The 199,068-nt window shown below is 65.1% G+C and carries 185 protein-coding genes and 1 tRNA gene (1 of these 186 cut by a window edge); 101 read left to right on the forward strand and 85 right to left on the reverse strand.

What is annotated here, in order from left to right; all coding sequences use genetic code 11:
- Window positions 1–589 carry the 5' portion of a class D beta-lactamase gene (blaOXA, locus tag ACODSD_RS01080; protein WP_488876603.1) on the reverse strand. 245 nt of this gene lie to the left of the window's left edge, so the window shows 589 of its 834 coding nt (coding positions 1–589); the start codon lies at window positions 587–589; its stop codon lies beyond the left edge, outside the window.
- A gap of 96 nt (window positions 590–685) precedes the next feature.
- The gene (locus ACODSD_RS01085) at window positions 686–1,513 is read right to left on the reverse strand and encodes a helix-turn-helix domain-containing protein (protein WP_235085996.1); all 828 of its coding nucleotides are present in this window, start codon (window positions 1,511–1,513) and stop codon (window positions 686–688) included.
- Between the two features lie 107 nt (window positions 1,514–1,620).
- Here ACODSD_RS01085 and ACODSD_RS01090 point away from each other — a divergent pair, with 107 nt between their 5' ends.
- Window positions 1,621–2,154: a carboxymuconolactone decarboxylase family protein gene (locus ACODSD_RS01090; RefSeq protein ID WP_486636043.1), complete on the forward strand. Its 534-nt coding sequence runs from the start codon at window positions 1,621–1,623 to the stop codon at window positions 2,152–2,154.
- Window positions 2,155–2,249: 95 nt separating this feature from the next.
- On the opposite strand, the gene ACODSD_RS01095 is transcribed toward ACODSD_RS01090, so the two are convergent.
- The 3 genes from ACODSD_RS01095 to soxR form a co-directional block, all read right to left on the reverse strand.
- The gene (locus ACODSD_RS01095) at window positions 2,250–2,684 is read right to left on the reverse strand and encodes a CesT family type III secretion system chaperone (protein WP_227105424.1); all 435 of its coding nucleotides are present in this window, start codon (window positions 2,682–2,684) and stop codon (window positions 2,250–2,252) included.
- Between the two features lie 63 nt (window positions 2,685–2,747).
- Window positions 2,748–3,641 carry a hypothetical protein gene (locus tag ACODSD_RS01100; protein WP_488876604.1) on the reverse strand — a complete coding sequence of 298 codons (894 nt, stop codon included), beginning with the start codon at window positions 3,639–3,641 and terminating at the stop codon, window positions 2,748–2,750.
- Between the two features lie 215 nt (window positions 3,642–3,856).
- Window positions 3,857–4,351, reverse strand: coding sequence for a redox-sensitive transcriptional activator SoxR (gene soxR / locus ACODSD_RS01105; RefSeq protein ID WP_488876605.1), 495 nt, complete (start codon window positions 4,349–4,351; stop codon window positions 3,857–3,859).
- Between the two features lie 72 nt (window positions 4,352–4,423).
- Between soxR and ACODSD_RS01110 the strand changes: the two genes are divergently transcribed.
- Window positions 4,424–5,434 carry a questin oxidase family protein gene (locus ACODSD_RS01110; protein WP_488876606.1) on the forward strand — a complete coding sequence of 337 codons (1,011 nt, stop codon included), beginning with the start codon at window positions 4,424–4,426 and terminating at the stop codon, window positions 5,432–5,434.
- A 1-nt stretch (window position 5,435) separates the two neighbouring features.
- Here the strand turns inward: ACODSD_RS01110 and ACODSD_RS01115 are convergent, their stop codons facing one another.
- The 10 genes from ACODSD_RS01115 to ACODSD_RS01160 form a co-directional block, all read right to left on the reverse strand.
- Window positions 5,436–5,960: a hypothetical protein gene (locus ACODSD_RS01115; protein WP_235086007.1), complete on the reverse strand. Its 525-nt coding sequence runs from the start codon at window positions 5,958–5,960 to the stop codon at window positions 5,436–5,438.
- Window positions 5,957–6,652 (reverse strand): hypothetical protein, encoded by a 696-nt coding sequence (locus ACODSD_RS01120; protein WP_227105414.1) that lies wholly within the window; start codon window positions 6,650–6,652, stop codon window positions 5,957–5,959. The genes ACODSD_RS01115 and ACODSD_RS01120 overlap by 4 nt, the downstream gene beginning before the upstream one ends.
- On the reverse strand, window positions 6,609–7,196 hold the full coding sequence (locus tag ACODSD_RS01125; RefSeq protein ID WP_488876607.1) for a type III secretion apparatus protein OrgA/MxiK: 588 nt from the start codon (window positions 7,194–7,196) through the stop codon (window positions 6,609–6,611). Before ACODSD_RS01125 ends, ACODSD_RS01120 begins: the two co-directional genes overlap by 44 nt.
- Window positions 7,189–7,944, reverse strand: coding sequence for an EscJ/YscJ/HrcJ family type III secretion inner membrane ring protein (locus ACODSD_RS01130; RefSeq protein WP_107800845.1), 756 nt, complete (start codon window positions 7,942–7,944; stop codon window positions 7,189–7,191). The genes ACODSD_RS01125 and ACODSD_RS01130 overlap by 8 nt, the downstream gene beginning before the upstream one ends.
- Complete coding sequence (gene sctI / locus ACODSD_RS01135) at window positions 7,941–8,246, reverse strand: type III secretion system inner rod subunit SctI (protein WP_166454395.1); 306 nt, start codon at window positions 8,244–8,246, stop codon at window positions 7,941–7,943. Before sctI ends, ACODSD_RS01130 begins: the two co-directional genes overlap by 4 nt.
- Window positions 8,247–8,288: 42 nt before the next feature.
- On the reverse strand, window positions 8,289–8,540 hold the full coding sequence (locus tag ACODSD_RS01140; protein WP_166454394.1) for a type III secretion system needle complex protein: 252 nt from the start codon (window positions 8,538–8,540) through the stop codon (window positions 8,289–8,291).
- A gap of 18 nt (window positions 8,541–8,558) precedes the next feature.
- On the reverse strand, window positions 8,559–9,740 hold the full coding sequence (locus ACODSD_RS01145; protein ID WP_488876608.1) for a PrgH/EprH family type III secretion inner membrane ring protein: 1,182 nt from the start codon (window positions 9,738–9,740) through the stop codon (window positions 8,559–8,561).
- A 192-nt stretch (window positions 9,741–9,932) separates the two neighbouring features.
- Window positions 9,933–10,712: a hypothetical protein gene (locus ACODSD_RS01150; RefSeq protein ID WP_488876609.1), complete on the reverse strand. Its 780-nt coding sequence runs from the start codon at window positions 10,710–10,712 to the stop codon at window positions 9,933–9,935.
- Window positions 10,709–11,173, reverse strand: coding sequence for a type III secretion system invasion protein IagB (gene iagB, locus ACODSD_RS01155; RefSeq protein ID WP_304502823.1), 465 nt, complete (start codon window positions 11,171–11,173; stop codon window positions 10,709–10,711). The genes ACODSD_RS01150 and iagB overlap by 4 nt, the downstream gene beginning before the upstream one ends.
- Window positions 11,170–12,864 carry a HilA/EilA family virulence transcriptional regulator gene (locus ACODSD_RS01160; RefSeq protein WP_227105410.1) on the reverse strand — a complete coding sequence of 565 codons (1,695 nt, stop codon included), beginning with the start codon at window positions 12,862–12,864 and terminating at the stop codon, window positions 11,170–11,172. Before ACODSD_RS01160 ends, iagB begins: the two co-directional genes overlap by 4 nt.
- Window positions 12,865–13,478: 614 nt before the next feature.
- On the opposite strand from ACODSD_RS01160, the gene ACODSD_RS01165 reads away from it, so the two are divergent.
- The 8 genes from ACODSD_RS01165 to ACODSD_RS01200 all read left to right on the forward strand — a co-directional run bounded on the left by ACODSD_RS01165 (window position 13,479) and on the right by ACODSD_RS01200 (window position 21,845).
- Window positions 13,479–13,880 (forward strand): hypothetical protein, encoded by a 402-nt coding sequence (locus tag ACODSD_RS01165; protein ID WP_227105408.1) that lies wholly within the window; start codon window positions 13,479–13,481, stop codon window positions 13,878–13,880.
- 58 nt (window positions 13,881–13,938) lie between these two features.
- Complete coding sequence (locus ACODSD_RS01170) at window positions 13,939–16,542, forward strand: hypothetical protein (protein ID WP_488876610.1); 2,604 nt, start codon at window positions 13,939–13,941, stop codon at window positions 16,540–16,542.
- Window positions 16,543–16,593: 51 nt separating this feature from the next.
- Entirely contained in the window at window positions 16,594–17,436 is an 843-nt protein-coding gene (locus ACODSD_RS01175; protein ID WP_488876611.1) for a hypothetical protein, read from the forward strand.
- A gap of 167 nt (window positions 17,437–17,603) precedes the next feature.
- Window positions 17,604–18,026, forward strand: a complete 423-nt coding sequence (locus tag ACODSD_RS01180) for a TcdA/TcdB catalytic glycosyltransferase domain-containing protein (RefSeq protein WP_488876612.1) — start codon at window positions 17,604–17,606, stop codon at window positions 18,024–18,026.
- Window positions 18,023–18,502: an InvB/SpaK family type III secretion system chaperone gene (locus ACODSD_RS01185; RefSeq protein WP_488876613.1), complete on the forward strand. Its 480-nt coding sequence runs from the start codon at window positions 18,023–18,025 to the stop codon at window positions 18,500–18,502. The genes ACODSD_RS01180 and ACODSD_RS01185 overlap by 4 nt, the downstream gene beginning before the upstream one ends.
- Window positions 18,503–18,515: 13 nt before the next feature.
- Entirely contained in the window at window positions 18,516–19,340 is an 825-nt protein-coding gene (locus ACODSD_RS01190) for a hypothetical protein (RefSeq protein ID WP_488876614.1), read from the forward strand.
- A 60-nt stretch (window positions 19,341–19,400) separates the two neighbouring features.
- Window positions 19,401–20,534, forward strand: a complete 1,134-nt coding sequence (locus ACODSD_RS01195; RefSeq protein WP_488876615.1) for a hypothetical protein — start codon at window positions 19,401–19,403, stop codon at window positions 20,532–20,534.
- 108 nt (window positions 20,535–20,642) lie between these two features.
- A complete protein-coding gene (locus tag ACODSD_RS01200; protein ID WP_488876616.1) occupies window positions 20,643–21,845 on the forward strand; it encodes a hypothetical protein in 1,203 nt (400 codons plus the stop codon).
- Window positions 21,846–22,054: 209 nt separating this feature from the next.
- Here the strand turns inward: ACODSD_RS01200 and ACODSD_RS01205 are convergent, their stop codons facing one another.
- The 3 genes from ACODSD_RS01205 to ACODSD_RS01215 form a co-directional block, all read right to left on the reverse strand.
- Window positions 22,055–24,691, reverse strand: coding sequence for a hypothetical protein (locus ACODSD_RS01205; protein ID WP_488876617.1), 2,637 nt, complete (start codon window positions 24,689–24,691; stop codon window positions 22,055–22,057).
- A 139-nt stretch (window positions 24,692–24,830) separates the two neighbouring features.
- Window positions 24,831–26,708 (reverse strand): GMC family oxidoreductase, encoded by a 1,878-nt coding sequence (locus tag ACODSD_RS01210; RefSeq protein ID WP_486636026.1) that lies wholly within the window; start codon window positions 26,706–26,708, stop codon window positions 24,831–24,833.
- A gap of 9 nt (window positions 26,709–26,717) precedes the next feature.
- Complete coding sequence (locus ACODSD_RS01215; RefSeq protein ID WP_107800832.1) at window positions 26,718–29,168, reverse strand: c-type cytochrome; 2,451 nt, start codon at window positions 29,166–29,168, stop codon at window positions 26,718–26,720.
- Window positions 29,169–29,575: 407 nt separating this feature from the next.
- Here ACODSD_RS01215 and invF point away from each other — a divergent pair, with 407 nt between their 5' ends.
- From invF to ACODSD_RS01310, 19 genes are all read left to right on the forward strand, one after another.
- The gene (invF, locus tag ACODSD_RS01220) at window positions 29,576–30,355 is read left to right on the forward strand and encodes an AraC family transcriptional regulator InvF (protein WP_107800831.1); all 780 of its coding nucleotides are present in this window, start codon (window positions 29,576–29,578) and stop codon (window positions 30,353–30,355) included.
- Window positions 30,352–32,088: a type III secretion system outer membrane ring subunit SctC gene (gene sctC / locus ACODSD_RS01225; RefSeq protein ID WP_305883571.1), complete on the forward strand. Its 1,737-nt coding sequence runs from the start codon at window positions 30,352–30,354 to the stop codon at window positions 32,086–32,088. Before invF ends, sctC begins: the two co-directional genes overlap by 4 nt.
- Complete coding sequence (locus ACODSD_RS01230) at window positions 32,078–33,211, forward strand: YopN/LcrE/InvE/MxiC type III secretion system gatekeeper (protein WP_488876618.1); 1,134 nt, start codon at window positions 32,078–32,080, stop codon at window positions 33,209–33,211. Before sctC ends, ACODSD_RS01230 begins: the two co-directional genes overlap by 11 nt.
- Before the next feature lie 106 nt (window positions 33,212–33,317).
- Window positions 33,318–35,378, forward strand: a complete 2,061-nt coding sequence (locus tag ACODSD_RS01235) for an EscV/YscV/HrcV family type III secretion system export apparatus protein (RefSeq protein ID WP_107800829.1) — start codon at window positions 33,318–33,320, stop codon at window positions 35,376–35,378.
- Between the two features lie 15 nt (window positions 35,379–35,393).
- The gene (spaK, locus tag ACODSD_RS01240) at window positions 35,394–35,801 is read left to right on the forward strand and encodes an SPI-1 type III secretion system chaperone SpaK (RefSeq protein ID WP_107800828.1); all 408 of its coding nucleotides are present in this window, start codon (window positions 35,394–35,396) and stop codon (window positions 35,799–35,801) included.
- Window positions 35,798–37,087 carry a type III secretion system ATPase SctN gene (gene sctN, locus ACODSD_RS01245; protein ID WP_227105388.1) on the forward strand — a complete coding sequence of 430 codons (1,290 nt, stop codon included), beginning with the start codon at window positions 35,798–35,800 and terminating at the stop codon, window positions 37,085–37,087. Before spaK ends, sctN begins: the two co-directional genes overlap by 4 nt.
- A complete protein-coding gene (locus ACODSD_RS01250) occupies window positions 37,071–37,523 on the forward strand; it encodes a hypothetical protein (RefSeq protein ID WP_019103510.1) in 453 nt (150 codons plus the stop codon). Before sctN ends, ACODSD_RS01250 begins: the two co-directional genes overlap by 17 nt.
- Window positions 37,511–38,554, forward strand: coding sequence for a SpaN/EivJ family type III secretion system needle length determinant (locus tag ACODSD_RS01255; RefSeq protein ID WP_488876619.1), 1,044 nt, complete (start codon window positions 37,511–37,513; stop codon window positions 38,552–38,554). Before ACODSD_RS01250 ends, ACODSD_RS01255 begins: the two co-directional genes overlap by 13 nt.
- A complete protein-coding gene (locus ACODSD_RS01260; protein WP_253314154.1) occupies window positions 38,554–39,447 on the forward strand; it encodes a YscQ/HrcQ family type III secretion apparatus protein in 894 nt (297 codons plus the stop codon). Before ACODSD_RS01255 ends, ACODSD_RS01260 begins: the two co-directional genes overlap by 1 nt.
- Entirely contained in the window at window positions 39,437–40,096 is a 660-nt protein-coding gene (locus tag ACODSD_RS01265) for an EscR/YscR/HrcR family type III secretion system export apparatus protein (protein ID WP_107798946.1), read from the forward strand. Before ACODSD_RS01260 ends, ACODSD_RS01265 begins: the two co-directional genes overlap by 11 nt.
- An 87-nt stretch (window positions 40,097–40,183) precedes the next feature.
- Window positions 40,184–40,444 carry an EscS/YscS/HrcS family type III secretion system export apparatus protein gene (locus ACODSD_RS01270; protein ID WP_019104573.1) on the forward strand — a complete coding sequence of 87 codons (261 nt, stop codon included), beginning with the start codon at window positions 40,184–40,186 and terminating at the stop codon, window positions 40,442–40,444.
- Window positions 40,445–40,449: 5 nt separating this feature from the next.
- Entirely contained in the window at window positions 40,450–41,226 is a 777-nt protein-coding gene (gene sctT / locus ACODSD_RS01275) for a type III secretion system export apparatus subunit SctT (RefSeq protein ID WP_227105383.1), read from the forward strand.
- Between the two features lies 1 nt (window position 41,227).
- Window positions 41,228–42,364, forward strand: coding sequence for an EscU/YscU/HrcU family type III secretion system export apparatus switch protein (locus tag ACODSD_RS01280; protein WP_488876620.1), 1,137 nt, complete (start codon window positions 41,228–41,230; stop codon window positions 42,362–42,364).
- 624 nt (window positions 42,365–42,988) lie between these two features.
- Window positions 42,989–43,492, forward strand: a complete 504-nt coding sequence (sicA, locus tag ACODSD_RS01285) for a type III secretion system translocator chaperone SicA (protein ID WP_019103389.1) — start codon at window positions 42,989–42,991, stop codon at window positions 43,490–43,492.
- Window positions 43,489–45,234 carry a type III secretion system needle tip complex protein gene (locus tag ACODSD_RS01290; protein ID WP_235086044.1) on the forward strand — a complete coding sequence of 582 codons (1,746 nt, stop codon included), beginning with the start codon at window positions 43,489–43,491 and terminating at the stop codon, window positions 45,232–45,234. Before sicA ends, ACODSD_RS01290 begins: the two co-directional genes overlap by 4 nt.
- A 16-nt stretch (window positions 45,235–45,250) precedes the next feature.
- Window positions 45,251–46,507 (forward strand): IpaC/SipC family type III secretion system effector, encoded by a 1,257-nt coding sequence (locus tag ACODSD_RS01295; protein WP_227105381.1) that lies wholly within the window; start codon window positions 45,251–45,253, stop codon window positions 46,505–46,507.
- Window positions 46,508–46,647: 140 nt separating this feature from the next.
- Window positions 46,648–47,835, forward strand: a complete 1,188-nt coding sequence (gene sctA, locus ACODSD_RS01300; protein ID WP_488876621.1) for a type III secretion system needle tip protein SctA — start codon at window positions 46,648–46,650, stop codon at window positions 47,833–47,835.
- Window positions 47,836–48,064: 229 nt separating this feature from the next.
- On the forward strand, window positions 48,065–51,226 hold the full coding sequence (locus tag ACODSD_RS01305) for a hypothetical protein (protein ID WP_488876622.1): 3,162 nt from the start codon (window positions 48,065–48,067) through the stop codon (window positions 51,224–51,226).
- Window positions 51,210–51,506 (forward strand): acyl carrier protein, encoded by a 297-nt coding sequence (locus tag ACODSD_RS01310; protein ID WP_227105378.1) that lies wholly within the window; start codon window positions 51,210–51,212, stop codon window positions 51,504–51,506. Before ACODSD_RS01305 ends, ACODSD_RS01310 begins: the two co-directional genes overlap by 17 nt.
- Here the strand turns inward: ACODSD_RS01310 and ACODSD_RS01315 are convergent.
- From ACODSD_RS01315 to ACODSD_RS01325, 3 genes are all read right to left on the reverse strand, one after another.
- A complete protein-coding gene (locus ACODSD_RS01315; protein WP_253314157.1) occupies window positions 51,458–53,818 on the reverse strand; it encodes an ATP-binding protein in 2,361 nt (786 codons plus the stop codon). The two genes, ACODSD_RS01310 and ACODSD_RS01315, sit on opposite strands and share 49 nt — an antisense overlap.
- Window positions 53,819–53,822: 4 nt before the next feature.
- The gene (locus tag ACODSD_RS01320) at window positions 53,823–54,515 is read right to left on the reverse strand and encodes a response regulator (protein ID WP_227105374.1); all 693 of its coding nucleotides are present in this window, start codon (window positions 54,513–54,515) and stop codon (window positions 53,823–53,825) included.
- A 577-nt stretch (window positions 54,516–55,092) separates the two neighbouring features.
- Complete coding sequence (locus tag ACODSD_RS01325) at window positions 55,093–56,106, reverse strand: zinc-binding alcohol dehydrogenase family protein (protein WP_488876623.1); 1,014 nt, start codon at window positions 56,104–56,106, stop codon at window positions 55,093–55,095.
- A gap of 267 nt (window positions 56,107–56,373) precedes the next feature.
- On the opposite strand from ACODSD_RS01325, the gene ACODSD_RS01330 reads away from it, so the two are divergent.
- Window positions 56,374–57,279 carry a LysR family transcriptional regulator gene (locus tag ACODSD_RS01330; RefSeq protein WP_488876624.1) on the forward strand — a complete coding sequence of 302 codons (906 nt, stop codon included), beginning with the start codon at window positions 56,374–56,376 and terminating at the stop codon, window positions 57,277–57,279.
- A gap of 39 nt (window positions 57,280–57,318) precedes the next feature.
- On the opposite strand, the gene ACODSD_RS01335 is transcribed toward ACODSD_RS01330, so the two are convergent.
- A complete protein-coding gene (locus ACODSD_RS01335) occupies window positions 57,319–57,768 on the reverse strand; it encodes a hypothetical protein (RefSeq protein WP_488876625.1) in 450 nt (149 codons plus the stop codon).
- Window positions 57,769–58,689: 921 nt separating this feature from the next.
- A complete protein-coding gene (locus tag ACODSD_RS01340) occupies window positions 58,690–59,604 on the reverse strand; it encodes a LysR family transcriptional regulator (RefSeq protein WP_107800809.1) in 915 nt (304 codons plus the stop codon).
- Between the two features lie 128 nt (window positions 59,605–59,732).
- Here ACODSD_RS01340 and ACODSD_RS01345 point away from each other — a divergent pair, with 128 nt between their 5' ends.
- The 3 genes from ACODSD_RS01345 to ACODSD_RS01355 all read left to right on the forward strand — a co-directional run bounded on the left by ACODSD_RS01345 (window position 59,733) and on the right by ACODSD_RS01355 (window position 61,963).
- A complete protein-coding gene (locus ACODSD_RS01345; RefSeq protein ID WP_107802004.1) occupies window positions 59,733–60,614 on the forward strand; it encodes an MBL fold metallo-hydrolase in 882 nt (293 codons plus the stop codon).
- 182 nt (window positions 60,615–60,796) lie between these two features.
- The gene (locus tag ACODSD_RS01350; RefSeq protein ID WP_488876626.1) at window positions 60,797–61,501 is read left to right on the forward strand and encodes a DsbA family protein; all 705 of its coding nucleotides are present in this window, start codon (window positions 60,797–60,799) and stop codon (window positions 61,499–61,501) included.
- A gap of 39 nt (window positions 61,502–61,540) precedes the next feature.
- Window positions 61,541–61,963: a nuclear transport factor 2 family protein gene (locus ACODSD_RS01355; RefSeq protein ID WP_227105369.1), complete on the forward strand. Its 423-nt coding sequence runs from the start codon at window positions 61,541–61,543 to the stop codon at window positions 61,961–61,963.
- A gap of 209 nt (window positions 61,964–62,172) precedes the next feature.
- On the opposite strand, the gene ACODSD_RS01360 is transcribed toward ACODSD_RS01355, so the two are convergent.
- Together ACODSD_RS01360 and ACODSD_RS01365 are read right to left on the reverse strand one after the other, a co-directional pair.
- Window positions 62,173–63,252: a calcium:cation antiporter gene (locus tag ACODSD_RS01360; RefSeq protein ID WP_107800807.1), complete on the reverse strand. Its 1,080-nt coding sequence runs from the start codon at window positions 63,250–63,252 to the stop codon at window positions 62,173–62,175.
- Between the two features lie 445 nt (window positions 63,253–63,697).
- On the reverse strand, window positions 63,698–65,074 hold the full coding sequence (locus tag ACODSD_RS01365) for an MATE family efflux transporter (protein ID WP_488876627.1): 1,377 nt from the start codon (window positions 65,072–65,074) through the stop codon (window positions 63,698–63,700).
- 153 nt (window positions 65,075–65,227) lie between these two features.
- Here ACODSD_RS01365 and ACODSD_RS01370 point away from each other — a divergent pair, with 153 nt between their 5' ends.
- Window positions 65,228–65,845, forward strand: coding sequence for a TetR family transcriptional regulator (locus tag ACODSD_RS01370; RefSeq protein WP_488876628.1), 618 nt, complete (start codon window positions 65,228–65,230; stop codon window positions 65,843–65,845).
- A gap of 183 nt (window positions 65,846–66,028) precedes the next feature.
- Here the strand turns inward: ACODSD_RS01370 and ACODSD_RS01375 are convergent, their stop codons facing one another.
- Both ACODSD_RS01375 and ACODSD_RS01380 read right to left on the reverse strand, forming a co-directional pair.
- Window positions 66,029–66,814 (reverse strand): AraC family transcriptional regulator, encoded by a 786-nt coding sequence (locus tag ACODSD_RS01375; protein WP_253314160.1) that lies wholly within the window; start codon window positions 66,812–66,814, stop codon window positions 66,029–66,031.
- Window positions 66,815–67,164: 350 nt separating this feature from the next.
- Window positions 67,165–69,414 carry a M9 family metallopeptidase gene (locus ACODSD_RS01380; protein ID WP_488876629.1) on the reverse strand — a complete coding sequence of 750 codons (2,250 nt, stop codon included), beginning with the start codon at window positions 69,412–69,414 and terminating at the stop codon, window positions 67,165–67,167.
- A 195-nt stretch (window positions 69,415–69,609) separates the two neighbouring features.
- On the opposite strand from ACODSD_RS01380, the gene ACODSD_RS01385 reads away from it, so the two are divergent.
- Window positions 69,610–69,694: transfer RNA gene (locus tag ACODSD_RS01385), tRNA-Tyr, on the forward strand.
- Window positions 69,695–69,744: 50 nt separating this feature from the next.
- Here ACODSD_RS01385 and fghA read toward each other — a convergent pair.
- Window positions 69,745–70,578, reverse strand: a complete 834-nt coding sequence (gene fghA, locus ACODSD_RS01390) for an S-formylglutathione hydrolase (protein WP_199226038.1) — start codon at window positions 70,576–70,578, stop codon at window positions 69,745–69,747.
- A gap of 19 nt (window positions 70,579–70,597) precedes the next feature.
- Complete coding sequence (locus tag ACODSD_RS01395) at window positions 70,598–71,722, reverse strand: S-(hydroxymethyl)glutathione dehydrogenase/class III alcohol dehydrogenase (RefSeq protein WP_488876630.1); 1,125 nt, start codon at window positions 71,720–71,722, stop codon at window positions 70,598–70,600.
- 128 nt (window positions 71,723–71,850) lie between these two features.
- On the opposite strand from ACODSD_RS01395, the gene ACODSD_RS01400 reads away from it, so the two are divergent.
- The 5 genes from ACODSD_RS01400 (at window position 71,851) to ACODSD_RS01420 (ending at window position 79,084) form a co-directional block, all read left to right on the forward strand.
- Window positions 71,851–72,744, forward strand: coding sequence for a LysR substrate-binding domain-containing protein (locus tag ACODSD_RS01400; protein WP_235086081.1), 894 nt, complete (start codon window positions 71,851–71,853; stop codon window positions 72,742–72,744).
- Between the two features lie 77 nt (window positions 72,745–72,821).
- The gene (locus ACODSD_RS01405; RefSeq protein WP_227105359.1) at window positions 72,822–73,832 is read left to right on the forward strand and encodes a nucleoid-associated protein; all 1,011 of its coding nucleotides are present in this window, start codon (window positions 72,822–72,824) and stop codon (window positions 73,830–73,832) included.
- A gap of 883 nt (window positions 73,833–74,715) precedes the next feature.
- Complete coding sequence (locus ACODSD_RS01410) at window positions 74,716–75,969, forward strand: EAL domain-containing response regulator (RefSeq protein WP_227105357.1); 1,254 nt, start codon at window positions 74,716–74,718, stop codon at window positions 75,967–75,969.
- Window positions 75,970–76,043: 74 nt separating this feature from the next.
- Entirely contained in the window at window positions 76,044–76,700 is a 657-nt protein-coding gene (locus ACODSD_RS01415; protein ID WP_146176722.1) for a response regulator transcription factor, read from the forward strand.
- A gap of 2 nt (window positions 76,701–76,702) precedes the next feature.
- Window positions 76,703–79,084 carry an ATP-binding protein gene (locus tag ACODSD_RS01420; RefSeq protein WP_158274356.1) on the forward strand — a complete coding sequence of 794 codons (2,382 nt, stop codon included), beginning with the start codon at window positions 76,703–76,705 and terminating at the stop codon, window positions 79,082–79,084.
- A gap of 202 nt (window positions 79,085–79,286) precedes the next feature.
- Here ACODSD_RS01420 and ACODSD_RS01425 read toward each other — a convergent pair whose 3' ends face one another.
- The 8 genes from ACODSD_RS01425 to hemF all read right to left on the reverse strand — a co-directional run bounded on the left by ACODSD_RS01425 (window position 79,287) and on the right by hemF (window position 87,599).
- A complete protein-coding gene (locus ACODSD_RS01425; RefSeq protein ID WP_107800797.1) occupies window positions 79,287–80,186 on the reverse strand; it encodes a 4-deoxy-4-formamido-L-arabinose-phosphoundecaprenol deformylase in 900 nt (299 codons plus the stop codon).
- Window positions 80,187–80,242: 56 nt separating this feature from the next.
- Window positions 80,243–81,286 carry a bifunctional UDP-4-keto-pentose/UDP-xylose synthase gene (locus ACODSD_RS01430; protein WP_107800796.1) on the reverse strand — a complete coding sequence of 348 codons (1,044 nt, stop codon included), beginning with the start codon at window positions 81,284–81,286 and terminating at the stop codon, window positions 80,243–80,245.
- Window positions 81,287–81,354: 68 nt separating this feature from the next.
- Window positions 81,355–82,257 carry a formyltransferase gene (locus tag ACODSD_RS01435; RefSeq protein ID WP_488876631.1) on the reverse strand — a complete coding sequence of 301 codons (903 nt, stop codon included), beginning with the start codon at window positions 82,255–82,257 and terminating at the stop codon, window positions 81,355–81,357.
- Window positions 82,254–83,201, reverse strand: coding sequence for a glycosyltransferase (locus ACODSD_RS01440; RefSeq protein WP_107800794.1), 948 nt, complete (start codon window positions 83,199–83,201; stop codon window positions 82,254–82,256). The genes ACODSD_RS01435 and ACODSD_RS01440 overlap by 4 nt, the downstream gene beginning before the upstream one ends.
- A gap of 6 nt (window positions 83,202–83,207) precedes the next feature.
- Window positions 83,208–84,335 (reverse strand): DegT/DnrJ/EryC1/StrS family aminotransferase, encoded by a 1,128-nt coding sequence (locus ACODSD_RS01445; RefSeq protein ID WP_107800793.1) that lies wholly within the window; start codon window positions 84,333–84,335, stop codon window positions 83,208–83,210.
- Between the two features lie 154 nt (window positions 84,336–84,489).
- On the reverse strand, window positions 84,490–84,861 hold the full coding sequence (locus tag ACODSD_RS01450) for an SMR family transporter (RefSeq protein ID WP_107800792.1): 372 nt from the start codon (window positions 84,859–84,861) through the stop codon (window positions 84,490–84,492).
- A 28-nt stretch (window positions 84,862–84,889) separates the two neighbouring features.
- Complete coding sequence (locus ACODSD_RS01455) at window positions 84,890–86,560, reverse strand: glycosyltransferase family 39 protein (protein ID WP_253314164.1); 1,671 nt, start codon at window positions 86,558–86,560, stop codon at window positions 84,890–84,892.
- 127 nt (window positions 86,561–86,687) lie between these two features.
- Entirely contained in the window at window positions 86,688–87,599 is a 912-nt protein-coding gene (hemF, locus tag ACODSD_RS01460) for an oxygen-dependent coproporphyrinogen oxidase (protein WP_253314165.1), read from the reverse strand.
- Window positions 87,600–87,696: 97 nt separating this feature from the next.
- Between hemF and ACODSD_RS01465 the strand changes: the two genes are divergently transcribed.
- Window positions 87,697–88,317: a glutathione S-transferase family protein gene (locus ACODSD_RS01465; RefSeq protein WP_253314166.1), complete on the forward strand. Its 621-nt coding sequence runs from the start codon at window positions 87,697–87,699 to the stop codon at window positions 88,315–88,317.
- Window positions 88,318–88,382: 65 nt separating this feature from the next.
- Here the strand turns inward: ACODSD_RS01465 and ACODSD_RS01470 are convergent, their stop codons facing one another.
- From ACODSD_RS01470 to ACODSD_RS01485, 4 genes are all read right to left on the reverse strand, one after another.
- Entirely contained in the window at window positions 88,383–88,973 is a 591-nt protein-coding gene (locus ACODSD_RS01470; protein ID WP_227105341.1) for a porin family protein, read from the reverse strand.
- 459 nt (window positions 88,974–89,432) lie between these two features.
- A complete protein-coding gene (locus tag ACODSD_RS01475) occupies window positions 89,433–90,254 on the reverse strand; it encodes an alpha/beta hydrolase (protein WP_107800787.1) in 822 nt (273 codons plus the stop codon).
- 338 nt (window positions 90,255–90,592) lie between these two features.
- A complete protein-coding gene (locus tag ACODSD_RS01480; protein WP_253314167.1) occupies window positions 90,593–91,939 on the reverse strand; it encodes an ATP-binding protein in 1,347 nt (448 codons plus the stop codon).
- A 3-nt stretch (window positions 91,940–91,942) separates the two neighbouring features.
- Window positions 91,943–92,662, reverse strand: coding sequence for a response regulator (locus tag ACODSD_RS01485; protein WP_081549203.1), 720 nt, complete (start codon window positions 92,660–92,662; stop codon window positions 91,943–91,945).
- A gap of 245 nt (window positions 92,663–92,907) precedes the next feature.
- On the opposite strand from ACODSD_RS01485, the gene ACODSD_RS01490 reads away from it, so the two are divergent.
- The 4 genes from ACODSD_RS01490 (at window position 92,908) to ACODSD_RS01505 (ending at window position 97,088) form a co-directional block, all read left to right on the forward strand.
- Window positions 92,908–94,968, forward strand: coding sequence for a carbon starvation CstA family protein (locus tag ACODSD_RS01490; protein ID WP_107800785.1), 2,061 nt, complete (start codon window positions 92,908–92,910; stop codon window positions 94,966–94,968).
- On the forward strand, window positions 94,968–95,156 hold the full coding sequence (locus ACODSD_RS01495; protein ID WP_107800784.1) for a YbdD/YjiX family protein: 189 nt from the start codon (window positions 94,968–94,970) through the stop codon (window positions 95,154–95,156). The genes ACODSD_RS01490 and ACODSD_RS01495 overlap by 1 nt, the downstream gene beginning before the upstream one ends.
- Window positions 95,157–95,309: 153 nt before the next feature.
- Complete coding sequence (locus ACODSD_RS01500; protein ID WP_253314169.1) at window positions 95,310–96,521, forward strand: hypothetical protein; 1,212 nt, start codon at window positions 95,310–95,312, stop codon at window positions 96,519–96,521.
- 171 nt (window positions 96,522–96,692) lie between these two features.
- Window positions 96,693–97,088, forward strand: coding sequence for a DUF2628 domain-containing protein (locus tag ACODSD_RS01505; protein WP_227105333.1), 396 nt, complete (start codon window positions 96,693–96,695; stop codon window positions 97,086–97,088).
- A 72-nt stretch (window positions 97,089–97,160) separates the two neighbouring features.
- On the opposite strand, the gene ACODSD_RS01510 is transcribed toward ACODSD_RS01505, so the two are convergent.
- Complete coding sequence (locus ACODSD_RS01510) at window positions 97,161–98,186, reverse strand: YeiH family putative sulfate export transporter (RefSeq protein WP_107800781.1); 1,026 nt, start codon at window positions 98,184–98,186, stop codon at window positions 97,161–97,163.
- 116 nt (window positions 98,187–98,302) lie between these two features.
- Here ACODSD_RS01510 and ACODSD_RS01515 point away from each other — a divergent pair, with 116 nt between their 5' ends.
- A complete protein-coding gene (locus ACODSD_RS01515) occupies window positions 98,303–99,187 on the forward strand; it encodes a LysR family transcriptional regulator (RefSeq protein ID WP_107800780.1) in 885 nt (294 codons plus the stop codon).
- Window positions 99,188–99,193: 6 nt separating this feature from the next.
- Here the strand turns inward: ACODSD_RS01515 and ACODSD_RS01520 are convergent, their stop codons facing one another.
- The 3 genes from ACODSD_RS01520 to paaN all read right to left on the reverse strand — a co-directional run bounded on the left by ACODSD_RS01520 (window position 99,194) and on the right by paaN (window position 102,993).
- Complete coding sequence (locus tag ACODSD_RS01520) at window positions 99,194–100,819, reverse strand: cation/acetate symporter (protein ID WP_488876632.1); 1,626 nt, start codon at window positions 100,817–100,819, stop codon at window positions 99,194–99,196.
- The gene (locus ACODSD_RS01525) at window positions 100,816–101,124 is read right to left on the reverse strand and encodes a DUF485 domain-containing protein (protein ID WP_227105329.1); all 309 of its coding nucleotides are present in this window, start codon (window positions 101,122–101,124) and stop codon (window positions 100,816–100,818) included. The genes ACODSD_RS01520 and ACODSD_RS01525 overlap by 4 nt, the downstream gene beginning before the upstream one ends.
- Before the next feature lie 201 nt (window positions 101,125–101,325).
- Window positions 101,326–102,993, reverse strand: coding sequence for a phenylacetic acid degradation protein PaaN (gene paaN, locus ACODSD_RS01530; protein WP_488876633.1), 1,668 nt, complete (start codon window positions 102,991–102,993; stop codon window positions 101,326–101,328).
- Window positions 102,994–103,193: 200 nt separating this feature from the next.
- Here paaN and paaG point away from each other — a divergent pair, with 200 nt between their 5' ends.
- The 14 genes from paaG (at window position 103,194) to ACODSD_RS01600 (ending at window position 115,272) form a co-directional block, all read left to right on the forward strand.
- Window positions 103,194–103,991: a 2-(1,2-epoxy-1,2-dihydrophenyl)acetyl-CoA isomerase PaaG gene (paaG, locus tag ACODSD_RS01535; protein WP_107800776.1), complete on the forward strand. Its 798-nt coding sequence runs from the start codon at window positions 103,194–103,196 to the stop codon at window positions 103,989–103,991.
- 2 nt (window positions 103,992–103,993) lie between these two features.
- Window positions 103,994–105,508, forward strand: coding sequence for a 3-hydroxyacyl-CoA dehydrogenase (locus ACODSD_RS01540; RefSeq protein ID WP_488876634.1), 1,515 nt, complete (start codon window positions 103,994–103,996; stop codon window positions 105,506–105,508).
- On the forward strand, window positions 105,501–105,932 hold the full coding sequence (gene paaI, locus ACODSD_RS01545) for a hydroxyphenylacetyl-CoA thioesterase PaaI (RefSeq protein WP_107800774.1): 432 nt from the start codon (window positions 105,501–105,503) through the stop codon (window positions 105,930–105,932). Before ACODSD_RS01540 ends, paaI begins: the two co-directional genes overlap by 8 nt.
- A gap of 119 nt (window positions 105,933–106,051) precedes the next feature.
- Window positions 106,052–107,365 carry a phenylacetate--CoA ligase PaaK gene (gene paaK / locus ACODSD_RS01550; RefSeq protein ID WP_488876635.1) on the forward strand — a complete coding sequence of 438 codons (1,314 nt, stop codon included), beginning with the start codon at window positions 106,052–106,054 and terminating at the stop codon, window positions 107,363–107,365.
- Window positions 107,366–107,487: 122 nt separating this feature from the next.
- The gene (gene paaA, locus ACODSD_RS01555; RefSeq protein WP_486635991.1) at window positions 107,488–108,471 is read left to right on the forward strand and encodes a 1,2-phenylacetyl-CoA epoxidase subunit PaaA; all 984 of its coding nucleotides are present in this window, start codon (window positions 107,488–107,490) and stop codon (window positions 108,469–108,471) included.
- Window positions 108,472–108,483: 12 nt separating this feature from the next.
- Window positions 108,484–108,978, forward strand: coding sequence for a hypothetical protein (locus ACODSD_RS01560; RefSeq protein WP_488876636.1), 495 nt, complete (start codon window positions 108,484–108,486; stop codon window positions 108,976–108,978).
- 10 nt (window positions 108,979–108,988) lie between these two features.
- Window positions 108,989–109,771 (forward strand): 1,2-phenylacetyl-CoA epoxidase subunit PaaC, encoded by a 783-nt coding sequence (gene paaC, locus ACODSD_RS01565; RefSeq protein WP_488876637.1) that lies wholly within the window; start codon window positions 108,989–108,991, stop codon window positions 109,769–109,771.
- Complete coding sequence (paaD, locus tag ACODSD_RS01570) at window positions 109,771–110,277, forward strand: 1,2-phenylacetyl-CoA epoxidase subunit PaaD (RefSeq protein ID WP_107800771.1); 507 nt, start codon at window positions 109,771–109,773, stop codon at window positions 110,275–110,277. Before paaC ends, paaD begins: the two co-directional genes overlap by 1 nt.
- A 32-nt stretch (window positions 110,278–110,309) precedes the next feature.
- Complete coding sequence (gene paaE / locus ACODSD_RS01575) at window positions 110,310–111,377, forward strand: 1,2-phenylacetyl-CoA epoxidase subunit PaaE (protein WP_235086129.1); 1,068 nt, start codon at window positions 110,310–110,312, stop codon at window positions 111,375–111,377.
- A gap of 122 nt (window positions 111,378–111,499) precedes the next feature.
- Complete coding sequence (locus ACODSD_RS01580) at window positions 111,500–112,132, forward strand: TetR/AcrR family transcriptional regulator (RefSeq protein ID WP_107800769.1); 633 nt, start codon at window positions 111,500–111,502, stop codon at window positions 112,130–112,132.
- Entirely contained in the window at window positions 112,101–112,874 is a 774-nt protein-coding gene (locus ACODSD_RS01585) for an enoyl-CoA hydratase-related protein (protein ID WP_107800768.1), read from the forward strand. Before ACODSD_RS01580 ends, ACODSD_RS01585 begins: the two co-directional genes overlap by 32 nt.
- 15 nt (window positions 112,875–112,889) lie before the next feature.
- Window positions 112,890–114,098 (forward strand): 3-oxoadipyl-CoA thiolase, encoded by a 1,209-nt coding sequence (pcaF, locus tag ACODSD_RS01590; RefSeq protein ID WP_253314179.1) that lies wholly within the window; start codon window positions 112,890–112,892, stop codon window positions 114,096–114,098.
- On the forward strand, window positions 114,098–114,871 hold the full coding sequence (locus tag ACODSD_RS01595) for an enoyl-CoA hydratase-related protein (RefSeq protein ID WP_488876638.1): 774 nt from the start codon (window positions 114,098–114,100) through the stop codon (window positions 114,869–114,871). The genes pcaF and ACODSD_RS01595 overlap by 1 nt, the downstream gene beginning before the upstream one ends.
- Window positions 114,872–114,993: 122 nt before the next feature.
- Entirely contained in the window at window positions 114,994–115,272 is a 279-nt protein-coding gene (locus ACODSD_RS01600; RefSeq protein WP_231461480.1) for a hypothetical protein, read from the forward strand.
- A 51-nt stretch (window positions 115,273–115,323) separates the two neighbouring features.
- On the opposite strand, the gene ACODSD_RS01605 is transcribed toward ACODSD_RS01600, so the two are convergent.
- From ACODSD_RS01605 to arsC, 5 genes are all read right to left on the reverse strand, one after another.
- Complete coding sequence (locus ACODSD_RS01605) at window positions 115,324–116,856, reverse strand: DHA2 family efflux MFS transporter permease subunit (RefSeq protein WP_107800765.1); 1,533 nt, start codon at window positions 116,854–116,856, stop codon at window positions 115,324–115,326.
- 12 nt (window positions 116,857–116,868) lie between these two features.
- Window positions 116,869–118,029, reverse strand: coding sequence for an EmrA/EmrK family multidrug efflux transporter periplasmic adaptor subunit (locus ACODSD_RS01610; protein ID WP_107800764.1), 1,161 nt, complete (start codon window positions 118,027–118,029; stop codon window positions 116,869–116,871).
- A gap of 10 nt (window positions 118,030–118,039) precedes the next feature.
- Window positions 118,040–119,446, reverse strand: coding sequence for an efflux transporter outer membrane subunit (locus ACODSD_RS01615; protein WP_488876639.1), 1,407 nt, complete (start codon window positions 119,444–119,446; stop codon window positions 118,040–118,042).
- A gap of 110 nt (window positions 119,447–119,556) precedes the next feature.
- Window positions 119,557–120,057 (reverse strand): MarR family transcriptional regulator, encoded by a 501-nt coding sequence (locus ACODSD_RS01620; protein WP_043635397.1) that lies wholly within the window; start codon window positions 120,055–120,057, stop codon window positions 119,557–119,559.
- A gap of 134 nt (window positions 120,058–120,191) precedes the next feature.
- Window positions 120,192–120,539 (reverse strand): arsenate reductase (glutaredoxin), encoded by a 348-nt coding sequence (arsC, locus tag ACODSD_RS01625; protein WP_235086136.1) that lies wholly within the window; start codon window positions 120,537–120,539, stop codon window positions 120,192–120,194.
- A gap of 186 nt (window positions 120,540–120,725) precedes the next feature.
- Between arsC and ACODSD_RS01630 the strand changes: the two genes are divergently transcribed.
- A complete protein-coding gene (locus ACODSD_RS01630) occupies window positions 120,726–121,922 on the forward strand; it encodes a multidrug effflux MFS transporter (protein WP_253314184.1) in 1,197 nt (398 codons plus the stop codon).
- Here the strand turns inward: ACODSD_RS01630 and ACODSD_RS01635 are convergent.
- From ACODSD_RS01635 to ACODSD_RS01665, 7 genes are all read right to left on the reverse strand, one after another.
- Window positions 121,919–123,106, reverse strand: coding sequence for a GumC family protein (locus ACODSD_RS01635; protein ID WP_488876640.1), 1,188 nt, complete (start codon window positions 123,104–123,106; stop codon window positions 121,919–121,921). The genes ACODSD_RS01630 and ACODSD_RS01635 overlap by 4 nt on opposite strands.
- A gap of 34 nt (window positions 123,107–123,140) precedes the next feature.
- The gene (locus ACODSD_RS01640) at window positions 123,141–125,069 is read right to left on the reverse strand and encodes an SLBB domain-containing protein (protein WP_488876641.1); all 1,929 of its coding nucleotides are present in this window, start codon (window positions 125,067–125,069) and stop codon (window positions 123,141–123,143) included.
- A 62-nt stretch (window positions 125,070–125,131) separates the two neighbouring features.
- Window positions 125,132–127,966, reverse strand: coding sequence for a YjbH domain-containing protein (locus ACODSD_RS01645; RefSeq protein WP_488876642.1), 2,835 nt, complete (start codon window positions 127,964–127,966; stop codon window positions 125,132–125,134).
- 193 nt (window positions 127,967–128,159) lie between these two features.
- On the reverse strand, window positions 128,160–128,429 hold the full coding sequence (locus ACODSD_RS01650) for a hypothetical protein (protein WP_019101144.1): 270 nt from the start codon (window positions 128,427–128,429) through the stop codon (window positions 128,160–128,162).
- A 173-nt stretch (window positions 128,430–128,602) separates the two neighbouring features.
- Window positions 128,603–129,547 carry a homoserine kinase gene (thrB, locus tag ACODSD_RS01655; RefSeq protein WP_488876643.1) on the reverse strand — a complete coding sequence of 315 codons (945 nt, stop codon included), beginning with the start codon at window positions 129,545–129,547 and terminating at the stop codon, window positions 128,603–128,605.
- A gap of 10 nt (window positions 129,548–129,557) precedes the next feature.
- Window positions 129,558–129,884: a DUF2782 domain-containing protein gene (locus tag ACODSD_RS01660; RefSeq protein WP_235086150.1), complete on the reverse strand. Its 327-nt coding sequence runs from the start codon at window positions 129,882–129,884 to the stop codon at window positions 129,558–129,560.
- Window positions 129,885–129,910: 26 nt separating this feature from the next.
- A complete protein-coding gene (locus ACODSD_RS01665) occupies window positions 129,911–130,639 on the reverse strand; it encodes an LOG family protein (protein ID WP_488876644.1) in 729 nt (242 codons plus the stop codon).
- 15 nt (window positions 130,640–130,654) lie between these two features.
- Between ACODSD_RS01665 and polA the strand changes: the two genes are divergently transcribed.
- From polA to ACODSD_RS01695, 6 genes are all read left to right on the forward strand, one after another.
- Window positions 130,655–133,423: a DNA polymerase I gene (polA, locus tag ACODSD_RS01670; protein WP_488876645.1), complete on the forward strand. Its 2,769-nt coding sequence runs from the start codon at window positions 130,655–130,657 to the stop codon at window positions 133,421–133,423.
- 183 nt (window positions 133,424–133,606) lie between these two features.
- Window positions 133,607–134,143, forward strand: coding sequence for a GspH/FimT family pseudopilin (locus tag ACODSD_RS01675; protein ID WP_488876646.1), 537 nt, complete (start codon window positions 133,607–133,609; stop codon window positions 134,141–134,143).
- Window positions 134,127–134,570 (forward strand): hypothetical protein, encoded by a 444-nt coding sequence (locus tag ACODSD_RS01680; protein ID WP_488876647.1) that lies wholly within the window; start codon window positions 134,127–134,129, stop codon window positions 134,568–134,570. The genes ACODSD_RS01675 and ACODSD_RS01680 overlap by 17 nt, the downstream gene beginning before the upstream one ends.
- 2 nt (window positions 134,571–134,572) lie before the next feature.
- On the forward strand, window positions 134,573–135,427 hold the full coding sequence (locus tag ACODSD_RS01685; protein ID WP_488876648.1) for a PilW family protein: 855 nt from the start codon (window positions 134,573–134,575) through the stop codon (window positions 135,425–135,427).
- The gene (locus ACODSD_RS01690) at window positions 135,424–136,107 is read left to right on the forward strand and encodes a hypothetical protein (RefSeq protein ID WP_488876649.1); all 684 of its coding nucleotides are present in this window, start codon (window positions 135,424–135,426) and stop codon (window positions 136,105–136,107) included. The genes ACODSD_RS01685 and ACODSD_RS01690 overlap by 4 nt, the downstream gene beginning before the upstream one ends.
- On the forward strand, window positions 136,104–136,529 hold the full coding sequence (locus ACODSD_RS01695; RefSeq protein WP_488876650.1) for a type IV pilin protein: 426 nt from the start codon (window positions 136,104–136,106) through the stop codon (window positions 136,527–136,529). The genes ACODSD_RS01690 and ACODSD_RS01695 overlap by 4 nt, the downstream gene beginning before the upstream one ends.
- Here the strand turns inward: ACODSD_RS01695 and ACODSD_RS01700 are convergent.
- The 4 genes from ACODSD_RS01700 to metX are packed head-to-tail and all read right to left on the reverse strand — an operon-like array spanning window position 136,526 to window position 139,938.
- On the reverse strand, window positions 136,526–136,876 hold the full coding sequence (locus ACODSD_RS01700) for an MliC family protein (RefSeq protein WP_253314195.1): 351 nt from the start codon (window positions 136,874–136,876) through the stop codon (window positions 136,526–136,528). The genes ACODSD_RS01695 and ACODSD_RS01700 overlap by 4 nt on opposite strands.
- The gene (locus ACODSD_RS01705; protein ID WP_486635972.1) at window positions 136,873–138,141 is read right to left on the reverse strand and encodes an AmpG family muropeptide MFS transporter; all 1,269 of its coding nucleotides are present in this window, start codon (window positions 138,139–138,141) and stop codon (window positions 136,873–136,875) included. The genes ACODSD_RS01700 and ACODSD_RS01705 overlap by 4 nt, the downstream gene beginning before the upstream one ends.
- Window positions 138,142–138,193: 52 nt before the next feature.
- Window positions 138,194–138,799 carry a methionine biosynthesis protein MetW gene (metW, locus tag ACODSD_RS01710; protein ID WP_227105300.1) on the reverse strand — a complete coding sequence of 202 codons (606 nt, stop codon included), beginning with the start codon at window positions 138,797–138,799 and terminating at the stop codon, window positions 138,194–138,196.
- On the reverse strand, window positions 138,796–139,938 hold the full coding sequence (gene metX / locus ACODSD_RS01715; protein ID WP_107801990.1) for a homoserine O-succinyltransferase MetX: 1,143 nt from the start codon (window positions 139,936–139,938) through the stop codon (window positions 138,796–138,798). Before metX ends, metW begins: the two co-directional genes overlap by 4 nt.
- Window positions 139,939–140,168: 230 nt before the next feature.
- Between metX and ACODSD_RS01720 the strand changes: the two genes are divergently transcribed.
- The 4 genes from ACODSD_RS01720 (at window position 140,169) to msrQ (ending at window position 143,017) form a co-directional block, all read left to right on the forward strand.
- On the forward strand, window positions 140,169–140,351 hold the full coding sequence (locus tag ACODSD_RS01720) for a protein MIGRI (protein WP_048413183.1): 183 nt from the start codon (window positions 140,169–140,171) through the stop codon (window positions 140,349–140,351).
- Window positions 140,352–140,441: 90 nt separating this feature from the next.
- Window positions 140,442–141,377, forward strand: a complete 936-nt coding sequence (mnmL, locus tag ACODSD_RS01725; RefSeq protein ID WP_253314198.1) for a tRNA modification radical SAM protein MnmL/YtqA — start codon at window positions 140,442–140,444, stop codon at window positions 141,375–141,377.
- Window positions 141,378–141,450: 73 nt separating this feature from the next.
- A complete protein-coding gene (gene msrP / locus ACODSD_RS01730) occupies window positions 141,451–142,368 on the forward strand; it encodes a protein-methionine-sulfoxide reductase catalytic subunit MsrP (protein ID WP_107800747.1) in 918 nt (305 codons plus the stop codon).
- 10 nt (window positions 142,369–142,378) lie between these two features.
- On the forward strand, window positions 142,379–143,017 hold the full coding sequence (msrQ, locus tag ACODSD_RS01735; RefSeq protein ID WP_488876651.1) for a protein-methionine-sulfoxide reductase heme-binding subunit MsrQ: 639 nt from the start codon (window positions 142,379–142,381) through the stop codon (window positions 143,015–143,017).
- Here msrQ and ACODSD_RS01740 read toward each other — a convergent pair.
- Window positions 142,986–143,291 (reverse strand): antibiotic biosynthesis monooxygenase family protein, encoded by a 306-nt coding sequence (locus ACODSD_RS01740; RefSeq protein WP_488876652.1) that lies wholly within the window; start codon window positions 143,289–143,291, stop codon window positions 142,986–142,988. The two genes, msrQ and ACODSD_RS01740, sit on opposite strands and share 32 nt — an antisense overlap.
- Window positions 143,292–143,391: 100 nt before the next feature.
- On the opposite strand from ACODSD_RS01740, the gene ybaK reads away from it, so the two are divergent.
- Window positions 143,392–143,874 carry a Cys-tRNA(Pro) deacylase gene (gene ybaK / locus ACODSD_RS01745; protein ID WP_107801986.1) on the forward strand — a complete coding sequence of 161 codons (483 nt, stop codon included), beginning with the start codon at window positions 143,392–143,394 and terminating at the stop codon, window positions 143,872–143,874.
- On the opposite strand, the gene ACODSD_RS01750 is transcribed toward ybaK, so the two are convergent.
- The 7 genes from ACODSD_RS01750 to ACODSD_RS01780 form a co-directional block, all read right to left on the reverse strand.
- A complete protein-coding gene (locus ACODSD_RS01750) occupies window positions 143,858–144,619 on the reverse strand; it encodes a substrate-binding periplasmic protein (RefSeq protein ID WP_488876653.1) in 762 nt (253 codons plus the stop codon). The two genes, ybaK and ACODSD_RS01750, sit on opposite strands and share 17 nt — an antisense overlap.
- A 73-nt stretch (window positions 144,620–144,692) precedes the next feature.
- The gene (locus tag ACODSD_RS01755; RefSeq protein WP_486635965.1) at window positions 144,693–146,135 is read right to left on the reverse strand and encodes a 4Fe-4S binding protein; all 1,443 of its coding nucleotides are present in this window, start codon (window positions 146,133–146,135) and stop codon (window positions 144,693–144,695) included.
- Entirely contained in the window at window positions 146,132–146,956 is an 825-nt protein-coding gene (locus tag ACODSD_RS01760) for an FTR1 family iron permease (RefSeq protein ID WP_486635964.1), read from the reverse strand. The genes ACODSD_RS01755 and ACODSD_RS01760 overlap by 4 nt, the downstream gene beginning before the upstream one ends.
- Window positions 146,957–147,001: 45 nt before the next feature.
- Window positions 147,002–147,379, reverse strand: coding sequence for a cupredoxin domain-containing protein (locus ACODSD_RS01765; protein ID WP_488876654.1), 378 nt, complete (start codon window positions 147,377–147,379; stop codon window positions 147,002–147,004).
- Between the two features lie 83 nt (window positions 147,380–147,462).
- Entirely contained in the window at window positions 147,463–148,005 is a 543-nt protein-coding gene (locus ACODSD_RS01770) for an iron transporter (RefSeq protein WP_019100457.1), read from the reverse strand.
- Between the two features lie 336 nt (window positions 148,006–148,341).
- A complete protein-coding gene (asnB, locus tag ACODSD_RS01775) occupies window positions 148,342–150,198 on the reverse strand; it encodes an asparagine synthase (glutamine-hydrolyzing) (RefSeq protein ID WP_488876655.1) in 1,857 nt (618 codons plus the stop codon).
- A gap of 114 nt (window positions 150,199–150,312) precedes the next feature.
- A complete protein-coding gene (locus tag ACODSD_RS01780; RefSeq protein ID WP_304502828.1) occupies window positions 150,313–151,509 on the reverse strand; it encodes an MFS transporter in 1,197 nt (398 codons plus the stop codon).
- Window positions 151,510–151,609: 100 nt separating this feature from the next.
- Between ACODSD_RS01780 and ACODSD_RS01785 the strand changes: the two genes are divergently transcribed.
- Window positions 151,610–152,389, forward strand: a complete 780-nt coding sequence (locus tag ACODSD_RS01785) for an AraC family transcriptional regulator (RefSeq protein ID WP_107800739.1) — start codon at window positions 151,610–151,612, stop codon at window positions 152,387–152,389.
- Here the strand turns inward: ACODSD_RS01785 and wrbA are convergent.
- On the reverse strand, window positions 152,386–152,985 hold the full coding sequence (gene wrbA, locus ACODSD_RS01790) for an NAD(P)H:quinone oxidoreductase (RefSeq protein ID WP_488876656.1): 600 nt from the start codon (window positions 152,983–152,985) through the stop codon (window positions 152,386–152,388). The genes ACODSD_RS01785 and wrbA overlap by 4 nt on opposite strands.
- A 130-nt stretch (window positions 152,986–153,115) precedes the next feature.
- Between wrbA and ACODSD_RS01795 the strand changes: the two genes are divergently transcribed.
- Entirely contained in the window at window positions 153,116–154,318 is a 1,203-nt protein-coding gene (locus ACODSD_RS01795) for a YihY family inner membrane protein (RefSeq protein WP_082158910.1), read from the forward strand.
- Here ACODSD_RS01795 and ACODSD_RS01800 read toward each other — a convergent pair.
- Window positions 154,270–155,091: a DUF3025 domain-containing protein gene (locus tag ACODSD_RS01800; protein ID WP_488876657.1), complete on the reverse strand. Its 822-nt coding sequence runs from the start codon at window positions 155,089–155,091 to the stop codon at window positions 154,270–154,272. The two genes, ACODSD_RS01795 and ACODSD_RS01800, sit on opposite strands and share 49 nt — an antisense overlap.
- 27 nt (window positions 155,092–155,118) lie before the next feature.
- On the reverse strand, window positions 155,119–157,383 hold the full coding sequence (locus ACODSD_RS01805; protein ID WP_488876658.1) for a sensor domain-containing diguanylate cyclase: 2,265 nt from the start codon (window positions 157,381–157,383) through the stop codon (window positions 155,119–155,121).
- Between the two features lie 151 nt (window positions 157,384–157,534).
- Between ACODSD_RS01805 and cysG the strand changes: the two genes are divergently transcribed.
- The 10 genes from cysG (at window position 157,535) to msbA (ending at window position 169,134) form a co-directional block, all read left to right on the forward strand.
- Complete coding sequence (gene cysG, locus ACODSD_RS01810) at window positions 157,535–158,926, forward strand: siroheme synthase CysG (RefSeq protein WP_474454712.1); 1,392 nt, start codon at window positions 157,535–157,537, stop codon at window positions 158,924–158,926.
- Window positions 158,927–159,126: 200 nt separating this feature from the next.
- Window positions 159,127–159,522 (forward strand): PTS sugar transporter subunit IIA, encoded by a 396-nt coding sequence (locus ACODSD_RS01815; protein WP_253314210.1) that lies wholly within the window; start codon window positions 159,127–159,129, stop codon window positions 159,520–159,522.
- Entirely contained in the window at window positions 159,509–159,778 is a 270-nt protein-coding gene (locus tag ACODSD_RS01820; protein WP_019100446.1) for an HPr family phosphocarrier protein, read from the forward strand. Before ACODSD_RS01815 ends, ACODSD_RS01820 begins: the two co-directional genes overlap by 14 nt.
- 22 nt (window positions 159,779–159,800) lie before the next feature.
- A complete protein-coding gene (gene ptsP, locus ACODSD_RS01825; protein WP_107800734.1) occupies window positions 159,801–161,540 on the forward strand; it encodes a phosphoenolpyruvate--protein phosphotransferase in 1,740 nt (579 codons plus the stop codon).
- 19 nt (window positions 161,541–161,559) lie between these two features.
- On the forward strand, window positions 161,560–162,642 hold the full coding sequence (gene rfaQ / locus ACODSD_RS01830) for a putative lipopolysaccharide heptosyltransferase III (protein ID WP_107801982.1): 1,083 nt from the start codon (window positions 161,560–161,562) through the stop codon (window positions 162,640–162,642).
- A complete protein-coding gene (locus ACODSD_RS01835; RefSeq protein ID WP_488876659.1) occupies window positions 162,639–163,793 on the forward strand; it encodes a glycosyltransferase family 4 protein in 1,155 nt (384 codons plus the stop codon). The genes rfaQ and ACODSD_RS01835 overlap by 4 nt, the downstream gene beginning before the upstream one ends.
- The gene (locus ACODSD_RS01840; protein WP_488876660.1) at window positions 163,790–164,911 is read left to right on the forward strand and encodes a glycosyltransferase family 9 protein; all 1,122 of its coding nucleotides are present in this window, start codon (window positions 163,790–163,792) and stop codon (window positions 164,909–164,911) included. Before ACODSD_RS01835 ends, ACODSD_RS01840 begins: the two co-directional genes overlap by 4 nt.
- Complete coding sequence (locus tag ACODSD_RS01845) at window positions 164,904–166,226, forward strand: O-antigen ligase family protein (RefSeq protein WP_488876661.1); 1,323 nt, start codon at window positions 164,904–164,906, stop codon at window positions 166,224–166,226. Before ACODSD_RS01840 ends, ACODSD_RS01845 begins: the two co-directional genes overlap by 8 nt.
- Window positions 166,219–167,322, forward strand: a complete 1,104-nt coding sequence (locus tag ACODSD_RS01850; protein WP_253314215.1) for a glycosyltransferase family 4 protein — start codon at window positions 166,219–166,221, stop codon at window positions 167,320–167,322. Before ACODSD_RS01845 ends, ACODSD_RS01850 begins: the two co-directional genes overlap by 8 nt.
- 51 nt (window positions 167,323–167,373) lie before the next feature.
- The gene (gene msbA, locus ACODSD_RS01855) at window positions 167,374–169,134 is read left to right on the forward strand and encodes a lipid A export permease/ATP-binding protein MsbA (protein ID WP_488876662.1); all 1,761 of its coding nucleotides are present in this window, start codon (window positions 167,374–167,376) and stop codon (window positions 169,132–169,134) included.
- 100 nt (window positions 169,135–169,234) lie between these two features.
- Here msbA and ACODSD_RS01860 read toward each other — a convergent pair whose 3' ends face one another.
- The 8 genes from ACODSD_RS01860 to ACODSD_RS01895 form a co-directional block, all read right to left on the reverse strand.
- The gene (locus ACODSD_RS01860) at window positions 169,235–169,618 is read right to left on the reverse strand and encodes a type IV pilus assembly protein FimV (RefSeq protein ID WP_227105271.1); all 384 of its coding nucleotides are present in this window, start codon (window positions 169,616–169,618) and stop codon (window positions 169,235–169,237) included.
- Window positions 169,619–169,815: 197 nt separating this feature from the next.
- The gene (gene aroB / locus ACODSD_RS01865) at window positions 169,816–170,895 is read right to left on the reverse strand and encodes a 3-dehydroquinate synthase (RefSeq protein ID WP_488876663.1); all 1,080 of its coding nucleotides are present in this window, start codon (window positions 170,893–170,895) and stop codon (window positions 169,816–169,818) included.
- A 2-nt stretch (window positions 170,896–170,897) separates the two neighbouring features.
- Window positions 170,898–171,458 (reverse strand): shikimate kinase AroK, encoded by a 561-nt coding sequence (gene aroK, locus ACODSD_RS01870; RefSeq protein WP_227105266.1) that lies wholly within the window; start codon window positions 171,456–171,458, stop codon window positions 170,898–170,900.
- A 70-nt stretch (window positions 171,459–171,528) separates the two neighbouring features.
- Window positions 171,529–173,652 carry a type IV pilus secretin PilQ gene (locus ACODSD_RS01875; RefSeq protein WP_488876664.1) on the reverse strand — a complete coding sequence of 708 codons (2,124 nt, stop codon included), beginning with the start codon at window positions 173,650–173,652 and terminating at the stop codon, window positions 171,529–171,531.
- Window positions 173,649–174,167 carry a pilus assembly protein PilP gene (locus ACODSD_RS01880; RefSeq protein ID WP_107800725.1) on the reverse strand — a complete coding sequence of 173 codons (519 nt, stop codon included), beginning with the start codon at window positions 174,165–174,167 and terminating at the stop codon, window positions 173,649–173,651. Before ACODSD_RS01880 ends, ACODSD_RS01875 begins: the two co-directional genes overlap by 4 nt.
- Before the next feature lie 12 nt (window positions 174,168–174,179).
- Complete coding sequence (locus tag ACODSD_RS01885) at window positions 174,180–174,794, reverse strand: type IV pilus inner membrane component PilO (protein WP_235086254.1); 615 nt, start codon at window positions 174,792–174,794, stop codon at window positions 174,180–174,182.
- Complete coding sequence (locus ACODSD_RS01890) at window positions 174,791–175,381, reverse strand: PilN domain-containing protein (protein WP_488876665.1); 591 nt, start codon at window positions 175,379–175,381, stop codon at window positions 174,791–174,793. The genes ACODSD_RS01885 and ACODSD_RS01890 overlap by 4 nt, the downstream gene beginning before the upstream one ends.
- Window positions 175,381–176,418, reverse strand: a complete 1,038-nt coding sequence (locus tag ACODSD_RS01895) for a pilus assembly protein PilM (protein ID WP_227105261.1) — start codon at window positions 176,416–176,418, stop codon at window positions 175,381–175,383. The genes ACODSD_RS01890 and ACODSD_RS01895 overlap by 1 nt, the downstream gene beginning before the upstream one ends.
- Before the next feature lie 190 nt (window positions 176,419–176,608).
- On the opposite strand from ACODSD_RS01895, the gene ACODSD_RS01900 reads away from it, so the two are divergent.
- A complete protein-coding gene (locus ACODSD_RS01900; protein WP_107800721.1) occupies window positions 176,609–178,972 on the forward strand; it encodes a penicillin-binding protein 1A in 2,364 nt (787 codons plus the stop codon).
- 206 nt (window positions 178,973–179,178) lie between these two features.
- Here ACODSD_RS01900 and gdhA read toward each other — a convergent pair whose 3' ends face one another.
- Entirely contained in the window at window positions 179,179–180,519 is a 1,341-nt protein-coding gene (gene gdhA / locus ACODSD_RS01905; RefSeq protein WP_488876666.1) for an NADP-specific glutamate dehydrogenase, read from the reverse strand.
- Between the two features lie 396 nt (window positions 180,520–180,915).
- On the opposite strand from gdhA, the gene ACODSD_RS01910 reads away from it, so the two are divergent.
- The gene (locus tag ACODSD_RS01910; RefSeq protein ID WP_019103334.1) at window positions 180,916–181,272 is read left to right on the forward strand and encodes an NADH-quinone oxidoreductase subunit A; all 357 of its coding nucleotides are present in this window, start codon (window positions 180,916–180,918) and stop codon (window positions 181,270–181,272) included.
- Between the two features lie 266 nt (window positions 181,273–181,538).
- On the opposite strand, the gene ACODSD_RS01915 is transcribed toward ACODSD_RS01910, so the two are convergent.
- Genes ACODSD_RS01915 through cobA form a run of 4 tightly spaced genes read right to left on the reverse strand, consistent with a single transcriptional unit; the run spans window position 181,539 to window position 184,328 of the window.
- Entirely contained in the window at window positions 181,539–182,801 is a 1,263-nt protein-coding gene (locus ACODSD_RS01915; RefSeq protein ID WP_488876667.1) for a hypothetical protein, read from the reverse strand.
- Window positions 182,801–183,010, reverse strand: coding sequence for a DUF2249 domain-containing protein (locus tag ACODSD_RS01920; protein ID WP_488876668.1), 210 nt, complete (start codon window positions 183,008–183,010; stop codon window positions 182,801–182,803). Before ACODSD_RS01920 ends, ACODSD_RS01915 begins: the two co-directional genes overlap by 1 nt.
- Window positions 183,007–183,435, reverse strand: a complete 429-nt coding sequence (locus ACODSD_RS01925) for a hemerythrin domain-containing protein (protein ID WP_048409437.1) — start codon at window positions 183,433–183,435, stop codon at window positions 183,007–183,009. Before ACODSD_RS01925 ends, ACODSD_RS01920 begins: the two co-directional genes overlap by 4 nt.
- Window positions 183,432–184,328 (reverse strand): uroporphyrinogen-III C-methyltransferase, encoded by an 897-nt coding sequence (gene cobA / locus ACODSD_RS01930; protein WP_227105256.1) that lies wholly within the window; start codon window positions 184,326–184,328, stop codon window positions 183,432–183,434. The genes ACODSD_RS01925 and cobA overlap by 4 nt, the downstream gene beginning before the upstream one ends.
- A gap of 90 nt (window positions 184,329–184,418) precedes the next feature.
- Between cobA and ACODSD_RS01935 the strand changes: the two genes are divergently transcribed.
- The 15 genes from ACODSD_RS01935 to ACODSD_RS02005 all read left to right on the forward strand — a co-directional run bounded on the left by ACODSD_RS01935 (window position 184,419) and on the right by ACODSD_RS02005 (window position 198,897).
- Window positions 184,419–184,910, forward strand: a complete 492-nt coding sequence (locus ACODSD_RS01935) for a c-type cytochrome (RefSeq protein ID WP_269473792.1) — start codon at window positions 184,419–184,421, stop codon at window positions 184,908–184,910.
- 33 nt (window positions 184,911–184,943) lie between these two features.
- Window positions 184,944–186,371, forward strand: a complete 1,428-nt coding sequence (locus tag ACODSD_RS01940; RefSeq protein WP_227105255.1) for a cbb3-type cytochrome c oxidase subunit I — start codon at window positions 184,944–184,946, stop codon at window positions 186,369–186,371.
- Between the two features lie 40 nt (window positions 186,372–186,411).
- On the forward strand, window positions 186,412–186,987 hold the full coding sequence (locus ACODSD_RS01945) for a cytochrome c oxidase subunit 3 (RefSeq protein ID WP_488876669.1): 576 nt from the start codon (window positions 186,412–186,414) through the stop codon (window positions 186,985–186,987).
- Window positions 186,988–187,051: 64 nt separating this feature from the next.
- Window positions 187,052–187,306 carry a cytochrome C oxidase subunit IV family protein gene (locus ACODSD_RS01950; protein ID WP_048414063.1) on the forward strand — a complete coding sequence of 85 codons (255 nt, stop codon included), beginning with the start codon at window positions 187,052–187,054 and terminating at the stop codon, window positions 187,304–187,306.
- Between the two features lie 10 nt (window positions 187,307–187,316).
- Entirely contained in the window at window positions 187,317–188,120 is an 804-nt protein-coding gene (locus tag ACODSD_RS01955) for a CbbQ/NirQ/NorQ/GpvN family protein (protein WP_107800714.1), read from the forward strand.
- 5 nt (window positions 188,121–188,125) lie between these two features.
- Window positions 188,126–189,955: a nitric oxide reductase activation protein NorD gene (locus ACODSD_RS01960; protein WP_488876670.1), complete on the forward strand. Its 1,830-nt coding sequence runs from the start codon at window positions 188,126–188,128 to the stop codon at window positions 189,953–189,955.
- Between the two features lie 512 nt (window positions 189,956–190,467).
- A complete protein-coding gene (locus ACODSD_RS01965) occupies window positions 190,468–190,680 on the forward strand; it encodes a DUF3079 domain-containing protein (RefSeq protein ID WP_048410854.1) in 213 nt (70 codons plus the stop codon).
- Between the two features lie 221 nt (window positions 190,681–190,901).
- Window positions 190,902–192,584, forward strand: a complete 1,683-nt coding sequence (locus tag ACODSD_RS01970) for a nitrite reductase (RefSeq protein WP_107800711.1) — start codon at window positions 190,902–190,904, stop codon at window positions 192,582–192,584.
- Between the two features lie 50 nt (window positions 192,585–192,634).
- Window positions 192,635–192,943: a c-type cytochrome gene (locus ACODSD_RS01975; RefSeq protein ID WP_107800710.1), complete on the forward strand. Its 309-nt coding sequence runs from the start codon at window positions 192,635–192,637 to the stop codon at window positions 192,941–192,943.
- Window positions 192,925–193,260, forward strand: a complete 336-nt coding sequence (locus ACODSD_RS01980) for a c-type cytochrome (protein WP_227105248.1) — start codon at window positions 192,925–192,927, stop codon at window positions 193,258–193,260. Before ACODSD_RS01975 ends, ACODSD_RS01980 begins: the two co-directional genes overlap by 19 nt.
- A complete protein-coding gene (locus ACODSD_RS01985) occupies window positions 193,221–194,408 on the forward strand; it encodes a cytochrome D1 domain-containing protein (protein WP_488876671.1) in 1,188 nt (395 codons plus the stop codon). The genes ACODSD_RS01980 and ACODSD_RS01985 overlap by 40 nt, the downstream gene beginning before the upstream one ends.
- 2 nt (window positions 194,409–194,410) lie before the next feature.
- The gene (ahbB, locus tag ACODSD_RS01990; protein ID WP_488876672.1) at window positions 194,411–195,406 is read left to right on the forward strand and encodes a siroheme decarboxylase subunit beta; all 996 of its coding nucleotides are present in this window, start codon (window positions 194,411–194,413) and stop codon (window positions 195,404–195,406) included.
- A complete protein-coding gene (gene ahbB, locus ACODSD_RS01995; protein WP_488876673.1) occupies window positions 195,393–196,394 on the forward strand; it encodes a siroheme decarboxylase subunit beta in 1,002 nt (333 codons plus the stop codon). The genes ahbB (ACODSD_RS01990) and ahbB (ACODSD_RS01995) overlap by 14 nt, the downstream gene beginning before the upstream one ends.
- Before the next feature lie 230 nt (window positions 196,395–196,624).
- Window positions 196,625–197,836 carry a heme d1 biosynthesis radical SAM protein NirJ gene (gene nirJ, locus ACODSD_RS02000; protein WP_488876674.1) on the forward strand — a complete coding sequence of 404 codons (1,212 nt, stop codon included), beginning with the start codon at window positions 196,625–196,627 and terminating at the stop codon, window positions 197,834–197,836.
- Between the two features lie 371 nt (window positions 197,837–198,207).
- On the forward strand, window positions 198,208–198,897 hold the full coding sequence (locus ACODSD_RS02005; protein ID WP_488876675.1) for a Crp/Fnr family transcriptional regulator: 690 nt from the start codon (window positions 198,208–198,210) through the stop codon (window positions 198,895–198,897).
- Window positions 198,898–199,068: the final 171 nt, after the last annotated feature.

Raw genomic sequence — 199,068 nt, forward strand, 5'->3', positions numbered from 1 at the left:
GCCAGCCGTCCGCCGCCGCGCTGGTTTCCACGATCTTCATCGTCAGTTCCTGCGCGCGCTTGGACACCGGCAGTTCAAGATTGACCAGCTTGCGCAGGAAGGCCAGTTGCTCCAGCGGCGACACCTGCAGCGAGGAGGCGATCCAGGCGCGTTCCAGTCCATTGTGCTTGCCCGGGTCGCCGCTGAAATCGGCGTTGCCGTAGCCGAAGGCGTCGGCGTAGCGTCCTAGCTTCTCCTCGCCCAGCGACTGGGCGATCTGCTGCGAATACCACACCACCGAATACTTCAGCCAGCGTACCGGATCGGTGGGCTGTTTCCAGTTGTCGCCGCCCCAGTCCACATAGCCGTCCCGGTAGGGCAAGGCCGGCTGGTGTTCGCTCTTGAGGAAGCCGGAATCGAAGCCCATCACGCTGAGTGGAATCTTGAACGTGGAGGCCGGGGTGTAGCGTTGTTCGCAGCTGCCTTGTCGCAGCAGGATGTCGCCGCTTTTGGCGTCGGCCAGCAGCGTGCACAGCGTGGCGGCGTGGACGGGCAGACTGAATAGGCCGGCGCAGAGCAGCGCGGCGCCGGCGAGGCGTGGTGTGTTCATGATGTTTCCCTTGATGGATTCAGCGCGGCATCCCTTGGACCGCGCGGTCTGAAGTCAGATGGGGGGGCGGATTCCAAAGTTCCACGCGCGGGCCGCTCAGGAGGCCGCTTGCCGCTTCAGCCAATCGCTGGGCGGCAGCCCCAGCCTCTGGGCAAACACCCGGCTGAGCGCGGCGGGGCTGGCGTAGCCCACTTGCGCGGCGATGCGTTTGATCGGCTGGCCCTGGCGCAGCTGATGACGGACGACGGCCAGCCGCCAGTCGGTCAGATAATCCAGCGGGGCGAGGCCGACTTGTTGCCGGAAGCGGGCGGCGAAACGCGCGCGCGACATGCCGGCCTGCTCCGCCAGCAGTTCCACGGTCCAGCCGCGCTCCGGCCGCGCGTGGATGGCGTTGACGGCGCGCGCCAATTTGGGGTCGGACATGGCGGCGAAGATGCCGCTGTGGATCTGGCCGCCGTCAATCACCACGCGTATCGCCTGGATCAGGAAATACTCCATCAAACGGTCCAGCGCCGCCTGGCGGGCGAAGCGTTCGGAGAAGGCCTCGTCGAACAGCAGCCGCAGCGTGGGCAGCAGGCTGGGCGTATCGTCCAGATACAGCACCAGGCATTCCGGCAGCGCCAGCGCCAGCGGCCCGCCGGTCTGGAAGCCCAGGTCCAGCTTGGCGCAGACCAAGTCGGCGCCGCGCTCGCCCTCCGGCAGCAGAATGTGGGCGCTGGGGCGGGGAAACAGCAAGGCGCAGGGGCGGTCGGTGTCCAGCACCAGGACGTCGCGCAAGGTGCAGCGCAGGCGGCCGCCCTTGAGCAGATGCAGATGACCGGCCATTGCGCCAGGGTCGAAGTCCGCCAGATGACATAGATTGCCATGATGGAATACGCGCGCGGAGAAGGCGCTTTGCTGCAGCAAGGGCGTCAATAGGTCCATTTCGATACGATCTGCAAAGTTTTCGAGACGATAGGCTTCTGATTGTATTGCAAGATGACTTCTGTGCAGTCCCCATCGTCGTTCAACTCGAGAGTCAGGAGCCCATCATGCCCCGCATCCCCACCGTAGATCGCCATCAAGCCAGCCCGGAACTGAGCGCCGCCCTGGACGCCGTCAAGGCCAAGCTGGGCAAGGTGCCCAATCTGTTCGCCACCTTCGCCCAGTCTCCGGCGGTGTTGAACGCTTATCTGGGCTTCTCCGAAGCCCTGGCCAAGGGCAAGCTCAGCGCGCGCCAGCGCGAAGTGATCGCCTTGGCGGCCGCTCAGGCCAACGCCTGCCAGTACTGCCTGTCCGCCCATACCCTGATGAGCAAGGGCGCGGGCCTGAGCGAGGCCGACATCCAGGCGGCGCGGGCCGGCCAGGCCGCCGACGCGCAGACCGCCGCGATCGCCAGGCTGACCGGGCAAATCGTCAGCCAGCGCGGCGTGTTGTCCGATCAGGACCTGGCCGCGGCGCGCGCCGCCGGCGTCGACGACGGCCTGCTGGTGGAGGTGATCGCCGCGGTGGCGCTGAACACGCTGACCAATTACGCCAATCTGATCGCCGGCACCGAGATCGATTTCCCGGTGGTGGACTTGTAGGCGGCGCTTGCCGTTGATTGAGCGCGGCCGAGGCTTGACCGGCGTACTGGGGTATGCCGGCGGCCTCAGCCGTTTTCGTGCGGGTTTTGTCCTGCTCAGCAATGCAGCCGGGCGTGGCGCTGACGCAGCGCCTGCGGCGCGAAGGTCGACGCCGCCGGTTCCGGCGCGCGGCAGCACTGTTCGGCGCAATCGCTGATGCGCTCCAACTGCCGCTGCAGCGCGGCGGCGTCGCAATCGGCCAGCGGCTGGCGGTTCCACAGCACCCAGTCCTGGCTGTGCTCGGATTGGCCGATCACCGGCTTGAGCGGATCGTCGCTGAACAGATTCTGCCGCAGCGGCGGCGCGTCCGTTTGCGCCTGTTGCGGCGACAGGCAGCAGAACATCAGCAACTGGCGCGCCGGCTGTTCGCTCAGGTGCACCGCGTGTTCGCCCACTTGCAAGGTGAACAGACTGTCGTCCATCCGTTCCGGCGGCTGCAGGGACAGAGACTGGCAAAGCTGGGCGACGGCGTGTTGGAAAGGCGTGGACATGGTTTTTCTTTTTTGGATGAGGGAAGGGAAGCCGGCCGCGCGCGGCGGCCGGCGGCATGGTGCTTACTGTCCGGCGTTCAGCTTGGCGCGCAGCTCCTGCATCAGCGCGGCTTGCGGGCCCGCCGGGGCGGATGGCTCATCCAGCCAGCCTTGCAGCAGCGCTCCGCCAATCGCGGGCATGGTCTTGGCCAGTTGGAGCTCGGTCATCTGCCACAGCGGCGCGGAAACCTCGATGGAGGTTTTGCTGAACGCGCTGCCGGTGCCGGCGTCGGCATGGCGATGGCTCAAGGCCAGGGTGCGCATCGCCGCGCTTCCGCACTGCTTGAGCGGCCCTTCCGGCAATTGCGACAACATCTCGCGGTGCAGGCGGGTGACGTCTGCGCCGCTGGCGTGCAGCGCGTGCAGGTCTTGATCGCTGGGCAGCGGCAATTGTTTCAGGGTGTCCTTGATTAGCGCGGCAATCTCAATGTGGCTGAGCGAGTCCGGCGCCATCTCTCCATTCGCCATCTGTTGTTTCACGTTCTGCAATTTCTCGTGCGATGCCGGCACGCGGAAGGCGCCGTCCATATTGCGCTTATCCGCCAGGCTGGCCTGGAACGTGTCGCACAGGCGGCAGAAATTGGCGGCGAACGACACGGTGAGAGGAGACACGGGCGCTTGCGGCGCGCTGGCCGCGGCCGGCTTGGCCTGGCCCGTCAGCTTGCGCACCCAGTCCGGGATCGCGCCGAAGAAGCGGGCGACCCGGCCGCTCAGCGGCTGGAAGAAGCGGCGCACGTCGGACAGGCATTCGCTCAAGACCGCATGGGCTTTGCCGCGGCTTTCGGCGCTGTCGTCTATGCGCACCGGCTTGCCCTTGAGGCTGCCGGTCTGGGCGACGGGGGTCTCCGGGGCCTGGGCAGGGGCGTGAGAGGGGCTGGCGTTGGGCCGGACGGAGGGAAAGCCGAGAGGCAATAGCATGGTGGCGCTCCAGTGGCGTTGAAATGGGCGCTATTACACCGCGCCGTTGCGACAGCGGCTTTCAGGAAGCGCTCAGAACCTGTTTACGATCTGCCGGGCGTCGGCGGGATGGATAGAAATGGGCGTTGAAACCAAGCTCAAAATGCTCATGCACCACGTGTTCTCAGCCGCAACGCCTTGTCTCGCTCTAGCTCGCGAGACTTTAGAACAGACTCTCAGCCTGGTGGTTGGCCCGGCGCTTCCGCCGGCGGTTCGCCTATCAGGTAACGCGGTCCGTCGCCCAGGCTGGCCGCGCAGTCGCTGGGGTTGTACAGCGCGCACTGGCTCAGCGACAGGCAGCCGCAGCCTATGCAGTTGCCCAGCCGGTCGCGCAGCCGGGTCAGTTCGTCTATGCGCTGCTGCAAACGCGGCAGCCAGTCCGCGGACAAGGCCTCCCAGTCGCGCGGGGTCGGCGTGCGCTGGCTGGGCAGCGCGGCCAGCGAACCGCGGATGTCGTCCAGGCTGATGCCGACGATCTGGGCCGCGCGGATGAAGGCGACGCGGCGCAGCGCGTCGCGCGGGTAGCGGCGTTGGCCGCCGGCGGAGCGGGCGCTGTGCAGCAGGCCCTGGGTTTCGTAGTAGCGCAGGGCGCTGGCGGCGACGCCGGAACGGCTCGCCAGCTCGCCTATGCTGAGCCAGGGAGAGGGTTTGGCCATGGGGGCGACGGGCATGCGCGGACTCGCTTGACTTAAAGTTGACTTTAACTTTTATCGTAAGCGCATGGATTTTTCAAGGAGGACGCCATGAACGCGCCAAGCCGTCACACTGAACTGCATGCCTTGTTGGACGCCAACCATGAGTTTTCGCTGATGCACAGCGACACCACCAACCATTGTCCGATGGCGCTGACCGCGCTGGCGGAAATGGGGGCGGAGCCGCATCAGCTGCGGGCATTCTTCGACTTCTGGGAGAGCGAGCGCGCCGAGCCGGCGGAGCCGGTGGAATACGATATCGGCTGGGGCCGCTGGGACGCGGCCTTGGGGCGGCTGGACGCCTTCCCGGCGCTGCTCCGGGTGATGGAGGAGCGGGTGGCGGCGCGCGGGGTGGAGGACACCGCGCGGCAAGTGTTGGCCAGCCTGCCGTTCTCGCCGGGCGGGGGCGCCTTCCACCCGCTGATCCGGCTGGCCTTCGCCCTGCGCGCCGGCCACGCCGGCGAAGCGGCGGCGGGGCTGGCCTATTATCTGAGCGGCTATCTGCGCCTGCCCGCCGGCCTGGACGCGCAAGCGCCGGCGACTTCGGCGGAGGACGGGCTGGCGCGGCTGTCGCGGGCGCTGGCCGGCTGGAACAGCCCGGATTACTGGATACACGATCGCTTCGACGCGGTGTTGGCTGATCCGCGCTTCGCCGCCGCCTTGCCCGGCGCGCCGCAAACGCCGGACTGGCTGGACGCGCTGGCGCGGGCGGCGCTGCGGGTGTACTGGCAGACCGACAATTTCACCGCGCTGCACATGGTGACGGCGACGCTGGCGCTGCGCGACGTGCTGGAGCATCTGCCCGGCTTGCCGGCGGAGGATTGGTACCCGGCTTTGTGGCAGACCTTTTGCGTCGCCTATGTGTCCATCGGCGCGCCGGCGCTGGAGGCGGAGGAACTGCCGGACGCGCAGCCGGCCTGGCCCTTATTGCTGCAGCGCGTGCTGAACGTGCGCAACGAGCATGTGATCAAGCTGGTGTACGCCTGCCATCGCGAGTTCCAGCGCAGCGGCGACGCCTTCTACCACGCGGCGGCGGCGCGGGCCTTGTGGGACGCGGTGTGAATCACCAGTCCTCCATCTCCTTGGGCACGCCGCCGGACATGATGGCGTCCTGCATCCATTGCTGCATCATGCCGGCAACGCCGATATTGCCCACCAGCGAGGTCATCAGCGCGGTGTGCAGCGGCGAGGCGGCGTCGATCTGTTCCAGCGTGCGCTGGATCATGTCGTTTTTCTGCTTCAAGGTGGTGAAGGCCAGTTCGCCGGTGGCCGGGTCTTTGAATTCGCCCAGCAACTTGCCGACGGCGTCGGCGTAGCGCTGTTTGTCTTCTTGCGAGTCGGACGCCGGCGGCGACAGCTGGCGCAGCGCCGCGAGGAAGGCCACCGCCAACGGGTCGGACTGGAAGTCCGGCCATTTGTGCGGCGGCGGCTCCACTGGCTTGGCGTCGTCGGTCGCCGGGGTTTCCGTCGGCGGCGCGGCGCCGTCGGCGTTTTGCGCCGCGGCCAGCAGCCGTTGCTGCAGCGGGACGATGTCGTCGCCGGCCGCGGCGGCGCGGCCGATGGCGGAAGGGGTCAGCGAGGGGATCATTCCGGGCTCCTGTCTGCGGCGGTCAAGGCCGCCAAGTCTTGTTCCAGTTGCGCGATCAAGCCGCGCAGCGCCTGCTCCGACAAACGGCGGCAGTCCTGAGGCAAGGGCTCCAGGCATTGCAGCAACTGGCGGCTGGCCGGCTCCACGTATTGTTCCGGCGAGAATTCCGCCGCCTGGTCCGCGCAGCGCATCATGAAGCGCGTGTCGGCGTGATAGTCGATCTGGATGGCGCCGGGCCAGTTTTCCGTCAGCAGCGTCATCAACTGCGGCTGCAGCGCGCGGGCGCGCTTGGGCAGCTGCAGATAGAGGGTGGCGTCCGGCTGATCCAGGCCGCGCAGCCATTCGTCCAGCAGCAGCAGCAGGGTGTCCGGATGGTCCACGGCGGCGCTCAGCATGGCGCGGGCCTCTTGCTCCAGCCGCTCCCGCCAGTTCCAGGCCATGGCCTGGCCGGCGGCCAGATGGGCGGCCGCGTGTTCCAGCGCGGCGAGCATGCCTTGCTGATAGCCGTCCTGGCAGGCTTGCCGGCGCAGGGCTTCGGCCTGGCGCTCGGCGTCGCGCAGCACGCGCTGCGCCTGTTGTCGCGCCTCGCGTTCCAGCTGATCGGCGCGTTCGGCTCGGCGCAGCTGGCCGCGGCGCACCAGCACGCCTTCAGCGGCGGTCGGAGGGCGGGAGGTGGGGATGTCTCTGGGCATGTTGTAGGGCCAAGGTCAGAATCAGGGCGTCGGCGGGCGGCTGCGGCGGCGCGGCGTCGGCCTCCGGCGGGAACTGCAGCGGCAAGCGTTGCGCCAAGGGGCGCGGCAGACGCTCGCGCCAGGCCTGCAGGCGGCCGTAGCCGGTCAGCAGCAGCGCGCCGTGGCTGAGCGCCGGCCGCTGCGCGGCGGCGGCGTCCGGCGGCAGCGCCACGGCGGCGAAGTCCTGCGCCCAGTCCGGCAGCCGCAGCAGGCCCGCCTGCCAGCCCAGGCCGGCGCGCAGCGCGTGGCAACCCAGCAAATAGGCGGTTTGCGGCAAGCGCCGCCAGTGGCGCAGCCATTGCCGCGCCAGCGGGTCCAACTGGGCGTCGGCGCAGTCGCTGTCCAGCCGATAGGCGGAGATCAGCAGCTCATTGGCCGCCGCGCGCGCGGCGGCGGAGGCGGTCAGCGCCGGCGGCAGAGCCAAGCGCCGCGGGTGCAGATAGGCCAGCGGGTCGTACAGCAGCGCTTGCAGCGCCGGCGAGCGGGCCGCGGGCCGGCTACTCATGTCCGGCCTGCGGCTCGGCGGCCGGCGGCTCGGCGACGGGTTTGGGCGCGCGGCGCTGCCACAGCCAGGCCGCCGCCGCGCCCAGGAGGGCGATCAGCGCCACGCCGGCCATCAGCCAGCTCAGGCCGGAGCCGCGCTCTTCCGCCGGCGCGGTGGGCGCCTGCTGCTGCGCCTCGCTGCGCCGCGACAGCACCACCGAGATATTGTCGTAATCGATGTCGGCGAAACTGTTCTTCAGGAAACGCTTGATATCGTTGACCATTTGCTCTGGGTCCACGTCGCGGTCGTACACCGCCAGCGCGGACAGGTGGATGGGTTTGGCGGCGCGGCCGCCTTCGCCGGAGTCCAGGTCGTAGCTGACGTGCACGCGCGCGGACAGCACGCCGTCCATGGTTTGCAGCGACTGCTCCAGCCGCTGCTCGATGGCGGAGTACAGCCGCGCCTTTTCAGCGCGCGGCGAGGACACCAGCGAATCCGCCGGGAACATCTGCGCCACTTCCACCCGCGGCCGCGACGGCAGGTTGTAGGCCTTCAGCCAGTCCACGGCGGCGGCGAAGTCCGGCTGCGCTACGGCGATGCTGAAGCCGGTCTTGCCGCGGTCGGTCTTGTCGGCCTCGATATTGTGGCGCTGCAAGACGGCGATCACTTCATTGGCCTGCTGCTGATCCAGGCCTTTGAGCAAGTCCTTCTGCTGGCAGCCGGTCAGCAGCAAGGCCAGCAATACGGCTTTGAAACCATGGCGGATCATGAGCGCAGCAGGCTTTCTACCGCGCCCACGGTCTTGCGGGTGAGGGTGCTGATCATGGACACCTCCAGGTTGTAATTGGAGGTGCGCTGCTGCAGCTCCATCAGCACGGCCGGATTGCTCAACAGGCCCGGCTGTTCCAGCCGTTGCAGAATGGCGTCCTTCTCCATGCCTACGCCGACGGCGTTTTGCGAGAAGGCCTGGATCAGGCGATCGTCCAGCGACACGAGATTGTGCTCGGAGCGGGTGATGTCGCTGACCTGGGCGGTCAGCGAATCCAGAGAGAGGGCGGCGATGGGGGTCATGGGCGGACTCCTGAAGCGCCGGCGCGTGGCCGGCGTCGGGGTTTAGCGGAAGTTCTGGATGATGGCCGCGTCGATGTCCTTGAACACTTTGACGGTGTTGGACTGCGCATTGCGGTACAGGTTGTACTCGGACAGCTTGCTTTGGTAGTCGGCCAGCAACTGGGGGTTGGACGGGTTGCCGTTCAGCTTATCCAGCGCCGTGGTCAGCTCGCCCTGGAGCTTGCTGGTGCCGGTGTCGAACTCCTTGGACATGTCGCTGAGGGTCCAGTCCGGATTGGTGATATCGATTGCCATGGTGGTTTGCCTTTGGGTTTACAGAGGTTTGGGGAAATACCAGTGGCCGGTCGCCATCTTGACGTAACCCTGGTTGCCGTACTTGAAGGACTTGCCCTTGAGCCAGTCGTCCTTCAATTCAATGGCGAATTGCACGTAGCGGCCGCCCCACTGGCGGTAGTAGTCGTCGACGAAGCGGCGCGCGCGCAATAGTTCGCCGTCGTCCAGCGCGCCCTGGATCACGAAGGTGATGCCGTTGGGCTGCTCGCTGCGGGTGAAGGGCAGCGCCTGGCGCGACAGGCCGGTTTCGGCCTGGCTCGCGGCAGCGGCGTCGTCCACCGGCACGATGTCCACCGCGTCGGCGTAGGGCATCTGCTCGGCCAGCCGCTGCGACAGCGCCTGGCTGGCCGGCCCGCCCAGCGCGGCGCGCTGTTGGCTGACCCACAGCTGCGGCCGGCGAGGGTTGTCCAGCTGCAAGCGGTAATAGGGCAGGTGGGGGTAGTTATCCGCCAGCCAGCGGCCCATGCGTTCGTTTTCCTGCTGAGGGCTGAGCACCTGCGCCGGGCGGTTGTAGTCGCCGCGCGCCAGCACTTGCCGCGCCCAGGCGCTGTCGCGCTCATTGGCAGCGGAGACGTAGAACACGCCGTCGCGGCCGGGCAGCACCTGGAAGCGCTGGCTGTCTCGTCCCAGCAGCGCGTTCAATTCCGAGGCCTGGCGTTGCGGGGTGTTCCACAGCCAGTAGCCGCCGCCGGCCAGCAATAGCGCGGCGATCACCGCCAGCGCCACCGCGGCGGCGGCGTGGCGGCGCGCCGGTTTTTGTTCCGGCGGCGGCGCGTCCTGGCCGTGGCCCAGCACTTCCGGCGACCAGGACAGGTGCTCCGGCCGCAAGGCCAGTTCCAGCGCGCCGATGCGCAGCGGGCGGTTGAATTCGGCCGGACGCTCGTCCACGCCGGCGTCGCGCAGTTCGCGCAGCGTCACCCGGTCGGGTTCGGCGCGGTCGATCAGCACTTCGAAATTGACCCCGCCTTGCTCCAGAGGAATGAACAGGGCGTCTGCCGGCAATTCCGGCAACTGGCCGGCCTCGGTCAGGGCGGCGGCGGGGCCGACCAGGAACAGGGTCTTGCCTGGCTGCAGCAGGAATTCGCAGCCGCGCAGCGGGCTGTTGAGCAGGCGGACCACGATGGGCGCCGGCGCGGAGAGAGTGATGTCTTCAGCTGCCATGGTGTCTGTCGGTGAGTGCGCAAGGTTCTGCGATGTTGGCATCCACTTTACGGACATGCGGGGACGGATTCCTGATGGAAAACCGATGAAATCTCGGGAGGGGAATCAGATTCGGGGAGGAGGGAAAAAGCATGGCGGCGTGCCGCGGAAGCGGCGGCCGCCATGTAAAGGGGGATCGGGAGAGTTGCGGAATTACCGCAGCTGAGCGCTGGCGGCCCGCGCCGCCATTTTTTGCTGTCGCTCTTTCAATTCGTTAATGAGCTCCGCTCCCGCCGGCGAGGCGGCAGTGGGCTTGGAACCCGGCTCCTTGCGCAGTTTCTGGCTTTGTTCGTCACGCAGTTGCTGGATATCGGCCGCGCTGGCCGCCGCGATCTTGTTCCAGGCGCGCGCCGGGCCGGCCGCCGGGGCCGCGGCGTTGACGGGCGGCGGCGGCGGGGGAGGCGGCGGAGGCGGTGGAATCTGACCGGGCTGCGTCGGCTGCGGCGCGGCGGCCAGGACCGGGGCTGCTGGCGGGGCTGCCGCGGCCGGCGCGGCTTGTACGACGGCGGCCGGCGCTTGAGGCGCCTTGGCCGGGGCGCGCTTGCCGGCGGTGTCCGCCAGTTTCTGCTCGAAATCCTTGAGCGCCTCGGGCGTCATGCGTTGGCGCAGCAATGCCATCGGGTCGCGTTTGGGCATCGGCGCGGCGTCGGCGCGGGCCGGGCCGACGTCCGCCAGGGGCGCGGGCTGCCGCAGTTTGGCCATGGGCCGAGCCGACGTTTCCGCGCGGGCCTGGGGCGCGGCTTGCTGGAAAGCTTGCCGCAGCAGGCCTATCGAGCGGCCGGGCTGCGCCGTGCGCGGCGCGGGCTGGGGCGCGGCGCCCTGGCTGACGCCGCGCAACTGGGCGGTCCAGGCCGAGGAGGGACTGGGCTTGGGGGCGGTGGGCGGCGGCGTCGCGGACAGCGCGCGCGGGGCGGGAGAAAGCGAGCGAATCATGAGAGCTCCTTGCTTGGGGGTGGGGCGGCTTGGCGCAGCTTCTGGTAGCGCCGCCACACTTGCTCGGCGTAACGCATGCGCAAGGCGCGGCGGCTGGGCGCGGTGCCGGCGTTGTAAGCGCCCACCGCCTCCCAGGAATAACCGTAACGTTTCATCATCTCGGCCAGGATGGAGGCGCCGACGACCACGGACAGACAGGCGTCGCCCATCAGCTGCGGTTCGGTGACGCCCAGCTGGCGCAGCCGCGGCAGATGGGTGCTGTTGATCTGCATCAGGCCCAGGTCCCGGCTGCCGTCGCGGTTGCGGCCCACCGCGTCCGGCTTGAGCCCGGACTCCTGCTGGGCGATGGCGTAGAGCAAGTCCGGCGCGATATTGAACATGCGGCCGGCGCGATCCCAGCAGTCCGCCCGCGCCGCGCCGGCACACAAGAAGAGGGCGGACAACAGACAGACGCGGATCACGCGGCCTCCGGCTGGCAGGGCTGAGCGTGTTCCGCCAGCTCGCTCAGTCGCGGATCGTGGCGCCAGGCCTTGATCCACAGATAGCCTTCGGCCTGCAATTGGCGCCAATGCTGGACCGCGGCCTCCGGGCCCTGCGCGGCCAGGATCAGCGGCAGCAGGCTGGAGCGCACCTGGCGGCTGTCCACCTTGGCGAGGAAGGCGCGCAACGCCGGCAGCGCCGCGTCGCCGCGACGGCAGTAGTCCACGTAGCTGTGATTGAGGGCGAGCAGGCCGGCTTCCTCGCCGGAGTCGCGCACCGCCTGCACCAGCTCGTCGGCTTGCGCGTGCTGGCCTTGCAGCCCCAGCAGCAGCGCCAGCACGCTTTGCAGCACCGGGTGGTTCTGGCCGTATTGGCAGAGCTGGCGCTTGCCCAGCGATACCGCGTCGTCGATGCGGTGTTCGTAATAGGTCAGCCACAGCTTCAGAATGCTGGCGGAGATGCGCGAGGGGTCGCGTTCCAGGCAGGCGTCCAGCGCCTGCTGCGCCTGGGCCAGCTTGCCGGACAGGAATAAATGCCAGGCGTGGTAGTAATGGATGTCGACGGCATCCGGCGCCAGCAGCCGCGCCTGTTCGAACAGCGCCTCGGCCACCGCCTGCTCCGAGCGCATGCTGCTGAGCAAGGCCAGCAGTCCCAGCGCCTGCGGATTGGCCGCGTCCAGTTCCACCGCCTTGTTCACCGCCTGTTGCGCCTGGATCAGCGCCTGGGCCTGGTCGAACAGGCCCAGCTGGGCCAGGGTCAGATAGCACTCGGCCAGGCTGCAGTAAGGCAGCGCGTGGCTGGGGCCGGCGTTGACGCACTGGCGCAGCAGCATCAGCGCGCGACGCAGGCTGGACGGGGTGTGCTGCTGCAGTTCGTGGCGGCCGTTCAGATAGGTGATGGCCATGTCCAGCGAGCCCAGCTCGTTGTTCTGGCCCTGGTTCCAGCGCAGGCCGGGAATGCGTTGCGGCAACAGGCTGGCCAGCCGGGTTTGCAGCGCGGTGATCGGCTGTTCCGGGCTCAGCTCTATGCTTTCATGGTGGATCAGCTGATGGCCGGCGGCGCGCACCAATTCCACCCGCAGCTTCCAGACGCCGCCTTGCTGCAGGGTCTGGCCGGCCAGGTAGTAGTCCGGGCGCAGCTGATCGATCATCGCCACGATGTCGGTGACGTCGCGGCAGTTCTGGGTGATGGTGGCCGGCAGCACGATCAGGCCGAACGGCGAGTAGCGCGACAGGCATTGCACCAGAGCGTTGTGCAGGCTGACCGCGTCCAGCTGCGGATGGGTGCGGAAGGGCAGCACGGCCACCGAGCATTGCGCCGCCAGCGGCGTGGGTTTGGACACCATGGCCACCGGGCGGCTGAAGCGATAGCCCTTGCCGTACACCGTGTCGATATAACGGCAATCCTTGGTTTCCAGCAGGATGCGCCGCAGCGCGTAGATACAGCGGGTCAGCGACTCTTCGTTGACTTCGCCGTCCGGCCAAACGCGGTCCAGCAGCGCGTCCTTGCTGACCAGCTCTCCCGCCGCTTCCAGCAGGGTGGTCAGCACAGCCAGTTCCTTGGGCGGAATGCTGATCTGCTGCTCGCGGTGCAGCAGCATGCCGTCGAAGTGAAGGACGAAGTCGCCAAAAACAAATTGCCTGTTCATGAAGCCATCTTTATGTAACGCCATCTTCTAGTTCCTCTTGCGCGCACGGCGCAATAGCGCATGGCGGACCATGCGGATCGAGTCGACCAATGCTGCGACTTGTGTGCTATTCCCCGTAGCATCGCGGCATGTCGGCGTGTTTTTTGTTCGGTGGATCTGTTGGGTGATTTGCGCTGGTTCTTGGGGCCGGCTGCGGATTCGCATCGCGCGGCGTGTGTCCGCCGCTTCCCGCCCGCTGTCGCCTGGAATTGCCAGTGTCGTCAACTGGCGCTCAAAGCCTTTATCCGGTCATAAAAACAGAGAGAGTGGATGGTACTTTTGCCGCCGAGGGCCAGCTTGCAAAAAATGTTCAGCGAATGACATGGTCTTGTTTGTCCTGTTGTTATGTCATCGGGTTGTTAGGGAGGTTTTTGATTTCCTTCGCATAAATTGATGTATGTAGGAATACTACGTGAGGGAGTGCTTGCTACAAATGGGAAAACTCTCAAAAACGAGGGGGGCGGCTCGGACGAGGCCGCGGCCGATTTATGCAAGTTCGGTTACCGGCGTTGGGGTAGTTTGACGCTGTCGCCGAGCATGCGCCGGCGGCCCCTCATCACCGTTGTTCTGGCCTCGCCGCCAAATCAGGAGCGTTTGAAATGTCTTTTAATGTTTCGTCGAAGCCGACCGCCAATTCCCCCCGTTTGGCGACGCTGTCCGAGCCGCAGCCAGGCGCGCCGTCCGCGCCGGCGCAGAGCCCGTTCGCGGCCGCGCTGCGCGGCGGCGGCATGACGGCGCAGGCGCCGGCTGTCGAACAGAAGCCGGCGTCCAAGCAGGCCGACGCCTGGCAGGCCGTGATAGCCGAGCTGGCTCGGGACTGCGCTAAATATTGCGACTTGGCGGCCCAGGGCGTGAAAGACGGGACAGTCAGTCCCGAGGCGCGCGGGCAATTGCAGGGGCTGCTGCTGGGCTGGACGGAGATGGGGCGGGAATTGCAAGCGGAAAGGCCGTCGCCCTTGGCGTTGGCCGCGAACTTGAAAGCCGGCAACGGCGAAAACTAGGCAGGCGCTCCGGGCCCGGCCCGGCGTTTGAGCCGCGATGCGGCGCGAGGAGGCATCCATGTTGGACACAGTTGCAAGCGGGGCGGGTACGGTGCGGTTGCAGGGCTTCCGCCGCTTATCGGAATCTTCGGCGCCGCGGCCGGCGCAGGGCCTGGCCGCCGCCTTGAGCGGCGCGCGCGGCGCGGCGGAACGCCGCGTGGAAGACGCGCCGCCGGCGCGCGGCAGTCAGGTGGTCCTCAGCGACGACAAGCTGCGCTTGCGGCGCGAAGACCTGGGCCAGACCCTGCTGGCGATGAAACGCGAAGCGTATCGCCAGGCGGAGCCGGAACGCTCGCGCTGGCCGCGCTGGGTGCAGGCGCTGAACATCCTGCCGCGTAGCCACGCGGTGGCGCCCAAGACGGTGGCCATCGTGGAAAGCTTGCGGCAGAAACTGGCGGCCGGCGACGCGCAGACGCCGCTGGACATTAAAGAATGCGCGCGGCTGTCGCTGGATATGGAAGCGCTGGCGCGCGCGGCGACGCCGGGCAGCCCGCTGGCGGAACTGGGCCAGCGGCTGGCCCTGTTGGGCCAGGCGGCCTGGGCGCAGTTGGCGCGGACGGAGGCGGAAGCGCAGCTGCTGCCGCAATTCCAGCGCTTTGATCAGCCGGGCGCCAGCCAGGAGCGCAATGTCGGCGCTTCGGTTGGGGTCGGCCTGGGACTGGGCGAGGCCGGCGCCGGCGCCAAGGCCACCTTCAGCGTGGGCCTGGCCTGGAGCCGCGGCATGGACAACGACGACGAAGGCTTCGTGTTCCAGAACCAGGGCAAGGCGGTGTCCGCACGCGCCGGGATTCAGGGCGGCGTCGGCGTCGCCTCCTTGTCCGGCGCGGTGGAGGGCCGCCGCCAACGCACCGTGGCGACCGAATACGCCAGCGCCACCGCCTTCGTCAAACTGAAGGCGGACCAACTGGCTCACGGCTCGCGCCGCGACACCCTGGGCGTCAGCGCCCGCACCGCGGTGGGCGCCTTGATCCGCTTGTTCCGTCCCGGCCACGGCAATGAATTGCGTCAGTACCAGCAATTGCAACAGCAGGCGGCGGATCAGCAGCAGCGGCTGGGCGTATTGCTGGGCTGGCTGGGTCAACGCGACAGCGCCGCGTCCCTGCCCGGCGCGCAGACACCCTATCTGCCGCCCAGCACGGTGGATAGCGTCAAGGGCAGCGCCTCGGCGCGCGCCGAAGCCGCGGGCATCGGCGTCGGCGTTGGCGCGGCGGTGGAGCGCATCGACATCCAGGCCGACGCGCTGACCCCGATCTGGCAAGGCCTGCGCCAGGAGCAGGGCGCGGCGCGCAACGCGACGATCGCGCAACAGCGGCTGGCCGGCATCGAACAAAAAGCCGCCGCGCTGATGGGCGCGGACGCGCGCAATCATCCGCTGAGCTGGCTCAGCGGCGCGCAGAGCATGGCGGCGCTGCGCGAACAGACGCCGGAGCGGCTGCGCGACGCCGCGGACGGCCTGCGCGCCGAATTCGAACATTTCTGCGCCGTCGCCCAGCAATTGGACGCCGGCATCGGCAAGCGTCAGGGCGGCGCGGCGGTGGAACGCTCCATCCAGGCCGCCTGGCGCGCGGGAAGCCGCGAGGAAACGCTGGCCAATATGGCGCTGGCCCACGCCGCGCTGACCCTGAGCGCGGCGGGCAAGGGCGACGAGGCCTTGTTGCAGAGCCTGGACGAGCTGGCGCCTCGGCTGTACGCGCCGCCCGTCCGTCACGACGCGGCGGCGCTGGCCAAGCGCACCAGCTTCCACGATGTGCTGCGCCTGCAGATCCGCGACCGCAGCGTCGCGCTGGATCTGGGCGGCGCGCTGGGGCCGCTGGGCCTGAAAGCGGAAGCCTCGCTGACCGAACGCACCCGGGTGCATCACAATCCGGTGCGAGCCGGGGATTACAAGGACGTGAGGATCAGCCTGTCCGGCAATCTGAGCGGCTCTTGGCCGTTGGACGCCTTGCGCGACGCGCTGAGCGCGCAGCTGGCGCCGCACGGCCTGGCCGCCGAAGTGCCGGCGGCGCTGGCCGGCCTGCAAAGTTCCGCGGGGCTGCAAGGCGGCGGCGCGCTGACCCTGCTGCTGCGCTTTTATCGGCCGCAATACCAGACCCAGGCCGATTTCCCGGCCGAAGCCGCCGGCTTTCGGCTGCAACTGAGCCGGGTCAGCGCCAGCGGCAACCTTGGCCTGTCCGCCTCCGGCGGCGTGCCGCTGCAGCCGGGCGTGTCCCTGGAGCTGGGCCTTAACGCCGGCGCCTCCGCCACAGCGGTGCTGGGCGAGCGCTGGGGCGACAACAGCCTGAGCGCGCCGCTGATGCATTATCTGCACCTGAAGGCGGTGGACGAGAGCGAGCGTTGGCCCGCGATGAGAGAGGCGCAGCGCCCGGCGCTGGAAGCCTTGTGCCGCAAGCTGGCCGAGCCGGGCTCGGCGGTGCGGCGGGAGGCCGATTACTACCTGCGGCGCCAGGGCGCGGACGGCGCGGATTTCTTCGCCGCGATGGAAGCTTACGCTGTCGGCGGCTCCAGGCCCGCCGGGGACGCAGCGCTGAAGGAACTGGACGCGATGATGGAGCGCCAGCTTCCCTTATGGCAGGCGGACAAGCAGAGTTTCGCCGGTTGGGAAGAACTGCCGCTGGCGCGCTAGCGGCGGTGGATTCTAGCGGCGGTGGATTAAAGATGAAGAGGATCAAAGCGCATGAGAATCTCGGCTAGCGGCGCGGCCATGCCGCCGCCGCGACCGGAAGCGACGCCGACGGCGGCACCCAGCCGGCTGGCGCAGGCCTTCAAGGGCGTCGACAGCGTGGGCGAGCCCGCGCCGCGGCCCTTGGAGCGCTTCCGCGACATCGCCCGTTTCGTCGCCGCGCTGATGCCCAAAGAAGGCGAAACCGGACTGGTGGACGAAGAGTTGCGCGAGGCGCGCGACCCTCGCCATCGCTACCGGGAGTACGCACAGCCGGCGCACCGGCAATGGGTGGCCAGCGGGGACAGCGCCAGGGAAAACTTCTTCGCCTGGATGGATGCCCGCCCGCAGCTGGAAATCAACCTGGCCAAGCCGGGCCAGCCACCGCGGATGGCGCGCTTGGGCGACGCGCCGCAAGTCAGCTATCTGAGCGACGCCGCCGCGCTCCAGCCCTATCTGGCGGAGGTGGCCGACGGCGTATGGCGGCGGCCGGACGGCACGGCTATCGACACCGCCGGCTCCAAGGGCAAGCTGGGCATGCCCGGCTACGCCATCCTGGTGCTGGACCGGGACGACAGGCTGTTTGTCCACGACGCGGTGCTGGGGCGGCTGCACCATACCAGCGCCAGCGCCGGCAAGCCGGTGCGGGCGGCGGCGATGATAGAGCTGCGCGAGGGCAAGGCCAGGTCGCTGATGCTGTCTTCCGGCCACTATATGAGCGATCTGGACGATCTGGAGCGGCTGCTGGATTTTCTGAACGGCAAGATGGATCTGTCGAAACTGGCGGTGCTGGCTCCGCATGAGGACCGGGCGGAACTGGCCGAGGTGCTGGCGCCCTATCGCCAGGCCCGGCGCTGAAGCCGGGACGGTTTCAGACGCAAGCGGCGCGCCAATTTGGCGCGCCGTTTTTTTATGTCAGCTCGGCGCCCGCGGCTTAGGTGAGCGCTTTTTGGAAGTGCTTGATCTTGGCTTGGATTTAAATACTTCCGACTGTTTTATTTTCTTAATTTTCAGGAGTCGCAGACATGATGCTGAATTCAGTCGGAGTTCGTCTGCTTCAAACCTCGTCCTCCAATGCCGGCGTGGAATCGGTGCAGGCCAGCAAGCGTTTGGCTCAGGTTTACGATAAGAGCGATTTCAAGGCGGTGTCGTCGGAAATTCATATGGTTTGGCTTGGCTCCAAGCCTGGCGACAGCCAGCAGAAATATCTGCGCGGAGGGTTGGAGAAAAACCAGAACAGCAGGGTCAATTTGTGGGTGGATTCGAAACCATTCGGCGCTTACGCGGTGAATAAGGAAGTCCGCGAACAAGTGAATACGCTATTCCCGGATGCCAAGCAATATCAGCAGGAAAAACAACTACGCGGCTTGTTCAGTCGATTGATGGCCGGCTTGCAGTCCGAGGACAAACCACTGGGCCGTGCGGCGCAGAAAAAGGAAATGCCATGAGCGCAAAAATGGATGATCAAACCCACTCCTTGGGCAGGTCGTTGAATTCTGTGACCTACAGTTCATTGTCATTCTCTCAAAATATTCATCATGAACTTAGTTTGTTGGTTCGCGATGCACTGACCGAGCTGGGCGTTTCAGGGCAATTGTTGCATGGCTTTGACTCACACTCAACCATAGCCATTGATCTAAATGAAGGGCTGTCTATTAATATTTCGCTAGTTGACGATCGCCTCTTCATTTGGTCATTTATCCCGATTGGTGAGGAGCTGTTGATAGACAATGCCAGGCACATCATGCCTGTTCTCACAACTGTAATGGAATATGTTGAAACGGGCCACTTAACATTGGGTAAGTGCAATGATGGTTTCGAATTAAAAGCATTGATTAACCCGAGCGCATTGCTTGAAAATAAATTCAGTGAAGTTATTTATGGTTTTTATGGCGCGCTAAAGATTGTGTCTAGCCACCGATGAGGAAGGATGTTTAATGCTGGAAATTAAAGTCAATCACATCGCCCAGGTCGGCAGATGCCAAGCAGAACAGCAGGGTGAGCCTCCGTTGCTGCCGGTTAAAACAATAAAAAACTCCCCAGGCATGATGCGTTTCAAAGAAGCCGCGCAATTCATTATGGAAATGATGCCAAGAAAAAGCCGTGGGGAAGCAGGTGCTAATCCAAAATACTGGCTGGAAATTAAAGATCCGAAGCATCGCGACAGGGTTTCGTTGAATGGTCTTGATGCCCAGTCCGGTGCATTAAGCGCATGGCAGGAAGACGCTAATAGCAAGGTTGGGCTATTCCAGTGGATTGATCAGCATCCCGATGTTGAAATCAATACGCTCAAGAATAAACCTAAGCATCCTCTGTCGCAGGATGTCGGCTATATCAATTATCTATCCTCAGATCAAGCCGCTAATTATCGGGTAACGCTTTCACAGGGTGAATGGAAAGTAGGGGGTAAATTATTAGATACGACACATCTGCCAGGCAAGGCCGGGATGGAGGGCCACGCTGCCATTGTTGTCCATCGCGATGGAAATATCTTTGTTCACCCATATGAAAAAGGCAAATGGCAACATACTTCGACGACAGAAGGTAAGCCGGTTTTATCTGCGGGCATGATACTCATTGCACAGGGAAAAGCGAAATCATTTCATCTGGATTCCGGCCACTATATGCCGCAGCGGCCTCAACTAGAACATCTTTTAGCTCGATTGGCGGCGCAAGGCGTCAATATTGACGAGCTCGATATCCACGCCAAGTCTATCGCGCAGGCTGATATAAAGGCGCTGATGAGGAAGTATTCTGGTTGACGGTGTTGTTTGCCAGGTGGGAGTCTACTAATACAAACACATTCTATTAGGATATAGATCATGATCCAAGTTCAAACATTACATCGTTCTGCCTCTATTACACCGACTGAGCAAAGTCATCAGCGCAACCAGTCCCTAAATGTGCGGGCAGTGCACAATACTCAAAACTCGCCGATGCACAGAACGCTGGACATCTACGGTATAGATGATAATCGGAAAGCGTTAAGTCAGCTAAATCAGGATAAATACCATGTGTTGATTAAAAAAGACCACTCAGGTAATTCTGATTTAACCCACGGTGCCTATGTGTCCAAACAGGGTGAGGATGGCTATGGCAACTTTAACTGGTTAAATCCAAAGGGGCTGATGAAATATCAAACCCCAGATGTCGCTGTTATCAGCTTTACGAATAAAGATCAGTTAACACAGCTTAGCGAGACCTACTCGAAGACTCCCTTGCCGGATTTTCTCACCAAGGTACTTAATGCAGAGGCCTGCCTAGATACTGATCTTTATCGCCGGAATGAGCGTCTGGCGCAGTTTGTTTCGCCAATTGACAGCACGCAACATGGATATCTCATTAGTCCCAATACACCGTACTGCGATGCAAAAGTGTTGGATGCCTATGTCAACGCTCCCGAAACACTCAAAAATAGCAAACATGGCATCATCTTGTGCACCTACGCGATTCATCCGGGTATACAGTCCTCATTTCTGGAATCGAGAAATCATCAATCAGGCCCTGAGAGGCTTGAGGCAAGCCAGAAGACGCCACAAAAGATGATTGATGAAAAAACACAGATTGACTCCTTGACCAGCATTCTGAGTTTAAAACAAGAGCATCTTCCGCAGCTCGAAAAATTGCGACAAGAGACAGTGCAACATCTTCGAAATGTATATGCTGTAAATGAACATGACAATACCAGAATGTTTTTCCATTTTCCCGTTGCAGAGAAAACCGCCACGCTTCACTTGCACACCTGGGTAAACAAAGGCGATCACCCGCTGAATGAACCAAGGTCTTTCGATCTCGACGCGATTATTGCGCATCTTAAGTCCGGGAAAGAGATTGGCGATCTTGTTCTTGACCGAAACGGGGGGAATTATTTTTTGCCGACCTCAGATTCCATTAAGGATATTAGCGGTATTCCATTTAAAGGCGTGCACGACAATGTTCTAAATCTGCCTTTGTAATATTTATACTTGGCCTTTTTTTCGTTGGAGTGCGATCAGTAAGCCTGAGTGACTAAGTGCAGCCAACGCACCTGCAACGTGCAATATGACAATTACAGGAGATAACTCATGATTTCAATTCAAGCGTTGCGGCCTTCTGCTGCGACTTTGCCCGCTGACTCGAGTCGCTTATGCCATGAGACCCTAGATGTACAGGCAGTACGTAACTCTCAGGCCAGCCTGACACAACACGAAAGCTCTGCGATCCGCAGAACATTGGATGCTTACGGCATTGATGACAACCGGAAAATCCTGAGCCAGCTAAATCAAGACAGGTATCAGGTGTTGATTAAGCAAGACAAATCCGGCGCCGCCGATTTAACCCATGGTGTCTATATATCCAAACAATCTGAAGACGACTATGGTAGTTTCAGATGGCTAAACCCAAGAGGTTTGCAAAAGTATCAAACTAAGGACCTGGCTCAGGTAAGGCTGACAACAACAAACCTGGCGCAGCTCCAGGAAACGTACAAAAACGAAAATACTACCCAGTTCCTGGTTGAGCTGCTACGCGGTAACAGCCGGGAACCTGGCGATAAGGTATACAATGAGGTGTATAAAAAAAATCCAGATATCTTCCATTACTCTGCCCCGTTGGGGACGGGCAATGGGTTTCTGATTTATCCGAATATTCCCTACATGTCGCAAACCTACACCGCTGGACAAGTCACGGATTTGGCCACTAGGCCAGAAGGCATCCAGCTGACGGCCTGGGCCGTTCATCCTGCTTTACCCCATGACTTGATTCAGGAAATGAAGGGTGACCCTTCAATAGAAAAAGTAGCGGTGAATCAGAGTGAGGAATTAAATCAATATAACGCCGAGTTAAAATCCGGCGTGAAATCATTGACTTCTATATTGGATTTGGAGCAAAGCGATGTTGGAATGCTGGAAAAACTAAAGCGGGATAGCCTTCAGTGTTTAGTTGATACCTATGGGGTGTCTGCTGAAAAAGACAAGGTTAAGTTGTTTTTCCATTTTCCGGTGGCGCCTTCAACCGCTACCTTGCATATGCATATTTGGGTGAACAAAGGGGATCATCCCTTAAATGAGTCGCGCGCATTTGGTATTGATGAGGTCATTCAGCATTTAAAGAGTGGTGGAAATATCAATGAGTTGATATTGTCCCGAAACGATGGGCAATTTATATTGCCGAGCAAAGATATGTTACATAAGATTAAAGGCATGCCTGAAAGTAAAGCCCCAATGCCTGCCGACTATAGCGAACTTAGGCTTCCTATCGATGTGGCGCATCAAAAGGACATGGCCTAAGACCCGCTAACAAAACCCCTGATCCTGCGTTGCGCCTCCTTGCCGTACGACTTGTACTGTAGCTTCGCAGAAACTTCGTTTTCTGCGTCGGCGCGCCTTGGCTCAGCTTCTCTGCGAGCTTTTGTTAGCGGCTCTAAGCGCCTGCTCATGATCCAATACGCATAGCGAGACGCCGGACGGCGGACCGGAAACGTTCAGCCTGTTCCCGCTCAGGCGCCGCCGCCGTCCGCCGCCAGCCAACCCGCGCCGTTGCGGTCCAGTTCCCTCACCGCCTGTTCGCCTATGCACAGCCCCAGTTTGCGGTAGCTCTCGAACTGGGATTCGTCGAACCACTGATTGAGCGTGGACTGGTGCGGGAAGGCCGGATGTTCGGCCCGGTATTGCAGCACGTCCACCGGCTCCATGCCCTGGCCTTGCAGGCAGGGCTTCAGGTAGAGCAGGCGGCCGTTGGCGCCGGAGGCGTAGCGGATGTAGCCGACGGCGAAGGCGGACCGGCTGAGGCCGGTGGCCGGATCGCGGCGGATGGCGTCCACGTCGATGTGGATTTCCGCGCCCAGGTCTATCCGGCATTTGCGGATGGCGTTGCCCAGGTCCTCGAAAGTCATTTGTTCGTCCTGACCGGCGTCGCTGATCACGATCAGCCGGCATTCCCGGCGCAGCAGTTCATACAGGCCCAGGTTTTCGAAGTGGCCGCCGTCGCTGAGATAGACGAAGTCCGAACGGGCGTTGGTCCGGCCCAGCAATTCATTCAATAGATAGACCCAGCCTTGCGGCGGGGACATCGCCTGCAGCGCGGCGCCGGGCTTGCCCGGATTGGGGCACCAGCGGCCCAGCCGCACATTGAACACCGTCAGCAGAAAAGTCACCGCCGGAGAGCTGTGATAACCCTGGTTGGGGCTGACCGCGGCGCCGGAGACCGCCATCAGCGAGCCTAGCATCGGTCCCTGTTCGGCCCCGGTGGCGTCGTCGTGCATATAGGCGCGGGTGGGCACAAAGGCGTCGATGACTTCCGGCGCGCTGTCGGGAAATTTGTAGCCGCAGTACAGCGGGGTGAAGGTGAAGGAGGCGGCCTTGCGCTGCTGCCAGGCCAGGTCGTCGCCGGCCACCAGATTGAGGGCGGTGTTGATCAGGTGGTAGGGCCGCTGCGGCGGGCCGGAAGGCGAGCCGGCCAGCTCGGCCAGCGGCAGGTCGTCGCCGGCGTTGAAGCCGGTGAAGCGGTTGACCGTGTCCGCCCGTTGCGGCGCGCTGGCGCCCAGATAGCCGCGCGTCAGCCGGTTGCGGTAGAAGTTGTGCAGCGAGAACAGATTGATGTCGAAGCGGGAGGAGGCGAACACGGCCAGTCCGACGAAGGCCAGGATCAGCGCCGCGTACAGCCCGCCGCCCATGCCCTGTTGTTCCGAGGCGGCGAAATGCAGCGCGGTCCAATCGCTGAGGCCGCAGCGCTGAAAGCCGCACAACTGCTGGCGCAGCTGCCAGCCGTCGGCGTGGATCTCCAGCGCCGCCAGCAGCCAGCTGAGGCCGGCGCTGAGCAGGATCAGCAAGCCGGCGACGAAGACGTAAGGCCCGATGCGGGCGACCAGGTCGCGCCAGCCGGCGGACTGGCCGCAGCCGGTTTTGGCGGACTGGCCTTGCCAGACCGCGGCCAAGGTGGTCAGCAGCCAGGCCGGCAGGGTCAGCGCGCGCAGCCAGTCGGCGGTCACCGCCAGCAGCGGCAGCGACAGCGCCACCACGAGGAACAGCAGCACCAGCGCCAGATCCAGCGCCAGCAGCAGGCCGCCCAGGCGCGACCACCATTCGCGCTGCAGATCGGAGAAGCTGCGTTTGACCAGGCCGATGTGCAGCGCGGCGCTGAGGGCGAACACCGGCGGCAGCACGGCGAAGGCGCCGGCCACCACATACCAGGCCTGGGCCAGCGGCGCGCGGATGCCCAGGCCGTAATCCAGCGCCTGCAGCAAGAGCCACAGCTTGCCGCCGCCGGCCAGGCCGGCCAGCAGCGCCCACAGCACGCTGCGCAGATAGCCGTTGCCGCGCAGCTGGCTGAAGCCGCGCGCGAGCAAGGCCCAGTAGCCGGCGTAGGCCAGGCTGGAGACCAGGGCCACCCGCCACAGCGGCAGCTGGTGCCAGAAATCGGCGCGGTTTTCCAGTTGCTGGAGGGTGAACACCGCCATCGCGTAACAGAAGAGCAGCAATAGCCCTATGCTGCAGGCCGGGGCATTAGGCGAGGCGGCGGTTTTGCCGTCGCGGGTGGTGGCGCGCGCCAGCAGGGCGGACAGCACGGCGGAGGCGGCGGCCACGGCCAGCGCGGCGGTGCCCGCGTAGGGCCAGGCGGCGAGGCTGCGCGCCAGGCCCACCAGGAAATGGGGGCCCAGCAGCAGCGCCAGCAGCAGGCTTTGCAGCACGATCTGGTTGAGGATGAAGTTGCGCCAGTAGGTGATGACGGCGGACAGGGTGTCCAGGCTGAACAGGCCGGTCTTGGGCGTCAGGTAGTTGCTGTAGTCGCGCAGGAACTGGATGGCCGGCTGGCGGCCCTGATGGTCGCGCAGCGTCTGTTCCATGCCGGCGTTGCCGGCGCGGCGCTTGAGCGCGGACAGCCAGCCGCCCAGGTAGCCGCCGCCGGAGACGGTGGACAGGTAGTCGAACTCGCGCAGCCAGCGGCTGCTGGCCAGCGCTTGCAGCACGCCCAGGTTGAAGGTGGCGCTGCGGATGCCGCCGCCGGAGAAGGCGAGGCCGGCTTGCGGCGCTTCGCCGCCGCCTGGGCGTTCCACGCCTTCTTCCGCCCGCGCGGCGGCGAGGCCGGCGCGTTCGTCGGCGTGGACTTGGGAGAAGGGCTGGGTCGGGGTGCTCATCGGGTCCTTTCCGACGGAATGGGTCGAGGCGGCGGCGCGAGTGGGGCGGGGAGATGATATGGGTTTGCTTCCCTATCCTCTCCACGCCTAAAGGCCACTCGGCAAGGCCGGTTCGCGCCTGGACGCCATCCCGCAGCGCTTATGAGCGCTTGGCGTCTTCCAAAATCGCCTCCGCCGCCTTCTCCGCGATCATGTAGACCGCGGAGACGATGAAGAAGCCGGGAATGCGCGGAAACACCGAGGCGTCCACCACGCGCAGGCCGCTGACGCCGTGGACGCGGAAGCGGCTGTCCAGCACGCCGCCGGCTTCGCGCGCGCCGATCGCGCAGCTGCAGGAGGCATGGTGGCCCCAGGCGTTGTCGCGGACGAACTGACGCAGTTCGTCATCGCTTTGCAGCGCCTCGCCGGGCAGTTCCTCCTCCGCGATCAGGTTCTGCTTTTTCAGATCGGCGGTCAGGCTGCGCACGAACTTGATGCCTTCCACCACCGAGTCCAGATCCTGATCGCCGCCGGCGCTGCCTTCCTCGAAGTAGTGGAAGTTGATGTCCGGCGGGTCGCGCGGGTCGGCGGAGCGCAGCTTCACCGTGCCGGCGCGGTTATTGGTGTGCGCCTTGAGAATGGCCCAGGTCAGGTAGTTCAGGTGTTCGGGGAACAGGCGCGAGTAGCCGGGGAAATAGCCTTTGAACAGGCCCAGCAGCGCGAAGCAGAACAGGTCCGGCAGCGGCCGTTCCTGCGCCGAGCGGCGGATCACCGCCAGCACCGCGCCATTGGTGGTGTAAACGCCCTTGCGGCCTTCCGCCCATTGCTTGTATTGCGGGTCGCCGGGCGCGAATTCCGCGTCTTTCAGCACTTCCCAGTGCTTGAAGTTCATCCGGTTGACCACGCCCACTTCGTAGCGGTCCTGCAGGTTCTGGCCGACGCCGGGCAGGTCCACCCGCGGCGCGATGCCGTGCTCTTGCAAATGGGCGGCCGGACCGATGCCGGACAGCATCAGCAGCTGAGGGCTGTTGAAGGCGCCGCCGGCCAGGATGACTTCGCGGCTGCAGCGGACTTCGCGGCGCTCGCCGGCGGCGTCGCTGACCCGGCCGCTGGCGCGGTAAAGGCCGGCGCCCTTCAGGTATTCCACGCCGACCGCGCGCTGCCCTTCGTCGAACAGCACCCGGGTGGCCAGCGCGTCCAGCTCGACGCGCAGCCGGTCCGGGTGGCGGGCCGCCGCGTCCAGCACCCGTTCGCGGCTGCCGTTGCGTTGATGATTGCGGGTGGCCAGCGGCGGGTAGCAGACGCCGACGGCGTTGTCGCGCACCAGCCGCCAGTCGTTGGGATCGGCCTGGCCTTGCAGCAGCCAGCGCCAGCTGCGGTGCGGCACGTCCACCTCCTGGAAGACCTTGTCCACCGACACCAGCAGGGTGTCCACCAGGCCGGCGTCGCCCAGCGCGGATTCCGGGATCGCCTTCTCGGTTTGCAGCCAGCCGCGCCAGCCGTGGCGGGTGGGGTTGACGCCGAGCAGGCCCAGCCAGCGGTAGAGCGGGCGGTGGTGGCAGTTCTCCAGCCGTTCGAAATAGCCGCGCATGTGGTCCGCGCGCCAGCTGGGGTCGCCGGTGAGCTGGGCGATGCCGTCCCAGTCCGCGTTGTGCGGGTAGACGGTGATCATGGCGTTGTGGGCGGTGCAGCCGCCCAGCGCGCCGGCGCGCGGATAGAGCACGCCGTCCACGTTCTGGCCGTTCCATTGCGCGCGGTATTTGGGGTCGCGCTTTTGCTGGGCGTCGTCGGCGTAGTGGCGGACGAAGTAGTCCAGTTTCATCGCCTCGTTTTCCGAGGCCAGCGCGTGGAACACCGGCACATCGTAATCGTCGGGCAGCCGTTCCGCCTGGGGCTGCCAGGCGTCGCCGCCCTTGAGCGCGCGCGGGTCGCCGCCGGCCTCCAGCAGCATGACCCGGTGCCCGGCCTCGGCCAGCCGCGCCGCCAGCGTGCCGCCGCCGGCGCCGGAACCCACCACGATGTATTCGTATTCGTCCATGGAGCGCCTTTAGAAGGTTTTCAGGAATTCGATCAGCGCGTACTTGTCGCTGTCGCTGAGGCCGGGTTCCTTGCTTTGGTAGCCGGTGCCGAAGTAATGGCCGCGGTTGACCTCGAAGTCCGGGCAGGTGCTCAGCTCAAGCATCGGCTGCGCCAGGTTGGCGAACACCTTGCGCGCCTCTTCGTCGCTGGCGCCCGGCGGCAGCGCCTTGAGGTCGTGCTTGATCTTGAGCAGCAGGTCCAGCAGCTTCTTGTCGTGCTTGAGCCGTTCGCCCAGCGAGGGGTTGTCCAGCGTCACCTGCAGGTTGGAGATCAGATTGACCGGGGTGCCGGCCGGAATCGGGCCCAGTTCCACGCCGTCCTTGCCGAACAGCCAGGGCAGATAGCGTTGCAGCGGGCCTTGCAGTTCTTGCAGCGCGTCCGGCAGGTAGCCGGTGGGCACGCGCAGATAGCTGCGGGCGGTGGTGCGGTCTATCAGGCCGGGGATTTTGGCGCCCAGCATCGTGTCCTTCTCGCGTTTTTCCGGCCACAGCAGTTTCTGGATGGAGTCGTTGAAGGACTCCATGCGCGCGGCCACCGACGGGCTGGGGTTGAATTTGCCCAGGCTGTTGTTGAGCAGGAAGGGCGCGGTGGACCAGACGCTGATCAAGGAGGCGGGACGGGTGTAGCCGCGGCCGCCGGCCGGCATCTTGTATTGCGAGGGCGCGCCGGTGAAGGGGTTGTGCACGGTGATCTCGCCGACCGAGGGCAGGTCTTTATAGGTTTTGGACGAGAAGTTGTCCCAGATATTGCCCTTGAGCGCATTGGTGGCCAGCGGGCTGCAGGCATTGGTCTGCAGCAAGGTTACCGGCACCCGCAGCTCGGTGGACAGGTAGTTGTCCTTCAGGAAGTCGTCGGCCTGGACGATCTGGCGCATTTGCGATTTGAAGTCCTCGGTCTTGGTCCAGTCCCAGTATTTGTTGAAGCAGCCCAGGTAGTCCGGGCCGGCGCAGCCGGCGGTGGGGTCCAGCGGCGGCACTTTGGGCGGCAGCTTGCTGGAGTGGCAGCGCGCGCAGTTTTCCGCGAACACCACCTTGCCGCGGCTGAGTTGGGCGGCGTCGCGGCTCAGGTATTGCTCGCCGCCGGGGGCGTCCTTCAGCTTGTGCGGGTCCGTGCTTTTCAGGAAGAACAGCGCCATGTTCACGGTCTGCTGCTCGGTGGATTGCCAGTACACCGAGTTCTTGCGCGCGTCCGCGATCTGGATCGGGGTGATGGTCTTGCCGCCCACCAGCGGGTTGAAATGCAGCAGCCATTCCTCGCTGAACAGGCCGATGTTCAGATACACGCGGTTTAGCGCGCCCAGCGCGCCCACCGAGTCCGAGCCGTCTTTCAGCACCCGCGGCGTCCATACGGTCTTGGGCGGCTGGAAGAACTGGGTCAGCGGGCCGTCTTTGACGAAGTCGTTGAACTGCTTGTTGTTGAGCCCGCCGCCGGCCAAGGTTTCCTTGCCCCAGCGCTTGGCGATGTCCAGCCGCGGCCCCAGGCCGTACACCGCGTTCATGGTGCGCGGGTTGTTGATGGAGTCGGTGGAGATCAGCGAGGTGTCCAGCGCGCCGGGGCGCGAGGTGTGGAACAGCTGGAAGGGGAAGCTGCTGGGGTCCGCCTGCCAGGAGAAGATGCGGTCCACCCAGAAATACTGGGCGCCGACGTTGGAGCTCAGGTTTTCCCACTTCGGATGTTCCGGGTCCGCCGGCGGTTTCACCGGATTGGGGCCGACGTGGCAGAACGCACAGGACATGCCCACGCGGTAGGGGCGGATCAGGTCCTTGTCGTTGTAATACGTCGGGTCTTCGTAATAGCGCTTGGCGTCCCATTTCTTGGCCGCGGCCTCGTCGAAGGCCGGGTTGGGGAACAGGCGCAGGCCCACCACGCCGGTGGCGTAGCCGTAGAAGGAGCCGGCGGGCAGGTTCTTGCCGCGCGCGCCTATGGCCACGCCCGGATATTTCTGCTCGTTCTCGAAGGGGTCTTTCGGGCAATCGGCGCGGCGTTGGTCCAGCCACAGGCCGAAGCGCTTGTCGTCCGGGCCGCCCGCCTTGTCGAAACAGGGCTCGTTGACCAGGCCCAGATAGTTCCAGCGGTTGTCGCGGCTGAACTTGAGGCCGGGATGGGAGGACAGGGTCTTGAGCAGGTCCAGATTGCCCACGCTGACGGTGGCGAGCTTATCCCACAGCCTGTCGTTGCCGCCGGTCCACACCAGCCAGGTGTTGCGGCCTTTGACTTCGGCGGCGTCCAGCGCCACCGCGCTGTCCATGTCCTTGAAGTAGTCCTCGTCGGCGGCGGGGAAGGATTCCACCGTGCGTTGGGCCTGCTTGGCTTCGTCCAGCACGGTGCCGGGCTTGGGCTCGCCGTCCCGGCAGCCGGCCAGGCTCAACAGCAAGAGCAACGCCGCTCCCCGGCGCAGGGTAGGGGTCAACTGGGCCATCGCATTCTCTCCATCGGCAGCACGGCGGTTTTTGATTTTGGTTCGATCATTTATTTGGCATGTCGGGCCTATCTCTGCCTATAGCACGGCGGCGGCGCGGCCGCGCCCGCGTAGTTTTGCTGAGCGTTCTTACGGATGGCGAAAAGCCGGCGCCATGGTCGATAGTTGAAAGTTGCCCGCGGCGGGGAAAGGGATAATCGCGGCGCTGATCCCGGCTCAAGCGGGGCGCGCCTGCGCGCTCGCTGCGGCCTGCGCCGCGCGAGGGCCGTCGCGGCGGGCCTGTTCTTTCTATCTGGCGGGCGCTGGAGCGAAAACTCGGGATCCCATCAGATTTGCATCAGGATTCGCCCGCGGCGCTGGGGGACACTTTCCCGGTCCAAGCACGAGCCCGGCAGGGCGTTTGACCGATGACCGATAACGATGTGTTGCTCCCGCTGGAGACTTTGGAGGCCGCCGCCAAGCGCTGCGCGCCGGCCCAGGACGTCTGGCTGCTGCCGCCGCGCCGGGAAGAGGCGCGGCTGGAATTGAGCTGGGAAGAGGGCGCGGAAACGCTGACCCTGGCGGCGGATTGGCAGGGCCTGCTGCTGCTGGACCGCGTGGATGTGAGCGTGGCCGCCGGCGCGCTGGCCTTCCAGCCGGTCCGGCTGGAGCCCTTGAGCAAGCTGCTGGCTTTTGTCGACGAAGCCAAGACCGACGAGGCCCGCGACGCGGACGCGCCGGCTGGCGAGGCGCGTTGCGCGCAATTGCCGCTGGCCGATCTGAGCGCCTGGCAGGACCGCAAGCGCTGCGAATACTGGTTCTTGCTGCAGGTGTTGACGCCGTCGCCGGCCTTCGCCGCGCTGCTGTCGCTATTGCGCCGCAGCGAGAGCTATTGGCTGGTGCGCTTCCTGCTGGCCCAGTCCACCTGCGGCGACAAGCTGCAGGCGCTGGGCGAACGCTACGGCGTGTCCTACTCCCACTTCCGCCGCTTGTGCCGCCACGCCTTGGGCAACGCGGCCAAGACTGAGCTGCGCGACTGGCGCATGGCCCGCTCGCTGCTGGACGTGGCGGAGGGACGGGAAAACCTGACCCAGGTGGCGCTCAAGCACGGCTACGCCTCGTCGTCGCATTTTTCCAACGAAATCAAGGGACTGATCGGCGTGTCGCCGCGCGGTCTGTCCAATATCATTCAACTGGCCACCAAATGAATCGAAGCTTTTTATCCGCCGCGCTGCTGGCCGCGACGCTGCTCGCGGCCCTGCCGGCCGCCGCCGCGCCGGAACCGGCGCGCGCCGCCGACTCCGCCGGCTACGTCGCCAAGAAGGAGGGCCTGCGTTCTTTCTTCGACGCGATTTCCTCGCGGCTGAAAAAGCCGGTGATCGTCAGCAAGCAGGCGGCGCGCAAGCAGATCAGCGGCGATTTCGACCTGGCCAATCCGCAGGCGCTGCTGGACAAGATGACCCAGCAGCTGGGCCTGATCTGGTATCACGACGGCCAGGCCATCTACGTCTACGACGCCAGCGAAACCCGCAACGCGGTGGTGTCGCTGCGCAATGTCTCGCTCTCCGCCTTCAACGACTTCCTGCGCAAGTCCGGCCTCTACGACAAGCGCTATCCGCTGCGCGGAGACAACCGCAGCGGCACTTTCTACGTGTCCGGGCCGCCGGTCTTCGTGGATCTGGTGGTCAACGCCGCCGGCTTCATGGACAAGCAGAGCGACGGCATCGAGCTGGGTCGGCAGAAGATCGGCGTGGTGCGGCTCAACAACACCTTCGTCAGCGACCGCAGCTATGAGTTGCGCGACCAGAAAATCGTCATCCCCGGCATGGCCACGGTGATAGAGAAGCTGTTGCAGGGCGAGGACAAGCCCTTGCAGACCGCCGCCAATCCGGCGCGGCCGCCGGCGCGGGGCAGCGACATTCCGGCGATGCCGGACTTCCCCGCCGGCGGGGAGCTCAAGGCGCCGGCCTACCAGGCCGGCCTCAGCCTGCCTGACGCGCTGAAGCAGGACACGGCGGCCGGCGACATCAAGGTGATCGCCTATCCGGACACCAACAGCCTGCTGATCAAGGGCACCACCGAGCAGGTGCGCTTCATCGAAAACCTGGCGCTGGCGCTGGACGTGGCCAAGCGCCATGTGGAGCTGTCGCTGTGGATCATCGATCTGGACAAGGGCGATCTGGATCAATTGGGCGTCAACTGGAGCGGCAGCGTCACCGTGGGCAACAAGCTGGGCGTGGCGCTGAACCCCAGCAATTCGATCAGCACGCTGGACGGCACCCGCTTCATCGCCTCGGTGATGGCGCTGTCGCAGAAGAACAAGGCCAATGTGGTGTCGCGCCCGGTGGTGCTGACCCAGGAAAACGTGCCGGCCATCTTCGACAATAACCGCACCTTCTACGCCAAGCTGGTGGGCGAGCGCAATGCCAGCCTGCAGCACGTGACCTACGGCACCCTGGTCAGCGTGCTGCCGCGCTTCTCCGCCGACGGCCAGATCGAGATGTCGCTGAATATCGAGGACGGCCGCGAGGCCAAGAGCCCGGATTACGACAAGGACCCGCAGGACGCCTTGCCCGAGGTGGGCCGCACCCGCATCAGCACCGTGGCCCGGGTGCCGCAGGGCAAGAGCCTGTTGATAGGCGGTTACACCCGCGACGCCAATATCGAGCAGAACAACAAGGTGCCGTTCTTGGGCAGCTTGCCGCTGGTGGGCGGCCTGTTCCGCTACCGCAGCCAGAACCAGAGCAATACCGTGCGCGTGTTCCTGATTCAACCGCGCGAGATCGACGACCCGCTGACGCCGGACGCCAGCGATCTGTCGGCGGCGGTGGCCAAAGAGGGCGGCATCTCCAGCGATCCGCTGCAGCAATGGGTGCGGGATTATCTGGACCGCGAACAGCGCGCCGAGGGCGCGGCCAAGGGCGCGACGCGTGGACATTAGCGGCCGTCCGCCGCCGGTCTTCGGCGTCCGCTCGCCCAAGCACCAGGGCAAGCTGGACGCCCAGCGCGACGCCCAGCGCCAGGGCGAGGCCCGGCAGGCGGACGCGCAGCAGGTGGAGGACGCCAGCCCGGCGGCCGAGGTGCAGCGCTTCGTCCAGTCCACCGATGAAATGTCGGCGGCGCTGACCCAGTTCCGCAACCGCCGCGATTACGACAAGAAGCTGGGCCATCTGGCCGACAGTTTCGAACGGGTGCTGGACGAGGAAGCCCAGCCCAAGGCGCAGCAGATCGTGCACGTGGCCAAGTCCCACGGGATCAGCGCCGAGGACTTGCTGCGCCAGGCGCGTTCCTTGTTCCCGGACGACAGCGATCTGGTGCTGGTGCTGCGCGAACTGCTGCGTCGCCGTCAGCTGGACGAGGTGGTGCGCAAGCGCCTGCAGGCCCTGCTCAAGCAGGTGGAGGAGCAAGCCGAGGCCAAGCCTTTGAAGGCCGGCATCAATTGCGCGCTGAAGGCGAGGCTGTTCGGCAAGGCTTTGTCCCTGAGCCCCGGCCTGCTGCGCGCCAGCTACCGCCAGTTTCTGGAGAGCGAGGCGGCGGAAGTGGAGATTTACGCCGACTGGGTGGGCAGCTACGGCTACCAGCGCCGGGCGGTGGTGCTGGATTTCATCGAAGGCGCGCTGCTGGCCGACATCGATTCGCTGGACGCCAGCTGTTCGCGGCTGGAGTTCGGCAACCTGCTGGGCCGGCTGAGCCAGCTCAAGCTGCTGCGTTCGGCCGACGCGCTCTTCGTCGGCCGCATGCTGGCCAACCCGCAGGTATGCGCCTTCAACCCCAGCGAGGCGGACTGGCTGTTGTTCCTGCTGTCGCTGTTGCAACAGCCGCAGCAGCTGGACGGCCTGCTGGCGGAGACGGTGGGCGACACCGCCTTGCTCAGCCGCCACAGCGAGCATTCCACCTTGCTGCAGGCGCTGTACCAGGCCTGCAAGGCGCTGCCGCCGCAGTTGTTCGTCGACGAACGCTGGCTGGACGCCTTGCAGGAGGAATTCCGCCGCCTGGCCGCCATCGCTTATCGCCACGAGCTGGCCGAGCGCCGGCGCGAGGCCGAGGGCGGCGGCGCGGAGTAAACGAGAGCCGCCAGGCAAGGCGGGGGACACGTCCCGTCTTGCCTGGCTGTTTTTCCCGGCGGGCCGCGGCCCGTCGCCAATATCGAATCGCTTTGGATGACTAACGGTGTTTAATTCCCTGCTCAACGGCGCGCGCTCGCGGCCGGAATTGCTGATCCTGCTGTTGATGGTGATGATCATCGCGATGCTGATCATCCCGCTGCCCACCTATCTGGTGGACTTCCTGATCGGCCTCAACATCGTGATCGCCGTGCTGGTGTTCATGGGCTCCTTCTACATCGACCGCATCCTCAGCTTTTCCACCTTTCCCTCGGTGCTGCTGATCACCACCCTGTTCCGGCTGGCGCTGTCCATCAGCACCAGCCGCCTGATCCTGATCGAGGCGGACGCGGGCGAGATCATCAACACCTTCGGCCAGTTCGTCATCGGCGACAGCCTGGCGGTGGGCTTCGTGGTGTTCTCCATCGTCACCGTGGTGCAGTTCATCGTCATCACCAAGGGCTCGGAGCGGGTGGCCGAGGTGGCGGCGCGCTTCTCGCTGGACGGCATGCCCGGCAAGCAGATGAGCATCGACGCCGACCTCAAGGCCGGCATCGTGGACGCCGACGGCGCGCGCGAACGCCGCAGCGTGCTGGAGCGCGAAAGCCAGCTTTACGGCTCCTTCGACGGCGCGATGAAGTTCATCAAGGGCGACGCCATCGCCGGCATCATCATCATCTTCGTCAACTTCATCGGCGGCATCGCCGTGGGCATGACCCAGCACGGCATGGACCTGTCCACCGCGCTGTCCACCTACACCATGCTCACCATCGGCGACGGCCTGGTGGCGCAGATCCCCGCGCTGCTGATCGCCATCAGCGCCGGCTTCATCGTCACCCGCGTCAACGGCGACAGCGACAATATGGGCCGCAACATCATGAGCCAGTTGCTGGGCAACCCGTTCGTGCTGGTGGTGACCGCGGTGCTGGCTTTGGCGGTGGGCATGCTGCCCGGCTTCCCGCTGATCGTGTTCCTGATCCTGGCCGCGGCGCTGGGCGGCCTGTTCTATTACAAGCGCCGCATGGCCGGCAAAGGCGCGCCGGGCGCGGCCCAGTCTCCGGCGGCGGCTGCGGCCGGCGGGGCGCCGGCGAGCGGCAAGGACAGCTCCCTGGGCCTGATCGGCAATCTGGACAAGGTGGCGGCGGAAACCGTGCCTTTGATCCTGCTGGTGCCCAAGGCGCGCCGCGCCGCGCTGGAGCAGGCGCAGCTGGCCGAGCGCCTGCGCAGCCAGTTCTTCATTGATTACGGGGTGAGGCTGCCGGACATGCTGCTGCGCGACGGCGAAGGCCTGCCGGACAACCGGGTGGCGGTGCTGATCAACGAAATCCGCGCCGACGAGTTTGAACTGCATTTCGATCTGCTGCGGGTGATCAATTATTCGGACGAGGCCGCCGCGCTGGTGCAGCCGGTGTTCAGCGCCCAGGGCGCCAGCCAGTGCGCCTGGGTGCGCCCGGCCGACGGCGACAAGCTGGCCAAGCTGGGCTACCAGCTGCGCCCGGCGCTGGACGAGCTCTATCACTGCCTGGCCGCGCTGCTGGCGCGCCACGTCAACGAATACTTCGGCGTCCAGGAAACCAAGCACATGCTGGATCAGCTGGAGGCCAAATACCCGGACCTGCTCAAGGAAGTGCTGCGCCACGCCACGGTGCAGCGCATCGCCGAAGTGCTGCAACGGCTGCTGGCCGAGCGCATCTCGGTGCGCAATATGAAGCTGATCATGGAGGCGCTGGCGCTGTGGGCGCCGCGCGAGAAAGACGTGATCAATCTGGTCGAGCATGTGCGCGGCGCGCTGGCGCGCTACATCTGCCACAAGTTCGCCAGCGGCGGCGAACTGCGCGCGGTGATGATGTCCGCCGAGGTGGAGGACATGGTGCGCAAGGGCATACGCCAGACCTCGGCCGGCGCCTTCCTCAACCTGGAGCCGGCGGCTTCGGACGAGCTGATGGACCTGTTCGCGCTCGGCCTGGACGGCATGGGCATCGCGCACAAGGACCTGGTGCTGCTGGCCTCGGTGGACGTGCGGCGCTTCATCAAGAAACTGGTCGAAACCCGCTTCCGCGACCTGGAAGTGGTGTCCTTCGGCGAAATCGCCGACAGCGTGTCGGTGAACGTGATCAAAACCATTTAAAAAAGGATTCCGCCTATGTTCGCCATGGATATCGCCCAACTGGTCCGCTCCGCCTTGGAAGAGAGCGGCTGCGATCCCGCCCTGCTGGGCGAGCTGGACAGCCATTCCACCATTGCGCTGGATCTGCACGATCTGCCCAGCATCCACGTCAGTGCCCAGGACGGCGAGGTGTGGCTGTGGTCGCGGCTGGGCGAGCACAACGAGGCGGTGCTGGCCCAGCGCGCCGGCCAATTGCTGCAGGACCTGATGCAGGGCTGCCACTTCGCCCGCGGCGGCCAGCTGCAACTGGCCGCCAACGACGGCTATCTGGAGCTGAAGGCGATGGCCCACCCGGATTATCTGGCCGACGGCAAGCGCTTCTCCGAGGCGCTGAACGGCTTCTTCGACGCGCTGGAACGCTTCAGCGAGTCGCTGCTGCGATGAAAGCGCCGCGCCTGCTGCGCCGGCTGGCGTATCCGCAACGCCTGTCCGGCCCCATTCTGGAAGCCGCGCTGCCCGAGGTGGCGATAGGCGAGCTGTGCGACATCCGCCGCAGCTGGCAGGACCGCGAGGTGGTGGCCCGCGCCCAGGTGGTGGGCTTTCAAGGCCCGCGCGCCGTGCTCAGCCTGATCGGCAACGCGCGCGGCCTGTCGCGCGAGGCGGTGCTGCAGCCCACCGGCCGCGCCTTGGCGGCCTGGATAGGCGAGTCGGCGCTGGGCGCGGTGCTGGACCCCACCGGGCGCATCGTCGAGCGCTTCGCGCCCGAGGCCGGCGTCGGCGGCGAGGAGCGCGGCATCGACGCCGATCCGCCGCCGTACTCGCGGCGCGTGGGCATACGCGAGCCGCTGGCCACCGGCGTGCGCGCCATCGACGGCTTGCTGACCTGCGGCGTCGGTCAGCGCGTCGGCATCTTCGCCTCCGCCGGCTGCGGCAAGACCGTGCTGATGCACATGCTGATCGAGCAGAGCGACGCCGACGTCTTCGTCATCGGCCTGATCGGCGAGCGCGGCCGCGAAGTGACCGAATTCGCCGAATCGCTGCGCGCCTCGCCCAAGCGCGAGCGCTGCGCGCTGGTGTTCGCCACCTCGGACTTCTCCTCGGTGGACCGCTGCAACGCGGCGCTGCTGGCCACCACGGTGGCCGAGTACTTCCGCGACCAGGGCAAGAAAGTGGTGCTCTTCGTCGACTCCATGACCCGCTACGCCCGCGCGCTGCGCGACGTGGCGCTGGCCGCCGGCGAACCGCCGGCGCGGCGCGGCTATCCGGCCTCGGTGTTCGACAGCCTGCCGCGGCTGCTGGAGCGCCCCGGCGCCACCCGCGGCGGCAGCATTACCGCCTTCTACACCGTGCTGCTGGAGAGCGACGACGAGCCGGACCCGATGGCGGACGAGATCCGCTCCATCCTGGACGGCCACATTTATCTGAGCCGCAAGCTGGCCGGTCAGGGCCATTACCCGGCCATCGACGTGCTCAAGAGCGCCAGCCGCGTGGCGGGGCAGGTCTGCGACGGCGGCCACCTGCAGGCGGCCTCGGCGCTGCGCGCCTTGATGGCGCGGCTGGAAGAGTTGCAAGTCTTCATCGACCTGGGCGAATACCGCCCCGGCGAGAACCCCGACAACGACCGGGCGATGAACGCGCGCGAGGCGCTGCGGCGCTGGCTGCGCCAGCCGGTGGACGAAGGCGCGGGTTTCGCCGACACCCTGCGCAGCCTGCATGAGCTTGTTGCCTAAGCTGGGCGCGCTGCTGCGCCGTTGTCAGGCGGCGCAATCGCGTTGCGAGGCCGAGCTGGCTCAGCTGGCGCGCCAGGACGGCGCGCTGGCGGCGGAGCAAGAAGCGCTGGCCTCGCAGGGCCAGGGCCTGCGCCAATTGCTGCTGGCGCAACGGCCGGCCGGGGCGATGAGCCGCGGCCAGCTGTTCGCCTTGCAGCGCAAGCAGGCGGTGCTGCGACGTCAGTTGCAGAACCTGGACCTGCAAAGCGGACAGCTAGAAGAACAGCGCCAGGGCCTGGCCGGCCGGCGCGAGGAACAACAGGTCTTGCGTCGGCAATGGCTGCGCAAGGAAGACAAGTATCAACGCTGGGCCAAGCTGCAGCGCCGCCAGGAACGCATGCGGCGTTTGCGGCTGGACGAGGCCGAGCAGGAAGAGAGGACGATATGGAAGCGATGACGCCTATTCCCGCGCCGAGCATGGACGCCCGGCCGGCGGCCGAAGCCGACGGCGCCGCCGAAGCCTTTGCTCGCGAAGCCCAAAGGCAGCGGCAAGACGCCGCCGATCCGGAGCGCGACGGCGAGGACGAGGCCGGCGAACGCGAGCGGGACCGCTCCCGCCTGCCGGCCGGGGCGCTGTGGCAGCCGCCGCTGCCGCCGCACTGGAACGCGGCGCGGCTGAGCGCCGGCGGCCGCCATGCGGCGGAAGCCGCCGTGTCCGCGCCGGGCAAGCGCGGCCGGACGCCGCTGGGCGAGGGCGAAGGACCGGACGCCGGCGCGCGCGGCAAGACCGCGGCCCGGCCGCAAGGCGCGCAGGCCGCCGCCGCGGCGCTGGCGGCCCAGCATGCGGCCAGCCTGGCGCCGACGGCCGACGCGCCGGTCAAAGTCGTGGCGCAGACGCTGGGGGCGCAGTCCAAGGCTGAGCCGGCGCTGCGCAAAGCCGAGCACGCCTCGGCCAAGGGCGAAGCCTCGCTTCCCGCCGCCGCGCCGCAGACGGCAGCCGCCGCGCCGACGCCGCTCGGACGGACCGTGTCGAAAGCCGAAGCCGCCGCGCCGGTCCCGACGCCGGCCGCCGCGCGCGAAGGCGGAGAGACGCGCAAGACCGAATCCGCACCGGCGGCCGCGGCGCTGACGCCTCCGCCGGCCCAACCGTCCGCGCCGGCGACGCCGCCGCCGCGCGAAGCCGCTCCGCAGGCGCGGCCGCGGCAGGACCCTGCCTTGAGCCAGACGACGCCGTCCGCGCCCAGCGCGCCGGAGCCGGCCCAGCCGGGCCTGACCTACCGCTTTCAGCGCTGGGGCGGCGAACACGCGGTGAACGTGCAGAGCCAGCCCGGCGGCGTGCTCAGCCTGCAGCCCTCGGACAGCCTGGTGCAACAGCGGCTGGGCGAGCAATGGCAGTCCGGCAACCCGCAGCAATGGCAGATGGCCCGCGACGACGGCCGCGAGCAGGGCCGGCAGCAGCCGCAGCGGGATGAGGAGGAGGACGCCTGATGCTGGCGCTCAGACAAATCGACGCGCGTGAACGCGCCTTGAGCCTTGCCGCCGCCGCCTGGCGGCGCCAGGGCTGGGACGCGACGCTGGAAACGCCGCCGCGCGGCGGCTTGTGGCTGTCTGTGGCCGACGCGGACCAGCGTTGGCAGGGCTGGCTGCAAGCGCGCGCCTGGCTGGAGAACGCCGCGCCGGAACTGGCGCGGTTGGCCTTGTCCGCCGGGGTGGAGGCGCAGGCGGCGCAATGGCTGGCGGCGGCGGAACGGCCGCTGACGCCGCCGATGCCGGAGCTGGCCTACCAGCGCTTGAGCCTGGGCGAGGCGGGGCCGGGCGACGCCTTGCCGCGCCAGCCGCTGCTGCGGGTGATGTGCGCCGAGGGGCCGCTGTGGCTGGAGCGCGCGCCGGCGTTCGAGGCCGGAGACGCGCCGGACCCGGCGCCCTTGTTGAGCTGGCCGCTGCGCTTCGTCATCGGCGACAGCCGCATCAGCCTGGGCTTGCTGCGCGGCGTGACGCGCGGCGACGTGCTGCTGATCCGCGAGCCGGCGGCGGCGGTGCGCTGCCACGACCGCGCGCTGGGCACTTATCAAACGTATGAGGAAGGAATCGTCATGGAATGGGATGAATCGCAACAGGCGGCGGAGCAGGAAGCGCCGGCGCGCGATATGGGACAGCTGCCGGTGGAGCTGGAATTCGTGCTGCACCGCGGGCGGGTGACGCTGACGGAGCTGCAGGACTTGTGCCGGGGCCAGTTGTTGAACCTGCCGGCGGACGTGGAGCGGCGGGTGGAAGTGCGCGCCAACGGCGCGCTGCTGGGACGCGGCGAACTGGTGCAGCTGGCCGGCCATCTGGGGGTGGAAGTGACGGAGTGGCTGGGCGGAGCCGCCGATGTCGAATGATATTTCGCTGATCGCGCTGCTGGCCTTCGCCACGCTGCTGCCTTTCCTGATCGCTTCCGGGACTTGCTTCATCAAGTTCTCCATCGTGTTCGTGATGGTGCGCAACGCGCTGGGCCTGCAGCAGGTGCCGTCCAATATGACGCTCAACGGCATCGCGCTGATGCTGTCGATGTTCGTGATGCTGCCGATCGCGCAGCAGGCCTACAGCCACTACCAGGAAGAACAGGTCAGCTTCAACAGCGTGGAATCGGTGAGCAACTTCGTCGAAAACGGCCTGGACGGTTATCGCGGCTATTTGCAGAAGTATTCCGATCCGGAACTGGTGAGTTTCTTTGAAAAAGCCCAGGCGCAGCGCACCGAGCGCGAAACAGGCAACGCGGCCGAGGACGAACAGCCGTCCCTCTTCGCCTTGCTGCCGGCCTACGCGCTCAGCGAGATCAAGAGCGCGTTCAAGATCGGCTTTTATCTCTACCTGCCCTTCGTGGTGGTGGATTTGGTGATCTCCAGCATCTTGCTGGCGCTGGGGATGATGATGATGAGCCCGGTGACGATTTCGGTGCCGATCAAGCTGGTGCTGTTCGTGGCGTTGGACGGCTGGACTTTGTTGTCCAAGGGCTTGGTGTTGCAGTACCTGGATTTGGCGACCTAGCCGGGCGGAGCAAACCGTCCCGCCACGGCATGGCGCTGCGCTCGGTTTTGCTGCCCATGCCGCCCGCCTCAATTTTGGAGTTTTGCTATGAATGATCTGGTGTTCGCCGGCAACAAGGCGCTGTACCTGGTGCTGCTGATGTCGGCCTGGCCCATCATCGTGGCCACCGCCATCGGCCTGCTGGTGGGCCTGTTCCAGACCGTGACCCAGTTGCAGGAACAGACGCTGCCCTTCGGCATCAAGCTGTTCGGCGTCAGCCTGTGCCTGTTCCTGCTGTCCGGCTGGTACGGCGAAACCCTGCTCGGCTTTGGCCGGGAGGTGATGCGCATGGCGCTGGCCCGAGGCTGAGACGGATGCAGTTCGGCCTGTTCTTCGAGATCCACGGCTGGGTGGCCTCGGCCGCGCTCGGCTTCGCCCGCGTGGCGCCGGTGTTCTTCATCCTGCCCTTCCTGAACAGCAATGTGCTCAGCGGCGTGGTGCGCACCTCGGCCACCATGCTGGTGGCGCTGGGGCTGTGGCCGCATCCGGTGGAGGCGCTGCCGGCTTTTCAGGCGCTGCCCTTTATCGCGCTGATCGCGCGCGAGGCCGCGGTGGGCCTGCTACTGGGCTGCCTGCTGGCCTGGCCGTTCTGGGTGTTTCACGCGCTGGGCAGCATCATAGACAACCAGCGCGGCGCGACGCTGAGCAGCAGCATAGACCCGGCCAACGGCGTGGACACTTCGGAGTTGGCCAATATGTTCAATCTGTTCGCCGCCGCAGTCTATCTGCAAGGCGGCGGCATGAGCCTGATGCTGGACCTGTTCCGTCAGAGCTATCAGCTGTGCGACCCGCTGGGCGCGTGCGCGCCGGCCTTGCAGCCGACGCTGAGCCTGCTCAATCAGGTGATCAGCAAGGCGGTGGTGCTGGCCAGCCCGGTGGTGGCGGCCTTGCTGCTGTCCGAGGTGGTGCTGGGCCTGCTGTCGCGTTTCGCGCCGCAGATGAACGCCTTCGCGGTGTCGCTGACGGTGAAGAGCGCGGCGGCCTTGCTGATCATGTTGATGTATTTCGGCCCGGTGTTGCCCGACACGGTGATGCGGCTGGCCTTCCCGCCGACGGCGCTGCCCGGCTGGCTGAGCGCGCCGGTGCGCTGAGATGTCGAACAAGACCGAACAACCCACGCGCAAGCGCTTGCAGGACGCGGCCAAGAAAGGCCAGTCCTTCAAGAGCCGCGACCTAGTGGTGGCCTGCCTGACCCTGTGCGGCGTCGCCTATCTGGTGTCCTTCGGCTCGCTGGTGGAACTGATGGGCGCTTTCCGCCAGGTGATCGCCGGCGGCTTCCAGCAGGATATGCAAGGCTACGCCCAGGCGGTGGCCTGGCTGGGCATCAAGCTCTTGCTGCCCATCTTTCTGCTGTGCATCGTCGCCTCCGCCTTGCCCTCCCTGCTGCAAAGCGGCTTCGTGCTGGCCAGCGAGGCCTTGAAGCTCAATCTGGAGGCCTTGAACCCGGTCAACGGCTTCAAGAAGCTGTTCAGCCTGCGCACGGTGAAGGAGGCGGTGAAGGCCTTGCTTTACCTGGCCAGTTTCGTGGTGGCGGTGCTGGTGCTGTGGCACAAGCACAAGGCCCTGTTGTTCGCCCAGCTCAACGGCGACCCCATGGGCATGGCGGCGATCTGGCGCGAACTGCTGCTGGCGCTGGTGCTGACCTGCCTGGGCTGCATCGTGGCGGTGCTGGTGCTGGATGCCATCGCCGAGTACTTCCTGTTCATGAAAGATATGAAGATGGACAAGCAGGAGGTCAAACGCGAGATGAAGGAGCAGGAGGGCAATCCGGAGATCAAGTCTCGCCGCCGCGAGGCGCATATGGAGATCCTGTCCGAGCAGGTGAAGTCCGACATCGAAAACTCGCGCCTGATCGTGGCCAACCCTACCCATATCGCCGTCGGCATCTATTTCAAGCCCGAGCTGCTGCCCATCCCCTTCATCTCGGTGATGGAGACCAATCAGCGCGCGCTGGCGGTGCGGGCCTATGCGGAAAAAGTGGGCGTGCCGGTGGTGCGCGACATCCCGCTGGCGCGGCGCATTTTCGCCAGCCACCGCCGTTATTCCCTGGTCAGCCTGGACGAGGTGGAGGAAGTGCTGCGCTTGCTGATGTGGCTGGAGCAGGTGGAAAACGCCGGAGCGCAGGCGTCGGAGCCGGAGCCATCGAGGCTAGCGGCGGAGCAACAGGGGAAGGACGCGAACGCCACCAAGCCCGCCTCTGTGGATAAACAAAACGACCAGGAAGGCTGAGCGCATAGACGCGCCGCTAAGAGCCTGTTCACGATCTTTTCGAGAGGGATCATGACCCAAGGCATTGAATCCGCTGCGCGGATGATGATTTTGATTGCCGGGGCTGCCCGGCGGGCAGGAAGGGGAATTTGCTCGGCCAAATTCCCCTTCACCCCAAAGGCCGCCCTGCAAGCCTGGCCTACGGCTTCCCGCCGGGTCCCGTCAGGCCCGAGGCGCGGCTGAACTCGCGATTTGCTAACGTCAAATCGCTCAAACAGGTCAGCCGCTTAAGACCTCGGGCCTGCCACCCGACGGCAGGCTTGAAGGGACCAGGGGCGCGTCGGATACGCGGCTTCCTGTGTATCAAACCGTGTTTCAAAGCGCGGACGAAAGATCGTACACAGGTTCTCAGGCCCATCCAGCCCGGCAACGCCAATCTTCCCCCGCGCGGCGGCGGCCTCAAAACCCGCAAGGCCATATTGAACACGCCCGGATAGCCGATGCGCCGTCGCCATGAGCGATTCCTGAATGTTTCCCCCCGCCGACCGCTGTTAAATGACAGCGACGACGGTCATTTCACACCCAAGACAACCGTCGTCTCTAGCCAGCTCTGCCGGGTTGGTGACAGCGACTAGGAGAAGTTTGATGAACCCTGAAGACAGTGTCAGCGACGACCGCCTGGCAGAGATGGTCTGGGAAGCGGTAAGCGCGGGCGCCACCCTGAAAGACGTGCACGGCATTCCGCCGGACATGATGGAAGGCCTGTACGCCCACGCTTACGATTTTTACAACAAGGGAAGGCTCGACGAGGCGGAAACCTTCTTCCGCTTTCTGTGCATCTACGACTTCTACAACCCCGACTACATCATGGGGCTGGCCGCCGTGTGCCAGCTCAAGAAACAGTTCCAGAAGGCCGCCGATCTGTACGCGGTGGCCTTCGCCCTGAGCAAGAACGACTACCGGCCGGTGTTCTTCACCGGGCAGTGCCAGCTGTTCATGCGCAAGGCGGCCAAGGCCAGGCAGTGTTTCGAGCTGGTGTGCGAACAAAGCGACGACGAGTCGCTGCGCGCCAAGGCCCAAGTGTATCTGGACAGTTTGCAGGAGACGGAGGCCGAGCAATCCCGTCAGCAGGAAAAGGAGCAAGCATGAGCGGTAACACTATCGGTCAAAGCTTCAATCTTGACAGTGCCAAGCTGGCGAAAGCGCTATCGGGTAACACCCAGGCGAGCGAGAAATTCGTCGACGCCGCGCAGAAGTCGGCGCAAGCGCTGTTCACGATGCGCGTCAGCGACGACGCCGGCGCCGCCAAGCCGCGCAGCGACTTGAACACGCCGCCGCTGACCCAGCCCACGGCCAAGGCCAAGGAAGAGCTGGACGGCGCGGGCAAGCTGACGCTGCTGCTGGGGCAGTTGATGTCCTTGCTGGGCAATGTCTCGCTGTCGCAGCTGGAAAGCCGCATCGCCACCTGGCGCGCGATGATGGAAGCGCAAGTGGCGATGGGCGAGAAACTGTCCAAAGAGTTCCAGGACGCGTTCAAGGCGGCGAGCGAAGCCACCGAGGCGTTGAAAGACGCGGTGGGCAACTACGACAGCGCCAAACAGGCCGCGGACGCCGCCCAGAAGAAAGCCGATGCGGCCCTGGCCAAGCTGAACGGCATGTCGCCGGACGATCCGGGTTACGCCGACGCCCAGGCCGCCAGCCAGCAAGCCTCCGGCGAAGCCGCGCAAGCCAAGCAGAAAGCCGACAAGGCGTTCGAGGTGGCGGAAAAGGCCCGCGTGGTGGCGGTGGAAAAGGGCAAGATCGCCGATGATCTGGCCGGCAAGGTGCAAGGCGCCAATGTGGGCGGCGATGTCGCGCGCAAAACCGGCGAGGACAACCTGTCCAATGTGGCCAAGCTGACCATGTTGATGGCGATGTTCGTCGAGCTGGTAGGCAAGAACAGCGAAGAAAGTCTGAAAAACGATCTGGCATTGTTCCAGGCCTTGCAGGAAGGCCGCCAGAAGGAAATGGACAAAAAATCCGCCGAGTACCAGGAAGAAGTGCGCAAGGCGGAAGAACTCAATCGCACCATGGGGTGCATTGGCAAGATTCTAGGCGCGTTGCTGACCGTGGTCAGCGTCGTGGCCGCAGCATTCACCGGCGGCGCCAGCCTGGCGCTGGCCGCGGTGGGCGTCGCGCTGATGGTGGCGGACGAGGTGGTCAAGGCCACCACCGGGGTGTCTTTCATGGAAGAGGCGTTGAAGCCCTTGATGGACAAGGTGCTCAAACCCTTGATGGACCTGATAGGCAAAGCCATTACCAAGGCGCTGGAAAGCATGGGGGTGGACAAGAAGACCGCTGAGCTGGCCGGCTCCATCATCGGCGCGGTGCTGGCCGCGGTGGCCATGGTCGCGGTGATGGTGGTGGTGGCCGTGGTGGGCAAGGGCGCCGCCAGCAAGCTGGGCGGCGCGCTCAGCAAGCTGATGGGCGACGCCATCAAGAAGATGGTGCCCAATGTGCTGAAGGAACTGGCCAAGAACGGCAGCAAGATGTTGACCCAGGGCTTCCAGCGCCTGGCCAACAGCCTGGGTCTGCGCACCGACGCCGCCTCCAAACAGCTGATGGCCAACACCCTCAACCGCGTGGTGGTGGGCGGGGAAGTGGCGCAAGCCACCACCCAGGCCGGCGGCAATGTGGCGCAGGGCGTGTTCATGAAGAACGCCAGCGACGCGCTGGCCGACTTCACCCTGGCGCGCGCCGCGATGGATCAGATCGAGCAATGGCTGAAGCAGGCGGTGGAAGCCTTCGCCAACACTCAGAAAATTACTCAGGAACTGACCACGATGATGTCTTCCGCGCTGCAGCAGAACGCTGAAGCCGGCCGCTTCGTACTGCGTCAGAGCCACGCTTGAGTCAGGAGAAAATAGCATGCTGAACACTATCAACACCACGTCCGTCCATACTCTTTTCCCCGCTACGGCGGAATCCGGCGCGACCGATAAATCGCTGGCGGCCAAGTCGCTGGTGGACATCAAGGACATCCTGCCCATCCTGAACAGCGCCGGCCGCGACGGCAAGGCGCTGGCCGAGGTGATGAGCGGGCCGGAACTGCGTCCGCCGTCCGCCGAAGTGAGCAAGCAGGTGACCGACGGCCTGAAGGCCTATCTGAGCGAAAAAGCCAAGGACCCGGAGTTTGTTCAGGATCTGGGCGCCTTGTACCAGAAGGTCGAATCCGGCGTGAACAAGCTGATGAACGACAAGGTCAAGGAACAGGCAGAACAGGGTAAATCCTTCGACATCAGCGGCATGGCGCCCAGCGGGGTGGCGCTGCTGGTGGCCGCCATCGTCTTGATGTCGGCGTTGCGCACCGCCGACAACGCTTTAAGCACCAAGTTGTCGCTGGTCAGCTTCGACGCCACCAAGGCCACCGCCGCCTCCATGGTGCGCGAAGGCATCGCCAACCTGTCCAGCAGTATTGCTCAGGGCGTGGGCCAGATGGCCATTACCGGCGTCGGAGCCAAGAAGAGCTTGAACGGCCTCAACGCCGAACGCGGCGCATTGAAGAACAACGCGCCCAAGCTGGCCAAGGCCGGCGACGAGAGTCGCAATATCCAAACCACGCTGAACCGTCAGAACACGGTCAAGCTGGGCACGGAGCCCGACAGCCTGAAGCATGTGGGCCTGAAGTCGCAGCCGGGCGCGGCCAAGTTGGGCGCAGGCGAGCCGGGCACGCAGTCCAACGCCGCAGGCAGCGTGGCGGACGGCATGGCCGGTGACAAGATCGGTTTGAAGTCCAGCAACCAGAACCTGGGCAAGCCGCATGAAACCGCCTTGGGCAGCGCCAGCGAGGACTTGTCGGTGAAGAGCTCGATCGAGCAGCAAACGATGGACGACACCAAGCTCAAGGCTCAGGCCAAGCAAACCACCGGCCGGGCCATCATGGACAGCTCGTCCGCGGCCAGCAATATCGCCGGCGGCTCTGGCCGCTACGCCTCCACGCTGGAGCAGTCCGAGCAGCAGATCAGCCAGGCTTCCAGCCGCGTGGCCAATACCGCCTCCGAGGAAACCCGCGAGAGCAGCCGCAAATCCGACAGCTTCATCCAGGAGCTGCTGCGCACCTTGGACAGCATCAGCCAATCCAAGAGCGCGGCCATGGGCGCGGTAGCCGGCAACATTCGCGCCTGATCCGCTAGCCCGGAACCGGGCGGCGCCGTCCCAGGCGCCGTCCGCCGGCCCGGCCATCCCGGTCGGGCCGGCCTTCCACACCATTCATCCCGCCAGCGCCTTGGCGCCTGCTTCGGCGCTGGCCATGCAGGGGAATTCCCATGAACGGCATTCAAACCACATCCTCCTTGCCGCTGACGCGGCCGCAAACGACGGAAACACCGGCCGCCGCGCCGCGAGCCGATACCGGCGGCGTCGCCGTTGAAATCCGCGCCACCGCGCCGCAAGGGCCGGAGCTGTCCGCGCTCAATACCGCTCAGAACAAGGCCGACGCGTTGCGCCAGGCCAACGAGGCCGCCCGCCGCACCGTCGAAGGGCAGACCACCTATGAAAGCAAGCTGGCGGACCAGCGCTGGCAGGCGGCGATTGCCGGCGGCGAGCAGCCGGCGGCCGAGCGGCTTAATTTCCAGCGCGGCGCGTTGACGCGGGCGCAGGACCAGGCCCGCGACATGCAGACGCTGAATACTCAGCAACTCAAAAGCAGTCTGGGCGCTTTGGCGCAAAGCGGCTATGTGATGTCCGCCGAGCAAAAGTCGACGCTGCAGGCGGATATCGCCGACGTGTTCGCCGACGCTCCGCCCACAGCGCGGGAATTTGCCGCGCCGATGTTGTACACGGCGCCGGGCGCGGCCAAGGACATGATTTCCGACCGCGAACTGTGGGAAATGATCAGCAAGGCCATCGGCGACATCAAGGACGGCTATCTGGGCGTGTACGAAAACGTGGTGGCCCAGTACACCGAGTTCTACAAGGCGTTCAGCGACATCCTGTCGCAGATGGCGAACTGGATCAAACCCGGCGGCGACGGCAACAAGGTCAAGTTGGACGTCGATGCGCTCAAGGCCGCGCTGCAGAAGCTGAAATCGGATTTCTCCCTGCCCAAGAAAGCGGCGGTGCTTTTCCCCTCGCAGGATAAATCGGCGGATCCGATCAAGGGCGGCAGCGAAGAGGACGCCAGGAAGTGGGCCAAGGAGATGGGTTTGCCGGATTCCTGCGTCCAGAAGTCGGCGGACGGCAAATGGGTGGTGGTGATCGACATGACGCCGGTCGACACCATGATCCGCGACGTTGGCGCCTTGGGCAGTGGCTCGGCGGTGGAAATGGACAACGCCAAATTCCAGGCCTGGCAGTCCGGTTTCAAGGCGCAGGAAGAAAACCTGAAAAACACCCTGCAGACGCTGACCCAGAAATACAGCAACGCCAATTCGCTGTACGACAACCTGGTCAAGGTGCTCAGCAGTACCATCAGCAGCTGCACGGAAACCGCCAAGTCCTTCCTGCAAGGCTAAGCAGCGGTTTGACGCTTGAGGCCGGGCGCGCCGACGCCCCTGTCCTCAGCTTGTCGTTAACCGTCATCAACATTTTAGAACCTGTTCATGAACTGCTGCGCTGTGGCGATACGGCGTTAAAAACAAGCTCAAAATGCTCATGTACACGAGTACATTCCGCTTTTTCGCTCGTTTTCGCCTTGTCTCGCTCTTGCTCGCAAGATCGTGAACAGGTTCTTAGGAGAGCAACATGCCGGGACTTTCCGGATTATCACGCGCCCATTCCTGCCCGGACCTGTCCGCGCTGCTGAATGGACCGGCGCGGCCGGCCAGCGCCTTGGCGCGACGGCTGAGCGAGGCGCGCAGCAGCGACGCCGCGCCGCCGCGTCGCCACTCGCTGGCCGATCTGGCCAGCTACAAGGCGGACTACAGCCGCGACAGCGTGGCGGCCTTGTTCGCCGCCTCGTCGCAGTCTCAGCGTCTGGGCGAGCTGTATCAGGAGTCGCCCAACCGCTACGCCAAGCTGGAAATCGCCGAATTCGCCAAGGTCTACAGCCAGTTGAGCCGGCAGGAGGGCCTGAGCGAACAGGCGCGCCAAACGCTGGACGGGCTGGCGCAGCAGTACACCGACAAGATATTGAAGGACGGCCTGGGCGAAAAATCCGCTTTTGGCCCGTGGACGCCGAGAACCGACAAGCACTATCAGCAGCGCAGCAAGCTGGAGCACAAGCTGGCCGCCATGATGGAGCGGCAATGTCCGGGCGGCGTGTTGCAGCTGGGCAATGACTTCATGCGTCGCGAGGTGGTGCCTTTCATCCTGTCCCGCGTCGAGTCCCACTTGGGGCGTCAGCTGGACGAGAGCACCTGCCAGCGTTTGACCGAACTGGTGGACAGCGCGGCGATGAAGGCTTTTGAAGAACTGCGGCAGCGACGCGGCGAGTTGATAGAGCAGCGCGGCGTCAGCGTGGGCACGCTGGCGCGCGACCTCGACACCGTCGCCATCCTGCCGCAATTGCTGCGCAGCCTGCTGGAGGGCTTGGGCCAGGGCCCGAAAGACCCGGAACGGCCGGAGCCGGTCCGCGCCGATCAGCCCGATCCCGGCCCGGGCCCTCAGCCAGGCCCGACCGAGCCGGGGGGCGCGCAGCAGCCGATGGTGGTGAATAACTACTACACCACCAATAACGATAATCGTCAGGACAATCGTCAGGACAACCGGCGTTGGGACAAGCGCGGCGACATGTATCTGGGCGATGTGAACAAGGGCAACCGCCATCATGGCGGAGCGCCCTCGCGCCTGGTGACGTCTTTGCGCATGCCGGCGCCGCAAGTCGCCCGCAGCCAGGACTTGCCCAAGCCGCAGCAGGCCACCGTGTCGGAAACGCGCCATCCCTTGCTGGACGCGGCCAGCCAGGTAACGGGCGCCTTGTCCGAGCTGATGAACACGGCGCTGGGCGAAGAAACGCTGCCGGCGCCCACGGCCGGTTCGGCGCAAGCCGGCAAACTGGAAGCGACCGCGCGTCAGGCGCGGATCAGCCAGCCGGCCGCATCGCAATCCGCAATCCTGGGAGGCGCGCCGTCCGGCGTGGAGCAGGGCACGCAGACCGATGGCGGCCAGACTTTGCATCACGCGGCCAGCCAGGTGATGGAGGCGATGTCCGAGCTGATGGGCACGGCGCTGGGCGAGGAAACGCTGACGGCACCCACGCCCGGCGCGGCGCAGGCGGGCAAGCTGGAGGCGACGGCGCGTCAGGCGCGGCTCAGCCAGCCAGCCACGCCGCAGTCCGCGACTCTCGGCGGCGTGCCGTCCGGCGTGGAACAGGGCACGCAGACCGATGCCGGCCAGGCTTTGCGCGACGCGGCCAGCCAGGTGTCGACGGCCATGTCCGAGCTGATGAACACGGCCTTGGGCGAGGAAACGCTGGCGACGCCCATTCCCGGCGCGGCGCAAGCGGGCAAGCTGGAGGCGACGGCGCGTCAGGCGCGGCTCGACGCGGCAGCCCAGCCGCAAACCGCCAGCCTAGGCGGGGAGTTCGCCGGGCTGGCCTTCCGCGGCGGCCCGCTACGCAATCTGCCCAGCCAGGCCTATCTGCGCAGCCAGATCTTCCATTCGACCTTGGACGGCCATGCCGCCGGCCGGGAGCTGATCAAGGCGCTGCGCGACGCGCTGGAGCCCGACGCGGCGCAGCCCTTCGCGCAACGGCGCGAGTTCGAAGCCTTGCGCAACCGGATGTTGCCCAGCGGCCGCATGCAGCAAGACGATTTGCTGCGGCAATTCGCCGACGGCGCGCCGGAAACGCTGGCCGCCGACGCGCGCCGGCTGGGCGGGGTGCTGGCCGAGCACCCCGGCCTGGAGCGTCAGCGCCAGGCGCTGGGCGGTTTTGCGCAAACCCTGATCCGGGAAACCAATTTGCTGCCGCCGGGCGGACGCGCCAATCCCTTGTTGGGCGAGTTTCTGAGCGGCTTGGGTCTTCAGCCGCGCAACACGCCGGCGGCGGATGCCGGCGCTCGCCTGCATCAGGCCGCGCGCGAGGTAGCCGACGGCTTGTCCCAGGTGCTGGACACCGCGGCCGGCCGGCGCGTGGAAGGCGAGTTGCGGGCCGAACGCGTCGATATCCAGCAAGCGGCCAGCACGCCGTTGGACCAAGCGGTTCGCTTGTCGGCCGGAGAAGCGCCGGCCGCCGATGCCGGCTCGAGTCTGCATCAGGCCGCGCGACAGGTGGCGGATGGCTTATCCCAAGTCTTGAACGCCGCCGCCGGCCAGAGCGCGGCCGGCGAACCGGAGGCCAATGGACAAGCGTCTCAGCTTGGCCGCGCGCCGACGGCGGACGCGGCTCAGGCGGCTGAAGGGGTCGGAGGCGGCTTCGGCGGGCTCAAGTTCCGCGACGGCAATCTGTACACGCTGCCGACCCAGGCCTATCTGCGTAGCCGCGCTTTCGCGCTCGACGCCGGCAGCGAGCTGATCCGCGCGGTGCGCGGCGCCTTGGAGCCCGACGCGACGCAGCCCTTCGCGCAACGGCGCGAGTTCGAAGCACTGCGCAACCGCGTGTTGCCGGGCAACAGCACCCAGCAGAGCGGCGTGCTGAAGGACTTCGCCGACGGCAAGGCGGGCACGCTGGGCGACGATGCCGCGCAGTTGCGGCAAGTGCTGGCCGAGCATCCGGGTTTGGAGCGACAGCGCCAGGCGCTGAGCAGCTTCGCGCGCACCTTGATCCGCGAGGCCAATCTATTGCCGCGCGGCAAGCCGGCCAACCCGCTGGTGACGGCGTTGCTCAGCGGGCTGAGCATAGACGCGGCCGCGGAGGCGCGGCGCGGCGAAGCCTTGAGCTCGTCTTCGGGCGTCACCCTGACCACCGACGGCCTGCATCTCGATCCCAACCGCATCCGGGAGCGCAACCGTGGCAATCAGTCTTGAGCAACAAGTGGTGGCGGTGATGGCCTGCTGTTTATCGGTGGAGGAGTCCAAGCTGCAGCCGCAGGCGCGGCTGGTGGACGAGTTGTACGCGGACTCGATGGAGCTGCTGGACATGGTGCTCTTGCTGAACGATGAGTTCGGCATCGAGATCGGCGTCGACGACATCGTCGACATCAAGACCGTGGCCCATGTCTGCCAGGTGGTGGAGCGGCAGCTGGCGGGGCGCCTCGCTCAGTCGCCGCTCGGCTCCGCTTGCGGCAGCGCCGCCTCCAGCGCCTGAAGCAGGTCTTGCAGCCGGGCGGCGTCCGGCTGCGGCTGGCGCAGCGCGGTCTGCATGTCCGCCGCCAGCGCCGGCAGGCGCGGCAGGCCGGCGCTGAGCGCCACGCCGTGCAGGCGGTGCGCGTAGTGTTCCGCCTGCGGCCAGTCCCGCGCCAGCAAGGCCTGGCGCAAGGCGGCGGCGTCGGCGTCGCAGCTGTGGCTTAGCAACTGCGTCAGCTCGCCGTCGGGCGGGACCGGCGCGGCCGGCGCCGGGCCGGGGCGGTGATCCAGCCACAGCGTCATGATCTGTTCCAGCTGGGCCAGCCGCAAGGGCTTGGTCAGGCAGCTGTCTATGCCGCTGTCCAGGCAACGCTGCTGGTGTTCTATGCCGGTGGTGGCCGAGATGGCGATGATGGGCAGATAGGGCTGCCACTGCAAGGCCGGGTGGCGGCGCAGCCGCAGCGCCAGTTGATAGCCGCTGATGCCGGGCAGATTGCAGTCCAGCAGCGCCATGGCGAAGCGCTGGCCCTGATCCAGCAAGCCCAGCGCGGCGGCGCCGTTGTCCGCCGTCACCGCGCGGTAGCCCAGTTGCAGCAGCTGCTGGGCGATGATGAAGCGATTGGCCGGCTGGTCCTCCACCACCAGGATGGGATCGCAGGCTTCCTTGAGGGCGGCCGGCGGGCTGGCGACGTCCGGCTCGGCGGCCGCTGCCGGCTCGGCCGGCGCATGGCGCACCGGCAGCCACAAGGTCACCGTGGTGCCTTGTTCCGGCTGGCTGTCCAGCGCGATGCGGCCGGACATCAGCTCCACCAGTTGCCGGCAGATCAACAAGCCCAGCCCGGTGCCGCCGTAGCGTTGCTGGGTATGGTCCGCCTGCGCGTATTCGTGAAACAAGCGGGCCTGCTGTTCCGGCGCGATGCCGATGCCGGTGTCGCTGACCTGGACGCAGAGCAGCGCCCGCTCTTCCTCTATTTCCTGTAGTTCCAATCGCAGGCACACCTCGCCCTGGCGGGTGAACTTGACCGCGTTGCTGAGCAGATTGCTCAGGATCTGGCGCAGGCGCACCGGGTCCAGCACCAGCAGGCGGCCGCACAGGCCAAGCAGCTCCAGCCGCAGTTCCAGCCCTTTCTTTTCCGCGCAGGCGCGGTAGATCGCCGCCACGCCGCTGGACAGCGCCGCCGCGTCGGTGGCCAGCGGCTCCAGCCGCAGCCGCCTGGCGTTGAGCTTGGACACGTCCAGCACATTGTCCAGCAGCTCCAGCAAATTCACCGCCGAGGCGTTGGCCAGCGCCGCCAGCTCGCGTTCGCGCGGCGGCAGCTCGGCCTGGCGCAGCAGCTCCACCGAGGCCAGCACCGCGTTCATCGGCGTGCGGATTTCATGGCTCATCACCGCCAGAAAGGTGGATTTCTCCGCCTCGCTGCGCTGGGCGGCGCGGCGCGCGGCGTGGGCGCGCTGGGCGAACAGCAGCAGCAAGAGCAGGACCAGGCCGACGCCGGACAGCTCCAGCGCGTAATAACGGGCGATGGAGCGCCAGGACGGCGCGCCGTAGTCGGTGGTCTGCAACCAGTCTTCCAGCATGTGCTGGGTGTCGTCCGCGGTCAGCCGCGCCAGCGAGCCGTTGATGATGGACAGCAGTTGCGGCTGGTCCTTGTTCACCGCCATCGACACCAGTCTGGGCATTTCGCTGACGCTGCCGGCGATGCGCAGCGAGCCGTAATAACGGCGGCGGATCACGGACTGCATCACCGCGTCCAGCCCCACCGCGGCGTAGGCCTTGCCGTCCGCCACCGCGTCCAGCGCCGCCAGCGGCGTGGGCGTGGCCACGATGTCCACCGCGGGAAAGTTTTCGCGCAGGAAGTATTCGTAAGGGTCGCCGCTTTCCACCGCGATGGTCTTGTTGGCCAGCTTGGAGGTGTTGAACACGATGGGCTTGTCCGGCTGGGTGACCAGCACGGTGCTGCCGGAAAAATAGGGGTCGCTGAAGCGGATGCGCCGGCCCACCTCCGGCGGAATCAGGCCGGAGGACAGCGCGGTGAGCAGATCGATGCGGCCGCTCAGCATCATGTCCACCGCCTGTTGGCGGTTGGCCACCGGCACCAGTTCGAAGCGCAGGCCGCTGATCTCGGAAATGCGGTTCAGATAAGCCTGGGTCAGGCCGCGGTGCTCGCCGTCCTCCATGTATTCGATAGGCCAGCCGTGGGGGTCTATCGCGTAGCGTACCACCGGGTGCTTGGCCAGCCAGGCGCGTTCCGCCGGCTTGAAGCCGGCGTGGCTCAGACCGGACAGGCAGAAGGCCGGCAGCAGACAGGAGAGCAGAAAGGAGCGCGCGCGCATGGCTTCAGTGGCTGGCCAGCCGGCTTTGCAGCTGGAACAGCTCGTTGTCGCTGCGCAGGCCCAGCTTTTTCAGCGCGGACTGCTTCTGATTGCTGATGGTCTTGATGCTGCGCGAGAACTTGACGGCGATGTCGCTGACCGTCATGCCGTCCAGGCAGCAGCGCAGCACCTCGCGTTCGCGCGGGGACAGCTCCGGATGGTCCAGCAAGCTGCGCAACATGGCTTTTTGCGGCGCCGGCAGGTTGGCGCAGCTCTCGTTCAGCGCGGCGCTCATGTCCGGGCTCAGATAGCTGTGGCCGTCGGCCAGCAGGCGGATGGCGGCCACCAGTTCGTCCAGGCTCTGCTCCTTGCCGATGAAGCCGTGAGCGCCGCAGCGCAGCGCCAGCGCCACCGTGGCCGGGGTGTAATAGGCCGACATCACCAGGATGCGCACGCGGGCGAAACGCCGGCGCAGGCCGCGGATCAGGCTGAAGCCGTCGATGTCGCCGGGGCTGAGCGCGTAGTCGGTGACCACGACGTCGACGCCGTCGTGCTGCTTCAGATGCTGAATCAGCGGCGCGCTGCTGGTGAACTGTCCGGTCACGTTCAAGTCGGTTTCATCGGCCAGGAGGCCGGCCAGGCTGTTCAGCACCATCAGATGATCGTCCAGCAAGGTGATCTGTATCGGCTGGCTCCGCAATGATTTGGCATCAGGCATATGAGTATCCCAACAGATGGCGGCGCGGCTGCGCCTTGCGCCATGGTTATGTCTCTGAACCTGTGTATTCTGTTGCGCGGGCGGCGGCTCCGGTTTCGCTTCGGCCTCAGGCTTGGTATAGGCCATTACGCAAAGGTTTGGCGGCAGGGAGCGCTTGCGCCGCCGGTCTGGCCGGCTGAGGGAACGGAGGGTGGAATGGCGGGACGGGCCAGGCGCTGCGGCGCGGCCGGCGTCGCCTGCGGCGGGGCCGGAGGCGAAAGCGTGCGCATTCGTGATCTCGTTCCCCGGATTGTTAAAGACAGCCAGCAGGCCATTATTCCGCGCCGGCTGCGCCTTGTGAAGCGATTTCGGCGACGGACGGCGACGCTTAGCGCGCTGGCATGAGGCCGGCGGCGAGGCGCCGCCGCCGGCGCGATGGCGTGTATCGGTTCTTAGAAGGCGTTTACGCTCTCGCGAGCGAGAGCGAGGCAAGGCGAAAACGAGCGAAAAAGCGGAATGTACTTGTGGTACATGGGCATTTTGAGCTCGTCCTCACCGTGCAACGCTTCACGACGCGCAGCGGATCGCAAACCGGTTCTTAGAAACCCGAGAGCACGATCTTGCCCTTGGCCCGGTTGCTTTCCAGCAAGGCGTGGGCGCGTTTCAGATTGGCGGCGTCGACGCGGCCGAAGCGCTCGGCCACCGTGCTGCGGATCAGGCCGGCGTCCACCAGCTCGGCCAGCCGGTTCAGCAGGCGGTGCTGCTCAATCTGATCGTCGGTGCCGAACAGCGAACGGGTGTACATGAACTCCCAGTGCAGCGACACGCTCTTGCGCTTCAGCTCGCGCACGTCCAGGGCCGCCGGATCGTCGATCAGCGCCAGCTTGCCCTGCGGCGCGATGGCGGCGGCGATCTCCTTGAAGTGGGCGTCGGTCTGGTTCAGGCTGGCCACGTAATCGACGCTGGGGTAGCCGATGCGCTTGAGCTCCTCGCTGAGCGGGAGGCGGTGGTCGATCACATGGTGAGCGCCCAGCTCCTTGACCCAGGCCTGGGTTTCCGGCCGCGAGGCGGTGGCGATCACGGTCAGCCCGGTCAGCTGGCGCGCCAGCTGCACCAGGATGGAGCCGACGCCGCCGGCCGCGCCCACCACCAGCAGGCTCCGGCCGCTGGGCGCGCGGTTGTCCAGCACTTGCAGCCGGTCGAACAACAGTTCCCAGGCGGTGATGGCGGTCAGCGGCAGGGCGGCGGCCTGTTCGAAGTCCAGGCTGTGCGGCATGCGGCCGACGATGCGCTCGTCCACCGCGTGCAATTCGCTATTGGCGCCGGGGCGGTGCAGCGCGCCGGCGTACCACACCTTGTCGCCGGGTTGGAACAGGCTGACCTTGTCGCCCACCGCGCGTACCACGCCGGCGGCGTCCCAGCCCAGCACCTTGGGCTGGCCGGCTTCCGGCGCCGCGCCGGCGCGCACCTTGGTGTCCACCGGGTTCACTGAAACGGCTTTGACCTCCACCAACAGGTCGTGCTCGCCGATGGCGGGCTCGGGCAGCTGCACGTCCTGCAGCGATTCCGGGTGCTCGATCGGCAGATTCTGGTAATAGGCGACGGCTTTCATCTTGGCATGCTCCATAGCGTGTGGGCCGATAAGAGTCTGTTCAAAGTCTTGCGAGCAAGAGCGAGACAAGGCGAAAACGAGCGAAAAAGCGGAATGTACACGTGGTACATGAGCATTTTGAGCTTGTTTTCAACGCCGTATCGCCGAAGCGCAGCAGACTTTGAACAGGTTCTAAGGCCCGGTCTTGATGGTGCTTATGCTATTCCTATTCGACCCAACGAAAAGCCGGCTAAAATTCGATTCAGTTTCAAAAAAATTTTGACGATCATGGTCCGTTTCGAAGATTTGCAGGTATTCGTCCGCGCCGCCGACAACGGCAGCCTGTCCGCCGCCGCGCGTCAGCTGGATCTGAGCCCGGCGGTGGCCAGCGCGGCGCTGAAGCGGCTGGAAAAAACCGTGGGCGCGCAATTGCTGGCGCGCTCCACCCGCAGTCTGCGGCTGACCCTGGCCGGAGAGCGCTACCTGGCCCATGCGCGCGCCGCGCTGGAGGCGGTGGAGGCCGGCGGCCAGGCGCTGGCCTTGCAGCGGCAGGCTTTGAGCGGGGAGCTGTCGCTGTCCATGCCGTCGGACCTGGGGCGCAGCCGGCTGCGCGGCTGGCTGGACGCCTTTCTGGAGCGCCACGCCGGCCTGCGCCTGCAATTGCGGATCAGCGACCGGGTGGCGGATCTGTACCGGCAGCCGGTGGACGTGGCCCTGCGCTACGGCGTGCCGGAAGACTCCAGCCTGGTGGCCCTGCCGCTGGCGCCGGACAACCGGCGGGTGCTGTGCGCGTCGCCGGACTATCTGGCGCGCCACGGCCGGCCGCAATCGCCGCAGGAACTGCGCCGCCATCAATGCCTGCGGCTGGTGTTGGGCGCGGCCTTGCACGAGCGCTGGAGTTTCAGCCAGGGTCCGCTGCGGGAGCAGGTGACAGTGGACGGCCGCCGCCAGAGCGACGACGGCGAGGTGGTGCGGCGCTGGGCGCTGGAGGGTTTGGGCATCGCCTATAAATCGCGTTTGGACGCGCTGGACGATCTGCGCGCCGGCCGTTTGCTGCCGCTGTTGGAAGATTGGCAGACCGAGGCCACACCGCTGTGTCTGGTGATCCCGCATCGTCTGATGCTGTCGCCGGCGGTGGCGGCGCTGCGCGAGCATTTGCAGGCATGCCTGCAGGATTACCTGGCGGTGCCATGAGGGAAGGCGCTGCCCTCACGGCGCGGCGAACCCGGTGTGCTAGCTATTGCGGAAGCGGATGCGGCGGAAGCGCGCTTCCAGGCTGAAGCGCTGTCCCAGCGCCAGGTAGATTTGGTGTTGGCTATCGACATGGCGGTAGACGCGGACCCGGTCGGCGCCCAACAGCATCATGATTTCCAGATAGTTAAAAAAGCCCATCCACTGGCCGCGTCCGTCGCGGTCGTCAAAGTTGATGTCGCGCGCGACGCGGCTGAGCAGGCCCTTGCCGACGTACTCGCGGTTGTCCTTCAGCCATTGCAGCAGGTGGGCCGCGCATTCGCGGCCGTAGGTGACATTGGAGGGGTGATCCTTGCCGGGCGTAGGCATTTGCCAGTAATGCGGGTAGGTGCGGCCGGGGCAGAAGCGGACGAAGGGCAGTAGTACGCTTTGTTGTTCCAGAGCGTTCAGTTTGTAGCGACGGCGCGGGGAAAAGGTTTGAGCGTGTTGCATGGTGTTTCTCCTAGTGAATAACACAAGATGAAGCACCTGAGCCCATAAAGAGGGAACAGGATTGGCGTCTAAATCAATCAAATCGTTGTCCGTGCCGACTCGTAGTCCACCATGCACCTGCCGAATGGCGTGGTCATGGATGGTAAAGCAGGCCACGCAATTGCTGCGCGGGTCGGGGGTTAATGCTAGCGACGGGACGCCAATCCCGTGTGCCGCTTGTTTTGGCGGCAACGGGGGGATTGTTGCCGAGGGGGCGGGCGGGGTCAAGGTGGGGCGGTTGCTTTGGCTAGGTGGGGGGGGGTTGAATCCGCTGCGCGGATGATGATTTTCATTACCGGGGCTGCCCGGCGGGCAGGAAGGGGAACAACTCGGCCAAATTCCCTATCACTGAGCGAATCAAAGATTCGCACGTAAACACCCCAAAGGCCGCCCTGCAAGCCTGGCCTACGGCTTCCCGCCGGGTCCCGTCAGGCCCGAGGCGCGGCTGAACTCGCGATTTGCTAACGTCAAATCGCTCAAACAGGGCAGCCGCTTAAAACCTCGGGCCTGCCACCCGGCGGCAGGCTTGAAGGGACCAGGGGCGCGTCGGATACATGCTTTCTTTTAGGGAGCTAGGCTTATCCACAGACAAGAGCAATGGGGTCAAGTTATTCACAGAAATGACCCGCTTCGCTAAACCACCTTTCTTATTCAAAAAAGACCACCTTGTGTAGCGCCCAAGTGTCCCCTCGGGGCGCGCTCCGGGTTTCGCGTCCTGGGGGACGAGGGGGGCTGGAAGGGGGCGGCGGCCCGCCCCCTCCCCGTTCGCCGCGCGGAAAGCGGCACCTAAATCAATATCCGCGTAGCGGATTCAACAGATTAATCATTAAAAAACGCTGCACCTGCCATATTCGGCTCAGCGAAGCGTTCACAGTCCCCCACTCAGCCGCCAGCGGTACGCGCCTGCCAGGCCGGATCGCTGGCGAAACGCTCCACCAGAAAATCCAGCATCGCTCGCAAGGTGGCCGGCATCTGCCGGCGCGAAGCGTAAATACCGTAAATGCCCAACTCCTGCGGCTGGTACTCCGGCAACAAAGCCACCAACTGACCACTGGCGATCAGCGGCGCGGCGGAATACAAGGGCTGCAAGGCGATGCCCGCGCCGGCCGCGGTGGCGGACAACAAGACCATGGACTCGTTGGCGCTCAGATTGCCGCTGACCGGCACCGCCAACTGCTCGCCGTGACGCTGGAAACGCCACAAGCTCTTGCCGAAATAGGAATAGGTCAGACAGTTGTGCAGAGACAAATCCTCCAGCCGCTTGGGCGCGCCGTGGGCGGCCAGATAGGCGGGAGAGGCGCAGATCACCGACGCGCAACTGGCCAGCGGCCGGGCGATCAGACTGGGGTCCAGCGCATTGGTGATGCGGATGGCCAGATCGATTCTTTCTTCCACCAGATTGACCGCGCGGTTGCTGATCTGCAGATCGATGGCGGTTTGCGGATAGCGGCGCAGAAACTCGGTTACCGCCGCCGCCAGCGCGTCCTGCGCCAGAGACTGCGCGCAGCTGATGCGCAGCAGGCCCTGCGGCTGACCGGGGTCCGCGCTGTTGGCCGCCGGCATCTGCCCGGCGATTTCCAACATCTGCCGGCAACGCGCCAGCGTCTCCTCCCCGGCCGGAGTCAGGCTCAGCCGCCGCGTGGTGCGATGCAGCAGCCGGGTGCCGGCCCATTCCTCCATTTCCGCCAGATAGCGGGTGATCATCGCCCGCGACATGTCCAGCGTATCCGCCGCGGCCACCAGGCTGCCGCGTTCGGTAATGGTCACAAACACTTGCGCCGCGGTGATCCTATCCATGATTCGCTCGATTCATGCAACTAACCATTGCTTATTATCCGGTTTTTGATTCGAAAATAGCAATCTATGATTCACATCAGGCTTGCTACCAAGCCGACCGATCTCAAATTCACCAAATGGAAACCATCATGATCCAACACCGCATTTCCGGCAGCTTTGTAGCAGGCGCCCTGTTGATGTCCGCCGCCTTCGCCCAAGCCGACGCTTTGAAAGTCGATGTCTACAACCCCGGCGCCAAGAGCCTGTTCCCGGTGTCCTCGGAATTGGTCACCGGCAAGAGCGAGGCCGTGCTGATCGACGCCCAGTTCCAGCGCAACGACGCCGAGGCTCTGGTGGCCAAGGTCAAGGCCAGCGGCAAGAAGCTGACCACGGTGTTCATCTCCCATCCGGACCCGGACTTCTACTTTGGCCTGGATGTGATCAAGGCCGCTTTCCCGGACGCCAAGGTGCTGGCCACCGCCGCCACCATTGAAGCGATCAAGGCTTCCAAGGACGGCAAGATGGCCTACTGGGGCCCGATCCTGAAGGACAACGCGCCCAAGACCGTGATCGTGCCGGAACCCATCCAGGGCGACACCCTGAAAGTGGACGGCCAGAAACTGCAAGTCATGGGTCTGAAAGGCCCGACCCCGGACCGCACCTATATCTGGGCGCCGTCGATCAAGACCGCGATGGGCGGCGTGCTGACCTACGGCAATATGCATGTCTGGACCGCGGACACCCAAACCCCGAAAGACCGCGCCGACTGGCAGAAGTCGCTGAAGAACCTGCAGGCGCTGAAGCCCAAGGTCGTGGTGCCCGGTCATTTCCTGAACAACGCGCCGCATACCCTGGCTTCGGTGAAGTTCACCAGCGACTACCTGAAAACGCTGGAAGCGGAACTGCCCAAGGCCAAGAACTCGGCCGAGCTGGTGACGGCGATGAAGCAGCGTTATCCGAAGCTGGACGGCGTGGCGGATCTGGAACTGAGCGCCAAGGTGCTCAAGGGCGAGATGAAGTGGCCGCAATAAGGCTCTGAGGGCAGCCAGCGAAAGTCTTGATGCTGCGCGGCGCCGACTTGCCGTACTCCCTGTACTGCCGGCGTCGGCGCGCCTTGCCTCAGGATTCGTTTGCCGCCCTTGATGCTTTCTACGTCTGATGATTTGAATGTATGGCCGCCCGCGTCGCGGGCGGCGCAAGAAAGGAAACCGCCATGTCCGGCATTATTTTGCACACTATTTTCGATCCGCTCTGCGGCTGGTGCTACGGCGCCGCGCCCTTGCTGGAAGCCGCGCGCGGCGTGCCGGGCCTGACGGTGGCGCTGCACGGCGGCGGCATGATGGTGGGCGCCAATCGCCGCCGGGTCAGCCCTGAGTGGCGCCAATTCGTGCTGCCGCACGACCGCCGCATCGCTGAAGTCTCCGGCCAGCCTTTCGGCGAAGCGTATTTCGACGGCCTGCTCAAGGACCACGGCGCGGTGATGGATTCCGCGCCGCCCACCACCGCCGTGCTGGCGGCGGAGGAGGCGGCCGGCGGCGGGCTGGCACTGCTGCATCGCATCCAGCGCGCCCACTTCGTGGAAGGCCGTCGTATCGCGGAATTCCCGGTGCTGGCCGAACTGGCCGCCGATATCGGCCTGGACGCGGAGGCTTTCGCCGCGGCTTACCATCGCCTGGAAGGCTCGGCCACCGACGCCCACTTCGAGGAAAGCCGCCGGCTGTTGGCCCAAGTGGGCGGCCAGGGCTTCCCCACGCTGGCGCTGGAGGAAAACGGCCGGCTGACGGTGCTGGACCTGGGCGCTTATCTGGGCCGGCCGGACGCTTGGCGCGCCCGCCTGAGCCAGGCCGCGTCCAGCGCGACGCCGGCCGCGGCGGAGACGCTGGCTTGCGGGCCGGACAGCTGTGTGTTGCCGCAATGAAGGAAGGGCATGAGCAAACCGATTTTTGGATGGAACACCATGAACGCTAATCAAACCCCGGGCCAGGGCCACCTGAGCAATGTGGACATCGTCCGCGCCACCTATGAAGGCGATTCCGAGGCCAACGGCCGCAATCTCTTGGCCGCGCTGGCACCGGACGCTGAATGGACCGAAGCCGCCGGCTTCCCTTACGCCGGCACCTATGTCGGCGCGGAGTCCATCGTCAAGAACGTGCACGAGCGGCTGGGCCGCGAGTGGGAAGGTTACCGCGCGGCGGTGGACAGCTTCTACGACGCCGGCGAGCATGTGATCGCCCAGGGCTTCTACCACGGCGTTTACCGCGCCACCGGCAAGGGCTTCGTCGCCTCTTTCGCCCACATTTACACGCTGCGGGACGGCAAGATCGTCAAGTTCGTGCAGATTGTGGACAGCGCCAAGGTGCTGGAAGCGATGTCGGTCTGAGAACCGGTTCACGATCTGCTGCGCGTCGTGAGGCGTCACACGGTGAGTACCGGCTTCGAAATGCTCATGTACCGTGTGTACACTCCGCTTTCTCAGCCGTTTTCGCCTTGTCTCGCGAGATCATGAACCGGTTCTGAGAACCAGGTCCGCCAATGAAAAAACCGCCAGCCGGCAACGGTTGGCGGTTTTGTTTTGCGTACAGCAGGCGCTCAGGGGCTGATGGCGAAGAACACGAAGGACGCGAAGATCACCAGGTGGACGATGCCCTGCAAAATGGTGGTGCGGCCCACCGCCAGCGACATCGAGCTGACCAGCAGGGTCAGCACCAGGAAGATGGTTTCCTTGTTTTCCAGGCCCAGGATCAGCGGCTCGCCCATCGCCACGAAGATCATCGCCACGGTGGGAATGGTCAGGCCGATGGAGGCCAGCGCCGAGCCCAGCGCCAGGTTGAGGCTGGTCTGCACCCGGTCCGCGCGCGCGGCGTTGGCGGCGGCCAAGCCTTCCGGCAGCAGCACCAGGGCGGCGATGATGATGCCCACCACGGCGGCCGGCGCGCCGGCGGCGGCCACGAAGCCTTCGATCGACGGCGACAGCAGCTTGGCCAGGCTGACCACGCCCACCAGGCAGACCAGCAGCAGCGCCAGGCTGGTCAGCGTGACTTTGACGGACGGCGGCGGCGCGTGTTCGTCCTCGCTGCGGCTGCCTTCCAGCAGGAAGTAGTCGCGGTGGCGTATGGTCTGCACAAAGACGAAGGCGCCGTACAGCACCAGCGACACCACGCCGGTGAAGGCCAGTTGCGAGGAGGAGAGCAGCGGGCCGGGCTCGCTGGTGCCGTAATTGGGCAAGACCAGCGCCAGCACGGAGATGGCGGCCAGCACGGTCAGCGCCACCTTGGCGCCGCTAAGCTGGAAGTTCTGTTCGCGATGGCGCAGGCCGCCCAGCAGCAGGCAGATGCCGACGATGCCGTTGCAGGTGATCATGATGGCGGAAAAAATGGTGTCGCGCGCCAGCGCCAGCTTGCTTTCGCCGCCGGCCAGCATGAAGGAGACGATCAGCGCCACTTCGATCACCGTCACCGCCAGCGCCAGGATCAGCGTGCCGAACGGTTCGCCCACCTTGTGCGCCACCACTTCTGCGTGATGGACGGCGGCGAAGACGGTGCCGGCCAGCAAGACGGCCAGCAAGGCGGTGAACAGCGCGGAGGCGGCAAAGGTGGGCGCTGCCACGATTGCGGCCCAGGCGACAAGCGGGGCGGCGACGGTCCAGCGGGGAATGGTGGTCAGAGACATTGTTTTCCTTGTTATTGACGGGTTGGAGTCAAGCCGCGGCGCGGGCGCCGACAGACGGGTGCTATCACTATACGAATCGGCCCGGGATCCCGCGACCCCTAAGAACCTGTTTACGATCTGCTGAGCGTCGTGAGACGTCACACGGCGAGTGCGCCTTCGAAATGCTCGTGTACCCCCTGTACATTCCGCTTTCTCAGCCGCAAGGTCTGGTCCCGCCTTAGCTCGCGAGATCGTAAACACGCCTTAAGACGCTGTTCGACGCCTTGTCTGAGACGTGGAGCAGGCTTTAAGCGCGGCGGGGCGCGGCCGGGGGCCGAAGCGGGGGGGCAAGAGCAAGGAGGCGCGACGTGCGCGCGAAGGATATAGACAATGGCAATTGGAACCGGTTCGCCAATGTCTAAAAAAAATGGCCGGAAATCCGGCCATTGGTTGAGAACGGAAGCGATCAGGCCGCGGTCGCCGGCTTCTCTTCGCGTTTCAGCCGGCGCAAGGCGCTCCACAAGGCCAGTGCGGCGGCCGTGCCCAGCAGCAGATTGACCAGCGGCATCGCCAGCCAGACGCCGTCCAGCGCCAGCCACAGCGGCAACAGCCACAAGGCCGGCAGCAGCAACAGGGTCTTGCCTATGGTCAGCAGCAGCGCCGCCCGCGTCATCGCCATCGCCTGCAGCGCGAGAATGCCGATGATCACCAGGCCGTCGAAGGGCATGGCCAGCAAGTGCAGGCGCAGTGCGTGGCTGCCGGCGGCGACCAGCGCCAGGTCTTCGCTGTTGTACATGCGCACGATCAGGGTGGGGAAGAGCTGCACCGCCGCCAGCGCGGTGAACCCCAGCAGCAGGGTGACGCGCAGGCCGTAGCGCAGCGCTTCGCGGGTGCGTTCCGGCCGGCCGGCGCCGGTGGAGTGGCTGAGCAGCGGCTGCAGGCCCACTGCCAGCCCGTGCACCACCAGGGTGAACAAGGCCTCGCTGTAGCCGGCGGTGGCGTAGGCGGCCACGCTCAGGTCCGTGCCCCAGCGCAGCAGCTGGAAGTTGTGGGCGAACATCAGCAAGGCCAGATTGAACTCCATCAGCAGGCTGGACAGGCCCAGCGCCAGGACGGGGCCGCAGCAGCGCCAGTCCAGCCGCAGGTGCGTCAAGCGCAGGCGCAGCCGCGCGTGGCGGGTGAAGAAATAGCCGAGGCCGCCCAGCATCACCACCGATTCGGACAGCAAGGTGGCCTGGGCCGAGCCGGCCAGGCCCAGCTTGAACACGCCGACGAACAGGTAATTGAACACCACGTTCAGCAGCGAGCCTATCACCATCAGCAGCGTGGCCAGCCGCGGGCGGCCGTCGTTGCGCAGCAGATAAGTGGCCACCATCTGGCCCATGGTGAACAGCGCGCCGCCCAGCATCCATTGCAGATAGTTGCGCGCTTCCGCCATCACGATAGGCTGCTTGTCGGCTTGCAGCCATTGCAGCAGGGTGTCCAGATAAGTGAGGCCCAGCAGCGGGATGGCCAGGCTGATCAGGGCCAGCAGCGCCAGCGCCGCCAGCAGGGTGGAGCGCGCGCGATCATAGTCGCCGCCGCCTTGCAAAATGGCGATGCGGGTGGCCGCGCCCATGCTCAGCATGGCACCCAGGCCCACTTGCATCATCACCAGCGGGTAGGCCAGCGAGATGGCTGCCAGGCCGTGGCTGCCGACGAAGTGGCCGACGAAGATGCCGTCTATGACCACGTAAAGGCCGGTGGCCAGCATGCCGGCGAGGGAGGGAATGGTGTATTGCCAGAACAGTTTGGACACCGGCAACGTGTCCAGATCGCGGTGGTTTGTCGTTGTGTGTGACATGGGTAGTGCCTAAGAAGAGTTTCAAAAGATCGAGGGACGCCAGGCCGGCGCGCCTTGCCTTGAGCGCGCCGAGTGTCGTCCGTTTAATTAATCAATCACGCTTGATTAATTAATCCTTTGAGGTAGCATCTGGGGAAAAGTTCAGAGGCGGATATGGCCAGGAAAACCAAGGAAGAATCGCAAAAAACCCGGGACGCGATCCTGGACGGCGCGGAGCGGGTGTTTCTGCGGCAGGGCGTGGCCAACGCCACCATGGCGCAAATCGCCGACGAGGCGGGGGTGTCGCGCGGCGCGGTCTACGGGCATTACGACAACAAGATGGAAGTGTGCCGGGCCATGGTGGACCGCGTGTTCGAACTGGACGCGCTGCGTTTCCCGGCAGAGCGGGCGTCGGCGGGCGAGACGCTGGTGGCGGTGGGCATGTATTACCTGCGCCAGTTCCACGAACCGGGGCCGGCGCAGCGGGTGACGGAGTTTCTGTACCACAAGTGCGAGCGCAACCGGGAGAACCGCGGCATCCTGCGCCGTCGCGAACTGATGGACCGCGCCACCATGCACTATGTGCGCCGCCAGCTGCGGCGCGCCATCGCCCAGGGTGAGCTGCCGCGGGATATCGAGGTGGGCATCACCGCGGAGTTCCTGGTGCGCTTGTTCGAGGGCATGTACGGGATGCTGGACGGCGGCAAGGCGCCGTTTGCGGCCTGCGAGCGCATTCTGCGCGCGGCCTGGCAGAGCGTGGCGACGGTGGTGGCCTGGCGGGGCGGGGCCTGAGAAGCCGTTCGATGTCTGCTGCGCGTCGGCGGAATGGATAGATAAAGGGCGTTGAAACCGGCTACGAAATACTTACGCGCCGTATGCGCACTTCGCTCCTTCAGCGGTTTTCGCCTTGTCCCGCCTTAGCTCGCGTGAACCCGTTCCGGGAACCCGTGCGAAGTCCGTCGCGCGACGGCCTGGTCAGGGGCTGGCGGCCCAGGCGGCCGCGCCCATGGTCGCCGCGGCGGGCGGCGTCCGCAGCCGCAATTGGCGCGGACTGAGGCCGAACATTTGCCGGCACAGCCGGGTCAGCGCGCTTTGATCGGAAAAGCCGCAGCTGGCGGCGATGTCGGCCAGCGGCCGGCCGCTGTGCTGGATGGCGTGGCAGGCGGCTTCCATCCGGGTGCGGCGGATGAATTCGCCGACGCTGGCCTGGAACACCCGCTTCATGCGGCGGTCCATCTGGCCGACGCTGAGGCCGGACAGATCGCACAGCTCCTCCAGGTGCAAGGGGCGGTCGAAATGAGTCTGGATGTGATCGACGCAGGCGGCGAAGCGCTCGTCCAGCAGTTTTTCGCGGGTCAGTTCGGTCAGGTCTTTGGAGATGCAGACGAGTCCGAGCAGGCGGCCGTCCGGGTCGTGCAGCGATTGCTTGTTGGTCAGGCACCAGCCGGGCGCGCGGTCGTGGTAGACGGTGAGGTCCAGCCGGTTGCGCACCGGCCGCCGTTCAGAGAACACCTGCAAATCCTGGCTGCGGTAGCGGTTAGCCATGGCGCTGGGAAACAGTTCGTGCGCGGTCTTGCCTTCCGCCTGCCATTTGTTGCGCAGCGCGCAACGGCCGACGCAGCCCTCGCTCAAGGCCAGGTAGCGGCTGTCCAGGTCCTTGACCGCGAACACCACGTCGGGCAACTGATCGAACAAGGCCGCCATCGCCTGCATGGCGTTCAGATCGCTGACGATGTAGGGGCGTTGCGGCGGCATGGACATGGCGGGCGGCCTTTTAAGCGGTTTACGGTGTGTTGCGCTCCAAGGAAACAGCCGGCCGCCTGAGGCGGACCGGGCTATCCAATCTTGATGTCATTCATTAAGCATTGTTTGAAAACAAAATGCATTAATTCAACCCATTTTGCAAGTCCGCCGCGGACGGGCCGCGGCGGCTTGGCTTGGCGAGGCGGGCGCCGGGCTTTGAACCGGTTTGGGAGCCTGCTCACGGTCTCGCGAGCGAGGGCGGGGCAAGGCGAGAACCGCCGAGAAAGCGAGCGGTGCAAACGGCACATGAGCATTTCAAAGCCGTACTCACCGCGTAAGGCCCCGCGCCGCAGATCGTAAACGGACTCTTAGTCGTAGCTGGCGCTGACCGTGACGTTGGCGAAGGGCTGACGCGCCTGCAGCGTCAGGTAGTACCAGCGGCCGGTTTGCGGCGCGGCGATGGCCACGCTTTCCTCGTTGCCGGCGACGGCGGACGCGTAGTCGTAATTGCCGGGCGTCGGGTAGCGGTCCAGCGCCACGTAGAGATCGACGTCGCCGCTGCCGCCGCTGGTCCACAGCTTGAGGTTGCGCGCGCCGGCCGGCAGCAGGATGGTGGCGTAGGCCGCGCCGGACGCGGAGGCGGAAAGGCCGCCGATGGAGCAGTTCTTGCCCAGATAGCTGGGCGAGGCCTCCTTGCACGGCGGCAGGCCGGGCTCGGACGGCAAGGGCGGCTGACCGGCGGTGGTGGCGCTTTGCGCCCAGCTGGCGAACTCGGCGTCGTAGCGGCTGCCTATCAGCTGGATCTGGCTGCGGTAGCCGTTGTAATCGCCGCTGCGGAAGCGGGCGAGGAAGCCGTCCACGTCGCCGCGGTGGCGCTCCATCATGAAGCGGGTGGCCATATAACCCCAGCGATAGGCGCGGGTCACGTAGTCCGTCATGTCGTAGGTGTTGCCGAAGATCTGGCTCAAGGTGTAGTTGCCGCTGCGGGCGGCGTCGATGGCCGGCTGGTTGCCGTTGCCCAGCGACAGGTATTCGGCCAGCCCTTCAATCCACCAGACCGTGGGCAGACGGGTGCTGGCGCCGAAGTCGCCGTACATGTCGAAGCGGCCGTCCAGGTAGTGGATGTATTCGTGCTCCAGGTTCCAGACCTTGAAGGCGGGGCGCAGCCAGGAGGCTTCGTGGGCGATGAAGCGCGCCTGGTTGCCGGCCGCGGCCGGGTCGCCTTCCAGATACATGCCGCCGTTGTCGGTGCTGATGCCGTAGATGATGGAGGCGTATTTGGCGTAGTTGTTGTAGTCGTCGAACACCACCACTTCCAGCGAGCTGTTGTTGTCGTTGGCCACTGGCTGCTTGCGGGTCTGCAGCATCTGATGGAAATAGGACTCTTCTTTTTGCAGCAGCGCGCAGGAGGACTGCAGTTGCTCGGCGCTCATTTCCTGGGCGCGGATGCGGATGCTGGCGCTGCAGGTGTAGCGGTTGACCAGGATGGCGTCGGCGAGCCGGGTTTCGAAATTGCAGGTGCCGTAGTCGGCGCAGTTGGCGGCGTCGTAATACTTGACCGCTTCGGCGGCGGCCAGCCACAGCTCGTTGTCGTTGCCGCTCATACTGCTGCCGGACAGTATGGCCTGGGCTTGCGGCTTGATCGCCGGCTTCAGCGCCGGGTATTGCATGAAGCGCAGCCCTTCGCGGGTGGCGTCGCCCAGCTGGAAGGCGCTTTCGGTGCCGAGCAGGCTGCTCTTGTTGGCCAGGGCGAAGCGGGTCAGCGCCGCCGAATAGCTGCCGTCGTTCTGCAGCAGCGGCGCGGCGTTGGCGCGGCCATGGGCGTAGAAGAACACGGTCAGCGCGCCGGTGAAGCCCTGGTTGGCGGTGGTTTCTCGCAGGGACTGGGCGGCGTTGGGCTGGCTGGCGCTATTGGTGTAGCGCTGCACGATGGCGCGCATGCTGGGCAGATAATAGGCCTCGTCCGCCATATTGGTGATCAGCTTCATCACCTCGCCGGCGGTGGTGGAGGCCTGGGCGTTGGCGGAGAACAGCGCGTTGCCGTCGGCCAGTTGCTTGATGCCGGGACGCAGCACGGCGAGCAGATTGGGGTCCAGCGCCGGCAAGGCGCCGCCGCTGGCCAGGTAGTAGCCGGCGCGCAGGTAGAGGGTGAGGTTGACCAGGGCCATGGAGCCGGCGTTGTAGGCGGCGGCCTCCTGAGCGAAGCGGCCGGCGACGGCGTTGAGATTGGCCGTGCTGTAAAGCGTGGCGGCCAGCTTGTTGTCCAGCGAGAACAGGCCGTAGGTGCAGGTGTAGTCGGGCAGGCCGGCCAGGTAGTTGGCCAAGGCCGCGCCGCTGTAGCCGGCCATGGCGCCGACATCCGGGCATTGCGCGACGGCGGCGCGTCGGATCAGCTTGCTTTTGGGCTTGCCGATCACCGTGCGCTCGTCCGGCAACTGGTAGCGGGATTGAGCGTCGCTTGGCGGACGCTGTTGCCATTGCCGCGGCGGCGGCGCTTGTTTCGGCCGGGCTTGCGCCTGGTGCGGTGCTTTTTGCAGCTTGGGCGCGGCCAGCGCCGGCTGCGCCAGCAAGGCGGCGGCCAGGCTCAGGCACAGGGCGGCGAGAGAAAGGGTCTGCATGGCTTGTCTCCGTATGTCGGGGCGTGTCCCCGATGGCGAGATCATGCCAATGGCACGGCGCGCTTTCTTGGCGCGCTTGAGCGTCCGCGCGCGCAGATTTGCCAAATCCGCGGCTGGAGACGGCGCGTTGGCGGAGGGGATTGCGCGCAGGTGATTGACGCCGTCGCCGCGGAGCTATATTATCCGCCTCTCTCTGGAGGGGTTCCCGAGCGGTCAAAGGGATCAGACTGTAAATCTGACGGCTCTGCCTTCGAAGGTTCGAATCCTTCTCCCTCCACCAGATTCAACAAAAAAGCCAGGCTATGCCTGGCTTTTTTGCGTTCCGCCGTCTCACAAGCCGAGGTGGCGCGCGTGGAAGCGCAACTGCTCCTCGATCAGGCTGGCGACGAAGTAATAGCTGTGGTCGTACTCGGCGTGGCGGTGCAGTTCCAGCGGGTAGCCGCAGTCCCGCGCCGCCTTCTCCAGCGCCTCAGGTTGCAATTGCACGTCCAGAAAGCTGTCGGCCAGACCAATGTCCACGCGCAGGGGCAGTTGCCGCGGCGCGTGCTTGAGCAGCAGGCTGGCGTCCCAGGCTTCCCAGGCGGCGCGGTCTTCGCCCAGATAGGCGGCGAAAGCCTTCTGCCCCCAGGGCGCGTTGACCGGGTGGCAGATGGGGCTGAACGCCGATGCCGAGACATAGTCCTGCGGCCGCTTCAGCGCGCAGATCAGCGCGCCGTGGCCGCCCATGGAGTGGCCGGCCACCGCGCGCAGCCCGGTGACGGGGAAGTTGGCCTCGATCAGCGCCGGCAGTTCCCGGCTGACGTAGTCGTACATCCGGTAGTGACGGTCCCACGGCGCCTGAGTGGCGTTCAGGTAAAAGCCGGCGCCCTGGCCCAGATCGAAAGCTTCGTCGTCCGCCGCCTCCGCGCCGCGCGGGCTGGTGTCCGGCGCGACGATGGCCATTCCCAGTTCCGCGGCCACGCGCTGCGCGCCGGCCTTTTGCATGAAGTTCTCGTCGGTGCAGGTCAGGCCGGACAGCCAGTACAGCACCGGCACGCGCCGGTTGGCGCCGGCCTGCGGCGGCAGGTAGACGGCGAAGCGCATCCGGCAGCCCAGCGTCGTCGAATCATGCAGATACTGCCGATGCCAGCCGCCAAACGATTTGTTGGCGCTGATGTTTTCCAGGTTCACGCGGCTCTCCGGCTCAGTAATGGATCACGGAACGGATGCTCTTGCCCTCGTGCATCAGATCGAAGGCTTCGTTGACGCGCTCCAGCGGCATGGTGTGGGTGATGAAGTCGTCCAGGCGGAATTCGCCCTTCAGATAACGCTCCACGTAGTCCGGCAGCTCGCTGCGGCCGCGCACGCCGCCAAAGGCGGAGCCGCGCCATACCCGGCCGGTGACCAGCTGGAACGGGCGGGTGGAGATTTCCTGTCCAGCGCCGGCCACGCCTATGATCACCGATTCGCCCCAGCCCTTGTGGCAGCACTCCAGCGCCGCGCGCATCACCTTGACGTTGCCTATGCATTCGAAGGAGAAGTCGACGCCGCCGTCGGTCATGTCCACGATCACGTCCTGGATGGGCTTATCGAAATCGTTGGGGTTGACGCAATCGCTGGCGCCCAGCTTTCTGGCCAGTTCGAACTTGCTCTCGTTGATGTCGATGCCGATGATGCGGCCGGCGCCGGCCATGCGCGCGCCGATGATGGCGGACAGGCCGATGCCGCCCAGGCCGAAGATGGCCACGCTGTCGCCGGCCTTGACCTTGGCGGTGTTGATCACCGCGCCCATGCCGGTGGTGACGCCGCAGCCCAGCAGGCAGACCTCTTCCAGCGGCGCGGCCGGATTGACCTTGGCCAGGGAGATTTCCGGCAGCACCGTGTATTCGGCGAAGGTGGACGTGCCCATATAGTGATAGATGGGCTTGCCGTCCTTGGAGAAGCGGGTGCTGCCGTCCGGCATCAGGCCCTTGCCCTGGGTGGCGCGGATCTTCTGGCACAGATTGGTCTTACCGGACAGACAGAATTTGCACTCGCGGCATTCCGGGGTGTACAGCGGGATCACGTGATCGCCCACCGCCACGCTGCTGACGCCGGGGCCGACGGATTCGACGACGCCGCCGCCTTCATGGCCCAGGATGCAGGGGAACACGCCTTCCGGGTCTTCGCCGGACAGGGTGAAGGCGTCGGTGTGGCAGACGCCGGTGGCCACCATCTTCACCCGCACCTCGCCGGCGCGCGGCGGCTGCACTTCCACTTCTTCTATGCTCAGCGGCTGGCCGGCGGCCCAGGCCACGGCGGCCTTGCACTTGATGATGTCCTGGCTCATGAGCCCTCCTTGGTGTTGGATCGCCGCCGCGGGCCATAGGCCGGGCGACGGCAAAACTTTGATTGTATTTCTCGGGTTTGAATAGATAATCGTGGCAATTGGTAAATGATTTTTTCCGAGGTGGAATAATGTTGGGTTGGGAAGGCATCTGCGAATTCGTCAGCGTGGCGGAACAGGGCAGTTTCACCAAGGCGGCCCTGGCGCTGGGCATTTCCGTCGCCCAGGTCAGCCGCCAGGTCACGCAGCTGGAGCAGCGCTTGGGCGCCAAATTGCTGTACCGGACCACCCGCCATCAGGCGCTGACCGAGATCGGCGCGTTGTATCTGCGCCACTGCCGGCAGCTGCTGGATTCGCTGGAGGAGGCGGAACAGGCGATCTCGCGCCATCAGGCGCAGCCGCAGGGCAAGCTCAAGCTGACCGCGCCGCTGGCTTACGGCCAAAGCCATATCGCGCCGCTGTTGACCCGTTTCCTGCAACGCCATCCGCAGCTGGAGGCGAGCTTGAACCTGTCCAACGAGGTGCTGGACCTGGTGCAGGACGGTTACGATCTTGCGATCCGCATCGGCCATCTGAGCGACTCCACGCTGATGGCGCGGCGGCTGGCCTCGCGCCGGCACCATGTCTGCGCCGCGCCGGCCTATCTGGAGCGCTGCGGCGCGCCCTTGGAACCGGCGGACCTGGAGCGCCACAACTGCCTGTCTTTGAGCGGCGAGCACTGGCATCTGCTGGACGGCGGCCGCAGGCGGCAGGTGCGGATCAAGGGCAGCTTGCGCTGCAACAGCGGCCACGCGCTGGCGCACGCGGCGCGGCTGGGCCTGGGGCTGGCGCAATTGCCGGATTACTACGTCGCCGCCTATTTGAGCAGCGGCGAGCTGATCGAGGTGCTGGCCGATTACCGCGAGCCGGAAGAGGGCATCTGGGCTTTGACGCCGCATAACCGCCAGCTGTCGCCCAAGGTTCGGCTGCTGATGGACTTTCTGGCGGACTCCCTGACCGACGATCCGCTGGCCTTGCCGGAATAGCCGGCCGCTTTCGCGGTTGCCAAGCCCGGGCGCAGTGGCAATAATCGCGCATTCGATTTTTAGGCGGGAGCGCGGAAATGTTGGCGATTGGCGAATGCAGGGTGGAGCGGCTGGTGGTGCACCGGGTGGGCAATGCCGCGCGCGGCGAGGGCGCGCGCCTGTCCGAGCGGGCCAGCTCCGTGGACGAGGAAGTGTCCTCGCTGTTGCTGGGCGGTTATCTGAAGAACATCGTGTCGGACAAGCGCCAGCATCAGTTTTTCCATGAGTCCGACCTGAATCTGAACGAAATCTACCATTACACCCGGCAGTTCTTCCGCGGCGAGCTGGATTTCCTGGCGGTGTCCCAGCGCATCGCCAAGCATTTGTACGCGCGTTCGCAGCATCCCAACATCAACGCCGGCGATCTGCTGGTGATCCTGTTTTCCGGTCTCAACGACGGCGATCGCGAACTGCGCGCGCTGGGGGTGTTCAAGTCCGAAATCCGCGACGACTTCCTTACCGTGGTGGAGTCCGGCGACGTGTTCGACATCAGCCACGCGTCCGGCATCAATCCGCGCTTGATCGACAAGGGCGCGCTGATCCTGGAGCACGGCCCCACGGTCTACGCGGTGGACCGGCTCAGCCGCGAGGCCAAGTTCTGGCTGGACGATTTCCTGAAAGCGATGCGGGTGCCGGACAAGGCGTCCAGCAGCAAGATGATGGCCAGCGTGGTGGAGCAGCTGTCGGAGGAGATAGAGGACCCGCTGCAACAGGCGCGCTTCAAGGATGAATTCCTCAATCTGGTGAGCAGCGAGGAAGACGTGTCGGCCCGCCAACTGGCCAGCGCCGCCGAGAAGTTCGTGCCGCGCGAGCAGGTGGACCAGGCCATGGGCTCCGCCGCTGAATCCTACGGCTTCGCGCTGGACGAGGAGGCGAAGCTGCCGGCCAAGGGCATGGCGCGGCAGCTGGAGAAAACCCTGTCCAAGTACGGCGTCGGCCACGGCATCAGCGTGCTGCTGCCCACGGGCATCACTTTGAAGAATATCCAGTCGCAGAACGACGGCGAGGGCGAGTTGACCTTGACCCTGCGCCTGAACAAGCGCGGCTGACCGCCCGCGGAGTCTTGCCGCGCCGGCTTAGAGGCCCGGCGCGAAACCGTTCGCCTGATTTCAGGCCAGGGGGCGTTGCCGCCAGGTCCTGCGCTAAGCTGTTCAAAGCCCGCTGCGCGGATAAAGCCTTGCACGGCGAGTTCAGCTTAGCCATGCCCATTCCCTCCTTGTGATTCCGCTTGCTGCGCCATAAGGCCTGGTCTTGCGCTCGCTCGCCAGCGCTTATTGTTTCCCTTTCCCAATCCATTGCCGGTCGCGTTTGTCCATGCCGCTTGGAGTCCGCGTGCGCGTTTGACGCTTTCCATTCGTGATGATGCCGGTTTTTAATGTTTAATTGATTCCTGTTTTTATATTGTAAATATATTTAAAAAACAAAAATGACAATTGGATTTGTTTTTAAGATAAATCCTATATTTGATTTCAGCGGATTTTCTTATCATGGCGTCTACAAGCCCTAAATAGAACGGCGTGATTCAGTTTGATTCCACACCCGAGCAGGCGTCTCCGGAACGATGACCATAGGACGCGCGGGTGTGCTGCGCGCTGTGAATTGAACCGATATGGCCGGCTCATTGAATGACGGCTCTTGCTTGGCGATGTCAATTAAGCGGGCAGCGGCAGCGCGGTTTCCCGCCGCTGCCGGGCGAGGGCGGAGAAGCTTGCCGGACCGGGTTTTCGGCCTTGAATGATTTTTTTAGATTCATTGACCTTGGCCGCGTCCTTCCGGCAATGTGCCGCCACATTGTCATTATCGAATTAGCTAAAGCAAGTCCGGAAATTAAGCTGATCAATCGTATGCTTTTTGGGATGTTGAAACGTGACAGCGCGCCAACGCGGGCGTGGCGGATATTCAGCTGTCGGTATTCCAAATGGTAGGGAATCCATGGAAAATCTTAATGTCATGGTGGTGTCCGGATCATCGCGGGACAATGAGCGCCTTCAGCGCATGCTGTCGCAGGCCGGCATTCGCAATATTCGCCATTGCGGCCATATTCGCGAGGCGGAACAGCAATTGCTGCGCGAGCCGGTGGATTTGCTGGTGTGCGATATTCAGATGCCGGACGGCGGCGGCGCCGAATTGATCGCCAAGGTGCATGCCGGCGTGCGTCGCGGCGAACTGGCCGACGCGCCCATGCTGTTGTGGCACAGCGCCGCGGGCAAGCTGTTGCAGGAGTCGCACGTCAGGCTGGCGCGCGAGGCCGGCTTCAACTACGTCTGGGCGGCGCATCCGACCATGGACGACGGCGAATGCGCGCAGTTTTTGCGCCAGGTTGAACTGGCGCGCGCGGCCATGGCCGAGGCGGCCAGAGTCAACGGCGTGCCGGGGCGCTTGGGAACCCGGCCTTTCAGCGAGCAGGAGGTGATCGAGGCCTTGTGCTCCAAAGGCAATATCTCGATAGACCTGCAACCGCAGGTGCGCTTGAGCGACGGGGTGGTGGTCGGCGCCGAGGCGCTGGCGCGCTGCATGCATCCGACGCGGGGCAATATCCGGCCATCGGTGTTTCTGCCGGTGGTGAGCAAGCTGGGCCTGGATCTGCTGCTGTTCTTCCATGTGCTCAGCGGGGTGATCTCCACCCAGCAGGCGCTGAACGCGAAGGGCGTGCGCTTGCCGATTTCCATCAACGCGTCGGCGGCTACCCTGGCGTCGCCCAATCTCGTGCGCGAGATCACCATGCGCTGGGACAAGACCAAGCTGGAACGCTCGCTGCTGGTGATCGAGCTGACGGAAAACCTGGAGCCGGAAATCGGACTCGATTTGATGGTGGCGCTGAACCAGCTGCGCGCCAATGGTTTCGACATTGCCTGCGACGATTACGGCATAGGCATCTCCTCGCTGAAGATGTTGTCCGCCATGCCGTTTTCGTCCTTGAAGCTTGATCAATTATTCGTCGCCTCGATGCTGGAGAGCTCGCGGCATTATGAAATCGTCCGCTCCTCCATCCTGCTGGGCAAGGAGTTGAATCTGCAGGTGGTGGCCGAGGGCGTGGAGAGCACACGCCACGTCAAGGCCTTGCGGGAGATGGGCTGCGAGACCGGCCAGGGCTTCGGCCTGTACCGCCCGATGGCGCCGTCGCGTTATATAGAGCTGGCGCGGCAGGCGCCGGAGGAGTGGAGCGCGCGCGGCGCGGGCGATTAGGCGCGGCCCCAAGGCGTTCCGCCGGGACAGGGGATGCGGCGGGAAGCGAATTGGTCAACTTTAACGAGAACGGCATGAGAAAAAGAATATCGCTGATGATTCTGGATGACCATGACGTGGTCAGGGTGGGGCTGGAGGCCAAGCTCAAGCAATACCCGGAGTTCGAGATTGTCGGCAGTTTCGCGCAGAGCACCCAGTTGCTGGCGGTTTTCCGCAAGCGGCTGCCGGATGTCTTGTTGATGGATTTCTCCCTGGGCAGCAACGAGGTGGACGGGCTGAACCTGATTCAGTCCATCAATGTCCGTTATCCGGAGTGCAAGGTCCTGGTGCTGTCGTCGGTGGACCTGGTAGGAACGGTCAATCTGATGCTGCGCGCGGGCGCCAGGGGTTTTTTCAGCAAGTCGCAGCCGGTGGACGCGCTGGCGGGCGCCATCCACAGCGTTTATGCCGGGCGGGTGTATCTGACCGTCAAGATGATGAGCGAGATGAATCTCTTGCTGTCGGGCGACATCAAGCTGGAGGAGGGGCGGACGCTGGACCCGTATGCGCGTTTGTCGCCGCGGGAGCGCGAGGTGGTGCGCTGCTGTCTGGACGGCATGAGCACCAGCCAGATCGCGGAGAAGTTCTCGCGCAGCATCAAGACGGTCAGCACTCAGAAAAAAGCGGCTTTCCAGAAACTGGGCATCAATACGGACAGGGAGTTGTTTTTATTGAACTCCAAATTGGAGTAGCGGTGCGATTTCAACATTTGAGCGGCCTGCTCGTCCTGTGCGGCGTTTTGTCCGCTTGCGCCGACCAGGGCAGCAAGATCCCGCTGAGCCGGGAGGAAGAGGCCTGGGTCAGCCGGAATCCGGTGGTGGACGTGTACGTGCTCAGGTCCAAACCGGCGGCCAAGCGCAAGAACAGCAACGTCCATTACAAGGGGGTCGAGGCTTTTTTCCTGCAGTACGTCAGCGAGAAAAGCGGTTTGCGCTTCAATATCGTGCAAGTGCATTCGGCGCAGGCCCTGATCGAGGCCAGCGGCAATGGGCGGGCGATGATGCTGGCCAGCATCAATCAGGACGCGATCGGCGAACTGAACCTGAACAAGAATTACTACTTCACCCAGCCGTATTCCTCGCAGCCCTTGATGGCGATCACGCGCCGCGACTACCCGGTGGTGTTCGACCACGATAATCTGCACGGGCGCAAGCTCGCCTTCATCTTCAACGACAACTCGCGCTCCTGGCTGCTGGGCGATCACGCCAACCCGGACCTGGTGGCGGCGGAGACGCCCACTCAGGCCTTGCTGGCGATCCAGGACCGGAGGGCGGACATCGGGCTGGTGCCGGAAAGCTACGCGCGCTTCCTGCTGAATTATCGTTTCCCCGATCTGAGCAGCTCCGGCGCGCTGCCCGGCTATTACGCCATTTACCGGATGGGGGTCAGCAAGCACCAGCCCTTGCTCTACGCCATCCTGCGGCGCAGCCTGGACACGATGTCGGCCGACGACGTCGACGCCGCCCGCTCCGCCTGGGAGGAGCAAGTAGCGCCGCGGCCGTCCGTCTCCAGCGTGTTCAGGAGTTACGCCGGCGAAGGCACCCTGCTGGTGCTGCTGTTCTTCGTCCTGCTGCTGGTGATACGCACCACCACCTTGCTGCTGCGCAAGGCGAGGACGGGCGAAGCGGCCAAGAGCGAGTTTCTGGCGGTGGTCAGTCATGAAATCCGCACGCCGATGAACGCCATCATCGCCGCCGGCGAACTGCTGCAGACCATGTCCTTGGGCGAGAAACAGCGGGAGCTGGTGCTGCAATCCAATCTGGCGGCCAGCAGCCTGCTGCAACTGCTCAACAATATTCTCAACGCCTCGCGGCTGGACGCGGGCCAGGAAAGCCTGGACCCGTCCTTCGTCAACGTCGGCTCCATTCTGGAAGACCAGGTCCGGCTGTACGCCTTGGCGGCCAAGATGAAAGGGCTGGAGCTGCGCTACGTCCATGCACTGCCGGAGCGCGCCTTCTGGCTGGACGCTTCGCATTTGCAGCGGGTGCTGCACAATCTGATGTCCAACGCTATCAAGTTCACCGACAAGGGCACGGTCACGCTGAAGGCGGACTTGCGCCGCGGAAAATCAAGCCGCAAGCGCGGCGTGCTGGTGTGCCAGGTGATAGACACCGGCATAGGCGTGCCGCTGGCGGCGCAGAAGAATATTTTCGACGCTTTCGTGCAGGCGGATTCCGTCGCCACCCGCAAGTTCGGCGGTTCGGGGCTGGGGCTGAGCATCTGCAAGCGCTTGGTGGAGTTGATGCAGGGGCGCATCACGCTGGACAGCGACGGCGCGTCCGGGACCATTCTCACCATCAAGCTGCCGGTGCGTTTGGGGCCGGCGCTGGTCAAGGAGGCGGCGGAGGAAGAAGCCTCCGGCCCGCCGCAGGCGGTGGGGCAGGGGCAGCTGGTGCTGGTGGTGGAAGACCATCCGGCCAATCAGCTGATGATTTGCGAGCAGCTGCGCCAATTGGGCTGCCGCGCCACGGTGGCCAGCACCGGCATGAGCAGCTTGTCCATCCTGAAGGAACACCCGGAGGTGCGCTTGATCCTGATGGACTGCAGCCTGCCGGACATCAGCGGCTACGAGGCGACGCGGCGCATCCGCGCATGGGAGCGCGAGGAGGGCGGCGCCTTGCTGCCCATCGTGGCGATTTCCGCGGCCAATGACGATCTGCACCGGGAACGGTGCATGGACAGCGGCATGAACGGCGTGCTGGTCAAGCCCCTGCGACTCAGGGATTTGCAGCATATCTTGCTCATGTGGCTGCCGGACGCGGCGCCGGTCTCCGAGGCCGTCGAATCTCCGCCTCAGGTCAGCGGTCTATGGCAGATGTTCATCGAGCATAACGAGCGCGATTACCGCCAGGCGGTGCGGGCGGTCCAGCATGCTCACTGGTCCACGGCCAGCCAGCATCTGCACCGGATCTCCGGCGCGGCTTTGACCATGGAGCAGCGCGAGCTGGCGGAATTGGCGCGGGAACTGGAGGGCATGCTGTTGCAGGGCGGCGCGGAAGGCTTGGACGAACGCATGGACGCTTTGCGCGCGATGCTGGACCAACTGGCCGCGCAGACGCCGCCGGCCGGGAAATGAAACCGGGCGGCGGCTGGGTGGGCTATCGTTTCAGCCCTAAAAGATAGAACACGGGTTCTTAGAACGTGTTTACGATCTCGCGAGCTAAGGCGAGACAAGGCGTTGCGGCTGAGAAAGCGGAATGTACGCGTGGTACATGAGCATTTCGAAGCCGTACTCGCCGTGCCACGTCTCACGACGCGCAGCAGATCGTAACAGGTTCTTAGGCTTGCAGCGCCAGCGTGCCGCTGCGGCCGGGAATCTCTCCCATCACCACGCGGCCGGCGGGCAGCGCGGCCGCGTCCAGGCTGCTGAACAGCTCGATGCAGCTGCACAGCTGATAGCCCTGGGCTTGCCAGCCCACCAGCAGATGCTCGAAGGTATAGCCCAGACGCAGGCCTTCCAGCTCGGCGTGCAGGGTGTACACATGGCCGGTGGCCGGCGCTTCTTCGGTCAGCGCCAGGATATGGTGATGGACGTTGTCGGCGGTGAGGCCGTCCAGGCCTATCAATTCGTCCAGCGTCGGCAGCGTGGTGGGCAGCTGCGGCACGCCCAGGGGCTGGCCGGCGGCGTCCACCGGCTGGAAGGGGTGGCTGCCGCGGCCGTCGGACGCGTAAAGCATGCCCAGTTCGCGCTCATAGGCCAGCGCCGCGTCGTTGATCTGCCAGCCGGCCGCGCCGTGGGTGCGCGCCGGCTCGCCGAAGATCTGTTCGAAGCGCTCGGCCGCCTTGCGCATTTCGGCGCGGGTCCAGGCGGCGTCCTTGCCGGCGACGTAATCCTGCCACTTGATGTGGTCCCAGGTGTGAATGCCGACCTCGAAGCCCTGCGCGCGCACTTCGCGCATCAGTTCCGCCTCGCGCTTGCCGATGTCCGGGCCGGGCAGCACGGTGCCGTAGAGCAGGGTGCGGATGCCGTAGTGCTCCACCACCGAGGTGCGGGACACTTTGGACAGGAAGCCGGGACGGAACACCCGCTTGATCGCGCGGCCGGTATGGTCCGGGCCCAGGCTGAACAAAAACGTGGCCTTGGCGTGATGCTGCTGCAGCATATGCATCAGCCGCGGCACGCCGTCGCGGGTGCCGCGCCAGGTGTCGACGTCGATTTTAAGGGCGAGTTTTTTCATGGGGTATCTCTGAAACCGGCGCCGGGCTTTCTATCTCGCCTGGCGCCGGGAGCCGCTTACTCGGACAGGTCGCGGCTGGCTGCTACTTGGTCGCGGTAGTAGTCGTAGATGCCGCGCAGCGCGTCGGCCATGGTCACGCTCGGTTTCCAGTCCAGGTCCGCCATGGTGTTGGCGATCTTGGGCACGCGGTTCTGCACGTCCTGATAGCCTTTGCCGTAGTAAGCGCCGGAGGTGGTTTCCTCGATCTTCACCTTGTCGGCGTTCAGCTGGTATTCCGGGTAGACGCGGGCCAGGTCCAGCATCATCGCGGACAGTTCGCGGATGGAGTAGTTGTTGGCCGGGTTGCCGATATTGTAGATCTGACCGGAAGCCTTGCCGTCCTGGTTTTCGATGATCTTCATCAGCGCGCTGATGCCGTCGTCCACATAGGTGAAGGCGCGCTTTTGATGGCCGCCGTCCACCAGCTTGATGGTTTCGCCGCGCACGATGTGGCCCAGGAACTGGGTGATCACGCGGCTGGAGCCTTCCTTCGGCGTGTTGATGTTGTCCAGGCCGCCGCCGATCCAGTTGAACGGGCGGAACAGGGTGTAGTTCAGGCCTTCCTGCATGCCGTAGGCGTGGATCACGCGGTCCATCAGCTGTTTGGAGCAGGAGTAAATCCAGCGCGGCTTGTTGATCGGGCCGCAGATCAGCTCGGAGTTTTCCGGGTCGAACTCTTCGTCATGGCACATGCCGTAGACTTCCGAGGTGGACGGGAACACCAGGTGTTTCTTGTACTGCACGCACTGGCGCACGATGGGCAGGTTGGCTTCGAAGTCCAGCTCGAACACGCGCAGCGGATTGTTCACATAGGTGGACGGGGTGGCGATGGCCACCAGCGGCAGCACCACGTCGCACTTCTTCACGTGGTACTCGATCCACTCCTTGTTGATGGTGATGTCGCCTTCGAAGAAGTGGAAGCGCGGATGGTCTTTCCACTCGGCCACGCGGTCATCGTGCATGTCCATGCCGTAGATGTGCCAGTCGGTGGTTTCGATGATGCGCTTGGTCAGGTGGTGGCCGATGAAGCCGTTGACGCCGAGGATCAGTACTTTTTTCATTGAGATTTCCTTCATCGCCCCCCGGAAGGGAGCTGTGATTTGCATGTGTATTCCGTGAGTCCGCCGCCTCAGGCCAGCGTCAGCGTCAGTGTCGTCGCCGGATCCAGCGCCGCGCCGTCCAGCGTGGCGGACAGAACCTTCAGGCGGTCGCCGTCCACGGCGTCCAGCCACAGCGCGCCGTGTTCTGAGTGTAGCCGGGCCGCTTGCAATTGCTGGCCGTGGCCGCCGGCGCGCAGGGTTTTCCAGATCACCAGCCGTCCGCCTTCGGTGTCGGCGAAGGCGCCCGGGAACGGGTGGGTCAGCGCGCGCACGAAGTTGTGCAGCTGGGCGGCGCCGGCCCGCGGATCGATGCGGCCGTCTTCCGGCTTACGGCCGCCGAAATAGCCGCCCTGGCTCAAGTCCTGCCGGCGGAACTCGGTCTGACCGGCGAGCAGGGCCGGCAGGCTGCGGGCCAGCACCATTTCCGCGGCCACGGTGACCTTGGCGAACACTTCGTCGGCGTTGTCGTCCGGCAGAATGGGCACCGCCATCTGGTCGACGACGGGGCCGTTGTCCGGTTTGACGTTCATCACGTGCAAGCTGGCGCCGGTTTCGGTTTCGCCGTGGATGATGGCCCAGTTGATCGGCACCCGGCCGCGGTATTTGGGCAGCAGCGAGCCGTGCATATTGAAGGCGCCGCGCGCCGCGGATTCCAGCAGCGGGGCCTTCAGCATGTGGCGGTAATAAAAAGAGAACAGGAAGTCCGGCCGCGCGGCCTGCACTTGGGCCAGCGTTTCCGGCGTGTTCGGGTCGTCCGGGGTGATCACCGGAATGCCGTAGTCGCGGGCGACTTGCTCCACGCTGGCGAACCAGATGTTTTCCTTGGGATTGTCGCGGTGGGTGACCACCAGCGCCACTTCCACGCCGCCGCCGATCAGCGCCTTCAGGCAGCGCACGCCGACATTGTGATAAGCGAAGACCACGGCTTTCATGGCTTGTCCTTTTGCTCCAGCACCGCGCCGATCACATAGCGCGGTCTGTCCCGCACTTCCTGGTAGATGCGGCCGATGTACTCGCCAAGCAGGCCGATGCCGAACAGCGCGATGCCGATCAGCAGGAAGGCGATGGCGAACAGGGTGAACAGGCCGCCCACTTCCGGTCCGACGATGAGGCGGCGCAGCACCAGATAGACCACCAGCACGCCGGAGCCGGCGGAAACCAGCATGCCCAGCAGCGAGAACAGCTGCAGCGGCACGATGGAGAAGCCGGTCATCAGGTCGAAGTTCAGGCGGATCAGGCTGTACAGCGAATACTTGGATTCGCCGGCGAAGCGCTCTTCATGGCCGACGGTGACTTCGGTCGGGTTCTGCGCGAACTGATAGGCCAGCGCCGGGATGAAGGTGTGCAGTTCGTTGCACTGATTGATGGTGTCGATGATGCGGCGGCTGTAGGCGCGCATCATGCAGCCCTGGTCGGTCATCTTGATGCGGGTCAGCTTCTCGCGCAGGCGGTTCATCGCGCGGCTGGCCAGATGGCGCCACAGACTGTCGTTGCGCTGGCGGCGGATGGAGCCGACGTAGTCGTGTCCCTTGTCCATTTCCGCCAGCAGCAGCTTGATGTCCTCCGGCGGGTTCTGCAAGTCGGCGTCCAGCGTCACCACCCGCTCGCCTCGGCTGTATTCGAAGCCGGCCAGGATGGCGCGATGCTGGCCGAAATTGCCGTTGAACAGCACTACCCGGGTCACGTCCGGGCGCAGGTCGAACTGCGCGGCGAGCATGGCCGGGCTCTTGTCGCGGCTGCCGTCGTTGACGAAGACGACTTCATAACGTACGCCCAGCGCATCCAGCGCCGGGTAGAGGCGGTCGAACAGCGCCGGAAGCACGTCCTGCTCGTTGTATACCGGGATGACGACGGAAAGATCGATTACGCTTTTCATAATGTTTTATACGCTCAGCACGGGCTTCAGCACGCCGCTCACGGCGGCGCACACGCGTTCCACGTCCTCGTCGGCCATGGCCGGGAACAGCGGCAGGGTGACGGTGCGGCGGCCGATGTCTTCCGCCACCGGGAAGTCGCCCGGCTGGAAGCCCATCTCGCGGAACAGGGTGAACAAATGCATGGCGGGGTAGTGCACGCCCACGCCTATGCCCAGGTCTTTCATCCGGGCGATGAATTCGCCGCGGTCCATGCTCATCCGATCCAGCGGCAGCAGCGGCTGGAACATATGCCAGTTGCTCTGGGCCATGTCCTCCAGCGGCAGCTCGCAGCCCAGCTCGCGGTCGAAATGGCGGAAATACAGCGCGGCCAGTTCGCGGCGGCGGGCGTTGAAGCCTTCCAGCCGCGGCAGTTGGCCCAGGCCGATGGCGGCGGCGATGTCGGTCATATTGGACTTGCCGCCCAGCACGTCCACGTCCATGCCGCCGTCGGCGTGGCGGGTCACGCCCTGCAGCCGCAGCTTCTCGAACAGGCGCGCCTCGTTCTCGTCGTTCAGCACCAGGCAGCCGCCTTCGCCACTGGTCATGTTCTTGTTGGCGTGGAAGCTGAAGGACACCAGATCGCCGTCGCTGCCTATGCGGCGGCCGCGCCAGTTGGCGCCCATGGACTGGGCGGCGTCCTCCACCACGCGCAGACGGTGGCGCTTGGCGATATCGTACAGGCGGTCGCGGTCCACCGGCAGGCCGGCCAGGTCCACCGGGATGATGGCGCGGGTGCGCGGCGTGATCGCTGCTTCCACCAGGTTCAGATCGATATTGCGGCTGGCGCGGTCGGCGTCGACGAACACCGGCTTGGCGCCCACCTTTAGAATGACGTTGGCGGTGGCCACCCAGCTCAGCGGGCAGGTGATCACCTCGTCGCCGGGGCCGACGCCGGCCACCTGCAAGGCCATTTCCAGCGCGGCGGTGGCGGAGGCCACCACCCGCACCGGGCGGCCGCCGACATGGGCGGACAACTCGGCTTCCAGTTGGCGGGACTTGGGACCGGTGGTGATCCAGCCGGAGCGCAGCACCTCGCCGACGGCGGCGATGGTGGCTTCGTCGATGTCCGGGCGGGTAAACGGTAGAAAATCCATATTCAAACCCTGAAAATTAGCCACGGAAGCACACGGAGATGCACGGACAAAAACAGTCATTCAAATTCGTTTTGCGCCATTGAATCTTGTCGGCTGCTGAGCGGGCGTTTTATTTTCCGTGTCATTCCGTGTGTTTCCGTGGCAAAAATAAGCCTTAACTACGTGCCACCAGCACCACGCCGATGATGATGACGCCGATGCCGATCAGTTTCTGCGCGCTCAAGGCCTCGCCGAACAGCCAATAGGCCAGCAGCGCGTTGACCACGTAGCCGATGGACAGCATGGGATAAGCGATGCTGACCTCCACCCGCGACAGCGCCATGATCCAGACCACCACGCTGACCACGTAGCAGGACAGGCCGCCGACGATGGGCAGATTGGTGGCCAGCGACCAGCCTATCGGCAACACGTTGGCGGCGGAAAAGTCAAAGTGGCCGATTTGGCGCACGCCGGCCTTCAAGCATAGCTGGGCGGCGGCGTTGAGCAGCACGCCGAGCAGAATCAGGCCGAATTCGATCAACTTCATATTAGAAGGGGTCCAAAGGTTGGCGGTTTCACGGCTTGGCCACGACGAGGCGGCGCGGATCTTGGTAGACCACCCGCATCGGCAGGCCCTGGGCTTGCAGTTCCTGATAGGTGGCGGGGTCGGTCATCGCCAGCGCGCGCGGCGCGGCCTTCCAGGCGGCGACGAATTGTTCCAGCCGCGGCATCCAGCGCTGCGGCTCCTGACCTTCGCCAAACTCGAACTCGTCGACGAACTGCACCAGGGTGACCGGGCGGCCCAGGTAGAAGGGGAAGGTCTGATCGTAATAGCGCACCGAGAACACCGGGGTGTCCTGCCCCAGATAGGGCTGAATCTGGCGCACGATTTCCTTGCTGCCCTTCAGCCGGCCGTAGCTGTCGTGGCCGGCGGCGGCGACGCTGACGGCGAGCAGGCTGCCGAAGGCCAGCCAGCACAGCGCGGCCAGTTTGCGCTCGCGGCCCAGCAAACGCCAGGCGACGACGGCGCAGGCCAGGAACAGCAGCGCGGCGATGGCGACGAAATGAGCGAAGCCATGCAGCACCTCCAGCGGGGTGTCCACCGAGGCGAAGCGGTCGACGAAGGGGTAAAGACCAAGCGCGGCCAGCCACAGCAGCAGCGCCGGCAGCAGGTGCTTCTTCAGCGCGGCGGCCGGCATGCGCAGCAGCGTGGGCGCCAGCAGCAGCGCCAGCGCCGGGAACAGCGGCAGGATGTAGGACGGCAGCTTGGAACTGGACTTGCTGAAGAAGGCGAAGATGAAGACCGACCAGATCAGCAGCAGGCGGCCGGCGCGCAGCCGCGCGCCCGGCTCGCGCCAGCCGTCGCGGCACAGCGCCGGCAGCAGGCTGGTCCAGGGCAGCAGGCCCAGCAGCAGATAGGGCACGAAATACCACGGCGCGCCGGTGCGCTTGTGCTCGGTGGTGAGAAAGCGCTCCAGGTGCTCGCGGATGAAGAAGAAATGGGCGAAGTCGGGGTTGCGCTGCGACACCAGGATGAACCACGGCGCGGTCAGCAGCAGGAACAGCGCCAGGCCGCTCAGCCAGTGCATGCGTTTCCAGAAGCCCCATTGCCAGTTGAGCAGGCTGTACAGCACCAGGGTGGCGCCGGGTATCAGCAGGCCGATCAGCCCCTTGCTCAGCGTGGCGGCGGCCATCGCCGCCCAGGTCAGCCACATCCAGTGGCGCGTTTCGCGCGGGCCGGCGTCGTCGCGCTGGGCCAGCAGGAAGCCGCACAGCGCCACGGTCAGGAAAAAGCTGACGCCCATGTCCAGAGACAGGAAATGACTGTTGGCCACGATCCAGGCGCAGCTGCCGGCGGCCAGCGCCGCGTAGCGGCCGGCGTCGACGCCCCACAGCCGGCGCGCGGTGAAGCCGCACATCGCCACCGTCAGAAAGCCGGTCAGACCGGGCCAGAAGCGGGCGGCGAACTCGTTGACGCCGAAGGCGGCGAAACTCAGCGCGCCCATCCAATATTGCAGCGCCGGCTTTTCGAAATACAGCAGGCCGTTCAGCCGCGGCGTGATCCAGTCGCCGCTGTGCAACATGAACAGCGACAGCGTGGCGTAGCGGCCCTCGTCGGCGTGAATCAGCCCGCGGTAGCCGAGGGAGCCGAACCAGACGACGGCGAACAGCAGCCACAGCGCCGGCTCCAGCCAGGGACGGGCGGCGGGGCCGGAGAGCCCGGCCGAAAAATGGGGTTGATTCATGCGGAACGGATAGTCATTGGATTATTATGGACAGCTGCGCAAGGATACCCGATTTCGCCGTCCTTGTGATTGGCTAAACTCATGTGCGGGCTGGAGAAAGCGGCGGCATCCGGCTTGGCCGCGGCGCTTAGGCCAGCCAGTCGCGCGGGGCCAGAAAGCGCTCGGTCAGCGCCGCTTCCGGGCTGCCCGGCTCCGGCTGATAATCGTACTCCCAGCGCGCCAGCGGCGGCATCGACATCAGGATGGATTCGGTGCGTCCCCCGGACTGCAGACCGAACAGGGTGCCGCGGTCCCAAACCAGATTGAATTCAACATAGCGGCCGCGGCGATAAAGCTGGAACTGACGTTCGCGATGGCCCCAGCTATCGCCTTTGCGGCGCTCGACGATGGGCAGGTAGGCGTCGGTGAAGCCCTTGCCCACCGCCTGCATGAAGCGGAAACAGGAGTCGAAGCCCCAGGCGTTCAGATCGTCGAAGAACAGGCCGCCGACGCCGCGCGCCTCTTGGCGGTGCTTCAGGAAGAAATACTCGTCGCACCAGCGCTTGTAGTCCGGATACACCTGTTCGCCGAAGGGCCGGCACACATCGCGGGCCACGCGGTGCCAGTGCACCACGTCGGCCTCCACCGGGTAGAACGGGGTCAGGTCGAAACCGCCGCCGAACCACCATACCGGCGTTTCCCCTTCTTTTTCCGCGATGAAGAAGCGGACATTGGCGTGGCTGGTGGGAATGTGCGGGTTTTCCGGATGGATCACCAGCGACACGCCCATGGCCTGGAAGCCGCGGCCGGCCAGCTCCGGCCGGTGGGCGGTGGCGGAGGCGGGCAGCGCGTCGCCGTGGACATGGGAGAAATTGACGCCGGCCTGCTCGAACAGCGTGCCCTTGGTCAGGACCCGGCTGCGTCCGCCGCCGCCGCCCGGACGCTGCCAGGCGTCCTCGACGAATTGAGCGCCGCCGTCGGCCTGCTCCAGCGCCGCGCAAATGCGGTCTTGCAGGTCCAAGAGAAAGGCTTTGACATCATTGACGCGCGGCTGGCTCATCGCAGTATCCTGAAGGCTTGAAATGGGCTGCATTGTAGCAGACGGGGCGGCGCGCGCAGGCGCGCCGCCCGGGCTTTGAACATGGGAGACGCGCATCGTGATTGATCTGTATACCTGGGGCACGCCCAATGGGCGCAAGATTTCCATCATGCTGGAAGAACTGGAGCTGCCATACGCCGTGCACACCGTGGATATCGGCAAGGGCGAGCAGTTCGCCGAGTCCTTTCTGGCCATCAGTCCCAACAACAAGATTCCGGCCATCGTCGACAGCGAGGGGCCGGATGGTCGGCCGCTGGCGATGTTCGAGTCCGGCGCCATTTTGCAATACCTGGCGGAAAAGCACGGCCGCCTGCTGCCGGCGGCGGGCGCGGCGCGCTACGAGGCGCTGCAATGGCTGATGTTCCAGATGGGCGGCTTCGGACCGATGTTGGGGCAGGCCCACCATTTCCTGCGCTATGCGCCGGAAAGCCTTCCCTATGCGCAGAAGCGCTACCACGACGAGGCCTTGCGTCTGTACGGCGTGCTGGACCGGCAGTTGGCCGGGCGGGATTACGTCGCCGGCGAGTACGGCGTCGCCGATATCGCGCTCTATCCGTGGGCGGCGCGCCATGATTGGCATCAGGTGGATCTGGCGGCGTTTCCGCGGGTAAGCGATTGGTTCCAACGCGTCGGCGAGCGGCCGGCGGTGCGGCGCGGCATGGCGGTGCCGGCGGCCTGAAACGCAAAACCAGCCGCGGACACAGGGGCCGCGGCTGGCGATGGAAGGGCGTGGCAAGGCTGAGATTAGAAGTGGTAGCTGATGCCGGCCTTCAGCACGCTGGTGCCGGACGTCTTGACCACGCTTTGGCCCGCCATCTGGAAGTCAGTGCCGGCGATGTATTCGTATTCGCCACGCAAGGACAGGTTTTTGTGCAGCTGATACTGCGCGCCGAAACCAAGACCCAAGCGGGTGTCGTTGAAAGTTTTGTTGGCAACTCGGTCGATCTTGAGCTTGGTGTGCACGTTGTTCAGGCTGGCCTTGCCGAAAACTTCCAAATCCTGGGTCACCGGCAGGATGCCCAGCACGGCGATGCGCTCGGCCTTGGTGGCGACGGAGCCGTTGCCGGTGCGGCCGCTGAAGGAGCCGTTGGCCGTGGATTTGCCGAAGTCAGCGTAGGACAGCTCGGTGGCCAGGTATTGGTTGAAGCGGTAACCGGCGCCCAGTTCCCATACCGTGCCGGCGGCCTTGGCGTCTTTCAGGACGATGTTGCGGTTGCCGGACTCCGGCTTGGAGAAGTTGTAACCGGTGTTGCCGAAGACGTAGAAGCCCGGGTCGGCGGCGTGTGCGGTCAGAGCTGCCAGGCTCAGCACGGAAGCGGTAATCAGTTTTTTCATTTTTGCGACTGTTTGCTTTGTTGATAACTGCGATATTGTGCGAACAGGAACCAAGTCAGTCTGTTGAGCTTGTAAACGCTCTTTGTGTTATCGATGGAGGGCTTGTGTAACGATCTGTAACAAAGCGGGACGGGCAGGGCAAAGAAAAGATGCCCACCGGAGCCGGCGGGCACGCAAAGTCACACAAAGGGAAAAGAGAACGGAACCGTTGCAAGACCGGCGGGGGGCCGATCCGGCTCGTGCAAACAGTTTGCTTCAGCCGGTCCTCGTCTTCCATTGTCGCTGTGTTCTGGCTTGATGACGGTTGATGACGGGGCGGCCGGGAAGTTTGCGCAGCTGTTAAATTCAATGTTTAGTTGTGATTGCTTGCAACTTTAGTTGAAGAAGGGGCGGGCGCGGCTGGCGCAGGCAAGAAAAAAGGCAAGCCTGAGGCTTGCCCTGATGGCGGCGACGCGGCGCTCAGGCGGCGGCGAAGACGGCCCAGTCGGCGTGTTCAGCGGCGGCGGCCCGGGCTTGGGCGCGCTGGTTGAAAAACTTCAGGCTGCGCTTGAGCACCTCGCCGCGTTCATTGTCCACCATCACCATGTGGTAGCTATTGGACAAGGGCATGAAGTCGACCTTGCCGCCCAGATAGCGCTGCAGATAGCGGGCCGAGCGCGGGCTGGTGATGTCGTCCTCGTCGGCATGCACGATCAGCGTCGGGCAGGTGATCTCTTCCAGCCGCGACATCAGCTGGCGGCGCAGCCCATCCACTTGGCGGATGCAGGCCAGCGGGATGTAGGCGTAGTGGAAGCGTTCGCCGCGTTCGAAGCGCTGCTGGATGGCCTTGCGGATGCGGGCGTTCTTGATGCCGAAGGGTTCGACTTCCGGCACGCGCATCTTCTTGGCCAGGCCGGGAATGCGGTAGACGATGTGGCGCGCCCAGGTCAGCTTGGGCAGGCTCCAGCCGTCCAGGAACAGCGGCGGCGCGTACAAGGCGAGGCCGTCCTGATGGTTTTCCAGCCGCGCCACTTCCAGCGCCACCAGGCCGCCCAGGCAAACGCCGGCCAGATGCACCACCTTGTGGCGCGTCTTCAGTTCCAGGTATTCCTTGCGTATGGTTTCCACCCAGTCCTGCCAGCGGACGGACAGCAGATCTTCCGGCTCGCCGCCATGTCCCGGCAACAGCGGGGTGTGCGTGACGATGTCCGCCTCCTCCAGCGTGCGTCCAAGCGCGCCAAGGTCGTATGCGCTGCCGCCCAGACCGTGTACCAGCAGGGCGGCCGGTCGTGAAGAAACCATGGGAAATACCCGAATCCAAGTTGAGATGCTGGCATTATCCCGACGCGGCGGCTTGGGGTCTGTTGGCTTCCTGTCCCCGCTTTGTGACGGCGCGTGACCCCATTCAGATTGCTTAACAAACTGCGGCTTTACTTTTCGCCGGCGCCGGCGTTCTTGGCTGTCCCTTCAAAGTCTCGCGGGCAAGAGCGGGACAAGGAAGAAGCGGAGAAGCGGTCGATGCGCGTTCTGAAGCCGTGTTCGCCGCGTGAGGTCCCGCGGATCGCAAGCGGGCGCTGAGCCGCTCATAGAGCCGCTAACTAAACCGCGCAGCGCAGGATCAGGGGTTGGCTTAGCGGGTCTTATTGCTGTGGTTGCATGATGCGCAGAGTAAAGCGCGCGCCGCCCAGTTCGCTGGCGCTCACGCTGGCCTGGCCGCCGTGGTGTTCGGTGATCAGCTTGACGAAGGACAACCCCAGGCCATAGCCGCCGGTGGCGCGGTCGCGGCTGCGGTCCAGCCGCAGGAAGGGTTCGAACACCTTGTCGCGTTCAGCCTCGGGAATGCCGCAGCCGTCGTCGTCGACATGAATCAGCAGCTGGCCGGAAGCGTTGTGACACACGGTCAGCCGGACCTGAGCGTTGGCGTATTTGAAGGCGTTGAGCAGCAGGTTGCGGCTGGCCACATACATCAGCTTGCGGTCGAACGCGCCGTTGCCCAGCGCGCAGTCCAGCTCCAGCGCGAGGCCCGGTGGTTTCAGCGGCGTCACCAGGTCGACCAGATCGTCGAACCAGTCGTAGAGGTCCACGGTTTCCCAGTGCAGCGGCACTTCGTTGCGGTTGAGCTTGGCGAACTCCATGCTGGTGTTGAACAGCTCCTCCAGCTCCTGCATATCGCGCTCCATGCCTTCGCGGTAGCGCCGCCATTCCTGTTCGTCCTCTTCTTCCTCCAGCATGGTCAGACCGAAGCGCAGCCGTGCGATCGGGGTGCGGATCTCATGGGCGATGGCGTGGGACAGGGCCTGGCGGGTTTCCATCTGCCGCTCCAGCCGCGCGGCCATGCTGTTGAAGGCCAGGGACAGGGGGGCCAGCAGCCGGCTTTTGGACGGTTGGGCGCGGGCGCTGAAGTCGCCGTCGGCGAACACCTCCGCCTTGCGGCGCACTTCCAGCAAGTCCTTCCACAGCGGGCGCAGGCTGAAGTAGATCAGCGTACCCAGCGTGGTGCCGGTCAGCAGAATCCACAACAGCAGGATTTCTATGTCTTCGCTGATCCAGCTGCTGTTGCTGGCCGGGGCTTCCAGCGGGCCCAGCAGCAAGAGACGCGGATCATGGGGCAGCGGCATGTAGAGCAACTGGTTGTCGAAATCCAGATAGGGGCGGCCGCCTTGCAGCGCGGCGTGGCCTTCCGGCTCGAAATCGTCGGGAGGATGGGCGATCAGTTTGACCGGATAGCTGAAGGCGCGGGCGATGTCGGCGAGCTTGCGGTCCCAGTCCCGATGCGGCGTCTGAGCCAGCTGCTCGCGGATCAGGCTCACGGTGCCGTTCATGAATTGCAGCTTGCCGTTGCGGTCGCTGTTCTCGTACAGCTTGGAGACCAGGAAGCCGAAGCCGATGATGATGATCAGCTCCACCAGCATGGTGGCGAAGAAATAACGGGCGAACAGGGTGCCCAGCGACGGCTTGAGCCAGCCGCGCAAACGACGAGTGCTCATGCCTTATTCCCAGTCGCTGCGCGAGAACAGATAGCCTTTGCCGCGCACGGTCTTGATTCGGGCCGGCGCGTCGGGATTATCGCCCAGCTTGCGGCGCAGCCGCGAAATGCGCGCGTCGATGGAGCGGTCCAAGCCGTCGAAGCCGATGCCGCGCAGCTCGCTCATGATGTCGTCGCGGGACAGCACCTGGCCGGCGTGGGAGGACAACAGCCACAGCAGGTCGAATTCGGCGGTGGTCAGATCGATCAGCTCCCCGTTCAGCGTGGCTTCGCGCGTGGCCTGGCTGATGCAGAACTGGCCAAAGGTGAAGCTGTCTTCGTCGCCGGCCTCTCCGTCGGCCTGCGCCCCCGGCCCGCCGCGGCGCAGCAGCGCGCGCACCCGCGCCAGCAAGCGGCGCGGCTCCACCGGCTTGGCCAGGTAGTCGTCGGCGCCCAGTTCCAGCCCCAGGATTTCGTCCACGTCCTCGTCGCGCGCCGTCATGATCAGCACCCGGCCGTTATAGCGCGGGCGGATTTCACGGCAGACGTCGAAGCCTTCCTTGCCCGGCAGCATGATGTCCAGGATCACCAGGTCCGGCTTTTCTTCCAGGATGATGGCCGGCGCGGTGTCGCCGCGGCCGTGCTGGGAGATGCGATAGCCGTGCTTGCTCAGATAAGCGCCTATCAATTCGGCTAGTCTCACGTCGTCTTCGACGATGAGAATATGGGGGGTATCGCTGTTCATGTCCGTCGACGGGATTTCGGTGGTTCAAATCAAAATATTAGCACGCGAGGTTTGCCGGCGACTTTAGCATTATCGTGACTGCTATTCGTCATAAACTATCGATAGTTTTTGCAAATGATTTGGCTTGCTTGATTTTCCGGCGCTATCAATCCAGAATCGGTCAGGCACAAAAAGCCGGCCGTGGCCGCCGTTGCCGCCAGGGACCGATGAATTAAAACGGGATAAAGAGAATAGGAACTTGCCATATGCAACAGATAAGAGAATGGGCCGTGTGGCTGGCCGTCGCCCTGGCGGGCGCGGCGGCCTTCGCCGTGGTGGCCCTCAATCGCGGCGAGCCGGTCAACGCGGTCTGGCTGATCGTGGCGGCGGTGTCTGTCTACTCCATCGCCTATCGCTTTTACGGCCGCTTCATCGCCCACAAAGTGCTGGAACTGGACGCTCGCCGGCTGACCCCGGCGGAAAAATACAATGACGGCCTGGACTACGTGCCCACCAATAAATGGGTGTTGTTCGGCCACCACTTCGCCGCCATCGCCGGCGCCGGGCCGCTGGTGGGACCGGTGCTGGCCGCGCAGATGGGTTATCTGCCGGGCACGCTGTGGATTCTGGTCGGCGTGATGCTGGCCGGCGCGGTGCAGGATTTCCTGATCCTGTTCCTGTCGGTGCGCCGCGACGGCAAATCGCTGGGCGAGATCATCCGCACCGAACTGGGCGCCATCCCCGGCGTCATCGCCTCCATCGGCATCCTGATGATCATGGTCATCCTGCTGGCGGTGCTGGCGCTGGTGGTGGTCAAGGCGCTGACCGGCAGCCCGTGGGGCACCTTCACCATTGCCGCCACGATACCGATCGCGCTGTTCATGGGCGTTTACACCCGCTACATCCGGCCGGGCAAGATCGGCGAGATCTCCGTCATCGGCTTCATCCTGCTGATGCTGGCCATTGTTTACGGCGGCGACATCGCCAAGAACGAAACCCTGGCGCCCTTGTTCACCCTGAGCGGCACCACGCTGGCCTGGACGCTGATCGGCTACGGCTTCGTCGCCTCGGTGCTGCCGGTATGGCTGTTGCTGGCGCCGAGGGACTACCTGTCCACCTTCCTGAAAATCGGCACCATTGTCGGCCTGGCCATCGGCATCATGATCGTGGCGCCCAATATGCACATGCCTGCGGTGACCAAATTCATCGACGGCAGCGGCCCGGTGTTCGCCGGCAATCTGTTCCCCTTCCTGTTCATCACCATCGCCTGCGGCGCGGTGTCCGGTTTCCACGCGCTGGTGGCTTCGGGCACCACGCCCAAGATGCTGGAGAACGAAACCCACGCCCGCATGATAGGCTACGGCTCCATGCTGATGGAAAGCTTCGTCGCCATCATGGCGTTGATCGCCGCCTGCGTGCTGGATCCGGGCGTGTACTTCGCGATGAACAGCCCGGCGGCAGTGATAGGCAAGACCGCGGAGGAAGCCGCCCAGGTGATTTCCAGCTGGGGCTTCCTCATCACGCCGGACATGTTGACCCAGATGGCCAAGGACGTGGGCGAGAGCACCATCCTGTCCCGCGCCGGCGGCGCGCCGACCTTGGCGGTGGGCATGGCGCACATTCTGTCCAATGTGATAGGCGGGCCGGCGATGATGGCCTTCTGGTATCACTTCGCCATTCTGTTCGAAGCCCTGTTCATCCTGACCACCATCGACGCCGGCACCCGTGTGCTGCGCTTCATGATCCAGGATCTGCTGGGCCTGGTGGTCAAGCCTATGGCCAACACGGAATCCTGGGCGGCCAACCTGATCGCCACCGGCCTGGCGGTGACCGGCTGGGGCTACTTCCTCTACCAGGGCGTGGTGGATCCGTTGGGCGGCATCAACACCTTGTGGCCGCTGTTCGGCATCGCCAACCAGATGCTGGCCGGCATCGCGCTGATTCTGGCCACCGCGGTGCTGATCAAAATGCAGAAAACCCGCTACATCTGGGTCACCGCCGTGCCCACCTTGTGGCTGTTGGTGGTGACGCTGACCGCCGGCTGGCAGAAGCTGTTCCACGCCAGTCCCAAGATCAGCTTCCTGGCCCACGCGGACAAATTCTCCGCCGCCGCGGCCAAGGGCGAGGTGCTGGCGCCGGCCAAGAATATGGCGCAAATGCATCAGATCATCTTCAATGACTATGTGGACGCCACTTTGACGGCGCTGTTCATGGCGGTGGTGATCGCCATGCTGGCGTTTGCGCTGAACGTGATGCGCAAGTCCCTGGCGGTGAAATGGTCCACCGCCAAGGAGGTGCCGGCCATGTTCCGGGAGGAGGGCGCGTGATGGGCAAGCTATGGCAACAATGGGCGAAAACCGCCCGGCTGATGGTGGGGGTCAAGGATTACGACGCTTACGTCGCCAGCCGCCGCCGCTTCGATCCCAAGGCGGAGGTGATGAGCCGCGAGGCTTTCTTCCGCCGTTGTCAGGACGAACGCTATGGCGGCAAGAGCATGAAGAAGTGTCCGTGCTGAGTTCTAACGGTTAGTCATACTTGATAGCGCCCGGCTTGGCCGGGCGTTTTTCATTGCATGCGCGGGCGCGCTCCGTGGAAATTGTGTTTCTATTTTTTTGGCATTTTTTTGTGGATTTTAAATCCAAATTGGCTTGAGTTTTAGGCGTGGGTTATGCTGAACGCCCTTTCCACTAGCCCGGCTGCGTATGCGAAATGCGCGCCGTTGATGGACGATATGAGCGATTCCACGTTTGCAAGCCCGATTCTTGACCGTCTGCTGGCGGGCGGAGTGATTGACCAGGCGATTTACGAAGCCGCGCGCGACAAACTGCGCGAGCAGGGCGCGGAGCCCTTCTCCACCTTGGGCGGAGGCCTGGACTGGTTGGAAGAGGAGGAAGTGCTGAGCTTTGAGCAAATGATTGAAATCGAAGCCAAGGCGGATGCGGACGAAGGTTTCACGTCCAATGCGGTGCGCAGGCAGGCGGTGGATGAATACAACCAGGATCTGGAGCTGGAATTGGCGCTGCTCCAGCAACAAAAGGCGACGACATGGCGCGGGAAGCTGGCTTGGGGCTTGGGGTGCGCGGCCTTGCTCGGCGCGGCCGGCTGGTATTTTCTGACACCGCCGCTGGTGCCGAGATGCGAAGCGTCCGTGGTGAAGAAAAGCATACATGAGTCTTTGTGGTCGGCGCAGGCGCACATGATGTCGCGAAAACCCAGCGCGAGCGCGCCGGTAGCGGGCAATTTGCGGAACCTCAAGTTGGAACAGGTCAAGGAGCTGGGATACATCAAGACGGAGCGCACCCGTGGCTGCGTGGCGGTGCTGGTGGCGGGTGAAGAGCGCGCGCCCATCGCTTACGAGGTGAAGGGGAAGGGCGAAGATATCTTCGTGATGGGGGGCGACGAGAGTTTGCTGCGCGCACGTTACGCTCAGTTGAATTCGGATGGCGTACTACCGGAACTGGGCAAGCCTTTGGGGCGGGAGGGCGTGAGGCAGGCGCTGCAAAAAGGCGTGTTGGATTATAGCAAGCTGGGCGGATCCGTCGCCGATGCTTTGGCCCGTATGCAAGGAGCGGCTGGTCAGCCGGAATCCGCCCTCGGCGAAGTGCTGCCTTTGAACGATTGCGCACAAGGAGCGGGGGGTGTCTGGAGCTGCAAGCTGATGGTGCAATATCGCGACCCGTTCATGGTGGCGATCGGCAAGGAGGACCGCTTGTTGCTGGAAGGGGAGTTTGGCTTTGTTCAGGACGGGAAGGACTGGCGCCCGGCTGACAACTTCAAGAAACAGTTCGCCACCGCCTTGGTGCAAAGCCGGCTGATGTTGATGAAGGGCTTGTCGCGTGAGCAAGTATCGGGAGTGACAATGGATTCATCAGGCGGTTGAGCGGGAGCGAGTCGGTTGCATGCCCACCCAGGATGTAAAACCACTGCCACCGCCCGCGCGCAAGCCGGGCGGTTTTGTTTGGGCTTGGGACTGGTCCTGACCGCGATTTCATTGTCCTATCCTTTGGCATGTCGCAAAATAATGTCATTATTAACCACATATGGAAAAGCCATGTCAGAACCTTCCGCTTACACCGCTTACAGCGACAAATGGCAGATGCGCTTTGCCTTCTTCGATCAGCACGGCGCGCCGAATAGCGCCAGTTACAAGGAGGCGTTCAAAGCCTTGTCGTTTGGCGACCGCCTTAAGGTGCAGATGAATTTCATCGCTTTTTTCTTCTGGCCAATCTATTACCTGGTGTTGGGCTTGTGGAAGAACATGCTGTCCTTGTTGGGCGTGGCGCTGCTGATCAACCTGGTCCTCGTCTTGCTGGATGTGCCTGAGTCGATCACCCGCGGGCTTGGTTTCGGCTTTAGCGCGCTGGCCGGCATGTCGGTGAATTATCTGTATTACCAAAAGAAGGTCAAAGGCTATAAGGGGTGGAACCCTTTCCGTGGCTTGTTCTAAACCATGATGGCCGCTCAGTGAAAAAAACCGCCCGGCGCAAACCGGGCGGTTTTGTTTTTGCGGGAGCGGCGTTTAGTGCAGCAGATGGCTGACGCCGAAGTTGATCAGGCCGCCGCCGACGATCAGCCAGCCAAACAGGATGGACGCCAGCAACATCGGTTTGGCGCCGGCCTGACGGATGGCGGAGAAATGGGTGGTGATGCCCAACGCGCCCATCGCGGCGGCCAGCAGCAGATTGTCCAGGGAGACGATGGCGTTGACCCATGCGGCCGGCAGCAGATTGAAGGAGTTGAAGGCGGCCACGCCCAGGAAGGCGACGGCGAACCAGGGGATGGCGATGCGGCCCTTCTGCTGACGGCTGCCGTGCGGCTTGGCGGCCAGCCAGCTGGACAGGGCGATCAGGAAGGGCGCCAACATCATCACCCGTATCATCTTGGTGATCACCGCTGTGGTCATCGCGGCCTCGCTGACGGATTTGCCGGCGGCAACCGCCTGCGCCACTTCATGGATGGTGGAGCCGGCGAACACGCCGTAGCTGAACTCGGAAATGCCCAGATGGCTGGTCCACTGATACAGCATCGGCCACAGGAACATCGCCACGGTGCCGAACACCACCACGGTGGCGACAGCCACCGCCACTTTTTCCGCGTGGGCCTTGAGCACCGGTTCGGTGGCCAGGATCGCGGCCGCGCCGCAGATGGAGCTGCCGGCGCCGATCAGGATCACGCTTTGCTCGTCCATGCCCAAATACTTGCGGCCGATGCGGAAGGCCAGCAGGAAGGTGGTGCACAGCACCAGGGTGTCGATCAGCACGCCGGCGAAGCCGACGGCGGCGATGTCCTGGAAGGTCAGCTTGAAGCCGAACAGGATGATGCCCAGGCGCAGCAGCTTCTGTTTGGAGAACTGGATGCCATGGTGGCTGGCGCCGGCGAAGTAGCGGTAGACGGTGTTGCCTATCAGCATGCCGCCCAGGATGGCGAGGGTGAGGGCGGAGAAGCCCAGATGTTTCATCGCCGGCAAATCCGCGGCGTAGAGCGCGGCGACGGCGAGGGCGATGGCCAACGCCAGGCCCGGCATGATTTGGCGAAGGTTTGTCATAAGTAAATGCCTGTTTGGTCTATGGCGGATGAGGCTAACGATACGCCCCTCGTTTTCAGTAGAGAAACGGATAAAATGGATATATGTCAGTAGCAAAATCAATATAAGGAGGGGGTATGGCCTTGAAGCTGACCCTGCGCGAGCTGGAGGTCTTCGTCGCGGTGGCCGAATACGGCACCGTCACTCAGGCGGCTCAACAGGTGGCGCTGACCCAGTCCGCCGCCAGCCAGGCGCTGGACAAGCTGGAAACCGGCCTAGACGTGCGCTTGTTCGACCGCATCGGCAAACGGCTGAGCCTGAACGAGCATGGCCGGCTGCTGTGGCCCAAGGCGCGGGCCATGCTGGACGCGGCTCAGGACATGCAGAGTCTGTTCAACGCCGGGGCGATGTCCTTGAAGATAGGCGCCAGCAGCACGGTGGCCAACTATCTGCTGCCGCAGCAGCTGGCGGCCTTCCGCGCCGCCTGGCCGCTGGCGCGCTTGGAGCTGGACGTGGCCAATACCCGCGACATCGTCGACGCGGTGGCGGCCTTGCGGGTGGACTTCGGTTTCATCGAAGGGCCTTGCCATCACCCGGATCTGGTCGCCCAGCCCTGGAGACAGGATGAGCTGGTGGTGTTCGCCGCCGCGGATCACCCGCTGGCGCGGGGCGAGGCGGCGCGCCAGGACCTGGCGCAAGCGGAATGGATTCTGCGCGAAGCCGGCTCCGGCACGCGCGAGGAGGTGGATCGGCTATTGCTGCCGCACCTGGCCATGCTCAACGTCAGCATGGAGTTGGGCCATTCCGAAGCAATCAAGCACGCGGTGGCCGCCGGCCTGGGGGTCAGCTGCCTGTCGCGGCGGGTGGTGGCCGATCTGTTGCAGACCGGCGCGGTGGTGGAGCTGAACGCCGGCCTGCCGGTGCTGACGCGCACCTTGTACCAGGTGCAGCACCGCGATAAGACGCTGACCCGCGGCATGGCCGCGTTCCAGAACATGACGATGGCGGCGCTGCTGGCCTGAACCTCATCAGGGCTTGGCGCCGGTTCCCAGTCCGGTCAGCGCGCGGATGTATTGCGCCGGGAAGCGGCTGCGTTCCAATTGGCCCTGGGACGAACGATCGCAGATCGACAACAACCAGGCGCAGGCGAAGGCCGCGCTCATGGAAAACAGCGCCGGGTTGGCGTAGGGGAAGATCGGCCGCGGATGGCCCAGGATATCCACCCATACCATGGGCCCCAGCGCCAAGAGCGCGATGGCGGACGCCAGGCCGGCCAGGCTGCCGCCCACCGCGCCGCGGGTGGTGAGCCGGGGCCAGAACATCGCCAGGAACAGCACCGGGAAATTCACCGAGGCGGCAATCGCCAGCACCAGGCCGGACAGGAAGGCGATGTTCTGCTTCTCGAACAACAAGCCCAGCAGAATGGCCAGCAGTCCGATGACCAGCGTGGCCAGCCGCGACACTCGCATTTCCTCGGCGCTGCTCACCTTGCCTTTGCGCAGCGCCACCGCGTACAGGTCGTGGGACACCGCCGACGCGGCCGACAGGGCCAGGCCGGCCACCACGGCGAGAATGGTGGCGAAGGCCACCGCCGACACCAGGCCGAGGAACAGATTGCCGCCCACCGCCTGGGCCAGGTGCACCGCCACCATATTGGCGCCGCCGACAATGCCGCCGTCTGCGTCGCGAAAGCCGGCGTCGCCGCCGACGATGAGGATGGCGCCAAAGCCCACCAGGATCAGCAGCAGATAGAAATAGCCGATGAAGCCGGTGGCGTAGAACACGGATTGGCGCGCGGCGCGGGCGTCGGCCACGGTGAAGAAGCGCATCAGCACATGCGGCAGGCCGGCGGTGCCGAACATCATGCCCAGCCCCAGGGAGACGGCGTCCACCGGATTGGACACCAGGCCGCCCGGCGCCAGGATGGCCTGGCCGCGGAGCTCGGCGGCGGCGGCGAACACAGCCTCGCTGCTATAGCCGAAGCGCCGCCAGACCATGAAGGCCATGAAGCTGGTGGCGGACAGCAGCAGCACCGCCTTGACGATCTGCACCCAGGTGGTGGCCAGCATGCCGCCGAACATCACGTACAAGACCATCAGCGCGCCGACGATGATCACGGCGCTCAGGTAGCTGGCGCCGAACAGCAGTTCGATCAGCTTGCCGGCGCCCACCATCTGCGCCACCAGATAGAGCAGCGCCACCGTCAGCGTGCCGCAGGCGGCGGTGATGCGCACCGGGGTCTGGCTCAGCCGGTAGGACACCACGTCGGCGAAGGTGAAGCGGCCCAGATTGCGCAAGCGCTCGGCGATCAGGAACATGATGATGGGCCAGCCGGCCAACACCCCCAATGCATAGATCAGGCCGTCGTAGCCCTTGCTGAACATCATCGCGGAGATGCCGAGGAAGGAGGCGGCGGAGATCATGTCGCCGGCGATGGCCAGGCCGTTTTGCAGGGGAGTGACGCCGCCGCCGGCGGTATAGAAGTCCGAGGCGGAATGGGTGCGACGGGCGGCCCAAGCGGTGATGAACAGGGTCAGCGCCACAAACAGCAGGAACATCAGGATGGCGTTCCAGTTCAAGGGCCGTTGCGCGCCGGACTGGGCCCAGGCGGGGCCGGCCAGCGTCAGCGCCAGCATGGCGACAGGGATTCTCATGGCCGGCACTCCTTCAGCACTTGTTCGTTCAGCGGGTCCAGCCGCTTGTTGGCCTGGCGCACGTAGATCCCGGTCAGCGCAAACGCGGCGAGGATGATGGCGACGCCCACCGGCATGCCCACGGTGGTGACGCCGGCACCTATGGGCCGGGCCAGCCACTGCGGCGCGAAGGCCAGCACCAGGATGAAGCCGTAATAGAGCAGCAGCATGACGGCGGTCAGGCTCCAGCCCAGCCGCGCTTTGCCGCGGGCCAGTTGTTGAAAGGCGGGATGATTCAGAATCGCTTGCTGTTGTTGCGGGCTCATGGCGCGGCTCCTTAACCAGCGGTTTACGATCAGCTGCGCGGCGTGGAGCGTTAGCCGGCGAGCGCCGCGCAAGAACGCCGGCGCATCGCCGGCACATTCCTGTTCTTCCGCGGCAAGGCCTTGTCTCGCTCCGGCTTGCCGGATCGTAAACGCGCTTTTGACGATGGCGGGTGGCGCCCCGGCTGAGACCGGGGCCGGGGCTCAGACGAAGCTGCGGGTTTGCGCCACGCGGAAGCGGTTGGCGACGAAGGCGCTGTCGGACAAGCTGGCGTTGGCCGCCGGATTGCCGCCGCTGCCGTGGAAGTCGCTGAAGGCGGCGGACTGATTGACCATTACCGCGCCGGTGAAATTGAGCGCCAGCGACACGCAGGCGTTTTCCGCCACCTGCCGGGCCAGCGCCTGCACCTGCTGGTCCGTGCTGTAGACCGAGAAGCTCAGGGCGCCGTGGCGGCGCATGCTGTCTTCCGCCTGGCGCAGCGCGGCGGCGCTGTCCGGTGTCTGAATCAGGAAGCTGATCGGCCCGAAGTGTTCCTGCTCGTAAACGGCGCGGTCCTCCATCGTCAACTGGCGCAACAGCGGGGTGCGCACCTCAGCTTCCGGGTATTGCGGGTGGCTCAGCCTCCGGCTGTCCAGCGCCGGCCGGCCCAGCGCGCGCGCCGCCTCCAGCCTTTGGACCACGCCGGGGTTCTGAAGCGCGCCCAGCAGTTCCACCGCCTTGGCCGGTTCCGCGCACAGCGCTTCCAGCGCCGCGCACAGGCCTTCCACCGTTTGCTGATAGGACAGCTTGCCTTCGGGCGTGTGGATGCCGTCGGCCGGGATGAAAATATTCTGCGGCGCGGTGCACATCTGGCCGCTGTACAGCGCCAGCGACAGCGCGAGGTTGCGGCACAGGCCGGGGAAATCGGCGGTGGAGTCCAGCACCACGCAGTTGACGCCGGCTTTTTCGGTGTAGACCTGAGCGTGGCGGCACTGGCTCTCCAGCCACTCGCCGTGAGCGCTGCTGCCGGTGAAGTCGATCAGCTTCACCTCCGGCCGCTGCGCCAACAGGCTGGCCAGCGGCTCGCCGTGCTGGTTCGCCGCCAGCAGCACGGTATTGGGATCGAAACCGGCCTCGGCCAGCACTTCGCGGGCGATGCGCACCGTCAGGGCCAGCGGCAGCACCGCGCCGGGATGCGGCTTGACGATGACGCTGTTGCCGGTGGCCAGGCTGGCGAAGAGTCCCGGATAGCCGTTCCAGGTGGGAAAGGTGCTGCAGCCTATCACCAGGCCGACGCCGCGCGGGATCACCTTCCAGCTTTTCTCCAGCACCAGCGGTTCATGTTTGCCCTGCGGCTTGCTCCAGCGGCAGTGTCCGGGAATGGCCGACATCTCGCGCCAGGCGTAGGTCACGGCCTCCAAGGCGCGGTCCTGCGCATGCGGGCCGCCGGCCTGGAAGGCCATCATGAAGGCCTGGCCGGTGGTGTGCATCACCGCGTGGGCGATCTCGAAGCTGCGGCGGTTCAGTCGCTGAATGATTTCCAGGCAAACGCCCACCCAGGCCTGCGGGCCGGCTTGCCGCCACGATTGCAGCGCCGCGGTGGAGGCGTTCAGCAAGGCGTCGGCGTCATGGCGCGGATAGCGGATGCGCAAAGCGCCGCGATAGGGAGAGCGTTCGCTGCCCACCCAGCCCTGGCCGGCCGGCAGGCCGTCCAGCTGGAAGTCTTGTTGCAATAAAGCCTCAAACGCGGCCTGGCCGTCCGCGGCGGCGGTTTCGCCATAAGTTCTGGGGCTGGGCATTTCCGGGTGCGGGGACCAGTACTGGCGCTCGCTCAAGGCCTGCAGGGCCTGGTCCAAGGTGGCTTGATGCTGCTGGAACAGAGGGTGAGACATGGACGTTCTCCTCGGGCGGAGGGATGAGAGGCCGGCCTGCGCCATGTCAGCGGCAAGCCGGGCACGGTAACAACAGTTTCAGCGCACTGTCATTGATGTGGGTCAGCTTATAATTGATTTTCCGGTCGGTCAATGATAGCGTTTGCCGAAGTGGCGGTTTGGCCAGTTGAGCCAAGGCCGCGCCCAAAGGGGAGGCGAGCATGCAGGCAGCGGAAACGAGTATTGAGGTGAATCTGGAGGCCGGAGTGGCGACCGTGACGCTGAATCGGCCGCAAAGGCTGAACAGCTTCAACCCCGCCATGCACCAGGCCTTGGCGGCGGCCTTGGACCGCCTGCGCGACGACGCCGAGGTCCGGGCGCTGGTGCTGACCGGCGCCGGCCGCGCTTTCTGCGCCGGCCAGGATCTGAGCGATCGGGCGCCGGAGCCGGGACAGCCGCCGGCGGATCTGGGCTTGTCCATCGAGGCTTACTACGCGCCGCTGGTGCGGCGGCTGCGCGATATGCCCAAGCCGGTGATCGCCGCGGTCAACGGCGTGGCGGCCGGGGCCGGAGCGAATATCGCCCTGGCTTGCGATCTGGTGATCGCCGCCCGCTCGGCGAGTTTCATCCAGGCCTTCAGCAAGATCGGTCTGCTGCCGGACGCCGGCGGCAGTTACTGGCTGCCGCGTTTGCTGGGCCAGGCGCGGGCGATGGGGCTGGCGCTGCTGGCCGAGCCCTTGCCGGCCGAGCGTGCCGAGCAATGGGGCTTGATCTGGCGCTGCGTAGACGACGAGGATTTTCCCGCCGCGGTGCGGCAGCTTGCCGAGCAACTGGCCAGCGGGCCGACGCTGGCCTACGCGAGGATCAAGCAGGCGCTGCAGGCGGCCGAGGGCAACAGTCTGGAGCGGCAACTGCAATTGGAGCGCGACACGCAGCGGGAGCTGGGCTTCAGCGCCGATTACCGCGAAGGCGTGGCGGCTTTTCTGGGCAAGCGGCCGCCGCGCTTTGGAGGACGATGACCATGAAACCTGACAAGGAACAGCGCGTGGCGGTGATAGGCGCCGGCGCGATGGGGCGCGGCATCGCCGCGGTGGCCGCTGCGGCGGGGCATGAGGTCTATCTCTACGATCAGGACGCGGCCGCGGCGGCGGCGGCGCCGGATGCGATCGCCGCGGACTGGGCCGGCCTGGTCCGGCGCGGCAAATGGAGCCAGTCGCAACTGGACGCCGCGCGCCGCCGGCTGCGGCCGGCCTCCTGTCTGGAGGAGCTGGCCGACGCCGCCTTGGCGATAGAGGCCATCGTCGAACGTCTGGACGCCAAGCAGGCGCTGCTGCGTCAGTTGGACGCCCTGTTGCCGGCCGCCGCCATCCTGGCCAGCAACACCTCCTCTCTGTCCATCACCGCGCTGGCGGCGGGTCTGCGTCATCCCGAGCGGGTGATCGGTCTGCATTTCTTCAATCCGGCCACGCGGATGAGGCTGGTGGAAGTGGTGAGCGGGCTGGAGACCGCGCCGGCTTTGTCGGAGCGTCTGTGCCAGTGGATGCGCGCTTGGGGCAAGACGCCGGCGCCGGCCGCGTCCACTCCCGGCTTCATCGTCAACCGGGTGGCGCGGCCTTTCTACGCCGAGGCCTTGCGGCTGCTGCAAGAAGGCGCTTGCGCGCCATCCACGTTGGACGCCTTGCTGCGCGAAGCCGGCGGCTTCGCGATGGGACCTTTGGAATTGATGGACCTGATCGGCCATGACGTGAATTTCGCGGTGACGCAGTCGGTGTATCAGGCGATGCAGCAGGACCCGCGTTTCCGGCCGTCGCCGCTGCAGCAGGAGTTGGTCACGGCCGGCCGCCTGGGCCGCAAGAGCGGTCGCGGCTTTTACGATTACGGCCAGGCCTTGCCGGCGCCGGACACCGCGCCGCCGCAAGCGGCGCCCGCGGCGCTGCGCGTGCATGGCGGCTTGGGCGCGGCCGAACCCTTGCTGGCGCGCTTGCGGGCCGGCGGCGTGCGTGTGGAACGCGAGCCGGGGCCGGAGCAGGGCTGGCTGAGTTGGGATGATTTGCGGCTGGCCCTGTCCGACGGCCGCAGCGCCACCCGCCGCGCCGCGGACAGCGGCCACGCCGGCTGGGCGGTGTTCGATCTGGCTCTGGATTACGCCAGCGCGCTGCGGCTGGCGCTGGCCATGGCGGACCAGGCCGCGCCGGAGGCGGCGGCGCGGGCGGAGGGCGTGTTGCAGGCGGCCGGCCTGCTGGTGTCGCGGATGGACGACGCCGCCGGCATGGCGGTGTTGCGCACCGTGGCGATGCTGGCCAACGAGGCGGCCGACGCGGTGGGGCAGGGCGTGGCCGCGGCGGACAGCGTGGATCAGGCGATGTGCCTGGGCGCCGCTTATCCCCGCGGTCCGCTGGCCTGGGCCGATAAGCTCGGTGCGGACTATCTGGCGCAGGCATTGGACGCTTTGCACGCGCACTACGGCGACGATCGTTATCGCGTCTCGCCGCTGCTGCGGCGGCTGGCCTTGTCCGGAGGACGCTTCCATGACTGAGACAGAAGCCGCTAGGCAACTTGCCGAGAACAGCGCGCTGGCGATGCTGAGCCAGGATCGGGCGTCGGCTAGCCTGGGCATGGAGCTGCTGGACGTGGCGCCGGGCCGGGCCCGGCTACGCATGCGCGTGCGCGACGACATGCTCAACGGCTTCCAGCTATGTCACGGCGGCCTGCTGTGCGCGCTGGCGGACACCGCCTTCGCCGTCGCCTGCAATAGCTGGGGGCCGAGGACGGTCGGCGCGGCCGTCAGCGTGGAGTATCTGCTGCCGGCCCGCGGCGGGGACTGCCTGCTGGCGGAGGCCGAGTGCCTGCATCAGGGGGCTCGGCAAGGTCTTTACGATGTGCGGATCAGCAATCAGCGCGGCGAAACCCTGGCCCTGCTGCGCGGCCGCTCGCACCGGAGCGGAGAGCGGGCCGAGTAAAAGGCCGCATGCCGTTTTTTGTTTCTCAACGCCCGTCCAAGGAGCGCAAGCCCGCCGTCTTGTCCAGCCAGCAGCAATTGGCCGCAGAGCCAGCCCCGAACCCACACAGGAGAAGCACCATGCCCGTCACCCGCCCTATGTCCAGCGAGCTGGACGCGATGGAAACCGCCAGCCGCGACGAACTGTCCGCCTTGCAGCTGCAACGTCTGCAATGGACGCTGCAACACACTTACGACAATGTCGCGCCCTTTCGCGCCAAGTGCGAGCAAGCCGATGTCCATCCCCGGCAATTGCGGCGGCTGGAGGATCTGAGCCGCTTCCCGTTCACCAGCAAGGCGGATTTGCGCGACAACTACCCGTTCGGCCTGTTCGCGGTGCCGCGAGACCAGGTGTCGCGCATCCACGCCAGCAGCGGCACCACCGGCCAGCCCACGGTGGTGGGATACACCCGCAATGATATCGAGGCCTGGGCCACGGTGGTGGCGCGTTCCATCCGCGCCGCCGGCGGCCGGCGCGGCAGCATGGTGCACATCGCTTACGGTTACGGCCTGTTCACCGGCGGCCTGGGCGCGCACTATGGCGCGGAACGCCTGGGGTGCACCGTGGTGCCGATGTCCGGCGGTCAGACCGAGCGCCAGGTGCAGCTGATCCAGGATTTCCGCCCGGACATCATCATGGTCACGCCGTCCTATATGTTGAACATCCTCGATGAAATGGAGCGCCGGGGCATGGATGCGGCGGCCTGCTCCTTGCAGGTGGGCATCTTCGGCGCCGAGCCGTGGACCGGGCAGATGCGGCAGGAGATCGAGCGCCGCGCCGGCATAGACGCGGTGGACATTTACGGCCTGTCCGAGGTGATGGGGCCGGGCGTGGCCAGCGAGTGCGTGGAAAGCAAGGACGGCCCGGTGATCTGGGAGGATTTCTTCTACCCGGAAATCATCGATCCGCACAGCGGCGAAGTGCTGCCGGACGGGGAGGAGGGCGAATTGGTGCTGACCTCGCTGACCAAGGAAGCGATGCCGGTGATCCGCTACCGCACCCGCGACCTGACCCGGCTGCTGCCGCCCAGCAGCCGTTCGATGCGGCGCATCGGCAAGATCGTCGGCCGGTCCGACGATATGTTGATCATCCGCGGCGTCAATGTGTTCCCCACCCAGATCGAGGAAGTGATTCTGCGGCAAACGGGGCTGGCGCCGCACTTCTATCTGGAGGTCGACAAAGACGGTCACCTGGACAGCCTGGCGGTCTTCGTCGAGCGCGAGCCCAGCGGGCCGGCGCGCGACGACGCCAAACTGCTGGCGGCGCGGCAGTTGCAGCACAGCATCAAGAGCCATGTCGGCGTAACGACCACAGTGCAGGTGGTGGAGCCGATGACGATAGAACGCTCGGTGGGCAAGGCGCGGCGGGTGGTGGACAAGCGGCCGCGCGACTAGGCGACGAGGGGCAGGTTGCGTTAATGCTTGTATTTTAATTGAACGACCGGTAAATTAATTAATATGCTGTTTCAGCGCGCCGGACATCCGTTTCCGGCGATGCTCACCTAGGAGGATGCGCCATGTACACCCAAGCCCTGGATCAGCCGGACATCGCCGCGGCGGCGGCTGAGCCGTCGCTTCAGCAGCAGGCCTTCGACGCCAAGCTGCAGGCGGAGGACAAGATAGAAGCGCGCGACTGGATGCCGCTCGCCTACCGCAAAACCTTGTTGCGGCAGATCTCCCAGCATGCGCATTCCGAAGTGGTGGGCATGCTGCCGGAAGGCAACTGGATCGGCCGCGCGCCCACGCTCAAGCGCAAGGCCATTCTGCTGGCCAAGGTGCAGGATGAGGGCGGGCACGGCCTTTATCTGTACGCGGCGGCGGAAACCCTGGGCAGCCCGCGCGACGAAATGGTGGCGACCTTGCTGTCCGGCCGCGCCAAGTACTCCAGCATCTTCAATTACCCCACTTTGTCCTGGGCCGACATCGGCACCATAGGCTGGCTGGTGGACGGCGCGGCGATCATGAACCAGATTCCGCTGTGCCGCTGTTCCTACGGCCCGTACGCCCGCGCCATGGTGCGCATCTGCAAGGAAGAAAGCTTTCACCAGCGCCAGGGCTACGATCTGCTGCTGACGATGATGGGCGGCAGCGCGGAGCAGCGGGCCATGGTGCAGGAGTCGGTGAACCGCTGGTGGTGGCCGGTGCTGATGATGTTCGGCCCGCCGGACCGGGATTCGGTGCACAGCGCCAGTAGCATGCAATGGGGCATCAAGCGCATTTCCAATGACGATTTGCGGCAGAAGTTCGTCGACGCCATCGTGCCCCAGGCCGAAGTGCTGGGCATCACGCTGCCGGACCCGGCGCTGGTCTGGAACGAGGCGCGCGGTCATTACGACTTCGGCGAGCCGGATTGGACGGAGTTCAAGCGGGTGTTGGCGGGCGACGGCCCCTGCAACCGCGAACGCATGACCGCGCGCGTCCGTGCGCATGAAGAGGGGGCCTGGGTGCGCGCCGCAGCCCGAGCCTATGCCGACAAACAGGCGGCGCGCGCCGCCGCCTGATCAGGAGCCACCATGTCCGAGCCTAACGCCTGGCCGCGTTTCGAGGTCTTTGTCCTTGGCCGCAACGCCTTGCAATACAAGCACTCCAGCAGCCTGCACGCCGCCGATGCGCGCCATGCGCTGTTGCTGGCCAGAGACATCTATTTCCGCCGCCAAGAGGGCATCAGCCTGTGGGTGGCGCCCAGCGCCCGCCTAAGCGAGAACGGCGAGCCGCCGTCTTCGACGGAGGCCGAGGCGTCGCAACAGTACGAAGTGTTTCTGCAGCTCAAGCCGGGTCTGGATCATCTGCACGTCGCCAGCCTGCTGGCCGCGTCGGCATCGCAGGCCTTGGAGCGGGCGGAGCGGGCCTTCGGCGAGTTCCCGCCCGGCGCGGTCTGGGCGCTGCCCAGCGCGGCGCTGAGCTGCAGCGAGCCGGACGAACGCGAGATGCTGTTCGAACCGATGGCCAGCAAGACTTATCGCTTGCCCACCTTCTTCCAGTTGCCGGAAGCCGTGAACCATATGTGAGGAGTGCGCGATGTCTGTGCAGATAGCTGTGCAAACGCAGCCGCCGGCGACGGCGGACCTGATCGAATACGCGCTGCGGCTGGGCGACAACACCTTGTTGCTGGGCCAGCGCCTGGGTGAATGGTGCGGCCACGCGCCGGAGTTGGAAGACGATATCGCGCTGAGCAATATCGCGCTGGATCTGATAGGCCAGTCGCGCTTGCTGCTGAGCCTGGCAGGCGAATGGGAGGGACGGGGCCGGGACGAGGACGCGCTGGCCTATCTGCGCGACGCGCCGGCGTTCCGCAACCTGACCTTGCTGGAGCTGCCCAACGGCGACTTCGGCCAGACCGTGTTGCGCATCGCCCTGTTCAGCGCCTACCAAGTGGCTGTGTGGCGGGCCTTGCGCGGCGGCGGCGAAGCGCGGCTGGCGGCGATCGCCGGCAAGGCGTTGGCGGAAAGCTGCTACCACCTGCGCTACGCGGCGGAATGGGTGGTGCGGCTGGGCGACGGCACCGACGAATCGCGGCGGCGCATGCAGCGGGCGCTGACGCATTGGTGGCCGTATCTGGCCGAGATGTTCGACGAGGACGCGCTGGAGCGGCGCCTGGACGGCGTCGCGCCGCAAGCGGCTCTTCTGCGGAAGGAATGGGAGGCGTTGATGCTGCCGGTGCTGGCGGAGGCCACGCTGCGGCCCCCGGCGGACACCGAATATCGCTCCGGCGGCAAGCGCGGCGAACACAGCGAATCCTTGGGCCATGTGCTGGCGGAGATGCAGTTCCTGCAGCGCGCCTATCCCGGAGGGCGCTGGTGATGCGCGCCGCGCGGCTGAGCGTGGCGCAAGCCTGGCGGGTGCTGGACCAGGTGCCGGATCCCGAGGTGCCGGCGGTGTCGCTGTGCGATCTGGGCATCGTGCGCAAGGTGGCGCGGGTGGGGGAGGATCTGGAGGTGACGCTGACCCCCACTTATTCCGGCTGCCCGGCGACCGAGGCCATCGCCGCCTCGGTGCGGCAGGCCTTGGGTCAGGCGGGCGAAGAGCGGGTGGTGTTGCGCACCCAGCTGAGTCCGGCCTGGAGCAGCGACTGGATCAGCGCCGACGGCCGCGAAAAGTTGCGCCGTTACGGCATTGCGCCGCCGGCCTGCGCAAGGGCGGCCGAGGACGACTGGCAGCCGCTGCGCTTCCAAACGGCGGCGCCGGCCTGTCCGCAATGCGGCTCCGTCCGCAGCCGGCGGCTGAGCCAGTTCGGCTCCACCGCCTGCAAGGCGCTTTACCGCTGCGAGGCCTGTCTGGAGCCATTCGAGTATTTCAAGCCGATCTGAGTCCACTGAGGGACCGGAGTAAGGAGACCGGGATGAGACTAGCTTTCCATCGCCTGCGCGTCGTCGAACGTCGCCAGGAAACCGACGACGCCATTTCGCTGACCTTGGAGCCGCCGGCGGAGTTTAAGGAGCGCTTCCGCTTCACCCAGGGCCAGCACCTGGTGTTTCGCGAACATATCGACGGCGTGGAGCAGCGGCGCACTTATTCGCTGTGCTGCGGCGCGGACGAAGGCATTTTACGGGTGGCGGTGAAGCGGGTGGAGGGCGGCGTATTCTCCAGCCACGTTCACCGGCATTGGCAGCTTGGGCAGGAGGTGGAAGCGATGCCGCCGGAGGGGCGCTTTTTCACGCCGCTGGCGGCGGAGCAGCGCAAGCACTATCTGGGCATCGTCGCCGGCAGCGGCATCACCCCCTTGCTGTCCACTTTGAAAACCACCTTGCGGCGAGAGCCGCACAGCCGTTTCACCTTGCTGTACGGCAATCGGAGGCGCGGCGGCATTCTGTTCGCCGACGAGCTGGCGGCGCTGAAGTCGCGCTATCCGGCGCGCCTAGCGGTGTATCACTTCCTCAGCCGCGAAGCGCAGCAGCCGGAGCTGTTTCACGGCCGTCTCGACGGCGAACGGCTGCACAGGGCGCTGGCCGCGCTGCTGCCGGACGGCGCGGTGGACGAAGCCTTCGTTTGCGGTCCCAACGATATGATTGATCAGGCCTGCGCCTGCCTGGAACGCGTCGGGCTGGCCGCCGGACGCATCCATTACGAACGTTTCGGCGTACCGGGGCGCGGCGCGGCCAAACCGGCAGCGGCGGCCGAGGACAATCCGGCGGCCAGCGTCACCCTGATCATCGACGGCCAGCAGCGCCAACTGGAACTGAGCGCCGGCGAGCGCATCCTGGAAGCGGCTACCGCGGCCGGGGTCGACCTACCTTACTCTTGCCAAGGTGGGGTATGCTGCACCTGCCGAGCCAAGGTGCTGTCCGGCCGCGTGTCCATGGACAAGAATTTCGCCCTGGAAGCGGCCGAGGTGGAACAAGGCTTCGTGCTCGCCTGTCAGGCGCGTCCACGGACCCAGCAAGTGGTGCTCAGTTTTGATGAGCGTTGACGGTTGCTTGTCTAGAACCGCTGGCAAGCCCCGGTTTGACCGGGGTTTGCCTGGCGGCTCGTAGTCATCGGGGAGGTTCGCTGGTGCCGCGTCTGGTCTTTTCATTCAACCGATATGCGGATATGGCCAGAACAAAATCTCCCAATTACGAGGCGCAGCAACAAAACATACTGGAGAACGCTGCCCGCCTGTTTGCCGAGCAGAGTTTTCCCAGTGCTTCGATAGCCCAACTGGCTGAGCTGTGCGGCATGTCCAAGCCGCTGCTGTATCACTACTACCGCGACAAATCGCATCTGCTGTTCGACATCGCCGACACCTATGTGGATAGGTTGGTGGGCATCGTCGACGAGGCGGCGCGGCAAGCGCTGCCGGCGGACGCGCATCTGCGGCTGCTGATCGAGCGCTTCATGGAGGAGTACGCGTTCTCGCGCCATTACCACATGGTCTTGGTGCAGGACGTCAAATTCCTGGGCGAGGCGGACCGGCTGAAGGTGAAGGCCAAGCAGGCCGGCGTGGTGTCCGCCTTTGCCGAACTGATCGCCCGTTTGCGGCCGGAGCTGCCGGCGACGGAGGTCAAACCGGTGACGATGACCTTGTTCGGCATGATGAACTGGACCTTCACCTGGTTCCGCGCGGACGGCGCGGTGGACCGGCAGGGCATGGCGCGGATAGTCAGCCAGTTGTTTCTTCACGGGGTGTATGGATGTGGAGAGGGAACTGACCATGAGCGAGCATCTGAGGGAGCGCCGCGCTGAGCGGATCTGCCACCTGGAAATTCACCGGCCGGCGCAGCTCAATGCGCTGAGCCCCGAGCTGATGCGGGAGCTGGAGTCCGCGCTGGACGCGGCGGACGGCGATCCCGACATCAGCGTCATTCTGCTGTCCGGCACCGAGCAGGCCTTCGCCGCCGGCGCCGACATCGGCCGCATGGCCGAATGGGATTATCAGCAAGTTTTTCTCGACGATTACGTAAGCCGGCACTGGGAGCGCGCGCGCGGCGTGCGCAAGCCGCTGATCGCCGCGGTGCGCGGCCTGGCGATAGGCGGCGGCTGCGAGCTGGCGATGATGTGCGACGTGATCATCGCCGGCGAGTCCGCCCGCTTCGGCCAGCCGGAAGTCAAGCTGGGCACCCTGCCCGGCATGGGCGGCACCCAGCGGCTGCCGCGCGCCATCGGCAAGGCCAAGGCGATGGAATGGTGCTTGAGCGGCCAGCTCTATAGCGCCGACGAAGCCGAGCGCGCCGGCCTGGTGTCGCGGGTGGTGGCGGACGCCGACGTGCTGGCGACGGCGCAGGCGCTGGCCGCGCGGATGGCAGGCTACTCGCTGCCGGCGCTGATGCTGATCAAGGAGTCCTTGAACCGCGCTTTCGAATCCAGCCTGGCCGAAGGCCTGCTGTTCGAACGGCGCGCCTTTCACGCCAGTTTCTCGCTGGCCGACCAGAAGGAAGGCATGCAGGCCTTTCTCGACAAGCGGCCGCCGCAGTTCCAACACCGTTGATCCAGGAGGTTTCCCATGCCCCATGCCTATATCTGTGACGGCATTCGCACCCCGTTCGGCCGTTACGGCGGCGCGCTTTCCGGCGTGCGCGCCGACGATCTGGCGGCGCTGCCGCTCGCCGCGCTGATGCGGCGCCATCCGCTGGACTGGTCCTGCCTGGACGAGGTGATTCTGGGCTGCGCCAATCAGGCCGGCGAGGACAACCGCAATGTGGCGCGGATGGCGGCCTTGCTGGCCGGCCTGCCGCAGTCCGCGCCGGCGATCACGGTCAACCGCCTGTGCGCGTCCGGACTGGACGCGGTGGGTCTGGCCGCGCGGGCGATCGCCGCAGGCGAAGCCGAACTGGTGCTGGCCGGCGGCGTGGAGAGCATGTCGCGCGCGCCCTTCGTGCTGGGCAAGGCCGAGAGCCCGTTCGCGCGCAATGCGCGGGTAGAGGACAGCACCATAGGCTGGCGCTTCGTCAACCCGGCGTTTCAGCGTCAGTTCGGCATCGACTCCATGCCGGAAACCGCGGAAAACGTCGCGCGCCAGTTCAAGGTTTCCCGCGCCGATCAGGACGCCTTCGCGCTGCGCAGCCAGCAGCGTTACGCCGCGGCGCGCGAGCGCGGTTTCTTCGACGCGGAGATCCTGGCCTTGGAGCTGCCGCAGCGCAAGGGCGAGCCGCTGCGGGTGATCCGGGACGAACACCCGCGGCCGGCCACCACGCTGGCGGAGCTGGCGCGGCTCAAGGGCGTGGTGGCGGACGGCTCGGTCACCGCCGGCAACGCCTCCGGCGTCAACGACGGCGCGGCGGCGCTGTTGCTGGCCAGCGGCGCCGGGCTCAAGCGCCACGGCCTGCGTCCGCGGGCGCGGATTCTGGGCATGTGCTCGGTGGGGCTGGAGCCGCGCATCATGGGCATGGGGCCGGCGCCGGCGGCGGAAAAGCTGTTGCGGCGGCTGGGCCTGAGCGTGGCGGATATGGACGTGATCGAGCTGAACGAGGCATTCGCCTCGCAATCGCTGGCGGTGATGCGCCAACTGGGCCTGGCCGACGACGACGCCCGGGTCAACCCCAACGGCGGCGCGATCGCGCTGGGCCATCCGCTGGGAGCTTCCGGCGCCAGGCTGGCGCTGACCGCGCTGCGTCAGCTGGAGGCCAGCGGAGATAGGCTGGCGCTGTGCGCGATGTGCGTCGGCGTCGGCCAGGGCGTGGCCCTGGTGCTGGAGAGGGTGGAGGAGGCGTGATGGACGAACTGATCTTGCTGGATTATCCGGCCGATGGCGTGGCGCGGCTGCGCCTGAACCGCCCGCAGGCGCTCAATGCCTTGAATACGGCGCTGCGGCGGGAGTTGGCGCGGCGTTTCCAGGAGCTGGCCGCCGCGGCCGACGTCAGGGCGATTCTGCTGTGCGGCGACCATCGCGCTTTCGCCGCCGGCGCGGACCTGACCGAGATGGCCGACTGCGGCAGCATAGAGCTGATGCAGCGCCAGCTGCACAAGCTATGGCAGGCGATTGCCGACTGTCCCAAGCCGGTGATCGCGGCGGTGGCCGGCTATGCCTTGGGCGGCGGCTGCGAGCTGGCGATGCACGCCGACATCATCGTCGCCGCCGAATCCGCCCAGTTCGGCCAGCCGGAAGTCAAGGTGGGGGTGATGCCGGGCGCCGGCGGCACCCAGCGGCTGCTGCGGGCGGTGGGCAAGTTCCGCGCGATGAAGCTGCTGTTGACCGGCGAGCGCATCGGCGCGGCGGAGGCGCTGGCGATGGGCCTGGTCAGCGAGGTGACGGCGGACGAGGCGCTGGATACGCGCGCACTGGAGCTGGCGACGCAGATCGCCGCGCTGCCGCCGCTGGCGGTGGCGCAGATCAAGGAAGTGGTGCTGGCCGGCGCCGACGCGCCGTTGGCGACGGCGCTGATGCTGGAGCGCAAGGCTTACCAGCTCTTGTTCGCGTCGAGGGATCAGAAGGAGGGCATGCGGGCATTTCTCGAAAAGAGAGCCGCGGTGTTCCTAGGGGAATAGGAAGTTCTTGTTATGACTCTGGAGAGTTGACTTCAATTCAGGGGGTATGGATATCTCCCTAGCATGTTTCAGATGCTGGTCTACTACAATCAGGGGGCTTTATTACCGTGATGGAGGGTGGTATGGAGGTTGATAACCTTGTTGTTCGCCTTGATGGAGAATATGTTTTATTGCTATTGGGTACAAAGCCGCAGGCTAAGGTTGAGTTAAAAACTTTACGTAGAGTGAGCCCAGTTTTTACTGGAAGAACGGATGATGAGTGTCGGGTAATTCTACAAAAACAGAGTAACCGAGAAGTCCTATATGCAGTGGTCGACAAAGAGCGGCCACGCCAATTCCCAGCACAAGGTGTTTATCACATTACGCCACAGGATTTGCAGGGAAGTGTATTTGTTGAATAGTTAAACGGGCAACGCAGTAAAGCGTTGCCCGTTCTATTCAGGCTATTGTGTTCAATGCGCGCCGCTGTCGCCGCCAGCAGCGGTGAACGGCGGCTTGGCGAACCACACCAGGCCGATCAACAGCACGAACAGCACGCCGGACAGCCAGAAAATCTCATTGGCCGCCATGATGTAGCCCTGCTTGGTGATTTGCAGCGAGGTCAGCGCCGCCTGCTGTCCGGAGGACAGGCCGGCCATGTCCAGCAGCCGGAACCAGGCGTTGGACGCCTGATCGTAGAGGCTGACATGCTCGGTCAGGCGCGCGTGGTGCATCGCCTCGCGACGGTCCCACATCGTGGTGGTGATCGAGGTGCCGATGCTGCCGGCCAGAATCCGCAGGAAGTTGGACAGGCTGGACGCGCTGGCGATCTGGCTGGGATGCAGGCCGGACAGGGTGATCGTGGTCAGCGGCATGAAGAAGCAGGCCACGCCTATGCCCTGCACCACCTGCGGCCACACCACGTAGGCGAAGTCCATCTGCGGGTTGAAGGTGCTGCGCCAGAAGAAGCAGATCGCGTACACGCTGAAGCTCACAGTCACCACCCAGCGCATGTCCAGCCGCTGCGCGTACTTGCCGATGATGGGCGACAGCACCACCGGGATCAGCCCGATGGGGGCCGCGGCCAGGCCGGCCCAGGTGGCGGTGTAGCCCATCTGGGTCTGCAGCATCAGGGGCAGCAGCACCACGGTGCCGAAGTAGAGCATGAAGCCCAGGCTGATGGCGACGGTGCCGACGGTGAAGTTGCGCTGCTTGAACAGGCTCAGGTCGACGATGGGATGTTTCTCGCCCAGCTCCCAGATCACCAGATAGACCAGCGCCAGCACCGCGATCACCGCCAGGGTGACCACCTCGGTGGAGTTGAACCAGTCCAGCTCTTTGCCGCGGTCCAGCACCATTTGCAGCGCGCCGACGCCGATCACCAGCAAGGCGAGGCCGATGCGGTCGATAGGCAGATCGACGGTTTCGGTTTCACGCGGCTTGAGGATGCGCCAGGAAATGAAGGCCGCCGCCAGTCCCACCGGCACGTTGATGAAGAAGATCCAGCCCCAGTGCCAGTTGTCGCTGATCACGCCGCCCAGAATCGGGCCGAACACCGGCGCGACGATCACCGTCATCGCCCATAGCGCCAGCGCCATGCCTTTCTTCTCCGGCGGGTAGCAGGACAAGAGCAGGCTCTGCGACAGCGGAATCATCGGGCCGGCCACCGCGCCTTGCAGCACGCGGAAGAAAATCAGCATTTCCAGGCTGCTGGACATGCCGCACAGCCAGGAGGTGAGCACGAAGAGCAGGGTGGAGGCGGTGAACAGCTTCACTTCGCCCAGGCGCTTGGCCAGCCAGCCGGTCAGCGGCACCGCGATGGCGTTGGCCACCCCGAAGGAGGTGATCACCCAGGTGCCCTGGCTGGTGGCCGCGCCGAGGTTGCCCGAGATGGTGGGCAAGGCCACGTTGGCGATGGTGGTGTCCAGCACTTGCATGAACACCGACATCGACAGCGCCAGCGTGATCCAGACCAGCTTGGAGCCGGTCAGTGGTGGATGATTCATGGTCCGGACCCCTTATTCGGCCTTGCCTTCACCCGCGTTGGCCGCCAGCAGCGTCCGCACCAGTTCGTCGGCCTGTTTCAGGTCCGGCAGCTGGCCGGAGACGTCCTGGTGGGCGACGAAGGGCTGGGCTTCGGCCACGGCCTTGCCGTCCGTGCTGGAGGTGTCCACCACGGCGTCCATGGACAGGCCGACGCGCAGCGGGTGCGATTGCAGGTCTTTCGGGTCCAGCTGGATGCGCACCGGCACGCGTTGAACCACCTTGATCCAGTTGCCGGTGGCGTTCTGCGCCGGCAGCAGCGAGAAGGCGCTGCCGGTGCCGGCGGACAGGCCGACCACTTTGCCGTGGTAGACGATCTTGCCGCCGTAGAGATCGGACTTCAGTTCCACCGGCTGGCCGATGCGGATCTTGGCCAGCTGGCCTTCCTTGAAGTTGGCGTCCACCCACAGGTTTTGCAGCGGGATCACCGACATCAGCGGGGTGCCGGCGGCCAGGCGCTGGCCAACCTGCACATTGCGGCGGGCGACGGCGCCGTCCAGCGGGGCCTTGATCTCGGTGCGCTGCAGCGCGAGCCAGGCTTCCTTCAGCCGGCTGGCGGCGGCCTTGACCGCAGGCTGCTGCGCCAGCGCGTCCTTGCCCAGCAGCGCGGCGCTGGCTTTTTGCTGTTCGCGCGCGGCGTCCAGCGCGGCCTTGGCGGCGGCGACGGCGTCGTTGGCGTGGCCCAGTTCTTCCGCCGACAGCGCGTCGGTGCCGGCCAACTGTTTGCGGCGTTTCAGGTCGGCGTCGGCGCGGGCCAGCTCGGTTTCGCGCAGGGTGACCTGGGCCGCCAGCTGTTGGGTGTTGCTCATCAATTGGCGGGTCTGACGCACGGCTTGGGCGAATTCATTGCGGGCGCGGTCGAAGTTCAGCTGCGCGTCGTTCTTGTCCAGGCTGACCAGCAATTGACCGGCTTTGACGTGCTGGGTGTCGTCCACCAGCACCTTGGCGACGGTGCCGCCCACTTCCGGGGTGACTTGCACCAGGTGGCCGCTGACATAGGCGTCGTCGGTGCTTTCCTGATGACTGAGCACCAGCGCCCAGTAGGCGCCGTAGCCGATGGCGATGGCGGCGAACAGGGTGGTGGCGACGATCAGATTGCGTTTGCGCCCTTGCGCGGTTTTGGTTTTCTTGTCCATGGATGCGTTCTCAGTGGGTGGCGGGCGCAGCGTTGAAGCCGCCGCCCAATGCGGTGTTCAGGGAGACCCAAGCCAGTTTGCGGCCGGCTTCGGCGTCGATGCGCGCCGACTGTTGCGCCAGCGCGCTGTCCTGGGCATCCAGCAGGTTCAGCTTGTTGATGATGCCGGCCTTGAAGCGGGCGGCGGCGGAGTCGGCGGCGCGGCCGCTGCTGTCCTGCGCCTGGCGGGCCTGTTCCAGTTGCTTGCCGCTTTGCTGCCAGCCGCTGACGGCGTCGGCGGCGTCGCGCATCGCGTCCAACACGGTCTGGTTGTAGCTGTGCACAGCCAGGTCGTAGCCGGCCTTTTGCTTGCCCAGATTGGCCTGGATCGCGCCGGAGTGGAAAATGGGCAGGCTGATTGCCGGCATGAAACCCCAGAAGGTGGAGTTGCCGTTCATCAGCTTGTTCAGTTCCAACGAGGTTTGGCCGGCGAAGGCGGTCAGCTTGATATTGGGGTAGAACTCGGCGCGCGCGGCTTTGACCGCGCCGGCCGTGGCTTCCACCCGCGCGCGTTGGGCGGCGATGTCCGGGCGTTTGCCCAGCAGTTCCGCGTGCAGGCTGTCCACGTCCAGCGGCGGCAGCGCCGTGCTCTTGGCGGCTTGCAGTGCGTTCAAGGCGTCCGGTCCCTGGCCGGTCAGCGCCGCCAGCGCGTGGCGGGCGCGGTCGCTGTCCTGGGCCAAGGCGCTTTGCTGTTGGCGCAGACGGTGCAGCGAGACTTCGTTGCCGCGCTGGTTGTCGCCCGGCAGCAGGCCGGCGTTGATGCGGGCCTGGGTCAGCGTTTGACGGCTCTCCGCCAGCTGGATGCGCTTGGCCAGCACCGCGCTTTGCGCCTGCAGCCGCTGCAACTGGGTGTATTGGGCGATGACGGCCTGAGTCAGCGTCAGCCGGGTCTGAGCGCCTTCGAAGGCGATGGCTTGCTGTTGGCCGACGGCTTCGTCGATCTGGCCGCGGTGCTTGCCCCAGAAGTCGAACTCCCAGCTGCCCATCAGCATGGCGGTGTAGGCGTTGACGTAGTCGCGCGAGATCGGCGCCGGAAACTCGTAGTTCAGCTGGGTCATATTGGCGCTGAAATCGAGTTTGGGCCCGCTATTGCCTTCGACGATGCCGACGGCGGCGCGCGCCTGGCGCAGCCGGGCTTCGGCCAGCTTCAAGGACGGCGCTTCTTGCAGGGCGCGCGCCACCAACTGGTGCAGCGTCGTGTCGTTCAGCTGGGTCCACCAGTCGCTGGCGATCTGCCCGCCCTGGCCGTCGCTCAGCCGCAATTGCCCGGCATCGAGCTGCGTGGCCGGCGCGCTATCCGGGCCGAAGCTCGCGCAGCCGCCCAACAGGGCGCTGAGCAGCAGGGCGCTGACGCCGTGCTGCCATTGAGTCTTTTTCACCTTGTGGGACTCCCCGTGTTCACTTGCTGTATTAGCAATTGATGAAGTGATTGATGATGTGATAGTCACGCAAGTTATTATAAGGACGAAAAAAAGCCGGTTCCCCAGCTTCAGCCGCCCAGGCTGCAGAGCAGTTTGCGCAATAAGCGTTCGAACTCCTGCTTTTCCGCGGCGTCGAAATCCGACCACAGCTCCCGGTGACATTCGCGGGAGACGGGTAGCAGCGATTCGACGAGTTGCACGCCCCCCGGCGTCAACTCCAGCAGGATCTTGCGTCGGTCTTCCGCGCTGGGCGAGCGGGCCGCCCAGCCGTTTTTGACCAGTTCGTCGGCGATGCGCGTGGCGTTGGTGCGCGATGAATCCAGCGTGTCGCTGATTTCAGACGGGTAGAGCGCCTGTTGCGGACAGGCGTACAGCGCCAGCAGGGCCATCCACACCGTCTCGTTGAGGCCGTGATGCTTCAGCTTGTCGCACAGGTGGGCGGACAGCCGCGGCAGGATGTGGTACAGCAAGCGCGCCAGAATGACTTCCTGGCGCGGCACGCCGGGAAAACGCGCTTCGATCCGATTGACGGCCTGCTCAAGCGTTTGAAATGACTTGGTTGGATTCATAGCCGTTATTTTAGTAACGGAAGTTACTATTCCGCAAGTGATAATTTTGAAGGCAATGGGCTGGGCAGGGGCGGCCGCATGCAAAAACGCCCAAGGCCAAAGCCCTGGGCGCTGATGGGCGATGCCGGCTAAGGCTAGCCCAGCAGCTGCAGCACCCGCTCCGGCGGACGTCCCACCACGGCGCGATCGCCGCAAACGGCGATAGGGCGTTCAATCAGCTTGGGATTGTCTATCATGGCGGTAATCAGGTGCTTGGGTTCCAGCGTGATGTCGTCCAGATAGAGTTCGGCGTACTCCTCCTCTTTCTGGCGGATCAGATCGCGCGGTTCCATATTCAGCAGCGTCAACAGGCGCTCCAGCTCTTCATAGCTGGGCGGGTGCTTCAAATACTCGACGATTTCGATTTCCGCGCCGGCGTTCTCCAGCAGGCTCAGCGCCTCCCTGGATTTGGAACAGCGCGGGTTGTGGTACAGGCGAATCATGCTGGTCTCTCCTTGTTATGGCCGGCGTGGAGTGGATTGATCGTGGCACGAAATTGAAGCCGGCGCCAGCGGCGCGCGCCTGAGCGCAGCGATATCCGGCTATGACGTTTTATTTACATCAGTCCGGTTTGGCAAGTTCCGGCCCAACCGTTACCATGCATTGACTCTCATTGTTATTTATCCGCCATGCATCCCACCACACGCAGCCACTTCGGGCTGGCAATCCTGTTGGCGGCCCTGTCCACGCTGGGGCCGTTTTCGATCGACACCTTCTTGCCGGCGATGAGCGCGATCGGGCAAAGCCTGGCGGTCTCGCCCTTGCAGATGCAGCAGGCGTTGACGGTATATCTTTTGTCTTACGCGGTGATGATGTTGTGGCACGGTTCCATCTCGGACGCGGTGGGCCGCCGTCCGGTGGTGCTGGTCACCACCTTGCTGTTCAGCCTGGCGTCGATAGGCTGCGCGCTGTCGGACAGCCTGGGGCAATTGCTGTTGTTCCGCGCGCTGCAGGGCTTTTGCGGCGGCGCCGGCCTGGTGGTGGGGCGGGCCATCATCCGCGACAAGCTGGACGGCGCCGACGCTCAGCGGCTGATGTCGCAGGTGACCATGTTGTTCTCGCTGTCACCGGCGATTGCGCCGGTGGTGGGCGGCTGGCTGTTCGGCGCCTTCGGCTGGCATTCCATCTTCGTCTTCATGGCGCTGATCGGTCTGGCGCTGTTCCTGATGAGCTGGTTCGCCTTGCCGGAAACCCATCACGAGTCCGCGCGGCAGCCCTTGAAGGTTAAATACCTGTTGGCCAATTACTGGCAGGTGGGGCGCAAGCGCGAGTTCCAGTTGCTGACCGCGGCGGTGTCCTTCAATTTCGCCGGCTTCTTCCTTTACATACCGTCGGCGCCGGTCTTCCTGATGCAGCATCTGCACCTGGGGCCGGAACAGTTTCTATGGATGTTCGGCCCGGCCGTGTCCGGCATCATGTTGGGCGCCTATCTGTCCGGCAAGATGGCCGGACGGGTGGCGCAGAAGGACATCGTGTCGCGGGGCTATGTGGTGATGTTCGTCGCCGCAGGCTGGAATCTGCTGTACAACCTGCTGGCGCCGGAGGCCGCGATGCCGTGGGCGGTATTGCCGTTGGCGCTGTACACCACCGGCATGTCGATCGCCGCGCCGTCCATCACCCTAAACCTGATGGACCAGTTCCCATCGCTGCGGGGCACCGCTTCCTCGCTGCAGGGCTTCTTCCAGACCATGATGTCCAGCGTGGTGGCCGGCCTGATCGCGCCGCTGGTCTGGTCCAGCCCGCTGAGTCTGGCGGCCAGCATGATGGTGATGCTGGTCCTGGGCTTCGTGTTCCGGATGGGGTATAGGCGGCGGGTGACGCGCTAGCGCTCTTTCAGCGCCCAGTTCAACTCATGCAAGCGGCCGGACTGTTGCGCGATCTGGAAACGTTCGCGCAGCAGAGCCAGCGCGATGCCGAGCATCAAGCCGCTGAATAGTCCCACGACGGTGATCAAAGAGCGAATAGGCTTGCTTCTGAGCTCGGGTATTGCGGCGCTGTCCAATATCTGGATTTGGGACGAATCCTTGGCTTCGTCGATTCTGGCCAGTTCATATTGTTTGGCCAGCAGCTCGAAAATCGTCTCCTGGTACTTTACCTCGCGTAGCCGTCTCAGGTATTCCAGCCCGGATTGCGGCATTTTGCCGGTGGGCACCATCACGTCGCCGGCGATTGCAGCGCCGTTTTCCAGTTTGGCCAATTGCGTTTTCAAACCGGCCAGTTCTTGCCGGCTGCGTTGATAGAGCGGGTTCTGTTCGGTGGCGTAGCTGCGCAGGGCCTCTAGTTGCACTTCCTTGGCGGCGATGCTGGCTTTCAGCTGGGTAACGGTGTTCATAATGGCCTGGACCTGACCATCCGGCTGAATCATGCCGGTGCGCTCCTGGGTCTGGCGCAGCGCGGTTTCCGTGGTGGCCAATTGCTCCTTGGTCTGTTTTAGCTGGGTCTCGAAAAACAGCCGGCGTTTGGCCGCGTCGGTGACCGCTAGGGACTGATTGAGCCGGATCAATTGGGCGATATAGCCGTTGGCCAGAGCAGCGGCGAATTTGGGATCCTTGTCTTCCACGTTGATGCTGATCAAGCCGTCCTTGCCGCTGTTGAAGGCGCTGGCGCTCTGTAATGCCTTTCTGGTTTCGTCCATCGTTTCCGTGGCGTAGCGCTGTTTCAATTTGAACTGTTGAATTAAATTGTCCGCCACCGTGCGGCTTTGCAGCAGGCCGATATAGAGTTCGCCCGGGCTTTTCAGACCAGCAATGCCTCCGGCCGCACCGGCCAGTCCACCCAGTTGGCCCAGCAGCATATTCATGCTCGAGTTTTGCTGCTGGGGCGGCAGAATCTTGGCGGTGGCGGTATACAACGGCGGCAGCGTCAGGCTCAGGATCAAGGCGCCGCTGCCCAGCGCGATAACGCTGCCGATAACCCAGCGCCTGTGTTTCAGCAAGGTTTTCAGCACAGCGATGAGATCGATGTCATCGGAAGGTACGGTTTGAGCTTCTGCCTTGTCGTGTATGGACATGTCTGAATCCCGAGTTAAGTGATGAAGCCTTGTCTTATTTCAAGACTTTCAAGCCGGCGGCGCCCAGCCCGAACTGATAGAGAATCGAGGTCCATTCCTTCAGTGACTGAGTCCAGCTGCTGACGACGAGCTCGTCGGGAACGACGATGGTGTCGCCCGGATTGATGCGCTTGCCGCCCAGGCTGTTGAACCAGCCTGCATTATTATTGCTGGCCACGGTGCCATCGGCCCGGATCACATAGGTCGCGGATTTGTCGCCGGTCTGGCTGATGCCGCCGGCCAGGTCCAGATAGTCTTTCACCGAGCGTTGCGGCCTGTAGATGAAGGCATTGCTCTGGTAAACCGAGCCCAAGACATTGACGGTGCCGGGCCGGCGCGGGATGGTGATGGAGTCGCCGTTCTGCAGGGGAAGATCGGGCAGGTCTTTGACTTGGGCGCCGCTGCCGCTCAGTTCCAGCACGACGCGCCCTTCCGCTTTGATGGTGCGCATTTTTTCCGCCAGCTTGCGCTGACGTTCGACTTCCGCGGTAATGGCCGCGACATTGTCTTTATCGGTCTGTTTGGACAGGCGCGCGGCGGAGGCCTGCTCCAGTTCCTTTTCAAAGCGATTGGCCACCTCATCCAGCTTGGCCTGCTGTTCTTTCTTGATGTTCTCGCGCTGTAAATTGGTGGCGAAGACATAGCCGTTTTCCGTGGAGCCGCCCAGGCGCATGACCAAATCGCGCAAGGTCTCGCCTTTTTGCAGCAGGAAGGTGCCGGTTTGCCTCACTTCTCCGCTGACGCGGACGTATTCGGTGTCTTGCTGGATGTTTACCGGCAGCGCATTGGGCGCGAACACCCGGAAAATATCGCTGGCCGTCAGTTTGAGTTGTGTCAGGGTGGCGTTATTAAGACCGCTTTTTCCGTTGGGCGTCTGCCATTGTGTTTCAAAGCGGTTATCTACGCTTTTCTCCAATTGCCAGGCTTTGCCTTCCGCCGCCGACTCCAGTCCGCCGGCCCAATGTAATAGGTCGGCGACGCTGTCGCCGTCGGCAAACTCATAGATGGCGGGATGTTTGACATCGCCCTGCAAGGCAACCCGTTTGCCCGTCGGCCGGATTTGAATCACGTCGCCGTCGCGCAGGGTTAGATCGCTGGATTTGTCCCCATCCACCAGAATCTTGTAGAGATCGAGCTGACCGACGGCCTTGCCGTCGCGCATCAATTGGATATGACGCATCGATCCATTGTCGTTGGGGCCGCCGGCGGCGAACAGCGCGTTCAGCAAGGTGCTCATCCCGCCCAGGGTATAGCTGCCGGGCGTGCGCGCATTGCCGACGACGTATACCTGCACGGCGCGGGTTTGCAGCAGGCTGGCGCTCAGATCGAAGTTGTGGAATACGCGCGAGACGCTTTTTTTCAGCGTGTCTTGCAAATCTCTGAATTTCACGCCGGCCACCGCGATGGCGCCGACTCTGGGCAGGTATACCGTGCCGTTGCGTTCCACGGTCAGGGTCAGATCGATATCGACCATGCCCCAGCCCTTGACCTGGATCTGGTCGCCGGCGCCGATCACATAGTCCGGATTGACCTGAGCGGCGCCGCTGGGGGCAAAGGTTGACGGAGGGTTGTCGAACAGGTCCGCGCCAAAGACCGGCAGGATATTGCCGGTGGCGACTTTCACGTATTCGACGAAGGGTGGCAACTTTTCTTCCTGCTGCTCATTTTGCAGCGGGTCGCGTTTGCCTGGTTTCGCGCCGGGAGGCGTCGGCAATCTGCGCTGCTGCTGCCATTGCGTTTGCGGCGTTTGCTGCGGCCATGGCTGCGGTTGAGCAAGCGGGGCCTGATTGTTGATGCTGGGTTGTCCGTACATCGTGGGGTCCGGCTCATAGCTGGGCATCATGGTGCTGGAGAAATTGCCGGCGGCGTTTGCGGCCGCGTAGACGGGACTGGCGACGCACAGGGCGATAAGCAGCGGGATCATCTGGCGGCGGAGGCTTGGATAAGCAGTCATGGTCGCGAGCGGATGGGTCATGGGTGGTCGTTTCAATCCAGTGATTTCGAAACTTGGATGCCGGCCTGCTTAGGCCCCAGCATCAGCGAGGTGCGGTAACGGGACTCGTCCCGCTGGGCATGCCAGAGCCAGGCGCCGGAGGCGTAGCCGAGCAGGCTGCCGGCGGCGACGTCGGACAACCAGTGATCCTTGCCGGCGACGCGGCCGAGCGCGCCGACGGCGGCCAGACCATACAGCCAGGGTTGGTCGTACTCCTTGGCAAACGGCGTCAGCGCGCCGAACAGCACCGCGGCGTGATTGGAGGTGAAGCTGCTTTGGAAGCGGGAACTGCCCGCCGGCTGTTGTTGCCAGGGCTTATCGCTGGCGTTTGGCCGCGCGCGGTTGCCCAAGCCCTTCAGCGCGATGCTGCCGGCGGCGGACAGCGCCGAGGATTCCAGTGCGATCAAGCCAGTGTTGCTCAGCCTGTCGTCGCCCAGCGCGAAAGCGCCGCCCGCCAGACCCAGCGCGGCGACAGGCAGGGTCTTGCCAATTTGCTTCCAGCCCTTGAGCAGACGGTTGTCCTGATGCCGGCCCATCGCCTGATTTACCGGCTTGTCCAGGGCTAGCGCCGCCAGGGTCATGCCGGCGGCAATGGCCACGGCGCCCGGCTTGTCCTCCATGGACGCGAATTGCTTGGAGGAGTCGCTCAGCCGCAGCCGCACCGATGGCCAGGGGTGGAAAGACGGAGCGGGCGGGTTGACTTGAGGCAGGCCTTGCTCATCCGGCCGTTCGGCGAAATTGCCTAGGCCGTCATAGGCGTTCACATCGCTGCGCGGGTCATTGAGCTGGTCGTAGAGGTCTCCGGGCGACAGCACCATCTGGCCGACATCTCGCGTCCATGGGGACAGAGCGAAATTGCCCACCGCCTGGGTGTCCAGCGTCAACATGCTGTTCAGTGGGATGGAAATGAACAAGCCCTTGTCCTTATAGGGCGAACTGGGCGCGCCGGGCGAGGTGATGTCGTTGCCGTTGGTGCTGGTGTACCAGGCGCCGATCTCGATGCCGGAACGAAAGCGGCGTTTCAGCTCCAGACGGGCGCCGCTGTCTTTGGCGAGAAAGCGGCCCGCCCGCACCGTGGCGGTGACGTTCATCGGCAATTTGTAGTGCAGCGAGGCCAGCGCGGTGACTGTCTGGTAATCGCGTTTGCCGAGCCAGCCCTTGAAGTCACGTTGCTGCAAGGCGTCCACGGCGAGGTCTATCGCCCAGTGGCGGGTTTCGGGGTAATAGATGATTTGGCCGCCGGCTCCGCGGAACATTTCCTCGTAAATGCCTGCGGAGGCGCGGGCATAGGTGTTCGGTCCCAAGCTCAGATACTGGTTCAGCAGCAGGCGGTCCAGCTTGGGCGAATTGGTTTTCTTGTATTCGGCCACGTCGGAGCGGACATGAGGCAGCAGGCTGTTAGATGGTTGTTTGACGCCGGAGACTGTGTTGTAGAGATTGGCGCTGAGCGCGCTATTCAGAAACAAGCCGGTTCCCACTCGCCGCGTATAGGTGGCGGCGGCGGCGATTTCATAGCGGAAGGCGCCGCTGGGGTCATTGAAGTAAACTCCGGTTTTGGGCACTAGCCGGAAGCGGTTGGCCTCGTTGTCCTCGGCGTTAAGCTGGACGATGTCGCCGTCCTTGCCCGCCAGAATCTCCAGGTTGACGCTGTCTTTGATGCTGGCGCTGAGCTGCTGCGTGTCGACACCTTCCAACTCCAAGTCCTTGCCCGGCGTGATGCTGACGCTTTCCAGAAAGCGTTGGCGATCGACCTTGCCCAGTAGATAGTCGTTCAAGGTGGCGAGGTTGAAAAAACTATAGGTCGCGATCGGCTGTTCCAGCTTGGTGTAGACCACGCGGATGCTGCGCGTTTCAATCGGGGTAAAGTACAACGCGGTGCGAACCGCGCGGCCCACCGCGCGGCCTACATTGGAAATGCGGCTATTGCTCAGTTCCAGCACGAACTCGTCGCCGCGCATGCTGATGCGGATGTTTTTGAAATCCTGTTTGCTCAGCGCGCTGACCAGACCATGGCCATAGGTGCTGTCGGCATGCCATTGTTGCAAGGTGGGGCGGAGCGGGACTTCGGGGCCGCCGCTGAAATAAGCGGGCTCGCTGATTTTGGGAACGAATTCGCGCTCATTCAAGGGGATTTCTATAGAGGCATTCAGACTGGCATGGTTTTTTTGCTTGGCCAATTGCAGGCCCAGCCAGCCCCATCGATATTCAAGGCCGGCCGCAGGCCCTTTTTCCCTTTGCGCGGCGGAAGTGTCTTTGGCGCGGAAATCCGATGCGTAGTGATTCGCGTCGTATTCTGCGACCAGCGACCAGCGGGGGAAGCGTTCCGGCGTCCAGCGCAGGCCGCCGAAAGGGCCCTCGATCCGGCCGGAGCCGACACCCGCCGAAACTTCCAGATTTGGCCGGAGCTGTTTGCTGGCCACCAGATAATTGCCGCGCCATAGGGCGGTGCCGAAAATATCTGTTCGGCCATAGGAGAGCGCGGGCCAAAAGTCGGACTCTTCGAGCAGACGCCATTTTGTGTCGATGGCTTTGTCTTTAAAACTGCCGTAGCCGCCGCCGTATTGCTGATCGTCAAAGCCGGCGATGCCGGCAATAGAGATATAACGCCCCGAAATCTGCAGAAAGGGAAGCGCCGTCGCCGAGACCCATAAGGTGTTGTATGGCTTGTCGAAGCTGAATCCAAAGCTTAAAGAGCCATCGCGGCCAGGATCCGCCGATGGCATATTGATGTAGCCGGATTGGCCATTGAGCGACGGTTGCGCGTAAACCGGCAACAGCAGGCCGCAACTACCCCCGAAAACGATCCCTTTTATCAGAATGCCACGCATGGGTTGCTTTATTTAGAGTTATTGATTTGGTTTTGTGAACAACAAATGAATATCAATAAAGAACGTCAAGCTTACGCAGCGTCTATGTCAGACGCAGGCAGCAACACAGGCAGCCTGTTGCGGGCGCAGGCAGGCTGCCTGTTCGGGACGAAGGCCAGTGTCCGGTCAAGCCGCAGTGCATAGGCACGGCGGTTTAATGGTGGGTGGTGGCGGAGTGGGAGGTAGAGGAGTCGCTGTTGCTGGAAACTGCAACCGCTGCGGCGACCGCTGCGCCGATGGCGGCGATGGTGCCTACGCTCAGGCCGGCAATGCCGGCAGTGGTGCCTGCGGCGCCAGCGGCTGCCGCGGAGGTGGTGCCGGCGGCGCTGCTGCCCGCCGCCGAGGTCGCTGCGGCTTCCTCTGCGGCAAACACCGGAGCAGAGAGCAGGCCAGCCAAGGCAAGAATAAAGACTTTCTTCAACATGATAGTGTGCCCTTGTGTATTTGTGCTTCGAAGTTAATCTAAGTGCAACATTTAAAACAGGAAAACTATCAACTTCATAAAATCAATACTGCTTGCCATCAGCATAGTGCAGGACTGTAAGTCTGCAAAGTGACAACTGAGGATTTGTCAACACGACGGGAGTGAGTGTGCCATTAATGTCGCAGCCAGCAGTCGCTGCGCGAGCGATGCGCCGCCAGCACGGTTTGGAAGACTTTGGGATCCTTGGTATAGGTCATCTCGCCCGCCGTCGGGAAATGCAGATCCTGCAACCGCGACACCCAGAAGCGCAGCGCGGCGGCGCGCAGCATCAGCGGCCAGGCTTTTTTCTCTTCCGCGGTGAGTTCGCGTTCCGACTGATAACCGGAGAGCAGCGCGGCGGCGCGCTCGTCGTCTATGCCGTGGTCCGCCCTGCGGGCCCAGTCGTTGACCGCGATGGCCAGGTCGTAGAGCAGCACGTCGTTGCAGGCGTAGTAAAAGTCGATAAAGCCGGCGATGCGGTCGCCGTCCAGCAGCACATTGTCGCGGAATAGATCCGCGTGGATCACGCCGGAGGGCAGGTGATCGAAGCGGTGGCTGTCCTGGAGTTGCACCTCTTCACGCAGCAAGGCGGCGGCGTCTTCGTCCATGCGGGAGTAGACCTGGCGCGCGGTTTCGCTCCACCAGCGCGGACCGCGCGGATTGGCCATCTTGCCGGGGAAGGTGGCGCCGGCGATATGCATTTGCGCCAGCATTTCTCCTACGGCGCGACATTGCGCCGGGGTGGGCTGCGCGACGTCGGCACCGTCCAGGCAACTGACTAGGCAGGCCGGCTTGCCGGCCAGCATCGAGGCGAACTGGTCGGTGTTGTCGGCCACCGGCGCCGGGCAGGCCACGCCGTGGCGCGCCAGGTGGCTCATCAGCGTCAGGTAATAAGGCAGTTCCTGCAGCTTCAGCGCTTCGAACAGCGTCAGCACATAGCGGCCGTGCGTGGTGGTGAGGAAGTAATTGGTATTGGTGATGCCGGAGGCAATGCCCTTCAAGTCCAGCAACTGGCCCAAGGTGTAGCGCTTGAGCCATTCCTGCATCTGGTCATGGCTGACCGTGGTGTAAACCGACATAGTGGCCCTCTCAGAACCGGATCAGCACCCAGCGCGGGATGATGATGCGGTTGGCGGGGTCGATCTGCTTCATGGTGCCGGAGCCGTTGTCGTCCATCAGGTAATAGGGCACGCCGTGCGACGGCGTCACCTTGACCATATAGAGGTGGCCGTTGAGCCGGTATTCTTCGATCTTCTCCTCGCCCTTCTGGATGATGCGCACCTCCGGTTCCGCGGTGGCGGCGTTTTGTTCGCTGATCGTCGGCGGCGGCGGCACCGGGGTCTTGGCGGGAGGGGGCGTATCGGCCCAGGCGGCTGTCAATGGCAGCAGGGCGAGGGCGGCGAGCAGGCGGCGCATGGCGTGGTCCTTGATTGTCATCAGTTTTAAAGGTGCAGCAGTTGTTCGCGCTCTTCCGGCAGCGCTTCAAAACCGCGGGTTTCGTAATGTTTGAAGATAGTTTCGACGATTTGCCGCGGATCGTCGATCAGTTGGATCAGATTCATGTCTTCGGGATTGATCATGCCTTCGCTGATCAGCCTGTCCTTGACCCAGTCCAGCAGGCCCTCCCAGAACTCGCGGCAGCACAGGATGATGGGGATCTTGCGGCTCTTGCCGGTCTGTATCAGCGTCAGGGCCTCGAACATTTCGTCCAGGGTGCCGAAGCCGCCCGGCATCACCACGTAGGCGATAGCGTGCTTGACGAACATGACCTTGCGGCTGAAGAAGTGGTTGAACTTGATGCTCAGGTCTTGGTATTCATTGGGTTTTTGTTCGTGCGGCAGCACGATATTCAGCGCCACCGACGGGCTTCTGCCGTAGAATGCCCCTTTATTGGCGGCCTCCATGATGCCGGGGCCGCCCCCGGAAACAACGGAGAAGCCGGAGTCCGACAGCAGACGCGCGACTTCTTCGGTCAATTTGTAATACTTGTGGTCGCGCGGCGTGCGCGCGCTGCCAAAGATGCTCACCGCCGGCATGATGCCTTGCAAGGCTTCCGCCGAATCGACAAACTCCGACATGATCTTCATCACATGCCAGGCTTCGAGGGAACGGAAACGCTGCATCATCGCGTGACGATCGCTGGTTTGCGGTAATTTATCGGACAAGCTCATATTCTGCCTCTTTTTATGAAAACACTGTTATTGATCGACGGCTCTTCTTATTTGTACCGCGCCTTTCACGCGATGCCCGATTTGCGTTCTCCGGATGGCCGCCCGGTGGGGGCTGTCTATGGCATGGTGAACATGCTCAGGCGGCTGGAGAAGGAAGTGCAGTTCGATTATAGCGCCTGCGTTTTCGACGCCAAAGGCAAGACATTTCGCGACGACCTTTACCCCGAGTACAAGGCCAATCGCCCGTCGATGCCGGAGGAACTCGCCTCCCAGATTACGGCGGTCCATGAGGTGGTGCAAGCCTCGGGCTGGCCGATGCTGGTGGTGCCGGGCGTGGAGGCTGACGATGTGATCGGCACGCTGGCGCGCGCCGGCGCGGCCGCCGGCATGCGGGTGGTCATCTCCACCGGCGACAAGGATATGGCGCAGTTGGTGGACGGACAGGTGTCCATCGTCAACACCATGACCAATGAAACCTTCGACCGCGACGGGGTCAAGGACAAGTTCGGCGTGCCGCCGGAATTGATCGTCGACTATCTGACCCTGATCGGCGACAAGGTGGACAATGTGCCGGGCGTGGACAAGTGCGGGCCCAAGACCGCGGTCAAGTGGCTGGAGCAGTACGGCAGCCTGGACGCCGTCATCGCCCAGGCGGCGGAAGTAGGGGGCAAGGTAGGCGAGAACCTGCGCGCGGCGCTGGATTGGCTGCCCAAGGGCCGCGAGCTGATCACCATCAAGTGTGATGTGGATCTGAACGCGGACATGCCCTATGGCCTGGACAGCCTGCAGCACGGCCTCAAGGACAAGCCGCGTCTGGCCGAGCTGTATCAGGGCCTGGGCTTCCGCACCTTTTACCGCGAGGTGACCGAGGGCGAGGAGATGCCGGCGGTGGCGCAGACCGCGGGCGGAGCCCAGGGCGACGATCTGTTCGCCATCGAGGCCGCGCAGGACAGCCCGGCTCTGCCGGAAACGGCGGCGGAGCGGCGCTATGAAACCATTCTGGAGGCCGCGCAGCTGGACGCCTGGCTGGCCAAGCTGGCCGCGGCGGATGTGGTGTCGCTGGACACGGAAACCACCAGCCTGGACCAGATGCAGGCGCGCATCATCGGCGTTAGCTTCTCGGTGCACTCCGGCGAAGCCGCCTATCTGCCGCTGGGCCATCATTATGCCGGCGCGCCCGAGCAGTTGGACCTGGAGCGGAGCCTGGCCAAACTCAAGCCTTGGCTGGAAGACGCCGGCAAGAAAAAGTGCGGTCAGAACCTGAAGTACGACCGCCATGTGTTCGCCAACCACGGCATCCGCTTGGCCGGGGTGGTCGACGACTCCCTGCTGGCGTCCTATGTGGTGGAAAGCCATGAACGCCACAATATGGACGATCTGGCGCGCCGCCACCTGGGCGAATCCACGGTCAGCTACGAGGAGATCTGCGGCAAGGGCGCCAAGCAGATCGGCTTCGGCGAGGTGGACATCGACACCGCCGCCAATTACGCGGCGGAGGACGCCGACATCACGCTGCGCTTGAATCAATATTTCTCCGGCCTGCTGAATGGCCGCTTGCGCGAGGTCTACCGGGACATCGAGCTGCCGGTGGCCGAGGTGCTGTTCGCGATGGAGCGCCACGGGGTGCTGATAGACCGCGAGCGTCTGGCGACGCAGAGCCATCAGTTGGGCACCGAAATGCTGAAGCTGGAAAACCAGGCCTACGATCTGGCCCGCCAGCCTTTCAATCTGAATTCGCCCAAGCAGTTGCAGGAAATCCTGTTCGGCAAGCTGGGCATTCCCACCAAGGGCGTGAAGAAGACCCCGTCCGGCGGCTACTCCACCGATGAATCGGTGCTGGAAACGCTGGCGCTGGAGCACCCGCTGCCCAAATGCATTCTGGCGTACCGCGGCCTGGCCAAGCTCAAGTCCACCTACACCGACAAATTGCCGCAGCTGATCAACGCGGCCACCGGCCGCGTGCACACCAATTACGCGCAGGCGGTGGCGATCACCGGGCGCTTGGCCAGCTCGGATCCCAATCTGCAGAACATTCCGGTGCGCACCTCGGAAGGGCGTCGCGTGCGCGAGGCCTTCATCGCGCCGCCGGGGCATGTGATCGTCAGCGCCGATTATTCGCAGATCGAGCTGCGCATCATGGCGCATCTGTCCGACGACGCCGGCATGCTGCGGGCCTTCGCCAGCGGCGAGGACATCCATCGCGCCACCGCCGCCGAGGTGTTCGGCGTCGAGCTGTCCCAGGTCAGCGCCGATCAGCGCCGCGCCGCCAAGGCGATCAACTTCGGCCTGATCTACGGCATGAGCGCCTTCGGTCTGGCCGCGCAGCTGGACATCGAGCGCAGCGCCGCCCAGCAATACATCGACCGTTATTTCATGCGCTACCCGGGCGTGGCCGAGTATATGCAGACCACGCGCGAGACCGCGCGCGAGCAAGGCTATGTCGAAACCGTGTTCGGCCGTCGCCTGTATCTGCCGGAAATCAAGTTGTCCAATCCGGCGCGCCGCGCCGGCGCCGAGCGCGCGGCGATCAACGCGCCGATGCAGGGCACGGCGGCGGATCTGATCAAGCTGGCGATGATTGCGACGCAGGACTGGCTGCAGGGCGAGGGCCTGGGCAGCAAGCTGATCATGCAGGTGCATGACGAACTGGTGCTGGAAGTGCCGGACGCCGAGCTGGAGTTGGTCAAACGCCGCTTGCCCGAGATTATGGCCGGCGTGGCCAAGCTCAAGGTGCCCTTGCTGGCGGAAGTGGGCGCGGGGGAAAGCTGGGAAAGCGCGCACTGAGCCAGCTTTGCGTCGCCATCTGAAAGCCAGCCGCTCAGGCTGGCTTTTTTCATGCCTGTGTCGTTTTCCTGGTCCTGGTCTAAATGCTTGGCCAGACGGGCGTCGGCGGGAACAAGATCGGTTCCGTCCGCCTCGCTTTGCTTAATATATTAGCCAGGTACCCAATGAGACGGGGAGCCTGCGATGCGAACTCAGACCGGTTTCACCCTGATTGAGGCCATAACGGTTCTGGCGATCATGCTGCTCTGTCTGGCGATCGCCGCGCCGGGACTGGGCCGTTTATTGTCGACGCAGCAATTGCGCAGCCATGCCCAGGCAATGGCCAATCTATTGCACTTCGCCCGCAGCGAGGCGCTGAGGAGCAAGCGGCCGGTATACGTGTGCGCGGCCAATCTGAAGCGCAATCTGCAATTGCAAGGCTGCGCCAAGCAGCGGCAGGTGTGGGACCGCGGCGCGTTGGTGTATGCGGATAAAGGGGGCGGCGCCCAGGCCGGTTACGACAGCCAGGAGCGTTTGCATCTGCTGGTGTTCGCCGTGGGCAAGGTCAGGATGCGCGCGGAAGGGGATCAGCTGCAATTCATGCCGAACGGGCGGCTGGCGCGCGGCCAGAGCGCGCGCCTGTTGTTGGAAAGCCCGCGCGCCGGCGTGTGCTTGACGCTGACGGTCAGCGCTCATGGCCGGGCGGAAGTCGGCAGGGCGGATCATGACTGCCCGGTCTGAGCCCGCCGTGCGCGGTGGGGCCTTGCTGGAAACCATGCTGGCCTTGTTCTTGGTCATGGTGTCGATGCTGGCGCTGTCCTCGGTGCAATTGCGCGCTCTGCTGCATGGCCGCGACGCCTTGCTGCGGGCGGAGGCGATCGCGGCGGCGCTCGAGCTGGGGGAGGCGGCGCTGCTGTGGCCGGAGACGGCGGCGGAGCAAGCGTCGTTGCAAGCTCTGGAGGATTGGGCGCGTTTGCGGCAGCGGCTGGAAGGCTTGGAAGGGGCGATAGAGGCGAGCTCATGCCGCGGCGCGCTGGACGCGATGACGGCGCTTTGCGAGCAGCAGGGCGCCGTTGCCTATGTGAGGCTGACTTGGACCGGCATGTCGGCCGGAGACGGCGCCGGTCGTTTTGAGCGTCGTTACGCGCTGGCCTTGGACGAGCCTTGACCGTGGCGGCCCGCGCGCGCGTCCAGGGCTTCTCCCTGGTGGAAATGATGGTGGCGACGAGCATGGGGCTGCTGGTGTTGGCGCTGGCCTTGCAGGGGGCGTTGACGATGCAGGGCAGCTTGCGCGTGTTGGAGAACGGTTTGCGTCAACATCAGGATGGACAGTTCGCGCTGGCGCAATTGGCGGAAAGCTGGCGCAAGCATGGACGTTTCGCTTGCGCGCAGGCGATGGAGTCGCCGGGGCGAGGGTTCGAGGCGCCGGAAGGCATGCGCTTTCGCTACGGGGTTGGCGCGGCGGCGGCCTTGCTGGCGGAGGACGCGACGCGGACCACGTTGAGTTGGCAAGGCGAGGCGGATTGGGAAGAGGCGGCGCTGGTCAGTTGTTCCAGCCTGAGGCTGTTGAAGCGGGGCGAGCCGGGGCTGGAATGGCGACGGGAGGCCGGCGCGCATGTGCTGACCTGGCCGGGGGAGGTGAGGGCCGGGCTCTTGAGCGGCGCGGACATCGCCTCCTTGGAGGTCTTGGCCATCGCCTCGCAGCGTTACGTTCTGCGTCGCGAGGGTGACGATGGCGACGCGCTGTGGTTGGAGGAAAGCCTGCCCGGTAGGGCGGCGGAGCCGCCGCAATTGCTGGCGACGGGCGTGGTGGCGTTGAGGCAGCGCCTTGGCGTTCGCAGCGGGTGTCGACCATTGGCGCTGGCCTGGAGGGAGGGGCCGGAGCAATTGGCCGCGGAGGATTGGAAGCGGCTGTCGCGGGTGGAACTGGCGCTTGAGTTGCAAGCGGGCGGCCGCCGGCGGAGCTGGACCACGGTGGTGGCGCTGACGCCGGCCCTGCCGTGCGCGCTGGAGCCGGGCGGATGAGGGCCCGGCGGCGCGGAGCGGTGTTGTGGCTGATTCTGCCGCTGCTCAGTCTGCTGACGGTGTTGGCCATGGGCAGCGCGCGCTCGGTGGCGGTGGAGCAGCGCGCCACGCGCAATCTGGCGGAGGAGCGCGCATTGAGGCTGGCGGCCTTGCAGGCTTTGCGGGCGGCGGAACGGCGAACCTTGGATTTGAATCTCCGCTTCGAGGACGCTCTGGCGAGCGAAGCCGGCATTCCCTGGCAAGGAGACGCCCGCGGCCTGGGCTGGTTCATGCCGGATTGCCTGTCCGCCGTCGCCGGCGTCGGATACGGCTTGTGCGCGACCGAGCCCGATGTGTGGCGGCGCAGCGCCCAGATCAACGGGGCGAGATGGCCGCTCTTGCATCCTTGCGGCCCCAGCCGCGGCTTGGAGGCGACGCCGGGCCGTCCGCCGGCGTCCTGCTTGCCGGCGCGGCCGCGCGCTGGGCAGCGCTGGAGTTCGCCGCGTTATGTGCTGGAATTGCTCAATCCGGCGTTCCGGATCGCCGGCGTGGACGGCCGCTTGTATCGAGTCAGCGTGAGGGTCTGGGGCGAGAGCGAGCGCGACATGCTGACCGTGCAGAGTTGGTTCTGGGCCGGGGCGGGGGCGCAGGCCGGCCGCGGCGGGCGTTTGAATTGGCGTTTGCCGGAGGAGGCGCAATGAGGACGCAAGCGGGCATGAGTTTGCTGGAATTGCTGACGGCGATGGCGGTGGCGGCCATTCTGGCCGCGATGGCCTGGCCGGCCTATCAGCAGCAGATATTGCGCGGGCAGTTGGCGGAGGCGCGCGCGGCGCTATTGGAGAATCTGCATTTCATCCAGCGCTGGCACCTGGAAAACCGCTCGGGATCCGCGGCATGGCCGCCTCTGCCGCGATCCGCCACCCGCGATTTCGACATTCGGCTGGGCAGCGTCAGCCTGGGCTCGGACAGCGCCGGACAAGCCAGTTTCCGTCTGCTGGCCAAGCCCAGGGCCGGCCACCGTTTGGCCGGCCGCTTGCAGCTGAGCCTGGATCAGGACGGCAATCTGGCGCAATGCGGGCCGGAGGAGTCCGGCCCGCAGTCGTGCCGGGCCTGGGGAGATTAAGCGCCGTCGGCTGTTGCCGGCAGCTGGATCTTGCGGCAGCCTTGCGCCAGCACGCGGCCGCCGCGAGTAGTCAGGCGCGCCTGCTCGTCCAGCAGCGACCAGATCAGTTGTTGGCTGACATAACGCTCGCCCTGGGCGACCTTGGCCGGCGTCAGCCGGTAGCGGTGATGGTTCCAGTTCAGCTGGATGGCGGCGCCGCTTTGCTGCTGAGGATACTCCACCACCACCATTTTGCTGCCGTTGCAGCGGTATTTGACGGTTTGCATGGCCGTGTCGGCGGAGGCCGACGCGGCGCAGGACGCGCTCAGCAGCGTTGCGCAGAGCAACGCTGGTTTCCATGCCTTCATGCTCCCTCCTTTTCCCTCCATGGGGCGACTTTCAGCAACAACACCATGCCGGGCAACGCCAGCGCGGTGCACAACAGGAAAAAACTGGTCCAGCCTATGGCGTCGATGATGTAGCCGGTGGAGGCGTTGGCCAGGGTGCGCGGCACGGCCGCCAGACTGGTGAACAAGGCGAACTGGGTGGCGGTGTAGGCCGGGTGGGTGCTCTTGGCGATGAAGGCGACGAAGGCCGCGGTGCCAAGACCCACGCCCAGCGCCTCGAAGCCGATGACCACGGCCAGCATGCTCAGTTCATGCGCGCCGATGGAGGCGAAGCGGCCGTAGCTGGCCAGCCAGGCGAAGCCCAGGATGGACAGCACCTGCACCACGCCGAAGGCCCACAGCGCCCGGTTGATGCCCAGCTTGATCATCCACAGGCCGCCGAGCAGGCCGCCTATCACCGCCGGCCACAGCGCCGCGTGCTTGGCCACCAGGCCGATCTGGGATTTGGCGTAACCCATGTCCATGTAGAAGGGGGTGGCCAGCGAGGTGGCCATGCTGTCGCCCAGCTTGTACAGGAAGATGAAGCCCAGAATCCAGGCTGCGCCCTGCCAGCCCTGGCGGGTGATGAATTCATGGAAGGGTTCGACCACGGCTTCGCGCAGGGTCTTGGGCGCTTGACCGGCGAGCTTGGGCTCGCTGACTCGCAGCGTCATCAGCAGGCCGGGGATCATGAACAGCGCGGTGATCAGGAAGACTCGGTCCCAGGAGATGTGATCGGCCAGGATCAGCGACAGCGAACCCGGAACCAGGCCGGCCAAGCGGTAGGCGTTGATGTGCACGGTATTGCCGAGGCCCAGTTCGTTGTCGCTGAGGATCTCGCGGCGATAGGCGTCCAGCACGATGTCCTGGCTGGCGGAGAAGAAGGCCACGCCCACCGCCAGCGCGGCGATGCTCCAGATGTGCTGGGCCGGGTTGAACAGGCCGAAGCCGGCCATGGTGACGATCAGCGCCAGCTGGGTCAGCAGCATCCAGCCGCGACGGCGGCCCAGCAGCGGCGGCACGTAGCGGTCCATCAAGGGGGACCACAGGAATTTCCAGGTATAGGGCAGGCCGATCAGCGCGAACAGACCAATGGCCTTGAGGTCGACGCCTTCGCTGCGCAGCCAGGCGGGAAGCAGATTGATCAGGGTGTACAGCGGAAGACCGGAGGCGAAGCCGGTGAAGACGCAGATCAGCATCGTGCGCGAAAAGACGTCGCGCCGCCAGTCTATGGTTGTGTTGCTCATGGGCAGGCCAGTTTCTACGGATCGCGCGGCGAGACGAGCCCGCCGCTTGTTGTTATTGGCGCGCCACCCGGTAGAAGGCCAGGCTGCCGCGCAGATTGGGCATGAAAGTCACCCGTTTGACCCCGTTCATCACCACGCGTTCCACCACGCGCAGCCGATTCTTGGCGCACAGCGCTTCGAAGTCGCCGAGCATGCACCAGTGAATGTTGGGCGTATCGTACCACTGGTAGGGAATGGTGTCGGAGACCGGCATGTGGCCTTGCAGGATCTGCCAGCGGTTTTCCCAGTAGCCGAAGTTGGGAAACGTGACGATGGCTTCGCGGCCGACGCGCAGCATCTCGTTCAGGATCTGCTCGGTTTCGCGCATCGCCTGTATGGTTTGCGACAGCACCACGTGGTCGAAGGCGTCGCTGTCGAATTCGGCCAGGCCGGTTTCCAGATCGCCTTGCAGCGCGTTGACGCCGGCGTTTACGCATTTGACGACATTGCCGACATCCAGGTCCACGCCGTAGCCGACCACCTGTTTGTTGCGGCCCAGCCAGGACAGCAGCGCGCCGTCGCCGCAGCCCAGATCCAGCACGCGGCTGTCGGGCGCGATCCAGTCGGCGATCAGGCGCAGGTCGGCGCGCAAGGGCGCCGTGGTTTGCGGAGCGTTCATGCTTGCACCTCCCGCGCCACGCGGTCGAGGTAGGCGCGCATCAATTGGACATAGGGCTCGTCGGTCATCAAGAAGGCGTCGTGGCCGTGGACGGATTCGATCTCGGCGTAGGACACAGGCCGGTTGGCGGCCACCAGCGCCTTGACGGTTTCGCGCGAGCGCTCAGGGGAGAAGCGCCAGTCGCTGGTGAAGCTGGCCACCAGAAAGCGGGCGCTGGCCTTTTTCAGCGCGGCGACGAGATCGCCGCCGAAGTCCTTGGCCGGATCGAAGTAGTCCAGCGCCTTGGTCATCAGCAGGTAGGTGTTGGCGTCGAAGGCGTCGGAGAACTTGTCGCCCTGATAGCGCAGATAGGATTCGATCTCGAACTCCACGTCGTAGCCGAAGCGGTACTCGCCGGAGCGCAGCATGCGGCCGAATTTCTCGCCCATGCCGTCGTCGGACAGATAGGTGATGTGGCCGAGCATGCGCGCCAGCCGCAGGCCGCGCCGCGGCAGCGCGTCGTGGGCGTAGAAATCGCCGCCGTGGAATTCGGGATCGGTGAGGATGGCCTGGCGCGCCACATCGTTGAAGGCGATGTTCTGCGCCGACAATTTGGGCGCGGAGGCGATCAGCAACGCGTGGGCGATGCGCTCCGGGTAGTCGATGCTCCATTGCATGGCCTGCATGCCGCCCAGGCTGCCGCCTATCACCGCCGCCCAGCGTTCCACGCCCAGCCGGTCCGCCAGCCGCGCCTGGCTGGTGACCCAGTCTGACACGGTGACGACGGGAAAGCCGGAACCCCAGGGCCGGCCGGTGGCCGGATTGACGCTGGACGGGCCGGTGCTGCCGTGGCAGCCGCCCAGATTGTTGACGCCCACCACGAAGAAGCGGCGGGTGTCTATGGGCTTGCCGGGGCCCACCATATTGTCCCACCAGCCGGCGGCCTTGTCGTCCGCCTGGTGCCGGCCGGCCACGTGATGATGGCCGGACAAGGCGTGACAGATCAGGATGGCGTTGCTTTTGGCGGCGTTGAGTTCGCCGTAGGTTTCGAAGCGCAGCTGATAGCCGGGCAGGACGGCGCCGCTGTTCAGCGGCAAGGGGGTATCGAACACGGCGGTTTGGGCCGTGACGATGCCGACGGAGTCGTGGAGGTCGGACATGGTGACTTGAGTGCCTCTTTTGCTATTTTCGGCATGCGCGGCGAGCCGGGGCCGGCTGCGCGCATGCTGTCGCTCCGCCGGCGGCCGGTCCATGCCGGCCATTCTCTGTCGCGGAGCCTCCTGTAGGCTACAGCCAGGACTTTAGCATGTCTTTCGCCGCCGGCGACAGCCGTCTTGCCAGCCGGGGCGGCGCGCCGGATAATCGGGCGACTTTCTTCCGCTGGCCCGCCATGTTCGGTCGTCTCTTCAAGTTTTTCGTATTGTGCGGCGTTTTGCTGATGCTGGCGCGCTGGCTGCTCAACCGGCGCCAGCGGCAGAGCCTGCACGAGCTGTTCAGCACCTTGGCGTTGGCGCTGCTGCTCAGCGCCGGGCTGTTTTCGCTGCTGTATCTATTGGGCTGGCATCGTCTTTAAGAGCGGTGCCGCCGCGTCCATCCTTGATCCCGCTCAGCGCTTCCGGGCGGCCTGCTTGCTAGACTGCCCGGCTTTGGGCTTTGTTTGGCGATGGATCTGACCCGGCATCTGCATACCTTTGGCTATTATCTGAAACGCCGCTTCGGCGAGCCGGTGCATAAATTGTCGCTCGCCGGCGATTTCACCTGTCCCAACCGCGACGGCACGCTGGGGCGCGGCGGCTGCACCTTTTGCAATGTGCGCAGTTTCGGCCGCGACCCGGCCGCCTTGTCTATCAGCGAGCAGTTGGCGCGGGAGAAGGAGAAGACCGACCGCGCGCGGCGCTACCTCGCCTATTTCCAGGCTTATACCAGCACTTATGCCGAAGCCGAGCTGCTGCGCCGGCTGTACGACGAGGCGCTGGCAGGCGCCGATGTGGTGGGCCTGTGCGTCGGCACCCGGCCGGATTGCGTGCCGGACGCCGCGCTGGCCCTGCTGGCGGAATATCAGGACCAAGGCGGCGAGGTGTGGCTGGAACTGGGCTTGCAGACCGCGCATGACCAGACCCAGGCCTTGATCCGGCGCGGCCACGGCCTGGCCGAATATCGCGACGCGGTGCGACGCGCGCGCCGGCACGGGCTCAAGATTTGCACCCATCTGATCGCCGGACTGCCCGGCGAGGACGCCGCCGCCGTCCACGCCTCGCTGGACACGGTATTGGATATCGGCGTGGAAGGGCTGAAGCTGCATCCGCTGATGGTGGTGCGCGGATCGCGGATGGCGGCGCAATACCGGCGCGGCGAAGTGACGCCGTGGAGCCTGGACGACTACGCCGAGCTGGCAGCCAGCCTGATCCGCCGCACGCCGCCGCAGGTGGTCTACCATCGGGTGTCGGCCACCGCGCAAGCGCCCACCTTGATCGCGCCGGACTGGTGCGGGCCGCGCTGGACCGCCTTGCAGGCCATAGGCCGGCGCCTGGCGCGCGACGGCGGCCAGGGCAGCGCCTTGGGTCAGGCCTGGCGGGCGGATGCGGAGCCGCTTGCGTAAATTATCGGCGTGGTCGATTGTCAGATTCAGGAGCCGCTCCCGACTCATGGGGGTAAAGACTGGAGACACCGCCATGCTGATCAAGAAGCCCGCCGATATTCCCTCGTCGGACATCACGCCGGAAGGCGTGTATTTGAACCGCCGCCACTTCATGCTGGGCAGCGCCGGCTTGCTGCTGTCCGCCGAGACGCTGGCGGCGCTGGCCGCCAAGAAAAGCCCCTTGTCGACGCTGGCCGGCAACGACAAGGCCAATAGCCTGAAAGAGATTGCCGGCTATAACAATTTCTACGAGTTCGGCACCGACAAGTCGGACCCGGCGGCGAATGCCGGCAGCCTGAAAACCCGTCCCTGGAACGTGCTGGTGGACGGCGAGGTGGCCAAGCCGCGCAGCTTCGGCATCGAGCAATTGCTGAAAATGCCGCTGGAGGAGCGCGTTTACCGGCTGCGCTGCGTCGAGGGCTGGAGCATGGTGATTCCATGGGTGGGCTTTCCGCTGGCCAGTCTGCTCAAGCAGATGAACCCGACCTCGCGCGCCAAGTACGTGGCCTTCGAAACCCTGCAGCGGCCGGCGGAAATGCCCGGCCAGCGCGGCCGGGTGCTGGACTGGCCCTACCGCGAGGGCCTGCGCATGGACGAAGCGATGCATCCGCTGACCATTCTGGCCGTCGGCCTGTACAACGATGTGTTGCCCAATCAGAACGGCGCGCCCATCCGCCTGGTGGTGCCGTGGAAATACGGTTTCAAGAGCATCAAGTCCATCGTGCGCATCCATCTGCAGGAAACCATGCCGGCCACCAGTTGGAATAGGGCCAATGCGCGCGAGTACGGTTTCTATTCCAATGTGAACCCGGAGGTGGATCACCCGCGCTGGAGCCAGGCCAGCGAGCGCCGCATCGGCGAGTTCTTCAAGCGCAAGACGCTGATGTTCAACGGCTACGCCGATCAGGTGGCGGGTTTGTACCGCGGCCTGGATCTGCGCAAGAATTATTGATGGAGCGGGGATGACGACTTTGCACCTTAAATCCGTTACCGCTCGTCCGGCAGACCGCGCCTTGGCCTGGTTCAAATGCCTGCTGTTCGCGGTCTGTCTGTTGCCGCTGGCGCGTGCCGCCTGGATTGTGCTGTCCGGCGAGGCGGTGAACCCGGTGGAGTTCATCACTCGTTCCACCGGCACTTGGACCTTGGTGTGGCTGCTGGCGACGCTGGCGATGACGCCCTTGCGGCGTTTGGGGGCTGGCGGCTGGCCGCTCAAGTGCCGGCGCATGCTGGGCTTGTTCGCCTTTTTCTACCTGAGCCTGCATTTCCTGACCTATTTGTGGCTGGACCAGTCTTTCGATTGGGCCGGCGTCGTCAGGGACATCTACAAGCGGCCCTTCATCACCGTCGGTTTCGCCGCGCTCTTGCTGATGACGCCGTTGGCGCTGACCTCCACCCAGGGTTGGATGCGCCGGCTCAAGCGCAACTGGGGCCGGCTGCATCGGCTGGTCTATCCGACGGCCTTGCTGGCGGTCATCCATTACTGGTGGTTGGTGAAGAAGGACCTGAGCCAGCCCTTGATCTACGCGGCGGTGTTGGCTGTGCTGCTGGGGCTGCGGCTGTGGTGGCGCTTTAGGCGCGCGGTGGCGGATAGGCCTGGCTGAAGTGCTCGACTACAGGAAAAGGCTGATAGAAGTGGTGCAGTCGTTGTTTCCATTCAAGATAGCCGGCGGATTGGCGGAAGCCCTGCTGATGGGCTTCCACGCTAGTCCAGCGAACTAGTAGTAGGTATTTGTCCTCTTGTTCCAGGCATCGCTGCAACTCATGGCCCAGATAGCCTGGCGCGGCTGCGATAAGCTTAGAGGCTTGGGTAAAAGCGACTTCGAATTCCGGGCCGAGGCCAGGTTTGATGTGCAGCAAGGCGGCTTCCAATATCACGGTATCGTTCCTTGTGTGGAATGGGTACGGCCAGTGTCCGGGTTTGCCTGGCGGCGCGCAAACTTCTACAGTGACGTTTTGTTTTTTGACTGTGAAGATCATGTCCAAGGAGAAAGCCCCGGTCACTCAGGCGATCCGGGTATTGCGCGAGCATCAGGTCGCTTATAGCGAGCATCTGTACAAGTACGAGGAAAAGGGCGGCACCACGGTGTCGGCGCGGGAGTTGGGCGTGGACGAGCACTGTGTGATCAAGACCTTGATCATGGAGGACGAGAACAAGCGGCCCTTGATCGTGCTGATGCACGGGGACCGCGAAGTGGGCACCGGCATGCTGGCCAAGCAGATCGGCGTCAAGAAGGTCCATCCCTGCGATCCCAAGACCGCGGACAAGCATAGCGGCTACCAGGTGGGCGGCACCAGTCCTTTCGGCGCCCGCCATCCGATGCCGGTGTATATGGAGGCCAGCATCGTCGAACTGGAGCGCATCTACATCAACGGCGGCAAGCGCGGTTTTCTGATCGGGATGTCGCCCAAGGACGCGCAGCGGGTGCTGCAGCCGGTTCTGGTCAGCGCCGCGGCTTGAGTTCGGGAAAATTTCGCTGGTATATGGCTTGCAGGCTGCCGTCGGCCTGCATCGCTTGCAGGGTCTGATCGATTGCGCGCCGTAGTTTGACGATGTTCGGATAAGTGCGCGAGTACATCAGCGACAGCGAGGTGGCCTTGTCCAGCGGCGTGGGAATGTAGGCGAAGTCGCGCTCCTGACCGGCGGCCTGGGTGCGGATCAGGAACAGGCCGCGTTCCAGCGTCAGCGGCGCCAGGTCCAGGTGGCCGGCGCGCAGCAGCCTGATCGCGTTTTCCTCGTCGTTGGTGTTCAGCGTGTTCAGGCGGTATTGCTTGAACAAGGGCTGGTACCAATAGCCCAGCTGCACGCCGATGCGGTAGGCGCGCAAGTCGGCCAGGCTGTGAAAGTCGTAGGGGGGATTGGCGAGCCGGGGCTTGTAGTAGAAGAAGTAGCTGCTGCTGTGGATCAGCGGCGGGGAGAAATCGAAACGGAGCGCGCGTTCCGGCGTCGGCCGGTAGGGAAAGGCCGCCGCGGCGCGGCCCGCTTTGACCTCGGCTTCCGCGCGGGGCCAGCTCATATAGTGAAAACGCGCGGTATAGCCGGCGCGTCGGCAGATTTGCCGCACCATGTCGGCGAACACGCCGTCGGCGGTGAAGCTGCGCGACACATAGGGCGGCCACTCGCCGGTGGCGAAGTCTATCGCCGGCGTTTCGGCGCGCGCGGTCGCGGCCAGGCAATAGAGGGCAAGCAGCAGCGGACGCCACATGGCGCGACTCCAGGATCAGGGTGGGAGCATGCTTTGTTATCGCACAGCGCCCACCCCGTCGCCAGCGGGACGGCTACCACCACCAGAACATGAAGCCCCAGGCGGCGTCCACCAGGGCCAGCGCCGCCAGCAAGGGAAGCAAGGCCAGCGCCTGACGCCAGCCGGCACTCCAACGCGCGAGGATGGCGCGTCCCAGCCACAGCGACCACAGATTGGCGCCGGCCAGCAAGGCCAGCCGCGCGTCGTTGGCCCAGAACATCGGCACCCCTTCGGCTTTCAACAGCGTCACCGTCAGTGCGGACAGACCCAGGAACACGCCGCAGCCGGCCAGCGGGATCAGGCTCTGTGCCAGGTGGTGCAGGCGTTGCAGCCGCCAGGGGCCGGCGATGCGCACGCCGGCCGCCAGGCACAGCAGCAGGCCGCTGCCCAGCGCCAGCGCGGTGATCAGCACATAGCTGATCAGCGCCGCGCCATCCAGCCAGGAGAACACGTCGTTATGCTGCGGGTAGTGGGTCAGCAGCCACCACGGCGCCTCGGTGTCCAGCGGCCACAGGATGTCGCGGTCCACCAGCCATTCCGCCGCCGCCTGCTTCATGGCCACGAACCAGGGGCTCATGGTCCAGTGGAAGGCGCCCATCGCCACGCCCAGAAGGCCGTAGACGATCAGCGCGGTTTGCCAGCCGTCGGCTTCCTTGGCGGCGACTTTGACCACTTCTTCAGTGGGCGAGCGCAGGCTCAGTTCGATGGCGTCGCGATGGCCGCTGCAGCGGCCGCACATATGGCAGCCGCTGCCGCCTTGCATATGGCGCAGCGGTTGCAGCGGTGCACAATCCACCGCCTGTATCGGGATGGTTTTGCCTTGCTGCGAGGCTTTCCAGGCTGCCTCGTCCACCCGGTAATACATCGGCGCCAGTTTGGACAGCAGGCCGAACACGCCGTTGACCGGGCACAGGTGGCGGCACCAGGCGCGCTTGCCGCGGGTGTAGATGAAGCCGACGATCACCGCGGCCACGGTTGAGCCGCCCAGCACCAGCAGTGCGGCCTTGGGGTATTGGTAAACGCTGACCAATTGGCCGTAGATGGTGGTCAGCGCGAAGGCGACGAAGGGCCAGCCGCCCCAGCGCATCCAGCGCGGGATGGGCCGGCCCAGGCCTTTCTTGGCCGCCCATTCGGACAGCGCGCCTTCCGGGCACAACACGCCGCACCACAGCCGGCCGAAGAGCACCATGGACAAGAGCACGAAGGGCCACCAGATGCCCCAGAACACGAATTGGGCGAAGATGGTCAGATTGTTCCAGATCCGGGCGGTGTCTCCGGGCAGGTCCAGGCAGGCCGGCACGATCAGCAGCGCGGCGTAGACCAGCACCACCCCCCATTGCAGCGCGCGCAGCAGGCCGGCGTGATCGCGCAGCCACAAGCCGACGGCGGCCATGAAACCGGGGGCCGTCGGCTGACTACAGGAAGCGCCGGCGCAAGCGTCGGCGGAATGGGGAAGGGGCGGGCGGGCGGATTTCATACTGCCAGCGCGTGTTTGCGGTTGCGCCATTGGAACAGCGCCCAGATCGTCGCCCAGAACAGCGCGTAGGCGATCAGGCTCATCAGGGCGGGGTGGGCGCGATAGCCGGTGAGCGAGGCGATGACGCCGCCGGCGGGGCTCATATCGTCAAGCAGCGCGGAGCTGTCCCACAGCGGATCGATTAGCGCCGGCAGAATGTCCATCGAGATCAGCTTTTCCACGCCGCTGAGGAAGAGCGAGGCGCCGAGCAGCAGCAGCATGATTTCGGTGATGCGGAAGAACAAGCGCCAGGACAGGTATTTGCCGCCCAGCTGCAAGAGATAGAAGGTCAGGAAGGCCAGGCCCAGACCGATCAAGGCGGCGAAGCTCATGCTGGCCAGCGTGGAGCCGTCGGCCTCGGCCAGCATGCCGTAGAGGAAGACCACGGTTTCGCTGCCTTCTCGGGCGATGGCGATGGCGGCCAGCAAGGTGACGCCCCACCAGTTGGCGCTGCTGGCGTTCTCGCGGAGGCCGGCCTCCAGTTCTTTCTTCAGCGTGCGGCCATGCTCGCGCATCCACAGCACCATATGCACGATCAGCGCGGCGGCGGTGAACACCATCACCGTCTGGAACACGTCTTGCGCGCCGGCCATCAGGCTGCTGGCGGCGAACAGGGCCACGGCCAGGCCGACGGCGGCGAACAGGCCCAGCGCCACGCCGGCCCACAGATAACGTTTGCCGGCGGCGCCGGCCGGGTTCTGGTTCATCCAGGCATTCAGGATGCCGACGACCAGCAAGGCTTCGACGCTTTCACGCCAAACAATGAATAGGACTTGTCCCATGAGGTGCACTCCTGAATACGGCCTTAAACGGCGGACGGGCCGCGTTTACTTGGCGACGATGACGCCTTGGCCGGTCTTCATGTGAAATTCGTCAAAAAACTTGTACTCGCCGGGGGACAGCGGCTGGAACACCAGGAAGGATTCCGCGCCGGGGCCCAGCACCTTTTCCTTGCGCAGCGGCGTGCTTTCGAATTCGGCCGGCGTTTTGCCGGCGTTGATCACTTCAACCTTGAACTTCTTGCCGGCCGGCACCACCAGGCGGGCGGGCGTGAACACGCCGTCCTTCATCACCAGCTTGAACACAGGCATCTCGTCGGCGAGGACGGACATTGACACTAGGCAGGCCGCGAGGGCGGCCAGGAGCATGCGCGCGAACTTCATCGGAAAGGGTCTCCGGATTGAAAACAGCGCAGGCGAGGGCATGCGCTGTCTTATTTTAACGCATGAGAATGACTGGCGTTTACATTCTCATTCGCATTAATCCTGTTTTTACAAGAACAACGGGATTAATAGCCGCCTTTTTTGCCGATGCCGGCATAAGTGAACTCATAGTTCAGCTCGAAAGGCTTGAACCACGGGCCCACGCCGGTTTCCTTGTCGATGTGACGGCCGAAGTGGGCGTGTTGATTGGCCGACGGCGGCAGGATGGTGTATTTCAGCTTGTATTTGCCCGGGCCTTGCAGCTTGATGTTGTCGCCGTAGTGCGGGCCGTCGTTGGCCACCATCGGCATCAGATCGCCCTTGAGCACTTCCTTGCCGCCGACTTTGCTCAACTCGTACTTGACCACCAGATAGGGCATCCATGCGCCTTCTTCGAAGCCGTTCGGATTGTTCTTGGTGGCGTGGATGTCGGCCTCCAGGTGGATGTCGGATTCCTCGGCCTTGCGCATCATGCCTTCCGGTTCCATCTTGGTAGGCTGCAGGTAGACCGCGCCGATCTCCATGCCGTTTTTCAGGGCCGGCTTGCCGATCGGGTATTCCTTGGCCATGGCGGCGGCGGAAGCGGTCAGTGCTGCGGTGGCGATAGCCAGTTGAACAAAGCGACGCATAGTGTTTCCTTTTGGTTTCAATTGAGTAGGGCACTGCTTGGCCCGAGCGGGCCGCTTGGCGCTTGAAGGCGCCAGCCTGGCGGGTAAGCGCTTTATTTTTGTTTGCTTGGCTTGCCTAAAAATACTAATGCTAATCATTATCGTTTTCAAACGAAAATGTGTTGTCGAATGTAGCAGATGCGACGCCGAGCGGCGCTGGCCATAGGTATGGCATGCGTCGCGGCGTCGCTCAGCGCCCGTCCGTAGTGTTGGCGCGCGTTGACGAGGCGGCTTTGAAAGCGTCGTCAACTCCATGAGCATTCGGCTTCCTCCGCCGGCTTGGATTCCGGGCGACTCTCAGTCCTGCGCCGCCAGCCGGCTGAGCTGCGCCAGGCTTTCGTCCAGGATCAGCAATTGCAGCACCTGCTCGGCCAGGTGCTCCGCGCCGTCGCGGTAGGCGGCGGCGAAGGCGTCCACCGCGGCGGCGTCCAGTTGGCCGCCGCTCAAGCGGGCCAGGCGCTCGCCCAGGCCGTCCATGCGCGGGGCCAGGCTGGTTTTCAGCCAGCCGGACAGCGGCGGATTGAAGCCGCGCTTCTTGCGCTGGAAGAAGTCCGCCGGCAGCGCCGGGTGGATGGCGCGGCGGAAGATCAGCTTGGCCGGCTGGGTGAAGCGCTGCTTGCCGTCCACCGCCAGCAAAGCCTGGTAGAAGCGGTGATCCACCAGCGGGGCGCGGCCTTCCAGGCCATGGGCCATAGTGCACAGGTCGGACTTTTGCAGGATGTAGTCCGGCAGATAGTTGGCGAAGTCTATCGCCAGCAAATGGTGCAGGCCGGCCGGCGCATTGGCCGGCGGCGGGCCGATGTCGTCCGGCGCGCGCCAGTGGCAGAGCCGCGACAGCGGCCGATTGCTTTGCAGGAACAGGCGTTGGCCGGGGGTGAAACCGGAGAAGCGCAGCGAATAGGCGTCCTGCCAGCTCATCGCCAGCTCGGTGGCCAGCTTGCCTGCGCCCCTGCCGTCCAGCGACGGTTTGATCGTCAGCGGCAGCTTGATCAGGCTGCGCCAGCGGGTGCGCAAATGCTTGTTGATCCGCTTGTAGCCGGCCAGCAGTTCATCGCCGCCGTCGCCCACCAGCACCACTTTGACGTGGCGGCTGACTTCGCGCGACAGATACCAGGTGGGGAAGCTGGACGGATCGGCGAAGGGTTGGTCGAGGTCGGCGACAATGCGTTCGAAATCCGCCGCCAGATTGTCCGGCATCTGCACCGCCAGGTTGGCGAGGCCCATTCTGCGCGCGGAGTCGGCGGCGTCGGCGGCCTCGTCCAGCTTGGATCCGGGGAAGGCGGCGGTGAAGCTGCTGAATTGCGTCAGTTGCTGCGTGGCCAGCCGGCTGGCGATCACGGTGGAGTCTATGCCGCCGGACAAGAGCACGCCCAGCGGGCGGTCGGCGACGGTGCGCATCGCCACCGCGCGGTCCAGTTCCTGAAGCCAGTCGCCACCGCCCTTGGCCGGCTGCCAGTAGCGCAGCTTGCGCAAGGAACGGGTATCCAGATCGAACTCCAGCCGGTGGCCGTTCTCCAGACGCTGGATATGGCTGAACAGGGTGGCGGGCGACGGAATGTAGCGGTGAGCCAGATAGGCGTCGATGGCGTCGGCGGAGAAGCCTCGCCGCTGCGGCGGCAAGAAGGGCAGCACCGAGCGCACCAGCGAGCCGAAGGCGAAATCGCCGTCCAGCAGCGAATAGACCAGCGGCTTCTCGCCCATGCGGTCGCGCGCCAGGTGCACCTTGCGCTGCTTCAGATCCAGGATGGCGAAGGCGAACATGCCGCGCAGCCGTTGCAGCAGGGCCTCAATGCCCCAGGCCTGGTAGCCGCGCAGGATGAATTCGGTATCGGAGTGGGTGGCGAAGCGCGCGCCGCCGGCTTCCAGTTCGGCCTTGTCGGCGGCCCAGTCGTAGACTTCGCCGTTGTAGCAGATCCAGACCTGGCCGTCGTCGCTGGCCATGGGCTGATTGGCGATGGGCCGCGGGTCGATGATGGACAGCCGCGCGTGCAGCAGCGCGTTGTGGATGTCGCCGTCCGCCGCAGGCTGCCAGGCCGCGTTCAGCAATAATTGATTGGCGGCGTCGGGTCCGCGCCGGCCCAGCTCCGTCAACATGGCCTGGGCGGTGGCCGCGGCGGCGGGGTGTTGAGAGAAGAAGCCGGCGATTCCACACATGATTTTCTGTCCGAATGGGCAACGCGCCCGGTAAGCCGCCGAGCGCTCGGACGGCGCCGCAGGCGCGTTGGAAAAATTGAATGGCGGAAGTATCCGGGCAGGGCGGCGCCAGTGTCAAACCTTGTCGCCGCGCAGATCCGGCAATAGGGCGGCCACCAGGCCCAGCAGCGGCAGGAAGGCGCACAAGCGATAGACGAATTCGATGCCGTGGCTGTCGGCCAGCTGGCCCAGCACCGCGGCCCCTATGCCGCCGATGCCGAAGGCGAAGCCGTAGAACATGCCGGACACCATGCCCACCCGGCCCGGCAACAGTTCCTGTGCGTAAATGATGATGGCGGGAAAGGCGGAGGCCAGCACAAAGCCTATGCCCAGCGACAGCACGCTGGTCCAGAACAGATTGACGTAGGGCAGCATCAGGGTCAGCGGCGCGATGCCGAGGATGGAGAACCAGATCACCCGCTTGCGGCCGATGGCGTCGCCTATCGGCCCGCCGAAGATGGTGCCCAGCGCGACCGCGAGCAGGAACAGGAATAAATGCAGCTGCGCGGCTTGCACGCCCAGGCCGAAATGCTGAATCAGATAGAAGGTGAAGTAGCTGGTGATGCTGGCGGTGTAGAAGTATTTGGAGAACAGCAGCACCAGTAAGGCGAACAGCGTCAGCTTCACGCGCGCCGGCGACAGCGGCGGCGGCGTAACGGCGGCGGCGGCTTTGGCCTTGCGCTGCTGATGGCTGTACCACTGGCCGATCTTGAACAAGACCGCCATCGCCAGCAAGGCGGCGAGACCGAACCAGGCGATGCTGCCCTGGCCCAGGGGAATGACGATCAAGGCCGCCAGCAGCGGCCCGCTGGCGCTGCCGGCGTTGCCGCCCACCTGAAAGATGGATTGCGCCAGACCGGGACGGCCGCCGGAGGCCATGCGCGCCACCCGCGACGATTCCGGATGGAACACCGAGGAGCCGGTGCCCACCAGCGCCGCGGCCAGCAGCAATAGCGGGAAGCTGCCGGCGCTGGACAGCAGCAGCAGGCCGCACAGGGTGGCGCCCATGCCCAGCACCAGCGAATACGGCATCGGCTTCTTGTCGGTATAGAGCCCGACCAGCGGCTGCAGCAGCGAGGCGGTGCACTGATAGGTCAAGGTCATCAGGCCGATCTCGGCGAAGCTGAGCTGGTAATTGCCCTTGAGCAGCGGGTAGATCGCCAGCAGCAGCGATTGCAGCATGTCGTTGAGAAAATGGGAAAAACTGATGGCGCCCAGCACGCGGAAACGGGTGCTGTCTTGATCTGGCGCGGAGGCGGCGGCGGTAGTCATGGGCTTGAGAATCATTCAGCTAGTGGGTGAAGTCATACTAGCGAGCAAAGCAACGCCCGTCCTGCGAAAATAGGGCAGGCATCTTTGCAAAAGAGGCGTTATGACGGATTTTGATCATTTGCATGACTACGACGGCGGCGCGGCGCCGGTGGTGGGCAAGGCGCGCGATTACGCGGCCGGCGGCGTATCGCCGCGGCACGCCCATCCCACCGCCCAGCTGTTGTACGCGGTGGAGGGCGTGATGATGGTCACCACCGATCAGGGGCGCTGGATCGTGCCGCCGACGCGCGGCATCTGGCTGCCCATCGCCACCTGGCATCAGGTGAACATGCTGAGCCGGGTGCGGATGCGCACGGTGTACGTGCGCGGCGACGCCTTGAACGGCTTGCCTGAGACGTGCTGCGTGCTGGCGGTGTCGCCCTTGTTGCGCGAACTGATCCAGGCGGCGACCGGCATTGCCGTGCCTTATCCGCCGGATAGCCGCGCGGAGCGGGTGATGGGCTTGATTCTGGATGAGATCCGCAGCCTGCCCAGCCTGGCTTTGTCCTTGCCGCAGCCGGCGTCGCCGGCGCTGGACCAGCTGTGCCGGCAACTGCTCGGTCAGCCCGGCGACGCACGCGGCGTCGCCGAGTGGGCGGCGCAGGCGGCGATGGACCCGCGCACTCTGCAGCGCCGTTTTCAGCGCGAGACCGGGCTCAGCTTCGGACAGTGGCGGCGGCAGGCGCGGCTGATCGCGGCCTTGGAACGTCTGGCGCGCGGCGCCAGCGTGCTGGAGGTGGCGCTGGACCTGGGCTACGCCAGCCCCAGCGCCTTCGCGACAATGTTCAAGCGCGAGCTGGGCGCGTCGCCCAGCGCTTTCTTCGATGCGCCGGAGATTTAAATCGGAGCGGCCAGCTTCAGCGCCGTCTCCGCCAGCCGGCGGCCCTGGGCCAGCGCCAGTTGTTTTTCATCGTCGCTGATCGGCTGCTCATTGCGCACGCCGGCGACATGGCTGACGCCGTAGGGGGTGCCGCCGCTGCGGGTCTGGGTCAGCGCGGTTTCGGTATAGGGCAGACCCACCATCACCATGCCGTGGTGCAGCAAGGGCACCATCATGGTCAGCAGCGTGGATTCCTGGCCGCCGTGCAGCGAGGCGCTGCTGGTGAACACGCAGGCGGGCTTGCCGGCCAGCGCGCCCTGCATCCATTCCGGGCTGGTGCCGTCCAGGAAATATTTCACCGCCGCCGCCATATTGCCGAAGCGGGTGGGGCTGCCCAGCGCCAGACCGATGCACTCGGCGAGGTCCGCGGCTTCGACATAGGGCGCGCCGGACTCGGGGACGGCGGCCTCGGTGGCCTCGCAGACCGCGGACACCTTGGGCACAGTGCGCAGCCGGGCCTGGCAGCCGGGCACGCTCTCTATGCCGCGGGCGATCAGGCGGGCCAGTTCGCGGGTGGCGCCGTGCTGGCTGTAATAGAGCACCAGGAGGTCTTGCATGGGTTTGGGATCTTCCGTCTGAGGTCAAAAAAACGATAAGGCGCGCGCCGTTGCGCGAGCCGGTGCATGATAAAGCAAGTCTTCGCGGCTTGCCTGATCCGCGCTTTGCCATTATTTTGCCGGGATGCAAATGAGTCGAATCGAACCGTATCTGGGCTTCGCCCGCTTTCTGGCCCGGCGCATGGGCAGCCATCGCGTCGCGCAAGTGTCCGGCAGCCTGACCTTCACCACGCTGCTGGCGCTGGTGCCCTTGTTCACCATCGCTTTGACGGTGATTTCCGCGTTTCCGGTGTTCTCCGATCTGAGCACCCGTTTCAAGATCATGCTGCTGTCTACGCTGGTGCCGGAGTTCGCCGGCAAGGTGATCACCGTCTACATGCGTCAGTTCGCCGATAATGCGGAAAAGCTGACCGCCGCCGGCATCGTGATGCTGGGCGTGACCGCGCTGATGCTGATGTCCACCATAGACCGGACTTTCAACGCCATCTGGGGCGTGCGCCGCGGGCGGCCGCTATTGCAGCAGAGCATGGTGTACTGGACGGTGCTGACCCTGGGGCCGCTGGTGTTGGGCGGCAGCTTGCTGGCCTGGCGCAGCCTGTTCAAGATCAGCAAGTTCGACCACGCGCTGCCGGTGCTGGCCAATGTGGTCGAGGCCGGCGGCTCCATCCTGCTGACCGCTTTGGTGCTGTCGCTGTTGTACCGCATCGTGCCCAATCGCTTCGTGCCGATCAAGCACGCCAGCGTCGGCGCCTTGCTGACCGCGATCCTGCTGGAGGCCACCCGCGCCTTGTTCGGCTTCTACATTGGCCAGGTGGCCAATTATCAGCTGGTCTACGGCGCTTTCGCCAGCATCCCCATTTTTCTGCTGTGGGTGTATTGCTTGTGGATGGTGGTGCTCAGCGGCGCGGTGTTCACCGCCTCGCTGTCCTATTGGGAAGGCGACGCCTGGCGGCGGCGCTTCGAGCCCAGGCGGCGCTTTCTCGACGCGGTGGAAGTGCTGCTGTTGCTGGACGAGGCGCAGAACCGCGGCGAATTGTTGAGCCCGGTGAAGTTGCGCAGCCAGGTGAAGGTGGGTTACGACGAGCTGGGCTGGGTGCTGGACATGTTGAGCTCCCGCGGCTTTGTGCAGAAAAGCCAGCGCGACGGCTGGGTGCTGGGCAAGAAGTTGTCGGCCATCTGCATGGTGGAGCTGTTCGAACTATTCGTCTATCGCAGCGACAACTACCGCGACGACGATGTCGGCGCCGGGGTGGAAAGCCTGCTGGGGCCGATGACGGCCGAGCTTCAGTCGGTGACGCTGGAGGACTTCGCCCGCCGCGTCGGCCGGAAATAATCGCGATTATCGTAAAAGGCCGGGTTTTCGTTGTCCGGCCACCAGCCGGGAATGCCCAGCAGCGGCAGCGGCCACAGCGCGCGCGGCGCCGGCATGAAGGCGTCGTCGTCCAGCCGGCGCGCCAGCGCCTCGTCCAAGTGCGCCAGACGGCGCGCCTCTTCCCAAGCAAAGAATTCCGCCGGCACCTGCAGTGGCAAGGCCTTGCCGCACCAGCCGATATGCGGCCGCAGGCCGACTTCGAACAGCGCGTGGCCGATGGCGTGGACGCCGATGCGCCGGCCCCAGTCCTGGCGGTGTTTCAGAAACAGGCGCTGCCACTCCATATCGTCCAGCATCCGGCTGAAGTCGGGATCGGAGACGGCGACGACGACGCCGCATTCGTCTAATAGCGTGGCGGCGTCGCGCAGCGGTCCGCGCTTGGTTTCGCCGCGGGCGATGGCGCGCAGGTGGCGACGGTTCAGCGCCAGCTTGCTCAGCGGCCAGGCCAGCCAGGCCAGCGCGTTGAACCAGTCGTGCCAATTGCCGGTGCGCGTGGGAATCTCGCCGGTATGGCCGATATGCATCTCGTAATAGGCTTCCGGCTCCAGATCGCAGGCGAAGCGCAGCTCGGCCGGCAGCGCGTCCGGGCGCTGCCGGCGATAGCGCCGCAGCAACTGGTCGTAATCCGCCTGCTCCGGCCAGGAAGCGGGGGCGATCAGCGCGGCGGCGTCGCGGACGGGCAGATACAGCGGATGGGAGAGGTAATCGGTTTGCCAGGCGCTCACGGTGGACATCTTGGGAGAGAGATTCAAGCCGGCATTTTAGCGCAATAGCAGCAATTCCTCGCCGCTGATGCAGTTGCGGCCGTTGTGTTTGGCCTGGTACAGCTGTTTGTCCGCGCGGCCCAATACTTCGTCGATGTCGGTCTCGTCGGCGCGCAGCACGGCGACGCCGATGCTGACCGTGTATTGCAGAGGGCCGGCCTCGCCGCCCGGCAGGCGGGCCTCCGCCACGACGCGGCGCAGGCGTTCCGCCGCCAGCAGCGCGTCTTCCATCCGCGTGTCAGGCAGCACCGCGGCGAACTCCTCGCCGCCCAGGCGGCCGCAGATGTCGGTGCTGCGCAACACATTGCGGCAGCTTTGGGCAAAGTGGACGATCACCTCGTCGCCCTTGGCGTGGCCGTAACGGTCGTTGATGTTCTTGAAGTGGTCCAGGTCCATCATCAACACGGTCAAGGACAATTGGTAACGCCGGTTGCGCTCGATCTCGCGGCTGGACAGCGCAATGAACTGGCGGCGGTTGCACAGGCCGGTCAGCTCGTCCAGGGTGGCGAGCTGATAGAGCTTTTTCTCGTGGGCGTCGCGTTGCAGCGCGATGGCGATCAGGTGGGTGCTGCGCTGCGCCAGCTGCAGTTCTTCCGGCTCGGGCTGGCGCGGCTCAGGATGGTAGATGGCGAAGGCGCCGAGCAGGCGGCGGTCGCTGGAGAAGATGGGGGTGGACCAGCAGGCGCTGAGGCCGAAGGGCGCCACCCGCTCGCGGTAGCCGGCCCACAGCGGGCTGCTGGCGATGTCTTCGACGATGACCAGGCTTTTACGGTGGACGGCGGTGCCGCAGGAGCCGGCCTCCGGGCCCACCGGCACCTGTTCCAGCAGCTTGCGATAACCGGCCGGCAGGCTTTGGCCGGCGGCCAGCCTCAGCGTTTCCCCCGCGGGGTCCAGCAGCATGATGGAGCAGACGCCGCGATTCAGCTGCGACTCCATCATCCGACAGATCTGATTCAAGGTGTCTTGCAGCGGCGCATTGCCGGCGATCATCTCCATCACCGCGTTTTCCTCCGCCAGCAAACGTTCGCTCTGGCGGCTGTGAGTGATTTCCCGCTCCACCGCCAAAATGCTGCGGAGTTCGCCGCCCAGCCCGAATTCGGGAAACAGCCTCACTTCGAAAATGCAGCGCCGAGGGCCAAGGCTCAGCTCCAGCTCGAAGCGGCGCGCCTCGCCGCCGGCGATCAGTTGTTCGCACTCCTCGGCGAAGCGCGCGCGCGCGGCTTCTGGCCAGGCTTTGTCGTGGACGCTGCGGCCGAGGTGTTCCTCGCGCGTCAGCGTCGAATAGCGGCTGACGCTGCGGTTGATGAATTGGCAGCGCAGCTCCAGGTCGTAGCGGGCGATGACGTCTTCCGAGTTCTCCACCAAGGTGCGGAATTCCTGTTCGCGCCGCAGCATCGCGGACTCGGCCAGCTTGCGCGCGGTGACGATCTGGCACAGCGCGTGGATATGGCTGATGCGGCCCGTCTCGTCCTTGTGGAACTGGGTGCGCTGCTCCAGCCATTCCCAGTGGCCGTGGGCATGACGTACGCGGAACTCCATGCCGCTGGCGCTTTCCTGCCTTTGCTCCGGATGGCTGAGCAGGGCGGTGAACAGCGAACGGTCCTCCGGGTGCAGCAGTTCCAGCCAGCGCGAGAACGCCAGGCGTTCGGCGTCGGCCGGCAGGCCCAGCAGGGCGTGCAGGGTTTGCGGCGCGCCGCGCACCGCTTGGCCGGCCAGGTCGAATTCCAGCAAGCCCAGCCGCGCGTCCTGCAGCGCCAGCCGCCAGCCGCCCCAATCGCCGCCGGGGCCGTGAATGGCGGGCGGCGGCTGCAGGCGCAGCAAGAGATGGCCGGAGAGCGGGCAGGGTAGCGGAAAAGCGAGCAAATCGGCGTGGGCCGCCAGCAGGCCGTCGCGATGGCCGGGATGAGCCGGATCCAGCAGCAAAGCGAGATCGTGCGGGCTGAAGCCGTAGCCGCTCAGGCCGCCGTCTTGGCGCGCGGGCGCGGGCGCATGGCCGGAGACGGCGAGCAGGCGGCCGGCGGCGTCGCACAGCGCCAGCGCTTGCCGGCTGTCGCTGACCTGGCGGCGGAGCGCGCTCAGCTGTCGCCGGCTCCGCCAGAGAGGCAGGCCCAGCAACGCCAGGATGGGGACGAGCAAGGGCCAGCCGGCGAGCCAGTCCGAGGCCGCGGCGTGCGCGTAGTCGGCCCCGAACAGGCATAGCGAGCCCGCGGTGGCGAACAGGCGGCGACGCGGGCTGGCCCGGCGGCGTAAGGCTGGGTTCAAACAGATCTCCGGAGGCGCGATGGCGCGCAAAGCTGCCATGATGGCACCAGGCGCAAAACAGGGCGCTTTTCGTAATATTGATAGCATTCGCCAGCGTCGTTTTTATGCAACAAATGCAGTATGCTGCAAACATTGTTGCGGAGCTGGCCATATGGATTACTTCCCGATCTTCCTTAAATTGCAAGGCGCTTCCTGTTTGCTGGTGGGCGGCGGCGAGGTGGCGCTGCGCAAGGCGAGGCTTTTGCTGTCCGCCGGCGCGGAGCTGACGGTGGCGGCGCCGGAGTTGACGCCGGAGCTGGCCGAGATGGCGCGGCAGGGGCAGTTGACGCATTTGAGCGCCTGTTTCGAGCCGGCCCAAGTACGGGGCCGGCGCCTGGTGGTGGCCGCCACCAACGACCGCGAGGTCAACCGCCAAGTGTCGATGTCCTGCCAGGCCTTGAATATCCCGGTCAACGTGGTGGACGACCCGGAATTGTCCAGCTACATCACCCCGGCCATCGTGGATCGTTCCCCCCTGCTGATCGCCGTCTCCTCCGGCGGCGGCGTGCCAGTGTTGGCGCGCTTGATTCGCGGCCGGCTGGAAAGCCTGATTCCCAGCGGCTTCGGCCGTCTGGCGCGCTTTGCCGCCGGGTTTCGCGACCGGGTCAAGGCCGGCATTCCCGATGTCGAGCGGCGGCGGGTGTTTTGGGAGTCGGTGCTGGAGGGGCCGCTGGCCGAGGCGGTGATCAACGGCGACGAAGCCGCCGCCGAGCAGGCGATGGAGCGCCGCTTGGAGAACGCCGACGCGCAGACGGCGCAGGGCGCGGTCTATCTGGTGGGCGCGGGGCCGGGCAATCCGGATTTGCTGACCTTCCGCGCGTTGCGCTTGATGCAGCAGGCCGACGTGGTCTTGCACGACAATCTGGTGGCGCCGGAACTGCTGGAACTGGTGCGGCGCGACGCCGAGCGCATTTACGTGGGCAAGGCCAGGGCCAACCATGCGTTGCCGCAAGGCGACATCAATCTTTTGATGGTAGAACTGGCGCAACAAGGCAAGCGGGTGCTGCGGCTCAAGGGCGGCGATCCGTTCACCTTCGGCCGCGGCGGCGAGGAGATCGAGACGCTGGCGGCGCACGGCGTCGCCTTCGAAGTGGTGCCCGGCATCACCTCCGCCAGCGGGGCGGCGGCGTACGCCGGCATCCCGCTGACTCATCGCGACTACGCGCAGTCGGTGACCTTCGTCACCGGCCACAAGCAGGATGGCAGCATTCACCTTGACTGGCCGGCGTTGACTCGGCCGGCCCAGACCGTAGTAGTCTACATGGGGGTTTCCACCGCCCAGGAGTTGTGCCGGGCCTTCATCGAACACGGCAAGCCGGCGACGACGCCGGCCGCCGCGGTGGAGTGGGCCACCACCGAGCGTCAGCGCACGGTGGCGGGCACGCTGGAAGACCTGCCGGAACTGATGTCCAAACATCATATCGCGTCGCCCGCCCTGATCATCGTCGGCGAGGTGGTGGGCTTGGCGGATAAGCTGGGCTGGTACCGGAGCCGGGTGTGCTGACGTTTTTTTGCCGTTGCGCTGGCCGAGAAAAGCGCGCTATACAAGGCGGAGGGCCGCGGTTTAAAGCTGACGCCGGCCGCCTCTGGCGGAATACTGCTGATACAATGGCGGACTGACGTGTTGATCAACCTTTTTGCTTCAGCGTCCCGGCTCTGCGCCGACGACGCTGCCAACATGAAGAATCAGGCATGGTAGGTGTATTGATAATCGCGCATGGCGACCTGGGGCGCAGTCTGGCGGATTGCGCCAGGCATATCCTGGGCCGAGAGCCGGAAAATCTGGCGGTGATGGCGGTCGACAAGACCGATGACCCGGAAAGCAAGCAAGCCGAAGCCCAGTTGTTGGTGGACAGGCTGGACGCGGGCGACGGGGTGGTGATCCTGACCGATATGTATGGCGGCACGCCGTCCAATATCGCCAGCCGGCTGATCCGGCCGGGGCGGGTGGAGGCGGTGGCCGGGGCGAGCCTGCCCATGGTGGTCCGAGCCTTGTGCTATAGCAGCCAGCCGTTGGAGATCGTCGTCAGCAAGGCGATCACCGGCGGCCTGGAGGGCGTGCTTTATATTATTCCGGGGGAAGGCAATGCTGCGAATTGAAGTCGAAATCATCAACAAGCTCGGCCTGCATGCACGCGCTTCCAGCAAGTTCACCCAATTGGCCAGCCGCTATAAAAGCGATATCTTCATCGCGCGCAACAATCGCCGGGTCAACGGCAAGAGCATCATGGGCGTGATGATGCTGGCGGCGGCCAAGGGCGCGACCGTGGAACTGGAAGTGAGCGGGGAGGATGAGCAAGTGGCGCTGGACGCCCTGGTGGCCCTGATCAACAACCGGTTCGACGAGGCCGAATAAGCCGGAGTCTGAGGATGGGACGATGAGCATCATCCTGCACGGGGTGGCCATAGGCGGCGGCATTGCCATTGGCCGCGCCCATTTGATTTCGCGCAGCATGGACGATGTCGCGCATTATCTGCTGGACGACGAGGAAGTCCCGGCGGAATTGGCGCGTTTCGACGAAGCGATTCGCGACACCCGCAAAGAGCTGGAAATGCTGTGGGGCAGCATTCCTGAGAACGCGCCGGCGGAGCTGGGCGCCTTCCTGTCTTTGCACATCATGCTGTTGGGCGACGTCACCATCTCGCGCGAGCCGCGCGAAATCATAGAGAAACAGCGCTGCAACGCCGAGTGGGCATTGAAGCTGCAATGCGAGTCCTTGGTCGAGCAATTCGACGCGATCGAGGAAGACTATCTGCGCGAACGCAAGAACGATGTGCTGCAAGTGGTGGAGCGCATCTTCAAGAACCTGGACGGCGACGTGCCGCAGCTGCCGGCGCCGGAGGATCTGGTCGACGACCACATTCTGGTGGCGCACGATCTGTCGCCGGCTGACATGGTTTATTTCAAGGATTCCAACTTCGCCGCCTTCATCACCGACGTGGGCGGCGCCACTTCGCATACCGCGATTCTGGGGCGCAGCCTGGACCTGCCGTCGGTGATCGCCCTGCATCATTCGCGCGAACTGATCCGCGAAGACGAACTGATCGTCGTCGACGGTTTGCAAGGCGTGGTGATCATCAATCCGGACGATTTGGTGCTGGCGGAGTATCGACGCCGGCTGCGCGCCTGGCGCGACGCAAGGCGCAAGCTGTCGTCCATCCGCAAATCCAACGCCAAGACCCAGGACGGCACCGCGATCGAACTGCTGGCCAATATCGAGCTGCCGCAGGACGTGGAAGACGTGCGCAAGTCCGGTGCGGTGGGCGTGGGCCTGTTCCGCAGCGAATTCCTGTTTCTGGGGCGCGACACCTTGCCGGACGAGGACGAGCAGTACGAGGCCTACCGGCACGTGGCGGAAACCCTGAAGGGTTTGCCGGTGACCATCCGCACCATGGATCTGGGCGCGGACAAGAATCCGAAATGGCTGAACCACGCGGTGGCGGACAATCCGGCGCTGGGCCTGACCGGCATCCGTCTATGCCTGGCCGAGCCGCTGATGTTCCGCGCGCAGCTGCGGGCGCTGCTGCGCGCCTCGGTGCACGGCAAGATCAAGGTTCTGTTCCCCATGGTCAATTCCTTGCCGGAGCTGAAGCAGGCGCTGGCGCAGTTCGAATACGCGAAGCAGGAGCTGCGCGAGGAAAACATCGCCTACGCCGAGGACATCGAAGTGGGCGCGATGATTGAAATCCCGTCGGCGGCGCTGGTGGTGGGCAGCTTTCTCAAGCACATCGATTTTCTCTCGGTGGGCACCAACGATTTGATCCAGTACACGCTGGCGATCGACCGCAACGACGACTCGGTCAGTCACTTGTACGACCCCATCCATCCGGCGGTGCTGAAACTGATCCTGCACACCATCAAGGCCGGCATCAAGGGCGGGGTGCCGGTGTCGGTGTGCGGCGAGATGGCCGGCGACGCCCGGCTGACGCGTTTGCTGCTGGGCATGGGCCTGCGCAAGTTCTCCATGCATCCGGCCAACCTGCTGGCGGTCAAGCAACAGGTGCTCAATACCCACCTGGATCAGATCGCGCCGATTACGGCGCGCATGCTTAGAAGCGAAGACCCTGATAAAATCGCCGATCTTTTGCAACAATTGAATGCCGAGCCGGGTGTCTGATCCGGCTTTTTCCTTTCTTATGCTGAACGATCCCATCGACCTGAACGCCGTGCGGCGGGTGCTGGTCATCAAGCTGCGCCACCACGGCGACGTGCTGCTGACTTCTCCGCTGTTTTCCGCGCTGCAACAGCAGGCGCCGCATCTGGAGATCGACGCGCTGGTTTACCACGACACCCGGGAAATGCTGAGTCTGCATCCGGCTATCGCGCAGCTGCACACCATAGATCGCGGCTGGAAAAAACGGGGGCCGCTGGGCCAGGCCCGGGCCGAACTGGCCCTGCTGAGCCAGTTGCGCGCCCGCGGCTACGATCTGGTGATCACGCTGACCGAGCATAATCGCGGCGCCTGGCTGGCGCGCCTGCTTGCGCCGCGCTGGTCTGTGGGCCCGCAGGGCCCTTACGGCCGCTTCTTCAAAAAGAGCTTCACCCACCGTTATTTGCAGGTGCCGGGCAATCGCCGCCACACGATTGAAATTCATCTGGACGCCTTGCGGCGCATCGGCGTGTATCCGGACGCAAGCCAGCGCGAGCTGGTTTTGGTGCCGGGGCACAACGCCGAGGCCACGCTGGCGGCCAAGCTGGCCGAGCGCGGTCTGCGGCCCGGCGCTTACATCCTGGTGCATCCGACCTCGCGCTGGTCGTTCAAGAGCTGGCCGGCGGAGAAAATGAGCGCCTTGATCGACGCCTTGAGCGCGCGCGGCGAACAACTGGTCTTGTCGGCCGCGCCGGGCGCGGAAGAAATGGCGATGATCGCCGACATCGAAGCGCGGCTGGAACGGCCGGTGGCCAGCCTGGCCGGCGCGCTGAGCTTGAAGGAGTTGGCGGCGGCGATAGACCAGGCGCGTTTGTACATCGGCGTGGATTCGGTGCCCATGCATATCGCCTCGGCGATGAAAACGCCGTGCGTGGCCTTGTTCGGGCCATCTGGCGATATCGAATGGGGGCCGTGGCAGGTGCCGCACCGCGTGGTGTCCGAGCCCATGCCCTGTCGCCCCTGCGGCAACGCCGGTTGCGGCGGAGGCTGGCAAAGCGAATGCCTGCAGCGCATCGATGTGGACACGGTGCTGGCGGCGGTAGATGCGGTCTTGAAGGAAAGCGCATGAAGCGGCTGGCGATTATCCGGCAGAAGTACAATCCGGCGGGCGGCGCGGAACGCATCGTCAGCGCCATCGTCAAGCAATTGCAGACCGGAGGGGAGTTCCGTCCGCTATTGATCAGCCGCAATTGGGAGAGCCTGCCGGGCGTGGAAACGCTGCGGGTCAAGCCGTTTTATCTGGGCAGCGTCTGGCGCGACTGGAGCTTCGCCCGCGCCGCGCGCGCCGCGTGGACGCAGGCCGGCGCCGATCTGGTGCAATCGCACGAGCGCATTCCCGGCTGCCATGTGTTCCGCGCCGGCGACGGCGTGCACGCGGCCTGGCTGGACGCGCGGCTGGAAGGCCGGCCCTGGTGGCGGCGGCTGAGCACCTTTTGCAATCCTTACCACCATTTCATGCTGCGCACCGAGCGTGCGATGTTCCGGCATCCGGCCTTGCGCGCGGTGATTTGCAATTCGGCCTTGGTGCGCGACGATGTGGTCGGCCGTTTCGGCGTGGATCCGAAGCGCTGCGCGGTGATCCACAACGGCGTGGACAGCGGGTTTTTCAATCCGGCGGCGGCGCGCGAGCAGAGGGCGGCGCTGCGCGAGCGTTACGGCATTCCGCCGGAGGCGCCGACGCTGGTCTACGTGGGGTCCGGTTTCGAGCGCAAAGGCGTGGAGCAGGCGCTGCGCGCCGTCGCGCCGCACGCCGCCGTTCATCTGGTGGTGGTGGGCGGAGACAAGAAGCTGGCGCGCTATCAGCGGCTGGCGGCCCGGCTGGGCCTGTCCGAGCGCGTACACTTCACCGGTCCGCAGCGCGATGTGCGCAGCCATTACGGGCTGGCGGACGGCTTCATCCTGCCGACGCTGTACGAGCCGTTTGGGTCGGTGGTGATCGAGGCGATGGCCTGCGGTTTGCCGGTGCTGACCAGCACGCGTTGCGGCGGCGCGGAGCTGCTGGAGCCGGGCGTCACCGGCTGGTTGGCCGCGGCGGGAGACGCCGCCGCTTGGCAAGACAATGTGGCGGCCTGGCTGGCCGCGCGCGCGGACTGGCCGCGCAGCGGCGAGCTTGCGCGCGCGCGGGTGGCGGGGTTGAGCGAGGGCGCTATGGTGGCGCAGATGCTGGCCTTGTACCGGGAGCTGTCGCTTGGCGACGGCGAAGGCGGGGCCGGAGAATGAGGCCGGGACGTTTCCCCGGGCGTTTGCTGATTTTCACGGCGCTGTTGCTGAGGCTGCCCTGGCAATGGCTGCGCCGCAAGCCGGATCCCGAGCGCACGCGCCGGGTATTGATCCTGCATCAGTTTCTGCTGGGCGACGCCTTGATGGCGACCAGTCTGTTGGCCAAGGCGCGCGAGCGTTTTCCCAAGGCGGAGATCGTGCTGGCCTGTCCGCCGGGACAAGCGCCGCTGTATGCGTCGCGGCCGTACGGCATTCGGCCGCTGCCCTGGCAGCCGCGCGACTTCGCCTCGATTCGGCGCTTGTTCGCCGAGGCGCGTTTCGATATCGCCTACCTGATGGGCGAAAACCGGCTCAGCTTTCTCGCCCGCGCGATAGGCGCCCGCTGGATCGTGGGCTTTGCCGGCGAAACGCCGCGCTATAAAAACTGGCTGCTGGACGAGGCGGTGGCGTACGCCGGGCAGCCGGAAGCCTGGACCGATACCGCCGCGCGCTTGATCGACGGACCTGAGCCCCAGCCGTTTCGTTTGCGGGATTGGCCGGTAGCGGCTGAAGGGCTGCCGCCCTTGCCGCCGCGTTTCGTCGTACTGCACGTGGGCGCGAGTTCGGCGACCCGCTTCTGGCCCGCGGCCAGTTGGAACCGGGTCGCGGCCACGGCTCGGGCTTGCCGTTGCGTGGTGTTGTGGTCGTGCGGGCCGGGGGAGCAGCATCTGCTATCGGCCGTCGAGCTGGGGCCGGACGATATCGTCATGGCCGGCACGCTGAGCCTGGCGCAATTGCGCGCCGTCTTGAGCCGCGCCCGCGCCTGCGTGTGCCCGGACACCGGCATCGCGCATCTGGCCAAAGTGGCGGGCGCGCCCTTGCTGATGTTGTTCGGGCCGGGCAGCGAGACCTTGTTCGGCGCGAGCCGGTTTTTCGCCGGCTTCACCTGCGTCGGCGTCGGCCCAGCGTGGTTTCCCTGCCGCAATCAGCGCAGCGTGCATTATCGCGATGTCGATTGGGCTTTGCGTTGTTTCAGAAAATTTGGCGATCAGGCCGGCGAATGCCGCCAGGCGCAGTGTATGGCGGCGCTGCCTGCCGGGCAGGTGGCCGAAACTTTGGAAAAACTTCTGCATGAATGATCATCTGAGCATAGAGCCGCGCTGGCATAGCCGTTTGGCCATCGGCCTGTCCTTGTTGTTTCTGACCTTGGCCAGCGTGTCTCATACGATTGCGCTGCGTTATGTGATCCTGTTGTTGATGCTGGTTCTGGTGGCGAAAGACTATCCCGAACTCAAACGCCACTGGCGCGAGCAGCGCGGGCCTGTCGCGACCCTAGGCGCGTTCCTGTTGTTCGCCTTGCTGCATAGCGTGTCGCTCTCGATGTGGCCGGAAGCCTCCGCCGGCGAGTTCCGCAGCCAGTTATTGATGGGAGGCTTGTGGTTTGTGGCCGGCCTGGCTTTGTTCCGCCCCCCTCGGCGCTGGACGATTTCGGACTTGGTCATCCTCGCCGGTTGCGTCTTGGCCTTAACCGAGTTTAGCCATGGCGCTTACGTTTATCTGACTACGGGCTTGTGGCCGTATAACGAGGTGTACACCACAGCCACCAAGCTGGAATTCACCTTCTTCATGAACTTTGTGCTGGCCTTCATCGTGGCCGCGTTTTGCTTTGGACAACGCGGGATCCATCCGCTCACGCGCTTTCCCCGCTGGGCGCTATGCTTGGCTGCGGCTTTGATTCTGTTTGTCAGCCTCAAGGCGGGCGCGCGCAACGGCATGATCGGTCTTGTCTATCTGATGTTGTCCATGCTGCTGGTGTATTCCGTGTTTGAAGGGCTGAAGATAGGCTGGGGCAAGACTTTGCTCATCGCCGGCGTGGTCCTGGCCGCGGCGGGCAGCATCGCCGCGTATACGATCAAGCAGGATAGCCGGAATCAAGTATTTGTAGAGTCGGCGGCTGCCGGATGGCACTATGCCGACACCAAGGCCTGGCTGCGGATGGAGCCCTATCCGAAGATGGCCAATGGTCAGTCGGTGGACCCGTCCGCCTACGAACGGGTGGCCTGGATTCACAGCGGCCTGGACCTCATCGCGGCCAAGCCCATGGGTTATGGCTATAGCCGCAACGCCTTCACCAATGCGCTGACGGCGACGGGGCATCCCAATCAGGTGGGCCACAGCCACAGCGGCTTCATCGACCTTGGCGTGGGCCTGGGCGTGATCGGCGTCGCGCTGTGGCTGGCGTTTTGCGGCGTGCTGATCTGGACCGGCTATCGGGCCTTCCGTCTGCGTCGCGACACCTTGGGTCTGGTCTTGATGTTGGTAACCTGCGGCTTTCTCGGACGCATGTTGCTGGAAAGCGTGAACAAGGATCATATGCTGCATCTCTTCCTGTTCACCGCCGCCGCCTTGCTGGCGGAGTTGAGACAGCGGGAGAAAGGCGCCGCGCATGCGTGATTGGGTGCTGTTCACCGAGTCTTCCCCCAATGTCGGCGGGCAGGAACTGCAGTTGATGCAGCAGATGCGCCTGCTGGGAGAGCGCGGTTTTCGTACGGTGCTGGCCTGCCGGCCGCAGACGCGAGTGATGGAGGTGGCTTGTCAGCGCGGGCTGGAGGTGCTACCGCTGCGCTTTCGCAACAGCCTCCACATGCCGTCCATCTTGGCCTTGAGCGCTTGGATGCGCCGTCATCGTCCGCGGCTGGCCATTTGCCACAGCGGCCACGACAGCAATAATCTGGCCATTGCCGCGCGGCTAATGGGGCGCGGCCGGCCCTTTCTGCTGCGCTCGCGCACTTATCAGCCGGGTCAGGCGTCGGCCTGGAGCTATAACCAGCTGATGGACGCGACCATGTTGCCCAGCGCCTATCTGAAGCGTTGTTTGCTGGAGAATCCGGCCATCCGCCCTGAAAAGCTGCATGTGGTCTATCCCGGCATCGATTTCTCCGCCTTGGATCAGGCCGCCGCGCAGCCCTTGCCGGCGGAGCTGGAGCAATGGCTGTCCCGTTCCTCCGGCCCTCTGCTGGTGCAGGCGGCGATGTTGCGCGGCGAGAAGGGGCACAGGACGGTGTTGGCGGCCTTGGACTTGCTGAGAGACAAGTGGCCGGACGCGCGTTATCTGATTGCCGGAGAAGGGCCGGAGCAGCAGGCGATCGCCGGGCTGGCGCGGCAGTTGGGTTTGCAGGATAGAGTGTTGTTGGCCGGTGTGGTGAGTCCGGTGGCCGCCTTGCTGGCGCGCGCCGACCTGGTGTTGATGCCGTCCAGCTACGAGCCGCTGGGCATGTCGCAGATCGAGGCGCTGGGCCTGGGCGTGCCGGTGATCGCCAGCGACACCGGCGGCATTCCCGAGACCATGCGCAATGGCGAAACCGGCGTGTTGGCGCCGCCGGAGGACAGCGCCGCCTGGGCCGCGGCGATCGACCAGGCGCTGAGCCGGCCGGAGATGATGAAAGCCTGGGCGCAAGCCGGGCGCGTCGATGTGCGCTCCCGCTTCGCGCCGGAGCGGAACGTGCGGCGGATCCTGGAACTCAGCGGCCTGGATGCGCCGGGGATTTGACGACTGGCTTGATGACCGCCCGCGGACGCGGGCGTTGGATGATAGGAACGAATGAAGAATTCTTTGCAAAGCAACTGGGCGATTTATCGCCGTTTGCTGGGATATTTGGGCCGTTACTGGAAGGTCTTCCTGATCTCGCTGGTGTCGATGACGGTGGCGGCCTTGACCGAGCCGGCCTTCGCCCGCCTGATGAAGCCCTTGATCGACAGCGGTTTCGTCAACCGTGATCCGCATGCGATCGCCTGGGTGCCCTTGGCCATCATCGGCGTGTTCGCGGTGCGCGGCGTCACCAGCTTTATCAATGAATACACCTCCAGCTGGTTGACCGGCCACTTGGTGCAGACGCTGCGCGAACAGATGTTCGCCAAGATGCTGCGTCTGCCGGTGCAATACTATGCCGACAACCAGTCCGGCCGTCTGGTGTCGCGGATTTCCTACGACGTCAACCAGGTGACCGAAGCCGGCTTCAGCGTGATCACGGTCACGGTCAAGGACGGCGTCACCGCGGTCAGCCTGCTGGCCTGGCTGCTGTATATAGACTGGCAACTGACCTTGATCTGCTTGCTGGTGCTGCCGATTGTGTCCCTGTGCATGCGGGTGGTGGGCAAGCGCCTGCGCAATCTATCGCGCGAGAACCAGCAGAATATGGCCATGTTGACCCAGGTGCTGGGCGAGGGCATCAGCTGTCAGCGCGTGATCAAGGTCTATGGCGGCGAAGCGCGCGAGAGTGAGCGTTTTCAGCAGGCGGCGGCGGCCATCCGCCGCAACGCGGTCAAGCAGAGCGCGGCCACGTCCGCCAACACCGGCATCACGCAGTTGATGATTGCCTGCGCGCTGGCCGCCATCCTGTATTTCGCCACGCTGCGCGCCCAGAGCGGCGCTTTCACCGCCGGCGATTTCATGTCCTTTCTGACCGCGATGATGTTGTTGTTCGCGCCGGTCAAGCGCATCACCGGCATTGCCCAGGCGATGCAACGCGGCTTGGCGGCGGCGGAGTCGGTCTTCGATTTTCTCGATCTGCCGGAAGAGCCCGATCACGGCCGCACCGCCTTGCCGCGCACGCACGGCAAGCTGCAGCTCTCGGGAGTGAACTTCCGCTATCCGACGGCGGAGCGGCAGGTGCTGCGCGACATCAATCTGCAGGTCCATCCCGGCGAGACCGTCGCCCTGGTGGGCTCGTCCGGCAGCGGCAAAACCACCTTGGTCAGCCTGATTCCGCGGTTTTACGATCCGGACGGCGGCGAGATCCGTCTGGACGATGTGCGCCTGCAGGACATGCCCTTGAGCGATCTACGCCGGCATATCGCCATGGTCAGCCAGGACGTGGTGCTGTTCAACGACAGCGTAGCGGCCAATATCGCCTACGGCGAAGCCTCGTTCAGTCGCGAGGCGGTGGTGGAGGCCGCGCGCGCGGCCAATGCGCTGGAGTTCATCGAGGCGATGCCGGAAGGGTTCGACACCCTGATCGGCGAAAACGGCGTGCGTCTGTCCGGCGGACAGCGTCAGCGGCTGGCGATTGCCCGCGCTTTGTTGAAGAACGCGCCCTTGCTGATTCTGGACGAGGCGACTTCGGCGCTGGACACCCAGTCCGAACGGCTGGTGCAGAGCGCGCTGGAAAACCTGATGAAGAACCGTACCACCATTGTGATCGCCCATCGGCTGTCGACGATAGAGAACGCCGACCGCATCGTGGTGATGCATCAGGGCGAGATCGCAGAAGAGGGCTCGCACGCTCAGTTGCTCGCGCGCGACGGGCTCTACGCCAAGCTGCACAGCCTGCAGTTCAAGGACGAGGACGCCGCCGCGGATTGAGCGGAGGCTGCGACGAAATCAAGCCGGCCAGGGCGGAAGCCATGGCCGGCTTGACTGCATCGAGGACTCAGAACGCGTTTACGACTCGCAAGCTAAGACGTCAGAGTTTGATTTCGAACAGCGGATCTTGCGGCGCCAGCCGACGACCGTTTTCCTGAATGGTGTGCCAGACCGGCTGGCCTTGCACTTGGGATTGAACGTCGCGCGCCAGCGAGCAATAGGCTTCGCGATTGCATTCGCTGGAATAGGCCCGCAACAAGGTGACCTTGGCCGGCAGATCGTCCGGATTGTCTCGCAGCGAATCTTTCAGCACCCGCACCGCGTCGCGGGTGCGGCCGTAGGCGAGAAAAACCTCCGCCTCGCCCACCGGATCGATGCCGCGTTGGCACGGCTTGGTGTAACGTACTTTCTTCCATAAGAATCGCAGGGCGTAATATCCCGCCATCAGTCCAAAACTGGCGGCAAACGCGCTCAACGCTACCATGTGGCTTCTCCCCTTCCGCTTTGCAACGACTTGGCCTCGCCGGCGGCTCCCCGACATTGTGCGCTCTGGCTTCAAGCTTTGCGCGGGGTGTCCCTGCCGGCCTTCTCCATCTCCAGTAGATTCATTATTCTGATGAAGCGGCGCAAGCGGCAATCCGTAGAAATCCTTATTGAATCTGTACCGATGCCGTTTGAACGCTAACTATTGTTGTTCAGTATTTTCTCGAGTATCGCAGAGGGCAGGCCGGCCTGAATAGCGGCTTGGCCCAGTCGTTGCAATAGTACGAACCGGATGGTGCCGGCTTCCACCTTCTTGTCGTGGCTCATCAGCTCCAGCCAGCGCGCCAGCGGCATCTGCGGGCTCTTGACCGGCAGGCCGGCGGCGGCCACCAGGCTGCGCACGCGTTCGACGTCGGCGGCGGACAGCCAGCCCAATTCGGCGGACGCGGCGGCGGCTAGCACCATGCCGGCGCCTATGGCTTCGCCATGCAGCCAGACGCCGTAGCCCAGGCCGGCCTCGATGGCGTGGCCGAAGGTGTGGCCCAGGTTGAGCAGCGCGCGCACGCCGTGCTCTTTTTCATCCTGGCCGACGATGTCCGCCTTCATCTCGCAGCTGCGCTTGACCGCGTGTTGCAGCGCGTCGGGATCGCGCGCGCGCAGGCGCGGCATATTGTCCTCCAGCCAGCCGAGGAAGGCGGCGTCGCCCAGCAGGCCGTACTTGATCACCTCGGCGAGGCCGGCGGACAGCTCGCGTTCCGGCAGCGTATCCAGCAGCGACATATCGGCGATCACCGCCTTGGGCTGGTAGAACGCGCCTATCATGTTCTTGCCCTGCGGATGGTTGATCGCGGTCTTGCCGCCGACCGAGGAGTCGACCTGCGCCAGCAAGGTGGTGGGGATCTGGATGAAGGGCGCGCCGCGTTGATAGCAGGCGGCGGCGAAGCCGGTCATGTCGCCGATGACGCCGCCACCCAGCGCGATCAGGGTGGTCTTGCGTTCGGCGTTGCGCGACAGCAGCGCGTCGAAAATCAGGTTGAGCGTGTTCCAGTCCTTGTGCCGCTCGCCATCCGGCAAGACGACGCTGAAGGAGTCAATCCGGTGTTTGGCCAGCGCCTGTTGTAGCCGGGCCAGATACAGCGGCGCCACGGTCTCGTTGCTGACGATGGCGACCTTGGGCAGGGGCAGATGGGGAAGCAGCAACTCGACCTGTTCCAGCAAGTCCCGGCCAATGTGAATCGGGTAACGGGTGTCGGGCAGGATCAGGTCGAGGGTAATCACAATCAGCTTCCTTGTTCGGGACGGTGTTTGGGGGGGAGGCCGGCCAATTGCTCCATCAGGCGGGCAACCAGCAGGCTGACATTCTGCTGCGTGGTGTCGACGACGATGTCGGCCACCTCGCGATATAAGGGGTCTCGCTCCTGGAACAGGCTTTCCAGCTTGGCCCTGGGGTCGGCGATCTGCAGCAGGGGACGGTTCTTGTCGTGCAGAGTGCGGGCCAGCAAATCGTCTATCGTGGCGCGCAGATAGATGACGGTGCCGTGCGCCGCCAGGCAGGCGCGGTTTTGCGGACGGATGATGGCGCCGCCGCCGGTGGCCAGCACGATGTTGTCCAGGCGGGCGAGGTCGGCGATGACCGAGGTTTCCCGGTCGCGGAAGCGCAACTCGCCTTCGATATCGAAGATGGTCGCGACGCGTACGCCGGTCCTGGCCTCAATCTCGTGGTCAGAGTCGTAAAAGGTTTTGTCGGTGCGCCGCGCCAAAGCTCGGCCTACCGTGGTCTTGCCCGCGCCCATCAAGCCGACCAGAAAAAAATTGCCTGCCGGTTTCTCCATGGCAGGCATTGTAGCCGAGCTTGGCCGCGCTGTCTTTCGGCGTTGCAGCAGCGCCGGGGGTGCTGCGCAGCCGAGGGTTTTATTGATTATTGCCGCTCAGGTCTTCCACCACGCGCGGCGTGATGAAGACCAGCAACTCGGTGCGGTTATCGTACTTTTGCGAGCTGCGGAACAGCGCGCCCAGCACCGGAATGTCGCCGAGCAGCGGCACTTTATTGACGACATCGCTGATCTGCTGCTGGTAGATGCCGCCAATCACCACCGTGCCGCCGTTCTCCACCAGCACCTGGGTGTTGACCTTCTTGGTGTCCAGCGCCGGGGTGCCGCCCACGCTTAAGGTGGGGCTGACGCTGTCCTTGTTCACCTTGATGTCCAGCATCACGTGATTGTCCGGCGTGATCTGCGGCTTGACGTTCAGGCTGAGCACCGCCTTCTTGAACGAGGTGGAGGTGGCGCCGCTGGACGAGGCTTCCTGGTAGGGAATCTCGGTGCCCTGTTCGATGGTGGCTTCCTGCCGGTCCGCAGTCATGATGCGCGGGCTGGAAATCACCCGGCCTTTGTTCTCGGTCTGCAGCGCCTGCAATTCCAGGCCGATGATGGCGGATTTGCCCACGCTATAGAGCGCGGTCAGCGAGCCTGCCGGGTTGGTGATCGGCAGGTTGACGCCGGGGGAAATGGCATAGGGTGCTTGAGTGGCATTACCCACGATGCCCAGGCGGCCATTGGCGTTGGTGATGGCGTTGGTCAAGCCGCCGCCGGAAATGATGCCGGTGCTGCCGACGCGGTCATAGGACAGCTTGACGCCCAGGTTGCGGCTCCAGTTGTCGGTGGCCTCGACGATGCGCGCCTCGATCAGCACCTGTTTCACCGGCACATCGGTCTTGCCGATGATGTCGCGGATCTTGTCTATGGTGCTGCCGGTGTCGTTGATGATCAGGGTATTGGTCTTGGGATCGATCAGCGCGCTGCCGCGCTCGGTCAGGATGCTTTCCTTCTTACCCGTGGTGTTCGTGCCGTCCAGCACCTTCTTGAAGTCCTCCGCCGAGCGGTAGCGCAGCACGAAGGTTTCCGAGCGCACCGGCTCCAGCGTGGCCAGTTGCTGCCTGGCCTCCTGCACCTGCTTGTCGCGCGCCAGCAGTTCTTCGCGCGGCGCGATCTGGATGATGTTGCCGGCGCGGCGCTGGTCCAGGCCCTTGGTCTGCAGGATCAGGTCCAGCGCCTGGTCCCAGGGCACGTCTTTCAGCCGCAGCGTGATATTGCCGTTGACGGAATCGCTGGTGACGATGTTGAGGCCGGTGAATTCGGCGATCACCTGCAGGACGGTGCGCACTTCGATGTTCTGGAAGTTCAGCGACAGCTTGTCGCCCTTGTACTGCGGTTTCTGGTTGGCGTCGGCGCTGGCCGCGGACTCCGGCGCCGGCCGGCGGATTTCAACGACCAGCTGCCCGTCGGTCTGGTAGGAGGAGAAGTCCCAGTCTCCCTGCGGCTGAATCTGGATGCGGCTGTTGCCGCCCTGGTTGCGGGCGTCGATCTTGGATACCGGGGTGCCGAAGTCGGCAACGTCCAGCCGGCGCTGGTTCTGCCTGTCCAGCTGAGTGCCCAGCACGTCCACCAGCAATTGCTTGCCTTCGCGGCGGATGTCGACCGGGGTGTTGGCGGACGGCAGTTTGATCTCCACCCGGCCTTCGCCGTTCTTGCCGCGGCGGAAGTCCAGCGCCAGCGGCTGGGCGCCGGCGATCTGGACCGGGCTTGGGCGCGTGGCGCTTTGCGCGCTGGCGGCGGGGCGCTCCACCGGCGTGGCGGCCTGGGCGGCGCTGCCGAGATTCGGGTTCAGCGTAACCCGCAGCGTGTTGCCGGACACGCTGCTGCTGTACAGCGCGTTGCGGCTCAGGCTCAGCACCAGCCGGGAGCGGCCGTTGGCCTCCACCGCCACCGCGGATTTGACCAGCGGGCCGCCGAAGTCCTGCTGCGGCTTGGCCAGCTTGACGCTGGCGCCGGCGAAGTCGAAGGCGATGCGCGGCGGGTTGGCGATGGCGAAGCTGTTGGGCTGGACGGCGGGGCCGTCAAAGCTGACCTGCAGCACCTGCTGGTCGCCGTCGCCGTTGGCCAGCTGGATCGCGGTGATCGCCGGACCGGCGTAGGCGAAACCGAACAGCAGGGACAGGCCCAGCCCCGACAACAGTTTGATGGAGTGCTTGCTCATTTGTTTTGCCCTTGTTCGTCCAGGTACATGCTGGTGTTGCGCTGCACCCATTCTCCGTTCAAATCTTCCACGGTCTCAGTCAACTGGATGTCCGTGTCGCCGACTTTCTTGATCTGGCCGAAATTGGGGCCGACGAAATTGCCGGCCTGAACGCGGTAAATCGAGCCTTCGGGCGTGCGCACCAGGCCGTAGTTGGCGCCGCCGCGGCGGATAACGCCGACAATCTTCAACTTGTCCAGATCGTAGTTTTCCAGCGCCTCGCGCGGCCGTTTCATATCCGGCGCGTTCGCCAGGTTCTGATTCTTGGCCGCGGCGAGCTTCTGCGCGTTGAAGGGGTCGAGCAAGTCGAAGGCCTGGTAGGCGAACGGCTGGTAGGACTGCGCCTGGGGCAGCGGTTCGATCTGGCCGCGCAGGCCCTGGGTGCTGGTTTGCATCCACTGGCGCAGATCGTCGGTGTCGCCGCTGCCGCAGGCGGCAAGCAGCAAGGGCAGTAAGCAAGCGAGAGTTCTTGTCATGGGCTGTGCGGCTCACTTGTTGGGAGGGGCCGCCTGCGCGGTCCGCTCCTCGGGCTCCAGCGCGCGGAAAGTCTTGGCGGTGGCGTCCATGGTCAGGCGCGCGCCCTTGGGATCCGGCGTCAGGCTGATGTCGGCTATGGTGACGATGCGGGACAGCTGCGCCACATCGCTGACGAAGGCGGCCAGGTCGTTATAGCTGCCGGTCAGGCGAATGGTGATCGGCACTTCCGCCATCTCGGCCGTCTTGATTTCCGGGTTGGGCCGGAACAGCTCGAACTGTAGCCCGCGGCCGATGCCGGCCTGGTTGATCTCGGTCAACAGCGTGTCCATGTTCGACTTGGTCGGCAGCTGCTTGAGCAGGGCGCCGAAGGAGGCGTCGATTTCCTTCAACTGCTGTTGCAGCGCGTCCAGGTTGACCGCCTGGCGCTTCTTGTCGACATAAGTCTGCTTGAGCTGCTCTTCCTGTTGCTTGGCGGCGTTGAGGCGGTCCAGTTCCTCGCTGAGCACGAAGAAATAACCGAGGCCGACGAAACAGGCGACCAGCAGCGCCAGCGCGATGGCCTGGCCTTGCAACGGCCAGTTGGTGATGTCCTTGGGGTCCAGCGTGCGCAATTCGTCCAGCGTCATGGCTTGGCTCCGGGTGCGGCGGCGGGCTTGCCGGCTTTGGGCGGGGCGGCTTCGCGCAGGCTGCAGTTCAGGGTGAATTCGTTGGCGCGCTGGCCGTTGATGTTGGAGGCCTTCACTTCGACCAGCACCGGCGCGTCAAAGACGTTGGATTGGGCCAGGCTGCGCATATAGTTGGAGACCCGCGCGCCGGACAAAGCGTAGCCGGACAGCGTGAACTGGTTGCCGGCCTGCTTGAAGCTTCTCAGATAGACGCCGTCCGGGGTTTGGCGCACCAGTTGGTCGAAGACGTGCACGCCTTCGTTGCGGCCCTGTTCCAGCCGTTCCACCAGCTGTTTGCGCGACAGCAGATCGTCGCGCTGCTTCTTCAAGGTGCCGATATTCTTGATCTGGTTGTCCAGCTTGGCGATTTCGCCCTGCAGGAAATCATTGCGCTGCTGCTGATGGGATAGGCGGCCGCCGATGATCAGATAGCTGAGCACCACCAGGGCCAGCGAAGCCACCAGCGTTAGGCCCAGCATCACCTGGAAGCGCAGCCGGTGCGCGGCTTTTTTCTGTTCGCGGTGGGGGAGGAGGTTGATGCGTATCATCAGTCGAACCTCCGCATGGCCAGGCCGCAGGCCACCAGCAAGGCCGGCGCGTCCATCAGCAATTCCTTGAGGCGGATGTGGCTGGACTGCACCATGGTGCTGAACGGATTGGCGATCATGGTGCTGATCTGGGTGCGGCCGGCCACCGCGTCGTCCAGGCCCGGCAGCATGCTGCAGCCGCCGGCCAGCAGGATGTAGTCGACGCGCAGGTATTGCGACACGCTGACCGTGGTGTAGAAGAACTGCAGCGCGCGCTGTATCTCCTGGGCCAGAGAGTCGACGAAGGGATGCATCAGTTCGGATTCATAGCCGTCCGGCAGGCTCATCCCGCGTTTGCCGCTTTCCGCCTCTTCATAGCTGATGCCGTAGCGGCGCTGGATGTCGCGCGTCAGTTGCTGGCCGCCGAACACTTGTTCGCGATAATAGACTTGCTGGTTGTTGCGGATGACGTTGCAGTGGATGCGGGTGGCGCCGATGTCGAACAGGGCGAAGGTCTGGTTCATGCCCTGTTCCGGCAATTGCTGTTCGACCTGCTCGAAGGCCGTCATCATGGCGAAGGATTCGACGTCCACCACCTGAGCGCGCAGGCCGGCCATCTCCACCACCGCCACGCGCTCCTCCACCTTCTCTTTGCGGGCGGCGCAGAGCAGCACTTCCAGATCGTCGATGCTGGACGGCGCCGGTCCCAGCACCTGATGGTCCAGATTCACCTCTTCCAGCGGGAAGGGAATGCTCTGATTGGCTTCGGATTCGATCAATTCCGCCAGGTTGTCGGTCTGGCTGACCGGCACCAGCAGCTTCTTGTAAATCGCCATCGCCGTGGGGATGGCGATGGCGACGTGGCGGGTGGGGCTGCCCAGCCGTTTCCAGGCGCGGCGCAGGGTTTCCGCGATGCCCTCGATATCCACCAGATTGCCGTCGCTGATCGCGTCCTTGGGCAAGGCTTCGATCACATAGCGTTCGACCTGGCAGTTTTTCCCCGAGCGTGAAAGCTCCACCAGTTTGACGGCGGTGCTGCTGATATCCAGTCCCAACATTGGAACATTTTTAGCCTTAGCCAATCCAAGTTGTTCTAGCCAGGGAGGGGCGGCTTTGAGTTTGTCGATGAGCATCAGGTGCCTCGATTGGTCCTATGCGACAGTTTTTTGGCCTGTCGCTGCCATTGTTTGTCTTGCGTGCTTTCACAAGACGTTATAATCCGGTTTCCAGTGAAAGCCCATTGTAAATATGCTAAGACGAATCCTTGCAATACTTGCAGGTCTGTTTCTAGGTGGAGCCGTATTGGTTGCTGGCGCAGGCGCCATTGCAATCATCATAACCTACCCGCGCTTGCCGAGTCTTGATGTACTGACGGACTATCGTCCGAAAATTCCCCTTCGCGTATATTCCGCCGACAATCAACTGATAGGCGAATTCGGCGAAGAGCGTCGTTCCTTCTCCCGCATCCACGAAGTGCCGCAGCTGATGAAACAGGCGGTGATGGCGGCCGAAGACGAACGTTTCTACCAGCACAGCGGCGTCGATTACGTCGGCGTGGTGCGCGCCGCGGTCGGCAATTTGGTGTCCGGACACGCCCGTTCCGGCGCCAGCACCATCACCATGCAGGTGGCCAAGAACTTCTTCCTGTCCAGCGAGAAAACCTTTACCCGCAAGTTCAACGAAGCGCTGCTGGCCTTCAAGATCGAACACACGCTGAGCAAGGACCAGATCCTGGAGCTGTACTTCAACCAGATCTATCTGGGCCAGCGCGCCTACGGCTTCTCCGCCGCGGCCCAGGCCTATTACGGCAAGCCGCTGGCGGATCTGTCCGTGGCGGAAATGGCGATGCTGGCCGGCCTGCCCAAGGCTCCGTCCGCCTACAACCCCATCGTCAATCCGGACCGCGCCCGTCTGCGTCAGCAATACGTGTTGCGCCGGATGCGCGAGCTTAATTTCATCACCCAGGAGCAATACGACGCCGCCTTGGCCGAGCCGATGAAGCTGGCCAGCCAGAGCGCCGACAGCAGCAGCCAGCCGGCGCAGTATGTGGCGGAAATGGTGCGCCAGGCGATGTACGAGCGCTACCGCGAATCGGCGTATACCGAAGGCTTCAAGGTCTACACCACCCTGGACAGCCGCCATCAGAAATGGGCGTACGACGCCCTGCGCGCCGGCCTGGTGGATTACGACCGCAAAATGGGCTATCGCGGCCCGGAAAGCACGGTGGAACTGTCCGGCGTCGAAGGCGAGCAGCAGACCGAAGCGCTGGACGACGCCATCAGCGAACTGCGCGACAGCGGCGACATGCTGCCGGCCATCGTGCTGTCCGCCAGTCCGTCGGAAGTGCGCGCCTATATGCGCGGCGGCAAGGTGGCGGTGATCAAGGGCAACGGCCTGGACTTCGCGCGCCGCGCGCTGGGTGGCAAGGTCAGCGCCGCGCAGCAGATCCGCCGCGGTTCGGTGATCCGCATCCGCGCGCATGAAAAAGGCTATTGGGAAATCGTGCAGATGCCGGAAGTGGAAGGCGCCTTCGTGTCCATGGACACCCGCAGCGGCGCGATCCGCGCGCTGGTGGGCGGCTTCGACTTCAACCGTCGCAGCTTCAACCATGTGACCCAGGCCTGGCGTCAGCCCGGTTCCACCTTCAAGCCCTTCATCTACTCCGCCGGCATCGAGCGCGGCCTGACGCCGTCGACTATGATCAACGACGCGCCGCTGTCGGTGGTGGGCGCGGACGGTCAGCGCTGGGAGCCCAAGAACGACAACGGCAAATTCGCCGGCATGATCACCATGCGCACCGGCCTGACCCAGTCCAAAAACCTGGTGTCGGTGCGGGTGCTGATGGCCACCGGCACCGATTACGCCCAGCAGTACATCCAGCGTTTCGGCTTCGCCGCCAAGCAGCATCCGGCCTATCTGACCATGGCGCTGGGCGCCGGCGCGGTGACGCCGCTGCAAATGGTGGAGGGCTACTCGGTGTTCGCCAACGGCGGTTACCGCAGCAAAGGCTATTTCATCGACCGCATCGAAGACCAGTCCGGCCGCGTGCTGGCCAAGACCGTGCCCACCGTCGCCGGTCAGAACGCGCCGCAGGCGATAGACCCGCGCAACGCCTTCATCATGAGCTCCATGCTCAAGGACGTGGTGCGCTACGGCACCGGCTACCGCGCGATGAGCCTGGGCCGCACCGATCTGGCCGGCAAGACCGGCACCACCTCGGATTGGAAGGACGCCTGGTTCGTCGGCTACAACCCCAATCTGGTGGCCGCGGCCTGGGTGGGCTTCGATCAGCCGCGCTCGCTGGGCCGTTACGGCTACGGCGGCACCGCGGCGCTGCCGGTATGGATCAACTACATGGCCAACGCGCTCAAGGGCCAGCCGGAAGTAGACATGCCGGTGCCGGAAGGCCTCGTGGTCAAGGCCGGCGCCGGCCAGCGCGGCGGCGACGAGTATTACTACGAAGAGTTCCAGAAGACCAATCCGGAGCTGAAAGTGGACAACCACGGCGCGGTGCCGGGCGCAGGCGGCGACGCCAGCGGCGGCGCCAGCGAGACGCCGGACAAGCCGGCTGCTCAGGATGCGGTGGAGAACGTCAAAGACCAGCTGTTCTAAGAACGTATTTACGATCTCGCGAGCTAAGGCGAGACAAGGCGAAAACGGCTGAGAAAGCGGAATGTACACGTGGTACATGAGCATTTCGAAGATGGTTTCAACGCCGTATCGCCGACGCGCAGCAGATCGTAAACAGGTTCTAAAAACGTGTTCCATTCAATGCTGCATAGCCCCGCCTTCCGGCGGGGCTTTTTCTTGGCGTCGGCTCAGATCACGCCTTGCGCCAGCATCGCCGCGGCCACCTTGCCGAAGGCCGCCACATTGGCGCCGCGGGCGTAGTCGACCGCGCCGTCCGGCTGGCCGCCATGCCGCACGCAGGCCTCGTGAATCTCCTCCATGATCCGGCGCAGCCGGGCGTCCACCTCCTGAGCGCTCCAGGGCAGGTGGGTGGCGTTCTGGCTCATTTCCAGGCCGGACACCGCCACGCCGCCGGCGTTGGACGCCTTGCCGGGCGCGTACAGCGCGCCGGCCCGCTGGAAGCGCTGCGCCGCCTGGGTGGTGCAAGGCATATTGGCGCCTTCCGCCACGCAGCAGCAGCCGTTGGCCAGCAAGGCCTCCGCGTCGTCGGCGTCCAGCTCGTTTTGCGTGGCGCAGGGCAGGGCGATGTCGCAGCGCAGGCCCCATGGCCGCTGCCCAACGAGAAAGTCCAGGCCGTGGTCGGCGGCGAAGGCGGCCAGCCGGCCGCGGCGCTGATGCTTATGCTCGATCAAGGCCGCCAGCAAGTCCGGGCTCAGGCCGTCCGGCAGGCTGAGCGCGCCTTCCGAATCCGACAGGCTGACCACCCGGACGCCCAGCGCCAGCAGCTTTTCCGCCGCGTACAGCGCGACGTTGCCGGAGCCGGACAAGGCCGCGCGTTTGCCGGCCAGCGTCTGCCCGCGCGTGGCCAGCATGCGTTCGACGAAATACGCCAAGCCGTAGCCGGTGGCCTCCGGCCGCATCAGGCTGCCGCCGTAGCTGGGGCCTTTGCCGGTGAAGACGCCGGAAAACTGATTGCTCAGTCGCTTGTGCTGCCCGAACAGATAGCCGATTTCGCGCGCGCCGACGCCGATGTCGCCGGCCGGCACATCGGTCTCGGCGCCGATGTGGCGGAACAGCTCGCTGGCGAAAGCCTGGCAAAAACGCATCACCTCGCCCTCGCTCTTGCCCTTGGGGTCGAAGTCCGCGCCGCCCTTGGCGCCGCCCAGCGGCAGGCCGGTCAAGGCGTTCTTGAAGGTTTGTTCGAAAGCCAGGAATTTCAGCGTGCCCAGCGTCACCGAGGGATGAAAGCGCAGACCGCCCTTGTACGGCCCCAGCGCGCTGCTCATCTGCACCCGGTAGCCGCGGTTGATCTGAACGCGGCCGTGATCGTCCACCCAGGACACGCGGAACAGAATGACGCGCTCCGGCTCCAGCAGCCGTTCCAGCAGGCCATGGTCGAAGTGGTGCGGATGACGGCTGAGGAAATCGTCCAGGCTGTGCAGCACTTCCGCCGCCGCCTGATGGAATTCGAACTGTTCCGGGTCGCGCAGGCGGACCCGGTCCAATAAAGTTTGCAGAGCATGATGCATGGACAAGACCTTTGGTCTGGCGGGCCGCGCAGGCGTCGGCGGCCCTGTGTTGTCATGGGTCGGGTAAAGAGCGGTCCGCAGCGCCGAAGCTTGATATGAGTTGTGAGCGAGGTGTCCGGCGAAGCGGCGGTATGTTTGCCTGGCCGCGGGTAGCGGGCAGGTTGCCGCATGGCGGCGAAGGCGGGAGCGTCCGATCGGAGGCGGGGCCGGGAGCCGCGCCGTTCGGGGTGGCCGGGCGGGCGGTAAAGGCCAGTGTAACCGATATCCGCGCAAGCGCCTCCCGCGCCTGGTCGTCATGACAGCTCGCTTTCCAACGGTATATTTCCCTCAAGGTGCAAACTTGGCGCTTGGCGGAGGTCTATCTCATTTTCCAAACCATCCGGAGGAGTAGGCCCCATGCTGCAGAATTACTTTCCCATCCTGTTATTCATCGTCGTCGGACTGCTGGTGGGCGTGGTGCCGCTGCTGATGGGCAAGTTGCTGGGGCCAAACCGGCCGGATCCGGAAAAGCTGTCGCCGTACGAGTGCGGCTTCGAGGCCTTCGAAGACGCGCGCATGCGCTTCGACGTCCGCTACTACCTGGTGGCCATCCTGTTCATCCTCTTCGATCTGGAAGTCGCTTTCATGATTCCCTGGGCGGTGACGCTGAAGGAGTTGGGCGGCTTCGGCCTGGGCGCGATGGCGGTGTTCCTGGGCGTGCTGGTCGTCGGCTTCATCTATGAATGGAAGAAGGGCGCTTTGCAGTGGGACTGACGATAGGCTGAGCCACCGCCCTCACCCGCGCCCGCTTTGCCGGCGCGGGTTTGTTTTTGGGGCGCGGCTCCGGCACCTGTTCAACGCCGTATCGCCGAAGCGCGGCAGACTTTGAACAGGCTCTCAGAGCTTGTTTACGATCTCGCGAGCTAAGGCGAGACAAGGCGAAAACGGCTGAGAAAGCGGAATGTACGCGTGGTACATGAGCATTTCGAAACTGTTTTCAACGCCGTATCGCCGACGCGCAGCAGATCGTAAACAGGTTCTCAGGCCAAGGCGCGCCGGCCGGCGAGATAGCGACGCAACAAGGCCGCCGCCAGCCCGGCCCAGTAAAGCCCCAGTCCCAGCGCGGCGGCGAACAGCGGCAGGCGATAGCCGCCGAGGATCCAGGCCAGGCCGCAGCCGACCCAGACGCCGTGCAGGCCCAGCAACCGGCGGTGGGAGGCCTCGCCCAGCAATTCATGGGTGGCCGGCAATTGCCGCCTGGGCAGGCCGCGCTGTTTCAGGTCCAGCCAGGCGAGGAAGGGCAGGATCTTGCCCTGCATGGACAGCACCGCGCCCAGGCCGAAGCCGCCCAGCCAGAGCCAGCCGGCCAGCATGGGCGGCGCTTCCGACAGCGGCAGCAGGCGCGCGGCGAGCGCGCAGGGCGCGGCCGCCGTCATCCAGATCAGGCTGGCCTGCCAGCCGCGGCGCAGGGGGTCGGCGCGGCGCTGGCTGCGCCTTAAGGCGTTCAACTGCCGCAGGCCCTGCCACAGCACCAACAGCGCCAAGGCGGCCAGCAGGCCGGAGACGACGGCGGGCGCGTCCCAGATCAGCGCGACGCCGCTCAGGCACAGCAGGCCGAACAACAACGTCTCCCGCGGCAGCCGCCCCGTCGCCGGCGGCGGCGTGACCAGAAACATCGGGATCACCGTGCGCGCCACCGACAGCACCAGCAATAAGAGCCAGCCCAGCGCTGCCCACAGCACATGGTTGTCCAGCAAGGGACCCAAGGGCAGCGCGACGCGGCCGCCCAGCAACAAGACCAGGGCCGCGCCAAGACAGGCGGCGACGGCCAGCGCGCACAGCGCCAGCCGCAGGCCCCGGCTGCCGGCGTCCCGCGCCGGGCTGCGCAGCAAGCCGCGCAGGCCGAATAGCGCCGGCGTCAGCAAGGCCGGCGTCAGCAGCGCGGCGCCAGCCTGCAGCCACAGCGGCGACAGGCCCAGCTGGAAACCGGCCACCAGAAGCGCGCAGCCGGCCTGCAAGGGCAGAAAACAAGCCAGCAGCAGCCGGCGCGGATGCGGAATCGGCACCCCCGCCGTCACCGCGAGCAACTGCCACAGGGACCCCAGCATCGCATTGCCCAGCACGCCCAGCGCCAGCGCGTGGGTCAGCGCCAGCACCTCAGGCTGGAAACGCGACGGCGCGCCGTCCGGCAGCGCCACCAACAAGGCCGCCGTCGCCAGCAGCCAGCAGGGCGCGGCCAGCATGTGGGCCAGCGGCAGCCACAGCGGCGGCGCCTGTTGGTAGTCTAGCCAGGCCTGGCTCATCACCGACTCAGAATCAGCACGACGCCGCCATCCCCCGACAGTTCAAAGCGATACAGCAGGCCGGCTTTTTCCAACATGGGCAGCAGCGGGGTGGGATGGTGGGGCAGCACCCAGGCGAGGCTGTCGCCGGGCCGCATCTGTTCGGCGGCGTCCAGGATGATTTCCATAGGTTCGGGCGGCGCCAGGTGGCGCAGGTCTTGCGGGGTCATGGCTGCGCGCCCTCCGCAATCAACTCCGCCATTTCCGGCAGCGCTTGCGCGCACATGGGGTAGAGCACGTTTTCTTCCTTCATATTGTGTTGCTGCATCAGGATGAGCAGGGTGTCGTTCAGGCCCAGGAAAGCTTGCAGATGCTGCGCGGCCAGCGCCTCGTCCATGTCCTCCAGCAAATCCCGCATGTCCTGATGCTCCATGCGCATGATGCGGGTCGGCCCCATGCTGCTGCCGCTGGCGGCTTCGAAAGCCGGGAACAGCGCGTCTTCTTCAACGGCGAAATGCGCTTCCATCTCCCGGCGGAAAGCCTGGAAATGGCTCAGGGCCAAGGCCCAGTCCTGCGCGCGGGCCGCGGTTTCGCAATCGGCGAAGCGCGCGTCGCAGGCGCGGTGTTGCTCAACAAGGGTGTCGATGGCGCTCATGGCGTGTACTCGTGGGATGGAGCGCGCAGTATGGCCGCGGCGGCGGGGGCGGCAGAATGACCGGGATCAAGGAATCCCAAACCATGGCCCAGCGCCGCGCGCAGCGCCGCCAGCTCCTGATGCAGACGCACCACGCCGCCTATGATCAACAGCGCCGGCGCGCGCAGCCGGTATTGCTCCGCCAGCCGGCCCAGCTCGGACAAGCGGCCGCAGACGCAGCGCTCGCCCGGCATACAGGCCTGCTCGACGATGGCCACCGGCGTGTCCGGCGCGCGGCCGTGGCTCAGCAACTGCTCGGCGATATGGGCGGCCTCGCCCAAGCCCATATAGACCACCACGGTTTCGTCCGGCCCGCTGTCCGCGGTCCAGGCCAGCGCCGACGCGCCTTCGCGGCGGTGGCCGGTGACGAAGCGGCAGCCCTGGGCGTAGTCGCGGTGGGTCAGCGGCAGCGCCAGACTGGCCGCCGCGCCCAGCGCCGCGCTGACGCCCGGCACCGCCTCGCAGCGGATGCCGGCGGCCAGCAGCGCGCGCATCTCCTCGCCGCCGCGGCCGAACATGAAGGGGTCGCCGCCCTTCAGCCGCGCCACGCGCAGGCCCTGGCGCGCCAGCGCGATCATCAACTGGTTGATTTCGGCCTGCGGCAAGGTGTGGCGGCTGGCGCGCTTGCCGACGCAGACGCGCCGGGCGGAGGGCGGCGCCAATTGCAGGATCTCGGCGTCTATCAGGTGGTCGTACAGCACCGCGTCGGCCTGGGCCAGGCGCTGCGCGGCGCGCACGGTGAGCAGATCGGCGCAGCCGGGGCCGGCGCCCAAGAGCGCGACGCTGCCGGGCGGAAAGGGCGGGGCGGCGGCGCTCAGTCCGGCGCGGGGAAGAGGGGTGACGGGGCGGATCATGGCGGCCTCCTTGCGGTTGGCGATGACGGATGGCGCCAGTGTAGGAAGGCGGACGGCCGGAAATCGTTGATTCGAATCAATGCTCCCGGGATGCCCGAATCCGTACAGTTCGGCCCGAGTACCGCGCCGGCGGTGCAAGCATTCGAGGAGGACATGATGAGCGCGAGCTTCACCAAATCGACCGCCCGCAATATTTTTTACGGCGGCTCGGTTTTCTTTTTCCTGTTGTTCCTGGGGCTGACCCTGGACACCACCCTGGCCCTGCCCAGCCATAACGCCAAGGCCCAGCTCACCGAGCAGGCGGTGCGCGGCAAGAAGATCTGGGAGACGCGCAGTTGCGGCGGCTGCCACACCTTGCTGGGCGAGGGCGCTTACTTCGGGCCGGAGCTGGGCAACGTCTACGTGCGCCGTGGCCCGGAATTCATCAAGGGCTGGATGCAGGCGATGCCGACCAACGCGCCGGGCCGCCGCCAGATGCCGCAGTTCCATCTGAACCCGGCCGAGCTGGACGACCTGGTGGCCTTCCTGAAGTACGCGTCGCAGATCAACACCAATAACTGGCCGCCCAATATCGAGGGCTGATCCCGTCCCATCCCTTTATCTTTGGAGAACACAATGAGCAACGCTACCGTGGCCACGCCGCCGCGCGGCGCGACCGCAGCCGTCGCGCAGGTGCGCTACCGCTCGCAGGCCGTGGCCAAACCCTATTTCATCGCCGCCATCGGCCTGTTCATCGGCCAGATCGTGTTTGGCCTGATCATCGGCCTGCAATACGTGATCGGCGATTTCCTGTTTCCCGCCGTGCCCTTCGGCACCGCCCGCATGGTGCACACCAACCTGCTGATCGTCTGGCTGCTGTTCGGCTTCATGGGCGCCGGCTACTACCTGATCCCGGAGGAGAGCGAGCGCGAACTGCACAGCCCGCGGCTGGCCATCATCACCTTCTGGGTGTTCCTGGTGGCCGGCGCGCTGACCATACTCGGCTACCTGGGCCTGCCCTACCATGAACTGGCCCGGCTCACCGGCAACGATCTGCTGCCCACCATGGGCCGCGGCTATCTGGAACAGCCGCTGATCACCAAGGTGGGCATCGTGCTGGTGGCGTTGTCCTTCCTCTACAACCTGTCCATGACCCTGCTGGCCGGCCGCAAGACCAGCATCAGCATCGTGATGATGCTGGGCCTGTGGGGCCTGGCCGTGTTCTTCCTGTTCTCCTTCGTCAACCCGGACAACCTGGTGCTGGACAAGTACTACTGGTGGTGGGTGGTGCACCTGTGGGTGGAAGGCGTGTGGGAACTGATCATGGGCGCGATGCTGGCCTTCGTGCTGGTGAAAGTGACCGGGGTGGACCGCGAGGTGATCGAGAAATGGCTGTACCTGATCATCGCCATGACCCTGATCACCGGCATCATCGGCACCGGCCACCATTATTTCTGGATAGGCGTGCCGGCCTACTGGCAGCTGTGGGGCTCCATCTTTTCCGCGCTGGAACCGGTGCCCTTCTTCATGATGACCCTGTTCGCCTTCAATATGGTCAAACGCCGCCGCCGCGAACACCCCAACCAGGCCGCCACCTTGTGGGCGCTGGGCACCGGGGTGATGTCCTTCCTCGGCGCCGGGGTGTGGGGCTTCATCGGCACGCTGTCGGTGGTCAACTACTACACCCACGGCACCCAGGTGACCGCCTCCCACGGCCACATGGCCTTCTACGGCGCTTACGTGATGGTGGTGCTGACCATGATCTCCTACACCATGCCGCTGCTGCGCGGGCGCGAGGCCAATTGCGCGCAGGCGCAGAAGGTGGAAAAAACCGCGTTTTGGGTGATGACCCTGTCCATCGTGGCCATCACCTTGTGCCTGACCGCCGCCGGCGCGGTCCAGGTGTGGTTGCAGCGCATGTCCGCCACGCCGCTGTCCTTCATGGAAACACAGGAACGGATCATGCCCATCTACTGGGGGCGCTGGGTGTTCGGCATCAGCTTCTTCTGCGGGCTGGTGTTGTACGTGATCAGCTTCTTCGTCACCGGCAAGCGCGAGGATTGAGGGTGGCGCAAGCAAGGATGGCGACGCGGGAGGCCTTGGCATGGAGCTGAGCGCGCCGCCGGAGCGCCGCGTGCCGGGCGATCTGGCGATGTGGTGTTTCATCCTGGCCGAGCTGGCGGTGTTCGGCGTGTTCTTCCTGGCCTACGCCTGGGCCCGCCGGCAACAGCCGGCGTTGTTTGCGGCAGGGCAGGGCGAACTGGAGCTGGGCCTGCCCACGCTCAACACCCTGCTGCTGCTGGCCGGCAGCGCCGCCATGCTGGCCGCGCTCAGCGCCTTTTCCGCCGACCGGCAACGCGCCGGGCGGCGCTGGCTGGCGCTGACCTTGCTGGCCGGCGGCGGCTTTCTCGGTTTGAAAGGCTATGAGCTGGTGGGCAAGGCCTTGCAAGGGATTACCATGTCCAGCAACGACTTCTGGATGTTCTACCTGTCGTTGACGGTGTTTCACTTCCTGCATGTGGTGTTGGGCATGGTGATCGTGGCGGCGGTGTGGCGGTTGGCCCGAGACGGCCGTTACAAGCCGGGATCGATGGACGAGGTGGAAACCGCCGCCGCCTACTGGCATATGGTGGATCTGGTGTGGTTGCTGTTGTTCGCCCTGGTCTACGTGGCGAGATAGACGCCCGCGCAAAGCCTTATTTCGCATCAAGGCGGCCGCCGCGCCGCATCGGCATCATGCCCTCATGACTCATCCCACTCCTCTCGCGCAAACCGGTCTGTGGCTGTTGTTGTCCGGGCTGACCCTGCTGGCCGCCTGGCTGGCCGAAGGCGGCCGGCCGCCGCATCTGGCGCTGATCGCGCTGGGCCTGGCCTGGCTCAAGGGCGTGTTGCTGGTGGAGCGCTATATGGGCTTGCGCGACGCGCCTCGCTGGCTGCGCGCGCTGGTGCAGGGCTGGCTGGCGCTGGTGTCGGCCGCGCTGCTGCTCAGCTTTATCTGAAGGAACGCCGATGAACGCGCCTGAACTCCTGACTATCCCCGTCCCCTTCTATCAGCCGCAAGGCGCCGAGTGCGAGCTGTTTGAAGCCGCCTGGCGCCAGCAACTGCCGGTGCTGATCAAGGGGCCCACCGGCTGCGGCAAGACCCGCTTCGTCGCCCATATGGCGGCGCGGCTCGGCCTGCCGTTGATCACCGTCTCCTGCCACGACGACCTGAGCGCCGCCGATCTGGTGGGCCGCCACCTGATCGCCGACGGTGCCACCGTCTGGTGCGACGGCCCGCTGACCCGCGCGGTGCGGATAGGCGGCATCTGCTACCTGGACGAAGTGGTGGAAGCGCGCAAAGACACCACCGTGGTGCTGCACCCGCTGACCGACGACCGCCGCATCCTGCCGGTGGAACGCACCGGCGAAGTGCTGCAAGCGCCGCCTGGCTTCATGCTGGTGGTGTCCTACAACCCCGGCTACCAGCACGTGCTGAAAACGCTGAAGCCCAGCACCCGCCAGCGTTTTGTCGCCATGAGCTTCGATTTTCCGCCGCCGGAAGTGGAAATCGGCGTGCTGATGCTGGAAAGCGGAATAGGCGAAGCGCTGGCGCGCCAACTGGTGACGCTGGCCGGTCAGCTGCGGCGCTTGTCCGGCTACGACCTGGAAGAAGCCGCCAGCACGCGGCTGCTGGTGTATGCCGCCAAACTGATCCAGGCCGGCCTGCCGCCCTGGCAAGCCTGCCGCACCGCGCTGGCGGAACCGCTGAGCGACGACGCCGACACCGTGGCGGCGCTGCTGGCGGTGATCCAGACCCAATTCCCCGGCTGAGCGGCATGGAAGACATTGTCGGCGGCTGGTGGGACAAACTGGCGCGGCGCGTGGCGCGGCGCGGCTTTCCGGAATACGCGGCGGAGCTGGCGCAAGTGACGGCGCAAGCGCCGCTGTTCTTCCGCGCCATGGGCGGCGACCCGGCGCTGGCGCTGCGCACCACCGTGGGCACCGAACACGGCGCGCGCCGCGGTTGGCTGCAACGGCTGGCCGGCACCGGCGTGCGGATGGAGCTGGCCTGGCGGGACAGCCAGGCGCTCTATCTGCCCGAGCGTATCGACTGCTTTCCCAGCGTCGCCCTCAACCGCGACTGCTACTTCTGGCTGCTGGCCCAGGCCGCCTACGCGGCCGACAGCGACGGCGACTGGCTGAGCCGCAACCGCCTGGCCGCGGCGCGCGCCTTGGCGGACATGCCGGGCCTGGCCGCCGTTTACCGTCGGCTGGCGGCGGCCGCCTTGGCGCAGCGGCCGAAGCCCGCAGGCCTGCCGCAGGCGGAAGCCGCGGTGGAGCGCGCGATCCAGGCGGCGTTGAGCCGGCCGGAACAGGCGGTGACGCTGCCGCCGTTGAGCCGGCCGCCGCAGCCGGTGCCGCTATGGCTGCATCCGGAACCGCCGCTGACGGAGGCCGAAGGGCAGGGCAGCCGCCATGCCGACGGCGAACGCGGCGGCGGCAAGGACGCCCAGCGCCAGCGCCGCCGCTACCGCGCCCGGCGCATGGAACAGGACAAGCGCAAGAACGGCATGCTGATGGTGTTCCGCGCGGAAAGCCTGTTCACCTGGGACGAATACGTCAAGGTCAACCGCCACAACGACGACGACGATGACGGCAACGGCGAAATCGCCGCCGAAGACATGAACCGGCTGACCCTGGGCCAGGACGCCCATACCCGCGGCAGCCGGCTGCGCTTCGATCTGGACCTGCCGGCCGCCGCCTACGACGACACCCCGCTGGGGCCGGGCATCAAGCTGCCGGAATGGCACTGGAAGCGGCAATGCCTGGTGGAGGACCACTGCCTGCTGCGGCCGATGCTGCCGCGCGACGCCGCGCCGGCGCCGTTGCCGGAACGCTTGCAGCCGCTGGCGCGCCGGCTGCGGCGGCAATTCCAGGCGCTGGCGCCGGAGCGCCGCCGGCGCAGCGGCGAAACCGCAGGGCCGGACATCGACCTGGACCGGCTGATCCGCTTCCTTGCGGAACGGCGCGGCGGCGCGGCGCTCAGCGAGCCGGCGCTGTACCAGGACTGGCCGCCGGGCGAGCGCAGCCTGGCCTGCCTGACCCTGGCCGACCTGTCGCTGTCCACCGAAAGCTGGCTGGGCGAAACCGGCCGGGTGATCGACGTGATCCGCGACAGCCTGCTGCTGTTCGCCGAGGCGCTGGCCGCCAGCGGCGACGACTTCGGCCTGTACGGCTTTTCCTCGCTGCGGCGGCAGGAAGTGCGCTTGCAGATCCTCAAAGACTTTGCCGACCGTTACGACGACGCCGCCCGCGGCCGCATCCTCGCCATCCGGCCCGGCTACTACACCCGCATGGGCGCGGCCATCCGCCAGTGCACCCGCATCCTGAGCGAGCGGCCGGCGCAGCGGCGTCTGCTGTTGCTGATCTCGGACGGCAAGCCCAACGATCTGGACCATTACGAAGGCCGTTACGGCATAGAAGACACGCGCCAGGCGGTGCTGGAAGCCCGCCGCGCCGGCCTGACCCCGTTCTGCGTGACCATAGACCGGGAGGCGGGCGACTACCTGCCGCATTTGTTCGGCCGCAATGGTTATGCGCTGGTGAGGCAGGCGGAGCGGTTGCCGCAGGCGTTGACCAGGCTGTATGCCAGCCTTACCGCATGAACGCGGCAAACAAAACCCCTGATGCTGCGTTGCGCCGACTTGCCGTACTCAATGTACTGTCTGCGTCGGCGCGCCTTGCCTCAGGGATTTTGTTAGCCGCTCTAGTCGGTTGAATGGCCTTTGTTTGATGTCGCGCCAAGTCCGTCTGCGCTATGCATGGCATGGTTCCGTTTCTTTTTCACGTTCCCGAGGGGCGGGTTAAGAGACGCAGGCAAATACGAATTCGACGCGCCCCTGCTCCCTTCAAGCCTGCCGATGGGTGGCAGGCCCGAGGTTTTAAGCGGCTGCTTGTTCGAGCACCGCGACGTTAGCGCGGTGCGAGTTCAGCCGCGCCTCGGGCCTGATGGGCCCCGGCGGGAAGCCGAAGGCCAGGCTTGCAGGGCGGCCTTTAGGGTAAAGGGAGATTTGGCCGCGCAAATCTCCCTTTCCGTTTGCCGGGCGGAACCGGCCCTAAATCATCATCCGCGAAGCGGATTCGAAAATGATGAACATCGCGAACACAGAAGGATTCCATGGCCAAAAAATTCCCGCTGCACCCCGCCCACCCCGAACGCATCTGCTGGGGCTGCGATCTCTATTGCCCCGCCAACTCCCTGCAATGCGGCAACGGCTCCAGCCGCACGCAACATCCGGCGGAAGTGCTGGGCGACGACTGGTATCAATACGGCGACTGGGGCCTGGAGGATTCCCCGGTCACGGGACAGGACGGCTCCGGCAAGCGTTGATTCGAATCAAGGCTGTCCATATGCGTCCGGGATGATCATGCCGTCAATAAGAGCCTGTTCAAAGTCTCGCGAGCTAGAGCGAGACAAGGCGAAAACGGCTGAGAAAGCGGAATGTACAGGCGGTACATGAGCATTTCGAAGACGGTTTCAACGTGGTATCGCCGACGCGCAGCAGACCTTGAACAGGTTCTGAGGGTTATTCCTAACGCTGGAGCACTACCATGAAGTCTCCGAAGCAGTCCCTGTTCACCAAGAGCGTCTTGCTCGCCCTGTTGCCGCTGGCCGCGGCCCCCGTCTGGGCGGACACCGCCGCCCCGCCCGCCGGCGAGGCGATGCACCAGAACGCCAACGCCAAAGCCCCGCCGATGACCGAGGCGGAATTCACCCGCGGCAAGCAAATCTACTTCGAACGCTGCGCCGGCTGTCACGGCGTGCTGCGCAAAGGCGCCACCGGCAAGGCGCTGACGCCGGACATCACCCTGGCGCGCGGCACTGAATACCTGAAAACCTTCATCAAATACGGCTCTCCGGCCGGCATGCCCAACTGGGGCACCTCCGGCGAATTCAACGATCAGCAAGTGGACCTGATGGCGCGCTACGTGCAGCAAGAGCCGCCCACCCCGCCGGAATTCGGCATGCAGGACATGCTGGCCACCTGGAAAGTGCAAGTGCCGGTGGACAAGCGTCCGCGGCGCAAGGAGAACCAGCTGGACATCTCCAACCTGTTCTCCGTCACCCTGCGCGACGCCGGCGAAATCGCGCTGATCGACGGCCACAGCAAACAGATCGTCAGCGTGATCAAAACCGGCTACGCCGTGCACATCTCCCGGCTGTCCAAATCCGGCCGCTACCTGTACGTGATCGGCCGCGACGGCAAGATCAACCTGGTGGACCTGTGGATGGCCAAGCCGGACAGCGTGGCGGAAATCCGCATCGGCCTGGAAGCGCGCTCGGTGGAAACCTCCAAATACCGCGGCTACGACGACAAGCTGGCGGTGGCCGGCGCTTACTGGCCGCCGCAATACGTGATCATGGACGGCGCCAGCCTCAAGCCGCTGAAAATCGTCGGCACCCGCGGCATGACGGTGGACAACGAATACCACCCGGAACCGCGCGTGGCCTCCATCGTGGCCAGCCATTACAAACCGGAGTTCGTGGTCAACGCCAAGGAAACCGGCAAGATCATGATGGTGGATTACTCCGACCTGGCCAACCTCAAGACCACCACCATAGACGCCGCCAAATTCCTGCACGACGGCGGCTTCGACGCCAGCGGCCGCTACTTCATGGTGGCCGCCAACGCCTCCAATAAAGTGGCGGTGGTGGACACCAAGCTGGACAAGCTGGCGGCGCTGGTGGACGTGGGCAAAACCCCGCACCCCGGCCGCGGCGCCAACTTCACCGACCCGCAATACGGGCCGGTCTGGGCCACCAGCCACCTGGGCGACGACAGCATCAGCCTGGTGGGCACCGATCCGGAAAAACACAAGGCCCAGGCCTGGAAAGTGGTGCGCACGCTCAAAGGGCAGGGCGGCGGCTCGCTGTTCATCAAGACCCATCCGCAATCCGCCAATCTGTGGGTGGACACCGTGTTCAACCCGGACGCCAAGCTCAGCCAGAGCGTGGCGGTGTTCGACATCAAGCACCTGGACAAGGGCTTCTCCATGCTGCCGATAGGCGAATGGTCCGGCCTGAGCGACGGCGCCAAACGCGTGTTGCAGCCGGAATTCAACAAGGCCGGCGATGAAGTCTGGTTCTCGGTCTGGAGCGCCAAGGACAAGCAATCCGCCATCGTGGTGGTGGACGACAAAACCCGCAAGCTCAAGGCCGTGATCAAGGACCCGCGCCTGGTCACCCCCACCGGCAAATTCAACGTCTACAACACCCAGCACGACATCTACTGACCCCGCCAGCGCGCCTGCCGGGCCAGCCCCGGCGGGCGGAGGAGAACGCAATGAAAACAAGCCTGATCCTGGCCTGCGCCGCCCTGGCGCTGCACGCGCTGCCGGCCGCGGCCGCCGCGCCGGAAGCGCTGCTCAAGCAGCACAACTGCCTGGCCTGCCACGCGCTGGACGCCAAGCTGGTGGGGCCGTCCTACCAGCAGGTGGCCGCCAAGTACAAGGGGCAGGACGCCGCCGTCAAGCTGATGGACAAGGTGAAAAAGGGCGGCTCCGGCAGCTTCGGCCCGGTGCCGATGTCGCCCAACCCGCAAGTGCCGGACGCCGAACTCAAGGCCATGGTGCAATGGATCCTGAACCGCTGATCCGCGGCGCGGCGGCGGCCTTGCTGCTACTCTGCGGCGCCGCCGTCGCCGCGCCGGCGGCCCCCGCGCCGGAGCGGGCGGCCCAGCTGCGCCACCTGGCGCGTCAGGACTGCGGCGCCTGCCACGGCCTGAGCCTGCGCGGCGGCCTGGGCAGCCCGCTGACGCCGGAGGCGCTCAAGGACAAACCGGACGCCGGCCTGGCCGCCGTGATCCTGGCCGGCCGGCCCGGCACCCCGATGCCGCCTTGGCGGCCTTTTCTGACGGAAGAAGAAGCGATATGGCTGGTTTACTGGTTAAAGCAGGGCGCGCCGCCCTGATCCCGGCCTTGGCCGCGCTGCTGGGCGGCTGCGCCGCGCCGCGCGGCACCGGTGACCTGGGCGTGGTGATAGAACGCGCCAGCGGCAGCGTGCAAGTGGTGGACAACACCCGCGCGGAAAGCCTGGGCCGGGTGGAAGGGCTGGGCGATCTGTCCCACGCCTCGGTGGTGTTCTCGCGCGACGCGCGTTACGCCTACGTGTTTGGCCGCGACGGCGCCATCAGCAAGGTGGATCTGTTGCGCCGGCGGCTGGAACGGCGCGTGGTGCAGGCCGGCAACAGCATAGGCGGCGCCATCTCCTCGGACGGCCGCGTGCTGGCCGCGCAAAACTACCAGCCGGGCGGCGTGCGCCTGTTCGACGCCGCCACGCTGGCGCCGCTGGCCTCGGTGCCCGCCGCGCCGGGCGCGGACGGCAAGCCCTCGCGCGTGGTGGGCCTGGCGGACCTGCCGGGCCGGCGCTTTGTTTACGCGCTGTTCGACGCCGACGAAATCAATGTGCTGGACGCCGCGGACCCGGCCCAGCCGAAACTGACCCGCTACCGCGACGCCGGCAAGCGCCCCTACGACGGCCTGGCCAGCATGGACGGCCGCTACTTCGTGGCCGGGCTGTACGGCGAAGACGGCCTGTCCCTGCTGGACACCTGGCGGCCGGAACAAGGCGTGCGCCGCATCCTGGCCGGCTACGGCCGCGGCCAACAGCCGCTGCCGGTGTACAAGATGCCGCATCTGCGCGGCTGGGCGCTGGCCGGCGATTACGCCTTCCTGCCCGCCATCGGCCGCCACGAAGTGCTGCTGGCGGACAACCGCAGCTGGACGCAACAGGCCGCCATACCGGTGCTGGGCCAGCCGGTGTTCGTGATGGCGGAACCGTCCGGGCGGCGGGTCTGGGTCAACTTCGCCTTCCCGGACAACGACAAGGTGCAAGTCATCGACGTGCCCACGCGCAGCGTGATCGCCACCCTGAAGCCGGGCAAGGCCATCCTGCACATGGAGTTCACCCCGCGCGGCGACGCGGTGTGGCTGTCCAGCCGCGACGAAGACAAGCTGGTGGTGGTGGACACCGCCAGCCTCAAAGTGCTGCGCGAACTGCCGGCGCAAAGCCCGTCCGGCATCTTCTTCAGCTGGCGCGCCAGCCGCATCGGGATGTAGCCATGGTTATTTCAGACGCCGATCCGGCCCTGCTGCGGCTGATCAACGGCAGCCAGCGCGGCTTTCCGCTGCTGCCGCGCCCCTTCGCCGCGCTCGCCGCCGGCATGGAGGAAGGCTGGAGCGAAGCCCGGCTGCTGGCCGCGCTGCAAGACGCCCAGGCGGCCGGCCTGCTGGCCCGCGTCGGCGCGGTGTTCGCGCCCAACACCGTGGGCAACAGCACCCTGGCCGCGATGGCGGCGCCGGCGGAGCGGCTGGAAGAAGTGGCCGCCTTCGTCAGCCGCCAGCGCGAGGTCAACCACAACTACCGGCGGGACCATCATTACAATCTGTGGTTCGTCGTGGCCGCCGCCTCATCGGCCGGCGTGGCCGCGGCGCTGAGCCGCATCCGCCTGGCCACCGGCATCCCGCCGCTGGACCTGCCGCTGCTGCGGGAATACCACATCGACCTGGGCTTTTCCTTCCTGGCGGAGTCCGCCGCGGCGGCGGAAGCGCCGGCGGCGGCGGACGACCCCGGCCTGTCCGCCGGCCAGCGCCAGCGGCTGCTGGCGGCGCTGTCGCCGGGCTTGCCGCTGACCCCGCGGCCTTATCAAGCGCTGGGCGCGCAATGCGCGCTGAGCGAGGCCCAGACCCTGGCGCAAATCGCCCACTGGCGGCAGCAAGGCGTCATCCGCCGCTTCGGCATGGTGGTGCGCCACCAGGAACTGGGCTACCGCGCCAACGCCATGTGGGTGTGGCGGATAGACGACGACGCCGAACGCGAGCGCGTGGCGCTGGCGCTGGCGGCGGAGCCGGCCGTCACCCTGTGCTACGAACGTCCGCCGCGTCCGCCGGACTGGCCCTACCAACTGTTCACCATGGTCCACGCCCGCGACGCGCAGAGCCTGGACGCCGCGCTGGCGGACATCCGTCGCCGGCACGGCCTGGAACGGCTGCCGCAGGCGGTGCTGCGCTCCACCCGGCGCTACAAACAAACCGGAGCCTGTTATGGATACGCCTGAAGCGTTGGCAATGCTGGACACGCTGGACGCCTTGGACGCGCGGCTGATAGACCGGCTGCAAGGCGGCTTCCCGCTGGTGTCGCGCCCCTACGCGGCGGCCGGGCGCAGCCTGGGCCTGGGCGAAGACGGCCTGATCCGGCGCTTGCGCCAACTGTTGCACGCCGGCGTGCTCAGCCGCTTTGGGCCGATGTACCAGATAGAACGCCTGGGCGGCCGCTTTGTGCTGGCCGCCTTGGCCGCGCCGGAAGCGCGCTTCGACGAGGTGGCCGCCGCCGTCAACGCGCTGCCCGCGGTGGCGCACAACTACCGCCGCGAACACCGGCTGAATATGTGGTTTGTGCTGGCCGCGGACAGCGCCGCCGCCATCGACGCCGCCCGGCGTGGCATCGAACTGGTGACCGGCCTGGAAGTGAACCTGTTTCCCAAAGAGCGGGAATACTTTGTGGGCATGCGTTTTCAGGTGGGCGGCGCGGCCCCGGTGGGCGCGGCCGCCGGCGCGCGGCGCACGGGCGAACCGGCCGCGCTGAGCGAGGACGACCGGAAGCTGATCCGCGCCACCCAGGCCGGCCTGCCGCTGTGCCGGCAGCCCTACCGCGACATTGCGCGGCGGCTGGGCTGGGCGGAGGCCGAAGTGACGGCGCGGCTGGCGCGCTGGCTGGAGCAGGGCGTGGTGCGCCGCATCGGCGCGGTGCCCAACCATTACGCCATCGGCTACCGGGCCAACGGCATGGCGGTGTTCGACGTGGCCGACGAACAGGTGGACGCGCTGGGCGCGCAACTGGGCGGCCTGGACGCGGTCAGCCATTGCTACCGCCGACCGCGCCGGCCGGGCTGGCCGTACAACCTGTTCGCCATGCTGCACGGCAGCGAGCGGCCGGCGGTGCTGGCCGCGGTGGACGACGCGCGCGCCTTGCTGGGCGAGGCCTGCCGCGGCCACGAAGTGCTGTTTTCCAGCCGGATTTTGAAGAAAACGGGCTTGAGGCTTTGAGAACGTATTTACGATCTCGCGAGCTAGGGCGAGACAAGGCGAAAACGGCTGAGAAAGCGGAATGTACGCGTGGTACATGAGCATTTCGAAGCCGGTTTCAACGCTGTATCGCCAACGCGTAGCAGATCGTAAACAGGTTCTGAGGTGCTGCGGATTCCATTGACCCGCATCAAGGAGCCGCCGCTGCCCCCGGCCGCACACTGAGCCATCTTCCCGCGACGGAGCCGGCCATGTTGCGACTGACCCAATACCTGCGCCTGCTGCGCGAACCGGCGGCAGTCCCGCCGCCAGGGCGCGCCATGCCCGCCGGGCCGCAAGCCCCGGTGGTGATCTGGAACCTGATCCGCCGCTGCAACCTCACCTGCCAGCACTGCTACTCCACCTCCGCCAACCGCGACTTCGCCGGCGAACTGAACACCGACGAAGCCTATGCGGTGCTGGACGACCTCCACGCCTACGGCGTGCGCGTGCTGATCCTGTCCGGCGGCGAACCGCTGCTGCGGCCGGACCTGCCGGCCATCGCCCGGCGCGCCAAGGCGCTGGGCTTCTATATCGGCCTGTCCAGCAACGGCACCCTGATGGACCCAGACCAGGTCGCCGTCTTGGCCGACATCGGTTTCGACTACGTGGGCGTCAGCCTGGACGGCATCGGCGCCACCCACGACCGCTTCCGGCGGCTGGACGGCGGCTTTGAACTGGCGCTGCGCGGCCTGCGGCTGGCGCGCGACGCCGGCCTCAAAGTGGGCATCCGCTACACCATGACCGAAGACAACGCCGCGGACCTGCCTGCGCTGCTGCAACTGATGGCGGACGAAGACATCGACAAGTTCTACTTCTCCCACCTCAACTACGCCGGACGCGGCAACAAGCACCGCGCGGACGACGCCCGCCACGCCCGCAGCCGCTGGGCGCTGGAGCTGCTGATCCAGCAAGCGCTGGCCCAGCTGGACGCCGGCCGGCCGCGGGACTTCGTCACCGGCAACAACGACGCGGACGGCGTCTACCTGCTGCACTGGGCGCGCCGGCATTATCCGGAGCGCGCCGACACCCTGCTGCGGGCGCTGCGGCGCTGGGGCGGCAACGCCAGCGGCGTCCACATCGCCAATATCGACAACCTGGGCAACGTCCACCCGGACACCATGTGGTGGAAAGTGACGCTGGGCAATGTGCGGGAACGGCCGTTTTCCGCGATATGGCAACAGCCGCAACACCCGCTGATGAGCGGCCTGCGCCAATCCCCGCGCCCGGTGGCCGGCCGCTGCGGCGCTTGCGGCCACCTGGACATCTGCAACGGCAACACCCGGGTGCGCGCCTGGGAACTGAGCGGAGACTTCTGGGCGGCGGACCCGGCCTGTTATCTGAGCGATGCGGAAATCGGCGTGGAGCCGGGCCGCCACGCGCGGCCGGAGCTGACGCCGTGGAGCCGGGCGGCCCAACATTGAGGCGAGCGCCGTAGAGCCTGTTTACGATCTCTTTGAGAGGGGGGATGGTTCAAAACGTCGAATACGCGGTTTTCCACCTATCCATGCAACGCTTCAACATATTGCAGCTGCCGGCGAGATTTTTTCTAAGAACGTGTTTACGATCTCGCGAGCAAGAGCGAGACAAGGCGAAAACGATCGAAAAAGCGGAATGTACGAGTGGTACATGAGCATTTTGAGGGCGTACTTACCGTGTAACGCTCCACGACGCGCAGCAGATCGTAAACAGGTTCTAATCACATCGAACTAGGCCGCTGCTGCCAATGGCCCATGGCCCTTGGCGGAGCGCGCTTTTATAGTGTAAGCCTCCGCCATTATCGAGCCACACCGTCATGAGCCATCTGGACATTCCATCCTTCCTGCGCCACCAGCCGCTGTTCCAGCAATTGTCCCCGGAACAGATCCAGGCGCTGGTGCCGCACACCCAAGAACTGCGCGGCCTCAAGGGCCAGGTGATTTTCCAGAAGGGCGACCCCTGCGACGGCATGTTCCTGGTGGTGTACGGCCGGGTGAAGCTGGCGTTGTCCTCGGCGCAGGGCAGTGAAAAAGTGATGGAAATCATCCACCCCGGCCAAAGCTTTGCCGAGGCGGTGATGTTCCTGGGCCGGCCCTGCCCGGTGATGGCCCAGTTCCTGGAAGACGGCATGCTGCTCAAGGTGGAAGCGGCCGGCATCCTGCAAGCGATAGACCACGACCCGGCCTTCGCCCGGCGCTTGCTGGCCGGCCTGTCGCTGCGCCTGCACGGCCTGGTGCGGGACGTGGAGCGCTACTCCATAGAAAGCTCCTTGCAGCGGGTGATTGGCTATCTGCTGCAACACCTCCCGGAAGACGGCGGCAGCCTCACGCCGCAGGTCTCGCTGCCGGTGAATAAAAGCCTGATCGCCTCCCGGCTGAACCTGACCCCGGAAACCTTCTCGCGCATGTTGCACCAGCTGATCGAGGCGGATCTGATCAAGGTGGACGGACGCGACATCACGCTGGTGGATGTGGACAAGCTGAAGGCCTTTGGCAGCTGCGCCTAAAACGCCCCACGCCCTCCATCGTAGGGTGGGAGGAGCGTAGCGATACCCACGCGGAAACGGATTCAACGCCATAAGCCGCCGGACAGCCGCCTATTGGTGGGTATCGCCTGACGGCTCCACCCACCCTACCCAAACGCGGCCCCAACGCGGCTCCAACCGTAGGGTGGGAGG

Source organism: Chromobacterium sp. FG22, from assembly GCF_057809415.1.

Bases quoted from the DNA above. Each gene is read 5' to 3' on its own strand.
- ACODSD_RS01885 (WP_235086254.1), bottom strand. From the start codon at position 174,794: ATGACGCTGGACGAATTGCGCACGCTGGACCCCAAGGACATCACCAAC.
- soxR (WP_488876605.1), bottom strand. From the start codon at position 4,351: ATGCCCGTCGCCCCCATGGCCAAACCCTCTCCCTGGCTCAGCATAGGC.
- ACODSD_RS01560 (WP_488876636.1), top strand. From the start codon at position 108,484: ATGTCCGAGCCTAACGCCTGGCCGCGTTTCGAGGTCTTTGTCCTTGGC.
- ACODSD_RS01940 (WP_227105255.1), top strand. From the start codon at position 184,944: ATGAGCAACGCTACCGTGGCCACGCCGCCGCGCGGCGCGACCGCAGCC.
- ACODSD_RS01350 (WP_488876626.1), top strand. From the start codon at position 60,797: ATGTCCGGCATTATTTTGCACACTATTTTCGATCCGCTCTGCGGCTGG.
- ACODSD_RS01860 (WP_227105271.1), bottom strand. From the start codon at position 169,618: ATGGTAGCGTTGAGCGCGTTTGCCGCCAGTTTTGGACTGATGGCGGGA.
- ACODSD_RS01795 (WP_082158910.1), top strand. From the start codon at position 153,116: ATGAGTCGAATCGAACCGTATCTGGGCTTCGCCCGCTTTCTGGCCCGG.
- paaG (WP_107800776.1), top strand. From the start codon at position 103,194: ATGCAGGCAGCGGAAACGAGTATTGAGGTGAATCTGGAGGCCGGAGTG.
- ACODSD_RS01195 (WP_488876615.1), top strand. From the start codon at position 19,401: ATGATCCAAGTTCAAACATTACATCGTTCTGCCTCTATTACACCGACT.
- ACODSD_RS01895 (WP_227105261.1), bottom strand. From the start codon at position 176,418: ATGTTGGGACTGGATATCAGCAGCACCGCCGTCAAACTGGTGGAGCTT.
- ACODSD_RS01950 (WP_048414063.1), top strand. From the start codon at position 187,052: ATGACTCATCCCACTCCTCTCGCGCAAACCGGTCTGTGGCTGTTGTTG.
- ACODSD_RS01675 (WP_488876646.1), top strand. From the start codon at position 133,607: ATGCGAACTCAGACCGGTTTCACCCTGATTGAGGCCATAACGGTTCTG.
- paaA (WP_486635991.1), top strand. From the start codon at position 107,488: ATGTACACCCAAGCCCTGGATCAGCCGGACATCGCCGCGGCGGCGGCT.
- arsC (WP_235086136.1), bottom strand. From the start codon at position 120,539: ATGATTCGCCTGTACCACAACCCGCGCTGTTCCAAATCCAGGGAGGCG.
- ACODSD_RS01650 (WP_019101144.1), bottom strand. From the start codon at position 128,429: ATGTTGAAGAAAGTCTTTATTCTTGCCTTGGCTGGCCTGCTCTCTGCT.
- ACODSD_RS01880 (WP_107800725.1), bottom strand. From the start codon at position 174,167: ATGACAAGAACTCTCGCTTGCTTACTGCCCTTGCTGCTTGCCGCCTGC.
- metX (WP_107801990.1), bottom strand. From the start codon at position 139,938: ATGTCCGACCTCCACGACTCCGTCGGCATCGTCACGGCCCAAACCGCC.
- sctI (WP_166454395.1), bottom strand. From the start codon at position 8,246: ATGACCCCCATCGCCGCCCTCTCTCTGGATTCGCTGACCGCCCAGGTC.
- ACODSD_RS01935 (WP_269473792.1), top strand. From the start codon at position 184,419: ATGCCCGAATCCGTACAGTTCGGCCCGAGTACCGCGCCGGCGGTGCAA.
- ACODSD_RS01090 (WP_486636043.1), top strand. From the start codon at position 1,621: ATGCCCCGCATCCCCACCGTAGATCGCCATCAAGCCAGCCCGGAACTG.
- ACODSD_RS01450 (WP_107800792.1), bottom strand. From the start codon at position 84,861: ATGAAGTTGATCGAATTCGGCCTGATTCTGCTCGGCGTGCTGCTCAAC.
- ACODSD_RS01375 (WP_253314160.1), bottom strand. From the start codon at position 66,814: ATGTCCATGCCGCCGCAACGCCCCTACATCGTCAGCGATCTGAACGCC.
- sctC (WP_305883571.1), top strand. From the start codon at position 30,352: ATGAATCGAAGCTTTTTATCCGCCGCGCTGCTGGCCGCGACGCTGCTC.
- ACODSD_RS01160 (WP_227105410.1), bottom strand. From the start codon at position 12,864: ATGGCGTTACATAAAGATGGCTTCATGAACAGGCAATTTGTTTTTGGC.
- metW (WP_227105300.1), bottom strand. From the start codon at position 138,799: ATGAACGCTCCGCAAACCACGGCGCCCTTGCGCGCCGACCTGCGCCTG.
- polA (WP_488876645.1), top strand. From the start codon at position 130,655: ATGAAAACACTGTTATTGATCGACGGCTCTTCTTATTTGTACCGCGCC.
- ACODSD_RS01840 (WP_488876660.1), top strand. From the start codon at position 163,790: ATGAGGCCGGGACGTTTCCCCGGGCGTTTGCTGATTTTCACGGCGCTG.
- ACODSD_RS01915 (WP_488876667.1), bottom strand. From the start codon at position 182,801: ATGAGCCAGGCCTGGCTAGACTACCAACAGGCGCCGCCGCTGTGGCTG.
- ACODSD_RS01430 (WP_107800796.1), bottom strand. From the start codon at position 81,286: ATGAAAAAAGTACTGATCCTCGGCGTCAACGGCTTCATCGGCCACCAC.
- ACODSD_RS01580 (WP_107800769.1), top strand. From the start codon at position 111,500: ATGGCCAGAACAAAATCTCCCAATTACGAGGCGCAGCAACAAAACATA.
- sctT (WP_227105383.1), top strand. From the start codon at position 40,450: ATGCAGTTCGGCCTGTTCTTCGAGATCCACGGCTGGGTGGCCTCGGCC.
- ACODSD_RS01630 (WP_253314184.1), top strand. From the start codon at position 120,726: ATGCATCCCACCACACGCAGCCACTTCGGGCTGGCAATCCTGTTGGCG.
- ACODSD_RS01515 (WP_107800780.1), top strand. From the start codon at position 98,303: ATGGCCTTGAAGCTGACCCTGCGCGAGCTGGAGGTCTTCGTCGCGGTG.
- ACODSD_RS01150 (WP_488876609.1), bottom strand. From the start codon at position 10,712: ATGATTCGCTCGCTTTCTCCCGCCCCGCGCGCGCTGTCCGCGACGCCG.
- ACODSD_RS01820 (WP_019100446.1), top strand. From the start codon at position 159,509: ATGCTGCGAATTGAAGTCGAAATCATCAACAAGCTCGGCCTGCATGCA.
- ACODSD_RS01760 (WP_486635964.1), bottom strand. From the start codon at position 146,956: ATGGGACAAGTCCTATTCATTGTTTGGCGTGAAAGCGTCGAAGCCTTG.
- ACODSD_RS01455 (WP_253314164.1), bottom strand. From the start codon at position 86,560: ATGAATCAACCCCATTTTTCGGCCGGGCTCTCCGGCCCCGCCGCCCGT.
- asnB (WP_488876655.1), bottom strand. From the start codon at position 150,198: ATGTGTGGAATCGCCGGCTTCTTCTCTCAACACCCCGCCGCCGCGGCC.
- msrQ (WP_488876651.1), top strand. From the start codon at position 142,379: ATGACGACTTTGCACCTTAAATCCGTTACCGCTCGTCCGGCAGACCGC.
- ACODSD_RS01110 (WP_488876606.1), top strand. From the start codon at position 4,424: ATGAACGCGCCAAGCCGTCACACTGAACTGCATGCCTTGTTGGACGCC.
- ACODSD_RS01205 (WP_488876617.1), bottom strand. From the start codon at position 24,691: ATGAGCACCCCGACCCAGCCCTTCTCCCAAGTCCACGCCGACGAACGC.
- ACODSD_RS01495 (WP_107800784.1), top strand. From the start codon at position 94,968: ATGGGCAAGCTATGGCAACAATGGGCGAAAACCGCCCGGCTGATGGTG.
- ACODSD_RS01415 (WP_146176722.1), top strand. From the start codon at position 76,044: ATGAGAAAAAGAATATCGCTGATGATTCTGGATGACCATGACGTGGTC.
- ACODSD_RS01185 (WP_488876613.1), top strand. From the start codon at position 18,023: ATGAGCGCAAAAATGGATGATCAAACCCACTCCTTGGGCAGGTCGTTG.
- aroK (WP_227105266.1), bottom strand. From the start codon at position 171,458: ATGCCTGCCATGGAGAAACCGGCAGGCAATTTTTTTCTGGTCGGCTTG.
- ACODSD_RS01500 (WP_253314169.1), top strand. From the start codon at position 95,310: ATGCTGAACGCCCTTTCCACTAGCCCGGCTGCGTATGCGAAATGCGCG.
- ACODSD_RS01440 (WP_107800794.1), bottom strand. From the start codon at position 83,201: ATGAAAAGCGTAATCGATCTTTCCGTCGTCATCCCGGTATACAACGAG.
- ACODSD_RS01925 (WP_048409437.1), bottom strand. From the start codon at position 183,435: ATGAGCGCCATCGACACCCTTGTTGAGCAACACCGCGCCTGCGACGCG.
- ACODSD_RS01875 (WP_488876664.1), bottom strand. From the start codon at position 173,652: ATGAGCAAGCACTCCATCAAACTGTTGTCGGGGCTGGGCCTGTCCCTG.
- ACODSD_RS01435 (WP_488876631.1), bottom strand. From the start codon at position 82,257: ATGAAAGCCGTGGTCTTCGCTTATCACAATGTCGGCGTGCGCTGCCTG.
- ACODSD_RS02005 (WP_488876675.1), top strand. From the start codon at position 198,208: ATGAGCCATCTGGACATTCCATCCTTCCTGCGCCACCAGCCGCTGTTC.
- ACODSD_RS01405 (WP_227105359.1), top strand. From the start codon at position 72,822: ATGTTGGCGATTGGCGAATGCAGGGTGGAGCGGCTGGTGGTGCACCGG.
- ACODSD_RS01835 (WP_488876659.1), top strand. From the start codon at position 162,639: ATGAAGCGGCTGGCGATTATCCGGCAGAAGTACAATCCGGCGGGCGGC.
- ACODSD_RS01610 (WP_107800764.1), bottom strand. From the start codon at position 118,029: ATGGACAAGAAAACCAAAACCGCGCAAGGGCGCAAACGCAATCTGATC.
- ACODSD_RS01520 (WP_488876632.1), bottom strand. From the start codon at position 100,819: ATGAGAATCCCTGTCGCCATGCTGGCGCTGACGCTGGCCGGCCCCGCC.
- ACODSD_RS01900 (WP_107800721.1), top strand. From the start codon at position 176,609: ATGCTAAGACGAATCCTTGCAATACTTGCAGGTCTGTTTCTAGGTGGA.
- ACODSD_RS01660 (WP_235086150.1), bottom strand. From the start codon at position 129,884: ATGCGCCGCCTGCTCGCCGCCCTCGCCCTGCTGCCATTGACAGCCGCC.
- ACODSD_RS01770 (WP_019100457.1), bottom strand. From the start codon at position 148,005: ATGCGTCGCTTTGTTCAACTGGCTATCGCCACCGCAGCACTGACCGCT.
- ACODSD_RS01320 (WP_227105374.1), bottom strand. From the start codon at position 54,515: ATGCCTGATGCCAAATCATTGCGGAGCCAGCCGATACAGATCACCTTG.
- ACODSD_RS01620 (WP_043635397.1), bottom strand. From the start codon at position 120,057: ATGAATCCAACCAAGTCATTTCAAACGCTTGAGCAGGCCGTCAATCGG.
- ACODSD_RS01700 (WP_253314195.1), bottom strand. From the start codon at position 136,876: ATGAAGGCATGGAAACCAGCGTTGCTCTGCGCAACGCTGCTGAGCGCG.
- ACODSD_RS01315 (WP_253314157.1), bottom strand. From the start codon at position 53,818: ATGCGCGCGCGCTCCTTTCTGCTCTCCTGTCTGCTGCCGGCCTTCTGC.
- ACODSD_RS01525 (WP_227105329.1), bottom strand. From the start codon at position 101,124: ATGAGCCCGCAACAACAGCAAGCGATTCTGAATCATCCCGCCTTTCAA.
- ACODSD_RS01325 (WP_488876623.1), bottom strand. From the start codon at position 56,106: ATGAAAGCCGTCGCCTATTACCAGAATCTGCCGATCGAGCACCCGGAA.
- ACODSD_RS01400 (WP_235086081.1), top strand. From the start codon at position 71,851: ATGTTGGGTTGGGAAGGCATCTGCGAATTCGTCAGCGTGGCGGAACAG.
- paaN (WP_488876633.1), bottom strand. From the start codon at position 102,993: ATGTCTCACCCTCTGTTCCAGCAGCATCAAGCCACCTTGGACCAGGCC.
- ACODSD_RS01170 (WP_488876610.1), top strand. From the start codon at position 13,939: ATGTTGGACACAGTTGCAAGCGGGGCGGGTACGGTGCGGTTGCAGGGC.
- ACODSD_RS01175 (WP_488876611.1), top strand. From the start codon at position 16,594: ATGAGAATCTCGGCTAGCGGCGCGGCCATGCCGCCGCCGCGACCGGAA.
- ACODSD_RS01395 (WP_488876630.1), bottom strand. From the start codon at position 71,722: ATGAGCCAGGACATCATCAAGTGCAAGGCCGCCGTGGCCTGGGCCGCC.
- ACODSD_RS01115 (WP_235086007.1), bottom strand. From the start codon at position 5,960: ATGATCCCCTCGCTGACCCCTTCCGCCATCGGCCGCGCCGCCGCGGCC.
- ACODSD_RS01365 (WP_488876627.1), bottom strand. From the start codon at position 65,074: ATGTCACACACAACGACAAACCACCGCGATCTGGACACGTTGCCGGTG.
- ACODSD_RS01695 (WP_488876650.1), top strand. From the start codon at position 136,104: ATGAGGACGCAAGCGGGCATGAGTTTGCTGGAATTGCTGACGGCGATG.
- ACODSD_RS01985 (WP_488876671.1), top strand. From the start codon at position 193,221: ATGGCTGGTTTACTGGTTAAAGCAGGGCGCGCCGCCCTGATCCCGGCC.
- ACODSD_RS01410 (WP_227105357.1), top strand. From the start codon at position 74,716: ATGGAAAATCTTAATGTCATGGTGGTGTCCGGATCATCGCGGGACAAT.
- thrB (WP_488876643.1), bottom strand. From the start codon at position 129,547: ATGTCGGTTTACACCACGGTCAGCCATGACCAGATGCAGGAATGGCTC.
- paaC (WP_488876637.1), top strand. From the start codon at position 108,989: ATGTCTGTGCAGATAGCTGTGCAAACGCAGCCGCCGGCGACGGCGGAC.
- ACODSD_RS01355 (WP_227105369.1), top strand. From the start codon at position 61,541: ATGAACGCTAATCAAACCCCGGGCCAGGGCCACCTGAGCAATGTGGAC.
- hemF (WP_253314165.1), bottom strand. From the start codon at position 87,599: ATGAGCCAGCCGCGCGTCAATGATGTCAAAGCCTTTCTCTTGGACCTG.
- ACODSD_RS01210 (WP_486636026.1), bottom strand. From the start codon at position 26,708: ATGGACGAATACGAATACATCGTGGTGGGTTCCGGCGCCGGCGGCGGC.
- ahbB (WP_488876672.1), top strand. From the start codon at position 194,411: ATGGTTATTTCAGACGCCGATCCGGCCCTGCTGCGGCTGATCAACGGC.
- ACODSD_RS01380 (WP_488876629.1), bottom strand. From the start codon at position 69,414: ATGCAGACCCTTTCTCTCGCCGCCCTGTGCCTGAGCCTGGCCGCCGCC.
- ACODSD_RS01705 (WP_486635972.1), bottom strand. From the start codon at position 138,141: ATGAGCAACACAACCATAGACTGGCGGCGCGACGTCTTTTCGCGCACG.
- ACODSD_RS01975 (WP_107800710.1), top strand. From the start codon at position 192,635: ATGAAAACAAGCCTGATCCTGGCCTGCGCCGCCCTGGCGCTGCACGCG.
- ACODSD_RS01445 (WP_107800793.1), bottom strand. From the start codon at position 84,335: ATGGATTTTCTACCGTTTACCCGCCCGGACATCGACGAAGCCACCATC.
- ACODSD_RS01305 (WP_488876622.1), top strand. From the start codon at position 48,065: ATGCCGGGACTTTCCGGATTATCACGCGCCCATTCCTGCCCGGACCTG.
- ACODSD_RS01965 (WP_048410854.1), top strand. From the start codon at position 190,468: ATGGCCAAAAAATTCCCGCTGCACCCCGCCCACCCCGAACGCATCTGC.
- ACODSD_RS01665 (WP_488876644.1), bottom strand. From the start codon at position 130,639: ATGAGCTTGTCCGATAAATTACCGCAAACCAGCGATCGTCACGCGATG.
- ACODSD_RS01540 (WP_488876634.1), top strand. From the start codon at position 103,994: ATGAAACCTGACAAGGAACAGCGCGTGGCGGTGATAGGCGCCGGCGCG.
- ACODSD_RS01785 (WP_107800739.1), top strand. From the start codon at position 151,610: ATGACGGATTTTGATCATTTGCATGACTACGACGGCGGCGCGGCGCCG.
- ACODSD_RS01910 (WP_019103334.1), top strand. From the start codon at position 180,916: ATGCTGCAGAATTACTTTCCCATCCTGTTATTCATCGTCGTCGGACTG.
- ACODSD_RS01780 (WP_304502828.1), bottom strand. From the start codon at position 151,509: ATGACTACCGCCGCCGCCTCCGCGCCAGATCAAGACAGCACCCGTTTC.
- ACODSD_RS01125 (WP_488876607.1), bottom strand. From the start codon at position 7,196: ATGAGTAGCCGGCCCGCGGCCCGCTCGCCGGCGCTGCAAGCGCTGCTG.
- ACODSD_RS01190 (WP_488876614.1), top strand. From the start codon at position 18,516: ATGCTGGAAATTAAAGTCAATCACATCGCCCAGGTCGGCAGATGCCAA.
- ACODSD_RS01280 (WP_488876620.1), top strand. From the start codon at position 41,228: ATGTCGAACAAGACCGAACAACCCACGCGCAAGCGCTTGCAGGACGCG.
- ACODSD_RS01335 (WP_488876625.1), bottom strand. From the start codon at position 57,768: ATGCAACACGCTCAAACCTTTTCCCCGCGCCGTCGCTACAAACTGAAC.
- sicA (WP_019103389.1), top strand. From the start codon at position 42,989: ATGAACCCTGAAGACAGTGTCAGCGACGACCGCCTGGCAGAGATGGTC.
- ACODSD_RS01640 (WP_488876641.1), bottom strand. From the start codon at position 125,069: ATGATCCCGCTGCTTATCGCCCTGTGCGTCGCCAGTCCCGTCTACGCG.
- ACODSD_RS01890 (WP_488876665.1), bottom strand. From the start codon at position 175,381: ATGATACGCATCAACCTCCTCCCCCACCGCGAACAGAAAAAAGCCGCG.
- ACODSD_RS01095 (WP_227105424.1), bottom strand. From the start codon at position 2,684: ATGTCCACGCCTTTCCAACACGCCGTCGCCCAGCTTTGCCAGTCTCTG.
- ACODSD_RS01690 (WP_488876649.1), top strand. From the start codon at position 135,424: ATGAGGGCCCGGCGGCGCGGAGCGGTGTTGTGGCTGATTCTGCCGCTG.
- ACODSD_RS01085 (WP_235085996.1), bottom strand. From the start codon at position 1,513: ATGGACCTATTGACGCCCTTGCTGCAGCAAAGCGCCTTCTCCGCGCGC.
- ACODSD_RS01260 (WP_253314154.1), top strand. From the start codon at position 38,554: ATGCTGGCGCTCAGACAAATCGACGCGCGTGAACGCGCCTTGAGCCTT.
- ACODSD_RS01165 (WP_227105408.1), top strand. From the start codon at position 13,479: ATGTCTTTTAATGTTTCGTCGAAGCCGACCGCCAATTCCCCCCGTTTG.
- paaK (WP_488876635.1), top strand. From the start codon at position 106,052: ATGCCCGTCACCCGCCCTATGTCCAGCGAGCTGGACGCGATGGAAACC.
- paaI (WP_107800774.1), top strand. From the start codon at position 105,501: ATGACTGAGACAGAAGCCGCTAGGCAACTTGCCGAGAACAGCGCGCTG.
- ACODSD_RS01130 (WP_107800845.1), bottom strand. From the start codon at position 7,944: ATGATCCGCCATGGTTTCAAAGCCGTATTGCTGGCCTTGCTGCTGACC.
- ACODSD_RS01645 (WP_488876642.1), bottom strand. From the start codon at position 127,966: ATGCGTGGCATTCTGATAAAAGGGATCGTTTTCGGGGGTAGTTGCGGC.
- ACODSD_RS01200 (WP_488876616.1), top strand. From the start codon at position 20,643: ATGATTTCAATTCAAGCGTTGCGGCCTTCTGCTGCGACTTTGCCCGCT.
- ACODSD_RS01120 (WP_227105414.1), bottom strand. From the start codon at position 6,652: ATGCCCAGAGACATCCCCACCTCCCGCCCTCCGACCGCCGCTGAAGGC.
- ACODSD_RS01265 (WP_107798946.1), top strand. From the start codon at position 39,437: ATGTCGAATGATATTTCGCTGATCGCGCTGCTGGCCTTCGCCACGCTG.
- paaD (WP_107800771.1), top strand. From the start codon at position 109,771: ATGCGCGCCGCGCGGCTGAGCGTGGCGCAAGCCTGGCGGGTGCTGGAC.
- ACODSD_RS01960 (WP_488876670.1), top strand. From the start codon at position 188,126: ATGGAAGACATTGTCGGCGGCTGGTGGGACAAACTGGCGCGGCGCGTG.
- ACODSD_RS01850 (WP_253314215.1), top strand. From the start codon at position 166,219: ATGCGTGATTGGGTGCTGTTCACCGAGTCTTCCCCCAATGTCGGCGGG.
- ACODSD_RS01920 (WP_488876668.1), bottom strand. From the start codon at position 183,010: ATGACCCCGCAAGACCTGCGCCACCTGGCGCCGCCCGAACCTATGGAA.
- ACODSD_RS01425 (WP_107800797.1), bottom strand. From the start codon at position 80,186: ATGAAAAAACTCGCCCTTAAAATCGACGTCGACACCTGGCGCGGCACC.
- ACODSD_RS01330 (WP_488876624.1), top strand. From the start codon at position 56,374: ATGGTCCGTTTCGAAGATTTGCAGGTATTCGTCCGCGCCGCCGACAAC.
- rfaQ (WP_107801982.1), top strand. From the start codon at position 161,560: ATGCTGAACGATCCCATCGACCTGAACGCCGTGCGGCGGGTGCTGGTC.
- ACODSD_RS01750 (WP_488876653.1), bottom strand. From the start codon at position 144,619: ATGTGGCGTCCGCTGCTGCTTGCCCTCTATTGCCTGGCCGCGACCGCG.
- wrbA (WP_488876656.1), bottom strand. From the start codon at position 152,985: ATGCAAGACCTCCTGGTGCTCTATTACAGCCAGCACGGCGCCACCCGC.
- ACODSD_RS01100 (WP_488876604.1), bottom strand. From the start codon at position 3,641: ATGCTATTGCCTCTCGGCTTTCCCTCCGTCCGGCCCAACGCCAGCCCC.
- mnmL (WP_253314198.1), top strand. From the start codon at position 140,442: ATGGATCTGACCCGGCATCTGCATACCTTTGGCTATTATCTGAAACGC.
- spaK (WP_107800828.1), top strand. From the start codon at position 35,394: ATGTTCGCCATGGATATCGCCCAACTGGTCCGCTCCGCCTTGGAAGAG.
- ACODSD_RS01485 (WP_081549203.1), bottom strand. From the start codon at position 92,662: ATGAACAGCGATACCCCCCATATTCTCATCGTCGAAGACGACGTGAGA.
- sctN (WP_227105388.1), top strand. From the start codon at position 35,798: ATGAAAGCGCCGCGCCTGCTGCGCCGGCTGGCGTATCCGCAACGCCTG.
- pcaF (WP_253314179.1), top strand. From the start codon at position 112,890: ATGCCCCATGCCTATATCTGTGACGGCATTCGCACCCCGTTCGGCCGT.
- gdhA (WP_488876666.1), bottom strand. From the start codon at position 180,519: ATGCATCATGCTCTGCAAACTTTATTGGACCGGGTCCGCCTGCGCGAC.
- ACODSD_RS01490 (WP_107800785.1), top strand. From the start codon at position 92,908: ATGCAACAGATAAGAGAATGGGCCGTGTGGCTGGCCGTCGCCCTGGCG.
- ACODSD_RS01145 (WP_488876608.1), bottom strand. From the start codon at position 9,740: ATGGCAGCTGAAGACATCACTCTCTCCGCGCCGGCGCCCATCGTGGTC.
- ACODSD_RS01720 (WP_048413183.1), top strand. From the start codon at position 140,169: ATGTTCGGTCGTCTCTTCAAGTTTTTCGTATTGTGCGGCGTTTTGCTG.
- msbA (WP_488876662.1), top strand. From the start codon at position 167,374: ATGAAGAATTCTTTGCAAAGCAACTGGGCGATTTATCGCCGTTTGCTG.
- ACODSD_RS01755 (WP_486635965.1), bottom strand. From the start codon at position 146,135: ATGAAATCCGCCCGCCCGCCCCTTCCCCATTCCGCCGACGCTTGCGCC.
- nirJ (WP_488876674.1), top strand. From the start codon at position 196,625: ATGTTGCGACTGACCCAATACCTGCGCCTGCTGCGCGAACCGGCGGCA.
- ACODSD_RS01290 (WP_235086044.1), top strand. From the start codon at position 43,489: ATGAGCGGTAACACTATCGGTCAAAGCTTCAATCTTGACAGTGCCAAG.
- ACODSD_RS01250 (WP_019103510.1), top strand. From the start codon at position 37,071: ATGAGCTTGTTGCCTAAGCTGGGCGCGCTGCTGCGCCGTTGTCAGGCG.
- ACODSD_RS01255 (WP_488876619.1), top strand. From the start codon at position 37,511: ATGGAAGCGATGACGCCTATTCCCGCGCCGAGCATGGACGCCCGGCCG.
- ptsP (WP_107800734.1), top strand. From the start codon at position 159,801: ATGAGCATCATCCTGCACGGGGTGGCCATAGGCGGCGGCATTGCCATT.
- ACODSD_RS01605 (WP_107800765.1), bottom strand. From the start codon at position 116,856: ATGAATCATCCACCACTGACCGGCTCCAAGCTGGTCTGGATCACGCTG.
- ACODSD_RS01595 (WP_488876638.1), top strand. From the start codon at position 114,098: ATGGACGAACTGATCTTGCTGGATTATCCGGCCGATGGCGTGGCGCGG.
- ACODSD_RS01680 (WP_488876647.1), top strand. From the start codon at position 134,127: ATGACTGCCCGGTCTGAGCCCGCCGTGCGCGGTGGGGCCTTGCTGGAA.
- ACODSD_RS01510 (WP_107800781.1), bottom strand. From the start codon at position 98,186: ATGACAAACCTTCGCCAAATCATGCCGGGCCTGGCGTTGGCCATCGCC.
- invF (WP_107800831.1), top strand. From the start codon at position 29,576: ATGACCGATAACGATGTGTTGCTCCCGCTGGAGACTTTGGAGGCCGCC.
- cobA (WP_227105256.1), bottom strand. From the start codon at position 184,328: ATGATCCGCCCCGTCACCCCTCTTCCCCGCGCCGGACTGAGCGCCGCC.
- ACODSD_RS01340 (WP_107800809.1), bottom strand. From the start codon at position 59,604: ATGGATAGGATCACCGCGGCGCAAGTGTTTGTGACCATTACCGAACGC.
- ACODSD_RS01800 (WP_488876657.1), bottom strand. From the start codon at position 155,091: ATGTCCACCGTGAGCGCCTGGCAAACCGATTACCTCTCCCATCCGCTG.
- ACODSD_RS01600 (WP_231461480.1), top strand. From the start codon at position 114,994: ATGGAGGTTGATAACCTTGTTGTTCGCCTTGATGGAGAATATGTTTTA.
- msrP (WP_107800747.1), top strand. From the start codon at position 141,451: ATGCTGATCAAGAAGCCCGCCGATATTCCCTCGTCGGACATCACGCCG.
- ACODSD_RS01585 (WP_107800768.1), top strand. From the start codon at position 112,101: ATGAGCGAGCATCTGAGGGAGCGCCGCGCTGAGCGGATCTGCCACCTG.
- ACODSD_RS01505 (WP_227105333.1), top strand. From the start codon at position 96,693: ATGTCAGAACCTTCCGCTTACACCGCTTACAGCGACAAATGGCAGATG.
- ACODSD_RS01970 (WP_107800711.1), top strand. From the start codon at position 190,902: ATGAAGTCTCCGAAGCAGTCCCTGTTCACCAAGAGCGTCTTGCTCGCC.
- ACODSD_RS01955 (WP_107800714.1), top strand. From the start codon at position 187,317: ATGAACGCGCCTGAACTCCTGACTATCCCCGTCCCCTTCTATCAGCCG.
- ACODSD_RS01295 (WP_227105381.1), top strand. From the start codon at position 45,251: ATGCTGAACACTATCAACACCACGTCCGTCCATACTCTTTTCCCCGCT.
- ACODSD_RS01635 (WP_488876640.1), bottom strand. From the start codon at position 123,106: ATGTCCATACACGACAAGGCAGAAGCTCAAACCGTACCTTCCGATGAC.
- ACODSD_RS01345 (WP_107802004.1), top strand. From the start codon at position 59,733: ATGATCCAACACCGCATTTCCGGCAGCTTTGTAGCAGGCGCCCTGTTG.
- ACODSD_RS01980 (WP_227105248.1), top strand. From the start codon at position 192,925: ATGGATCCTGAACCGCTGATCCGCGGCGCGGCGGCGGCCTTGCTGCTA.
- ACODSD_RS01475 (WP_107800787.1), bottom strand. From the start codon at position 90,254: ATGGTTTCTTCACGACCGGCCGCCCTGCTGGTACACGGTCTGGGCGGC.
- ACODSD_RS01140 (WP_166454394.1), bottom strand. From the start codon at position 8,540: ATGGCAATCGATATCACCAATCCGGACTGGACCCTCAGCGACATGTCC.
- ACODSD_RS01270 (WP_019104573.1), top strand. From the start codon at position 40,184: ATGAATGATCTGGTGTTCGCCGGCAACAAGGCGCTGTACCTGGTGCTG.
- ACODSD_RS01470 (WP_227105341.1), bottom strand. From the start codon at position 88,973: ATGAAAAAACTGATTACCGCTTCCGTGCTGAGCCTGGCAGCTCTGACC.
- ahbB (WP_488876673.1), top strand. From the start codon at position 195,393: ATGGATACGCCTGAAGCGTTGGCAATGCTGGACACGCTGGACGCCTTG.
- cysG (WP_474454712.1), top strand. From the start codon at position 157,535: ATGGATTACTTCCCGATCTTCCTTAAATTGCAAGGCGCTTCCTGTTTG.
- ACODSD_RS01180 (WP_488876612.1), top strand. From the start codon at position 17,604: ATGATGCTGAATTCAGTCGGAGTTCGTCTGCTTCAAACCTCGTCCTCC.
- ACODSD_RS01370 (WP_488876628.1), top strand. From the start codon at position 65,228: ATGGCCAGGAAAACCAAGGAAGAATCGCAAAAAACCCGGGACGCGATC.
- ACODSD_RS01845 (WP_488876661.1), top strand. From the start codon at position 164,904: ATGAATGATCATCTGAGCATAGAGCCGCGCTGGCATAGCCGTTTGGCC.
- ACODSD_RS01945 (WP_488876669.1), top strand. From the start codon at position 186,412: ATGGAGCTGAGCGCGCCGCCGGAGCGCCGCGTGCCGGGCGATCTGGCG.
- ACODSD_RS01215 (WP_107800832.1), bottom strand. From the start codon at position 29,168: ATGGCCCAGTTGACCCCTACCCTGCGCCGGGGAGCGGCGTTGCTCTTG.
- paaE (WP_235086129.1), top strand. From the start codon at position 110,310: ATGAGACTAGCTTTCCATCGCCTGCGCGTCGTCGAACGTCGCCAGGAA.
- ACODSD_RS01480 (WP_253314167.1), bottom strand. From the start codon at position 91,939: ATGAGCACTCGTCGTTTGCGCGGCTGGCTCAAGCCGTCGCTGGGCACC.
- ybaK (WP_107801986.1), top strand. From the start codon at position 143,392: ATGTCCAAGGAGAAAGCCCCGGTCACTCAGGCGATCCGGGTATTGCGC.
- sctA (WP_488876621.1), top strand. From the start codon at position 46,648: ATGAACGGCATTCAAACCACATCCTCCTTGCCGCTGACGCGGCCGCAA.
- ACODSD_RS01360 (WP_107800807.1), bottom strand. From the start codon at position 63,252: ATGTCTCTGACCACCATTCCCCGCTGGACCGTCGCCGCCCCGCTTGTC.
- ACODSD_RS01765 (WP_488876654.1), bottom strand. From the start codon at position 147,379: ATGCCCTCGCCTGCGCTGTTTTCAATCCGGAGACCCTTTCCGATGAAG.